Origin of the sequence: Bradyrhizobium sp. 21 (assembly GCF_023073335.1) — a bacterium.
Classification (GTDB): Bacteria; Pseudomonadota; Alphaproteobacteria; order Rhizobiales; family Xanthobacteraceae; genus Bradyrhizobium.
Map to the genome: position 1 here is coordinate 54,539 of NZ_JADPJG010000019.1, position 167,839 is coordinate 222,377.

The window sequence follows — 167,839 nt, forward strand, 5'->3', positions numbered from 1 at the left end:
GGCGGGGCAGGGCATGAACGTCTCGATGCAGGATGCCTTCAATCTCGGCTGGAAGCTTGCCGCCGTCCTGCGGGAGCAATGCGCTCCCAGTCTCTTGCATTCCTATTCGGTGGAGCGCCAGGCCGTTGCGAAAGAGCTGATCGATTTCGACCGCGAATGGTCGGGGATTCTCGCGTCCGCCGCCAAGGCGGGCGGCGCCGATGCTGCCAGGACGCAGGATTATTTTGTGAAGCACGGCCGTTACACCGCGGGCACGGCGACGCATTACCGCCCGTCGGTCCTCACCGGAGCGACGTCCCACCAGCATCTCGCGCAAGGCTTCGTCATCGGCACACGCTTCCACTCCGCGCCGGTGATCCGGCTTGCGGACGGCAAGCCGGTCCATCTCGGTCACGCCGCGCAGGCGGATGCTCGCTTCCGCATCTATGCGTTTTCCGGCGCGGAGGATCCCGCAGGCGCGGGCTCGGCCATCCGCGACTTGTGCGGCTTCCTCGCCGAAGCAAGGGAATCGCCGATCAGGCGCCATACGCCTGTCGGCGCCGACATCGACAGCGTGATCGACCTGCGGGCGGTCTTCCAGCAGGATCATCGCGAGCTCGCCGTCGAGGCAATGCCCGCACTGCTGCTGCCGCGCAAGGGGCGGTACGGCTTGATCGACTACGAGAAGATGTTCTGTCCGGACCTCAAGAATGGTCACGACGTTTTCGCCATGCGCGGCATCGATCGCAAGGCCGGATGCATGGTCGTGGTCCGGCCGGATCAGTATGTCGCGACCGTGCTGCCGCTCGATGATTTTATCGCGCTTGCGGCGTACTTCGACGGCTTCATGCTGCAGGTGAATTGACGGGCTGGCAGCGCTCTCAGCACGCCGCGCTGATGAACGACGAATGAATATTGAACCGCGCGCGGCCTGCGTCTCAATCTTTCGACGATCGAGACCGTCGTACGCGGAACGCCCGTTCTGCCTGCGCGTTGCGACTCCAAAGAGGAGGAATACGCCATGAGGCTCAGAACCGCTTTAGTTGCAGCATTGTTGCTTGCCCCGACGGCCGCGCTGGCTGCGCCGGGCATCGTCACCGTCTCGACCGGCTTGCGCGCCGGTCCGGGGCCGGGCTTTCCGCTGGTCGATCGCGTCCCCGAGGGCGCCCGCGTCAACATCCATGGTTGCCTGCGCGGCAACGCCTGGTGCGACGTGAGCTTCTCCGACGATCGCGGCTGGGTGTCGTCGCAATATCTCGAATATCTCTACCGCAATCACTACGTCTATCTCCCCGATTATGCCGATCAGATCGACGTGCCCGTCGTCCCCTTCGTGCTGACCTCGTACTGGTCGAGCTATTATGAGGGACGGCCCTGGTATCGGCGGCATGCCTATTGGAATAATTACTGGACCTCGCATCAGCGCGTCGCAACGCAGATGACGATCGCTCCGCGCGCGGCCCGCATCGGCCGCGCGGCCACGCGCGATGCTGCGATCGCATTGGGACGCGACGGCGTGCGTGGCAAGGGTGATGTTAGAGGCGCCGCCGCGATCTCGGGCCGTGATGCCGCGACGGCACGACACGACGCTGTCATCGCCAAGCGCGATGCTGCGGTTGCGACCGATCGGACCCGTGCCGGCCGCAGCGAGCGCATCGCGCATGAGCGGACCGATGTGCACAGCCGCAATCCGCGCGATGCACAGGCCCGCATCGTGCACGAGCAGGCCACACACCGCGCAACGGAGCGTGCGCAGCCAATGGCGCGTGCACGCGAAGCGGCACGCGCACACGAGGCGCCGCGCGTATCAGCCGCGCCTGCGAGCCGACCCGCGATGCCGCATGTGGCACAGCCTAACGTGAACCACGGCGCGCCGATGAATGCGCATGCCCAGATGCCGGCGCCACGCGCGGCCGCGCCTGCGATGCCGCACGGCGGCGGTGGTGCTCCGCATATCAATGCTGCACCACGTGGCGGCGGTGCACCGGCTGGCGGCCCCGGCGGCGGCCACCAGAAGCACTGAATTTGCCAACGAAAGCCCGGCCCTCGCGCCGGGCTTTCTGTTTGGGGCTGGCCCCGGTTCCCGGCGCGTATAATTTAAGAAAGTTCTTCGCGGGCAGATTTCATCGATCGTAATATGTCTATTCAAAGCTGTAAGCATCCACTCGGGGCAGCGGGGCACGGGAGGATGACGATGAGACAGAGCCAGGCGGAGTCGCGCCGCCAGAGTGTCGCGAAGCGATCGATGACCAAAGAGGCCAAACAGCTGTCCGGCCTGATTGCCGGATTGCGCGAATCCCTTGATGGGATTCACAAGGAGCGGACGAGCACCAAGCTCTCCGGCGCCGAGACGGGCATTCTCGACGAGCGGCGCAACAATCTGCTGCTCACCATCGCAGCCCTGGACGACCGCCTCTCGGCGGTGCAGGGGCTGATCGATCTCGGCCGTCCCCACATCATCCGCGTCCACTAATCGGAGCGCAGACGCGAGCTATCGGTTTCGTCGCGGCGGCGACGGGATCGGGCTCGGCTGCCGGCTTTGCGTGGCATAAGGATTGGCGTAGCACTGGGCGGACTGCCCGGAGGCAGTCGCAGCGCACTGCGCGATCGACATGAAACTGCAATCGATGCTGCGGCCGTCGATGGTGTAGACCTCGATGCAGACCGGATAGCGCGGATCGTAGGTTTGCGCTTCCAGGGGCGCGCCGACCGCAGCTGCGCCAAGCAAGCCCGCGACAAGCAGAATCGCATTCATGATGCGGCGCACGATCAACCTCCGTTGCTCGCCAGAACCAGGCACAATGCTGCCGTGGATGGCACCAAATTGCCACGCTCCCGGCGAATTGCCGCCAAAGCCCGCTGCCACGAGGGAAGCGGGTGCAGGGCAACGCAAGGGGATGCGCATTGGCCTATAAGATGATCGCAGAACGCGATAATGAGAAGTGCAGTTTTGCCCGCGAGAGCCGGCTGCTCATCGTGGCGAAGGCAAAGGTTTGGGCGAGCGAGGGGTGGCGGGTCGTCATTACCGATCAGGACGGCAAGTCCTACGCGCCGCCCGAATTCGATCAGCTATCGGCGGCCTGATCGCAAGACGGGGTTGCTTTTTCTTTTGACGCGTTTTCCTTACGCGAAGCGGTCTATCCACTTCGCTTGAAAACGCTCCAGGGGACGACATTGATTTCGCTATTTCGACCGGGGGGCGATGTGATCGTGCCCCTGATGACTCTTGCAGCCGCCGCCGTCATGACGGCGACAGTAGCCGCCGCGCAAAATCTCGATGCCGGCAAGGCGCCGGAAAGGCTCTTCGCCGATGGTTGCGCGACCTGCCATCGCAGCCCGCGCGGCCTGGCCAAGGGGCGCTTCAGCCTGACGCTGACCTGGTTCCTGAAGGACCATTACGCAACCAGTTCCGATACGGCCAAAGCGCTTGCCGCCTATCTGGAATCAGTCGATACGCCGCCGCAGGCTGCGGCCAAACCTGGCGCGAAGCGAACCGCGCCGCACCCGCCCAAGCCGTCGCAAACCCATTAGGCGTGGGCCGGCTGCCGGCTACGCGCGCCGATAAGTCTGCGCGAGCAGCCCTGCATGGACGGCGCGGAGGTCAGCGCTCATGCGCGTCTGTCCCGTCGTGACATAGGACAGCCAGGCGCCGTCAGCGGCGAGGCGAACGACGTGGAGCTCCGGCGTGCCGTCTGTCGCACGGTGGCGCTTCAGCCGCGCCTTGATCCAGTCGTTCCAGAGCCGACGCAGCGACGGATCGGTGACGACGACCATGCTCAGCGCCGCCCAGGGCGTCGCGAAGCCGAAGGCCTTGCCGGTGAACACAGCATTCACGTAGGCGCGTGTAAAACTGCCGCGCGGCTTCGGGTCGGCTTCGATGGCGGCGTCGATCTCGGCATCGACGCGGGCGAGGAGGTCAGCGAACAGGCCCTCGATCAGCGCCTGCTTGCTTCCGAAATGATGAAACAGGCCACCCTTGGTGACCCCGGCCGCCGCCGCCACCGCTTGCACGGTGATGCCGGCGACGCCATGGTCCATGGCGATGGCTGCGGCGTGATCGAGCAGGGCGCGCCGGACCTGCTCGGGCTGCTTGGCGCGGGTGTAGGCGCTCGACGGCATCAATGCGCCGTCGTCTGCGAGAACAGGTTGATGACCACGACCCCTGACACGATCAGTACGATGCCGACGAAGGCCGCGGCGTCCAGCATCTGGCGGAACAGCACGAAGGAAACGGTGGCGGTCAGGATGATGCCGACCCCGCCCCAGATTGCGTAGGCGATACTCAGTGGGATGACCCGGATCGCGACCGACAGCGCGTAGAACGAGGCGACATAGAACAGCACCATGGCCAGGGTCGGCCATGGCCGCGTGAACTGTGCGGACTGCTGCAGGAAGGCGGACGCCGTGACCTCGAAGACGATGGCGAGGGCAAGCGCCGCGTAGGCATTGAATGCGGAAGTCATGACGGGCTCAAGCGTAGCACGCGAAAGATACCGCGCGGTAGGTATGTTTAGCACGCGGAACATGGCGTTTGCCGGCAACGGATATCACGAGTGGGTGACGAGCCTGCGACAACGTGATGTCGACGACACGAAGCCGCCGCGCGGCGAATCGTGCGGCAGCCGGGTGTTCGATGCGACGTTAGCCGATCCGCACGGTTAGCTCGACGTCTTCGGCAAACGCCGTGGACAGGTAGCCGCTTCCGGGCTCGCGTACGCGCGCCAGATAATCCGGGCTGTCGTCGGCGTTGTCGGCGACGATGATCGCGCCCGGCCTGAGATGGCCTTCGACCAGATCCAGGATATCCGGGTAGAGCGCCTTGGCGCCGTCGAGCAGCACGAGATCGATCGTATCAGGCAGATCGGCACTGAGCGTCGTCAACGCATCGCCTTCGCGGATTTCGACGAGATCGATCAGCCCGCCGGTCGTGAGATTGTCCCGCGCCCGCGCCGCCTTGGCCGGCTCGAACTCGCTGGTAACGAGGCGGCCGCCGCCATTGTCGCGAAGCGCCGCAGCCAAGTGCAGTGTCGAGATGCCGAAGGATGTACCGAACTCGACGATCGTTTTGGCGCGGGAGCTGCGCGCGAGCATGTAGAGTAGGCGACCGGTCTCGCGCGAGACCGCGAGCGGTACGTCCCTCAGGCGTCCGTAGAGTTCCCGGTATCCGGTCTTGCTCCGCATCATCCGCGCCCGCTCCTCATCGGACAAATGGGCGACGGCAGCGTGCAGTACGCCCCTTGCCGCTTCGTCCTTGAGGAACAGGCGATCCAGCAGCGGCGCAAGCGATGTGATGGTTGGGGTGGTCATCAAGGTCTCCAGAGTTCACCGCGAAGCGCGTGCTTGCGTGGAATCTGAAATACGACTAATTCGTCGTATTTCCTATTCGCATTGCCCGGGCGCATCATGGCCGATCGTCGAAGCCGTTCAATTTCCTCACGAAAACAGCCGCAGCAGGCCCGATCGAACGGGCTGGTGGCCGTCATTCTGGATGCTGCTGTTCAGGTTCTGGCGAAGGAGGGCGCGCAGCGTTTCACCACGGCGCGGGTGGCCGAGAGGGCCGGGGTGAGCGTCGGATCGCTCTATCAATATTTTCCGAACAAGGCGTCGATCCTGTTCCGGCTCCAGAGCGACGAGTGGCGGCGCACGAGCGAACTTTTGCGCGACATCCTCGCGGACCGGACGAAGCCGCCGCCTGCGCGGCTGCGCGCGGTGGTCCACGCCTTCATTCGCTCCGAATGCGAGGAGGCTGCGGTCCGCGTCGCGCTCAGCGACGCCGCACCGCTCTATCGTGACGCGCCCGAGGCGCAGGACGCGCGGGCGGCCGGCGAGGGCATCGTCGCAACGTTCATGCAGGAGGCGCTGCCAAAGTCCCCGGATGCCACGCGCGCCCTCGCGGGCGTGCTGATCAAGACAACGCTGAGCGAGGTCGGCAAGAATTTTTCGGAAGAGGCGCGGAGCGAGGCGGAGATCGCAGCCTATGCCGACGCCATGGCCGACATGTTTTGCGACTATCTTGCGAGGCTGGCGCGGCGCTGAAGTGAAGGTGGTGCGTGTGGGACTCGGGTAGAGATCCTGTAGCGGTTGCTACGCTTGCATCGCCTGACGTTTACCCCTACGGACCTCTTTCATGCTCGTCATCTCCATTCAAAGCCAGGTGGTCCACGGCCATGTCGGCAACAGCGCCGCCGCCTATGCCATGCAGGCGGAGGGCGTGAACGTCGCGGCGGTGCCGACGACGCTGCTGTCGAACCATCCGCGCTATCCGAGCCTGCGCGGGCGGGTGCTGGAGACCGAGCTCGTCGCCGATCTCCTGACGGGCCTCGAGGAGCGCGATCTCGTCGACGAGGCCGCGGTGCTCGTCACCGGCTATCTCGGCTCGCCCGGTAATGCCGCTGTCGTAGCCGATTTCGTCGAGCGGGCGCTGATCCGCAATTCGAAGCTCGTCTATCTCTGCGATCCCGTGATCGGGGATGACGGCCGCGTCTATGTCGCCGACGGCATATTGGACGTGGTCCGGCACCGGCTGCTGCCGGCGGCAAACCTGACAACGCCGAACCAGTTCGAGCTCGAGCTGCTGTCGGGCACCACGATCGTCGACGCGCAAGGCCTGCGCGCGGCGTGCGCGGCGCTGGCGGGGCAGCGCCGTATCGACATCGTCGCGACCGGATGCACGCTCGCCGACACGGCCGAAGGGCAAATGGAGACGATCCTCTGCGCCGACGGCCAGTTGTCGCGCTTTGCGACCCCGCGCCTGCCGATCCGGCCCTACGGCACCGGCGATCTCCTCGCCGGCCTGATTGCGGCGCATCTGGCCAGGGGCAAGGCAACCGAGGCGGCGGTGCGACTAGCCGTCGAGACCATCTTTGCGGTACTGGTGCGCACGCAGGAGGCTGGCACCGCCGAGATGCGGCTCGTGCCGCTGCCGACGCCGGGACGGTAAGCCGTAATGCTCAGGTCGCGCGCTTCGCGGCCGATTGCGCCGATTTCTGCGGCTTTGCCGGGATCTTCTGCTCGCGCGCAGCCTGTACCTTCCCCTGTGCCTTGGGCGGTTTTGCGCTGGCCACAGCCCGCACTTTTCTCGGCTTGACGTTGGCGGCTTCCTTGCGGTCGGCCGAGCCACGCTTCGAGACGTATTCCTGGCCGTCGATCGGGCCGACGTGCGGCGGATCGCGGCCGAGATAGGGACGGCCGATGCCGAGCGCCTTGCCATTGGCATCGACCCACTTCCACAGCACCTCGGTCGAGACCCAGCGCTGGGCGCGGTTTTCGCCCTTGGTGCTGACGATGTCGGCCGCCATGCCGTGGCCGTAGCCGCCGCGCGTGCTGCCGCCATGATAGGAGCGGTCGGACGCGGCCTTCAGGCCGCTCGCGATCGACTGGCGATAATTGTCGCGGAACGCACTGGTGATGCCGGGCGAGAGGCCGGCAGCCTCAGCCGCGAGCAGCGTCCGAAACAGCTTTTGCCTGAAGCTCTTGTCCATGCCGCCGATGACGTAGTCCATCATCGGCATGCCGGCGTGGTCGGCCGCCTTCGGATCCTTCCAGCCAAAATCCTCGTCGACCAGTTTCGTGAAGCTGCGCATCACCGTGACCGTCCTGCCCTTGCGCTTGACGGTGACGGCGCGGCGATCCTCGACCTTGATCGAGTCTTCCTTGGGCGTGCGCTGGTAGAGCGCCCAGAGAAAGCGGTCGATGCAGGCCTCCATGACGAAGCATTCGTCGAGCACGGCGGCGGTGTCCGCCGACGGTGAAGCCTTGCTCGCGACAGCGGTGGGTCCGCTCGCGATCGCCGCGGGGGACAGCGCGTCTGTCGTCACGATCTCGGAGGCATCGGCGGATGCGAGTTTGATCACGGGCTCCGACGCCGGAGCAGCCTCGCTGACGACCGGTGTCGGGTCAGGCGACATCTGCGGCGCGGGTGGCGCCTCGGTCGGCAAGATCAGTGCGGGATCGGCCGAGGCGAGCTTGATGGCGGCAGCTGGCGCCTCGGGCGCCGCCGCTTCAGCGGTGACCAGGCGCGGTGTAGCGGCAACAGCGGCGGCGATGTCTGCAGTCAGGGCGACGCCGTCCTCGATGGCCGCAGCGTGCGGGATGTCGGCGAGGTCGAGCCGGCCAAGATCTTTCGCGCGCGAGACGGCAGAAGCATTGGCGCCGCTGTTCTCGATGAGGGCAGGGGCATAGGCGGACAAAGAGAGAGCCAGCCAGCCGGCGAGAACCGCCGAGGGGCAGGAAACCGCCACCAGAAGAGACCGCCGATCATTCATGATCCCTGCCTCCAAACGGTTCTGTTCGAACCGCGTCTCGTCCGAACAGTCTTGATGCCGACAGTGTCAGTCTTGCAGTCTTGAGTCAGTCTTGCACAAAAAGGGACGCCGAGCGTCGATTGTTCGGAGGACGATGTGGCGGCGCAATGGCGCAATTCGGCGAAAACAGGCTTTTCGAGCAGGTGTTGCATGACGGCAACGCTGGTTCCAGCGCGGTTCCAAAGGCTCAGAAACGCAGCGTCTGGGTGGGCCGCGATGGAAGAAGGCCTAATTGCGCCGATCTGGCCAACGCCTTGCACCCATTAAACATATGGCCATGCGCCGGACGCGTTGTTGCAATGCAGCAGTGCATGTCGCATTGCAGCAAAACGCGCTTAAATGTGCTCCGAATCTTTCACTCAGGAGCATCACCCATGAACAAGACGATTCTGTCGATCGCAGCCGCCATCCTGACGATCGCGGGCAGCACTGCCGCGTTTGCCGCCGAGCTGCCGACCTATGAGGCCAACGGTTTTCCGGTGTCGCCGATGCAGGTGAGCGTGCTCGGTGCGGCGCATGTCGAGCAGCAGGCTGCTGCGCCGACCACCGTCGCTTCGGTCCACCAGGCCCGCGTGCTGACGCCGCGCAAGGTCAAGACCGCGGATGTCACGACGGGCAGCGCCCGCTGATCTGAGTTTCGCAAAGACAACACCGGGCTCGTCTCCTCCCGAGCCTGCGCGGACCGCGTTCCCCCGTCGGGAGCGCGGTCTTTTTTTGCGCGCGAGCCATGATCTCGCGCGGCGGTGCGCGGATTGAGAAAGTTGCGGCAAGAAAAATCGCCGACAAGCGCGACTTGTGTACGGCCGTTCAAAGCGAGTGTGATCTCTTTAATAGTTGCTTTGCGGATCGGAGCGCTTGATGCGGGCGTCGCTTATTGAGCGGCCAAGAATCGTTTTCATAATGGAGCCGTCATGCCCGTTGCACAAAAAGCCGTTATTGCAAGCGCCTCGCCGCGCGCGTTCATCTTCAGGCACATCGCGTTGTTCGCAGCCGCCGCGCTGTTCGTGTTCGTGCTCAGCCTGACATATGGGCTCGATCTCAGCCCGGGATTTTTCTGACAAGCTACGCACGCTTCGACAGGCGCAAGCTCGACGGCGAGCGGCCGTAGAGCTCGGCGAACGCGGCGTTGAAACGGCGCAGGCTGCCGAAGCCGGCCTGGAACGCGATATCCGTCATGGTGTGATCGCCGGCATCGAGCAGGCGTTTGGCGCGCTGGACGCGCAGCGTCTTGGCAAGCTGCTGCGGCGTGGCGCCGACGTGGCGCTCGAACAACCGCGCCAGATGTCGCGAGGAGATGCCGAGCCGCAGCGCGAGCGTCACCACGGTGTCTTCGTCGAGCGCGCCTTCGTTGATCAGCTTTACCGCGCGTGCCACCGTTGAGCGCGTGCCGTTCCAGGCCGGGCAGAACGGCGCGGTCTCGGGGCGGCAGCGCAGGCACGGCCGGAAGCCCCCGGCTTCGGCCGCGGCCGCGGTCGGATAATAGGCGACGTTGCGCGTCAGCGGATGCTTGGCCGGACAGACCGGGCGGCAATAGATGCCTGTGGTCTTCACTGCCGTGAAGAAGCGGCCGTCATAGCGGGGATCCCGGCGCAGCCGCGCGGCATTGCAGACGTCAAAACTCAGCATGGCCCTATGATAGCGCAAGACCGCGTCGGCGAAAGGGCCGCGGGATGACCGAGTCCGATTGCGGCGAGCCGCGTTGCGCAGGGCAGCGTAGAAGGCGGCCCTCGTTTAGCGAAAGCCGGAGAGTGCATCGTGACCAGCCCGAAAGACATCGTCCTCAATGCCTGGAAGACCTTTTCATCACGCGACGCCGACCGCATCGCCGCGCTGTTCACGGACGATGCCGAATGGATCGCGCCGAAGGGCAACGCCACTGCGGTCGCGCTCGGTCACACCGACCACATGATCGGCGCGCAAGCAATCGCGCGCTTCATTGCGCAGGAGGTGCACAGGATGTTTTCAGATGTCGATATCGCCTTTCGCGGCGTCTACGCCGACGGCGATGTCGTCATCGTGGAGGAGCGGATGCGCGCGATGCTTGCCGGTGGCAGGCCCTATGAGAACGACTATTGCTTCGTGTTCACGGTAGCAGGGGATCGCATCCGCGAGGTGAGGGAATACATGGACACGCGCAAGGGGTGGCGGATGGTGTTTGGTGAGGAGGCGTGATGAGCAGGCGACCGCGTGCCAGACCTGCAGCCGCGTGGGTTGAGCCACATCGCGCGCTGACATAAGGCTCGCTGCATGGATCAGCGGACGAGCGGCGCTGACGCTCTCAGTCAGAAGAACGATGCGGCGCCGGCGTTGCTCGGCGTCGTCTGCGGCCTTGCCGCGGCGCTGTTCTGGGCGCTCGGTTTTGCCGGCACCCGGCATGGCCTCAAGGTCGGCTTCACGCCGGTCGATCTGCTGGCGCATCGCTATGTCTGGTCGGGCATCGCGTTCCTGCCGCTGGTGATGCGCGCCGGGATCTCCGATCTCTGCGGCATCGGCTGGGGCCGGGGCCTCGTGCTGATGGTGCTCGGCGGCCCGGTGATGTCGCTGATCTCCTACACTGGTTTCCTGTTCGTGCCGCTCGGCCATGGCAGCGTGATCCAACCCTCCTGCGCGACGCTCGGGGGCCTGCTGCTCGCCGCGTTGTTTCTGAAGGAGCGCATCTCCGCATCGCGTCTTGCCGGCGCCTTCGTCATCGTCGGCGGGCTCGGCGTGATCGGCGCGGAATCGATCGGCCATATCGGCGCCGACGGCGTGCTCGGCGATCTGACCTTCGTGCTGACCGGATTGATGTTCGCGGGTTTTGGCGCGCTGCTGCGCCATTGGCGGGTCTCCGCCGTGTCGGCCGCGCTCGTCATCAACGTGCTGTCGCTGCTGCTGCTGCCGGTCTACCTCGCGACCGTCGGTCTCGCCCATGTCGCGGCGATGGGTGTCACCGAGAATGCCATCCAGGCGCTGGCGCAGGGCGTGCTTGCAGGCCCCGCCGCGCTCTATCTGTTCGTCGTCTCGGTCCAGCGCCTCGGCGTCGCCCGCGCCGCCGTGTTCCCGGCCTGCGTGCCGGCGCTGACGCTGCTCACCGGCTGGCTGCTGCTCGGCGAGCAGCCGACAATGTTGCAGGCCGCGGGTCTCGTGACGGTGCTGTTCGGATTCTATCTGGCACAGCGGCAGCGGTAGACCCACCTGGGGAAGCCGCCTACCAATCGATTGCGATGAACTTGACCCCGCGGCAGGTCAGCTCCTGCCTGAGGCGCTCGGCGCGTTCGCTGGCGGATTTGCCGAGCAGCCGATACCTGCCGCCGAGGGCCTTGTCGGCCGCGACCTGGTGCCGGATGTTTTCGTACAATCGCAAAACGCCCTGATCGCTCAGATTGTCGAACATGTCATCCGTCGGATTCGCCCCGGTCGCGTCCTTTGTTGGCGGTCCTCGCAGAGCGGCCTCCCTGAACTGGTACGTACGAAAGCTACCAATACCGGTCCGGCGCATTAACGTATGTCTACTTTTAGGCACTGGGACAGGCCGCTGGCCAGGGCCCGGGGGGGGTGGATTATTTTTGCGGAGTGGTCGCTGAGCGGGGCGAGGTCGAAGCGGGTTCCCAGGGCGCGGGGAGAACAACGCGAATGGGGCGCGCCTCACCGGCGGAGCCGCTCGTGCTTGCGACAGCCGGCGACGGCTGCTCGTGAAGATTGTCGGCCGCCGCAACCGCGATTGAAGCCAGAACGAGACTCGCCGAGACCGCGAGGATCCGCAGATCGAACACCATTTATCACCATCCTCTGTTGACACAGAGAACGGCCGACCTCCCGAAAAGTTCAGGCCCGACGCATCGCCTTGTTGGTCGGCCCGATGCGTTGGCGCATGGTTGGCCGACGATGGCGGCTGCGGGACCGGCTACGCCTTCCGCACGAACTCCGATTTCAGATTCATCGCGCCGATGCCGTCGATCTTGCAGGCGATGTCGTGGCCGTCGCTGGCCTCCTGCAGGCGGATGTTGCGGACCTTGGTGCCGCCTTTGACGACGGAGGAGGAGCCCTTGACCTTGAGGTCCTTGATCACGATGACGCTGTCGCCGTCGGCGAGCACATTGCCGTTGGCATCGCGCACGCTGGCGTCCTGCGCGGCGTCCGCGGCCGCCTCCGCCGTGCCGCTCCATTCATGGCTGCATTCCGGGCAGACCCAGAGGCCGCGATCCTGGTAGGCGTGCTCGGAATTGCACTTTGGGCATGTCATCGCGTCGGTCATGGTTTGCCTCGTCACCCGTCACGGGCGCGCCGCACGCCTTCCGCCGGAAAAGATGGATTGGGAGCAAATCCTTTACCATGGTGTCGGGTCGGGGTTGAAGCGCGGGAACCTTAGGAATTCAGGAAAAATTCTGCGGTATTGAGGTCCGGGTTTACCGGCGGCGTCCGTTCGGCGCCGCCGCAGGAGGAGCGTCCCGGTCATGAGCGAGCATCGCGCCGCAGTCAGACATCACACGTTGCGGACCGCCATTGTCGAGTTCGACAACGGCACCGGCAAGATCATCAGCGCGCCCTGCACGATCCGTGATGTCTCCGGCACCGGCGCCCGGCTGAGCCTCAATTCGTCGCTATGGGTCGCGGAGCAATTCACGCTGGTCTTCAGCAGCGGCCTGCGCAAGGACTGCCGGGTCGCCTGGCGCAAGGGCAGGCTGATCGGCAGCGCGTTCGCCGATGGTTATGCGGGCCCGGACGAGCAGGCCGTCATGATGACCGCGGACGAGCAGTCCCGGCACAGGCTCGGGATCGGTGCCCGCGTCAAAGCCGCGCGCGAGACCCGCGGCTACACCGAAGCCCAGCTCGCCGAGCACATCGGTGCCACGCCCGCCTTCGTGTCGCTGGCCGAGAACGGCGAGGCGGACATTCCGCTGTATCAGCTCATGCACATCGCCGATCTCTTGATGGTCAGTCTCGACGGGCTCGTCACGGGGCCGGCGCCTGAGGACGTCGACGCGGCGTAGGCGGAGGGGGGCCTCAAAACAAAAACGTTGAAAACAACCCCATGCACAGTAGAAATCCCGAGGGATTTCAGTGTGTTGGAAATCCGAAAAATCGCCAGCGGCGGGCCGAGCGAAGCGTAATCCGGGAATCCCGCCGCGAACACCGACCCGGATTATGCTTTAGCTCCATCCGGGCTAAAGGCCTAGGCGTCGCGCAGCGACTTCGGCGATACCGAATCGAATTTGACTCGTCGGGCAAAACAGGGCCAGTATGGCATGATGGCGCCGCAGGAAGCTGGTGGCTCGCCAGCTGCGGAGCGACATGCCGAAGACACCAAAAAGAAAACTGAAGACCTACCAGACCTCGCTCGGCTTCTACGACCAGGCGATCGCCGCACCCTCGATGAAGGCGGCGCTGGAGGCCTGGGGCGCCAGCTCCAATCTGTTCCATCAGGGCGTCGCGAAGGAGACCGACGACCCCGCCATCGTCGCGGCGACAATGGAGAAGCCGGGCGTGGTGCTCCGGCGTCCGGTCGGATCGGACGGGGCGTTCACCGAACATTCCGAGTTGCCGACCGATCTCGCGGACGACGAGGCGAAGCCAAAAAAGTCCAGAGCCAAGTCCAAAGTAAAGTCCAAGCCGCAAAAGCATCCGGCAAAGGCGGCAAAGCAACCGCCCCGCAAGATCGACGATCAACAGGCGCGCAAGGCGGCCGCGGCGTTCGAGAAGGAAGAGAAGCGGCGTGAAGCCGAGCGCCGCAAGGAGGAGGCCGCTCGCGCCAAGGAGCGCGCGCGCCGCGACAAGGCGGTCGCGAACGCGCAGGCGGCGCTGGACGATGCAAGACGGCAGCACGACGCCCGGGCGGAGGCGATCGAAGCGGAGCGCGCCGCGCTCGACGAACGCGCCGAGGCGGAGCAGAACCGGTGGGACAAGCAGCGGATGAAGCTGGCGGAGGCTGTGCGTCGCGCGCGGGAGTAAATGCCCGGCCATGCGTGCCGGGTCGTCGTCCTCAGCGGCGAGAATGCGGTTCCGTGCCTATATGGAGTGAAGTCCATATAGGTCAGCCATGCCTGAAAATCCCTCGAATTCCAAAAGCCCGATGATCGTGCGCCCGCGTCGCGCGGCGCCGGTCCTGGTGTGCCGCAAATGCCTCAAGCGCAGCGACGAGGGCCGCGACGTCAGGCGTGCGCTGAAATCCGAACTGAAGGCGAGCAAGCGCGACGGCACCAAGCCGGCCAAGCTGATCGTGACGGGATGCTTCGGCCTTTGCCCAAAACAGTCGATCGTGATCGCGAGCGGCGCCAGCCTGGCGCGGCAGGAATATGTGCTGGTTGCGGACCGCGATCAGGTGCCGCGGGCGCTCGCGCTGTTGGATGGCAACCCGGGCGCATGACGGTCGGTCTGCGCTGCGCCGAATAACTCTTGCCTTGCTTTGCGTCCTTTTGCACTCTGGGGACAAGGAGACCAACGCATGAAGATCATGACTGTCGCGTGTGCGCTCGGAACCACCCTGGTGCTGTGCAATCTCGGGATATCGGATGCCGAAGCCCGGACGCGGAAGGCTCGAGTGGTGGATGAACAACGGCTGAGGGTGGATGTCCCCGTGCTCAGGCCGACGCCGTGGGATTACAATATTGTTCCACGCTATCGCTATCGCCCTGAAGACGACCGGGTCGATCCCTACGGCCCGCCTTTGGTGTCGTCGTATGTCCGCTACGAGGGCTGGCGCTGGCCCTATTGGTGGTGACGGTTTGTAGGGTGGGTTAGCCCCGCGGCTGCGCAAAGCGCAATTCGCGCGGCGTAACCCACCACGCTCTATTTCCGCGGCAGCAGCAGAGGTGGGTTACGCTGCGCTAACCCACCCTACGGATCCGCCGCGAGCCGCAAAAACTGCCGCTTCATCGCGTTGACCTTGGCGATATAGGCCGCGACGAGGTGATCGCCGCAGCGCTCGCTGGCCATCATCTGAAACTTGCGACGCGCGTAAGCCGTGGCGGGACCTGCGCCGCAGAGATGGATGAAGGCGGCGAGATCCTGCTTCTGTTCGCGGCTTGGCCTCACCTCGTCGGCGCGGGTGAGAACGTCAGCGACATTGCGATCCAGATACACCGACGTCAGCTCGATGGCGTGGCTCGGGATCGCGCGGATATAAAAGCTGGTGGACCCGCAGCCTGACACCGTGACCGCGTTGCCGCGGATACAGAACGGGGCGGCATCGGCGTAGGCCGCGTCGAGCATCTGGTAGAGGCCGACGGCGCTCGAGGCGGGCCGGTAGATCGCGAGGGGATTGAAGCTCCATCGCCAGCGCCAATAGGTGCGCGCCACCGGATTGCCTGAACTCTCGACCTGCGCCAGCGCGGCCAGCAATTCGGGCGTGATCGTCGCGGTGGAGTGCTTGCGGAACAGCGAACCGTATTGCCGCCAGGTTTCCGCTGGATCCTTGTCGAGGGCGCTGCCGACAAACACGAACAGCTCGGTCGGCTTGCGGATGATTTGATAGACGATGTTCACAAGCGCGATGGCGGCAAGCAGCACCGCCACGCCGACTGTGATGCGAACCATCCGCGGTGCTCGCGCGAAATTCTTTCGCGCCCACCGGGCGCTCCGGCGGACGCTGCGCGGCAGGCGAGGGAGAAGGCTTTTGGTTTTTCTCGGCACGTTCTCGGCATCGGCGGTGTGGAGTGCATTGCGCAGGCTGTGGACTTGGTTAACGCGATCGCCCAGCTGTTGAAATCTCGCTTCATTTTTCTCTGATTGCGTCTCGTCAGGTCCCGGTTCCGTGTTCTCCCGGACACTCCGCTCCTTGATGGAAACAACCCTTGGCTGTACGGTGCGCCGCAGTAGAGTTAATTTTCCGTGAATGGATCGACTGGAATGACGGTAGTTGAGGGCGTGGTGTCGCGTGAAGGCACAAACCGGAACACGAACCGGAAAATGCCGCCGGGCGTGCTTCTCGAAGGTCCGGTGGTGGATGCCAAGTTTCTCGATTCCTATATCGCCTTCGGCTTCATGGTCGGAGGCTCGATCGCCGCGCTGGTCTGGGCGTTTTGGCAAGGCATCGGTCGGGTGGAGGTTGCGGTCTTCGCAGGCATGTTCCTGCTGACCACGATCGGGATCGGCTTCATGCATCGCTACTTCGTGCACCGCAGCTTTCGCTGCGGTCCGGTGATGCGGACGCTTCTCGCCGCGATCGCCACGCTGGCGGTGCAGGGCTCGATCCTGAAATGGGTGAGCAACCATCGCCGGCACCATCTTCACTCCGACAAGCCCGGCGATGTCCACAGCCCCTACTATGACGGCGACGGCAACCGCATTGCCAGCTTCCTCAAGGGGATGTCGCATGCGCAAGGCGGCTGGGTGTGGGACCGGGCCACCACCGATGGCGAATACTACGCCAGGGATATTCTGGCCGACCCGATCGCCATGTTTTTCACCAGGACTCGCTGGTACTGGTACGCGCTGTCGGCAGTGATCATTCCTGGCGCGATCGGCTACGCGTTCGGCGGCGTGCACAGCATGATCGGCTGCGTGTTGTTCTCGGGCCTGTTCCGCAGCTACCTCATGACGATGGCGACCTCGCTGGTCAATTCGGTCTGCCACAGCGAGGGTCACTACGGCTACCGCCGCTTCGAGACCCCTGACGGCACCACCAACGAGCTGGTGACCACGATCCTCACCTTCGGTGAAGGGCTGCACAACAACCATCACCGGTTTCCGCGCGACGCCTACCTGTCGCACGCCTGGTACGAGATCGACATCAATGGCCTGATTATTCTGGGGCTGGGGAAAATCGGGCTGGTGCACGACATTTTCTCGGCCGGAAGCCGGACGCTTCGCTCTGGAGATCCGGACGGCGGACAGCGTCCAGTGGCAGATAACGAAGCGATGGTTTGATGGGTGTCTGTAGCCGGATTGAGCGTCGCGCAATCCGGGACCAGCGCAGCTTGGGGCAGACCCGGTCCCTAATGCTTGAACCGCGTGCCATTAAGTTTTCCGGAGAGGGAACAATGCAGCGGACCGGCCGTTGCATCATCGACACATTCCGTCCGGAGAACATTATGAACAAGATAGCAATCTCTTTCGCAGTAGCTGCAAGTGCGCTCCTCGCGACCGCAGCCACGGCTTCGCCCCTCATTGCCGATCAATCCATCCGTTCGAACAGCGACATCCAGAACGTTCGCATGGTCTGCAACGAAGACGGCCGTTGCTGGCGCGAGCACGCCGACCGACGCGTCATCGTTCGCGAGTCCTATGGTTACGCTCCTCGCGAGCGCTACATTGAGCGCCGCGGCTATGAGGAACGTGGCGGCATCGGCATCCGTGCTCCCGGCGTGAGCGTTGGCATCGGCACAGACCGCTACTGAGCTAAACAACCACAGCTTTCCGAAGGCCGCGGCGAAACCCGCGGCCTTCGTGCGTTTGAGCCCAGATTGTGCAGATCGCATCGAGCCGTCCTTCCCTGACGGCGGCAGTCCCGTTCTATTTCCGGTTTAGCTGCAAAAATATGCCTCGACGCCCAGAAGCTGTGAAAACAAGAAAGTCGGTGACGACCGAGCCTTCCATCCCGCACCGGCTGAGCGCGATCGAATTTCAAATTTAAGTTGCGCTCAGGGGAACCCGTACACATTGCAGCCGTTGAGTCATCGATCCCCCTAGCGTAGCGAGATCGAACCTCCGATCCTCGCCTGAGTTGAGACCGCAGTCGCCTCGTGAGAGCGGCCCGGCGCGAAGCGTCCTCCGTGCGTATCAACCGGAAACCTTCATGAACAGCCCCGATGTTCGCAATGCCATGCAGATCGACCGCGGCTCCAGCCTGGCGATTTGCAATGAAATAGCAGACCGCCTGCGAATCGAGCTTAGGGGCGAGCACGAGCCATTACCGCGACATCTGACGGCCCTGCTCGACCGGATTGCGCAGATCAGCGGCCATTCGAACCAGGCGATTGAGGTCACAAAATGAGGATGTCCAGCGAAAGCCTTTTGGTCATCGTGTTTGTCGGTCTCGTCGCCGGCTGGCTGGCGGGCCAGATCGTTCGCGGCACCGGATTTGGGATCGTCGGCGATATCATTATCGGAATGCTGGGCGCGTTTGTCGGCAGCTGGTTGTTGCCACAGCTCGGCGTGCATCTTGGCAGCGGCATGATCAGCGCGATCGTCAACGCGACCATAGGCGCGGTCCTGCTGCTTCTCGTCGTCCGGCTGGTCCGCGGTGGCGGTGGATGGGGAAGCAGTTGGCGCGGCAGCTGGGGCCGGCGCTGGTGACTAATGCTCACGCAGCGGCATCAGGCGCCGGTGAGACGCCGGCAACACATGTGCTCGCGATGACCTCCGGATCGGATCCAATATGCTAGACTTTTCGAATGCGTCGTTTTCGCCTGAAACCATCGGCATCATGAAAACTGCGCTGGACACGGCGGTCGCGTCGCTGCCGGCTCCGGTCAGCTCTGCGCATGTCAGGTCGATCGCGGAAACAATCCTTCGCACAGCGAAGGAGGGCGAGCGAAACCCCGCTGTCCTGGAGCGCATGGCGTTGATGGAGCTCCAGATCTCGCCGCGTGATTGATGCCGGTCCGCGAGCTTGCGTGCTGGCGCAGACGTGGTCGCATTGCCCTGCGGGCTCACCAATCCGGATCGCCGTAGTAGCGATCGCCCATATAGGGTGGGGGCATCCAGGGCCCTCGCGACGGCCGGGGTCGCCGAGGCGCGATCGCGTGCGGCCGTGCAGGCGCAGCGGCATCGTTGTTGATGACGCTGCGCGCGGCGGGTTTCGCGGGTGCGGCTGCGGATGAAGCCGTCAGTTGCGTTTGCAGCGCCTGGACCTGTGCGGCGAGGCGCGCATTGTCCGCCGCATCCTTCTCCTGCGCCGCCTTGAGCTGTTGAATGGTGTCGGCCTGCTCGCGCAGCGTCTGCTCGTTGCGGCTTTTCAGTTGCTCAAGCTTTCCGTTGATGCTCGCAAGCTCGCTGGTGATGGTCTTGAGCGATTGCGCGAGATCCGATGACGACGGGTCAGGCGGCGTGGCGCCAGTTCTTGCCGCGTCGGGTCTTGAAGCGTCAAACCCTGCAGCGCTCTCCGTGTCCCTGGCGATGGGCGGCGCGGGCACCGTGCCGGGCTCATCCGCGGCAGCCAGTTGCACGGCCTGCGGTTGCGCCGGATTTTTTACCGCGGACGCTTGCGGAGGCGGGCTGGCGGCCGGCGGAGCCCATCGCGCCATGATCGACCTGCTCATAGACCTGGCCTCGTCACGATAGTGCGAAGCGAAGGCGACACCGAGAACGCCGATCGCCAGCACGAGACCAACCAAGGCGCGCAGCATGGGTCGATTTCCCTTCAGGCCTTGGTCGCGAACCCTGTTATCCGGCGGCGGCGACGCGGCGTTGAGGGTCTTTTGCTCGGGTGGCGTGTCCTGGAGAGCCTTGGCTGCCTCCGCAGCGGCGCTTGCTTGCGAGGGCCGTGGTTTTTCGCCGCCGCGTTCCATTCCGGAAACCAGCCGGTCCAGCCGCGCGAGGTCTTGCTCAGCGCTCTTGATCTGGTCAAGGGCCCGCGCCAGGCCGCCATCCGCACGCCCCGCGTCCGGCTTGGGGGCATCAGGCTTCTGGTCATCAGGCTTCTGGTGATCAGGTTTGGGGTCGTTCGCTTCGGGCACCGATGCGCTCTCGATCCGGTCGGGCGTGAATGGGAGTGCGGCAGTCCGATCGTCGGAAGGATAGGCCTCACATTGGTTCAACACAACGCGCGGGCGAAGGAGAAATTATGGCAGGGACGGGTCGAGCGAGACTGACGTCGAACTGTGGGTTCGAGGCGCTTGATCCGTAATGTTGGCGTGGGGAACCAAATGCAAAATCATTCGATTGATGAGCATCACCCCACGATCAACGGAGACACGGATGGAACTGTCCGGGAAAAAGATTGCGATTCTTGCGACCAACGGCTTCGAGCAATCGGAGCTCGAAGTGCCGCGTGATACCCTCAAGGCGGCCGGAGCGACCGTCGAGATCATTTCGCTGCAGCCCGGCGAGATCAAGGGCTGGGACGAGAAGGACTGGGGCCGCCCCGTCAAGGTCGACAAGACCCTCGATCAGGCCAAGGCCGGCGATTATGACGCGCTGGTGTTGCCCGTCGGCCAGATCAACCCTGATCTCCTGCGCGTCGAGCCCAAGGCGCTGGCCTTCATCAAGAGCATCTTCGATGCCAAGAAGGTCGTTGCCGCGGTCTGCCATGCGCCCTGGCTGCTGGTCGAAACCGGCATCGCGAAGGGCCGCAGGATGACCTCCTACAAATCGATCAAGACCGACATCGCCAATGCCGGGGCGAAGTGGGAGGATTCCGAGGTCGTCGTCGACCAGGGCATCATCACCTCGCGCAACCCGGGTGACCTCAAGGCCTTCAACGCCAAGATCATCGAAGAGGTGAAGGAAGGCCGCCACACCCAGCGCAGCAACGCGGCGTAAGGGGCGGTTACAGTGACGGTGCGCGTGGCAATGCCACCCGCCCCCCGTTCACGTGGCGCTATCGAATGAAATTGGCTCGTAGGGTGGGTTAGCCAAAGGCGTAACCCGCCACGACTTGCCGTAGAAAACAAAAGAGGTGGGTTACGCTCCGCTAACCCACCTCACGCGCCAGAATTCTGGAGCCGGCAATCAATAGCGGCTGCCGGTGCCCTTTTGCTGCGTGATCCAGTCCGACAAGGTTTTCGGTCTGGATTTCTCGGTCCGGCCCGGTGATGCCTTTGGATTGTCACGGGTGCCTTTCGTCGAACGGGTGCGCGGCGCATCCGTTGCGTGGACGCTCCTCAAGGCAGTCGTCGATGCCTCAGCGGCTTCCTTCTCGAGGCGCAACTGCTTCAATCGCGCCATCTTGAGGCGCTCTGCCTCGACCTCGGGGCGTTCGGCGAGCTGCGGCTTGTGCTGAGCAAGCTCGGCCGGGACCAGGACCCCGAGAATGGTCGTCTCGCCGAGCGCCTTGCAGGCTTCGAGCCGATGCAGTCCATCGACCAGAACGAGGCGGTCTCCGTCGAGCCGAACGGAAATGGGAGCCTGTTGTCCGATGTCCAGCATGCTTTCCGCGATCTCCCCGACGGTCTCGGGCTTGATGGCTTTCTTCTGCTTCGTGGGAACGAAGATCTTCTCGATCGGAAAGCTTTCCGGTTTGGGCATAACTCGACTCCGCTTTTACCGGGCCCGTCGGAACCCATGCCGGTGATGTCAGGAGTTTAGGAGGGAAGGGCTCGACCGCAAAGGCAATTCGGAGGCGGGGAATGATAAGCACCGAAGCAGGAACAAATCTGCGATTTCGGTGATAGTGCATTCAATTGCCGCCGCGCACCAAACGCGAGCCGAAGCCGCAGATTGGAGCGAGGGAATTAAGTGCAGTCCAGCACTGTCACCGCTATTCCCAAGTTCAATCTTGGCCGGACCGCTCTAGGTTGCCTTCAATGCTTTTCTCATGTTGCTTTAGGAGCTTTTGCACCTTGTCTTCCCCAAATTTCGAAACGAGGAATTTATAAGGCTTCACTGGCATTTCGCCCCAAGGGGGAGAAGCGAGCTCAAAATAGCGGTCAATATTGTTGTACATCAACAGTAGGCGAACGAATCCAACTCCATATCCATCATCTATTTGCGCCTTATATGCCTGCTCAAATTCAGGCGTAAGCAATTGCTGAAGGCCACCAATTGTTTTTACTCCAAATAGTCGCAGTTCATCCGAAAGTACGTCAGCGTTTGCACTTTCAAGCGGAAGACCAAGCGCAATGCTGCTTTCCTCGATGAAGCGCTGAAGTGAGATCGAGTCAATTTCGGCATCGGATATTTGATTGATGGTCTTGTGTTCTAGCGACGCACGATAGTTGTCAATCTCCTTCGAGATTTCATCGAATCCAGCATCAACAATTTCCAACATTCCAGAATAGAGATTTAGCTTTCGTTCGATTTTCGACGGCAACGCGACCGTGAATTTGAAGGAGCTGTCATGCGCCAGTTCAGCCCACGCATGCTGCAAGACCGTTCGTACCTGAATTTCAAACTTTAGCTCTCCAAGAGCCGCGTATTCGGGTAATGGCGCGCGCCGCTTCCCTAGCGTACAGACGAAATGCGTCGATCGATATCCCAGCCGATCAAGACCGAGAGTTTTTGTTCGGTCGAGACTGTTTCCTTTATCAACTTCAAATAATTGCCGAACGACATCGCTAATGGCAATGACTTGGGCTTCTAGGAAGGTTACCACTCGTATTCCAGAAAGATCAGTGAGCTGAAGATGCGGCTCTCGATACTGCTTGCTCGTGATCTTTCTCAGCGCTTCGTCTCGGTTCTTTACTCTTCCGGTCACGCTTAGGTACTCGATCTTTTCCTTTTGAACCATGCTTTCGAGTAGCGATTGGACGATCGGCATTAACCGCTCATGGTTAGGCAATACCTCGTCCAGCCAAATCTTGTGTTGGTCGTCGACAGCTTTTGTAGGATCTGATGCGTCCATGCTTGAACAACTCTTTCGGGATACACGATGGGCTCAGTCTATGACTGCGGATTAGATGCGTTGGTTGATGAAATAAATATGCGCAATTATAGAGTGAATATGTCGAGTTTGTAAGCATTGGGCACGAAAAAGGGCGGCCTTAGGCCGCCCTCGTCTTCGTCAGCTACAATTCATTGGCCTTGGTCGGCGCCTCACGAACACCCCGTCGTACTTCCGCACGTATCGCACTTCATGCAGGTGCCATTCCGCACCAGCGTGAAGTTGCCGCACTCGCTGCACATCTCGCCCTCATAGCCTTTGGCTTTGGCTTCCGCGCGGCGCTCGGCCTTGGAGGGCACCATGGTCTGCGCGGTGCCGGATTTGCTCCACTGCAGGGCCTCTAACTTCTCGGTGGGCGAGAGGTCATGGGCCACTTCCTGCTTCAGGGCGACCGCGCCTTCGAGGGCATCGCCGGCGCCGCGGGCGGTAGCGCCGTGGGAGGCGAGCGAGGTGACCTTGCTGCCGCCTGCCGGCGCACTGTCATTGCCGGATGCGATCGCGGCGGAGCCGCCGCGCATCACGAACAGATTGTCGGTGCGGGAGCGGGTGAGGCCGCGCGAGACCAGCCTGTTGGCCTGGTGGTTCGGCTCCTCCGGCTCCTTGCCTTCCTCGACGCCCTTGCCGAGCGCGTCGAAGTTCGACTCGGTCGGATCGACATGGGCGAGGTCGAAGCGCGACATGTAGCTCACCGCCAGTTCGCGGAAGACATAGTCGAGGATCGAGGTCGCGTACTTGATGCTGTCGTTGCCCTGCACGGGGCCCGCCGGCTCGAAGCGGGTGAAGGTGAAGGCGTCGACATATTCCTCGAGCGGCACGCCGTATTGCAGGCCGAGCGACACCGCGATGGCGAAGTTGTTGATGAAGGAGCGGAGCGCGGCGCCTTCCTTGTGCATGTCGATGAAGATCTCGCCGATCCGGCCGTCGTCATACTCGCCGGTGCGCAGGTATACCTTGTGGCCGCCGACGACCGCCTTCTGGGTGTAGCCCTTGCGGCGATCCGGCATCTTCTCGCGCTCGCGCATCACGATGATGCGTTCGACCAGCTTCTCGACGATCTTTTCCGAGACCTGGGCGGTCCGCGCCGCCATCGGCTTCTCGTAGAACGTTTCGGCTGCATCGTCCTCGTCCTCATCATCGCTGATGAGCTGCGAGTTGAGCGGCTGGGAGAGTTTTGAGCCGTCGCGATAGAGCGCGTTGGCTTTCAATGCGAGTTTCCACGACAGCATGTAGGCGGACTTGCAGTCCTCCACCGTGGCGTCGTTCGGCATGTTGATGGTCTTGGAGATCGCACCCGAGATGAAGGGCTGCGCCGCCGCCATCATGCGGATGTGGCTCTCGACCGACAGGTAGCGCTTTCCAATTTTGCCGCAGGGATTGGCGCAGTCGAACACCGGATAGTGCTCGGCCTTGAGGTGCGGAGCACCTTCCACCGTCATCGCGCCGCAGATGTGGACGTTCGCCGCCTCGATCTCGCGCTTGGTGAAGCCGACGGCCTGGAGCAGGTCGAAGCCGGGGGCCGCGATCGCCTCGGCACCGATGCCGAGCTGGTCGCGGATGAAGTCTTCGCCAAAGGTCCATTTGTTGAAGGCGAACTTGATGTCGAAGGCGGTCGGCAAGGCCTTCTCGACCTTGGCGATGGCTTCGTCGGAGAAGCCCTTGGCCTTCAGCGTCGAGGCGTTGATGCCGGGCGCGTTGGAGAGCGAGCCGTGGCCGACGGCATAGGCCTCGATTTCCGCGATCTCGCTCTCGCGATAGCCGAGCGCGCGCAGCGCTGCGGGGACCGCGCGGTTGATGATCTTGAAGTAGCCGCCGCCTGCGAGCTTCTTGAATTTCACCAGCGCGAAATCAGGCTCGATGCCGGTGGTGTCGCAATCCATGACCAGGCCGATCGTGCCGGTCGGCGCGATCACCGTGGTCTGGGCGTTGCGATAGCCGTGCTTCTCGCCGAGCTCGAGCGCCGCATCCCAGGCCGCCTGCGCATGCGTCACCAAATCGGCCTGCGGGCAGGAGACCAGGTCCATCGGCACCGGGTTGACGCCGAGCGCCTCGTAGCCATTGGACTGGCCATGGGCGGCGCGGCGGTGGTTGCGGATCACGCGCAGCATGTGCGCGGCGTTCTTCTTGTAGCCGGGGAAGGTGCCGAGCTCGGCCGCCATCTCCGCGGAAGTCTTGTAGGTGATGCCGGTCATCACCGCGGTCAGCGCGCCGGCGATGGCACGGCCTTCCTTGCTGTCATAGGACAGGCCCATGGTCATCAGCAGGCCGCCAATATTGGCATAGCCGAGGCCCAGCGTGCGGAACTCGTAGGAGAGCTCGGCAATCGCCTTCGACGGGAACTGCGCCATCATCACGGAGATTTCGAGCACGATGGTCCAGAGCCGGCAGAGATGCTCGTAGCCCTCGACGTCGAAGCGCTTGGAGGGGATGTCGTAGAAGGTCAGCAGGTTCGCAGAGGCAAGGTTGCACGCCGTGTCGTCCAGGAACATGTATTCCGAGCACGGATTGGAGGCGCGGATGTCGCCGGACGCCTTGCAGGTGTGCCAGTCGTTCATGGTGGTGTTGAAGTGCAGGCCGGGGTCGGCCGACGCCCAGGCGGCGTAGCCGATCTTTTCCCAGAGGTCGCGCGCCTTCAGGGTCTTGGTGATCTTCTTCGTCGTGCGACCGACGAGATTCCAGTCGCCGTCGGTCTCGACCGAGCGCAGGAAGTCGTCCTTGAGCGAGACCGAATTGTTGGAGTTCTGGCCGGAGACCGTGAGATAGGCTTCCGAATCCCAGTCGGTGTCGTAGACGTCGAACTGGATGTCCTTGTAGCCCTGCTTGGCGAACTGGATGACGCGCTTGATGTAATTGTCGGGCACCAGGCTGCGGCGCGCGAGCTTGATCTCGCGACGGAGCGCCGGGTTCTTCTCGGGATCGAAGCAATCGTCGCCCGAGCCTTCGCAATTCACGCAGGCCTTGAGCACCGCCTTGAGGTGCTTCTGGTTGATCCTGGATCCCGTGACGAGCGCGGCAACCTTCTGCTCCTCCTTCACCTTCCAGTCGATATAGGTCTCGATATCGGGATGGTCGGCGTCGACGACGACCATCTTGGCCGCACGGCGCGTGGTGCCGCCCGACTTGATCGCGCCGGCTGCGCGGTCGCCGATCTTGAGGAAGCTCATCAGGCCGGACGAGCGGCCACCGCCCGAGAGCCTTTCGCCTTCGCCGCGCAGGCGCGAGAAGTTGGAGCCGGTGCCGGAGCCGTACTTGAACAGACGGGCCTCGCGGACCCAGAGGTCCATGATGCCGCCTTCGTTGACGAGGTCGTCACTGACGCCCTGGATGAAGCAGGCATGCGGCTGCGGATGCTCATAGGACGATTTCGAGCGGGTCAGCTTGCCGGTGAAGGGGTCGACGTAATAATGGCCCTGGCCGGGGCCGTCGATGCCATAGGCCCAATGCAGTCCGGTGTTGAACCATTGCGGCGAGTTCGGCGCGACCATCTGCTTGGTCAGCATGTAGCGGAGTTCGTCGTAAAACGTCTGGGCGTCCTCGTCGCTGGTGAAATAGCCGCCCTTCCAGCCCCAATAGGTCCAGCAGCCGGCGAGGCGGTCGAACACCTGCTTGGCCGAGAGCTCGCTGACGAAGCGCTCTTTCTCGGGCAGGAGGGCAAGCGCCTCGGTGTCGGGCACGGAGCGCCACAGGAAGGAGGGGACGGATTCCTCCTCGACCTTCTTCAGGCGCGCGGCGACGCCCGCTTTACGAAAATACTTCTGGGCGAGGACGTCGGAGGCGACCTGCGACCATTCGGTCGGCACCTCGACGCCATCAAGTTTGAACACGACCGAGCCGTCGGGATTCCTGATCTCCGACGTGGTCTGCCGGAATTCGATCCCAGCGTAAGGTGACTGTCCCGAAGTGGTGTGGCGCCGCTCGATCCGCATTGTCTTGCCCCGTCCTTATTTTTAACCGGAACGCCTCCGCAAGGCGACCGGGTCGATATTTCGGTTCGCGAGGCCTGCCGGGCTTGTGGCCCAAAGGCTTCGCAGTTCAGCCGGTGGACCCGGCCCTTTTTCTCCCGGCGGTGGTTCGGTGCGAGCACCTTTCGACCTGCCGGCATGTCCACGCCCATCCGCCCCCAAGGGGATGCGCCCGACATGCGTTCAACGCCCCACAACATCACAACGTCTACCGATGCCATCCGAGCCTGTTGCCGGCCCGTTCTGGCGCCCGAAAAGTCCGCTTCCGTGGGCAGACAAGCCCGTCTCCCGCTGCCTTCGTCTGGCTTGGCGGAGTGGCAATTTGCGAACCCTTTGGGGGAGTGCCGGCGGGACGCAAACACACTCGCGCCGAACGGATCGAAAGCTAGGACTCTCCGTTGCGCCCGTCAAGAACTAGTGCGAGTTCCTGAATCAAATACTAAATATGGTGGATTGCGGGGGATAACAGGGGGCATGCCCGCGTCTGTTCTGGTGGCAAGTATCGGTGAGTCCTCAGGGATTCCCAATCGAAAATATTTGCGTCCCGTGGTGTTCCGGAGCCTTCACCCCGCTGTTCACAGGGCAGGTATATTTTTGAGCAACGGGGTTGCCTCGGCGGGACTCACGTAGGGGTACGGAAGGTGAGGGCAGGCATGCCCGCCGGGGTGGTGGTACGGGCCCCGAATCCGCGCCAAGCTGACGCTCGTTTTCTGCCGGGTACCCCACATGCTTGATTCGACCAGCCGGGATGCGCGACCGCGCATCGCCCCGGCCGGCCTGATGTTCCTCGCCATCACCTCGGTGGGCTGGGGCTTCAACTGGCCGGTGACGAAATTCCTGCTCTCCGAGCTGCCGCCGCTGACGCTCCGCGGGGTGACCGGCGTGCTCGGCGCAGTGCTGCTGGCGGCGCTGGCGGTGATGCGCCGGCAGAGCCTGAAGGTGGCGCCCGCAATCTGGCCGCGCCTCCTGACCGCCGCCATCCTCAACGTCACCGGCTGGATGGTGCTGATGGGCCTGGCGCTGCTCTGGCTGCCGGCGAGCGAGGCGGCGCTGATCGCCTACACCATGCCGGTCTGGGCCTCGCTGATCGCCTGGCCGGTGCTCGGCGAGCGGCCGACCTTGTTGCGCACGCTGGGGCTGGTGATGGCTTTCGTTGGCCTCGCCTCGATCATGGGCGGCAACGGCGTCGCCGCCAGCGTGGAGAAGCTGCCGGGCATCGTCATGGCGCTGTGCGGCGCGCTCGGCTTCGCGCTCGGCACGGTGTTTTCGAAGAAGTACCCGATCCATCTGCCGCCGATCACGGCCGCGGCCTGGCAGATCGGGATCGGCTGCCTGCCGATCTCGATCATCGGCCTCCTCGTCGAGACCACGCATCTGTCGCGGGTGACGCCGGTCGGCTGGTGGCTGCTGGTCTATTCGACCGTGGTGCAGTTCTGCATTGCCTATGTCAGCTGGTTCGCCGCGCTCTCGCGTCTGCCGGCCTCCGTCGCCGCGATCGGCACCATGGCGGTGCCTGTGATCGGCGTGGTGGCGTCGGCGCTGGCTCTGGGCGAGCCGCTCGGCGCAGGCCAGATCGCCGCGCTGGTGTTCACGATGGCCGCCGTGGTGCTGGCGACGCGGTAGTCGAGGAGGGCTTCGGCCGTCGGCTCGGGCAAGAGCAGTTCAGGAACTCGTGGAGGTCTTGCGGATTAGGCCTCCTTGCCGGACTGAGTACCTCCCGCGAGTCCTCCATGGCGACCGACCGCAATACATTTCTCGGCGTAGCGACGTGTGATCTCGCTCTGCCTCTTCCCGCATCTGACATCGTCATTTTCGGAGCTGCCGACGCCACGCCCCACCTGAAGGGCCGGACCAGCCACGCCGCAAATGGCCCAACGGCCATTCGCAATGCTTTGCGGGTTTACCAGGCCGATCTTTCAAGATGGGACTTCGACCAGGACGGGGTCCTGCTCGATCGAGAGCAAATCCGCGTCTTCGATTGCGGTGATCTTCCCACGTCACCCGACGCCCCGGAAGAAAATCGCAATGTGATCAGAACGGCAACGAAAAAGATCCTGGCATCCGGCGCGGTACCTGTGCTGCTGGGCGGTGATGATTCCGTCCCCATACCGTTCTTCGAGGCGTTCGAAGACATGGGCAAGCTGACGATCATGCAGATCGACGCGCATCTGGATTGGAAGGACCGGCGCGATGGCTCGGCACATACATTTTCGAGCACGATGCGGCGCGCCAGCGAGATGCCCTGGATCGAACGCATCGTGCAGGTCGGTTTACGGGGTATAGGCGGCTCTGGCCTCCAGGAACTCAGTCGCGCGCGAAACTGGGGCTCCAGGATTTTCACAGCTCGAGACATCAAAAGGCAGGGCGTCCATACCGTCCTGAGCGCAATCGAGGAGAACTCGAATTGCCTGATCACGATCGACTGCGACGGACTGGATCCGTCCGTAATTCCGGGCGTGATCCTTCCACAGCCGGGCGGCCTGTCCTATTTCGACGTCATAGACCTGATCGCGGGCGTGGCCTCGAAGGCGAGGATAGTCGGTCTCGATCTGGTCGAATTGGTGCCTGAGCGTGACGTGCAGAATATTGGGGCGATCTGCGCGGCGCGGATCATCTGCAACGCCATTGGATGCATCGCCAAGCATAAGATGCTCTAGCCGACCGGCGTCTTTCCCAGCGCCTTCCTGATCATCTCGGCGAGCTGGTTGCGGCGATAGGGCTTTGTCAGCAGCATCACGCCGTCGTCGAGCTTGCCGTGGTGGACGATGGCGTTGTCGGTGTAGCCGGAGGTGTAGAGCACCCTCAGGCCCGGCCGGCGCTTTGCGACCTCCTCGGCGAGCTCGCGCCCGCTCATGCCGCCGGGGATGACGACGTCGGTGAACAAGAGATCGAACGGCTGGCCGGTCGCGATCAGGTCCAGCGCCGCCTTGCTGTCGGGCGCGGCGACGGTCTGATAGCCGAGGCTCTGGAGCTGCGCGGTGACGAAGTTGCGCACCAGCGGATCGTCCTCGACCACGAAAATGGTCTCGGCGCCGCCTTCGGCCTGCGGCGCGACGGAAGCGGCGACTTCCGTGGTGCCTTCGCCCGGCGGCAGATAGAGCTTGATCGTGGTGCCGTGGCCTTCCTCGCTGTAGATCTTGATGTGGCCGCCGGACTGCTTGACGAAGCCATAGACCATGGAGAGGCCGAGGCCGCTTCCCTTGCCGACCTCCTTGGTGGTGAAGAACGGCTCGAACGCCTGCTGCTGGACCTCGGCCGGCATGCCGGTGCCGGTGTCGCTGACGGCGAGCATCACGTAAGGGCCGGGGTGTACGTCCGGATTATTTTGCGCATAGGCCTCGTCGAGCACGACCCGATGGGCCTCGAACAGCAGCTTGCCGCCGTTCGGCATGGCGTCACGGGCGTTGATCGCCATGTTGAGCACGGCATTGGTGAGCCGGGACGGATCGATGTGCGAGGTCATCGGCCCCTGTTCCAGCACGGTCTCGATCTGGATATGTTCGCCGAGGGTGGGACGCAGGAGTTTTGCGATATCGGCGACCGCTGCATTGATCTCGACGTTGCGCGGCTGCAGCGGCTGCCTGCGCGCGAAGGCGAGCAGATGCTGGATCAGCTCGGCGCAGCGCTCGGCGGCCTCGTCGATCAGCCGCGCCGTGCGCTGGAGTTCGGGCTGGCCCTTCAGGCTCGCCACCAGCGTCTCGGTGTTGCCGGAGATCACGGTCAGCATGTTGTTGAAGTCGTGCGCGACGCCGCCGGTCAGCTTGCCGATCGCGTCCAGCTTCTGCGACTGGTACAGCTGCCGCTCGGTCTCGCGCGACATCGTCGCGTCGTGATAGACCAGCACCGCACCGGAAATGTTGCCTTGGCCGTCCAGCATCGGCCGGCCGCTGATCATGAGCTGACGGGGAGCATTGCCGCTGTGCGGGCGGACGATCATCTCCATGTCCTCGAACTGCTCGCCGCGCAGCACGCGCGCCGACGGCAACTCGTCGGGCTTGAGCCGGGTGACGCCGTCGCCGTGAAACACGTCGGACATCGTGCGCAGATTGCGCAGGTTCATGCCGGTCCGGTGCAGCAGCATGCGCTCCGCGGCAGGATTTGACAGAAGCACGTTGCCCTCGGCGTCGATGACCAGCACCGCCTCCGCCATGCTGCGAAAAGTGCTCTGGAGCACGTTGACCGACAGGCGCAGCTCGTCATGCGCGGTGACCAGATGCTCGGTGCGCTCGGCCACTGCGGCCTCGAGCTGCTGATTGGCGGCCGTGGTCTCCAGCAGCGTGCTCTTGAGCGCGCCCTGGGTGCGCTGGCTCTCGCGCATCACCATCACGACCAGCAGCATGATCACCAGCGCGCCGGCGACGTCGATGCCGAGCAGCACGATGCCGGTACGGCGCGAATCCTGCGAGCGCGCGGCGAGCAATCGCTCTTCCTCGGCACTCAGACGGTCGAGGTTGGCCATCACGGTCACCATCAGCCCGATGCCCTCGCCCTTGCGCTGAAGCGCGAGGATGGCCGTCTCCTCGTTGTCGGCGCGCAGCCGGATGGCGGTGCTGGCAATCTCGATCCGGCGCAGCGTGAGTGGTTCGGTGCTCTCCACCAGCGCAACCTGGTCGGGATCATCGCGGACGGCCAGCTTGAGGTCGGCGAGCGCGGGCGCGATCTGGGCCTGCAACGCCTGGAACTCGTCCCTGAAGCTCGGGCTGCGATAGATCTCGTAGCCGCGCGTCGCGCTCTCGGCACTGCGCATCAGCACGCGCAAATCGGAAATCTTCTTCAGCACCCGGACGGCATGATGGACCCATGCCGCATCGGACCGCGACTTGACGTCGAGGCCGATCGAAGCTGCGGTGATGATCAGGAGGATGGCAAGTCCGGTACCGAGAATGATGCGCTGCGTTGGGATCAAGGGGCTTCTTTCTTGTCCTTCGGCTGCGGGCTCTCGCCCGCGAGGCATTCCCGGATCGTGGTCAGCAGCGCGCCCGGCGTGAACGGCTTGCGCAGGCAGCGTGTTGCGCCGAGCTCCAGCGCCATGCGGAGGAAATCGGGGGAGGGCGAGGCGGATGACGCGAAGGCGTAGCCGGACATCGCGATCAGCGGAACCGCCGGCGCGCGCTCGTGAAAGATGCGGATGGACTCGAAGCCGCGCATATGCGGCATGAAGATGTCAACCAGCATCGCGTCGAAACTTTGTGTTTCGAGCGCAGCCAGACCCGTCTCTCCGCCGTCGGTCAACGTGACGTCGAAGCCCTGACGTTGGAGGAGGACCTCGATGGTCGCGCCGACCATCGGATCGTCATCAACCACGAGAATACGCGGCATGACACTTCCCAGTCATCGAAGTCCCCACAGTCAAGTTGATACAGGTGAATCGCGCGTCGGGTCAATTTGGGATTGGACCATCGTATATATGCACGGCGCGGTGCATAGCCAAGGACGCCGGTTCCCTAATGAGAGCGGGGCGCGACCCGGCGCGTGAATTCATCGGTTTTCAATTACTGATTGAGTTAAGTCGAGGGGACTGGGAAAGGTTGCTCGCCGCAGCGAGAAATCGGCAGTTGCCGCGGCTTGCCGTCATATTATTCGTCCGCCGAGCCCGCTCACCGGGCAATATCGATCCCCGGAAACGTTGCGAGCAGGCGCGACAGCTCGACCTGCGAATGAGTCCCGGTCTTCTCGAAGCAGTGGCGCAGATGCGTCTTGATCGTCGCCGGCGTCACGCCGAGCATCGCCGGCTTTCGACCGTGACGATCGCGTTCTCTGCGGCGGTTCCATAGCCATTGGCACCCACACTTGTTCCCGGAGCGCCACCGCCCTGATTGATCGTCGTTCCCGTGCAGGTCGCGATCAGGTTCGACTGTCCGGCTGCCTGTGGGGTGCAGTCTGCGCGTGCAGACTGGCCTGCCAACAGCGTTGCCGAAACGATCAACGGGCCTGCGACATAGCGCGCAAGGAAGCAATCGCGCGCAACACGGTGGCTGATGCCGGCTTCGTAATTCTCGCGACTTGATCGTGGCATTCCAATTCCCGTCTTATTCGCGCCTTGCGGACGTTTCGACTCGCGTTTCGCAATCGTCTGCAATCTCGATAGCGATCAGTGATATTCGTCGCGTCGCCCACCTGGGTGAGGCCGTATCGCTTTGGCGGCGGCCGTGGCACGCAGAGCACACTTGCGATCGTACTTTCGAATTGGCTCTCTGCTCAGAAAGCGGGCACGGGAGCACTTTCCACGATGCTGAGGACACTGCGGCGAAAGAGTGCGGACACGAATTCCTGGCCGCTCTCGAGGCCATCTAACCCCTATGGGTGAGGCTTCAAATTGTGCGCCGTGTTATCATGACGTTGCGTCCCCAGACTGTTTGGACAGCCGGTTGCTGTCGACGGCCTTGGGCAGGGAAGTGCGGTGAATTTTTCCGGCGACCAGATCGAGAAGGTCCTCGACCTCATCTACGACGCCGCGGCCGAGAATGACGTGTGGCCCCGTGCGCTCACAGCGGTCGCCGATCTGACGCGCAGCGAGGGCGGTATCCTGTTTGGTCAGTCCTTGTCCGCCGAGCGCGTCTATTTCGACTTCAACGCCCGTCTGAGCGAGGAGTGCAATCGCGCCTACCAGGAGCGGCACATGCAAAATCCATGGTCGCGACACATGGAGAACAAGCCGATCGGGCGGCTGGTGATATCCGACGAAGCGATTCCGCTGGCGGAGCTTCGGTCCACCACATTCTATGACGAGGTGCTGAGACCGCAGGAGGTCGGGCACAACGGAATGATCGCCCTCGCGGCACGCGAGGATTTTCGGGCCGCCTTCAACATCTGTCGCAGCGTGCGGCGGGGCCCGTTCGATGCCGACGAGCAGCGGGTTTTGCAGTGGCTGTCGCCGCATCTGTGTCGGTCGGTGACGCTTGGATTTCGGATCGACGGCTACCTGGCCATGCAACAAGCAGCATTCGATGTCCTCGACCGACTTGCCGACGGCGTCATCGTTCTCGACCGCAAGGCGCGCGTCCTGTTCGCCAATTCGACCGCTCGGCGGATGGCGGAGGAGGGGACCTTGCGGCTCCAGCCGTCGATCGGGACATATTCACCGGCACATTCACCGCGGCTCAATGAGTTGATCCGGGCGGCGCTTCAGGGAGCGGCCGGCGGCACCATGAGCCTTCCGCACGATCTCGATGGCCGGCTCCTGACCATTCTCGTCTCATCTATTCGGGGCAAGGATCTCGGGCGGTTGTCGGACGCGGGAGTGAAGGACGCGGCCGTGCTGCTGTTTGCCATCGATCCCGCCAACCGACGTTCGATCCCGCTTAGACAGATCATGGACGCGTACGGGCTTACGCATGCCGAGGCGCGCGTCGCGCTCGCGGCGTCGTCGGGCAACACGATCATCGAGAACGCGCAGTCGCTGGGGCTGTCGCCCAACACCGTGAAGACGCATCTGCGCGGAGTATTCGCCAAGACCGCGACCGGACGTCAGGCCGAGCTCGCCAGCCTCATCACGGCGATCGGCGGTGTGCGGATCGGGGACACGGATTCGGAACACTGATGCGTCACCCGGCGGGGTGACGACGCGAGGGAGGCCGATGCCGTAAGGTGGCGAGGCAATCCGGGGCGTCGCGTGCCGATCCGACCGGGCGGAATTCGCAAATGAGGTCTGCCATGCGATGGGTGGAACTGACCGGGTATGTCGCGTCGTCGCTGGTGTTCCTGACTTTCTCCATGCACCGCATGGTCCCGCTCCGGCTGGTGGCGCTCTGTAGCAATGTGGCTTTCCTGACCTATGCCTTCGCGCTTCATCTCGCGCCGATTGCCATCCTTCATGGCGCGCTCATTCCGGTGAACATCATCAGGCTGATTGGCGCGTTGCGCGAGGGCACGGAAAATCCGCGCGGCGGCGATCCGCGGCCGGGCGTTGCCAATTCCCGCCGCTTCTTGCCGCGGCGTTCGGAGATCGCGTGATGGCTGGTCCGTCGCGCGGGGCCGGCCGGCTCACATGCGCGGTCGCATCCATTGCACTTGGTCCGACGCCGGACGAACTTGCGGAGTTCGACAGGCTCGATGCCAGCGCACCGCTCGACGACGACGGGCGTCCGGCGTGGTCGTACGAGGGCGAGCCGCTGACGGCGCGCGAGCGGCGCTGGCTGGAGCTCTATCGCAAGCTGGAGAAGTGCAGCCAGCCCATCAAAACGCGGGGGCGGCGCCGATAGCATCGACGCCGCCCGGGGTTACTTGCTTCACGCCGTCTTACGGGCAGGGATGACGCAGGCCGTCATTGCCGAGATAGGTGCCTGACGCCGGGTCGTAGGACCGGAAGCGCTGGACGCAATAGGCGGTCGCGTCACCGCCGCTGTCGGGGACCACCGCCACTGACGGCTCCTCATAGTAGCTGTCGTCGCCATAGTAGTAGGGGTCGTTGTAATAGCCGCCACCGCCGTAATAGGCGTATGAGCCGAGGCCGCCGATCGCAGCACCCGCCGCGACACCGGGCCAGAACCCACCGCCGTGATGACGCCATCCGCCCCCGTGCCAGTTTCCGCCGCCGTGCCAGTTTCCGGCGCCGCCCTGCCAGTGATTGCCCGCAGCTGCGAAGCTGCGGCCACCACCGCCGCTAAAGGCGGCGCCGCCGCTCGGACGCATCGCTGCGCCGGCCGCGAAATTGCCGCCGCCACCGCCCATCCGGGCACCGCCGCCAAAGCTGCCGCCGCCCATTCGCGCGCCGCCGCCGCCGAAATGGGCTCCGCCGCCACCGCCACCGAAATGGGCTCCGCCGCCACCGCCACCGAAGTGAGCGCCGCCGCCGATGCCACCATGGCCCTGGGCGAAGCTCGGCGTCGCTAACGGAAGAACCAGCGCCATCACCGCCGCGGCGCTCAAAACTTTGATACTGTTCATGGTCAAACTCCTTTTCCCGGAAGCAAACCCCTCGAAAGGGTGAGGGTTCCTGGGATCACGCCGGTTTGCGTGCGTTAGGGAGCGTCTCATCTGGCCGCTGTACCGGGCATGAACGGATCGCGTCCGATTTGCGGCGGCGTCATGCCGGTGTCACCCGTTTCGGGCGGGGCGCCGCCGCACCCGCCGAACTGGACATTTCGCCGCCCGGATGGCATCAGGACCCGACGAAGCAGGGCCCTTGCCGCATGAAACAGTTCTTCCTCAAGTTCTTCACCTGGTGGAGTGGCCAGACCTTTGGCACCCAACTCTGGACCAAGCGGTACGGCGAGCTGGTCGGCCAGGACGAGCAGGGCAATCTCTATTATCGCACCCGCGGCGGGGTGATCGACCCGACGCTCGGCTTCGAGCGGCGCTGGGTGATCTATAACGGCTACGCTGAAGCCAGCCGCATCCCCCCGTCCTGGCACGGATGGATCCATCATACCGTCGACGTGCCGCCGACTCAGGACAACTACCAGCCGCGCGAGTGGGAAAAGCCGCACCAGCCGAATCTCACCGGCACGCCCAATGCCTACCGTCCGTCGGGCTCGACGCTCGCCAGCGGCAAGCGTCCGAAGGCGACCGGCGACTATCAGCCATGGACGCCTGGCTAGCCCTAGACGCCTGGCTAGCCTTCGGACCGCCGCCCAATCCTTGTCGTGCGAGTGGATGCAGGCGCATCCGCCTCGCCCTGCTGTGGACAACGCGAACAGCGGGGATGATTCCTGCGCGGGCGTTGCGGTCACGCGAGCCATGCGGCTCAATGGTCCCATCTTACGGAGATGGGAGACCATCGCGTTCGGTTCGGGCAACAGTTCGCGACTGTCCCGAGATGCAGCGGCCGCCGACCAGGACTCGATCGGGAGATAGGCCCCCGGTCTGGAAGTTCCGAAATCGCCCGATGGAATGTGCAGCCGCCGTAAGACAGGAAAGGCCGCTCGGGAAACCGGGCGGCCTTTTTCTGTGCTCACATCACCCGTGTCGCGGCGCGCTTCGCCGCCTCGATGCGGCGCGCCTGAAACGGCGCGATCCGCTCCTTCACCGAAGCGAGCACCGCGGCCGGCGCCGTATCCGGCGAACCTGAATTGAAGGGTGGCGCGGGATTGTACTCCATCCCGAGCTGGATCGCTTCCGCCGTGGTGCGATCGATCATAATCGACACCAGCGTCAGCGCGAAATCGATCCCCGCGGTGACGCCGCCGCCAGTGATGCGGTTGCGGTCGACGCAGACGCGCGTCTTGGTCGGCGTGGCGCCAAATTGGCTCAGCAACTCCATCGCGCTCCAATGGGTTGCGGCGCGGTAACCCTTCAGCAGGCCTGCGGCGCCGAGCGCCAGCGATCCCGTGCAGACCGACGTGACGTATTTGGCGCCCTCGGCCTGCCTGCGCAGGAAATCCAGCACCTCCTCGTCATTGAGCAGGTCGTCGGTGCCGCGGCCGCCCGGCACGCAGATCACGTCGAGCTGCGGGCAATCGGCGAAGGTCATGGTCGGCGTCAGCGTGAGCACGGAATCGCTCGGCACCGGCTCGATCCGTTTCCAGATCAAATGCAGTTTTGCACCCGGGACGGAAGAGAACACCTGGAGGGGTCCGGTGAAGTCGAGCTGCGTGACGCGCGGGAACACCAGAAGTCCGATCTGGAGCGGTGTCGACATGAGAGCCTCCAATTCTGAGCTTGACGCCGGCAGACTGGCATGATGCGCTGCAGTCCAAAATGGCATATTTCCCTCTCTTTCGGACAAGACCATGATCGGCTTCCTGATCTTCCCCGATTTCCAGCTGCTCGATGCGGCCGGCCCGATCTCGGTGTTCGAGATCGCGGCGCGCTGCACCGGCAAGACGACGACCGGAATCCGGGTGCTGGCGATGAACGCGGGGCCCGTGCGCAGCTCGTCCGGCGTGGAAATGATGGCGCGCGATTTCAGATCGGCGAACGCGATCACGACGCTGGTCGTGGCGGGCGGCGCAGGCGTCACGGACGCCGCGCGCTGCGAGGTCACGCGTGCCTTCGTGCAGCGGCTGGCGCGGCGCGGTGTGCGGATCGCCAGCGTCTGTTCGGGCGCCTATGTGCTGGCCGAGGCGGGACTGCTCGACGGCCGCCGCGCCACCACGCATTGGGGACGGACGCGCGATTTCGTCGCGCGCTATCCGAAGGTGAAGTTCGAGCCGGACCAGATCTTCACGCATGACGGCAACGTGTGGACGTCGGCGGGTATCACCGCAGGTATCGACCTCGCGCTGGCGATGGTCACCGAGGATCATGGCGAGGAGATCGCGCAGGCAACGGCGCGCCAGCTCGTGCTGTATCATCGCCGCAGCGGCGGCCAGTCGCAATTCTCGTCGCTGCTGGAATTGAAGACGCCGAACGGCCGCTTCGGCGCGCTGTTGTCCTGGGCGCGCGAGAACCTCGACGCGCGGTTGACGGTGGAAGATCTCGCCGATCGCGCTGGCATGAGCGCGCGGCATTTTGCCCGCGCCTTTGCCGCCGAGACCGGGACGACACCGTCCAAGGCCATCGAGCGCCTGCGGATCGAGGTCGCGCGCGAGCGCGTGCAGTCCTCGCGCGAGGCGATCGAGCTCGTCGCGGAGGCGACCGGCTTCGGTGATCCCGAGCGCATGCGGCGCGCCTTCATCCGCGCCTTCGGCCAGCCGCCGCAGGCGCTGCGGCGCGCGGCGCGCAGCGCCTGAGAGCTCGGCTGCCGGCCTAAGGAGTCATCACCACCGGCAGGGCGCGCGGCTATTTGCGGACGCGTGGTTTTGCGGCCGGTCGCCTTGGCGCCGGGCGCTTTGCCCCCGCTCGCTTTTTTGTGTTGCCCGACAGCGCGGCGAGCAGCGCCTGCCCGCGCGGCGTCCCCAGACCGGTGCAGGCGTCCCAGCCCGGACCGGCCGCGTAGGCTCCATTGTTTCCTTTGACGATGTCGCGCAGCACACCGGAGGAAAATCGGGTGTAGAGCAGCGGATTGAGGTCGCCGCAGCGAGTCGACAGGCCCTGGTTCAGGCGCGCGACCAGCGCAGCCCAAAGCGGCGCCGAAGCACTGGTCCCGCCGATCATGTCGAGCTTCCGGCCATTGATGTGCATCACGACGACGCCGGTCTCGGGATCGCCGACAGCGGCGACATCGGGCAGGCCGCGTCCGATCTTGTGCGGCGGATTGGAGGACGGCGGAACGTTGACGCCGTTCTGCCACATCGGCTTGGTGAAGAGGGCGCTGATGCCGCCGCCGGTGGCGCCTTCGTCCAGGTTGACTTCGTTCCAGACGACCTCGCTGGCAATCGCGGGCCGGGCACCGTGGGTTGCGACGAGCTTGGTGCCGCCGACCGCCATCGCATGCGGGCTCGATGCGGGAAAATCGACATTGGCCTGCGTGCCGACACCGTCGCTCGACCCATCGTCGCCGGACGCGGTCAGGATGGTGATCCCCTTGGCAGCTGCCGCCTCCATGGCCGCATTCACGACCCTGACACCCATCGCCGTCCACGCGCTTTGCGGGTCGGATTCGGGATTGCCATAGCTGATCGAGATCACCGAGATGTTGTTCTTGTCGGTGATGGCCTGGTGCAGGGCATCGACCCAGCCCTTGCTGGTGAACTGGGTGAAGTACATGAAAATCTTTGCACCGGGCGCGGCGGCGCCGACGATGCACATGTCGAGCATGACCTCGCCGGTCGCATCGCCCCGATCGCCCGAGGCTTTTGTATCGGGACCCGGATTGTTGCCGGGGCCGGACACGACGACATCGGTGATCGACGGCGTGACGCCGCCGAGGCGCTCGAAATAGGTCTGGAGCGCCGGCAGGCTGTAGCCGCCGCGCGGATCCGGGTCCGTCCCGTTGAAGGCGAAGATCGCGATGTTCTGGCCCGATCCGTCGGTCTTCGGCGGATAATCGTAGAGCGCGGCAAGATCCGTTGGAAAGAAACTGCCGGGGAACGGATTGACCGGGCTCGCTGGTCCGGCCTTCGCCGCGCGTGCTTGCGCCGTGGCGGGCAGGGGGACGGAGGAGAAACGGCTGCGGCGAAAGCGCGGACGGCCGACCTTGCGCGTGTCGAGGCCGAATACGCCGTCGATCACGCCGACGAGGTCGTCAGGGACGTGCAGCTCGCCTTCTCGACCGCGATACCTGCCGGTCTTGGCATGCGAGTACTCGTTGAGCTGCGTGCCGAATGCCTTGTTGATGTCGCTGATCGAGCCCTTCACCCGCACGCTGCGCCGGGCGACGCTGACGTCGAGGACTTTCAACCCGCACTCCTTGGCCCAGGCCGAGATATGGTCCAGATCCCTGGGGTCCGCGCCATAGGTGCGGTCGAATTCCGCGTCCGTCAGGTAATGTCGCTGCGAAGGCAGCTTGAGATTTTCGGCTTCCATGTTGCGTTTGACGTCCTCCGGCCGCGCGTTGCGGCGGGCATAAATGCTGATCTCGATCTGTTCGGCGGGATCTGCAGCCTGGACGAGTTGGGCGTCGCTTGGACGAAGGCGCCTGCTGCCGGGAATCGCAATCATGGCCTGGGTCATTGCTATATCCTCCGTTCGAAATGTTATGGAGCCGAAGACGCTCGACGGCGCCAGCTTGAAAGGAGGATGTTGTATCTCGGACAAACATCCAGAGATAGCAGTTCTGGCGCGAGGCTGGCCACGCGATGCTCAATTTTTGGTGGTGTGGTTCAGGGCGCGCGACGTCTGGTCAGGGACCGACGGCGTCCGTCAGCGCTTGCTGCGGCCGCGCCGTCAATCTCCGCGCGATCGGCGTCAGCAAATAGGGCGCGAGGTGAATCGGAAGCTGCGTGAGGGCGAAATACAGCCAGGTGGTGGCCGGCAGCGCGCCCGCGGTCGCCGCTAGCATCAGTCCGAGATTGCGCTGTGACACCATCAGGCCGACCGCGAAGGCGCGCTCGGTGCCGATGCGGCGGAACAGCAGCGTGGTGACGGCGAGCAGCGTGAAATAGACCGCGAAGGCGAGAGCCGCGATGCCGATCGTGAACAGGGGCGCGGCAACGAAATCGCTCGCCACGTCACCCATGATCGCGGCGGCAAAGATCAGCAGGATGATGATGTTGAAGCCGTCGATCGGCCGCTTGTGGCGCTGGATCGCTTCGGCACCGAAGATCCAGCGGATCATGGTTGCGGCGAACAGTGAGATCGCGAGGATGCCGAGCAGTTTTGCGCCGAGCGCGAGCGGCGAGATGCTGAGCATGCCGCCGAGGAAGAGGCTGGCGAACAACGAGGCGGTGAAGGGCACGATCGCGGTGGCGCTCACCAGCGCGACCAGCACGAGCGTGGCATCGAGGCCCATCAGCGCCGCCAGCGCCGGCGCGGCCATCATCGGCGAGGCCATGCCCTGGAGCATCAGCGCGAGGAAGAGGCCGGGCGCGCTTCTGTCGAGCCCGGTGGTGTGCGCGACCAGCCCGACGATCAGCGGCACGCCGATGGTGGTCCAGGCCGTGGCGGTCGCCACCAGTGCCGGCCGGCGCAGATGGCCGTAGAGCGCGGCCAGATCGACGCGCATGAACGAGATGCAGAGCAGAACGAGGATCGCCTCGGTGACGTAAGGGCGCAGCACCGCGCCGAGCGGAGGTACCGCGAGCGCAATGAATACGACGGCCGCCACCCCGCGCGTGCCCTGGTCGCCAAGCCAGGCGAGCCCGCGCAGAGGGAACGTGAAGATGGTTTGAAGAACGGAAGGCATGCGGGACGTCGTCAGCCCAATCCCTTCAGCCACGCGCCGATCTCGCTCACGGCGACATTGGCCTGTCGCAGCAATTTGCCCATCGTGAAGAAGCCGTGGAACTGGCCGGGATAGTGCTTGGTGATCACGGGCACGCCCGCTTGTGCGAGGCGCTCGGCATAGTCGATGCCTTCGTCACGCAGGGGATCGGCGCCGGCGGTGAGCACATAGGCCGGTGGCAGGCCGGCAAGGCTTTTCGCGCGCGCCGGCGAGGCGCGCCAGTCGTGGATGTCGGCGGCGCCCTTGAGATAATGGTCGCGAAACCAGCGGATCACCGAATGCGTCAGCAGCACGCTGGTCTCGGGCTCGCTGTGGGAGCCGTGGGTCATGGCGAAATCAACGGCCGGATAAATCAACACCTGGCCCGCGATCGCGGGACCGTTGTTGTCGCGCGCGGAAAGCGCGACCACGGCGGCGAGATTGCCGCCGGCGCTGTCGCCGCCGATCGAAAGGCGCGCGGCGTCGATGCCGAGCTCGCGCGCGTTCGCGGCAATCCATTTGGTCGCGGCGATCGCGTCATCGGTGGCGGCGGGAAATTTGTGCTCGGGCGCGAGGCGGTAGTCGACCGAGATCACGATCAGCGCGGCTTCGACCGCGAGCTGGCGGCAGACGACGTCGTGGGAATCGAGATCGCCGATCACCCAGCCGCCACCATGGAAGAACACCAGCGCCGGGGACAAGCCGTCGTGTCGGCGCGGCTCTTTCGGAACATAGAGGCGCGCGGGAATCGTGCCGTGCGGCGCCGGGATCGCGAGCTCTGTGACGCGCGCAAGTTCGGGCGGTTCGGGGTTGGTGGCAAAGCGCGCCTGCGCGTAATAAGCCCGCGCTTCCGGTGCCGTCAGGGTCTCGTAGGCGGGGCGGCCGGCCTCCTGAAAGGCCTTGTAGACGGCGGCGGCGTCGGGATCGAGCACAACGGGCATGGGGGGCGACCTCAAGGGTTTCCAATTGTCGTTGGATGTCGTTTTCGGGGCAGCGCCGCCTCGGCCCCCGGGGAAGGGGCTTCCGACTATCCCATCCGGGAGCCGGTCTGGCCAGACGGCGCCGGAGGGGCAGGGAGCCGCCCTTCCCCCGCCGTTTACGCCGGCATTCGAATTTTGAACAATATTAGCCAGTTATCGATTTCGCGCACCAGTTACGTACCAATTATCCGCAGTCGATTGAATTGTCGGAAGACTGCAATCTTGGAATGTGAAGTTCGACTTGGGAGGCGCGGCAGAATGCGCGCGTTGCATGAAACTCAGAGCCACACTCCACCCAGGAGTCGAGGCTGGTCAACTGATCAAGACGGTGGAAAGCGTCGACGTGCATGAGAACAAAGAATGAACATTGACTGTGGGAGTCAACGGCTGGATAGAGTTTCATTACACTCCCTCCGGTTGTCCTGGGCCAAGTGAGTCGAAGGAAGCGAGTATGAGCAACGTGACGCGACGAGCGCTGCGCGTGTACATGGCGCTGTCGGAGCTGAAGCAAGGTAGTGGGGACGTTCTGGACGCCCTTGTCCCGTTCTTTGAGCCTATCTTAGCGGTGATGCACGGCAAGGTCTTTGACCCCGAACTCTTGGCTAAGGGCGCGCGAAAGCTTTACCGCTGGCGCATCAATCGTGACATAGCCGAAGCCTTCATCCCGCGCCTGGTGAAGAAGGGATACATCCAGCGCAAGGCCAACGGTGTCTATGTCGTCGATTACCAGCAGCCTGCCGACGCCAAAGTCGATGACATCTCTAACATCTTGGAAAAGATCATCGACGAGTTTGAGAAGTTTCCGCCTCGGGTAACCGATCTGCTCAACTATCACCGCAGCCGCGAGGAGCTGACGGAAATCCTCATCCGCTTCCTGCTTTCACTCGATGCATATGGGGAAGCCGCTTTCGCTGCGCAGGTCGATCGGATGTTTTCCGAAGAAGAGCGGCAGGTACTCGATCAGCTCGAAGAAGGCGGCAAGCCGCTGCCGAACGATGACCGCTACATGAGCGCGCGGTTCGTGAAGCAGATGTGCACCAAGAAGCCGGAGTACGTCCCGCACTTCGCGCGTCTTGCGTCGATTGCGCTGCTCACGGAAGTCGTCGAGGACTTCGTGAAGCCGACGCAGCCGGCGACCAACGTGAACCTCACTGTCGTCCTGGATGGCCCGGTAGCGCTGGACTACCTTGGCTGCTCCGGCAAGCGGATGGAGGATGATGTGCGATCGATCATCGACTCTCTGCGCGGTATCGGCTGCACCATCGTCGTCTATCCCATGACCATCGGGGAAATTCAGAACAATCTCACAACGATGCTGAGCAGACCACATAACAAGCGGTTTGGCGCCACGCATGCAGCCATGGGCTCTGGCGAGGTGATGGAAAGCTATGTCCAGGCGGTGGCGAAAGATCCCGAGCTGGCGCTGGACAACGTAAGGATCCCCGTGAGGGCGATCGACCTGGATCAATTCCCCAACCAGCAAAAATGGTTTGATCAAGAACGCCATGACGACTTCCTGAACCAAGTCGTGTGGGGTAGCGATGTAGCCGCGAAGGAGCACGATGCCACGGCCCTCACGCTGACTATGCGCCTACGCGAGGGCAGGCACAGCAGTGACCTCTTCCGGTGCCGGTATGTGTTCGTGACGCGCAACGCCACGTTCGAGCGCACGTCACGCCGATATTGTCTGCAGAGCCAGCTCCTCAATCAGGTGCAAACGGGACCGGTTGTTCATCTGCGCGAACTCGCAACACTGGCTTGGCTCCGCACGGGGCTTGGTCCTGCTGGTCAGGATATCCCGAAGGCGCACCTGCTCGCGACCTGCGACCGCGTGCTCCGCGCGCGTACCGAAGTGCAGGACGCTGTTGCCGCTAAGCTCCAAGAAGCAACGCCCGAAAAGATGCCGCAATTCCAGCTGCTCATTCAAGATCATCGCAGCATCCAGCGCCTCGCCGACGAAACCCTCAATGATGAGCATGTCGTGACGGCTGAGAACGCCAACCAACTCCTCGAAGCGATGCGTCAAGCCACCATCGAAGAGGAGAAAGCTGCAATGGAGGCAGAGAAATCTGCCGTCCGGCAGCGAGCGAACAGGCGCCATAAGGCTGACCAAACCGCTCTCAAAGACGCTGAGGCGCGTGCTGACGCGGCGACATCCGCGTTGGCTGGAGTGTCAGCGAGAGAACAAGGCCGTGTCGCTCGCGCCATCGCCCGGACAAATCGATTGCTCGCTATCATCGACCGCACCATTCTGGTGATCCTCCTCATCATGGGGGGTACCGGGGCATACGACTTCCTTACGGGCGGGAGCCTGAAGCAGTACCTTGCATGGAAGGTGGTGCTGGGGATCGCGGGCGCATTCGGCCTGTATCACTTGATAGCTCACATCCGGGGAGCACACGTGCTCGGAACCTCGAACTTCCTGAATTGGCTCGGTAAGCGCCTGCTCAGGCCAGCCCTCGCTCGGGTCGACATTGAGGGCTTCGACATCGACAAGGAGATCGAGTTTGTGGGCGGTCAGGCTCGCAGAAAGGGTTCCGGCGGCCAAGATTTCACGCTCCATTGACGAGGTTTCGCCCGAGAACGTAAGGTGCTGGGTGGGTTGAAATTGTTGCAGAAATTACTTTCGTCCTGTTCCCGCCGTATTCGCCGTGTTAACCGGATGGCCTGCGAGCGGCGGTATCCCCTGTAGAATGTCCAGCAAGCCCGATTCGCTGTTAAAGCCGCGCGAGATGTTTCGAACCATTACCCTGACAGGTCTTGCGGCGCTTTTGGCCGCAACTGCACTGACGGCTGCGACGCCGGCGCAGGCGCAGATCGGCACGATCTTTTCCGATCCGCCGCCGCTGCGGCCGCCCGGCAGTATTCCGCGCGGCCAGCCCCAGCCCCAGCCGCAGCAGATTCCCGACGACGATGAAGAGGTGCCGGAGCTGCCGCCGCAGGGTCGCGTGCTGCCGTCGCGCCCGATGGCGCCGCCGCCGGGACGGCAGGGCAATGTGATGCCGGGGCCGGTCGAGACCCAGCCCCTGGCGCCGCCACCGGGCTCTCCCGTCGCGCCGCCAAACCAGCCGCCGTCCGTGGCGGTCGCTCCGCCCAATCCGCAAGGCGCCCCGCAGCCGGGTGCGCCCGGTCAGCGCCAGCCGCAGCAGAAGGGTGGGCCCGCAGGCGCCGTGCCGCAGACGCCGGCGAGCCTCCAGCCGGGCGACGAGGTCGTCACCGAACCGCCGGCCCAGAAGATCGTGAACAAGAAAGCGACTTTCTCCGGCCTCGACAAGATCACCGGGCGCATCATCAATTTCGACGAGGATCTCGGCGAGACCGTGCAGTTCGGTGCGCTGCGCGTCAAAACCAATGCCTGCTACACGCGGCCGGCGACCGAGGCCGCCAACACCGACGCCTTCGTCGAGGTCGACGAGATCACCTTGCAGGGTGAGGTGAAGCGCATCTTCTCGGGCTGGATGTATGCGGCGAGTCCGGGCCTGCATGGCGTCGAGCATCCGATCTACGACATCTGGCTCACCGACTGCAAAGAGCCGCAGCAGACGATTGCGACCGCGGCACCGGATCCCGGGACCAAGCCGGCCGCGCCACCGCCGCCCGCGCAGAAGAAGGCCGCGCCCAAGCAGGTTCAGCAGCGTCCGCCGCAGCCGTTGCCGCCGATCCAGCAGCAACAGCCGGCTCCGCCACCGCCGCCGCCACCAGAGCAGCGGCCGGGTCTGTTCGGTTTCCCCGGCTTCGGCCGCTAGGATCTCTGACTATTGCCGCGAGGCGATGATCTCGAGCGCGCGTGCGCCCGGGACCGCTTGACCTGCGGAGAGCTTCAGGAAATCGCCTGGCTCGCCCGCGAGCGCCTTGTCGAGCAGCGCGGTGTAGCGCCGCCTGGAAATCTCGGCCGCGCCAAAACTCTTCAGGTGCTCGGTGACGTACTGGGTGTCGAGCAGCTCGAAGCCGCCATGGATGAGCCGCGCCACCAGGTGCACCAGCGCGACCTTGGAGGCGTCGCGCGCAGTGTGGAACATGCTCTCGCCGAAAAAGGCGCGGCCCAGGCTGACGCCGTAAAGCCCGCCGACGAGGTCCTCGCCCTGCCAGGCCTCGACGCTGTGGCAATGACCGAGCTCGTACAGGCCGCCATAGAGGTCGCGGATGCGCTTGTTGATCCAGGTGTCCTCGCGTCCCGCCTGCGGCGCGGCGCAGCCGGCGATCGTCGCCTCGAACGCGGTATTGACGGTCACACGAAACTCATCCGAACGCACGGTGCGCGCGAGCCGCGAGGCCACGCGAAATCCGTCGAGCGGGATGACCCCGCGCAACTCCGGCTCGACCCAGAACAGGGTCGGATCGTCGGCGCTTTCGGCCATCGGAAAGATGCCGCAGGCATAGGCGCGCAGCAGCACGGCTGGCGTGATTTCAGACGGGGCGGAATCGCGCGAAGTCATGGTCGGCAATCATAGCAGGATCGCAATGCGGTTGCGATGGGCGGTGCGGATCAGCCTGCAGCGGCGGTATTGGGCTTGCCGGGGGCAGGGGGCACACGGCGGAACCTCAGCATGACGCGGGTTCCGGAATGCGCGGGATCGCGCTCGACCGAGGCGTCAAGCTTGGTGGCCATGGCTGCGACGATGCGCTGGCCCATGCCGGTGGAACGCGGGTCGGCCTTGACCTTGTCGCCGACGCCGTCATCGCTGATCGATAGCAGAAGATCGTCGCCCTGCGAGGTCAGCTCGACATGGATCGGGCCGGCGCCGTCGGGATAGGCGTATTTCACCGCGTTCATCACCAGCTCGTTGACGACGATGCCGACGGCGACGGCGCGGTCCGGATCGATCTCGATCGGCTCGGCCTTCACCGTCAGGCGCGACATCCGGTTGCCTTCGGCCGAGCGGCGGAGATCCTCGAGCAGGGAGTCCAGATACTGGTTCAGCACCACGCTCTTCAGGTCCTGCGAGGTGTACAGGCGGCGGTGCACCTGCGCGACCGCGGCGACACGGCCCATCGCATTGGTCAGGGCCGCCTTGACCTCGTCCTGCGCGGCGGAGCTTGCCTGAAGGTGCAGCAGCGAGGCGATGATCTGGAGCGAGTTGCCGACGCGGTGGTTGACCTCGCGCAGCAGCAATTCGCGTTCGGCGGCAAGCGCCGCGTAGCGGTCGCGCGAGGCATGGATCTCGGCTTCGGCTTCCTCGCGCGCTTTCTGCAGTTCGGCCTGGCGCAGCGCGCCCTCGGCGGCGACGTGAAGCAGGGGGATGAAGTCGCCCTTGACGTCCTTGACGAGATAATCGGCGGCGCCCGCCTTCAGCGCCGTCACCGCGATGCTGGAATCCTGCGACGCCGTGACGAACACCACCGGCGGCGCGCCCGGGATCGCCATGATCTGCTCCAGCGTCTCCAGCCCGTCGAGGCCGGGCATGTACTGGTCGAGCGCCACGACGTCGATGTCGCTGTCGACGCTGTTTTGCGCCCCCGCGCGGCGGATGCGATCGAGGCCTTCCTCGCCGCTTGCCGCATGAACGACCTTGTAGCCGCGGCGTGTCAGGCCGCGATCGACCAGGCGCGCCAGCGCGCCGTCGTCGTCGATGTAGAGCAGTGTTGGCGTGCGCTGGTTCATGGGGCGGCGGGCGGGACCTGGATGACCGAGAAGAACAAGCCGAGCTGCCGGATGGCATTGGCGAAATTCTCGTAGTTCACGGGCTTGGTGATGTAGACGTTGCAGCCAAGCTCGTAGCAGCGTTTGATTTCCTGGGAATCGTCGGTGGTGGTCAGCACCACCACGGGCGAGGCCTTCAGATATTTGTTCTCCTTGATCTGCCTCAGGATGTCGATCCCGGTCATGTCGGGGAGGTTGAGATCGAGCAGGATCAGGAGCGCATTGCCCTTCTGCACCAGCCCGCTGCCGTCGGCCCCGAACAGGTGCTTCATCGCGTCCGTGCCGGTGGCGAAGGTGATGATCTCGTTGTTGACGCCGGATCGGCGGATGTTCCGCTCGATCAGCCGCGCGTGTCCCTCGTCGTCCTCGATCATGATGATGCTGACGGGTTGAGTCATTGATCGGCGTTCCGGTTGCTGGCGTTCCAGGTGATGGGCAGTGTGATGGTGAAGGTGCTGCCCGCATTCAGTTCCGATGATACCGACATGGTGCCGCCGAGGCGACGCACAAGTGCACGCACATGCGCAAGACCGATGCCCTGACCGGGCTTGTCCTGGGTTCCCGCGCGGCGGAACAGGTCGAATATCCGTTGGTGATCCTTAGCGTCGATCCCGCGCCCGTTATCGCTGATCGCGAAGATAGCGTAGCCGAGCTTGGTGCGCCCGCCGATTCTGATCTCGCCGGGGACGCCGGGCCTCAGATATTTGATGGCGTTGTCGATCAGATTGGAGAATATCTGCTCCAGCGCCAGGCGGTCGCTGACGAGATTCGGCAGCGGCGCGACCTGGATCTCGGCCTGCGCTTCGACGGCCTGATGCGCCAGCGTCGACACGATCGCTTCGATCAGCTCGCGCGTGTCGATCTTTTCCGGCTGGAACTCGCGCCGGCCCTCGCGGGTGAGATTGAGGATCGCGGAGATCAGGCGGTCCATCTTGGCGATCGACGATTTGATGAAGCCCAGCGCTTCGGAAAAATCCGCTGAAAGCTGCTGGTCGGGACCTTCAAGCGCGATCTCGCCAGCCGCCGGCGGCGGACCGCCGGCTGCGGCATGGGTGAGGCCGCCGATACGGCGGAAAATGTCGCCGCCGAGCTCTTCGAGTTCGCTGGTGAAGCCCATGATGTTGACGAGTGGCGAGCGCAGATCGTGGCTGACGATATAGGCAAAGCGCTGGATCTCGTTGTTGGCTTCGCGCAGATCGGCCGTGCGTTCGTCGACGATGGCCTCCAGATTGACGTTGGCATCGCGCAGGCGTGCTTCGGCTTCGTCGCGGGCCATTGCCGAGCGCCGCACCAGCCAGATCGAGATCAGGGCCAGCAGCACCACGAGGCCGGAGCCAATGCCGGTCATCGATGCGGCGAGGCTCTGGCTGCGGTCCGAGTTTGCCGTGCGCAGCCTGAACAGCCGTTCTTCTTCCTCAATCATCCCCGTCGCGACTTTGCCGATCGCGGCTGTGGCGTCGGTAGAGGCGATCTCGCGGACCAGCGCGGTGGCCTTCTCCGGCTCGCCCTGGCGGATGAAATCCATCTCCTGCGCGAACTGGCCGAGCCGGGTCTCGATCGCCGCGCTCAGCTTCTCGATGCTTTCTCGTTGCGCCGGATTATCGCCGATCAGGCGCGTGAGCCGGTCGAGAGACGGGACGATGGCCGCCACGGCCTTTTCATGGTCGACCTTGAAGCCCGCCCCTTGGGTCAGAAGGTAGCCGCGGGCGCCGCTCTCGGCACGGCGGATTTCCAGCAGGAGCGCGTTGATCTGGTTCTCGACCTCGATGGTGTGAACCACCCATTTGCTGTCGTCTCTCGCCTTGTTGACGAGGTAGACGGAGCCGGCGCTGATCACGGTCAGCACCAGTAGGCCCGCCGAGAACAGCAGGATCTGCCAAAATGCGCGCCGTCGCTGTGACTCAGCGGTCACGACGGTCTCGCACGGTCAGGCTTAGCGGAATTCAAAACGCCCCCTCGGAACTGTCCCCATCGGCAGAACCGCGATTGGGGTCAAAGGGTTCCATGAGTGAGACGATTATTTCGGGGCCGGTTCCGTCTTGCCGGCCAGATACTGTTCCAGCCAGTGGATATGGTAGTCGCCGTTGATGATGTCGTCCTCCCGCACCAGCGCGCGGAACAGCGGCAACGTGGTCTCGATGCCCTCGACCACCATCTCGTCCAGCGCCCGGCGCAGCCGCATCAGGCACTCGCCGCGGGTCTTGCCGTGCACGATCAGCTTGCCGACCAGCGAGTCGTAATAAGGCGGGATCGTATAGCCCTGATAGACCGCGGAATCGATGCGCACGCCGAGCCCCCCGGGCGGGTGATATTGGGTGATGCGGCCCGGCGAGGGACGGAAGGTCTGCGGATTCTCGGCGTTGATGCGGCACTCGATCGCGTGGCCGATGACCTGAACTTCGCTCTGCTTCGCCGGCAGGTCGCCGCCGGCGGCGATGCGGATCTGCTCCAGCACGAGGTCGATGTCGGTGATGCTCTCGGTGACGGGATGCTCGACCTGGATGCGGGTGTTCATCTCGATGAAGTAGAACTCGCCGTCCTCGAACAGGAACTCGATGGTGCCGACGCCGAGATATTTCATCTCGCGCATCGCCTTGGCGCAGGTCTCGCCGATCTTGGCGCGCGCGGCCGCCGCCAGCACGGGCGAGGGGCCTTCCTCCCAGACCTTCTGGTGGCGTCGCTGCAGCGAGCAGTCGCGTTCACCGAGATGGATCGCGCCGCCGCGGCCGTCGCCGAGGATCTGGATCTCGATGTGGCGCGGCTTCTGCAGGTATTTTTCAAGGTAGACCGAGGCGTCGCCGAAAGCGGACTTAGCCTCGTTGGCGGCCGTCGACAGCGCCATCTGAAGGTCGGCCTCGCTCTCGGCCACCTTCATGCCGCGGCCGCCACCGCCGGCAGCGGCTTTGACCAGCACCGGGAAGCCGATCTTCCTGGCGATCGCCATTGCGTCGTCGTTGGGGCCGACCCCTCCGTCGGAGCCAGGCACGACGGGAATGCCGAGCCGCTTGGCCGTCTTCTTGGCCTCGATCTTGTCGCCCATCAGGCGGATGTGCTCGGCCTTCGGGCCGATGAAATGCAGATTGTGCTCGGAGAGGATTTCGGCGAAACGCGCGTTCTCCGACAGGAAGCCATAGCCGGGATGCACGGCGTCGGCGCCGGTGATCTCGCAGGCTGCGAGCAGCGCGGGCACGTTGAGATAGCTGTCCTTGGACGCCGGCGGCCCGATGCACACGCTCTCGTCCGACAGGCGCACATGCATGGCATCGGCGTCGGCGGTGGAGTGCACGGCGACGGTCGCGATCCCGAGCTCCTTGCAGGCGCGCAGGATGCGAAGGGCGATCTCGCCGCGATTGGCTATGAGGATCTTGTCGAACATGGTGTCCTTAAGGGACTGACGCGGCGGGAAGCGGCAAGGGCGATGGGCCGCCCTCGACCGTCACTCAATGATGACGAGCGGCTCGCCGTACTCGACCGGCTGGCCGTCCTCGACCAGGATCTGCGTCACCGTGCCTGATCGCGGCGAGGGGATCTGGTTCATGGTCTTCATGGCTTCGATGATCAGCAGCGTCTGGCCGACCGAGACCTTGCTGCCGACTTCGATGAACGGCTTGGCGCCGGGCTCGGGCGACCAATAGGCGGTGCCGACCATCGGCGAGGTCACGGCGCCGGGATGCTTCGACAGATCGACCGCGGCAGCGGCTGGCGCGGCGGCTGCGGCCGCCTGGAGGGCGGGTGCGGCGGCCATCTGCATCGGCATGGTCGCGGCGACGCTGACGTTGCGGGCGACACGCAGGCGCAGACCGGCGCGCTCGATCTCGATCTCGGTGAGGCTGGTCTCATCGAGCAGCAAGGCGAGCTCGCGGATGATCGCGGAATCCTCGCTGGAAAACTTTGCGGCTGCTTTGTCGTCTGGCTGGCGCGCCATGTTGCTTGATCCGAATGTTCTGTTGAAGGGAGAGCGTCAGGCTTTGGGCTTGATGCCGAGCTTGGCGGCAAGGCCCTGGATGGCGAGGCGGTAGCCCTCGATGCCGAAACCGCAGAGCGAGGCGAAGGCCGCGCGCGCGGTATAAGAGTGGTGACGGAAACTCTCGCGGGCGTGGATGTTGGTCACATGCACTTCGACCGTCGGGATCTGCACCGCGAGCAGCGCGTCGTGCAGCGCGATCGAGGTGTGGGAATACCCGCCGGCGTTGATGATGATGCCCTTCATCTTGCGCCCGTGCGCCTCGTGGATGAAGTCGATCAGCTCACCTTCGCGGTTGGACTGCCGGCAATCGGCCTTGAGCCCGAACATTGCCGCCGTCTCCCGGCACAGCGCCTCGACGTCGGCCAGCGTCGCGTGGCCGTACTTCTCCGGCTCGCGCGTCCCCAACATGTTGAGGTTCGGCCCGTTGAGAACGAGGATCGTGTCGGTCGCTGGTTCAGCCATTCCTATCCCGGCAGGTGCTTCGGCGTGGCGGGGGTTATAGGTAACAAAGCGCGTGAGGGGAAGCCTTGAAGGACCTCCCAGAGGGCTTCAGGCCCCTCATCCGGGGTGCAAAAACCTGTGCGGAAGCTACGGAAATTGCTTGTTAACCAGTCCGAAGCATGGCTGCCGGGCGGGGTACGCGGTGGAGCGGCCCGAATGACCAAAAGCCCCTGCCGATCTCTCGGCAAGGGCTCGTTTTGGGCATCAGCGAGGCAGCTTAGCCTTCGATGACGTACACGATCTCCCGCGTCTGCGGACGGACGATGACGTACTGGCCGTGCACGAAGATCACCTCGTAGCCGCGCCACTCCGGATAGATCTCGACGATCCGGGGCGGAAGCGGATGGAAATGAACGCTGGCCGGGATGGTCGTGCCAACCGAGATGTTGAAGTTGACGTTGGTCGTTTCCTCGATCTTGGTCGACTTGATCGCGGATGAGATCTCGGTCCGCTTTTCGGGCGGCGGTGCAGCAGCGGTCGCAGGGGCGGTGCCGGTCGTGGTCCGCGACTTGGTATCGGCAGCCTTGCTGTCCGCGCCCTTGGTCTGACTGTCTGCGCCCTTGGTCTGGGCGTTCATGTTGCCGCTCTTGGTGTCAGTCTCGGTGCTCTTGGACTTGTCCGTCTGGGACTTGTCCATCGTGCTCTTCGACTTGTCCTGCTGCGACTTGTCCATCTGACCCTGGGCGTGCTCGCCCTTCGCCGCGCCAGCCTTCTCGTCAGCCGCGTTCTTGTTCATCGCGCCGGACTTTTCCATCCCGCCCGACGACTTCTCCTCGGCTGCTCCGCCGGGCTTCATGGCGCCGCCGGTCTGGCCAATGGTGCCCTTTTCCTGGCCGGATTCCTTGCCCATTGAGCCGCGCTCGGCGGAGCCGCCGGACGGCTGCGCGTGCTGCGTCGGCTGCGCACCTGCGCCGCCACCGCTGTCGCGGTTCATGGTGCCCTGTGCGTTCGCCAGTCCGGTGCCAGCGACGAGTGCGAGCGCGGCTACCGAGATCATAAAGCGGTTAGACATTGAATTCTCCTCACGTGTTTCTCTGCGTCATTGCCCGCGCCGACAACGAAAGGAAGTATCAGGAGTTCCGGAACATTGGCGGTTCCGCGGCATTAGTTTGTTGAACGTCAGATGAACGCGCGCGCCACATTTCGGCGCAATGAAAAGGCCGGCTTTTCAGCCGGCCCTTTGCGTGCGTGAGTTGTAGAGCAGATCGCTGATCAGCAAGTCGCCTTGCCGCAACGGGCAATGCCGATCTTTTCCTTGAGGCCTTCGACGCCGACGGCGCCGACCACGATCTGCTTGCCGATCACGTAGCTCGGCGTGCCGTTCATGCCCATCGCTTCGGCGAGCTTGAAATTCTCCTCGATGGTGGAGCGGACCTCGGCGCTGCCGATATCCTTCTCGATCCTGGCGGTGTCGAGGCCGGCTTCCTTGGCTGCCTGAAGCGCGCGCGCCTTGTCGGCCGCGCCACGGCCGCCGAGCAGCTTCTGGTGGAAATCGAGGTACTTCTTGCCGGACGGGTCCTGCATGCGCACGGCGACCGCGACCTGCGCCGCTTCGACCGAGCCCTGGCTCAGCACCGGAAACTCCTTCAGCACCACCTTGAGCTTCGGATCGGCCTTCATGAGGTCGAGCATGTCGCCCATGGCGCGTTTGCAGTAGCCGCAATTGTAGTCGAAGAACTCGACGAAGGTGACGTCGCCGTCCTTGTTGCCGAGCACGACTTGGCGCGGCGAGTTGAAGATCGCATCGGAATTCTGGGCGATGCTGGCCTCGTGCTTCTGCGTCTCGGCCGTGGCCTGGCGCTTGGTGAGCTCGCTCATCGCTTCCTCGAGCACCTCGGGATGGGTGACGAGATAGGTCTTGATGATCGCCTCGATGTCGGTGCGCTGGGCATCGGAGAAGCTGTCGGCCGACGCAGGCGCAGCTGTGCCGAACAGGGCGAGCACAAACAACGCGGGAGCTAGCAGGCGCAGCGAAGGCATAGGCAAATCCTCTTATCCAAAGCAGGTTTCGGAAAACGTCCCGGCGGACCTAAGCTCGCTGTCGCGACGTCGTGGTGTCAGGCGTGGTCTTGACGTGTTAGTATTTGGTCGTGTTCGTTTGCCTGGTCGAGTTAGTTGCGCGGCGGTTTTGACGCCACGATGTCGTCGGCCTTGACCCATCCGGGCGTGCCGACGGCGAAACGGGTTTTCGCGCGCGTCGCAAGCTCGCGGGCGGTCTTGTTGTCACCGCGCAGATAAGCGGCCTGTGCTGACGCCAGATCCGCCTCGGCATAGTCTCCCTTCCGGCCATAGGCCATCGCGAGCTGCATGTAGCCGAGCGCGGCCTCCGGTTCCCGTGCCACCGCGGCCCGGAGAATCCGAACAGCGTCGTCCGTGTAGGCCTTATTATCGGACCCAACCAGAGCTTGCCCAAGTAACATCTCGATGAGGGGCGCGTTGTTCGAGAGTGCGACAGCCTTGCGCAGGGCAGGGATCGCCTCGGCCGGCTTGCCACCCTCCAGCAGGGCCTGGCCGCGCACCTCGTAGAAATACGCATTGTTGGGCTGGACCTGGATCAGCGCGTCGATCTGGGCCAACGCGCTGCGCAAATCCCCGTGCAGATAGGTGCTGATGGCGCGGGCATAGCGCGCCGGCATGCTGTCGTTGGTCTGGGGATAGCGGCGGTACACCGTCTCCGGCCGTTCCATGAACGCTGAAATCTTGGCGCGCACCATGTCGTGGCGGAGCTGGAGCGCGGGATCGTCCTTCTTGTCCCAATAGGGGCTGGCGCTGGCGAATTCCTGGAGCGCGGCGACGCGCTCGGCGGGCATCGGGTGCGACTGGAGATAGGGGTCGGCGCCGCGGGCCGCGAACAGGCTCTCGCTGGTGAAGCGCTTGAAGGTCTCGTACATGCCCTTCGGCGATTGCTGGGTCGCGGTCAGGAATTTCACGCCGGCGCGGTCGGCGTTCTCCTCCTGCTGGCGCTGGTAGGACAGCAGCGTACGGCGGATCATCTCCTGCGGGCCGGCGATGGCGGCGGCTCCGGCATTGGCAAGGCCGTTATTGCCGGAGCTGCTGCCGCCGCGGGTGCTGCCGATGGCCATCGCGCCGGCCCCGAGCAGCATCGCGATGATCATCTGGGTCTGGGCGTTGGCAAGCTGCTCGCGCAGCTTGGACAGATGGCCGCCGGCCAGATGCCCGGTTTCGTGCGCAAGCACCCCGATGATCTGGTTCGGCGTCTCCGACTGCAGGATCGCTCCGTAATTGACAAAGATGCGGCGGCCGTCCGCGACGAACGCGTTGAACGAGCCCTCGTTGACGATGACCATCTGGATGTTCTGCTTTTCCAGACCGGCGACGCGCAGGATCGGGCGCGTGTATTCGCGCAGCAGCTGCTCGGTCTCGGTGTCGCGCAGGACCGGCGGGCCGCCGGCCTGCGCATGTGCGGCCGGCATCGGCAGCAGCGCGATCGCCGCAGCCGTGACGAGGGCGGTGAGGGCGGAGGCCTTCTTGCGCAATGCGATTTGGAGCAACATCAGGCGGACTTGGTCAACAAGGGGTTTGGTCAAACGGTCTTGATCAAGCAGTTTCGTGGTTGGTTTTGGCGATTGGCGGCGGACCGGATACGCGATATGCCCTTATGAGCCGCACCCCTTATGAGCCGTACAATGCGGCCAGTCTGGGGCGCAAGCGCCCCGTTTCCCGGACCGGACGCACCGGTTCGCCAGCGAAATAGCAGAAATCCATGCACGATGCGACATTGAGGAACCGGTTGGGGCAGTGGCTCGAGCCCTCCCGCCGCAGCGACGTTCCCGCGTTCATGGTGATGGACGTGATGGCCGCGGCAGCCCGACTCGAGGCGGCCGGCGGCCATGTCATCCACATGGAGGTCGGCCAGCCCGCGGCCGGCGCGCCCAGGACCGCGATTGCGGCCGCCCATGCGGCACTCGAGGCGGGGCGGATCGACTATACAGCCGCGCTCGGCATCCCCAGCCTGCGCGAGCGCATCGCGCGGCACTATCGCGATGCCTATGGCTGTGACGTCAACCCCGAACGGATCGTGGTGACCACCGGGTCCTCCGGCGGGTTCATTCTGGCTTTCCTGGCGATGTTCGAGCCGGGCGACCGTGTCGCCGTGACGGTGCCGGGTTATCCGCCGTATCGCCACATCCTCACGGCGCTCGGCTGCGAGCCGGTGCTGATCGAGACCACGAACGAGACGCGCCATGCGCTGACCGGCGAGGCGCTGCTGGCTGCCCATCGCGAGGCGCCGCTGAAGGGCGTGCTGGTCGGCAGCCCCGCCAACCCTACGGGCACGATGATGTCCCGCGAGGCACTCGCCGGCCTCATTGCGGCGGCGGAAGACGCCGGCATCCGCTTCATCTCGGACGAGATCTATCACGGGCTCGACTACGCGTTTCCCGCGGTGACCGCGGCGGGGCTGTCGGACCGTGCCCTCGTGATCAACTCATTCTCGAAGTATTTCTGCATGACGGGCTGGGGTGTCGGCTGGATGGTCGTGCCGGACGTGCTGGTGCGGCCGATCGAGCGGCTCCAGCAGAACCTGTCGATCTCGGTGCCGTCGCTGTCGCAGATCGCCGCCGAAGCCGCCTTCGACGGGGCGGCCGAGATGGAGGAGATCAAGCACGGTTACCAGGAGAACCGCCGCATCCTGATCGAGGGACTGCCGAAGGCCGGCCTGACCAGGTTCCTGCCCGCCGATGGCGCCTTCTACCTCTATGCGGACGTCTCGGATTTCACGTCGGACAGTTTCGAGTTCGCCAAGCAGATGCTGGAGCAGGCGCAGGTCGCGGCCACGCCGGGCCTCGATTTCGATCCCATCCATGGCCGCTCGTTCATACGATTGTCCTATGCGCGCTCGCCTCAGGAGATGCGCGAGGCAGTTGACCGGATTGCTCACTGGCTTAAATAGCCGCCAGTTTTCGACAGCCTCCGGAGTTCAACTTTGTCTGACCGTTTCCTCCCGTCCGAAGCTACGCCGCATTCTCCTCTCGCTGCATTGATGTGGCCGACCCGGCCGGGCGAAACCGTCGGCGCATTTCGCGCCGTCGTGCTGATCGCGCTCGGCACCGCGCTGCTGGCGCTGTCGGCCAAGGTGAGCCTGCCGCTGCCTTACGTGCCCATGACCTTGCAGACCCTGGTCGTGCTGATGATCGGCGCGGCCTATGGCTGGCGGCTTGGCAGCGCCACCATGATCGCCTACCTCGCCGAGGGTGCGGTCGGACTGCCGGTGTTCGCCGGCCCGGTCGGCGGGATCGCGCCGCTGGTCGGCCCGACCGCGGGCTATCTGTTCGGCTTCATCGGCGCCGCCTTTGTCACCGGCTGGCTCGCCGAGCGCGGCTGGGATCGCAGCGTGGCGCTGCTGTTTGCGGCGATGGCGGTCGGCCACATCGTCATTCTGGCCACAGGATTCGGCTGGTTGGCGTGCGGCCTCGGTCTTGGCGCGGCCAAGGCCTGGCAGGTCGGCATCGTGCCGTTCATCGCGGCATCGCTGGTCAAGAACGCGCTTGGGGCGACGCTGATGCCGGCCGCGCGCCGGCTCCTCGATCGCCGGTAAAGCGCGCAAGTCCGAGCAGTTCCAATTGACAGAGCCGGCCAAGTTGATCTTGGCTGGCTCTGAGTTTGAGGGGGAGTGAAACAATGACAACGACAACGATGGCGGGGGAGCCGGCTGCACCGGCTGCCGCCGCCAAGCCGTGGTACAAGGTTCTCTACGTTCAGGTGCTGATCGCGATCGTGCTCGGCGCCATCGTCGGCTCGTTCTGGCCGGACTTCGCCAAGAACGAATGGATCAAGGCGCTCGGCGACGGCTTCGTCAAGCTGATCAAGATGGTGATCGCGCCCATCATCTTCTGCACGGTCGTGTCGGGCATCGCCCATATCCAGGATGCCAAGAAGGTCGGCCGCATCGGCGTCAAGGCGCTGGTCTATTTCGAGATCGTCTCGACTTTCGCGCTGGTGATCGGGCTTCTCGTCGGTAACCTCGCCAAGCCCGGCGCAGGCTTCGGCAACGCGGCGGCGAATGCGCAGGCGGTTGCCAAGTTCGCAGATCAGGCCAAGGCGCAAAAGAGCGTTGATTTCGTCCTCCACATCATCCCCGACACCGTGGTCGGCGCCTTCGCGCAGGGTGAAATTCTCCAGGTGCTGCTGTTCTCGGTGCTGTTCGGCTTTGCCATCATGGGACTTGGCGAGCGCGGCCATACCATCCGCAGCTTCATCGACGACGCCGCGCATGCGGTGTTCGGCGTCATCTCCATCGTGATGCGCGCGGCGCCGATCGGCGCGTTCGGAGCCATGGCCTACACGATCGGCGTGTACGGACCGACGGCGCTCGGCAATCTCATCGGACTGATCGCGACGTTCTATGCCACTGCGGCACTGTTCGTGTTCGTCGTGCTCGGCATCATCGCGCGCCTCGCCGGCTTCTCGATCTTCAAGTTCCTGGCCTACATCAAGGACGAGCTGCTGATCGTGCTCGGCACCTCGTCCTCGGAAAGCGCGCTGCCCTCCCTGATGGAAAAGCTCGAGCGCCTCGGCTGCTCCAAGTCGGTGGTCGGCCTCGTGGTGCCCACGGGCTATTCGTTCAACCTCGACGGCACCAACATCTACATGACGCTGGCGACGCTGTTCATCGCGCAGGCGCTCGGCGTCGATCTCACCTTCGGCCAGCAGCTTACCATCCTGATCGTGGCAATGCTGACCTCGAAAGGCGCCTCCGGCATCACCGGGGCGGGCTTCATCACGCTCGCCGCGACGCTCGCCGTGGTCGATCCGCGTCTTGTGCCGGGCATGGCGATCGTGCTCGGCATCGACAAGTTCATGAGCGAGTGCCGGGCGCTGACCAATCTGTGCGGCAACGGCGTGGCCTGCGTGATCGTCGCCTGGTGGGAGGGCGAGCTCGATCGCGACAAGCTCAACGCGCGGCTGAACCGGCAGATCGATCCGACGGACATGGAAACCGCTGTCACGACGGACTGATCTGCCAACGACACGTGACGGCGCCAGCGGTGCCGTCAGACCTTGAAGTAATAGGGCTGGTCGAGATCCTCGATCAGCCCTTTTTCTTTCGGCGCCCAGCCGAGCAAAGCGCGCGTCTTCGCGCTCGACGTCGGAACGTCGGCGCCCGCGAACTGCGCGAACCAGCCGAAATGCGCGGGCGCTTCCTCCGGCGATTTCGAGACGACGGGTACGCCGAGCCGCCGGCCGATCACCTCCGCAATCGCCTTGAAGGGCACGCCTTCCTCGGCGATCGCGTGATAGTGCCTTGCGGTTGCGCCTTGCTCCAGCGCCAGCCGGTAGACGCGCGCGGCATCGAGGCGGTGCGCGGCCGGCCAGCGGTTGCCGCCATCGCCGATATAGGCCGCCACGCCTTTCTCGCGTGCGAGGTTGATCAGGATCGGAACGAAGCCATGATCGCCTTCACCGTGGGTGGATGGCGGAAGCCGGACCACGGCCGCGCGGACGCCGGCGAGCGACAGCGCGGTCGATTCCGACACACGCGGAAAGCGGTGCGCGGACTCATCATCCTCGGTCGCGAGCCGGCCGGGGGCCAGCAGCGCGACGCCGGAGGTGACGATGAGCGGACGGTCGGAGCCCTTGAGCTCCTCGCCGATCGCCAGGATCGCGCGGCGGTCGAGTTCGCAATTGTCGAGGAATTTCGAGAAATCATGGTTGAAGCCGAGGTGGAGCACGCCGTCGGAGGCGGCCGCGCCGCTGCGCAGAGACGCATGATCCTCCAGCGACCCGCGATGAATTTCGGCCCCCATCGCCGTGAGAGCTGCGGCACTCGCATCAGAGCGGGCAAGGCCGGTGACACCGTGGCCCGCGGCCATCAGGTCGCGAACGACGGCGGAGCCGACGAAGCCGGTGGCGCCAGTGACGAAAACACGCATGAGCAATCTCCAGAGGGGTTGGTGGAGACGAACATCTGCGCTAGAATTATCCGGGTAAAGTAGTGATGTTATCAGGGTATAATAGCTAACACGATGAGCGAGGCTCTCTCCAGCGAAAACCTGCTCGGGACCTATCTGAAGGACCGCCGCACCCGGCTCGATGCGGCCGCGTTCGGCCTCAGCGGCAGCCGCCGGCGTACGCCCGGACTGCGCCGCGAGGAGGTTGCGCAGCGCGCCAATATCAGCCCGACCTGGTACACATGGCTGGAGCAGGGCCGCGGCGGTGCGCCGTCGGCCGACGTGCTCGACCGCATCGCGCGCGCCCTGATGCTGACCGATGTCGAGCGCGAGCACCTGTTCCTGATCGGCCTCGGCCGTCCGCCCGAGGTGCGTTACCAGGCGGGCGAGGGCGTCTCGCCGCGGCTGCAACGCGTGCTCGATGCGCTGAAATTCAGCCCGGCCCTGGTGCGGACGGCAATTTGGGATGTCGTCGCCTGGAATAAGGCTGCAAGCACCGTGCTCACCGATTATGGCGCGATCCCGCCGGGACAGCGCAACATCCTGCGCTTCATCTTCTGCAATCCGCGCGTGCGCGCCGCGCAGTATGATTGGGACAGCGTGGCCCGCTTCGTGGTGGCGGCATTCCGGGCAGACGCCGCGCGCGCAGGCGCGGTCTCGCATGTTGCCGATTTCGTCGCTGAACTCTGTCAAACCAGCCCGGAATTCGCGGCGCTGTGGCGCGACAACGACGTACGCCATCATGGCGACGGCACCAAGCGGCTGCGGCACCCCGTTCACGGTACGATGTCGTTCGAATATTCGAGCTTCAACGTCGAGGGCCGCTCCGATCTCAGCATGATCGTCTACAATCCGGCGACGCCTGAGGATGCCGAGCGGATCAAAGAGCTGCTTGCCGAGCGCGCCGACTGACGGATTTTGCGAACTCGCGCGTTTCAGCCGCATCCGACGTTGATGGGGCAGGCGGCATTCGCGGGCAGGGCTCCTCGCCGTGAGCGCCGAAGGTCAGAACCGCTCCGGCCGGTAAGGCGTCGGATCGATCGCCGGCGTTTCGCCGCTCATCATCTCGGCGAGCAATCGTCCGGTCGCGGGTCCCAGCGTAAAACCCTGGTGGCCGTGGCCAAAATTCATCCAGAGGCCGGGATGGCGCGGGGCAGGGCCGAGCACCGGCAGCATGTCGGGCGTGCAAGGCCTCGTGCCGAACCACGGGTCGGGCTCGACGCGCTTGCCGAGGTCGATCAGCTCGCGCGCCGAAGCTTCGGCGCTGGCGAGTTGCACGGGCGTTGCGAGCGCGTCCATGCCGGTCAATTCCGCACCGGTGGTGATGCGGATGCCCTTGGCCATCGGGCCCATGGCATAGCCGCCGGCCTTGTCGACCAGCGGCAAATCGAGCGAGGCGCCGCCGCTGTAATGCATGTGATAACCGCGCTTGCGCACCAGCGGAATGCGATAGCCGAATTTGTGCAGGAGATCGGGCGACCATGGCCCGAGTGTCACGACGGCTGTCGCGGCATCGATGCGCCCCTGGTCCGTCTCGACCGACCAGCCGGTTGCGGTCTGCTGCAGCGACTGCGCATCGCCGAGCACGATGGTGCCGCCGAGGCGCTCGAACAGATCGGCATAGGCCGTGACCAGTGCGCCGGGATCGGACACCGTCCAGGTGTCGAGCCAATGGATCGCGCCGGGCAGGTCGTCGCGCAGGATCGGTTCGGCCTTGGCGAGCTCGGGTCCCGAGAGCGCACGAAACCGCACGCCGAATTCGCGTTCGTCTTCTTCCGCCGACTTCACGGCGAGATCGAAGGACGCCGCGTCACGATGCAGGTGCCGGTATCCCGCGCGGCGGATCAGATTGTCGGCGTGGGCTTCGCGAATGAGAATGTCGTGCTCGCTTGTCGCGTAGGCGATCAGTCGCGCCCAGGCGTCGATCGCCTCGCGATGCCGCTTCGGCGCCGAATGCCACCAGTAGCGGAGCAGGGGCTCGATATGGAGATGCAGCGACGACAGGCTGTAACGCACGTCGTTGGTGCGGCCGGTCGCGATCTTCAGGAGCGTGACGAGGTCGCGCGGCATCGGGTAGGGGCGGACCGCTTCCGCCTGGATCATCCCGGCATTGCCGTAGCTGGTCTCGCGGCCGGGCTCCCTGCGATCCACCAGCGTGACCGACCAGCCGCGCTGCTGGAGGTGCAGCGCTGCGCTGACGCCGATCATGCCGCCGCCGAGTACGATGGCGCTTTGCATCGGAAGAAATCTCCTGTCAGGCCGGCTGCGGGGCGAGCTTCGGCTGCGCCGTGTGGATGGTTGCGGCGACCACGACGGACAACGCCGTCATCGCCACGAGGAAGCCGAAGGCGGCGTCGAACGATCCGGTCCCGGTGACGATGAAGCCGATGGCGACGGGTGCGACGAAGCCCGCGCTCTGGCCGCCGAGATTGACCATGCCGATCCCGGATCCGATCTGGTCGTCGCGGAGCAGCTTGGTCGGAAGTGCGATCACCGACGCCAGCACGAAGGATTTGAAGAAATACACCACCGACTGGTAGGTGATCAGCATCGCGATCGTCTCCGCCTTGTACATGGCGTAGAGGAAGATGCCGGTCAATGCGGAGGCGCCGATCAGCAGATATTTTTCACGCTCGGCAAAGAACGTCGTCATCACCCAGCCGCCGATCGCGGTCGCGATCGTCGCCATCACGAACGGGATCGGCGCCACCACGCCCACGGTCTTGAGGTCGAGCCCGCGCTGCTGGAGCAGATAAAGCGGCATCCAGGAATCCAGGCCCTTGTTGACGCAACTGAGGCCGAACCACACCACCATCAGCTGCCACAGCAGCGGATTCTTCACGAGCTCACGCATCGGCGCACGGTTTTCGGCCTTCGCGTTCGCGGCCGCGCCTGCACCGGCCTCGCCCGGACGTCCCAGATACGGGACGAAGACGAAATAGGCGACTGCGAAGACGATGCCCGCAATGCCGATCGTGTTGAAGGCATGGCGCCAGCCGAGCCAGAGGATCAGAGGAGCCATGATCAGCGGCGCAACCATGCTGCCGGCATAGTTGGAAGACAGCAGCAGTGCCGACATCTTCGGCCGGCTGTCCTTCTTGAACACTTCCGCGACGGCGCGGATGCTCGCCGGCGGGAAGCCGCCCTCGGCGATGCCGAAGATGAAGCGGATCGCGATCAGCGAGGTGAGCGACCAGGCAAGACTCGTGAACGCCGTGAACAGCGACCACATCACGATGGTGACGATCACCACATATTTCGAGCCGAAACGGTCGGACAGCCATCCACCGGGCACCTGCATCGCGGCGTAACCGAGGAAGAACGCGCTGATGACAATGCCGAGATCGGCGGCCTGGAGATGGAAGTCCTTGCCGATCTGCGCCAATGCCAGCGAGATCGCCGCGCGGTCGATATAAGAGATGCAATAGGCGACATAGAGCAAAACGAACGTGAAGACGCTGGTGTTTCGCTTCGACAATTCGGTCACGCGCGTCTCCGATTTGCCGGCCATCCGGCGGTCCAGCCAGCTGGTGTTGGTCTTATTCCCAGGTCAGGAAGCCCGGCGTGGCCGACAGCGGCGGCGCCGCTGCAAGCCGGGCCAGATCGGGCACCGGCCGGGACAATTGCGCGTCGCCCGCGAACGCCGCCTCAACGCTCGCGGCCACCGAGAGAACGGCGGCATCGCCGCCCCGCGGACCGACGATCTGGAGGCCGAAAGGCAGCCCGGCTTCATCGAGCCCGAGCGGAATGCTGATCGCGGGATGGCCGGGAAGCGTGACCGCATAAGCGAGCGCGAGCCAGTGGAAATAGGATTTCGTAGGGTGTCCGTCGATCTCGGCGGGATGGGGCTCCGACCACGGCCGGGGGCTGAGCGTGATGGTCGGGCTGATCAGCACGTCGGTCGTTTCGAAGAAGCTCTGCCAGGCGCGATAGATCCGCGTCTGCGTCGTCGCGGCGCGCGCGTGATCTTCGAGCGTATAGCCGAGGCCTTCCTCGACATTGGCGCGGACATTGGGACCGAGCATCTCGGGCCGCTCCTTGTAGTTCTTGCCGTGCTGCGCCAGGAACATTCCCGCGCGCAGCACGGCGAAGGCGTCGTCGGCGCCGGAGCAATCCGGCGTCGCCTCGCGGCATTGCGCGAACAGCGGGGCAAGCTTGCTGACGCGATGGCTGAACACGCGCCGGATCGCCTGCTCGGTCGGTGCGAAACCAAAGTCGTCGGTGAAGGCGAGGCGCAGCCTGCCGAGCTCGGCAGGGCGCGGGGCAGCCCAGCGCTCGGCGCGTGCGCGCAACGGCTCGCCGGGCAGCGTGTAGGCGAGCGGATCGCGGGCATCGTCGCTCGCCATCACCGACAGCATCAGCGCGGTGTCGGCGACATTGCGCGCCATCGGCCCGTCGGTCGACAAATTTGACCAGCCGAACGCGCGCTTCTCGCTGGCGACAAGGCCGTAGGACGGGCGCATTCCGACAATGCCGGCGAAGCCCGCCGGGTTGCGCAAGGAGCCGCCGGTGTCCGAGCCCGAGGCGAGCGGGGCCATGCCGCAGGCGAGCGCCACCGCCGAGCCGCCGGAGGAGCCGGCCGCCGAACGCAGGGGATCGAAGGGATTGCCGGTCGCGCCGAACACGGGGTTGCGGGTGTTGCCGCCGGCCGCCCATTCCGGTGTGTTGGTCTTGCCGAAGATGACGGCACCGGCCGCGCGCAACCGTGCGACCGAACCCTGGTCAGCGACCGGGACGTTGTCCCTCAGCAACGGGCTGCCATAGGTGGTGCGCAGGCGAGCGGTGTCCTGGGTGTCCTTGATGAGAACGGGGAGCCCGTGGAGCGCGCCCCGATCCTCGCCGCGCAGGAGGGCGGCCTCCGCTTCCTTGGCAGCAGTGCGAGCGCCGGACTCGTCCAGCGTCACGACGGCGTTGACGGCGGGATTGACGGTGGCGATCCGCGACAGGCAGGACTCCAGCAGCTCGACGGGTGAGATGTCCCGGGCAGCCAGGCGGCGGCGCAGCTCAACGGCGCCGGAATCGCAAAGTTCGGACAATGCCAATCCCTTTCAAATTTTGAAAACGATTTAGCATATCGGAAACTTGGTGCTGCGCACGAATATTCGTCAGATCCAGCTGTTTCATGCACAAATGCTGGTGCGTCTGCCCGAACGGCGATCAATGGGGAACCCAGGGTCGGACTCGGCCCGAAAATATTAGATGGATCGGTCAACAACTTTTCCGCCGCCGTGGTAGCCTTGCTGGATGAGCTTGATCATGACGACGCCGGAGGGCGCCAATTCCCAGCTCGGCCACTGCCTCAAGGCAGCCCGCCAGGCGCGGGGACTGACGCTCAAGCAGGTGGCGGAGCGGACCGGCATGGCGCTATCGACGCTGTCCAAGGTCGAGAACGGCCTGATGTCGCTGACTTACGACAAGCTGTTGCAGCTCACCTCAGGTCTCAAGATGGAGATCGCCGAACTGTTCAACCCGGCGCCGCCGCGTCGCGAGCAGAGCCGGCCGGTCACGGCGCGACGGAGCATCAGCCGCGCCGGGCAGGGGCAGGTGATCACGACCGGGTTCTACACCTACACGTATCAATGCACCGACTTGATCGGCAAACGCATGGTGCCGATCCTGGCCGAAGTCCGGGCTCGCTCGCTGGAGGAGTTCGGCCCGCTGCTGCGCCACGCCGGCGAGGAATATTTTCTGGTGACGCGCGGTCGCGTTACCGTCCACACCGAGTTCTACGCGCCGGAGATTTTGCGCGAGGGCGACGGCATCTATCTCGACAGCACCATGGGCCATGCCTACCTCAACGCCGGCGATGCGCCCTCTGCGGAAGGCGTCTGCCTCTGCACCAGCGAGGCGCCCGATCTCTATGATCAGCTGCGCCGGATCGCAGCGCGCGACGTGGCGCCGGTCGAGGACGATCCGCGGTCGCCCTGAAGTCGGCAAAGAGAGCGCGAAACGGAAAACGCCCGGCCAAGGCCGGGCGTTTTTGCTTGGGCTCGTCTTATTCGCCGCCGCCGAAGCGGCGCGACCACCAGCCGGCGCGCCGCGGTGCGGCCGACGTTTCGCTTGCCGCTTCCGGCGCGGGCTCCGGAGCCGGCGGGGCAACTGGTTCGGCTGCCTGCGCAACCGGTGCCGGCTCGCTCTGGCTGCTCGACAGGAAGCTCACCTTTTCCCGGACCGTGGAGCGGCGGCGTCCGGCCTTGTCGTCGCCGGGTTCTTCTTCTGCGACAGCAGGAGCGGGCTGAGGCTGAGCCGTTGCCTCACTCTGCGCCTCGGCGCGCGGCTCGGGCTGGGTAACCCGAGGCTCGGCGATGTGTTCGGCCTGTGCGATCGAGGGCGCAGCTTCGCCGCTAAAACCGTCGAAATCGGCGACGGCGTCGGTCGCTTCCGGCGGCGCATGGGCAGCAAGCTCGTCGCCGATGGATCCGGCGAGACCTTCCTCGCCAGCGCCGCGCCGACGGCGTCCGCCGCGACGGCCGCGCCGACGGCGGCGCGCGTCTGCGCTCTGCTGGTCGCCACGGGCCTGGCCCGCCTGATCCTCGCCTTCCTCACCGTCCAGCTCGGCCTCGGCATCCTCTTCGCCTTCGCCGGCCGACACGGCCATCTCGGAAACAGCGGCAGCGCCATCCTCGCGCGGCTCCTCGTCGCGCTGGCCACCGCGGCCGCGACGGCGACGGCGACGCTTGCGGCGCTGACCGTCCTGCTCGGAAGCGGGGTCGCCTGCGGTCTGCTCCTCGGCGAGACCTTCGGTCTCCTCGGTCTCGACCTCGGATTCGGTCTCCGGATCGAACTCCTCGTCGTCATAGGCTTCTTCGGGCAGGGGCGGCGGGCTTGCGGCCGCCTGCGCCACCAGCAGAGCCTTGGCGGCTTCCAGCGTATGCACCTGCTCACCGCGATCGATGAGATAGGCCTGCGGTCCGCTGACGCTGGGATCGGCGATGACCGCCAGCGTGACCTTGAAGCCGTTCTCGAGGTCGCGCAGATGTCCGCGCTTGTGGTTGAGCACGTAGAGCGCGACGTCGGTGCGGGTGCGGACCACGAGGTTGTGGGTCGCGCCCTTCATCAAAATCTCTTCGAGACCGCGCAGCAGCTGCAGGGCCACCGAGGATACCGAGCGGACGTGGCCGGTGCCGCCGCAATGCGTGCAGGGATCGGTCGAGGATTCCAGCACGCTGGCGCGGATGCGCTGGCGCGACATCTCGAGCAGGCCGAAATGCGAGATGCGTCCGACCTGGATGCGCGCGCGGTCCTGCCGGAGGCAATCGGACATCTTGCGTTCGACCGCGCGGTTGTTGCGCTTCTCGTCCATGTCGATGAAGTCGATGACGATCAGGCCGGCGAGGTCGCGCAGCCGAAGCTGACGGGCGACCTCTTCGGCGGCCTCGAGATTGGTCTTGAGCGCGGTGTCCTCGATGTGATGCTCGCGCGTCGAGCGTCCGGAGTTGACGTCGATCGAGACCAGCGCCTCGGTCTGGTTGATGACGATGTAGCCGCCGGAGCGCAGCTGCACGGTCGGCGAGAACATCGCGTCCAGCTGGCTCTCGACGCCCATGCGCGAGAACAGCGGCTGGCCGTCGCGATACTGCTTCACCGCGCTCACGTTGGCGGGCATCAGCATCTTCATGAAGTCGCGCGCTTCGCGGTGGCCGGCTTCGCCCGCCACCTGGATCTCGTCGATCTCCTTGTTGTAGAGGTCGCGCAGCGAGCGCTTGATCAGCGAGCCTTCCTCGTAGACGAGGGTCGGGGCCTGCGACTTCAGCGTCATGTCGCGCACCGTCTCCCACATCCGGATCAGGTATTCGAAGTCGCGCTTGATCTCGGGCTTGGTGCGGGCGGCACCCGCCGTGCGCAGAATGATCCCCATGCCCTCGGGCACGTCGAGATCCTGCACCACTTCCTTCAGGCGCGAACGGTCCTGGGCGCTGGTGATCTTGCGGCTGATGCCGCCGCCGCGCGCGGTGTTCGGCATCAATACGGCGTAGCGGCCGGCGAGCGAAAGGTAGGTCGTCAGCGCCGCGCCCTTGTTGCCGCGCTCTTCCTTGACGACCTGCACCAGCATTACCTGGCGGCGCTTGATGACTTCCTGGATCTTGTATTGGCGGCGCGGACGGAAGGTGCGCTCCGGCACTTCCTCCAGCGCATCGTCGCCGCCGACGGATTCAACGATTTCCTCTTCGGCTTCCTCGTCGTCTTCGTCCTCGTCGTCGTCGTCCTCAACCGTCGCGTCGGAATCGTGATGCGGAGCCTCGGCGTGCTCGCCGGCGGCGTACACGGCGTCGGCAGGTTCAGCGGCTGATGTCACGGCCTCGGCGAAATCTTCGGTGTGTACTTCGGAGGGAACCTCCTGCGACTCGGCAACGGCCTCGGCGGCGACCGCGGGCTCGGCGCCGATTGCTGCGACAGGCGCCGGCGTCTCGTCGGCATGATCATGGTGGTGATGATCGTGCTCGTCGTGATGACCATGGTCGTCATGATCGTGGGCGTGATGATCGTCGCCATGGGCATGATGATGATCGTCGTGACCATGTTCGTGGTCGTGATCGCCGTGACCGTGATGATCGTGGCCTTCGTGCTCGCCGTGATGCTCCTCGCCGGCGTGCAGGTGCTCACCCTCGTGCAAGGCGCCGTCGGGCAGAGCTTCGCCCTGGACCGGCTGGGCCGCGGGATCGGCGCCTTCGACGACGTCGCTGCGGACGCGTTCGCCCTGACTGCGGCGGCGCGAGTTCCGATGGCGCGAGCGGCGGCGGCCGTGGGAACGGTTCTCGCTCTCTTCCTCGGCCTCGCGATGGGCCTGCTCCTCGGCTTCGATCAGCGCCTGCCGGTCGGCGACCGGGATCTGGTAGTAATCGGGATGGATTTCGCTGAAGGCGAGGAAGCCGTGGCGGTTGCCGCCATATTCGACGAAGGCGGCCTGGAGCGAGGGTTCGACCCGCGTGACCTTGGCGAGGTAGATATTACCGCGGAGTTGCTTGCGCTGCGCGGTCTCGAAATCAAACTCTTCGACGCGATTGCCGCGGACCACGACGACCCGCGTCTCTTCCGGGTGGGTGGCATCGATCAACATCTTGTTGGGCATGTCTTAACTCTTGGCGGCGGCGGGCGCTATTCACCGTGGGCGCGAAGAGCGCTGCCGGGTGACGCGACGGTCCACCTGATTCGGGGCTGAGGGGAAGGCCGAAACGCCGTCTCTCGCGCCTTGCCGAAACGGAAGCTTCAGGACCGAAGCGGCGCGCGGAATTGTCACTCCGCAGCGTCGCGAATGGTCCTTCAGAATTCGTCGGCACAGTCTGGCGCATCAAGCGTCGGCCCGTATGAAACACTGGGCGGCGAGGCCGCCCTTCAATCAGTTGCTGCTGGCCAGGCATGGCGCGAGCGCGCTCGCCTTGGGATTACGAACCGCTCCCTTGGGATTAAGGGACCGGGTAACGGGTTGCGCCGCTGTCAGAACCGTCCCGGAAACGTGGTGGTACCCGGGGACCGTCCGCCGCCGGGGCTTACCCCGCTCCACCTCGCTGCCGCGCACCGCGCTGGACTTAGAGGGGAACGGAAAAACGCTGGAATTCCCAAACCTTGAGAGTTCCGGCGCTGCACCGGGAGGCTGAATGCGACACAACCGGAAATATCGGCCGTCAGCATTCCGTACATACGTGGAATGGGCCATCCGTGCAAGGGAGCGTCGCACGGCGGTCACAGTCAGCGAATTTCGCGCATCTGTCATTAAGGATCGTTTAACCCTGTGGTTCTATTGCCTTAAAAAGGCTGCTCGGAGGCACGGAATCGGTGGCGAGCCGCGCAAATCAAAGGGTCTTGCTGGGATGCGCGCTTCTTTGCGCCGCGGCCTTGCCATGTGCTGATTCCTCGCGCCTGAAGGCAGCGGAAAGTCCGCCCCAACCCTCTGTTGCATCAGCGGGTTTCCCAACCGCCTCGGCTGCCCGGCTGGCCGGCGACGGCAAGCAGACGCGCTTTATTCTCGACATCGACCAGGCCGTGACCTTCCGCGCCGTCACCTTGGCTGAGCCGTATCGGGTGGTGATCGACGTCCCCCAGGTCAATTTTCAACTCCCCGCGGGCACCGGGGCCGGGGGACGGGGCTTGGTCAAGGCCTTCCGCTACGGTCTGGTGATGCCCGGCGGATCCCGAATCGTGTTCGACCTGACGGGGCCGGCCAAGATCGCCAATTCCTATGTGGTGGAGGCCGCCAACGGTCAGCCGGCTCGGCTCGTGCTCGAGCTCGAAGAGGTCGATCGCACCGCCTTCGTATCGTCGCTGGCTCCGGAAATCCGTCCTGAGCTGCGGCCGGCAATTGCCGACCCGCCGCCCGCGACGGTTCCCGCATCTGCGCATCCTGAAGCCGGGCAGAAGGCCGATGGCCGCGCGGTGGTCGTGATCGATCCCGGCCATGGCGGCATCGACAACGGCACGCAGTCGAGCGGCGAGAGCGAGAAGAATCTGGTGCTGGCGTTTGGCGTGGCGCTGCGCGAGCGGCTGGAAAAGACCGGCAAGTACCGCGTGGTGATGACACGGGACGACGATACCTTCATCCCGCTCAACGACCGGGTGAAAGTCGCCCGCGGCCTCAAGGCGGCCTTGTTCGTCTCGATCCACGCCGACGCGCTGCCGCGTGCCGAGGGCGATGCGCAGGGCGCGACCATCTACACGCTGTCCGACAAAGCCTCCGACGCCGAGGCGCAGCGGCTGGCGGACGCGGAAAACCGCGCGGACGCCATCGCCGGCTTCAACCTCGCGGAGGAGCCGACCGATGTCGCCGACATCCTGATCGACCTCACCCAGCGGGAAACGCGTACCTTTTCAAGCCGTTTTGCCCGCCTCTTGATGGGCGAAATGAAGTCGACGGTGCGGATGCACAAGCATCCCCTGAAGTCGGCCGGCTTCCGGGTCCTGAAGGCGCCCGATGTGCCCTCGGTGCTGGTCGAGATCGGCTATGTCTCCAACAAGGGCGACCTCGAGCATCTGGTCTCCGAGGGCTGGCGGTCCAAGGCCGTGGGCGCGATGGCGCAGGCTATTGATGGCTTCTTGGCCAAGCGAATGGCCACGGCGGGATCGTCAAATTGACGGCCCGGGAATCTTCGAATTGAAAGGGTTTTTCCGTCCCGCCGCAAAAGCCCTAGTTTGGCCACAGCGGTCGCTTTATAAAAATGCCGCAGGGGGTTCCGGAATCGGAGAGAATCCCGCTCGGCAAGCGTCTTTAGGTCCGGCCTTGATGTGATTGCGTAGGTCGATGAATTCGCGACGTGAGGTTGGCACCAGTTTTGGGTGCCAGTTTTTAGGTCCCATGGGGCTGATACTGGGCTGATCCAGAGTTTGAACGGATAGACACATAATGCGCTTGCTTGTGCGGTTCATGGGCTTCCTGTTCGCCGCGGGAACGGTGTTGTTCCTTGTCGGTGTCGGGGCCGTGGCAGGCCTGATCTGGCATTTCTCCAAGGACTTGCCGGACTACTCTCAGCTGCAGGATTATGAGCCGCCGGTGATGACCCGCGTGCACGCGGTCGACGGCTCGCTGCTCGGCGAATACGCCAAGGAGCGGCGGCTTTACCTGCCGATCCAGGCGGTACCGAAGCTCGTGATCAACGCCTTCCTCGCGGCCGAGGACAAGAATTTCTACGAGCATGGCGGCATCGACTACACCGGCATGGCGCGCGCCGGCGTGGCCTACATTCAGAACTACGGTTCCAACCGCCGTCCGCAGGGCGCTTCCACGATCACCCAGCAGGTCGCCAAGAACTTCCTTCTGACCAACGAGGTCTCCTTCGCGCGCAAGATCAAGGAAGCCTTGCTGGCGATGCGCATCGAGAAGACCTACTCGAAGGACAAGATCCTCGAGCTGTATCTGAATGAAATCTATCTCGGCCTTGGCGCCTACGGCATCGCGGCCGCCTCGCTGGTCTATTTCGACAAGTCGGTGAACGAGCTGACGGTGGCGGAAGCGTCCTATCTCGCGGCGCTGCCGAAGATGCCCGCGACGCTGCATCCGGTCCGCAACCGCGACCGCGCCATCGAGCGCCGCAACTACGTGATCGACCGTCTGCTGGAAAACGGCTGGATCAAGCAGGCTGACGCGGAGAAGTCCCGCAAGGAGCCGCTGGCCGTCACCAGCCGATCCAACGGTGCCCACACCTTCGCCGGCGAATATTTCGCCGAGGAAGTTCGCCGCGACATCTTCGAGCGCTACGGCGAGAAGAAGCTCTACGAAGGAGGCCTCTCGGTCCGCACCACGCTCGATCCAAAGATCCAGGTCATGGCGCGCAAGACCATGGTCGCGGGTCTCGTGAACTATGACGAGCAGCAGGGCTATCGCGGCGCCATGAGCAAGCTCGACACGTCGGGCGATTGGGGCGTGAAGCTCGCCGAGATCAAATCACTCTCCGACATCTCGCCGTGGCGCATGGCGGTGGTGCTGGAGACCAGCGACCAGTCGGCGCGCATCGGCTTCCAGCCGCCCCGCGAACTCGGCGGCGCCGTGAGCAAGCAGCGCGAGACCGGCCTGATCACGCTCGACGGCATCAAATGGGCAAGGGCCGCCTCGGGAGCTACGAAGGGCAGGGCGGCGAGCGCCGTGTCGCAGGTGCTCCAGCCCGGCGACGTGATCTATGCCGATCCGCTCTACAAGGACGGCACCCCTGTCGAGGGCCAGTACCGGCTGCGCCAGATCCCCGAAGTGTCCGGCGCGATGGTGGTGATGGACCCCTGGACCGGCCGCGTGCTGGCGATGGTCGGCGGCTTCTCGTTCGACCAGAGCCAGTTCAACCGCGCCACGCAGGCCTATCGGCAGCCGGGTTCGTCGTTCAAGCCGATCGTCTATTCGGCTGCGCTCGACAACGGCTATACGCCCTCGACGGTCGTGCTCGACGCGCCCATCGAAATCGACCAGGGCCAGGGCGCCGGCGTTTGGCGGCCTGAAAACTTCTCCTCGGGCAAGTTCCAGGGACCGGTGACGCTGCGCAACGCGCTGCGGCAGTCGCTCAATACCGTGACGGTGCGCCTCGCGCAGGACATCGGCATGCCTCTGATCGGCGAATATGCGCGCCGCTTCGGCGTCTATGACGAGCTGCCGAATTATCTCTCCTACGCGCTCGGCGCCGGCGAGACCACGGCGATGCGCATGGTCACGGCTTATTCGATGCTGGCCAATGGCGGCCGCCGGGTGAAGCCGACCCTGATCGACCGTATCCAGGACCGCTACGGCCACACCATCTTCAAGCACGACCAGCGCGAATGCCGCGGCTGCGACGCGCCGGGCGGCTGGAAGAACCAGAACGAGCCGCAGCTGATCGACCGCCGCGAGCAGGTGCTGGATTCCATGACCGCCTATCAGATCACCGAGCTGATGGAAGGCGTGGTCCAGGCCGGTACCGCGACCGTGGTCAAGCAGGTCGGCAAGCCGATCGCCGGCAAGACCGGCACCACGAACGAGGCCAAGGACGCCTGGTTCGTCGGCTTCTCGCCCGACGTCGCCGTCGCCATCTATATGGGCTACGACAAGCCGCGTCCGCTCGGCAAAGGCAACGCCGCGACCGGCGGCCATCTGGCCGCTCCCATCGCGCGCGACTTCCTCCAGCTCGCGCTCGCCGACAAGCCCGCGGTTCCGTTCAAGGTGCCGGCCGGCATCAAGCTGGTCCGCGTCGTCTCCAAGACCGGCATGCGCGCCGGCCCCGGCGAGTCCGGTGGAACCATCCTCGAAGCCTTCAAGCCGGGCACGGCGCCGCCGGACAATTACTCGGTTATCGGCGTAGCTGACGCCGACGGCCGCATGCCGGCGTCGCAGCAGCAGCAGCCGGATTCCGGCTTCTTCATGCGCCCCGGCACCGGCGGGCTGTACTAGGCCGCGGATAAGACGGACGATCGCGGTTCCGGCGGTTGCGCTTTGCAGCCGCCGCCGCTACATCCCCGTTGCAATCAGACGCGGAACCAATTCCGCGAGACCAGAGAACCACATGCGCGCCGAAATCGAACGGTTGGTAGAAGAGATCAAGCAGTCTGTCGGGCTGCTGAGGAGGCATCTTTGACGTCGAGAAATCGACGGCGCGCCTCGCTGAGCTGAACAAGCTCGCAGAAGATCCCAACCTCTGGAACGATCCCCAGAAGGCCCAGAAGCTGATGCAGGAGCGCACCTCGCTTGAGGATTCGCTCTCCGGCATCGGCAAGGTCATGCAGGAGCTCGAAGACGACATCGGCATGATCGAGCTCGGCGAAGCCGAGGGCGACGAGGGCGTCGTCAAGGAAGCCGAAACGGCACTGAAGAACCTCAAGAAGGAAGTCGCGCGGCGCGAGCTCGAGGCGCTGCTGTCGGGCGAAGCCGACGGCTTCGATTCCTATCTCGAGGTTCATGCCGGCGCCGGCGGCACCGAGAGCCAGGACTGGGCGCAGATGCTGCTGCGCATGTATACGCGCTGGGCCGAGACCCACGGCTTCAAGGTCGAGGTCATGGAAGAGTCCGACGGCGAAGAGGCGGGCATCAAGTCGGCCACGATCCAGGTCTCCGGCCGCAATGCCTATGGCTGGCTCAAGACCGAGGCCGGCGTGCATCGCCTGGTGCGCATCTCGCCATTTGATTCCAACGCCCGGCGACACACCTCGTTCTCGTCGGTCGCGGTATTTCCGGTGATCGACGACACCATCAAGATCGACATCAAGGAATCCGACGTCCGCGTCGACACCATGCGCTCGGGCGGTGCCGGCGGCCAGCACGTCAACAAGACCGAATCCGCGGTGCGGTTGACGCATATTCCGACCGGCGTTGCGGTGGTCTGCCAGGCCGGCCGCTCCCAGCACAAGAACAAGGCGCAGGCCTGGGACATGCTGCGCGCACGGCTTTACCAGATCGAGCTGAAGCGGCGCGAAGAGAAAGCCGCCGCCGACCAGGCCGCCAAGACCGACATCGGCTGGGGTCACCAGATCCGCTCCTACGTGCTCCAGCCCTACCAGATGGTGAAGGATCTGCGCACGGGTGTGCAGACCTCCGACACATCAGGCGTGCTCGGCGGCGATCTCGACGAGTTCATGGCCGCGACTTTGGCGCAGCGCGCCTTCGGCACACCCGGCGCCGACATCGAGGACGTAGACTGATGCCCCGGATCGCCTTCATCGGGCTTGGGCGGATGGGCCATGGCATGGCCGGGCGCTATCTCGATGCCGGCTTCACGGTGACGCTGTGGAATCGCAGCAAGGCCAAGGCGGAAGACCTGATCGCGCGCGGCGCGCAGTGGGCGACCTCGCCTGAGGACGCGGCGATCGACGCCGACGCCGTCGTGACCATGGTCGCCGATGACGAGGCCTCGCGCGCGGTCTGGCTCGGGCCCAAAGGCGCGGCCAAGACGGCGAAATCAGGCACCATCGCGATCGAATGCTCCACCGTCTCCTATGACCATGCGCGCGAGATGGGCCGCGAAATGAACGCGCGCGGGCTGATCTATATCGATTGCCCCGTGACGGGATTGCCGGATGCGGCAGCGAGCGGAAAGCTGACGCTGCTCGTCGGCGCCGATGCCGCCGATCTCGAACGCGCGCGGCCCTATCTGACACCGATCGGCTCGACCATCCGCCATTTCGGCGCGGTCGGCGCCGGCACGGTCTACAAGTTGATCAACAACCTGATGGGCGCGATCCAGATCGCCGGCCTCGCCGAGGGGCTTGCCATTGCCGAGCAGGCCGGGCTCGACATGAACCTCGTACTGGACTCGATCCAGGCTGGCGTTGCCGCGAGCCCGCAGGTGCAACGCCACTCCAGGCGCATGGTCGCCCGCGATTTCAGCGGCGCGACGTTCACGGCAGCGCTGCGGCACAAGGATGCCGCCTACGCGGTGAAGCTCGCCGAGAGCCTGCTGGCCGACAAGCCGCTGGTCGGGCGCGCCGCGGTGGAGGCCTACGCGCAAGCGAAGGCCGCGATGCCTGACGACGACGAAGGCAAGATGATCGAGTTGGTATCGCGACCGAAGATGCCCTCCTAGCCGAGTACCTGAACATGGGGCAGCCTCGGTCGGAACTCTGCGTTAGTGGGAAGCGATACCTCTCGATCGTGCAATGTCAATCATCACAACTTCATCCGATCTAATAAACGTGACAGATCGGCGAGGCGCGTAAAGGAGGTACCCACGATCTCCTGCCATAAAAACAACCCCCTTGGATACGCCGCCACTCTTCGACACAATCGAGGATAACGGAAACTTCCCATCCTCAATGCGAGAGAGCCGCCACAGCGTCAGATCATTCGCGAATGACGTCGAAAGCATAATGAGCAATGTAAAAATCATGAACAGAAGCAGACTACCGTCTATTGGATGTCTGGTAACAATCCCCAAAAATGTAACGAGCAAGGACAATGTCAACGCGCTGAGTACGAACGGCATCTCGATGTCATTCCATTCAAGATAAGCGAACAGAGCCGTTAACGGATATCCAATGAGAGCGACGCATAGTGCCGCCTTAACAGCAAAATTCGATAGTTCGCTTGGCGAACGATTAGAGAGAAACACTGTGTAACAGACTACCACCAGTGCGGATAATGCCAACCCTATGGGCAAGGACTTGGACGCCGCTACCAGATGATCCGATAGGCCAAAGAAGTAGAATCCGCCAAGAGGAAATAGGCTTCCAACCTGCCAGGAAATAGCAAGCGCAGTCCCCAACGTTGGAACGAAAACCGCCCAGTCCTTCAGAATAAACTTTTCAGCTGACTGTTCTGGTACCGCTTTTGATCTTCGTTCCAATGCTCGCTCCCAAAGCTTACAGAGCGTAATGCTTTCCCCAATAGTTGCAATACCCGTTGGCCTCTACTCCACGGGCGCACGCACCGATTCTATCCGCTGGCGATCCGGCATGATCACGTATTGCGCGAGCAGCGATGTGGCCTCTTGGGCGCGCTTCTTCGCCGCGTCTACTATCCTTTACGGATCTAGCTCGATATTGCGGGTGGCGCCCGACGCAGCGGACCTCCTCAGTAAATCTGTCGGAAATCGGGTGGCCTTGTTCGCCGCCCCGTCCTAGGCGACAGGCTCGGCCGCCGATATGAGACTCCATGCCCCCCAATGACAACCGGATCGACGCGCGAGACTGGTCGCTGCTTGCTGTGCTCTCGGTGCTCTGGGGCGGCTCGTTCTTTTTCAACGGCGCTGCGCTGCGGGAATTGCCGCCGCTCACGCTGGTGCTTTTGCGCGTTGCACTCGGATCGGCCATTCTGCTGCCGCTGCTCCGCATACAGGGCATCAGTTTCCCCCGGGGCATAGCCGGCTGGAAGCCGTTTGTCGCGATTGGGCTTCTCAACAACGTCATCCCGTTCTCGCTGATCGTGATCGGCCAGACTTTCATTCCAAGCGGGCTGGCGTCGATCCTGAATGCCACCACGCCGCTGTTCACGGTGATCGTGATGGCGGCGGCAGGCGAAGAGGCCTTACGGCTGCGCCGCGTGGCCGGCGTGGCCTCGGGCTTGCCGGCGTGATCATCCTGCGCGGATGGGGCGTTGAAACACGGGCAGGGCAGGGGCTCGGCATCCTGCTCTGCCTCGGCGGCGCCTTCAGCTATGGCTTTGCGGCGCTGGCGGCGCGGCGGTTGTTGAAGGACGCAGCCCCGCTGGGGACGGCAGCATTTCAACTGATGGCTTCCACGGTGATGATGGCGATCGTCGCCGGCGCAATGGAGCAGCCGTGGCGTCTCTCGATGCCGGGCGTGACGACATGGCTCGCGGTGCTTGGCCTTGCCGGCCTGTCGACGGCGCTCGCCTATATCGTCTTCTTCCAGATCCTGCGGCGCTCGGGCGCGACCAATGTGATGCTGGTGACGCTGCTCATTCCCGTCACCGCCGTTCTTCTGGGATGGCTTGTGCTGGGCGAGCCGATCTCCATGCGCGAGATCGCGGGCGCTCTTGTGATCGGCAGCGCATTGCTGGTGATCGACGGGCGCCTCGCGAACCTGCTGCGGCGCGGCACATAGTTCCGGAGCCGCCGTTTTACCGTACGGAAAATCGCGGCGCTTGCCAGCCGCAGGCGGCCTTGCGACACTCTCGGCAAAACAAGACTACAAAACAGGGGAGAGAACGATGCCGGGTCGTCGCAATAACCTTGCTGCCCTCGCCATTCTTGCTGCCGGCGTGCTCGTCACGACAGCGGCCCTGGCGCAGAAAAAATACGATCCCGGCGCCACCGACACCGACATCAAGCTCGGCAACATCATGCCCTATAGCGGGCCGGCGTCGTCCTATGGCGTGATCGGAAAGACCGAGGCCGCGTTCTTCAAGATGATCAACGACCAGGGCGGCATCAACGGCCGCAAGATCAACTTCATCAGCTATGACGATGCCTATTCGCCGCCAAAGGCGATCGAGCAGGCGCGCAAGCTGGTTGAGAGCGACGAGGTGCTCTTGATCTTCCAGCCGCTCGGCACGCCTTCGAACTCCGCGATCATGAAATACATGAACGCCAAGAAGGTGCCGCAGCTCTTCGTCGCTTCCGGTGGCACCAAGTTCGGCGACCCCAGGAATTTTCCATGGACCATGGGATTCCAGCCGAACTACCAGAGCGAGGGCCGCATCTATGCAAAATACATTCGCGATCATTTTCCGAACAGCAAGATCGCGGTGTTCTGGCAGAACGACGACGCCGGCAAGGACCAGTTCAAGGGCCTGAAGGACGGGCTCGGCGACAAGGCGAACATGATCATCGCCGACAAATCCTACGAGGTCAGCGATCCCTCGATCGACTCGCAGATCGTGGCGCTGCACGATTCCGGCGCCGATATATTCTTCTCCTGGGCGGCGCCGAAGGGGTCGGCCCAGGCGATCCGGAAGGTCGGCGAGCTCGGCTGGAAGCCAAAATTCTTCCTTGGCAACACTGCGACGTCGATCGCCTCGGTACTGAAGCCGGCCGGGCTCGACTATTCCAAGGACATCATCTCGACTGCGTATCTGAAGGACCCGACCGATCCGACCTGGGACAAGGATCAGGCGGTGTTGGCATGGCGCGCGTTCATGGACAAATATTACCCTGAAGGCGACAAGGCCAATGCCAACAATCTCTACGGCTACGTCCAGGCGGAGGCGATGGCGCAGGTGCTGAAGCAGTGCGGCGACAACCTCACACGTGAGAACGTGATGAAGCAGGCCGCCAGCCTGAAGGATTTTCACACCGACCTGATGCTGCCTGGCATCATGGTCAACACGTCACCAGACGACTATTTCCCGATCGAGCAGATGCAGCTGATGCGCTTCAACGGGCAGGCCTGGGAGCTGTTCGGCGACGTCATCACCGGTGAGGTCGGCCACGAGCGCAGCCAGTAGCCGGCTGGGGCTGATGTCGCGAAACAAGCCCCGGAGCTATTCCGAATGAAGGGGATTGCCCCGCAGGCTCAGGCGGACGCCTCGTCTTTCTGAGACCTTAGATCGCGGGCGATGCTCTCGACCTGCGTATCGCGTTCCACCCCGTCGATCTCGGCGTCTCGCGGCAGTTCGATGTCGAATTTTGCTGCAATCACGCCCAGCGCCCTGAGGATGCTGTCGGCCTCGCGTTCGGCAAGCAGATTGATCTGCAGGTCGAGGTGATTTCGTCGTTCGGACTGCTGATCCATCGCGTTTTGGCGGATGAGCGCGAACGAGGTCAGCAGCACCGCTTCGAGGGCGAGGAAGGCCGACAGGAGAGGGAATGGATAGGGATCGAATGGAGCCGGACGGTACAAATTCCACAAAGCCCAGAGCACGACGAGCACCAATTGCGAGATGACGAAGTCCACGGTGCCGACGAACCATCCGACCTTGTACGACGCTCTGTGGATCGACGATAGCCGGCGCTCATCCTCTTCCTCCAGCTTGATGATGGTCTCGATATTCCTGGACCGCTTGTTGCCTGTGGGCGTGGCTATGGTAGCCGTCGGCTTTCATTCGGTGACGAGGTCGGCGGCGCGTTTGGCTTTCTTGCCGGCTTTTTTCACCGTCTCGTCCCCGACCTTCTCGGCTTGGGCGCGAAGCTCACACTTGGTGCGGATCTCGTCGATCTCGTCGTCGGTCAAATGCTCGATCCCGACGAATGAATTGTGTGCTGCGCTCACACGGATCAGTTCGTCGAGTTTCACCTGGATGGCGGCGCCGTCACGATTCTGGGAATTCTGAATCAGGAAGACCATCAGGAACGTCACGATCGTGGTGCCAGTGTTGATCACCAGCTGCCATGTGTCGGAATAGTGGAAGATGGGACCGGTGATTGCCCAGATCAGGACGATGCCGGCTGCGATCATGAACGTGAGCGCGCGCCCGGCAGCTTGAGACGTTCTGCTGGCGATCTCGCCGAAGAGCTGGGCCGCCCTGCTGTGCGGGTCCTCCGCGTTGCCCTTCGCCGGGCGAGCTTTCGGATCGGTCTGTCGCATGAGAACCCCGCGCCTGTTCAGAGGCTTAATGAACTCCAATGGAACTCGGAAGTTCCATCGAGGACCGCGGAGGGGGGGCCCGGGCGAATGGACTTTAGCCCGCGCTGAGCCGTACGCCTGCGCGCAAGAACTTCTGCGGATCGACCGCTTCGCCGTCGATACGGGTTTCGTAATGCAGATGCGGGCCGGTGGAACGGCCGGTCGACCCGACAAGCCCGACGACCTGGCCGATCTTCACGAGTTCGCCGACCTTGACATTGATCTCGGAGAGATGGCCGTAGCGGGTCGCAAGGCCATTGCCGTGGTCGATCTCGATCATGCGGCCGTAGCCGCCGGACCAGCCGGCCGAGACCACCTTGCCGTTGGCGGTGACGCGAACGGGATCGCCGGTGGCGGCGCGGAAGTCCAGCCCTGTGTGCATCGCGGGCCGGCCGAGGAAGGGATCGCTGCGCACCCCGAAGCCGGAGGTGAACTCGACCTCGCCGATGACGGGCTTGCGATAGGGCACGAGTGCGAGCGTGCGGTTGAGACGGTCCATCTCGGCGCGCGTGGTGTTGATGCGTGAGAGCTGCTTCTCGAACACGCCGGCATTGGCCGTCAGCTTGACCGGGACGAAAGGCCCGCCCATCGCGGTGCGCGGCACGGCGGCCTCGAGATTGGCGAGGTTCAGGCCGAGGTCGCTGACGACGCCGCGCATCCGGCGCATGCGCGAATCCATGCCTTCCTCGACGGCGCTGAGCGCCGCCATCTGGCGACGCTCGACCTGGTCAAGCGAGGTCGTGAGCCGAACGACGACGTTGTCGAACCCCTGGTTCTTGGCGAATTGATTGGTCGGCGGTGCCACGACCGTCGGCGCGCGCGACTCCAGCCGCGCTTCGCGATCCGGTGGCGCCACGAAGATCACGGTGTCGCTGATCGGCGAGGGCTTCGGCGTGCCCTGCGTCGTCGTCTGGCTGGCGTCGCCACGCTGCGGGGTGGAACGGGGAATCGATCCGGTGACATCAGGCATGGCTCCGAGCGCCGTGGCCCGGGACTCCAGCGCCGTCTGGCGCTTCATGATCTGGTCGAGCTTCTGGTCGAACTGCTCCTGGTCGAGCAGCTGCCGGCTGGTGGTTCGATCGACCTTGGCACGCAGCTCGGCGATGCGGTCCTCATAGGCATATTGCATCTCAGCCTGCCGGGCGATCAGCCGGGTGAGGACGTCGTCACGAAAGGCGAAATAGGTGGCGGTTGCGGCCGACCAGAGCCCGAGCAACACGACGGTGCCGACCACGATCCAGAACACCACAGGCCCCAGGCGAACCTGCTTGCCGTGATGCACGATGGTGTAGGCGTCGTCGGTGTCCGGAAGCGGAATCGCGGTTGCCACCGCGGCAGGACGGCGATGAAAAGCCCGTCCGTGGTCGTGAGCGTGATGTTGGGGGTACTGCGAGTATTGGGCAGAACTTTTCGACATCGGCACTCCCGCGCCGGTCGGATGAGTCCGTACGGCCTAATTGCCGCAGCAATCTGGGCCGGTCATGGTTAATTTTCCGGAAACGGAACCGCTCAAATTTAAAGAATTGGTTAAAGGCTTCTTGCCGCTTCCAGCACCTCGTCGGCGTGGCCGTCGACCCGGACGTTGCGCCAGACCTTGGCGACCTTGCCGTCGGCGCCAAGCAGTATCGTGGTGCGAAGAATCCCCAGGAAGGTCTTGCCATACATGGATTTTTCGCCCCAGGCGCCATACGCCTCCAGCATCTCGTGTTTTTCGTCCGAGATGAGGGGGACGCCGAGTCCGTGCTTGTCGCGGAACTTGTCCTGGGCCTTTAACGGATCAGCGGAGATGCCGAGCACGGCGGTGCCGGCCGCGGCGAAGGCGCCGGCCAGCCGCGTGAAGTCGATGGCCTCCCTGGTGCAGCCCGGCGTGTCGGCGCGCGGATAGAAGAACATGACGAGCTTCTGGCCGGCATAATCCGACAGTGCGACGACACCGCCGCCGTCGCGGGGCAGGCGGAAGGCGGGAGCCTTCCGGCCCTCGGCCAAGGCGGCCTTCGCCGCCGTTGCGGGCGCGGCGGCCGATTTGGAAGAATTTAACTGTTTCGATGCGGCCCCGTGCGATGCTGTCTTTGCTATGGTCCCGGTCGATTTGCTCGCCGGTGTCCGCTGTGTCTTCGCGGACTTTGTTTGAGTCGCAGCCCGCGTTTTCAGGGGCGTCTTTTTAGCGGTCGGCCTGCCGGAGGGCGTTTTGGACGATTTCTTTCGGGATTTCTTGGACATACGCCTTCCTTTCGTCGCTTTCGGCGGGTCAACCAAAGCGGTATTACAGCCTTCGTCCGGTGTGCCGGAATCGTGCCCTCGTGTGGGCGAGTCTGACGACGCCGGAGTATGGTTACAAGAAATTCCACGCACCACCCCACTGCTCGTTGAACGCGCTCCCGGGGCGAAATGACGAACAGCAGGAATATTCGAGGTATGGCGGCAGTGCCGGCGCAGGGGGCTTCGCTTCCGGTCGACGGCTGCGGTCCCGGCGGCGCTCAGTCCCACGACGGGCGCCTGTATCGAGAGGCAATGGCAAGGAATACGTCGCCCCAGGATGGCAATCGGGATGTGGATCGGCGCGGTGGCCAACCAGAGCCGCAGCAATGGGACGACCCCGATTGGGATCCGGATCAGGAAGCGGCGGCGGGCCATCGGGCGCGCCGACTGTTGTCGCGTTCCAATTCGGGCTTCCATCGCTTCGGTGAGGGGTTTGGGTCGTTGCGCCGCGCCCTGGGCGGTGGCCGCTGGCTGAAACGCGTGGCCGTGGTCGTCGGTGCCTTGGTCGTCATCTTCGTCGGCTGCTTCGGCGCGCTGTGGTGGCGGCTCGGCGCCGGTCCCATCAATCTCGACATCGCGACGCCGTGGCTGGCCGCCGCGATCGAGGACAATATCGGCCACGGCAACACGGTTGAGGTCGGCGGCACCCAGATCGAGCGGGCCGGGCGGATCCGGATCGCCGTGCGCATCCGTGACATCATTGTGCGCGACCACGATCACGCCATCGTCGCCACCGCGCCCAAGGCCGAGGTGAAATTGTCGGGTGCGGGCCTGCTGATGGGGCATCTGCGCGCGGAAAGCCTCAACCTCGTCGATGCCGAGCTCGCGATCCGGATCGCGCCTGACGGCACCGTCACCGTGTCGGCCGGCGACACCGCAAAGCCGCTCGCGACCGGGGTCGCCTCCAAGAAGGATGCGGGCCTGCCGCCGACATTCCCGCGCAACGGTGTCCCGCCGCCGCCATTCGCCACGGGGCCTGCGGGTCAAGACCCCTCCCAAGGAGCTTCCCAGGCCGCATCGCAAGCCATCCCCCAGGCAGCGGCCCCGACTGGCATTCTTCAGGGCCTCGACTGGCTCGACAGTCTGAGCTTGACCGGCCTCGACGGCCAGAACCTGAACGAAATCGGTCTGAAGAACGGCAATCTGATCGTCGACGATCAGCAGCGCGGCAGCAAATGGACGTTTGAGAACATCACGCTCAGCCTGCGCCGGCCGAGCAATGGAGGCGTCGCGCTCAGCCTCGGCGAGGAGGGCGCGCGTCCGTGGTCGCTGCGGGCCACGATTGGCCCGGCAGCGAACGGCGTGCGCTCGGTCGACATTCGCGCCGACAAGGTCTCGACCGCCAACATCCTGCTGGCGCTGCGGGTGAAGGACCTCACCTACACCGCCGACCTGCCGCTGACCGGCGAGCTCAAGGGCGAGCTCGGCCGCGACGGCGTGCCGACCTTCTTCCGCGGCAAGATGGCGATCGGTGCGGGCAACATCATCGACACCGACACCCCCGACTATCCGATGGCGATCGACTCGGCCGAGATCAACATCGAATGGGATTCGAACAGGCGCGTGCTGGTCGCGCCCTTCAAGATCCTCTCGGGCGCCAACCGCGTCACGCTGCTCGCCCATCTCGAGCCGCCGAACGGCAACAGCAACGATTGGCAGCTCGGCTTCAGCGGCGGCTCGATCCTGCTGGGCGGCATCGACAATGAGCCGCCGCTCGTCTTCAACCGTATCGCGATCGGCTTCCGCTTCGACACCGACCACAAGCGGCTGCTGTTGACGCAGGCCGATATCTCCAACGGCGAAATCGGCGTCGCCGGCACCGGCGCCATCGACTATTCGGGCGAGCCGCGGCTGACGCTGGGCTTCGCGGGAACGCCGATGTCGGCTTCGGCGCTGAAGCGGATGTGGCCGACGCTTGTTGTTCCCGAATTGCGCGAATGGGTGATCGAGCGGATCGAGCGCGGGACGCTCCAGCGCATCGAGATCGGCGTCAACTCGCCGACGAAGAACCTTCCGCGCAAAGGCCCGCCTATTCCTGACGACGGCCTGTCGGTCAACATCGTGGCGACCGGCGTCGCGGTTCGTCCCGTCGACGGGATGCCGGTGGTGCACGATGCCGATTTGAAGGCGCGCGTGACCGGACGCACGGCGACCGTGAACATCGGGCAGGGCATTGCCGATACGCCCGCGGGCCGCAAGGTCACGATCTCCGATTTCACCTTCGAGGTGCCGGACATGGCGCCGAAACCCTCGCCGTCGCGAAGCAGATTCCGCGCTGACGGACCGGTGGCGGCGGCGGCAGAACTCCTGTCCAATGATCGTCTGAGCGACCTGTCGGCGACCTTCGTCGATCCCAACACCAGCAAGGGGACGTTCTCGGCGAACATCCAGCTCGGCCTGCCGGTCAAGGGCGCGCTGACCAAGGCCGACACCAACTACAGCGTCAGCGCCGACCTCAACGGCTTTGCCGCCGACAAGCTGGTGATGAACCAGAAGCTGGAGGCCAACACCCTCAAGATCGTTGCCAACAACCAGGGCTATCAGGTCAAGGGCGACGTCAAGATCAACGGGCAGGCGGCCTCGCTCGACTATCGCAAGCCGACCGAGGGCGATGCGGACGTCAAATTGCAGACCACGCTGGACGATGCGAGCCGCGCGCGCCTCGGATTCGACCTGAGCCCCGCCGTCAGTGGCTCCTTGCCGATCAAGCTGTCGGGCAAGATCGCCGGCGGTCCCGACCAGACGACAAAGCTCGGCATCGAGGCCGACCTGACCTCGGTCAAGCTCGACAATATCCTGCCGGGCTGGGTCAAGCTGCCGGGCAAATCGGGCAAGGCCAGCTTCAAGGTGGTTCCGACGGCGCAATCGACGCGCCTGGAGGACATCGTCATCGAGGGCGGCGGCGCCTTGATCAAGGGCTCGGTCGAGGTCGACCCGAACGGTGACCTCGTGAATGCGAACTTCCCGACCTATTCGCCGTCCGATGGCGACAAGACGTCGTTGAAGGTGGAGCGTGGCCAGGACGGCGTGGTGCGCGGCACCATGCGCGGCGACGTGTTCGACGGCCGCGGCTTCCTGAAGTCGGCGATCTCAGGCAATTCCAAGGAGGATGCCAAGAGCAAGCTGAAGAACGTCGATTTCGACATCGACGTGAAGCTCGGTGCGATCGCCGGCTTCAACGGCGAGGCGATGCGCAGCGTCGATGCCAAGATGTCGAAGCGCAGCGGCGCCATCAAGGCCTTCACGCTGAGCGGCAAGATTGGCCGCGACACGCCCGTGGCAGCCGACCTGCGCGGCGGCCGCGCGCAGGGCGCGCGCGAGGTGATCTATCTTCAGACCAACGACGCCGGCGCACTGCTGCGCTTCGCCGACACCACCAACAAGGTCTTCGGCGGCCAGATGGTGGTGGCGATGGAGCCGCCGACGTCCGAGCCGACGACCAGGGAAGGTCTGATCAATGTGCGCGACTTCACCGTGAAGGGAATGGATCAACTCGATCGCGTCGCGGCGGGCGGCCCCAACGGCGCGCAGAGCGGCGTCGCCTTCACGGCGTTGCGCGCGGAATTCACCCGGCAGAACGGTGCGCTCACGATCCGCGACGGCGTGGTGAAGGGGCCGATGATCGGCGCCACCATCGAGGGCTCGATCGATTATCCCGGCAACCAGGTGTGCATGAGCGGCACCTTCGTGCCGATGTACGGGGTGAACAATATCTTCGGCCAGATTCCGTTGTTCGGCATCTTCCTCGGCGGCGGCAACAATGAGGGATTGATCGGCGTCACCTACGAGGTCGTCGGCACGCCCGTAGCGCCAGTGATGCGCGTCAATCCGATCTCGGCGATGGCGCCAGGCCTGTTCCGCAAGATCTTCGAGTTCAACACCGGCAAGCAGAACTCGCCGTTCGAGGAATTCCCCGCGCAGTCGAACGACGGTTCGACCGGATCGACGCGGCAGCTCTCGAACGGTTGCAGCCTCGCACGGCGATAGCAGCGCGGCTGCTTTTTCCCAGCGTCATGGCCTGAACGGGGCATGATGGATCTCTCGGGGAATTGTCTGCGAAGCCTACGCCGCGCGGACTCCGGCCAGGAACGTCCCGACTTCGCCGGAGAGCTGCTCGGCCTGCTTGGAGAGATTCGAGGCCGCCGCGAGCACCATGCCGGCCGCGTTGCCGGTCTCGTTCGCCGCCGTGCCGACGCCGCCGATATTGGTGGTGACTTCCTTGGTTGCTTCCGCGGTCTGCGAGACGCTGCGGGCGATCTCGGCGGTGGCCGCACCTTGCTCCTCGATGGCGGCGCCGATCGAGGTGGCGATCCGGCTGACTTCCTCGATGGTGGCGGTGATGCCGCCGATGGCGTCCACCGCTTCCTTGGTCGCACCCTGGATCTGGGCGATCTTGTCACCGATCTCGCGGGTGGCTTCCGCGGTCTGGCTCGCCAGCGATTTCACCTCGGAGGCGACGACGGCGAAGCCGCGGCCGGCTTCACCGGCGCGCGCGGCTTCGATGGTGGCGTTGAGCGCGAGCAGATTGGTCTGCGCGGCGATGCTGGAGATCAGCTCGGCGACGTGCTCGATCTGCTGGGCGCCGTCGGAGAGCGCGCGCACGATGGTGTCGGTGCGCCGCGCGCTGTCCACGGCGCGTCCCGTGACCTCGGCGGATTGCGCGACCTGGCGGCTGATCTCGGTGATGGAGGAGGAGAGTTCTTCGGCGGCGGCCGCAACCGTCTGGACGCGCTGGCTTGCCTCGGTGGCGGCGGAGCCGACCACGGCGGCGCGGCGGTTGGTGCCCTCGGCCGTGGACGACATCGACTTGGCGGTGGTCTCGAGCTCGCCGGAGCCGGAGGCCATCAGGCCGACGAGCTGGCCGACGGAGGCATCGAAGCGGTCGGCGAGCGCGATCAGGGCGTCGCGTTTTTCCTGCTCGCTGCGGGTCTTGGTGGCGACCTGCTCGGCCTCGAGGGTACGCGCCGTCAACGCGGTCTGCCTGAGCACTTCGAGGGTCTCGGCCATGCGGCCGATCTCGTCGCCGCGACCGGTTTCCTCGACCGGCGTGTCGATGGCGCCTTCGGAAATCTCCTGCATGCGGGTCTTCTGACGGTCGAGCGCGCCGAGCACGTCGCGGGCGATCAGCCAGGACAGCGTCGCCATCAGCAGCATCAGGCCGACACCGATCGCGGCGAGCTCCAGCGTCAACGCGCGGACATCGGCGTCGATGTCGTCGACATAGAGGCCATAGCTGATCGTCGCGTCCCAGGGCGCGAACTTGCGGGCGAATACGGTTTTGCGGACAGGTTCGGTCTGGCCGGGTCGGGGGTAGAGATAGGACGTCACGCCGCCCTGGAGGTTCTGGTTGCCGGCGGTGATGATCGCGTCGGCGATCTTGATGCCGTTAGAGTCCACCGCACCGGTGATCTTGCCTTCGAGCTGCTGGTTGGCGCCGTTGACGAGGAGGGAGGTGTCGGCGTTGTAGACGACCGGGTAGCCTTGGCCGCCGTTGAAGCTCATGCGCCGGCCGCGCATGTGGAACTGGGCCTTGGCGTCGGCCTGAGCGAGCTTGCCGGCGGTGACGTCGTCCTGGACCGACTGGGCCAGGCTGTAGAGCATGTCGACCGCGGTCTTCATCTGCTGGACCCGGTCTTCCATCATGCGGCTCTTGCTGAGGAAGGCCGATCCCGCGATGATGGCCGTGACTGTGAGAGCCGCGAGGCAGACCATGCTGGTGAGCTTGGTGCGGATCTTCAGATGGCTCAGCAGCTTCATCGCAGCCTCTACGAAATGGTTGTTATTGCTCGCATCGGTAGCATGAAGTTCTTACCATTCATGAACATAGCCATGCCTTGGCCCGCTGCGCGACAGCCGCTGCGCAACCTTGTGCGCAAGCCTGCAGGCAAAACGCCATGCATCGCCGAGCACCCGTATTTTTGCGGAAGGATATCGGTCCCGGACTTTGGTGGCGATCGAGCTTCGCAGGACGGCCAATGAACCGATTCGTTCACCGCCTCATCATGTCCATGCTGCTCGTGGCGGCCCTCGTTCTCATCTGGAACGTGCTGGGCTCTCGGTAGGCGGCACCGGCAAGGCTGCCGGTGCCATCGGTTACTCGCGCATCGGCGTCGCGCAATCGCGCCGCTCGCCGACTAGTCCTTGCCCATCGCCGCATCGGCGCTGACCGAGCCGCCGCCGGCAGCCGACAGATAGAGGCAGGCGAAGCAGAACAGGATCGCCGCGGTGCCGCCATTGAGCAGCGGCAGCAACACCGGCGTCTCGCCCTTGAACATGTGGCCCATGAAGTAGGCGAAGGCCATTTCACCCGAGAGGATGAAGGCCGCGAGGCGGGTGAACAGGCCGATCATCAAGAGCGCGCCGAGCACGAGCTCGATCGTGCCGGCCGCGTAGATCAGCGGCGGTATGTTCGCGAAGTACGGCAGCACCGGAAACTTGAAGATTTTGGCGATGCCGTACTGCAACAGCAAGAGGCCGGTGACGAAGCGAAACAGGCTCAAGAGAACCGGTTGAAAGCGAACGAGATGCGGAAAGTTCATTGGTTTTTGCCCTCCATCCAATGCTGCGACTTGGACCAAATTCGCTTCCGCCTCGCAAGCCGCCCAAGCCCGATTCAGCCTGACATTTTCGTCATGTCGGACAAAACACCGCAGACTGGACATTCAGCCGCGCGCGATCCGGTTTTTTGCGATTGTTCGCGCCAAGCCCCATCCGTATTTCCCCGGTGACGCGAATGCGCTCAGGTTACCTCTGAGAGACTTACCGCCGCAAGGCGGGCACGATCAGGAATGGGATCATCCCGAGCACCACGCTCGCAAGTGCGAAGGCGAGCAGCGCGTTGTAGCCATGGGTCGCGTCATGGATCAGGCCGCCGCTCCATGAGCCGAACGCCGAGCCGAGACCGCTGCCGATGGAGATGGTGCCGAAGATGGTGCCCACACGCTTACCCCGAAAAATCTTCATCGCGGTTGCCGTGATCAGCGGCCCACGCGATCCCATCATGCTGCCGAAGCAGACGACGAAGCCTGTGAGCACGATGACGTTGGGGCTGTACTGCAACAGCCAGAGCAGGACGATGCCGAGAATCGAGATCGCGTAGCTGAGCAGCACCGATGGCCTGCGCCCGATCAGCCCGTCGAGCGCGGACACGCCGAGCATGCCGAACACCAGCACGACGCCGGAAAAGCCCCAGGCCGTCGCGGCTTGCAGCGGCGGAAAGCCGGCGTCGATCAGATAGGCCACGATCTGGGCTGCGATCGCATACATGCCGACGGCGGTGAAGAAGAAGGTCGAGAACAGCGCCCAGAAGGCGTGGTGACGCATCGCGCTCGGAAGCGTCCAGCCGTGATCGACGAAATCCGGATCGGTCTTCTTGGCGATATGCGGCGAGCCCGAGGCGAACAGCCGCCACGGCAGCAACATGAGCGGCACCAGCAAACCCAATGTGGCAAAGCCGAATAGTTGGTAGGTCTCGCGCCAGCCGAGATGATCGATCAAAAGCTGCGAGGCCGGCAGCAGCGCCAGCACGCCGCCACCCATGGCCGAATAAACCACCGCCATCGCGGTCGGCAGCTTGGGGCCGAACCAGCGACCGAGCAGGATCGAGTTCGGCACATTGCCGATGAAGGCGACGCCGATGCCGACGCACAATCCGATCGAGAGCTGGAATTGCCAGAGCGCCTGCGCATGGCTTGCGATCAGGAATGCCGAGCCGAGCAGCAACAGCCCGAGCGCGTAGACGATGCGCGGCCCGGAATGATCGAACAGGCGTCCGACCAGCGGCGCGGTCAGTCCGCTGATGAGCCAGGTCAGGGAATAGATCGAAACCGCCTGCGCACGGTCCCAGCCGAAGTTTTCCGAGATCGGCTTGAGGAAGACGGTGAAACTCTCGCTCAGGCCGCGTCCGAGTACAGCCAGTGTGAAGCACAGCGCGAGCACGACGAGCGCGGTGCGCACCGCGCCTTGCTGCGTTGCATCTTCCCTGGGTGTGTTCTGGTCCATTGCCGATCAGGGAGCGCGCTTCGGCGCGCCCTGACAAGCAGCGAAAAGCTCATACGCCTATGCAGGCCTGATGAGGACGTGCTTCTTCTTGCCGAATGACAGCTTGATCACGCCCTCCGGCGTCAGGCTGGCCGCCGACAGCACCAACTTCTCGTCGGTGACGGCCTCGTCGTTGACGCGCAGGCCGCCGCCCTTGATCTGGCGCCGCGCCTCGCCATTGGAGACGACGAGGCCCGCCTTGACGAAGGCGTTGAGCACACCGAGACCGGCATCCAGTTCGCCCCGCGGAATTTCGACCGTCGGCAGGCTTTCGGCGAGCGCACCTTCCTCGAACGTGCGGCGCGCGGTCTCTGCGGCCTGATCTGCGGCATCGCGGCCGTGCAGCAGCGCGGTCGCCTCGGTCGCGAGCACCTTCTTGGCCTCGTTGACCTCGGAGCCGCCGAGCGCCTCGAGCTTCCTGATCTCGCTCATCGGCAGCGTCGTGAACAGCTTCAGAAATTTGCCGACGTCGGCGTCCTCGGTGTTGCGCCAGTACTGCCAGAAATCATACGGCGAGAACTGGTCGGCGTTGAGCCAGACCGCGCCCTGGGCGGTCTTGCCCATCTTGGCCCCCGAGGCGGTCATGAGCAGGGGAGCCGTGAGCGCGAACAATTGCGGCGTGCCCATGCGCCGTCCGAGATCGACGCCAGTGACGATATTGCCCCACTGGTCCGAGCCGCCCATCTGCAGGCGGCAGCCGACGCGGCGTGACAGTTCGACGAAGTCGTAGGCCTGGCAGACCATGTAGTTGAACTCGATGAAGCTCATCTCCTGCTCGCGTTCGAGACGCAGGCGCACCGAGTCCATCGTCAACATGCGGTTGACCGAGAAATGCCGGCCGACATCGCGCAGCATCTCGATCCAGTTCAATTTCCTCAGCCATTCGGCATTGTCGAGCATCACCGCATCGGACGGCCCATCCCCATAGCGCAACACCTTCTCGAACACGCCGCGGATCGAGGCCTTGTTGGCCTCGATCTCGGCGACGCTGCGGATCACGCGGGTTTCGTCCTTGCCGGAGGGGTCGCCGACCATGGTGGTGCCGCCGCCCATCAGCGTGATCGGCTTGTTGCCGCTCTCCTGCAGCCAGTGCAGGATCATCATGGTCAGGTAGTGGCCGATATGGAGCGACGGCGCAGTGCAGTCGTAACCGATATAGGCGGTCGCCCCGCCCTTGGCGGCGAGTGCGTCCAGCCCCTCGAAATCGGAGCACTGGTGGATGAATCCACGTTCCTGCAGGATGTTGAGGAAATCCGATTTGAATGCAGTCATCTGTCGGCGTGCCTGACAATTCTTGGTTTACTGTTTTGGGAGCAACTTAAGGGTCTTACCTGGGAACTCGGTTGCTGCCCGCCACTTTGGCCTGTGGCATTATAAGATGTGTCCCTCTGGCACAAGATCGGCATGCCGGAGGGGGCTCTTGAGGACGCTGATCCCATGATGTTGACGGCACTCGGTTTGATGAGCGGCACCTCGCTGGACGGGGTGGACGTTGCGCTGATCGAAACCGACGGAAAGCAGGTGAAAGCCTTCGGGCCGTCCGGCTACCGGCCCTATAGCCCGGCGGAGCGTAGCCTGCTGCGTCAGGCGCTGAGCGAAGCCGTGCACCTGCCGCAGCGCGATGCCCGGCCGGGAGTTCTCGCCGAGGCCGAACGCGTGGTGACGCTGGCGCATGCCGAGGCGGTGGCGGCCTTCGTCGCCCAGAATCGCCTGAAGCCGGAGGACATCGACATCGTCGGCTTCCACGGCCAGACCGTGCTGCACCGGCCCGAAAGGCGATTGACGGTGCAGATCGGCGACGCGCCGGCGCTTGCGAAAGCGATCCATATCCCGGTGATGCATGATTTCCGCGCCGCCGACGTCGAGGCCGGCGGGCAGGGCGCGCCGTTCGTGCCGGTCTACCACCGCGCGCTCGCCAATTCGCTGGCGCGCGAAGGGCCGATCGTCGTGGTCAATATCGGCGGCGTCTCCAACATCACCTATATCGATGGCAACGACACGCTGATTGCCTGCGACACCGGTCCCGGCAACGCGCTGCTCGACGATTTCATGTACCGCACCATGAACCAGGCGTTCGACGCGGACGGAAAGTTCGCGGCGCAGGGAAAGGCCGATGAGGGCTGGATTGCGCGGGCGCTGGAGCTGCCGTTCTTCGCAAGCCCACCGCCGAAATCGCTCGACCGCAACGATTTTGCCGCGCTGAAGCTCGGCGAGGTGCAGCCGGCGGATGGCGCCGCGACGCTCACCGCCTTCACCGCGGCGGCGATCGCCCGCATCATCCCGCTGCTGCCACGAAGGCCGCGGAGCTGGATCGTCTGCGGCGGCGGCGCCCGCAACCGGACCATGCTGCAGATGCTGCGGGAGCGTGTCGGGTCCGCGACTGTCGAGGCCGCCGAGGCGGTCGGCTGGGCGTCCGACGCCATCGAGGCGCAGGCCTTCGGCTTCCTCGCCGCCCGCGGCCTGAAGGGCTTGCCGCTGTCCTATCCGGCCACCACGGGCGTGCCGATGCCGATGACCGGCGGGGTGATGGCGCGGCCCTGAGGTCCAGACCTTCGGACCAAGGCCAGTCAATGCAGATGCATTGATCTTGACGGATACATGCAAGTGCATCTATATTGGATGACGTTGCATCCAACCGCCGGGACCACCGCCATGACTACTTCACTTAAAGCGTCCGCCTCGCTCAAGCTGATCAGCCACAAGCTTTGTCCCTATGTGCAGCGTGCGGTGATCGCGCTCAACGAGAAGGGCGTGCCGTTCGAGCGGGTCGACATCGACCTCGCCAACAAGCCCGACTGGTTCCTGAAACTGTCGCCGCTCGGCAAGGTGCCGGTGCTGGTGGTGACGACGGACAAGGGCGAGGTCGCGCTGTTCGAGAGCAACGTGATCTGCGAGTACATCGAGGAGACGCAAGGCGGCGTCGCGCTGCATCCGGCCGATGCGCTGACGCGCGCCGAGCATCGTGCGTGGATGGAGTTCGGCTCGGCGACCCTCGGCGATCTCTGGGGATTGGAGACCACGACCGATCCGGCGACCTTCGAAGGCAAGCGCCAGGCGCTCGTGACAAAGTTCGCGCGTGTCGAGGCCGCGTTAAGCGCAGGCCCATTCTTCGCCGGCGATGCGTTCAGCCTCGTCGATGCGGTGTTCGCACCCGTCTTCCGCTATTTCGACGTGTTCGACGAACTGACCGAGCTCGGCATCTTCAGGGATCTGCCTAAGGTGCGGGCGTGGCGGGCAGAGCTTGCGAAGCGTCCGAGTGTTCGCACCGCGGTCGGCGCGGACTATCCGCAATTGCTGCGCGCCTTCCTCGTGCGCCACGACGCGCATCTGCTCAAGCTCGCAGCCTGAGCACGCGCCGATGTCGTCATCCGCGGCCTGGCTGATGCTGGTGATCGCAGGCCTGCTCGATGTCGGCTGGGCGATCTCGATGAAATATGCGGAAGGCTACACGCGCGCAGGCTGGAGCTTCGCTTCGCTCGTGCTGCTGGCCGCCTTCGTTGTCCTGCTCGGACGCGCGTTGAAGGTGCTGGAGGTCGGCGTCGCCTATTCGGTCTGGACCGGCATTGGTGCCGCCGGCACTTTCGTCATGGGCGTGATGCTGTTCGGCGAGACCTTGAGCGCGATGAAGCTTGCGGGCATCGCGCTCGTCTTGATGGGAATCGTCGCGCTCAAGCTGGCTTAGAGCATGATCCGGAAAAGTGTGCGCGGTTTTCCGATAAGATCATGCTCCAAACATAACGCGCCTCAGCGCACGTTCGCCAGGCGCATGTCGAGATAGGCCGTAATGGTTTCCATCAGCGGCTCGAGCTTGGCGTCGAAGAAATGGTTGGCGCCGGGGATGACCTGCTGGTCGATCACGATGCCCTTCTGCGTCTTCAGCTTCTCGACCAGCGTGTTGACGTCCTTGGGCGGCACCACCGCGTCCTTCTCGCCATGCACGATCAGGCCCGAGGACGGGCAGGGCGCCAGGAACGAGAAGTCGTAGAGGTTCGCCGGCGGCGCGATCGAGATGAAGCCTTCGACCTCGGGACGGCGCATCAGGAGCTGCATGCCGATCCAGGCGCCGAAGGAGAAGCCGGCGACCCAGCAGGCGCGCGCTTCGGGATTGATGGTCTGCGCCCAGTCGAGGGCTGCAGCCGCATCCGACAATTCGCCGGTGCCATGGTCGAACGAGCCCTGGCTGCGGCCGACGCCGCGGAAGTTGAAGCGCAGCACCGAGAAGCCGCGATGCGCGAACGCGTAGTAGCACTGGTAGATGATCTGATGATTCATCGTGCCGTGGAACTGCGGGTGCGGATGCAGGACCATCGCGATCGGCGCGTTCTTCTGCTTGGCCGGGTGATAGCGGCCTTCGAGACGGCCGGCGGGGCCAGTGAAAATAACTTCAGGCATGGATGATCTCTTGATTGATCTCTTGAAGACGCTCTTCAGCAATCAACCGATTGTGCGGATTTCATCGGCTGCTCGGCCGATCAAACCGCGAATGGAAGGGTGGTGCGGCGCCCTCGGATGATGCGCGAGCGGCGCGCGGTGAACCGACGCGCGCGTTCTAACATGAGGCGAGGGTCAAAAAGCAAGCATCTTGAACATCCCGCAATCGGTTCAAGATGTTAGCGTGTCGCGGCGCCGTCATTGGGCGATGGGGATTCGGAATCGAGGTTGCCAAGCGCGCCGGAACGGCCCATCTCGGGCATCAGCGCGGGTGAAGCAGTTTCCCCGCAGGGTAACATAATACCTCATGCGGGGCCGTGTTTATCTCGACTGGAATGCGACCACGCCGCTCCGCGCTGAAGCGCGAGCCGCGATGCTCGCCGCCTATGAGCTGATCGGCAATCCCTCTTCGGTCCATGCCGAGGGGCGGGAGGCACGACGCTTGGTCGAGGAGGCCCGCGCCACGCTTGCGACGGCCGTGGGCGCGCTGCCGCGGAATGTCGTCTTCAACTCAGCCGGAACCGAGGCCAATGCACTTGCGCTGTCGCCCGGCCTGCGAGGGCCGTCGGGCGACCCGGTTGAGCGGCTCCTGGTCTCGGCTATCGAGCATGCCTCGGTGCTGGCAGGCGGCCGGTTCCCGACGAACAGGATCGGTCAGATCCGGGTCACGCGCTCCGGCGTGATCGACCTGGATCACCTGGAGGCGCTGCTCAGCGACGGTCCGCCGGCGCTAGTCTCCATCATGGCGGCCAACAACGAGACGGGCGCGTTGCAGCCGGTCGCCGAGGCCGTGCGAATTGTTCACGGGGCCGGCGGCCTCCTGCACGTCGACGCAATCCAGGCGCTTGGAAAAATCCCTTTCGATATCAAGGTTATCGGACCAGACCTTGCGACTTTTTCTGCGCACAAGATTGGCGGTCCCAAGGGCGTGGGTGCGCTGGTGGTGGCCGAGGGGATCGCCGGGCTGGAACCGGTGCTTCGGGGCGGCGGCCAGGAGCTGAACCGGCGCGCCGGAACCGAGAATGTCGCGGGCATTGCGGGCTTTGGGGCAGCGGTAAAGGTCGCGCTTCAGGCTCTGCCGGAGCATGCGGAGCGAATGGCAACCCTCAGAAATCTCTTGGAAAATGGCATTCGCGCCCTTCCCGGGGCGATGGTCTTCTCCGACGACGTCAAGCGGTTACCGAATACCGTCCTCTTCACGGTCCCCGGTCTGAAGGCCGAGACTGCGGTCATCGGCTTCGACCTCGAAGGCGTGGCCGTTTCCTCGGGCTCAGCCTGTTCCTCCGGCAAGGTGCAGCCGTCCCACGTGCTGTCGGCAATGGGGTACGATCCCGCCGTGGCCCAGGGAGCGGTGCGTCTCAGTCTGGGCTGGTCCACGGGACCGGATGACATCAATAGGGCGTTAGAGGCTTGGCGAAAGCTCGGTAATACCCTACTTAGAGCCTAGGCGACGAAACACGGCTTGAATGGTTCTAAGCCCGTGCTTTGCGCACAGAAACATCGTAATACTCGTCCGAGTTTGATCCACCGCGGTCCTTGAAACCGCGAGCGGAGGATAGAATGCCAGCCGTGCAAGAGACGGTCGAGCGCGTGAAGCGCATCGACGTCGATCAGTATCGTTATGGGTTTGAGACCCTGATCGAGTCCGATAAGGCCCCCAAGGGGCTGTCGGAAGAGACCGTCAAGTTCATCTCCGAGAAGAAGAACGAACCCGCCTGGATGCTCCAGTGGCGGCTCGAGGCCTATCGGCGCTGGCTGACCATGACCGAGCCGACCTGGGCGCGCGTCGACTATCCCAAGATCGACTTCCAGGACCTTTATTACTATTCGGCCCCGAAGCCGAAGAAGACGATCAACTCGCTCGACGAGATCGATCCGGAGATCCTCAAGACCTACGAAAAGCTCGGCATCCCCTTGCGGGAAGTCGCCATGCTCGAAGGCCTCGAGCCCAAGCCCGGCGAGCAGGATCCCAACAGGCGCAAGATCGCGGTCGACGCCGTCTTCGATTCGGTCTCGGTTGCGACCACCTTCCAGGCAGAGCTGAAGAAGGCGGGCGTGATCTTCATGCCGATCTCGGAAGCGATCCGCGAGCATCCCGAGTTGGTGCAAAAGTATCTCGGCTCCGTGGTGCCGACCTCTGACAATTTTTACGCGACGCTGAACTCGGCGGTGTTCTCCGACGGCTCGTTCGTCTACGTGCCGCCCGGCGTGCGCTGCCCGATGGAGCTGTCCACGTACTTCCGTATCAACGAGCGCAACACCGGCCAGTTCGAGCGCACGCTGATCATCGCCGACAAGGGCTCCTACGTCTCCTATCTCGAAGGCTGCACCGCGCCGCAGCGCGACGAGAACCAGCTCCATGCGGCCGTGGTCGAGCTCGTCACGCACGACGACGCCGAGATCAAATATTCGACGGTGCAGAACTGGTATCCCGGCAATTCGGAAGGCAAGGGCGGCATCTACAATTTCGTCACCAAGCGTGGCGACTGCCGCGGCAACAATTCCAAGATCTCCTGGACCCAGGTCGAGACCGGGTCGGCGATCACCTGGAAGTATCCGAGCTGCATCCTGCGCGGCGATAATTCACGGGGCGAGTTCTACTCGATCGCGATCTCGAACGGCTATCAGCAGGTCGACTCGGGCACCAAGATGATCCATCTCGGCAAGAACACGTCGAGCCGCATCATCTCCAAGGGCATCGCCGCCGGCAAGTCGCAGAACACCTATCGCGGCCTCGTCACCGCGCATCGGAAAGCGACCGGCGCGCGCAACTTTACCGCCTGCGATTCGCTCCTGATCGGCGACAAATGCGGTGCGCATACCGTGCCGTATATCGAAGCCAAGAACTCGTCGGCGACGTTCGAGCACGAGGCCACGACGTCGAAGATCTCCGAGGATGTGCTGTTCTACTGCATCCAGCGCGGCCTCACGCAGGAGGAAGCCGTCGGCCTCGTCGTCAACGGTTTCGTCAAGGACGTGCTTCAGCAATTGCCGATGGAGTTCGCGGTGGAAGCGCAGAAGCTGATCTCGATCTCGCTTGAAGGGTCGGTCGGCTAATCGCCGACCCTCGCGGCGCGCTGCGGCGCTCCATGCATCAATTGAATAGACTGGATACCAAGATGCCGTTGCTTGAAGTAAAAGACCTGAAGGTTCGTGTCGAGGAGCGTGAGATCCTCCACGGGCTGACGCTGACCGTGAACGAGGGCGAGATCCACGCGATCATGGGGCCGAACGGCTCCGGCAAATCGACGCTCTCCCACGTCATCGCCGGCAAGCCCGGCTATGAAGTCACCGACGGCCAGATCCTGTTCAAGGGCGAAGATCTGCTCGCGATGGCCCCCAACGAGCGCGCCGCCAAGGGCGTGTTCCTGGCGTTCCAGTATCCGGTCGAGATTCCCGGCGTCGCCACCATGAATTTCCTGCGCACCGCGCTGAATGCGCAGCGCAAGGCGCGCGGCGAGAGCGAATATTCGACACCGGACTTTCTGAAGAAGGTCCGCGAAGTCTCGAAGTCGTTGAACATCCCGCAGGACATGCTCAAGCGCGGCGTCAATGTCGGCTTCTCCGGCGGCGAGAAGAAGCGCAACGAGGTGCTGCAGATGGCGCTGTTCGAGCCGAGCCTGTGCATCCTCGACGAGATGGATTCCGGCCTCGACATCGATGCGCTGCGCATCGCGGCCGACGGCGTCAACGCGCTGCATTCGCCCAAGCGTGCGATGGTCGTCATCACCCACTATCAGCGGCTGCTGAACTACATCGTGCCCGACATCGTGCACGTGATGTCGAAGGGCCGTGTCGTGAAGAGCGGCGGCAAGGAACTGGCGCTGGAGCTGGAAGCGTCCGGCTACGCCCAGTTCGAGGACGCCGCGTAAGGATTGTTTGAAATGAACGTTGCTGTGGCAAAGACCGGAAACGGCCGCGCGGTGAGCGATCTCTTCGCCAGCGCCGAAGGCCGCCTGCCGGGTTCGCCTTCCGGGATCGCGGTGCGCCGCGAGGCGTTCGAGACCTATGAGCGGCTCGGCCTGCCGCACCGCCGGATCGAGGAATGGAAATACACTGACCTCCGCGCGCTGGTCGGCGAGGTGCTGCCGCTGGCAGCCGCGCCCGATGCGGCCGCGCTGAAGCGCGCTGCGGAGGCGGTGAAGGCGCATGCGATCGCTGGCGCCCGCAAGCTCGTGCTGGTCGACGGCGTGTTCGCGGCAGATCTCTCCGACGTCAAGGCGCTCGCCGCCGAGGCGGGCTTCAGGACGCTGCGGGAGACGCTGGAGAAGGATGCCGGGCTGCTGAAGACTGCGGCCACTGATGCCGTGATCGCGCTGAACGCCGCGATGGCGACCGACGGCGTCGTGCTTGATATCGCCGATGGCGCGCAGCTGTCCGCACCGATCCAGATCATCCACATCGCGACCGTTGCTTCCGCGTCGGCCTTCACCCGTTCGCAGGTTGCGATCGGGAAGGGCGCTCGCGCCACCATCATCGAGAGCTTTGTCGCCGCCGGTGCCAAGGCCTATCAGGTCAACGACGCCGTACTCCTGTCGGTTGGCGACAATTCTGACGTTGCCCATATCCGCCTGATGGACGATGCGCCCGACGCGCTGAACGTCACCTCGCATTTCGTCACCATCGGCGCCAATGTGAAGTTCAACTTCTTCAACATGACCACCGGTGCTGCGGTCAGCCGCCTCCAGGGCTTCATCACGCTGGCGGGCGAGGGCAGTGAGCTCTCCGCCAACGGCGTCAATTTGTTGCAGAACACCGAGCATGGCGACACCACGCTGGTGGTCGACCACGCCGTGCCGAACTGCGTCAGCCGCGAAGTCTTCCGTGCCGTGATCGACGATCGCGCCCATTCGGTGTTCCAGGGCCGCATCATCGTGCGTCCCGATGCGCAGAAGACCGACGGCAAGATGATGATCCGCGCGCTGCTGCTCTCGGACGAAGCCGAGGCCGACAACAAGCCCGAGCTCGAGATCTTCGCCGACGACGTCTCCTGCGGCCACGGCGCCACCGCCGGCGCGCTCGACGACAGCCTGCTGTTCTATTTGAAGGCGCGCGGCCTGCCGGAGAAGCAGGCCCAGGCGCTGCTGATCCAGGCGTTCGTCGGCGAGGCGATCGAGCAGATCGCCGATGACGATCTACGCGAGCATGTGATCGGCATTGCCGAGCGCTGGCTGGAGCGGCGCCAATGAGCACGCATCCCGCAGTCAAGAACGGTGCCTACGACGTCGCCCGCGTGCGCGAGGACTTTCCGGCGCTCGCCATGCAGATCTACGGCAAGCCGCTGGTCTATCTCGACAACGCCGCCTCGGCACAGAAGCCGAAAGTCGTGCTCGACCGCATGACGCAGGCCTATACGTCCGAATACGCCAACGTCCATCGCGGCCTGCATTACCTCGCCAACGCCGCGACCGAAGCCTATGAGGGCGGCCGCACCAAGGTGGCGCAGTTCATCAACGCGCCCCGCACTGAGGAAGTGATCTTCACCCGCAACGCGACGGAGGCGATTAATCTCGTCGCCTCGTCCTGGGGCGGCCCGAATGTCGGAGAAGGCGACGAGATCGTCATCTCGATCATGGAGCACCACTCCAACATCGTGCCATGGCATTTCCTCAGGGAACGCAAGGGCGCCGTGATCAAATGGGCGCCGGTCGACGACGAGGGCAATTTCCTGATCGACGAGTTCGAGAAGCTGCTCACGTCGAAGACCAAGCTGGTCGCGATCACGCAGATGTCGAACGCGCTCGGCACCATCGTCCCGGTCAAGGACGTGGTGAAGATCGCGCACGCCCGCGGCATTCCCGTGCTGGTCGACGGCAGCCAGGGCGCCGTGCATATGCCTGTCGACGTCCAGGACATTGGCTGCGACTTCTATGTCTTCACCGGCCACAAGGTCTACGGTCCGACCGGCATCGGCGTGCTCTGGGCCAAATACGACCACCTCCTCGCGATGCGCCCCTACAACGGCGGTGGCGAGATGATCCGCGAAGTTTCGCAGGACGTCGTCACCTATGGCGATCCTCCGCACAAATTCGAGGCGGGCACGCCGGCAATCGTCGAGGCCGTCGGCCTTGGCGCCGCCATCGACTACGTCAATTCGATCGGCAAGGAGCGCATCGCCGCGCACGAGCACGATCTCGTCACCTACGCCCAGGACAAGCTGCGGGAGATCAACTCGCTGCGGCTGATCGGCACGGCGCGGGCCAAGGGCCCGGTGATCTCCTTCGAGATGAAGGGCGCACACGCCCATGACGTCGCCACCGTGATCGACCGCCAGGGCATCGCGGTGCGCGCCGGCACCCATTGCGTGATGCCGCTTTTAGAACGGTTCAACGTCACAGCCACATGCCGGGCGTCGTTCGGCATGTATAATACGCGGGAAGAAGTCGATCATCTGGCACAGGCGCTGTTGAAGGCGCGGGATTTGTTCGCATGAGTGACACGGCCGAAATCAAAGCCAATCCGATGGAGACCCAGTCGGCGCTGCCGCCTGAGGAGACCGAGCGTTTGACCACCGAGATCATCGCCGGGCTCAAGACGGTGTTCGATCCGGAAATCCCGGCCGACATCTACGAGCTCGGCCTGATCTACAAGGTCGAGATCAAGGACGACCGCTCGGTCGACGTCCAGATGACGCTGACGACGCCGAACTGTCCGGCCGCCGGCGAGCTGCCGACCATGGTCGAGAACGCAGTCGCCAGCGTCCCCGGCGTCGGCGTGGTCGACGTCAAGGTGATCTGGGAGCCGGCCTGGACGCCGGAGCGCATGAGCGACGAGGCCCGCCTCGTGCTCAACATGTGGTGACGCGTAACCTAGGCTTCAGATCCTTGTTAGATCATCCTTGTTCAATCCTTGGCATTGAATTCGCTCGGCAACGGACCACATCACTGACATGACCCAGATATCGTCAGGCTCGACACCAGCATCCACCCCGAAGCCGCGGCGGCCCCGCCCGCAGGTGATGCGGCTGACGGACGCTGCGGCCCAGCGCATCAGCGAGCTCACCCAGCGCGCCGATTCCGAGATCGTCGGCCTGCGCGTCGGCGTCAAGAACGGCGGCTGCGCCGGCCAGTCCTACACGGTCGAATATGCCCACGACGTCCGCCCGACCGACGAGGTCGTCGAGGACAAGGGCGTCAAGATCCTGGTCGATCCCAAGGCTGTGCTGTTCCTGCTCGGCACCGAGATGGACTACAAGGCCGACAAGATGCAGGCCCAGTTCGTCTTCAACAACCCCAACCAGATCTCCGCCTGCGGCTGCGGCGAGTCCGTCGAGCTGCGCCCGGCCCAGATCGACGGGTAGTTTCGTCCCCAACGCACCGCTCTCGTGTCCCGGACGCGCTGCAGCGCGCTTGCGCTGCTGCGCAGAGCCGGGACCCACGCTATGATCGCCAGTGCAAGACGGCTGGGCCCCGGCTCTGCAGCGCACCGTTACACGCTGCGCTGCGTCCGGGGCACGAGAGTGCGCCCATGGACCGCGAATTCCTGATCGACCTGTTCGCCGATTTCGGCCCCGTCGCCATCCGAAAAATGTTTTCCGGCTACGGCATCTCCGCCGACGGCATCAACTTCGCGCTGGCCTTGCGCGCCGGTCTGTTTTTCCGCGCCGACGAGATCACCATCCCGGACTTTGAGGCCGAAGGCTCAAAGCCGTTCCAGTATTCGACCCGCGCCAAGACCGTGCTGGTGAACTCCTATTGGGAGCTGCCGGCCCGCCTGTTCGACGATTCCGAGGAGCTTGCGCAATGGGCGAGGGCAGCGCTCGCCGCCGCCCAGCGCGCCAAGGTGAAGAAGCGGCCGAAGGCAACGAAGAAGCCGGCGAGAAAAGTCACCAAGCCCGCGACCGCAGCGAAGAAGGCGAGCAAAAAAAGCCCGGTTCGCAAGCGGGCTAAGCGAGGGGCTTGAGGATCAATCCACGGCCTTGGTCAGGCCGACCCTCATATCCTTGGCCGTGAAGACGCAGGCGCCGTCGGCGAGCACGCGACCGTCGGCAATCCCGAGCACCAGCTTGCCGCGCCGGACCATGCGCATGGCGACCTGGTAGCGCGCGCATCGTGTGTCCGGTGTGATGGATCCCGTGAACTCCACCTCGCCGACGCCGATGGCGCGGCCCTTGCCCGGTGAGCCCGACCATCCCAGCCAGTAGCCAATCATCTGCCACATGGCGTCCAGTCCCAAGGAAGCCGGCATCATGGAGTCGCCGCGAAAGTGGCAATCGAAGAACCAATGGCTTGGCGTGATGTCGAGTTCACCGACGATATGGCCCTTGCCGAACTCGCCGCCGTTCAGACTGATCTCGGTGATGCGATCCATCATCAGCATGGGCGGCGCCGGCAACTGCGCGTTGCCCGGGCCGAAATAGCCGCCTTCGCTCGATCGCAGCAGTTCGTCCTTCTTGTAGGACGGTTGCGGCGCATGAAAATCATGGGGATTGGGCAAGACGACAAATCCTCCGGATGCTCGCAATCGGGCGGCGAGGGAGATGTCGTTGGTCAGGTCGGAATGTCAAGCGCGAGCGATGGCGTGCAGCTTCGTCACGCCACCCGGTTGTGGGTCTCGACCGCGAATTCCGGATCGGCTTCGCAGATCACGCGGTTGCGGCCGTTGCGCTTGGCGGCGTAGAGGCAGGCATCCGCCCGCTCGATCAGCGCATCGGTGTCGTCGCCTTGCTTGAGCATGGAGACGCCGACGGAGATGGTGACGCGGCCGAGGATTTCGCCGGTGGACTTCTTCTTCAATTCCTTCGCCATCACCGCGCGGCGGATGTGATCGGCCACGGTGAGGGCCTGGCGCAGCGCGGTGTTGGGCAGCACGACCGCAAATTCCTCGCCGCCATAGCGCGCGGTGATGTCCTGGCCCTTGATGGTCTGCTTCAGGGACAGGCCGACGAGCCGCAGCACCTGGTCGCCGGTGAGATGACCGTAGGAATCGTTGAACGACTTGAAATGATCGATGTCGACCAGCAGTAGCGACAGCGGCTCGCCGGAGACGAGTGCGCTCTGCACGGCCATGTCGATCATGCGATCGAAATATTTGCGGTTGCCGAGGCCCGTCAGCGGGTCGGTCAGGCTCTCGGCGCGGATCGCCTCCAGGCTCTGCTGGAGATTGCTGATCTCGTTCTTCGACAGCGTCAGCCGGCCTTCCAGCGCCTTGTTGGTCTCGCGCATCTCGCTGGTCGAGCGCAGCAGTGTCTCGACGATCGACTTGATCTGGTCGCGGCTCTTGGCCGATGACAGCTTTTCGGTCGCGCCCGACAGGCTGGCATCGTAGGAGCCGGTCATCCCGAGGGCGTGGCCGAGAACCTTCATGACGTCGTCGATCTCGCCGATGACGCGCGCGCCGACCTTGTCGATGCGCTCGGTGGTCTTGATGTGGGAGAGGTAGGTCTCGTAGATCTGCTCGAGATCGGCTTCGGTCAGCTTGCCGCTTCGCGCCAGCGTCTCGTTGATGATCTTGTTGAGCGCGGCGTTGTAGCCGGTGGCGTAGACGTACCAGATCTCGTAATTGCGGGGAATTGCCGTCTGCCGGAGCGATCGGATCTGACCGAGCGCTACCTCGGCGAACGCCATCGTGCGTTCGTGTTCGTCGAGCACCTTGACCACGGAACATACCCCACAGCGATCGGCGCGCCGCCGACCGCAGCAATACTTAAATTATGTTCGTAGGCTAACGGACGATCGTGAACGACCCGTAAATATACGTAGGGGAATACATCCAAAAAATTGCGCGCCAGGCTTATTCAACCAAATCATGGCGCGCATCGCGCTTCAGGCGCCGGCGGGGGAGCGAACCGGTCGCAGCAGAAATGCCGGCAGATGCGAATGATCGCCCGGCTCGCTGTCGGGCTCGCGTTGACGGCGCGGCTCGGGACGGCCGATCGACGGCACATGCGACGGATTGGCCTGCTGGCGCGCGCCGTCACGCGGCTCGGATGATGGCTTGGCTTCACGCGGAGGTCTTGCATCACGCGGAGGCCTGCCTTCGCGCGGAGGTCTTGCCTCGCGTGCGGGCCTTGCTTCGGAAGCGGGTCTTGCTTCGGAAGCCAACCTTGCCTCGGGAGCGACCCGTGTTTCGGCTGAAGGCTGTGCCTCGCCACGCGGTTCGCGCGGCTCGTGGCTGCGCTCACGATCGCGACCACGCTGCGGCTTGCCGCGTCCGCCGCGGGAACGTTCGCGGCCGCGCGGCTCGCGCGGGCGCTCGCCCGCATCGGAAGCCTCGGTGCGGACTTCGTAATCGCCTTCGGCGCGGGGAATGCTCTGGCCGATCAGCTTTTCGATCGCCACCATCGACTTCTGGTCGAGCGGCGTGACGAGCGAGATCGCCATGCCGGACCGGCCAGCGCGGCCGGTGCGGCCGACGCGGTGAACATAGTCGTCGGGATGGTGGGGGACGTCGAAATTGAAGACGTGGCTGACCTCGGGGATGTCGAGGCCGCGGGCGGCGACGTCGGATGCGACCAGGAGGGGTAGCTCGCCCTTGCGAAACTGTTCGAGCGCCGCCGTGCGGGCCGACTGGTCCATGTCACCGTGCAGCGCGCCGACGCTGAAGCCGTGCTTTTGCAGCGATTTGTGAACGACGGCGACATCACGCTTGCGATTGCAGAAGATGATTGCGTTCTGGAGATCCTTGGCCCCGCGCAGCAATTGGCGAAGCAGCTCGCGCTTCTCATGTGCCTCGCGTCCGGCCGGGACCTGACACTGGGTGACGGTGACGGCGGTGGTGGCGGGCTTGGACACCTCGACCTTCTGCGGATTGTGCAGGAAGGTTTCGGTGATGCGCCGGATCTCCGGCGGCATGGTCGCGGTGAAGAACAGGGTCTGCCGTGTGAACGGAACGAGCTTGCAGACGCGCTCGATGTCGGGGATGAAGCCCATGTCCAGCATGCGGTCTGCTTCGTCGATGACGAGCAACTCGACGCCGGTGAGCAGCAGGCCGCCGCGCTCGGTGTGGTCGAGCAGGCGGCCGGGAGTGGCGATCAGCACGTCGACGCCGCGCGTCAGCTTGGCATCCTGGTCGCCGAAGGAAACGCCGCCGATCAGCAGGGCGACGTTGAGTTTCTGGCCAGCGCCGTAGCGGTCGAAGTTTTCCTTCACCTGCGCCGCAAGCTCGCGGGTCGGCTCCAGGATCAGCGTGCGCGGCATGCGCGCCCGGGCGCGACCCTTTTCGAGGATGGTGAGCATCGGCAGCACGAAGGCCGCGGTCTTGCCGGTGCCGGTCTGGGCGATGCCGAGCACGTCCTTGCGAGCGAGGACGTGGGGGATCGCCTGTTCCTGAATGGGGGTCGGGGTGGTGTAGCCGGTAGCCGCCACTGCGGCGAGAACTTTTTCGGATAGTCCGAGATCTGAAAAGGACATTGAGCCTCTGCTCGAAACCGCCGTTCGGAATCGAGGGTAATTAAGGCTGTCGCGTTCCACCCCGAAACGGCGCGCTCTCAAAGAAGCTGGGGGTGCTGACTCACGCGAACAAAGCGCCAAGCTCAGGAATCGCTCTTCGATACCGAGCCGCGTCGCCCCGGAACATAGGCGGGAATCGGCCAAAGTCAATGGAGCAGCCGCGGGAAGGCCCTAAAAAGCTTGGAGTTTTGCTCAAATTGCGGGCCAGGCTGCGGTTTTTCGCCCAATCCAGCGGTTTGCCGGAGCGGCCCCAACGGCCGCTAACCCGGCTCCGGAGCGCGGGCCCGGAAGTCGCCGGGGGCCATGCCATAGGCGGCGTTAAACACCCGATAATAGGTCGCCAGGCTGTCGAAGCCGCAGGAGGTCGCGATATCAGCGATCAGCCGGTCCGGCGCTTCGCGCATCAGGCGTCGGCTCTGCTTCAGGCGTTGGTCCGTCACGGTCTGCGAAAAGCTCTTTGCCGCGCTTTCGAACAGCATGTGCAGGTGACGCACGGAGACGCCGAGCAGGTCGGCCACCCTCATCGGCGCCAGATCCGGGTCTTGCAGGTGGCGCGCGATCAGACGCCGCGCCTGGGAGAGGCGGGCGGTCCGCAGCGCGGCCTGCCCGAGGCGGCTGCCGGGCCGCACGATGCCGCGCTCGATCAGTGCCAGATGGGCCAAGGCCTGGACCAGGGAAGCGGCATCGGCGGCGCCGTCATCACCTGCGGCGGCCTCGCCGAGATCGGCGAAGCAGGCGTCGAGCAGTGGCGCCAGGCCGGGATCGTCGAACGTGCGGGGCGCAAGCTCGCGCATGCGCTTGTCCTGCGTGGCGAGGCCGCTCACGGGAATCTTCAGGATCCGGAGATGGAAGCCACCTGCGCCCAGCGGCGCGGTGCGATAGGGCAGGTCGGTATGACTGGTGGCGAAGCTGCCATTGGCGATCGCGAAGTCGCTGCCGCGCATGCCGCCGAACCAGCCGCCGCTGCCGAGCTGCTGATAGACGCAGATGCTGTCGCCTGGCGCTTGCGCGATATCGGACGTACTGCGCTCGACCGTGTAGGGCGAGGCCTTCAGCTCGACGAGGCCGGCTCCGCCAAGCTGGCGCACCGAGAATTCGCCGAAGAAGTCCGCGCGGCGTTCGGGCTCGAGTTCGGCGGTGACGCCGAACAGGCCCTTGGCGCGCACCTCGCGCCAAAAGTCGAAGCGGTCGTGCGGCTCGACCTCGTCGGTGCACCAGCGATACACGGCGGCCCCTCGCTTCCAGCGGAATCGCGCACAAGAATTGGCCCAAGAAAAAGCAGATTCCGGCGGGATCTGCCATAGGCTAAACGACAGACCTCAGTCCTCAGGACTGTTGAACCGGCGATATGGCTGGGCCGACTATCACATCAACGGCGGGGTTCCAATGAACCGCCGTTCGAGCGAGTCGGCGTGGGCCGTTCTTGAGGGAATTTTTCGATGGCGCGTCGGCTCTTCAGAATTCTGGCGGCACTTGGCCTCGCGGCGAGCCTGAGTGGTTTCGCGCTCCCCGCCTGCGCGGAGAAGCGCGTCGCGCTGGTCGTCGGCAACAACGACTACAGAAACGTCCCGAAACTGCTCAAGGCGGTCAACGACGCCCGCACGATGGGCGATACGCTGAAGCAGCTCGGATTCTCGGTGATGGTCGCCGAGAACCAGAGCCGGCAGCAATTCTCCGAAACGCTGCTTGCCTTCGATCGGGCGATCGAGCCCGGCGACACCGCGTTCTTCTTCTATGCCGGCCACGGCTTCGAGATCGCCGGCCAGAACTATCTGCTGCCGACGGACGTGCCGGCGGCCACGGAAGGGCAGGAAGAGCTGGTGCGTGACGCCTCGATCCTTGCCGACCGCATCGTCGAGCGCCTCCAGAACAAGAAGGCGCGGACCTCGATCCTGGTGTTCGACGCCTGCCGCAACAATCCGTTCGAGCGCAAGGGCACGCGCGCCGTTTCCGGTGGCGGCGGGCTTGCCCCGATGGTGCAGCTGCCCGAAGGCGTGTTCTCGGTCTTCTCCGCAGGTCCCCGCCAGACCGCGCTCGACCGCCTCTCCAATGACGATTCCAATCCCAATTCGGTGTTCACGCGCACCTTCGCCAAGGAGCTGCTCCAGCCCGGCGAGAACTTGGTGCAGGTGGCGCAGCGCACGCGCCGTCTCGTCAGCGAGATGGCCGACACCGTCAAGCACAGGCAGGTGCCGGTCTATTTCGATCAGATGGTCGACGACGTCTTCCTCAGCGGCAGCGCCAAGGACGCGGCCGCCCGCCCGGCCGATCCGCCGCCGCAGCAAGTCGCGGCGCTGCCGCCGGTGTCCGTGCCCCGCGTGCCGAAGGAGGAAACTACCAACGCGCCGATCGCCAGCTTCTCGCGCCACAATGGCGGCTGGAGCGTGGTGTTCTCCTTCGCCGATCCGACGCTCGGTATTTCCTGGCGCATGGCCGGCAATGCCGATTTCCGCGAGACCGGCTTCATCGACACGCTCGACCCGCGCACGCGCAAGCGGATGCCGAACCCGTCGATCCAATTGCCGCCGGACGCTGCGGCCGGCACCATCGAGGTCCGCTATGTCGACCAGTCGGGCGACATGCAGGGGCCGTTCCCGATCAGGTTCGATCCCGAGGCAGCGCTGATCCGCGACCAGCGCAAGATCCTCGACATGACCGCGACGAGCTGGCTGTCGTTCCGCGAGTTCAACGGGCTGCTCGTCTATTACACGCACCTGGTGTCCTACCGATGCGCCATCCGCGAGGTGCGCATCGGCATCGACACCGCCGTGCCCAATCAGGTGCTGAAGATGCCGGGCTGCGACATGCGCGACCCCAGCGCGATCAGCGCCGGCATGCCGCTCTACATGAAGCTCGCGCCGGCGACGCAGTTCATCTCGGTGGAGCTGACCTACCGCGACGGCAGCGTGTCTGAGATCAAGAGTTTCCGCAGCGCGAACCGCAGCAACAACTGACGACCCGGGCGGAGGCGTCGCGCGCGTTTCCGCTACCCGCCGCGGCGCTTCCTGATGAGGCGCTTGATGGACTCGACGGCCTCGATCAGGGGCGGAGCCAGCGAGAAGAACGCGCCCATCGCGATCGAGATGATGACGTGGCGCAGCAGCAGCTGCTCCTGCTCCTCGAACGGATAGCTGTTCCGGTCGATCGGCACGGGCGCGAGCGCACCCGTCTGCCGCGGATCCGGCTTTCGCGGCTTGCGTGGCGGGATCATGATCACGACGAAAAGTACGTTGATCAAGATCCAGACGCCGAGCACGATAAGGATAGTCCGCACTGCAATTTCCTGAAATCAATCGTAATTTACGGCGACGCTAACGGCCATTCGCCATTGCGGCAAATGAATCCTGTTTGCTGCACTGCACAGAAAACTTAAGTCGTAAACGAGGGCAAGGCCATGAATCCAGAGGCGTCGCAGGCTCCGCAAGGTTCCGCCGTCAAAGTCCGGTGCTGCATCGTCGGCGGCGGACCTGCCGGTATGATGCTAGGCTATCTCCTGGGGCGCGCCGGCATCGATGTCGTGGTGCTGGAGAAGCACGCGGATTTCTTCCGCGACTTCCGCGGCGACACCGTGCATCCCTCGACGCTCCAGGTGATGGACGAGCTCGGCCTGATCGACGGCTTTTTGAAATTGCCGCACCAGCGCTTGCAGACGATGGACGGCCTGTTCGGCGGTACGCCGGTGCGCATCGCCGACCTCAGCCGGCTCCGCACCAAGTACCCCTTCATCGCCTTCATGCCACAATGGGACTTTCTGAATTTCCTGCGTGAGGCCGGCCGGCGCTTCGCCTCGCTGAAGGTATTGATGAGCGCGGAAGCCGTCGACCTGATCCGCCGGGGCGAGACGATCGCCGGCGTGCGGGCCAAGACGCCGGACGGCATCGTGGACATCGAGGCCGATCTCACCATCGCCTGTGACGGCCGGCATTCGACCGTACGCGAGCGCGCGGGTCTCGTGGTCGAGGAGGTCGGCGCGCCGATGGATGTGCTCTGGTTCCGCGTCGGCCGCAAGGCGGACGAGACCGAGAACCTGTTCGCACGCATCGAGTCCGGCAAGATGATGGTCAACTTCGACCGCGGCGACTACTGGCAATGCGCCTATGTCATCGCCAAAGGACAGTACGATGCGGTGAAGGCGAGGGGATTGCAGGCACTGCGCGACGACGTCGTGCGCATGGCGCCAATCCTGAAGAGCGGCATTGCCGACGTGACGAGCTTTGACGATGTCAAGTTGCTTACCGTCGCGATCAATCGCCTCAAGCGCTGGACGCGGCCGGGCCTGCTTTGCATCGGCGATGCCGCGCATGCGATGTCGCCGGTCGGTGGCGTCGGCGTCAATCTCGCCGTGCAGGATGCGGTCGCGACCGCGAACCTGCTCGCCGACAAGCTTCAGCACGGCTGCCCGTCCGAGGACGAGCTCGATGCCGTGCGCCGCCGGCGCGCGTTCCCGGTGAAGATGACGCAGGCGATCCAGGTGGTCGTGCAGAACAACATCATCAGCAGTGCCTTGCAGGGCGGCGACCGGCCGCTGAAGGTGCCGCTGATCGTGCGCCTGATCACCGCGTTGCCATGGCTGCAGGGCATTCCGGCGCGCCTGCTCGCGCTCGGCGTGCGGCCCGAGCATGTGCAGTCGAAAGAAGCGCCGGCACCGTAGTGCAGGGATCGGTAGGGATAACGCCGGATTAAACTGCGGTTCGCGCGTTGCGTGCGTGCAACAGCGCAAAGGGATTCGCCGGCCGCTGCGTGCCCATCCGCGCGTTAACTTTGTTGATTCCAATTTTAGTAAGAACCGTCTGTGAGCGTGCACCCATCAAAGGACACGGGGTGTACCATGCGTAACAAATTGATTGCCGCCTTCGCCTGCACGACCGCTCTGGTCTCGACCGGTGCTGCTTCCGCCGCCGATCTCGGTGCGCGCTACACGAAGGCGCCGGCCTATATGGAGTCGATGTTCAACTGGACCGGCTTCTATGTCGGTGGCCACATCGGCGGCGCCTGGACCAACGAGCGATGGAGCAACACCGCGAACACCACGCCCTTTGGTGACCTCGCTCCGGGCGAGGGCTTTCGTCAGCGCGGCGCCGGCATCATGGGCGGCGCCCAGATCGGCTACAACTGGCAGGCCAACAACTACGTGTTCGGCATGGAAGGCACTCTCTCCGGCCTCGACAACCACGGCTCGGGCAGGAACACCACGTTCGGCCTCGGCCTCGACGATGTGTTCTCGTGGCGCGCCAACGTGCTCGCGACCGTCGTCGGTCGTGCGGGCTTCGCCGTGCAGAACAATCTGTTCTACATCAAGGGCGGCTATGCCGGCGTGAACAACCGTCTCTCGGTGAGCGACACCGTTCCGAACCCGTCCACCGGCTCCGGCGGTCAGACCCACTGGGCCAACGGCTGGACCGTCGGCGCCGGCTGGGAATACGGCATCACCCGCAACTGGATCGTCGGCCTCGAGTACAATTACGCAGCCTTTGCCAGCCAGACCTATCAGCTCGGCGGCACCTCCGGTAACTACAGCTTCGATGCCAAGCCGCGTGACATCCAATGGGCCGTCGTGCGCGCGAGCTACAAGTTCGACGCGCCGGTCATCGCCCGCTACTGAGGGCGTCAACGAACGACCAAGCAAGCAACAAAAGACGATCACGACCCAAATTCAAAAGCCCCGGCATTGTCCGGGGCTTCTTTTTTGCGTCGATTTTAATGCGAGTCGCTGTCCGAGCGCCGGCGGCGCTGGTGGATAACTGGCCTGTAATATGACCGCTAATGTGCATACAAGTGCAATAGGTAAGCACTGTTTGCACATTTATGTGGCACTTCTGCAACAAACCGGGACAAAGTGGCAAGGAACCTGATCGGGTGCGACATTCCGGCTGGGCTAGCGCGAACAGGCGTCCATAAATGCTGGCCTGATTATTTTGATAAAGGGGATTGGCAATGAAAACGCGATTGGTGTGGGGACTTGGCGCTGCTGCGCTTGTGTCGATTGGAATCACCGGAACGGCCTCTGCTGCCGACATGGCCGTAAAGGCACTCCCGATGGCGGCGCCGGCAGTCGTTTATAATTGGACCGGCGGCTATGTCGGTCTCAACTTGGGCGGGACCTGGAACGACTCGCGAGCCGACGTTTTTCCGACCGGCTGTTTCCTCACCTCCGTGACGTGCGGCGGCGGCCCCGCGGCCAACCCGATCCGTTCTGACTCGAACCGGTTGAACCAGGCAGCCTTCACCGGCGGTGTGCAGGCGGGCTACAATTGGCAGCGTGAGCGATGGGTCTTCGGTGTCGAAGGCGACATCAACTATAACGGCGTCAACGACGGCGTTGCCGTCGCCCGTCCGCTCGTCGCGCCATTGGCCGGCACGATGCTCCACGCCGAGACTGACAAGCTGCAGTGGTTCGGAACGGTGCGCGGCCGCGTTGGTATCGCGGCTGCCCCGAACTTCCTGATCTATGGAACGGGCGGCCTCGCGTTCGGCCAGGTCAAGTCGGCGTCGGCGGTGGCTTTCACGACGACGCCGGACACCTACGCCGGATCACTCGATCAGACCCGGTTTGGCTGGACCGTCGGCGGCGGCGGCGAATGGATGTTTGCGCAGAACTGGTCGGTCAAGGCTGAATATCTCTATGTCGATCTCGGCAAGGCCAGCTACACGGATGCTTGCGTCAACGTGGCTGTCTGCGGTTCGCCGCCCCAGGTTGCGCCGGGCGGCAGCTATCAGACCGATCTGCGTGTCCGCGAACATGTCGCGCGTGTCGGCGTGAACTATCACTTCGCGACGCCGGTCGTCGCCAAATACTGATCTCTCCCGAGAGCAGGGCGCAACTTCAAAAGCCCCGGCATCGCGCCGGGGCTTTTTCATGAGGCGAGCGGCGGCCTACGCCATCACCGAGAAACCGCCGTCGACGGGGATCGCGGTGCCCGTGACGAAGTTCGACGCGGGCGAGGCGAGAAACACCGCGATGCCGGCAAAATCGTCGATGTCGCCCCAGCGTCCCGCGGGCGTGCGCGCCAGCACGCGCTCGTGCAAGCCATCGACCTGCTTGCGTGCGCCACGCGTGAGGTCGGTGTCGATCCAGCCCGGCAGGATGGCGTTGACCTGGATGTTGTCGGGCGCCCAGGCATTGGCGCAGGCGCGTGTGTACTGCACGATGCCGCCCTTGCTGGCCGCGTAGGCGGTGGCGAAGCTCGCGCCGAAGATCGACATCATCGAGCCGATGTTGATCACCTTGCCGTTGCCGGACGCCTTCAGAGCCGGATAGGCGAGCTTCGAGCACAGGAAGGCGCTGGTGAGGTTGGTGTTGATCACCGTATTCCACTCGTCGAGCTCGAGCTCGTGCGGGGGCTTGCGGATGCTCATCCCGGCATTGTTGATGAGGATGTCGATGCGGCCGAGATCCCTGACGACACGCTCGACCATCGCGGCGATCGCGGCCTTGTCGGTGACGTCGGTGGTGACGGCAATCGCCTTCACGCCGCGCGCCTTGAGGTCAGTGACGGCCGCGGCCGATTTGGCTTCGTTGCGTCCGACCACGGCGATATCGGCGCCGGCGTCGGCGAGGCCATGCGCCAGGCCGAGCCCGATGCCGCCATTGCCTCCTGTGACGATCGCGACCTTGCCGCGGAGATCGAACCGGTTGGATGTCATGCTTGTATTCCCTGGTTTCTTCTATTGGTTGCTCTGCCAGATCAGCACCAGCCCGAAGCCGGCCATGGCTGCGCCATAGCCCGCCCATTGCAGCTGGTTGACCATGAAGCTCGATCGCGGCCAAGGGACGGTGCCCGTGCCCTGGCCGATCCAGAGCAGCCCGACGGCGAGAGCAAACAGGCCTGCTACAAGCAGAAATCTGCGCATGCATTCCTCCCCATTCATCTGCTTCTGTCGCAATCCACGGCTTGAATTATCGCCGCAGGCCACGAAAACTTCCCGCAGACTAGCCGTAGCTACGGTTCAGATACAATGGCTGGGGATGCAGGACAGGCGGGAGCACGCATGTCCGTGCGCAAGATCGTCATGTCAGCAGAGACGACTCAGCCATCGGGCCGTTCGCGAGGCGATCACGGATGTCGACAGGGTGACGATGGAGAATCAGCCTGAAGGTAGGCATCGGCCGCAACAAGCATTGCACAACGAAAAAGCCCCGGGCGATGCCGGGGCTTTGACGTCTGAACGGTTAGGTCAGATCAGTACTTGGCGACGACCGGACCGGTCCAGTTGAAACGGTAGACCAGCGAGGTCGAGATCGTCTGGTTCCAGCTGTTGGCGCGGATGCTGTTACCGACCGGCAGGTTGCCGACATCGAACAGCTCGTTCTGGGTCTTGGCATCGTAGAAGGCCGAACGATACTCGGTCTTCATGAACCAGCCGGGAGACTGGATGCCGAAGATGTTCAGGTTGTTCTCGACGCCACCGCCGACGAACCAACCGTTGCGGTTGTAGCTGCCGAGATGCACACCGGCCGGAACGCCAGCAAGGGTCATGAAATTGGTCTGGCCGAAGTGGGCGCCCGTGTAACCGCCGTTGACGTAGGAGAGCACGTTCGGAGCGACGAGCCAGCCGAGGCGGACACCAGCGGCCCAGGAATCTTCCAGCTTCTGATTGCCAGTGAGGCCGAAGGTCGGATCCTGCACCGTGGAGCGGATGCTGCCGAACTGACCGTCAGCGAACACGCCGGCGACCCAGGTGCCGCTGAACTGCCAGTCATAGCCGAGGCCGACGGTGCCGAACCAGCCGGAGCCACCCTGGCGCTGGGCGATCGTCAGCGGAACCGCGCCGACGGTGGTCTGGACGGACTGGTCGGAGTTCGAGAGGCCGCCGCCGCCGCCACCGAAGATGTAGAAGCCGGTCCAGTTGGCAACCGGAGCAGCCATCGGAGCCTTGACGTAGGGACGGGCAGCGAGGTCAGCCGCCGAGGCCGAACCGGTCATCGCGGCAACCGCGGTCAGTGCGAGCAAAATCTTCTTCATGTTAAATCCCCAAGCTTTGGTCGGTCCGGCAGGCGCGAGCGCACTGAAGTCCTAGTGATCTGATGCCCGGACTATAGACGCTTTCCACCGAAATGCTGTTGCAGGGCAGGCACAGTCGCCGGGAAACGCCGCGCGGTGGAGATTTGGGGCGTGATCGGTTGGATTCTAGAAATCAACGTCGAAACAACATCTTACGTCGATGTCTGAGATTGGCTTTCAGGTAGGGTTTCGTTAGCAAATCCGACTTTGTCTGAAATGGAGGCAATCCTGCCTCAGCCTTGGCGCCGGTGAGTCGCTGGCCGACTCGGCCGGAAATGCCGAATCGTCATCACAAATGAAAAAAGCCCCGGACTTGGGCCGGGGCTTTTGACGGAGGGCGCGGCTTCAGACGTCGAGCAGATCCTCATTGGCGAACTCGGCCTTGTCCGAGATGAACGCGAAGCGCGCCTCAGCCTTGGTGCCCATCAGGCGCTCCACGGAATCTGCGGTGGTGTCGCGGTCGTCGGCGAGCAGAACCACCTTCAGCATGGTGCGCTTGGCCGGATCCATGGTGGTTTCCTTGAGCTGCGCCGGCATCATTTCGCCGAGGCCTTTGAAGCGATTGACCTCGACCTTGGCGTTGGCGTTGAATTCGCTCTTGATCAGCGCTGCCTTGTGCGCGTCATCGCGGGCGTAGACCGACTTCGTGCCGTTGGTCAGCTTGTAGAGCGGCGGCACGGCCAGGAAGAGGTGGCCTTCGTCGATCAGCCGCGGCATCTGCCGGTAGAAGAAGGTGATCAGCAGCGAAGCGATGTGGGCGCCGTCGACGTCGGCGTCGGTCATGATGATGATGCGCTGATAGCGCAGATCCTCTTCGCGATACTGCGCGAGCATGCCGCAGCCGATCGCCTGCACGAGGTCGGCGAGCTGCGTGTTCGCCGTCAGCTTGTCCTTGCCGGCGGAGGCGACGTTGAGGATCTTGCCGCGCAGCGGCAGCACGGCCTGGGTCTTGCGGTCGCGCGCCTGCTTGGCGCTGCCGCCGGCCGAGTCACCCTCGACGATGAAGAGCTCTGAGCCGTCCAGGCCGGCATCGCTGCAGTCGGCGAGCTTGCCGGGCAGGCGAAGCTTCTTGCCGGCGCTCTTGCGCGCGGTCTCCTTCTCCTGGCGGCGGCGCAGCCGGTCCTCGGCGCGGTCGACCACGAAGTCCAGCAGCCGGTTGGCCATGTTCGGATTGCCCGACAGCCAATGGTCGAACGGATCCTTCATCGCCTGTTCGACGATACGCTGCGCTTCGGCGGTGGCGAGACGGTCCTTGGTCTGGCCCTGGAATTCAGGCTCGCGCACGAACACCGAGAGCATCACGGCTGCCCCCACCATCACGTCTTCCGAGGTGATGGACGAGGCGCGCTTGCCCTGGCCGACGCGCTCGGCGTGATCCTTCAGGCCGCGCAGAAGCGCGCTGCGCAGGCCGGATTCGTGCGTACCGCCATCGGGCGTCGGCACGGTGTTGGTGTAGGAGGAGAGGAAGCCGTCGGCATCCGCGGTCCAGGCCACGGCCCATTCGCAGGCGCCGTGCGCGCCGTTGCGGCCCGATTTGCCGGAGAAGATGTCGGGATGCACCAGCGTGTCGGCGTGGATCGCGGCCGCCAGATAATCCTTGAGGCCACCGGGGAAGTGGAATGTGGCTTCCGCCGGCACGTCCTCGACGCCCTTGAGCAGCTCGGGCGCGCAATTCCAGCGGATCTCGACGCCGCCGAACAGATACGCCTTCGAGCGCGTCATCTTGAACAGGCGCTGCGGCTTGAACGCGGCCTTGGCGCCGAAGATGTCGGTGTCGGGCTTGAAGCGCACGCGCGTGCCGCGGCGGTTATTGACCTTGCCGAGATCCTCGAGCTTGCCCTTCGGGTGCCCGCGCTCGAACGTCATGCGATAGAGCTTCTGGCTGCGCGCGACCTCGACCTCGAGCAGCGAGGAGAGGGCGTTCACCACGGAGATGCCGACGCCGTGCAGACCGCCCGAAGTCTCATAGACCTTGGAGTCGAACTTGCCGCCCGAGTGCAGCGTGCACATGATGACTTCGAGCGCCGACTTCTTCGGGAACTTGGGATGCGGGTCGATCGGGATGCCGCGGCCATTGTCGATCACGGTCAAGAAGCCGTCCGCGCTCAAATCGACCCCGATGAAGGTCGCGTGCCCCGCGAGCGCCTCGTCCATCGAATTGTCGATGACCTCGGCGAAGAGGTGATGCAGCGCCTTCTCGTCGGTGCCGCCGATATACATGCCCGGCCGGCGTCGTACCGGTTCCAGGCCTTCGAGCACTTCGATGTCGGCCGCGGTGTAGTCGGCTTCGGCCCCGCTTGCGCGCGGCGCCTTGGCGGGCGCGCGTCCTTTCGGCTCGTCGCCGCCGAAAAAATCGTCTTTTGCTTTGGGTTTCAATTGCTTGGACATATGTCTTGATGCACTTTGAGGGCCGCATAAGCGGCGAATCGGTTCGGGCGACTATGCCACTTCTGAGTTGGAAAGGTTACCGCAGGGCCGGCCGGGCGCGTGGTTGGGAGCCAATCCCGGCGATTTTACGCCGCAGTCCCGCCAACTCCCGGCAATTTGACGCCGTCGTCCGGCCTGTGTCGGGCTTTGTGACTTGATGTCACACAAGTCCTTGGCTTACCAGTCCTTTTCATCGAGCAGCACCTTGAGACAGGGCGGGAAGGCTATTTTGAATGGAGCAGTTTGCGCACGCCTTGGCCGATTTCGTGCGCGCTCACCAGGCCTGGGCAGCTCCAATCGTGTTCCTGCTCGCGTTCGGGGAGTCGCTGGCCTTCATCTCGCTGCTGATCCCGGCCTGGGGCGCGCTGGTGGCGATCGGGGCGCTGATCGGCGCCAGCGGCATCAGCTTCTATCCGATCTGGATCGCCGGCGGCATTGGCGCAGCACTCGGCGACTGGGTCTCCTACTGGTTCGGTTATCGCTACAAGGAGCAGGTCGCCCAGATGTGGCCGCTCTCGCGCTATCCGGAACTCCTGCCCAGGGGCGAGGCCTTCGTCCGGAGCTGGGGTGTGCCGAGCATCTTCATCGGCCGATTCTTCGGCCCCTTGCGCGCCTCGGTGCCGCTGGCGGCAGGCATCTTCGAGATGCCCTATTGGAGTTTTCAGGCCGCCAATTTCGTCTCGGCGCTGGTCTGGTCGGCGGCACTGTTGCTGTTCGGCGACGTGATCGCGAAGATCATGGAATGGATCTGGCGGGTGGTGTGACACCAAAACCTTGACGGAAACCGCAGATGGCCCTATAGCCCCGCGCCATGATCAACGCCGCGACCATCCTGTTCGCCCGTCGCCGCCGCCGCAGTCTTGCGGTTTGGGCGGTCGATCGCGTTTGAGATCATCGTCTTTGCCGCTGGATCCGATCCGCGGCATTCTCTCTCCTGTCAGCGCGATCTGATCCGGCGGCCCCCCAAGGAGGCCAGCAGGAGACCACGATGTACACGCCACCCTTTTTCAAGCAGGACCGCGCCGCGAGCCTGAAATTCGCCGACGAGCGCGGCTTCGGCACCATGTGCGCCTTCGATGGCCACAGACCGGTCGCCTCGCCGCTGCCGTTCTATCTCACCTATGCCGCTGACGGCACGCCGCAGGCCGCCTTTCATGTCGCCCGTCACAATCCGCTGCTAAAGCTGGCGGGTGGTGATGCGTCCTGGCTGCTCGCGGTGAACGGCCCCGACGCCTATGTGTCGCCCGACTGGTATGTCTCGCCGGATCAGGTGCCAACCTGGCTCTACCAGTCGGTGCATTTGACCGGACCGGTGCGGCTGTTGTCGGACGACGAACTGGCGGTGCAGATCGACACGCTGAGCGAGAAGTTCGAGAGTTGGCTGTTGCCCAAGAAGCCGTGGACGTCAGGCAAGATGACGGCGGGCCGGCTCGAGGCGCTGAAGAAGGGGATCGTAGGTCTGGTCATGACGGTTGACGAGGTCGAAGGCAGCTTCAAGCTCAACCAGCACAAGTCCGACGCCGACTATACGGCGATCGCCAATGCGCTCGGCGCGCAAGCCCACGCCGACGCCAGGGAGATCGCGCAACTGATGCAGGACGTGAGGCCCGAAGCCTTCGCGACCGAAACCAACCTGCTCGAAAGGAGCGCACCATGAGCCTCACGGAAACCACCAAGGCCCCGACATCAGGCGCCGCGAGCAAGCCCGCCACCGTGTTCGTCGATGGCGGCTCCGGCACCACCGGCCTCGGCATCAACGAGCGACTGAAGCTTCAGAGCGACGTCGTGGTGAAGACCATTGCCGACGACAAGCGCAAGGACCCCGCGGCCAAGAAGGCGCTGATGGAGGAGGTGGATCTCGTCATCCTCTGCCTGCCCGACGATGCCGCCAGGGAAACAGTCGCGCTCATCGACAGCATGGGACCCTCAGGCCCGAAGGTGCTGGACGCCTCGACCGCCTACCGGGTCGCGCCCGATTGGGCCTATGGCTTTCCCGAACTGGCGCCGGACCAGGCTGGCAAGATCAAGGCGGCGAAGAAGGTCTCCAATCCCGGCTGCTATCCAACCGGCGCGATTGCGCTGCTGCGGCCGATGGTCGATGCCGGCCTGCTGCCGCAGGATTACCCCGTCACCGTCAATGCGGTGAGCGGCTATTCCGGCGGCGGCAAGTCGATGATCGCGAGCTTTGAGGACGGCAGCGCGCCGTCCTTCGAGCTCTACGGCCTCGGCTTCGAGCACAAGCATCTGCCGGAGATGCAGCTTTATTCGAACCTGACACGGCGGCCGATCTTCATTCCCTCGGTCGGCAACTACCGGCAGGGCATGCTGGTCTCGGTGCCGCTTCAGCTCGACACGCTGCCGGGCAAGCCCGGCGGTGCCGAGCTGCAAGCCGCACTGGCGAAGCGTTACGCCGGCTCGAAATATGTCTCGGTGATGCCGCTGCAGAACGAGGCGACCAAGGGTGGCAAGCTCGAGCCGGAGGCGCTCAACGAGACCAATCAACTCGAGCTCTACGTCTTCGCCAGCGACAAGTATCACCAGGCGGTGCTGGTCGCGCGGCTCGACAATCTCGGCAAGGGCGCGTCCGGTGCGGCCGTGCAGAACATGCGGCTGATGCTGGGATTGCCGGAGGAGTAGGGCAGTCTCGTGCCCCGGACGCAGCGCAGCGCGTCTTGGCGGTGCGCTGCAGAGCCGGGGCCCATGTCTCCCAGCTCACGATAGTTTTCTGGGTCCCGGCTCGGCGGAGCAGCGCTTAAGCGCTGCGCCGCGTCCGGGACACCCGACCTCAGTACTTCGCGATGATCGGCCCGCCGAACCGGTAGTTGACGCGGGCGGTGATCAGGTCGACGTCCTGTCCGATGCGTTCGGTGCGCGAGAACGCGCCGGCAGCGGGCGCTGCCAGGCCTGTGGCCAGCAGGTTGACGTTGTGCTGGCCCATGAACAGGTGATCGTATTCGAGGCCAATCGACCAGTTCGGGGCGAAGCCGTATTCGACGCCGACACCGATTGTCCCGCCCCAGCGGGTTTCATCGGCGCGATCGAATTCGGCCCCGGCTAGGCCGCCCGTACCGATGCCAGCGTAGCGATCGCGGGTGAGGGCGGCGCCGCCCTTGGCGTAAAGCAGCGCGTTGTTCCAGGCGTAGCCGATCTGGCCGGTGAACAGGCCGAAGGCATCGACGCGGGTGCGGTTCGCGACGCCGAACACGGTGCTGGTATTCCGGCCAGAGAGGTCGGCCCAGTCGCCCTGAGCCTCGAGACCGAACACGAAGGCGCTGCTCTGCCAGCGATAACCGATCTGGCCGCCGGCGACGGCGCCCGTCGCATCATGGCAGCCTTCCACAACGCCGGGTGCGAAGCCCACCGTCTGGTCCCAGCACTTGCGCGACGAACCATAGCCGCCGTTGGCACCGATGTAGAAGCCGCTCCAGTCATAGATCGCGGCAATCATCGGCGGCGCCTTGGTGTAGGGCCGGGCGGCGAGATCAGCGGCGTTGGCCTGGGTCGCGACGGTTGCGAGCGAGATCGCGCCGAGCGCGGATATCAACTTCCAATTCATGGCTGCCCCGAATCGATCAATTGCGATGCGCGAATATACCTCTGGATGCGCGGCAATCTGTAGCAACCGCCGCCCGCATGATTGATTCTCTCGCGCTGTCGCTCTTGGGCAACACCAACATCCGCGAGGTCGCCTTCGCGCGGATTCAGCCCCTCGTTGCAGTTCTCCCGCGCGCGATCAAAGCACCTTGAAGATCGCCAGCGCCAGCACGGCCTGCGCGAGGAAGCCGACGGTGAAAGCCAGCGTGCGGAAGATCGGGATCCCGAGCGCATAGACGATCAGGTGCGCGACGCGCGACCAGAAATAGACGGCACAGGCGACGACGGTCCAATTCGAGGAATAGTCGATCGCGTTCAGGATCAGCACCAGCGGCGCGAACAGCACGAGATTCTCGACGGCGTTGTCATGCGCGAACATCAGGCGGTTGGCCCATTCCGACTGCGGCTTGTCGCCCCGCGAGGGATTGGCCATCGCGCCACTGAGACCGCGAATCTGACAGCGGTTGATGGTGTAGGGAATCCAGAGGATCCCGGTCAGGATCACCGTCAGTGTCAGCCAGAACAATTCACGCGTCATGGTCCAGTCCCTCTGTCGTCGCTGCGTTGAGCGCGAGTCTATACAAAAGCGCGGGAGATTCCGCTATGCGCGAACCCTGACATAACTGCCGGGCGCGTCCTCGATCGGGGGCATCGCCTCGCTGCCGACCGCGCGCGCCGGGACCTCCTCGGGATCGAGGGTGCCGAGCCATTCGCGCCAGTCCGGCCACCACGAGCCCTTGTGCTCGACCGCGCCCTTCATCCATTCGGCGACGTTGACGCCCTTGACGTTGTCGTTGGTCCAGTACTGGTACTTGTTCGAGGCGGGCGGGTTGACGACGCCGGCGATATGGCCCGAGCCGGACAGCACGTATTTCACCGGGCCGCCGAAGAACTGCGAGCCGTACAGCACCGATTCCGCCGGCGCGATGTGGTCCTCGCGGGTGGCGAGATTGTAGACGGGCACCTTGACCTGGGAGAGGTCGAGCAGCGTGTTGTCGAGCACCATCGTGCCGGTGGAGAGCCGGTTCTCCAGATAGCAATTGCGCAGATAATAGGAATGGTTCGCTGCGGTCATGCGCGTGGCGTCGGAATTCCAGTGCAACAGGTCGAACGCGCTCGGCTGCTGGCCCTTGAGGTAATTGCTGACGACGTAGGACCAGATCAGATCGTTGGAGCGCAGCATGTTGAAGGCCATCGCCATCTTCGAGCCTTCGAGCACGCCGGCCGCCTTCATGTCCTGCTCGAGCGAGGCGATCTGCTCCTCGTCGACGAACACGAGCAAATCACCGGCATGGGTGAAGTCGACCTGTGCCGCGAAGAACGTCGCGGACGCCACGCGCTGGCGGCGCTTCTCGGCGAGCCAGGCCAGCGTGGTCGCGAGCATGGTGCCGCCGACGCAATAGCCGGCGGCGTGCACCTTCATCTCGCCGGTGACCTTCTCGATCACGTCCATCGCCGCGAGCGGGCCTTCTTTCATGTAGTCTTCCCAGCTCTTGGCTCCGAGCCGCTTGTCGGGATTGACCCATGAGATCACGAACACGGTGATGCCCTGGTCGACGCACCATTTGATGTAGGATTTCTCCGGCTTGAGATCGAGGATGTAGAATTTGTTGATCCAGGGCGGGATGATCAGGAGCGGCGTGCGCAGCACATTCTCCGTGGTCGGCGCATACTGGATCAGCTGCATCGTCTCGTTCTGGTAGATCACCTTGCCCGGCGTCGTCGCCATGTTGACGCCGACGACGAGATTGTCCGGATTGGACTGGCGGATCTTCAGCACGCCCTTGCCGGCGGCGATGTCCTCGGCCAGCATCGTCAGGCCGCGGGCGAGATTTTCGCCGTTGCTGGCGACCGTCGCGCGCAGCACCTCCGGATTGGTGAGCACGAAGTTCGACGGCGAGATCGCGTTGGTGAGCTGCTGGACGTAGAACTCGGCCTTGCGCCGCGTCTGCGGATCGAGCCCCTCGGCGTCGCGCACCAGCTCATGCGCAAATTTGGTCGTGAGCAGATAGAGCTGCATCACGAAATCGAAGAACTGGTTCGACTTCCACTCCGGATCCGCAAAGCGCTTGTCGCGCGGCGAGGGCGCGATCGCGGGTGCCGCGTCCTGGCCGGCCATGCGGCGCGCCGCAGAGCTCCAGAGATCGAGATAGTCCTTGGCGAGCTTGGTCTGGAGATCGGACGCGCGCGTCGTATCCGAGAGCCAGTATTCGGCGACCGAGGTGAAGGTCTTGACGACCTCGGTGAGCTCGGCCGGCGGGCGGTCCTGCACCTCGCCGCTCTCGCGCGGCTTGAGGTAGGCCGCGAGCGCCTTGCCGCCGCTCTCCATCGCCCGCGCGACATTGATCGCGAAGGCTTCCGCATCGAACTTCGTCTCGGGTTTGGGCGTGTCGGTCGTGGCCATGCTCATGAGCAGAACAGTAACGATTCATTCCGTATTCGTCACCGCGAAGCTCGCATCTTTGGCGTTAAACATGCTCCAACATGTGCTGCACTGCGACAAAGGCTCTTGGTTTTGTCACAATCTGGGTGCAGCTATCCGGTGTGGGCCTTGGATGTTTTCTCGCTCGTACCATTTGTGGGCAGCAATGGTTTGAGCTTGAGCAAGTTGTCGGGTTAAGCTCCGGCAGCCTTGTGTTGGGACGAGTAGGGGATTTCCCAAGTGTTGGCGTTGAGGGACCTGCAAAAGTCGCTGCCGATTTGTGGCGCGCTGCTGATGGCGGTGCTCGCCTTGGGCGGTTGCTCGAGTCAGCTGGCTGACTACACGCCCACCGACGCGCAGGCCCATCCCAGGGAGCCCGGCACCTTCCTTCCGGTGCACGATCTGCCGCCGGATCGTAGTCAGGCGGTCATCCCCCCGGACCAGCGCGCCAAGATCGAAGCCGAGCTCGCGGCCGCGCGCGACCGCCAATCCGTTGCCGCAAAAGACGCCAAATAGGGCGGTGCAAGGTAATCGCTGGCGCCCTCGCCACTCCGTGCTAAAAAGACGTGAGTTCAGCCGAGAGTCAGGGCGAACGACTTCAGCTCCCGTCGCCGAATATTGCTCTAAGCGTTTGATTTTGAGCGATTTTCACGAAGAGGGTGGCGCCTTTCCGCATGGCCGTGTTGGCCTGTCGATTCTGTCCTGACCGGTTGCCCGGAGCCGAGAGAGCCATGGAAGATTTTTACCGCATCCGCCGCCTTCCGCCGTACGTGTTCGAACAGGTCAACCGGGCCAAGGCAGCCGCGCGGAATGCCGGCGCCGATATCATTGACCTCGGCATGGGCAATCCGGACCTGCCGGCGCCAGCGCATGTGCTGGAGAAGCTCAAGGAGACGCTGGGCAAGCCGCGCACCGACCGCTACTCCGCCTCCCGCGGCATCCCCGGCCTGCGCCGGGCCCAGGCCGGCTACTACGCCCGCCGCTTCGGGGTGAAGCTCAACCCCGACACCCAGGTGGTGGCGACGCTCGGCTCCAAGGAGGGCTTTGCCAACGTGGCGCAGGCGATCACCGCGCCCGGCGACGTCATCCTGTGTCCAAACCCGAGCTATCCGATTCACGCTTTCGGCTTCCTGATGGCGGGTGGCGTGATCCGCTCGGTGCCCTCCGAGCCGACGCCCGAATTCTTCGAGGCTGTCGAGCGGGCGATCGTGTATTCGATCCCGAAGCCGCTCGCGCTTGTCGTCTGCTACCCGTCGAACCCGACCGCCTATGTCGCGAGCCTCGACTTCTACAAGGATCTGGTCGCGTTCGCGAAGAAGCACGAGATCCTGATCCTGTCGGATCTCGCTTATGCCGAGGTCTATTTCGACGAGAACAACCCGCCGCCTTCGGTGCTCCAGGTGCCCGGCGCGATGGACGTCACCGTCGAGTTCACCTCGATGTCGAAGACCTATTCGATGGCCGGCTGGCGCATGGGCTTTGCGGTCGGCAATGAGCGCGTGATCGCCGCACTCGCGCGCGTCAAATCCTATCTCGACTACGGCGCGTTCACGCCGGTGCAGGTCGCCGCGACCGCCGCGCTGAACGGTCCCGATGATTGCATCAAGGAGATGCGCGACACCTATCGCAAGCGCCGCGACGCGCTGGTCGAATCGTTTGGTCGCGCCGGTTGGGAGATCCCGCCGCCGGATGCGTCGATGTTCGCCTGGGCGCCGCTGCCGGAAGCCTTCCGCAGCGTCGGCAGCATGCAGTTCGCGACCCTGATGGTGGAGAAATCCGGCGTTGTGATCTCGCCGGGCGTCGGCTTCGGCGAGCATGGTGAAGGATATGTCCGCATCGCCATGGTGGAAAACGAGCAACGGATCAGGCAGGCCGCGCGTGGCGTGCGCCGCTTCCTTGAAAGCGGCATCGAAACGTTGCACAACGTCGTTCCGCTCGCCAATCGGCGTTAAGTTCTCTTCTGCAGGTTTTCCCAGGCATCATGGTTGCACCCCTGAAAGTGGGCATAGCGGGGCTCGGCACCGTGGGCGCCGAAGTTGTCCGTTTGATCGAGACGCAGGCCCGCGCGCTCGCGGGCCGCAGCGGCCGCGGTATTCGCGTCGTGGCCGTCACGGCACGTTCGAAGGCGAAAAAGCGCGGCGTCGATCTGCGCGGCGTCGAATGGGTCAAGGATCCGATGGCGCTCGCCACGCATCCCGGCATCGACTGCTTCGTCGAGCTGATGGGCGGCGCCGGCGATCCCGCGTTGTCCGCGGTCGAAGCCGCGCTGAACGCCGGCAAGTCCGTCGTCACCGCCAACAAGGCACTGCTCGCCAAGCACGGCCTGAAGCTCGCAAAAGCCGCTGAAAAGCACGGCGGCGCGCTGAATTTCGAGGCAGCCGTTGGTGCTGCGATCCCCGTCATCAAAACGTTACGCGAAGGTCTTGCCGGAACCGGCATCAACCGCGTCTACGGCATCCTCAACGGCACCTGCAATTACATCCTGACCCGAATGGAGCAGGAGGGCCTGTCCTTCGCCGAATGCCTGAAGGACGCGCAACGGCTCGGCTACGCCGAGGCCAATCCATCCTTCGATGTCGACGGCCACGACACCGCGCAAAAGCTCGCCATTCTCGCCAGCCTCGCTTTCGGCACGAAAGTTGCTCAAAGCGCGGTGTATGTCGAAGGTATCTCATCCATCGCCCCGGAAGATCTGCGTGCCGCCGACGATCTCGGCTATCGGCTCAAGCTGCTCGGCGTCGCGGTGCGCACCGCCAAGGGCATCGAGCAGCGCGTGCATCCGACCATGGTTCCAAAATCCTCCTCGATCGCACAGGTGATGGGTGTCACCAATGCGGTCACGATCGATGGCGAGGGCATTCCGCCGATCACGCTGGTCGGCCCCGGTGCCGGCGGGGCTGCGACCGCGTCCGCCGTCGTCGCCGACATCGCCGACGTCGCGCGCGGCATCCGCGCCAATCCGTTCGGACGGCCGATTTCGCATCTGCGCGACACCAAGAAGGCGCCGATGGAGCGCCACGAGGGCGGCTACTACATCCGCCTTCTGGCACGCGATTTCCCGGGCACCGCGGCGGCGATCGCGACCCGGCTCGCGGAGCAGAAAATTTCGATCGAGTCGATCGTGCAGCGTCACCCCAATGGCGGCGCTGCCCCTCGCGACGGCAAGGCGGTCCCGGTGCCCGTCATCCTGATCACCTATGCCACGCATGAGGACGCCGTGCGCCGCGCGCTCGCGGCCGTGCAGAAGGACAAGGTGATCAGCGGACGGCCGCAGGTCATCCGGATCGAGAAGAACTAGGGCATGCTCCCGATCCGAAGGACCGCGTTGGCGCAAGGTGCGAAGCGGTTTTCGGGAAAGAGCATGCCAATGACACGGTTCGAACGAACTGTGGGTGCTACGAGTTGATGCGGACGGAGATTTCCGTCCAAAACCGTTTCGAAGGAGCTAGCCGATGTCGACCCATATTTCAGTCCCGCCGCAAGCGTTGCTCGAGCGCATTCTCACGCTGGAGATCGTGCGCGTGACGGAGCGGGCGGCGGTGTCCTCGGCGCGGTTGCGCGGGCACGGGCAGGAGAAACCCGCCGACCAGGCCGCCGTCGACGCCATGCGGCGCGAGCTCAACAAGCTGCCGATCCAGGGCACCATCGTCATCGGCGAGGGCGAGCGCGACGAGGCGCCGATGCTCTTCATCGGCGAGAAGGTTGGCATGAACACCGGCCCGGAGGTCGATATCGCGGTCGACCCGCTCGAAGGCACCACGCTGTGCGCCAAGAACATGCCGGGCTCGATCGCCACCATGGCGATGGCCGACGGCGGCACGCTGCTGCACGCTCCTGATGTCTACATGCAGAAGCTCGCGATCGGGCCGGGCTATGACAAGGGCGTCGTCGATCTCGATGCCTCGCCGGCCGACAACGTCCGCCGCCTCGCCAAGGCCAAGGGCGTCACGGCGGCGGGGATCACCGTTCTCGTGCTTGACCGTCCGCGTCATGCCAGCATCATCGAGAGCGTGCGCTCGACCGGCGCCGCCGTGCGCCTGATCACCGACGGCGACGTCGCCGGCGTGATCCACTGCGCCGACCCCGACAACACCGGCGTCGACATGTATCTCGGCACTGGTGGCGCGCCGGAGGGCGTGCTCGCGGCCGTGGCGCTGCGCTGCATCGGCGGCCAGATGCAGTGCCGCCTGATCCTCGATTCCGAAGAGAAGCGCGAGCGCGCCGCCAAGATGGGCGTCAACGATCCCAAGATGATCTACGGCATCGAGGACATGGCGCGCGGCGACTGCCTGTTCGCCGCCACCGGCGTCACCACGGGCTCGCTGCTCTCGGGCGTGAAATTCCGCAAGGACGGCGTGATCGAGACCGAGACGGTGGTGATGCGCTCCGTCACCGGCACCGTGCGCTACATCAAGGCCGAGCACCGCGAACTCGCGAAGTTCCATCTGGACTGATCGACGTAATAACGACGGCCGTCATTCCGGGCCTACGCTTCACGGCCTATCCCGGAATGACCAATAATAAGCAGCCTAAAGGGAAGCGCACATGTCCGATCTTTCCGCCGTCAAAGCCCTCGTCTTCGACGTGTTCGGCACGGTCGTGGACTGGCGCACCAGCCTGATCACCGACTTCATGTGGTGGGGCAGGGGCCGCGGCATCAGCGTCGACTGGACCGCCTTGGTGGACGGCTGGCGCGGCATGTACATGGCCTCGATGGACGACGTGCGCAAACATCCCGAGCGCGGCTATGTCATGCTCGACGATCTGCACCGGCGCTCGCTGGAAAAGCTGGTTGAGCAATTTGCGATCAAAGGCCTCACCGAAGCCGATCTCGATCACCTCACCAAGGGCTGGCATCGCCTCAATCCCTGGCCCGACAGCGTCGCCGGCCTGAAGCGTCTGAAGACGAAATTCGTGATCTCGCCGCTGTCGAACGGCAACGTCGCGCTGCTCACCAACATGGCGAAGTTTGCGGGCCTGCCGTGGGACCTCATCATGTCGGCCGAGCTGTTCGAGCACTACAAGCCCGATCCCGAGACCTATCTCGGCGCAGCGCGGTTGCTGTGCCTCAAGCCGGAAGAGGTGATGATGGTCGCCGCCCACAACGGTGATCTCGCTGCCGCACAGAAGAACGGGCTGAAGACCGCCTTCGTGGCGAGGCCGACCGAATACGGTCCGCTTCAAAAGGTCGATTTCGAGGCCACCGGCAAGTGGGACATCGTCGCCAAGGATTTTGGCGGGGTCGCCGACAGGCTCGGCTGCTAGAGCGCGGATTTCCGGAGGACGATGTCCGGCATCCGTGATCCGGGCGGCGCGTGCGCCGCCCGGATCAGGTTCGACGACCTACAAAGTCATCTGCATCGGCTCGGGATAATAATGGAAGCCTTCACCGGCCTTGGCAACATGGCCGTAGCCGGGCCAGGCGAAGTGATAGGACATCACGGGCGTCTTGTTCGCCGCAAGCATGGTCAGAAGTTTCACCCGCGACTCGGCCGCCTGCTTCGGGTCGGTGTCGTAGGAGAATTCCATCCGCGGACGCTCGAGCAGCAGGACGGGATGGTGTGAGAGGTCACCCATGAAGGCGAAGGACTTGCCGGCCGACGAGACCATGAAGATGGTGTGGCCGACGGTATGACCGGGCGCCGCGATCGCCTGCACGCCGGGCAGGAATTCCTGGCCGTCCTTGAAGAACACGATGCGGTCGCGCACCGGCAGCAGGTTCTTGCGGGCGTGAACGACGAAGTCCTTGGCCGCGCTGCCGAGCTTGCCTTCATCGGTCCAGAAGTCGAAATCGGTCTGTGAGATGTAGATCTGCGCGTTCGGAAACAGCGGCTTGCCGCCGTCGTCCACAATGCCTCCGATATGGTCGATATGGGCATGCGAGCAGACCACCGCATCGATGTCCCCGGGCTTGATGCCTGCCTCGGTCATGCTCTTCTGCTGCCGGCCGGTGGTGGCGCCGAACATCTTCGATGAGCCCATGCCGGTATCGAACAGGATGAGCTTGTCACCTGTGTTCACGATCGGGGAGTTCTGCTCGAGCACGACATTGTCCGGCGACAGGAAATTGTCGGCCAGCATCTTCTTCACCTCTTCCTTGGGAACGCCGGTGAAGGTCCCGGAGGGGTCGCCGAGCGGAAGCGGTCCGTCGGAGACAACGGTGACTTCTGCATCGCCGAGAACGAAGCGGTGCCAGTAGGGCGTCTGCGTGCCGAGCTTGGGTGCGCGCGCCAGCGCGCTGCCGCCAAGCATTGCGCTGGCACCAAGGCCAGCCCCGAGGGTCAACAAGGACCGACGTGAGACATCGATGGTCATGCGTTTCCTCCGCTATTGTCTTTTGTTTTGCGCAATTGTTTGCGCGTTACATTCGGCTTGGGCCGATGGTCGAATGCTGCGCCGGTTCGGACAGGCGAGCAAGTGGAATTGATTTGGTGGACGATCGCGGCTTGCTGAAGCAATTCCGGCGCGCGACAAAAACCTCCGCTGCCGATACTTTCGTGTCAGCACGATCCAGCCAGTGCGGCCAAAGCAATCAATGATTGTGTCGTGATTGTGTCTGCCGGCCGCGCGAGACGGCGGGACCGCAAGATTCTTGCTACGCCGCGAACGTATGGCTCATGCAACGCTCGGCGCGAGCTCGCTTCCTTCCGTTTCGGCAAAGCCCGCCTGCAAAACCTCTTCGCGCTTGTGGCGCAGATGCGCGCGCAGGATATGGGCGAGGCCGACGCCGTCGCGCCTCTGCAGTGCATTCAGGATTGCGTCGTGCTCCTTCACGGCGACCGCCCAGCGCTCGGGTGTCATCGGGGTGACATAGCGCGCGCGGCGGATGCGCGCGGTCACGGACGAATACAGCCCCGCGAGGACCGGGTTTCCGGCTGCGGTGATGATGGCTTCGTGAATGGCGCGGTTGCCGCGATAGTACTGAATGAGATCGCCATCGCGATAATGCCGCACCATGTCCCCGTGCGCAGCGGAGATCGCGTCGATCTCGGCGTCCGTGATGCGCTCGCAGGCGAGCTCGCCGGCGAGTGCCTCGAGGCCTTGGCAGACCTCGAACAGGTCGCGCATGTCCTTGTCGGTCAGTTTTGCCGCGCGCGAGCCGCGATGCGGCAGGAGCTGCACGAGCCCTTCGGCGGCGAGCACCTTGAGTGCCTCGCGTAGCGGCGTCCGTGATATCTGCAGCCGCTCGCACAGCTCGCGCTCGGGAATCCGTGCACCCGGCGGGATTTCGCCGTCGAGCAGGATGGCGCGAATGCGGCCGACGACTTCCTCATGCAGCATGGGTCTGCGTCCGTTTGAATGCAAAAATCAAGATATATGCCGAGTATTGCAAGTTCCGGCTTGTAAATCGACAATTTTGCATTCAAAAATGCAAAAAACAGAAGGACATGAGGAAATGGACCAGCAGGTGAAGGCGGAAGACCTCGTTTTCGAGCGCCAGGACGCGATCGGGCGGATCACCTTCAACCGTCCGCAGGCCCGCAACGCCTTCACCTTCTCGATGTATGAGCGGCTTGCTGCGATCTGCGAGGAGATCAACGAGGATCACGCGATCAAGGTTTTGGTGCTGCGCGGGGCCGGCGACAAGGCGTTTGCCGCGGGCACCGACATCAATCAGTTCCGCGATTTCAAGTCGCCGCAGGACGCGATCGACTATGAGAACCGCATCGATCGGGTGCTGACCACGCTCGAGCAGTGCCGCGTGCCGACGATCGCGGCGATCAACGGGTTCTGCACCGGCGGCGGCGCGGGCATTGCCGCGGCCTGTGACCTCCGCATCGGCACCCAAAGCGCCAAAATCGGCTTTCCCATTGCCCGCACGCTCGGCAATTGCCTGTCGATGTCCAATGTCAGTCGTCTCACCGCGCTGATCGGCGCTGCCCGCGTCAAGGATCTGATCTTTACGGCGCGCCTCGTCGACGCGACGGAGGCCGCCAGTGTCGGGCTGCTTGGCGAGGTCGTCGAGGATCTCGCCGCGCTCGACAAGCGCGCGGACGAAATTGCCGGATTGCTCGCCAGTCACGCGCCGCTGACGCTGAATGCGACCAAGCAGGCCGTGGCGCGCCTGCAAAGGCGACTGACGGGCGACGAGGGCGAAGACCTCATCCTGATGTGTTACACGAGCCAGGATTTTCGCGAAGGGCTCGATGCTTTCCTCACCAAGCGCGCGCCGCAATGGCGCGGCCAATAGGACGCCCCGATGCAAAGCGATCGCTCGCAATCAACCCCTGGCCGTTCGGGGCCGCTTGCCGGCCTCAAGGTCATCGATCTCACCCATGTCATGGCAGGGCCGACCTGCACCTTGATGCTGGCCGACATGGGCGCCGACGTCATCAAGATCGAAAAATCGCCGAACGGTGACGACACCCGCCATTCGGTACCGCCGAAGATCGGCGACGAGGCGGCCTCCTTCCTGATGATGAACCGGAACAAGCGCGGCATCGTGCTGGATCTGAAGACCGATGGCGGCAAGCAGGTGTTGCGGCGGCTGATCGCGGGCGCCGATGTGCTGGTCGAGAATTTTGCGCCGGGCGCCATGGAGCGCCTCGGCTTCGGCTATGAAGACCTGCACAAGCAGCATCCAACACTGATCTATTGCTCGCTGTCGGGCTTCGGCCGCACCGGACCCTACAAGCATCGCCGCGGCTTCGATCTGGTCGCCCAGGCCATGAGCGGCATCATGAGCTTCACGGGCGAACGCCCCGATGGTCCGCCCGTCAAATGCGGACCGCCGCTGTCCGACATCACCGCCGGCCTGCTGGCGAGCATGGGCATCCTCGCGGCCTACACGCACCGTCTGAAGACCGGCGAGGGGCAGTGGGTCGAGACCTCGCTCTATGAGGCCGCGTTGGTGCAGACCTACTGGCAGTCGACCATCGCGCTCGCCGCTGGCACCGCGCCGCGCGCGATGGGCTCTGCCCATCCGCTGAACGCGCCATATCAGGCATTCGAGGCCTCGGACGGCTGGCTGGTGGTCGGCGGCGCCAACAAGAAGCATTGGCTGTTGATGCTGGACGCCCTCGGTGCAAGCGAGCTCGCCTCCGATCCGCGGTTCATCAACGGCGCCGACCGCATGGCCAATCTGAAGGAGCTCGAAGCTGTCCTGAGCGAGCGCTTCCGCACCCGCACGCGCGCGCACTGGCTCGCTGCGCTGGACGAGAAGGGCGTGCCGTGCGGACCCGTGCACGACATGCTGGAGGCACTCAGCGATCCGCAGACGCTGGCACGCGAGATGGTCGTCGAGGTCGAGCATTCCACGCTCGGTCCCGTGAAGACGATCGGCTTGCCGGTCAAGTTTTCGGAGACCCCAGGCAAAGTGCGCACGGGCGCGCCGGTCTACGGTGAGCATACAAGCGAGGTGCTGGTCGAGCACGGGTTCGACCGGAAGCAGATCGAAGCGCTCGAAAAAGAAGGCGCCATCGTGCTGGCATCGGGACGACGCGAGGAACGCGTCGCCTGACCGGACGTCGAAAACGACAAGAACAAGACAAAAATCAGCTGGAGGACATCATGGGTCGGACGTCAACACTTCTGCTCTCCGCAGCCGCAATTGTGCTCGCCGGCACGATGCCGGCACTCAGCGCCTGGCAGCCGCAAAAGCCGATCGAGTTCGTGGCGACCGCCGGGCCCGGCGGCGGCACCGACAACCTCGCGCGCGCCGTGCAGAACATCATCACCAAGCACAAGCTGGTGGAGCAGCCGATCGTCGTCGTCAACAAGGGCGGCGGCAGTGGCGCGGAAGGCTATGTCTACGGCAAGGCGTCCGCCGGCGATCCCTACAAGGTGATCTTCGGCACGTCGAATGCCTGGCAGCAGCCGCTCGTCTCCAAGGTCGCCTTCAACTACACCGATCTCACTGCGATCGCTGCCATGGCGCAGGACGAGTTCCTGCTCTGGGTCAAGCAGGACGCGCCCTACAAGACGGCAGGCGACTATCTGAAGGCGGCCGCATCGGGCGAATTCAAGATGGGCGGCGCGCAGTCAAAGGACACGGATGAAGTTCTTACCCGCATGATCGAAAAGGCCGGTCATGTGAAGCTGACCTACATTCCCTTCAAGAGCGGCGCCGAGACGGCCGTGCAGCTCGCCGGCGGACACCTCGACTCCCACGTCAACAATCCGAGCGAAAGTCTCGGGCAATGGCGCGGTGGAACGCAGCGACCGCTTTGCGTTTTCAGCCCGAAGCGTCTGCCGCAGGGCGCCAAGGTCACGGCGACCGAAGGATGGGGCGACGTTCCGACCTGCGTCGAGCAGGGGCTCGACATCAAGCAGTATGAGCAGCCGCGGACGGTGTGGCTCCCCGGCAAGGTCACCCCGGACCAGGCCGCATTCTATGTCGACCTGATGAAGAAGGTGCAGGCGACGCCGGAATGGAAGGATTACATCGAGAAGAGCTCCCAAATCGACACATTCCTGACCGGGGACGAGTTCGACAAGTTCATCAAGGAGGACCTCGAGCGCGTCAAGCTGGTTGCGGGCGAGCAGGGTTGGTTGGTCAAGTGAGGCGGAGCGGGCAGGTCGCCTGCGGCCATCCTTCGAGACGCCCGCCTGCGGCGGGCCCTCAGGATGAGGTCGCGCGTCGCGGCGAGATATCAGACCCTCATGGTGAGGAGCCCGCGAAAGCGGGCGTCTCGAACCATGCAGGCCGAACTCGTTCGACAGACTCCTCGCGGTCACATGGGATAGGGACCGTGTCATGATATCGCGCCGGGCTCTCGAACTTGCGACCGCGGTCCTCACCGGCAGTTTCGGTATGGCCGTCGTCGTGTCCAGCCTCGATAACGGTATCGGCTGGTCGAGCGCGGGTGTGGACGCCGGGACGTTTCCGTTCCTGACCGGAACCATCATCGTGCTCGGGAGCCTCTACAACCTGGTGCGAGGTGTCATGCCGGCCGCGACGCTCGCCAGCGTCCCCATTGCCATCACGTCGATCGAGCTGCGCCGGCTTGCCGGCCTGTTCGTGCCGGCCGCGATTTTCGTGGCTGCGATTCCGTTGGCCGGGATGTACGTTGCCTCAGCCCTGTACATATTCGCGGTGCTGGCGATCCCCAGACAACAATCCGTGCCGCGCGCGCTTGGCATGGCGGCGGCGACAGCGCTTGCGCTCTACGTCGTGTTCGAGCGCATGTTCCAGGTGAGCTTGCCGCACGGCGCGCTCGCCGCGGCCTTCGGCTTCTGACGGAGAGGCCGATGGACAATCTCGGGGAACTCCTTCACGGCTTCAGCATCGCGATCACGCTGCCGCATCTGGCGCTGATGGTGATCGGCGTGCTGCTCGGCATTCTCGTCGGCGTGCTGCCTGGGCTGGGTGCCCCGAACGGGGTGTCGCTGCTGCTGCCGCTGACCTTCGGCATGCAGCCGGTGTCGGCGATCATCCTGCTCTCCAGCATGTACTGGGGCGCGCTGTTCGGGGGGTCCGTGACCTCGATCCTGTTCAACATTCCGGGCGAGCCGTCGTCTGTCGCCACCACCTTCGACGGCTACCCGATGGCGCGCGATGGACGGCCGACCACGGCGCTCGCCACGGCCTTCGGCTCGGCGGCATTCGGCGCGCTGATCGGTGTCATCCTGATCACGTTCCTTGCATCCTGGGTGGCGCAGGTCGCGCTCGCCTTCGGGCCGGCGGAATACTTTGCCGTCTATTTCCTGGCGTTTGCGAGCTTCGTCGGCATGGGCGGGGCGGCGCCGATCAAGACCGTCGTGGCACTCGCGATCGGCTTTGCCATCGCCGCCATCGGCATCGATACCGTCTCCGGTAGCGTCCGCCTCACCATGGGCGTCGACGAACTCGTCAAAGGCGTCAACTTCGTCGTTGCGGTGATGGGCCTGTTCGGCATCGGCGAGCTGCTGGTCGCCGTCGAAGAGGAGTTTCATGCCCGCGCGGTCTCGTCGAAGATCGAGTGGCGGGAGGTGTTTCGCGCGATAGGCCGCTTGCCGCGACACAGCGTTGCGCTGCTGCGCAGCGCGGCCATCGGATGCTGGATGGGGATCACGCCTGGCGGCCCGACTGCGGCATCCTTCATGAGCTACGGCATCGCCCGCCGCTTCTCGCGCCGTGGCCGATACTTCGGCACCGGGGAGGTCGAGGGCATCATCTCGCCGGAGACGGCCGATCATGCCGCCGGCACCAGCGCACTGCTGCCCATGCTCTCGCTCGGCATTCCCGGCTCGGCCACTGCCGCGGTCATGATGGGCGGGCTGATGATCTGGGGCCTCAATCCCGGGCCGATGCTGTTCGTCGACCAGAAGGACTTTGTCTGGGGCCTGATTGCGTCGATGTATGTCGGCAATATCGTTGCCGTCGTGCTGGTGCTGTTGACCGTGCCGGTCTTCGCCGCCCTGATGCGGATTCCCTTTGTGATCATCGCGCCGCTGATCGTGATCATCTGCGTCGTCGGCGCCTATTCGGTGTCGAACTCCTATCTCGACGTCGTCATGATGCTCGGCTTCGGGATCGTCGGCTATCTCTTCAAGAAGCTGTTCTATCCGCTGGCGCCACTCGTGCTCGCGATCGTCATCGGCGACAAGGCCGAGGACGCGTTCCGGCAGTCGATGCTGATGTCCAAGGGATCGCTCGGGATATTCTTCGCCAACAAGCTGGTGACGTGCCTGATCGTGGCCGGCATCGCGCTGTTGCTGCTTCCGCTCGTGCTGCAGCTTGCGCGTCTCTGGCGCAAACCCGCATCCGCTGCGACCGAGACAACGGCCCAAGAGGCAGCTCGAGAGAAGGTGACCATATGACCGCAAAGCCGCTCGTTGCATTGGCAATGGGAGATCCCGCCGGCATCAGCCCGGAGTTGACCGTAAAGCTCGTGGTGCAGGACGACATCCGCGCCCGCAGCCGGATCGTCGTGATCGGTGACCGCCGCATCTTCGACGAGGGCGCGCGCATTGCCGGCGTCAAGCCGGCGCTTACGATGGTGGAGCAGGGGGCCGATCTGCGAGGCGCGGAAGGCGAGACGCTGTTCGTCGATCTCGGCCACCTCGATCCCGGCGGCGTCCAGCAGGGGATCGCGAGCCTTGCCGGCGGCAGGTTCGCGCTTGCCAACTACAAGCACGCGCTCGAACTCGGCCGCGACGGCCTGGTCGATGCCGTCTGCTTCACGCCGTTCAACAAGCAGGCGATGCGGCTCGCGCGTGCCGAATATGACGACGAGATCGCGTTCTCCGCGGAAGTGGTCGGGCTCAAGACCCCCGCGAGCGAGTTCAATGTGCTGGACCGGCTCTGGAACGCCCGCGTGACGTCCCACATCCCGCTCAAGGACGTCGCCGCGCGACTGTCCGGAGAACGCATCCATCGTGCGCTCAAGCTGACTGATGCCTGCATGCGCAATGCCGGCTTCGCCCGGCCGCGCATCGCGGTCGCCGGTCTCAATCCGCATGCCGGCGACGGCGGCAATTTTGGCCGTGAGGAGATCGATGTCATCGCGCCCGTGGTCGCGGCCGGCCAGCGTGAGGGCATCGCCGTGGAGGGACCGTTTCCCGCCGACACAGTGTTCCTGCGAGCCAAGGGCGGCGCCTTCGATGCGGTGCTGACGATGTATCACGACCAGGGCCAGATCGCGATGAAGCTGATGGGCTTTGATCGCGGCGTGACCTTGCTCGGCGGCTTTCCGTTCCCGATCTGCACGCCCGCCCACGGTACCGCCTACGACATCGCCGGCCAAGGCATTGCATCAATCGGCGCTAGCCGCGCCGCGGTGCTGCTCGCGGCAGAGATGGCGGCCCGTCGCCTCACTTGATCCGGCACTACTTCGGCAGGGGCATCGTCAGTTCCTTGTCGGCTGTATCCACGACGAACACGGCAAGCAGCTTCGCGGGCTCGGTGTCGCTGGCATTGGCGCTGACGGCATGACGGTCGCCGGGCTTTTCGGAGAAGTTTTCTCCCTTGTGAAAGACCTTGGCGGGACCGTCATTGACCTGACTGCGAATCGCGCCTTCCAGGACGGTGGCGTAGATGAAAGCCGAGGGCGCGTGGATGTGGGCCGGTGAGGACCCTCCGGGACCATACTCGACCAGCACGCCCTTCATGCTCTTGCCCGGGACATTGGGCAGCGCCTGGTCGAATACGACGGTCACCTTGGCCGTGGGTGTCGCCGTCTCGGCGGCATGGACCGTCAGGAATGATGCGGCATAAAAAGCGGTTGCGATCAGCGATCTGCGCATGGGAGTCTCCTCAAAGTCTCGCAAGCCATGTTGCGAGCGGCGTTTTCCCGAGCCGCGCCTCGCCGAGTGGATTCAGTGATGTGTCGTCGATGGGCGCGCCGTAATACGTTGCCTTTGGGTCTCCCACCACGGGTCGGGCGTCGCCGGACGCCTCCAGACGCCGCGCGACGAATTCATTGAAGGGAGCCTTCTCAGGTCCCGCGATATCGATCGTGCCGTTGAGCGGCTGGCCCATCGCGACCTCCGCGAGGCGATCGGCCACGTCCTCCGCCGCGATCGGCTGGAACAGCGCCGACGGGACGACGATCCGGCCCTCGGCCTCACCCATATCGGCGATGGCGCCGAGGAATTCGAAGAACTGGGTGGCGCGCACGATCGAGTAGGGGACCGGAGATGCCTTGACGATGGTCTCCTGCGCGAGCTTGGCCCGAAAATAGGCGATGTCGGGCGAGCGATCGGTTCCCACGATCGAGAGCGCCACATGATGCTTCACGCCCGCAGCCGCCTCGGTCGCGGCGAGATTTTTGCTCGAACGCTCGAAGAATTCGAGCACGGCGGCAGGCTCCCAGGACGGCGCGTTGGCGACGTCGACGACGACATCCGCACCAGCCAGCACGGCTGCGAGGCCTTCCCCGGTGACGGCGTTGACGCCTGATTTCGGCGATGCTGCCACGGCCTGGTGGCCTTGCTGCTTGAGCTTCGTTACGAGCTTGGATCCGATCAATCCGGTCCCGCCGATCACGACGATCTTCATGGCATGTCTCCACGGCAATTTGCGAGCGCGAGATGGTCAGGGCCTAAGGATACTCGGACTCGCATCGTTGAATGTGATGCGAAGCGAATGTACCCGAGCAATGCGGCGAACTCTTTCCCGTAACGGGCCTGGCTTGCCGAAAAATGCTCCAGAGATTTTCGTTGCGACAATCATGAGAGGAACTGTTCGGGGGCATTGCGAGCGAGACTGGTTCCGCATGGTGACGACGCTTGCGCAGGGACGCTTTGGGAATGCAGGTCCGCCTGATGTCCGTGCTCGCGCCTGGTGAGGCGCGTATTTTGTCCACACTGAGCTGAATTCCGCTGAGGGCTCTTAGCGGGTTCCAGAAACGAGAGTTTGAATCAGAGAGCGTCCAAGATGACCGGATTAGCGATTGGGCCATCGTTAGAGGCCCTTTGATCAAAGCAGGCCTCAACTCCGCCGCCGGATTGACCGAACATAGGTACAACTGCGCCGCAGAGTATTGATGTGTTGAACTGTGGATTAATTCGCCAGCGGAACATCGCGGGGAAGAAGCTCGGCAACGCCATTCGAGATACCGCAGCAAATCCCGTTGGCGCAAATGGCACTTCGGAAATTGGGGACACGAATGTCCAGGGCGATACTTCGTTCGTACTCTGATTGATACGCCGACTTGTTGGCCACGCTTCCCATCGGTAAAATACCTCACCATCATCCGTCGTGGTTGAATAGGGGAGGTGCGCCACTACAGGCGGCAGCGGCCCTCGTCCATGTGGCGCTCCCGGGGCGAGGCTCGGACGATGCAATGGATGTGGTGGATTGGGAGACGTCAGAAGGCTGAGCATGTCCGCGCGATTAGTGTCGATCGGTGATATCAAGGGCACTGCTGGCAAGTTTTCCCACCAATGCTGATATCGAGTCGCGACCGTGACACCTCGCGTAGAACCGCGCAGCCTCCAGGTTGCACCAGCAAACTGATCGAGATCCCTCCAGAGATTGGGATCTATGACAATAGCTACGATACCGCTCAGTACGATGCAGTATCCTTCGGTGGTTCCTTCGCCATAATAGCCAAGTTGAACACCTTGAAAAATCTCTGGGGCACCGAGAAAGGCGTCTTGCTGATGGTTCAGTAGCCGAAGAAAGGGCATAGGTTGCTTTCGCCAAAGATTTGAGAAAACCATCTTAGATTGAAATGTTAGTCGTAGCCTATTTGAGGCAACATTCTCGCGCGAAGCAATGGCGTCCTTGGGTGCTCCTCAGCCGAAAATGAAAACCGGTGCCGCAAAACGTCGCTAGCTGGGGGCAAATTTGATGCAACGCCTCTCGATGCAACGCCTTTGGAGCTGGTTTCGGATCGGCGAGGCGGCCCGGATCATCGGAAGCACCAGGTCCACTTTGAGCCGCCAGGTCCACAGCGGCCCGGCCCGGCAGTTGTGTTGTCTGAAGGGATTGGGGCGGCGAGGCGAATGTCGATATCGAGCAAGTGCTAACGACTGCATTGCAGGCTCCGCGAAGATCGCAGGCTGCCAGTATTCTGCCCGATGAGTCAAAGTGCTTTGACGGACCCAAAACACCAACGAAAACAACGCCCAGGCTACTGTGCATGGGGTTGTTTTCTCGCTTTTCGATCGGGCGGGCTACCCGGTCCGATTTTGCAGGTCGGCCGTCTCTCGCCTCACGCCCCGCAGACGATCACCCCGTACCAGCCGAGTCCGCGATAGGTCTCGTAGCCCGGGGTCGCGTGGAACGCGACCAGCGTGCCGGAGCGATCCTGGTAGAATCCTGACGACTGTCCGTTGAGCGACAGCGAGATTCGTTCGCTCAAAATACCCTGGCCGTCAGAGGCGGCGATGATGCGAAGATTGGAATCGACCAGCAGCACGCGCGCCTTGTCGTGGTCGCCGACGCGCACGCCTTGCACGATGGCGCGGGCCTGCGCCTCCCAGTCGAAATGGATGGCGAGCACGCCGATCGGCGCGCCGTTGGCCTGGCCGCCGGCGCGAACGCTGGCGCAATAGGTCGCGACCTGCGCATTGCCGAGCAGCGGCTGGTTCTCGACGTCGCCAGCGACATAGTCGTCGCCGGAGCGCAGGTTCTTTGCCTCGCGAAACCATTTGGTGTGGGCGACGTTCTGGCCGACGGCGCGAAAACGATCCGCGCGGCCGTTGGCGATGACGTTGCCGTCAAGGTCGCAGAGCCAGAGGTCAAGATAGACGGTGTAGGCATTAAGGATCACGCCGAGACGCTGCGAGGCGTGGGACACGGCCGCGGCGCCGGGCGAGGCCGCGCAATCGACCACGGCGGAATCGGTCGCCCACCAGCGCACGTCGCAGGTGCGCTCATAGAGATTGCGGTCGATCAGCTCGATGGCGTTGAGCGACAAATCGACCATGCGCTCGCCGCGCGAGCGCTGGCTCATGCGGTCGATCGAGGAGACGAGATCGCCGGTGCGCTTTGTCAATTGGCTTTCGAGCTCGCGAGCGATGGTCTCGACCTGCTGGCCGACACCGCGCACCTCCTGCGCCACCACGGCGAAGCCCGCGCCCTGCGCGCCGGCGCGCGAGCTCTCGATCAGCGCGTTCAGCGCCAGCATCTTCATCTGGTTGGTGATTTGCTGGATCGACTTGGTCTTGTCGACCGCGATCTGGTTGACCTCCGCGGTGAGGCGATTGATCAGCGCGGAGATGTCGGACTCATCGTCGACGGGTTCGTTGGCGTTCGGCTTGGCTTTCAGACCCAGCGCAGCAGACATCGGGGGACTTCCCTTGGCAATGAGGCCTGATCTGCAACGAACCCGGAACAATCACTTACAGATCGAATACAGTTCTTTTTCGAAGATTCCGCCTAACGCCTGCTTAATTTGCTGTTTTGCGGAATGCTCAAATGATAGTCAGTCCGCGTAGCAAAGCGGCAATCCACCGCTTTGTGCGGCGCAGACATTGCAAACCCCGGAGGATTCCGGGTCAATCGTTCTGCCGACCGGACCCCACGCGACACTTCCGGCACAGGTTCCTCGAACAACCGCTGATCATGACGCCGCCCGCCACCGCCTTGCCCGTCGAAGCGCCCCAGGCGTTCCTGGGCGTCGCGCGCTCGCTCACTGACAAGCTCTGGCGCGACCGGCTGGACGCGCGCGGGGCGGCCAAGGCGCTCGCCATCGTGCAGCAGCATCAGCTGCCGGAGATGCTGGCACGGGTGCTGGCGGGCCGCGGCGTCGATGTCGACGCGGTCGCCGACTTCCTCGATCCGACCATCCGAAAACTCCTGCCGGACCCCTACACGGTGACGGAGATGGAGGCCGCCGCCAAGCGGATCGCGGATGCGGCGGCGAAAGGCGAGACGGTCGCGATCTTCGGCGACTACGATGTCGACGGCGCCACGTCGGCGGCGCTGCTGGCCTGGCATCTGCGCCATTGCGGGCTCGACCCGCTGATCCACATTCCTGACCGCATTTTTGAAGGTTACGGCCCCAACGTGGAGGCCGTGCGCGGGCTGGCGGCAAAGGGCGCCACGCTGCTCGTGACCGTCGATTGCGGCACCACCAGCATCGAGCCGCTGGCCGAGGCGAAACGTCTCGGGATGTCCGTCGTCGTGATCGACCATCATCAGGCCGGCACGGAGCTGCCGGAGGTTGACGCGCTGGTCAATCCGAACCGGCTCGACGATCTCTCGGGCCTCGGCCATCTCGCCGCCGTTGGCCTCGTGCTGGTGACGCTGGTCGCGGTCAATCGCGAGCTGCGGCAGCGCGGCTTCTGGAGCAGCGAGATGCCCGAGCCTGATCTGCTCGGCATGCTGCATCACGTCGCACTCGGCACGGTCGCCGACGTCGCGCCGCTGATCGGTCTCAACCGCGCTTTTGTCGCCAAGGGCCTGATCGCGATGCGGCGGCGCGACCATGTCGGTCATACCGCACTGATGGACGTGGCGCGGCTCAACGGCCCGCCGGAGGCCTGGCATCTCGGCTTCATGCTGGGCCCGCGCATCAACGCCGGTGGCCGCATCGGCCGCGCCGATCTCGGCGTGCGGCTTTTGCTGGAAGGTGACAGCGTCGAGGCGGCGCGGATCGCCGCCGAGCTCGATCGCCTCAACGGCGAGCGCCGAATCATCGAGCAGGCGGCCGAGGCGCAGGCCGAGGCCGAGGCGCTGGCCTCGATCGGGCTCGAGGACAAGATCGGCATCATCGTCACGGCGTCCGAAGGCTGGCATCCCGGCGTGGTCGGTCTCGTTGCGTCCCGGTTGAAGGAGAAGTTCTCGCGGCCCGCCTTTGCGATTGCGCTGGAGCCCGGCGGTATCGGCACCGGCTCGGGCCGCTCGATCGCGGGCGTCGATATCGGCAAGGCGGTGCGGCAGGCGGTGACCGACGGCATCTTGCTGAAAGGCGGCGGCCACGCGATGGCTGCGGGCGTGACGCTGCGGAAAGAGAAGCTCGCCGAGTTTCGCGCCTATCTCGAGAATGCCTTGGCCCGCGATGTTGCCGAAGCGCGCCACGTCAACGAGCTCTATATCGACGGTGCGGTCTCCGCGCGCGCGGTGACGACAGAGCTCGCGGCCACGCTCAATCGCGCAGGTCCTTTCGGCAGCGGCAATCCGGAAGCCGTGCTGGCGCTGCCGGCGCACCAGCTCGTCTATGCCGACGAGGTCGGACAGGCGCATCTGAGGCTACGCTTCAAATCCGGTGACGGCTCCATCGTCAACGGCATCGCGTTCCGCTCGGTCGGCCAGAAGCTCGGCAACGCGCTTGTTGCCAATCGCGGCCAGCAATTGCATGTCGCGGGCTCACTGTCCGTCGATCGCTACCAGGGCGCCGAGCGCGTGCAGTTTCGCGTCATCGACGTCGCGCTACCCGACCAGGGACCATCCATGATTAGATAGGCCCGGCAAACAACAAAAAAGCTAACAGCAAAAATGGGAGTGAACATGGCAGGGCAGGTTGAGGGCAAGGTCGCGCTGGTGACGGGCGGCGCCTCCGGCATCGGCGAGGCCATCGTCGAGCTGTTCGCGCGCGAGGGCGCCACCGTCATCGCCACCGACATCGACGAGTTGCGAGGGCCGGAGCTCGCCAAGCGCATCACCAAGGCCGGGGGCAAGGCAATTTTCCTGGAGCAGGACGTCACCAGTGAGGAGCGCTGGATCGAGATCGTCGCCGACATCGCAAAGCGCTACGGCCGGCTCGACATCATGGTCTCCAATGCCGGCATCGGCATTGCCGTGCCCTCGATCGTCGACATGACACTCTCTGACTGGCGCAAGCAGAACGCGATCAACCTCGACGGCGTCTTCCTCTCGGTCAAGCATTGCCTGCCTTTGATGCGCAGGAACGGCGGCGGCTCGATCGTCATGATGTCCTCGCTCGCGGGCCTGCGCGGCTCGCCCGGGCTGTCCGCCTATTCGGCGACCAAGGGCGGCGTGCGGCTGTTCGCAAAATCGATCGCGATGGAGTGCGCGGCCGTGGGCGACAGCATCCGCGTCAACTCCGTCCATCCCGGCATCATCGACACACCGATCTGGGGCAAGATCCCGACCGGCGCGACCGGCAACCAGGGCAACGCGCCGATTGATCCGGAGGAGCGTGCGCGCGTCGTCACGCCGCTCGGCCGCGCTGGCCAGGCCGCCGAGATTGCGTCTGGCGTGCTCTACCTAGCCTCCGATGCCTCGCGCTACGTCACCGGCAGCGAGCTCGTCATCGACGGCGGCATGAATGCCGGCGGCGTGCCGCGGCGACAATAAGCCGCCGCGCGGGCTGCGAAGGGCAGGGTGGCGCTTGCAGGGGCTGACGCGCAGGCGCAGCCCCTGTACAACGCGGACAGCTCCCGACTGACAGAGGTGTCCTTCCGCCATGGCGCATAGCCTTCACGCTTCCTCACCCGCGCCCCATCGCTCGAACCGGCCGGACCTCGCCACCGATGCAGTCCGCGGCGCGCGCGAGGATCTTGCAGCCTGCTTCCGCATGGCCGCGCGCAACGGTTTCGAGGAGGGCATCTGCAATCACTTCTCGGCCGTGGTGCCGGGCCATGATGATCTCTTCCTGGTCAATCCCTACGGCTACGCCTTCCGCGAGCTCACCGCGTCAAGACTGCTGATCTGCGACTTCCACGGCAACGTACTCGAGGGCGAGGGCGTGCCCGAGGCGACCGCCTTCTACATCCATGCCGAAATGCACAAGCGCCTGCCGCGCGCCAAGGTGGCCTTCCACACCCACATGCCCTATGCCACGGCGCTGTCGATGACCGAGGGCGATCCGCTGATCTGGGCCGGGCAGACGGCGCTGAAATTCTACGGTCGCACGGCTGTGGACCGCGACTACAATGGTCTCGCGCTCGACAACAGCGAAGGCGCGCGCATTGCCTCGGCCGTTGGCGATGCCGACATCGTCTTCATGAGGCATCACGGTGTGATGGTGCTGGCGCCGACCATCGCGGAGGCCTGGGACGATCTCTATTATCTCGAACGCGCCGCCGAGGTACAGGTGCTGGCGATGTCGACGGGACGACAGGTGCTGCCGGTCGATCCCGCGATTGCGGCGGAGACGTACAAGCAGATGCGCGAAGGCGATTCCGAATCCGCGCGCCTGCATCTCGCCGCGATCCGCCGCCAGCTCGATGCGGAGGAGCCGCAGTACCGGCACTGAGGCGACTTACGCGCCCTGTCGCAGCTTCGCCAGCACCTTCAGCCCGCCGTACCCATCCGCAGGCGCAATCCCGGCCTTCTGCTGGAAATCCTTGATCGCCTTCATGGTGTCGTTGCCGACGCGGCCGTCGGTGCCGCCGGTGTCGAAGCCGGCCTTGGTCAGGCGCGTCTGCATCTCCTGCACCTCGGCGAGCGTCAGCGCGCGCTCCGAACCCGGGAAGGGCTGGATGAAGGGCGGCCCGCCGAGGCAGCGGTCGCCGAGATGGCAGATCGCAAGCGCATAGTTCATCGACGGATTGTAGCTTTTCACCGCGTTGAAATTCGGTCCCAGCAGGAACGTCGGTCCGCCTGCAACCGGCGTCCACATCTGCGCGGACGCAGAGGGTTGCGGAAACGGCTGGCCGTCCGCGCGGGTGACGCCGGCCGCCTGCCAAGCCGCATAGGTCCGGGTGCCGCTCGCCTCGCCGGAGCCGCGCACCTCGTAGCCCCAATGCTCGCCACGATGCCACTTGCCGCGGTTGACCAGATATTTTGCGGTCGATCCCAACGCGTCGTCGGGCTTGCCGAACGGCGACACCTTGCCGTCGCCGTCATAGTCGATCCCGACATTGAGCCAGACCTCCGGCATCCATTGCGAATGCCCCATCGCGCCGGCCCAGGAGCCCTGCATCTGCTCCGGCGTGCTCCACCCCTTGTCGACGATGCGCAACGCGTTGATCAGCTCGGTCTCCCAATAGGCCTTTCGCCGCGGTTCGTTCCACGCAAGCGCTGCCAGCGACGGGAAAACCGGCGTCATGTGGTTCTGCTGCACCAGCGGATCGCCATAGGCGGACTCGACGCCCCACAGCGCCAGCAGCGTGCCGCGCTCCACGCCGAAATCGCGCTCGATGCGCGCGAGCAGCGCCTCGTTGTTCTTCAGCGCGATCTTGCCGTTGATGATGCGCCAGTCGGAGACGCGGCGGTTGATGTATTGCCAGACCTGCTCGTGGAACTCGGGCTGGTTGCGCATTTGCTTGAACACGCTCATGTCGGGCTCGACCCGTGCCATCGCACGCTGCCAGGTCGCGGCCGAAATGCCTTTCGCCATCGCGCGCGCGCGAAAAGCCTCGCGCCATTCCTCGAAGCCGGGAGGAGCGGCGAGGACATGCGTCGGCAAGGCGAGTACGGCGGCTGCGCAGAGGGTCGATTGGAGCAGGGTGCGGCGGGTCTGATGGGGCGAGGAATCAGCTTGTTTCATGCATCCATCCTACCGGGAAACATGGCTCCTGTGAGTCGGTTCCTGGAGCGTCGGGAACAGGCCGTTGACCCGCGTTCCCCGGAACAAAGTGTCGCAGCCCGCATTTCCTCCGCACACACTGGAGGATGAGACATGAAAAAATATCTGTTTGCCGCTGCCATGGTCGCCGCCATCGCCGCGCCTGCGCTTGCCGACGAAGTCGGCGTTCACGTTGGTCCGGTCGGTGCTGGCGTGACAGTCGGACAGTCCCCCGAATATCGTGAGCGGGACCGGGATCGCGACCGCACCACGATCATCAAGGAGCGCGAACCTGCCGACCGCACCACGGTGATCAAGAAGGAAGATGAATTCGGCAATCGCAGCAAGACCGTGATTCATCACGACAACGACTGACGGAGCGGGGCCCCGGCCTCTCGTCGGGGCCCACCGTCGCATGCAATCCGTTCATCGAGAATTCGGGGTGGAATGAAGATAAGCGCGCATGCGGAGAGCCATGTGGTCGAGCTGGACGACGGGTCGCAATGGCAGATCTTTCCTGGCGATCTCGCGACCACGCTGAGCTGGAAGCCTGAAACTGACTTGCACCTGGAGCCGAGCGGCGACCGGGTAAGTTCGCATGCGCTGGTCAACGCGGCGGACCAAAGCCGCGTGCGGGTGATTAAAGCGGGCGAGACTTGGTCAGATGGCGAGGTTAAGAAAATGTTGCAGGGCACGTAGAACGTTCCTGCAACTGGGCCGATATCCCCAATTTTAAGTCTGTAACTTTACCCTCGGTTCGCTTCCGTGTGCGCATGATGCGCCCATGCGAGAGCTGTTCGACATCATCCGGACCAACCCCTGGCCGTTCGGCGCGGGGCTGTTCGTCGTGATCCTGATGATCCTCGCCGAGAATTTTGGTCGCGGCATTCATGGCGACGGCGCCGCGGGCGGCGACTTCCCTGATTTCGGCGGTGGTGACGGCGGCGGTGACGGAGGAGGCGGCGACTAGGCTTCGTCGTCCTGCAACTCCGTCGCGACGTTGGCGAGCCAGCGGCGAATGCTGGCCTCGGCCTTGGCATCGAGGCCGCCGGCCAGACGCTTCTCCAGAGCGATCACGCGTTCCCTGCATGCCTTGAGGAGTGTCGTTCCCCGCGGCGTCAACGTCCATTGCTGAATGCGGCCGTGGACGGGATGGGGCGTCATCACGATCGCGCCGTCGCGTTCGAGATTGCGAATGATGACGCCGACGGTCTGGGGCGTCAGGAAGGTGAGGCGGGCAACGTCGGCGCCGGACAATCCCGGATAGGCATTGAGCATGGTCAGCACCGCGAATTGCGGCGAGGTCACGCCGAGGTCGGCCAGCGCCCGCTCCATCGTCAGACGGACGGCGGCGTGGGCCTGGCGCAGCAGATAGCCGAGATAGCCTTGCTCGCCGCGCTTGCCTTCCCCTGGGGCTGGTACGCGCACCGCCGGGGCAGCCGTGGGTGCCTTCCGCCGGGGTTGCGATCTCGTGATGTCAGCCGGCTTGCGCGTCATGTAAGAGCTCTTATAATGTATCAATGCTCTTACAATACCGCGAGGTGAACGGCAATGTCACACGCCCGCAGCGAATACGAGGATTTCAAGCGCATCGCGCCCGATGCATATGAGCTGGTGCTGGCGCTGGGCCAGGTTGCGGCCAAGGCCGGCCTCGACAAGCAGCTCCTCGAACTCGTCAAATTGCGTGCCTCGCAGATCAACGGCTGTGCCTTCTGCGTCCAGCATCACATCCTGGTCTCGGAGCGCATCGGCGTGCCCGTGGACAAGCTCAATCTGATCGTGGTCTGGCGGGAGGCGCCGATCTTCTCCGCGCGCGAGCGCGCGGCGCTGGCCTGGACCGAGGCGCTGACGTTGCTGCCCGACGGCGTCAGCGAAGAAGTGTACGCCGAAGCGAGCCGCGAGTTCTCCCAGGCCGAGCTGACCTACCTGACCTCGGCGGTCGCCTCGATCAACGTCTGGAATCGCTTTGGTGCGGCGTTTCGCTGGACGCCGGCGAAGCGGCCGGCTGCAGCGAATGCCGCGGCGTCCTGATTGCAACAAAGGGAAGACAAGGGGAGGTTGTCATGACTGCAATGAATTTGGCCGCCATGCAGCGCCCGGTGCCATCGCGCGCGACGGTGCTGGCTGTTGTCGCAGGGCTTGCCTGCGCACTCGCAATCGGCAAGGCGCTGCCGGTGGCGATGGACGCCGTGTCCGGCGTACTGGCGCCGCTCTGCGCCACGGCCGCGGAGAGCTCGCCGCTCGACAAGGTCGAGCCGATCGGCTCCTACGCGTTGCCGAACGTGCCGGGCAAGCGCGTCACCATCGTGCGTGTGTTCTACGGTCCCGGCGGGTTCACGCGGCCGCATCGTCACGCAGGCTCGGTGACCGCCTACATCACCAAGGGCGAGATCCGCTCCCAGCTCGGCGGCGGGCCAGTCGAGACGTTCGGCGTCGGCCAGTCCTTCTTCGAGCCGCCCGGCGCGACGCATCTGGTCTCGGCCAACGCCAGCGCCACGGAGCCGGCGGAATTGATCGCGGTGTTCGTGGCGGATGAGGGTGCGCAGCTGACGACGTTATTGGAGTAACGGGCTCCGTTCGTTCAGAGGATCAGGGAGGATACTGCCCCTGGACTGCGCACCGCGGGTCGAACGGACACATGCGCGTAAGAATGTGCCCGTATCGATTTTGCGATATGTTGATCAACCCCCGTACGACGCCGGATCGGGATTGTCCGACGGATGCTCGAACGACTTCTTCATCGATACCGGCATCGGCACGTGAAAATTCAGGCCGCGCGGCGGCACCGGCTCCATGAACCATTTGTTGTAGATCTTCTCGATCTCCGGGCTCTTGTAGAGTTTTGCGGTCGCGCGATCGACCACCGCCTTGAACGGCGCGTCGTCCTTGCGCAGCATGATGCCGTAGGGCTCCGGATCGGAGAACGCGCCGGTGCTGATCGCGTAGAGCGACGGATCCTTCGAGGAGGCGATCATCGCCGCCAGCTGGATGTCGTCCATGACGAAAGCCACGGCCCGGTCGGTCTCGACCATCAGGAATCCTTCGGGGACATCCTTCGCGTTCATCACCGTGATGTCGAGCGAGCGGGCCGCATTGGCCTTGTTGAGCTGAGTGATGTTGGTCGTGCCCGAGACCGAAACGACGGCCTTGCCCTTGAGGTCGTCGACCTGATCGAGCTTCGAAGCCTTCTTCGACACGAAGCGGCTCGCCGTGAGGAAATGCGTGTTGGTGAACCATACCTGCTTCTGGCGGTCGGCATTGTTGGTGGTCGAGCCGCATTCGAGATCGACAGTGCCGTTCGCCATCAGCGGAATGCGGTTGGACGAGGTCACCAGGTTCTCGTTGACCGCGAGCTTGTCCAGCTTCAGCTCGGCCTTGATCTCCTCGACGATCTTCATGCAGATGTCGATGGCGTAGCCGACGGTCTTCTGCTTCTCGTCGATATAGCTGAAGGGCACAGCACTGTCGCGCACGCCGAGCGTGATCGCACCGGTCTCCTTGATCTTCTTTAGCGTGCCGGTCAGTTCCTGCCCATGAACCGGCATGGCGAACGCGACGGCCAGAACGGCCGCCGTGGCGAGATTACGCATGTGCTTCCCTTCGTCCAGTTTGTCTGCCGGGAGCAAAGCAATTCTGGGGCCAGAGAAGGCGGGGCTGTTCAGGGAGGAGCCCGGACGCCGATCCGCCCAGGCCTCGCGCGTCGAGACGCCCGTCATCGGATTGTCGTCGGGGCGCGCTGTACGGCGCAGGCAGCCTTAATTTTCCTCGCCGCTCGCCCCCTCGCGCAAATCCGGCTTGATCACGTCCTCCGGCAGCGCATGTGCGACCGGCTGCGGAGCAACCGCGATCTCCGGGCCGATCTCGCGACCGCGGGCGCGGATCAGGCGTTCATAGGCCGAGACCAGCGTGACGTAAGGACTGACCCAGATCCAGCCGTCGCGGGTGAACACCTGCACGTCGAAATGCAGGTGCATCGAGGTGCCGGCGGGATGGTCGAGATAGTTCGAGACCACGCCGATCTTCTCGCCCTCCGAGACGATGCGGCCATTGAGCAGGCCATCGGCGTTCATCGCCTGAGGGTTCATATGCATGTAGCGGAAGCGGATGTGCTCGGTCCGGCTATTGACCTGAAGCGTCGCCGCCTGGTCCTTGAAGGCGCGAATGACCTTCGCATCGCGCACGGCGACGACGCCACGCTGCTTGGGATCGCAGCCTTCGCGGCCCTCGCCGGGCGGCGGACACTCCGCCGCGCGGATGTCCTCGCCCTGGTGGCCATAACCGCCGCCGCATTGCCAGACCTCGAAACTGCGGGATTCGCAGAAATTGTCGCGCCAGGGATAGGCGGTCGTGCTCTCCATCTTGTCGCGCTTGGCATAGGATTGCGAGCGTACGAACGCGGGCGCCTTCTCGAGAGGAAAGCGGATCTGTGCGTAGGCCATCACGTCGGGATGGCCGCTCTTGTTGCGGTAGCCGGTGTTCGGGATGATGTCCCCGCTCGGCCGGTAGCTGAAATCTGCCGAACGCGCTAAGGGACGATCGAGAATGTTGGAAGCAATGTCCGTCAGCGGGCGCATGCGCTGGCCGCCGGCCATGTGCAGCGCCTTGAGGAAACGCTCGGCGACCGGATAGGCTTCCTTGCAGGCAAGCCGCCGCGGCTTGGCGACGCTGTCGAGGCACTGGATCGACACCACATAGGCGACGCCGAAACGGGTGAAAGCGTAGCGGACATAGCCTTCCCGGATGAACTTGCGCAGGTCCGGGTAAAGCGCTGCGAGCGGTTTGACCGGCTCGCCCTTGCCGCCCGAGGGATCGGCGATGTCGTAGACAAGCGCCGAACCGGTGATCTGCACCTCGACCGGCCTTGCGAACACCCGGCTCGGCATGCCGTCGCCGGCACCGGGCTCGAACGAGAAGGTCGCGCTGTATCCGGCGGGGCCGGCATCGAACATGTCGACAGAATTGAAGTCGGACTGGTAGCGCGACAGCGCGAGTGTCGCCGGCGCGCCATTGCGCTGCGCCTCGGAATAGGCGGCAGCGTCGAACGGCAGCAGCACGGGCACGGGGCTGCGGGCGATGCCGGTGAAGAATTGTGAGGAGATGGCGTTGAGCTGCACCAGCGCCGGCATCGCGCGCGGATCGAAGCGCGGCACCGAGCGGCGGGGTGCGAAGATGAAATCGTCCGCGACCCTTGGATGGGCATTGATTTCGGTGCGGAGCTGGTCGAGCGCCGCGCGCCAATCGACGCGCAGGGCCGTGAGCGAGGGGCTGCGGAATTCATCCGCAGCGAGTGGAGTGGCAAGGAGGAGCGAAAGCGACGCCAGAAACTGCGAGACGAAGCGGAAACCCTTCCCAACCACTGTCTCGCCCCCCGGCGGCACCTGTTGCGTTCGCTCCGGCCCCCGTCAGTCCTTGGCACGTTCGGAGTAGGAGCCGTCTTCGGTCATTACCACGATGCGGGTACCGACGGCGATGTGCGGCGGCACGGTGGTGCGCACCCCGTTGGACAAAATCGCGGGCTTGTAGGACGAGGAGGCGGTCTGACCCTTGGTCACGGGCTCGGTCTCGACCACTTCCAGCGTCACGCGCTGCGGCAACGCGATCGACACCACGTTGACGTCGTGCGTCGACAATTTGACCGTCATGCTCTCCTGAAGATAGGACGCAGCGTCGCCGATCACGTCCTTGGAGACCTGGACCTGGTCATAGGTCTCGGGGTTCATGAAGTGGAAGCCGTCAGCGTCTTCATAGAGATAGGTGAAGTTGCGCTCTTCGATCGTGGCCTTCTCGACCTGATCGGTGGTCTTGTAGCGCTCGGAGATCTTTACCCCGTCCGAGATTCGGCGCATTTCGATCTGGCTGACCGGGGTGCCCTTGCCGGGATGGATGTTTTCGGCGGTCACGACGACATATAGCTTGCCGTCTTGCTCGATCACGTTGCCCTTGCGAATAGAACTGGCGATGACTCTCAAAGCGATATTTCCTGCTTGCTTGGCCCGGCACCGGCCAGGACGTGGTCAAATTGATGGGGGACCTGGGGCCTCAAATCAGACCGCGGCACCCGTTTCGGGCCGCAACATACTGATTTTGCCGTTGGATGCCAGCCTTTTGCTGTGCCAAGGGGCGCTCGTTCTATGACTGGGGACAAGCCGATTTCGCCGTTCTGGGCGCCCGGGCGGCATCTCGACCGGCGGCCGTTCCTCCGGGCGCGGGGGGCCGTTACCGGGGCTCTACGGGGCTTTTTCGCCGAGCAGGGGTTTGTGGAGGTCGAAACCTCCGTCCTCCAGGTCTCCCCGGGCAACGAGACCCATCTGCACGCCCCCCGGACCGAGATCATGCGGCCCGACGGCAGCCGTGTGAGCCGATATCTGCGGACTTCGCCGGAATTCGCCTGCAAGAAGCTGCTGGCAGCCGGCGAGCAGCGGATTTTCGAGTTCGCCCGGGTGTTCCGGGACCGGGAGCGCGGCGACCTGCATCTGCCCGAATTCACCATGCTGGAATGGTACCGGGCAGGCGCTCCCTATGATGCCATCATGGCCGACTGCGTCGTCGTCATCGCCCGCGCCGCACAGGCAACCGGTATCGGCACCTTCGCTTTCCGCGGCCGGACCGCCGATCCCTTCGCCGAGCCGGAGCTTGTGACGGTCGCCGGCGCCTTCGAGCAGTTTGCGGGGATCGACCTGCTTGCGACCATTTCCGGCGGCGAGGGCGACCGCGCTGCGCTCGGGCGGGCGGCTGCCGGCAAGGTCCGCGTGTCCGATGACGACACCTGGTCCGACATCTTCAGCAAGGTCCTGGTCGAGCATGTCGAGCCGCATCTGGGGCAGGGGCGTTTGACCATTCTGTTCGAGTACCCATCTCCAGAGGCGGCGCTGGCGCGGGTGAAGGCCGGCGATCCCCGCGTTGCCGAGCGGTTCGAGGTCTATGCCTGCGGCGTCGAGCTCGCCAACGGCTTTGGCGAACTCACCGACGCCGAGGAGCAGCGCAAGCGCTTCACGGAGTCGATGGCGGAGAAGCAGCGCCGCTACGGCGAGGCCTATCCGCTGGATGAGGATTTTCTCGCCGCGGTCGCCGCGATGCCGGAGGCGAGCGGCGTCGCGCTCGGCTTCGACCGGCTGGTGATGCTGGCGAGCGGCGCCTCACGGATTGATCAGGTGGTCTGGACGCCGCCCGCAAATGAAACGCGAAGTGAGACATGACGAAGACCAATCTTGCCCGCACCCTGCGCGAGCCGGCCGAACTCGTGGCCGAGCAGCTGGCGCCCGCCACGGCGCTGCCGACGCTTGAGCGCGTCGCCGCACGCTATGCGGTTGCGATCACGCCGGCGCTGATTGAACTGATCGATAAATCCGATCCCGACGATCCGATCGCGCGGCAATTCGTTCCGACTGCCGCGGAGCTGGAGATGCAGCCCGGCGAGAGCGCCGATCCGATCGGCGATCACCCGCATTCGCCGGTATCAGGCATCGTGCATCGCTATCCGGACCGCGTGCTGTTCAAGCTCGTTCACGTCTGCGCGGTCTATTGCCGCTTCTGCTTTCGCCGCGAGATGGTCGGTCCCGGCAAGGAGAACGCGCTCTCGGACGGTGCCTATCGCGCGGCGATCGACTACATCCGCTCGCACAGCGAGATCTGGGAAGTGATCCTGACCGGTGGCGATCCGCTGATGCTGTCGCCGCGGCGGATAAGCGAGATCATGGCCGATCTCGCCGGCATCGATCACGTCAAAATTATCCGCCTTCACACCCGCGTGCCCGTCGCCGATCCCGCACGTATCAGCGACGAGATGGTGGCGGCGCTGAAAGTCGAAGGCGCGACCACCTGGGTGGCGCTGCATGCCAACCATGCGCGCGAGCTGGCGGGGCCAGCGCGTGACGCCTGCGCGCGGCTGGTCGATGCCGGAATTCCCATGGTGAGCCAGTCCGTGCTTTTGCGCGGCGTCAACGACAATGTCGCCGCTTTGTCGGATTTGATGCGAGCTTTCGTCGAATGCCGGATCAAACCCTACTACCTCCATCACGGCGATCTCGCGCCGGGCACGGCGCATCTTCGAACGACGCTCGCGGACGGGCAGGAGTTGATGCGGCAGTTGCGCGGACGGGTGTCGGGACTGTGTCAGCCTGACTATGTCATCGATATTCCCGGCGGCGCCGGCAAATCTCCGGTGGGACCGAATTACGTGTTAGCGGTGCAAAATACCGCAGGCGATGCACGTGATGCGGACTCGGAAACGCGCTATCGTATCGTGGACTATTGCGGCGACGTTCATCTTTATCCGCCCGAGACCTGAGCGGATGGGATGAAAGACGCTGGTTTTGGGGAATGGAGGAGCAAAATGAAGAAGATCATGGTGGCAGTATCGCTGGTGGTCTTGCTCGGCGGCGCGGCGGTTGCGCAGACCGGCAGCCCCAAGGGATCGACATCCGGAGGCGCGGCCTCCGGATCTACGCCGCAGGCGCCGGTCGGGCATCGCCAAGTGCGTGCCGCCGATGTGCCCAGCGAGAAGAATCTGAGCGATCCCAACGATCCCCTCAGTAAGGAAAATCAGGCGCTCGACAAAAAGATCAAGAGTATCTGCCGCGGTTGCTGACTGTGGCAATGGCGGGCAGGGCGCGACAGCATCGCCCCGCCCGCGTTAGTCCGGTCAGGCCGTGCGCTCGTGCAGCCCGGCGCGCGCGGTGTTGCGCCGGATCTCGACCGCGTCGGCAAGCTGCTCGAGCACGGTTGCCGTGGTCGCCCAGTCGATGCATCCGTCCGTGATGCTCTGGCCGTAAGTGAGCGGCTTCCCCGGTACCACGTCCTGGCGCCCGGCAACGAGATTGCTCTCGATCATCACGCCCATGATGCGGTTTTCGCCGCCGGAAATCTGCCCGGCGATGTCGGCCGTCACAAGCGGCTGGTTTTCCGGCTTCTTGCTCGAATTGGCGTGGCTTGCATCGACCATCACGAGCGGCGCGACGCCTGCCTTCGCCAGATCGCCGCAGGCCTCCGCGACGCTTGCCGCATCGTAATTCGGCTTGCTGCCGCCGCGCAGGATGATGTGACAATCCTCGTTGCCCGCGGTCGAGGCGATCGCCGAGCGGCCGAGCTTGGTCACCGCCATGAAATGATGCGGATGCGCGGCCGACTTCACCGCGTCCGCCGCGATCCGCACATTGCCGTCGGTGCCGTTCTTGAAGCCGACCGGACAGGACAGCCCGGAGGCCAGCTCGCGGTGGATCTGGCTCTCGGTCGTGCGCGCGCCGATCGCGGCCCAGGACACCAGGTCGGCGATGTATTGCGGCGTCGTCATGTCCAGGAACTCAGCGCCGGCAGGCAGGCCGAGATTGTTCACCGCCGACAGCACGTTGCGCGCCAGCCGCAGGCCCTTGTTGATGTCGAAGCTGCCGTCCAGATCAGGATCGTTGATCAGGCCCTTCCAGCCGACGGTGGTGCGGGGCTTCTCGAAATAGACCCGCATCACGATTTCGAGCTGATCGGCGAGGTCCTCGCGCAAATTGGCAAGCCGCTCGGCATAGTCGAGCGCGGCCTTGGGATCATGCACGGAGCAAGGACCGACCACGACCAGCAGGCGGTCGTCCTGGCCCTTGAGAATGGTGTGGATGGCGTTGCGCGCCGCCATCACCACACGCGTTGCGGTGAGCGTGCGCGGGACTTCCCGCATCACCTCATCGGGCGTGCTCAGCTCTTTCAGTTCGCGGATACGAAGATCGTCTGTCGTGCTCAGCACGGCGGGCTCCTGTTTGTTTCAGAACCTGCCGGCCAATAAAAAAGCCGCCAGGTCTGGCGGCTGTTCGGACTAGATGCTGCAATTTGTCAGATTGAGCGTGATCCTCCCACCGCCAGCGAGCTGTCGTAGCTAAAGTACCAATAAAAGCTGGTGGCGACGGTGATCATGGAAAGCCATATAGCGTGCCGTTGACGAGTTGTCACCCCCCAAAGCGGTGCGGGCGCAACGAGGGCGCCTCAGCTGTTGCTGTTGCGTGCCGCCAGCGCCATGCCGATCAGGGTGGCGCCGCCGAACAGCAGGTTGATGCCGACGAGGATTCCGATCGCCCATTCCGCAGAGCTCGGCAATCCCGTGATCACCATGAACGAGATCGCGATGTCGACGAGGCCCGAGATCAGCAGCCACGACCAGCGGCCGCCCGGCTCGCGGCGGTGCTCCAGCGCGTACATGATGGTGGCGACGCCCTCGGCGAGGAAATAGGCGCCGAGCACGAGGGTCAGCGTCAGCACGGCTTGCATCGGCCGCGCCAGCAGCAGCATGCCGGCGAGCACGGCGAGCGCGGCCGAGATCAGCGACCACCAGAAGCCCGGGGTGTTGCGCGTCCAAAAGGTGACGATCAATCCGCCGATGCCGCTGATCAGGAACATCCAGCCGAGGAAGATCGCGATGGCGAGGCTTGCGAGCGGCGGCAGGATCAGTGCGGCAACGCCGAGAACGACGAGCAGGATGCCCTCGAACAGGAAGGCTTTCCAATGTGCCTTGACCGTCCGGCTCATGGCGGATTGCAGCCGGGAAAAATCCTCAGGTGATGTCATAGAGGGCTCCAGATCGGCGGGCTCCAGATCGATACGCGTGCACTCAATCTAGTCTACGCGCACCGCGCTTGCCATCCCACGGCTCAGCCGCCGCCGTGCGCCGACGAAAAACCTTCGGCGCTGGTCCGGATGCGGTTGCGCCCGAGAACATAGATCGCGGTCGTGACGATCAGAAGTGCGAGGCCGAGCAGGATCGAGGTGAGGCCGATCGGGATCAGGGCCAGCGTCAGATTGCGCTCGGGGTTGATCAGCCAGTGATGGATCGAGGTCAGCACGAAGGCGAGCCCGACAAAGCCGACGCCGCCGCCCGCGAGCAGCAGCGCCCACATCCGGCGCAGCTGGCTGAGCCGCTCCCGCGCGATGTCGGTTCGCGGCGCGTGATGGCGCGCGACACGGCGGACGAGGCGGATGGCGAAGGCGATCGAGCTGAATCCGATCAGGAGGCTCGCGGCGCCCAGCCATATCCGCAAGCTGGGATCGAGATCGGGCATTTGCTGCAGGGTCAGCAGCGGGAAGTCGAAGGCCGAATGCAGCGCGAGCGGGCCCGCGAAGATCAGCAGGCGGCTGGAGAGGCGGGCCCAGTCGCGATGATGGCGGTTCGCGCCGAGCGCCGTGCCGGCGCGCGCGATCGTCAGATAAGCGCCGGCGATGATGCCGAGCGCCCCGTGGAATGGCACGGTCAGGACGCTGCGCAACGCGGCCAGTGAGCGCCACATCTCGGCATGCTGGACCAGATAGGCGAGATTCTCGTAAGCGGCGAAGCCGAGGCCGACGGCGGCACCATAGACCACCGTGTCCATCGGGTTGGCGAAGGTTCGCCGCTTGGTCGAGGCGACCAGCACGATGGCGATCACCTTGACCGCTTCCTCCGGCAGCGCGACGCCAAAGACCGAATGCATGGCCAAGGCCGCCCAGGGATTATCGGGGGCCGCGACCATTTTGGCGAAGGGCGCGCGGGCGAGGCCCAGCAGCGAAATGCTGGCCGCGCCGAGCAGGAACGCGGTCCAGACCTGGGCCGGCGGTCCCGGGCGTTCCTCGGCGGCAATGACAAGCCACAACATCAGCAGCGCCGGCGCGATGGCGGCTGTTCCGATGACGGTGGGTAACGCTTCAATCAGGTACATCGGCGCCGAAAATAGGTTCCCTTGATCCGCTTATCTACATTTGCGGATGCGACCATGTGTCATGCACTTGCTGTCGCTTCGCTTAACACGCGTGACAGCCTGCGTTCAGCTGCGCCGCCCGGCAGTTCAGAATGCGAAGCGCAATCAATTGCATGACAGCACATGCTCGTCATCCATGACAACGATCGCGCGCCAGATGTCGCGGCGCGATTGGTGAGCCAGATCAACGAAATGCGCAGGTTTCTTCGATTCACGATGCACGTGTCTTCCCGGCAAGTCCAGAGCCGGGCCGGTCTGGTCACGGTTCGTCGTGCGTCCGCTGGGGTGCTGGCGCGATCCGCCGTGCCCGGGCCTGCTCAAGCTCCCAGAAGGCGCGCACGAGGCACATGCCCAGGCAGAACACGATGAGCAGCAGCAGGAAGGCCTGGTCGACGGCGGGGATCTGTATCATGGCGATAACAAAGCAACGCGCATGCCATGCGTTCCAGCAACGGCCCGCGCGGGGCGCAGCGGCGCATTACACAAAGCGCGGCTTGCGCAGGACGAATCGACCGCGGAGCTGGCTGTTTGCGGCCTTCAGTGGGTGGTGAACGGCGGCGCTGCGTCGGGCGCGACGTCGAAGGCGCCGAGATGGAATTCGTCGCCGATGGACTCGTCCGGCTCGGAATGGTGCGCCATCAGCGTGAAGGCGGCCTGCGGATATTGCTTCCAGATATCGATATCGCCGGCGGTGATGGTGAGCCAGCCGAAGGTGTACATGTAGCGTCCGGGCTCGGTGACCCGGCCGACCCTGTCCCAGGTGATCTTATCAACCCTGATCTTATCAATTGTGAACTTGTCGACTGCCATTCGGTCCCCCGATCGCAAGCCTGCAAATGACGTCCGGCACGAAGCGCGGACTTTCAAAAGCTGATCCCGGAATGGGGCTGCGATAGGGCGGCGAGGCGGAGGATCAGGCCGATTGCAGCAAGGGCGTACGGACGATCAGCCGAACGAGGTCGTCCCGCGACTGCTTTTCGGCGAATTTCACCGCAAAGCCGTGGTCGAATTTGCGGATGACGCGCCCGACGCAGGCGCCGACCGCAAGCGGGGTTCCCATTGGCGGGTCGTATTCGCAGGATATCGCGACACCGGCCGTGGAGACGTCGATGATGAAGCAGGGATGGCTGCCGCCGTCGGCGAGCGTCAGGAAGGTGTGTGCGACCTGCGGAACGAAGCGCGCGTCATTCCGCAGCTCCTGGACGCTGGCGTCCTTTTGCTTCTTCTCGAGCCAGGTCAGCTTTTCCGACATCCAGGCCCGACGGGCCCGCGTCATGTCGAGCTCCATCAGGAAGCCCGATTTCAGCGTCGCGCTGATGGTGCACTGGAATTCGCCGAAATCCTGGAAGTAGGAGGTCACGCGCTCGCCGACCTTGCCGACCACGGGCACGTCGACCATCATGCGGAACGGCGAGACGCGGCTGGTGCGGCAGGCGAAGGTTCGGAGCCTGCCCTCGCAATCGTACCAGCGCGGCAGCGAGTAGCTGCCGCTCACGGTGACTTGCACTGCACGCTGCCTGAGGAAGTCTGCGACGGACATGGGCGCCAATCGTGTTTCGGAATATTTCCGTAAATCCACGGTAGCGATCAAAATCTAAGCAAATGATACCGGCACTCACGAGCAGGGGTAAATTTCCGGTTAATGCGCGGATCGGGGCGGGCGGCATAGCGCCGCGATTACGAGGCCCGTGATCTCACGATCGCGTCATCCGAGCTGCACCAGCAGAGCTAGCAGAGCCAGCGCGCCAAGGGCCAAGACGAGCTTGATCGTCGCGCAGGCCAGGCCGTCCGGTCTGCTCTGAAATCCGAACCACGGCAGTGCACGCCGCATCGCGCGCGTTGCGAAGGCTTCGACGATGGCGAGCAGAAGAGCGATACCGGCGATGAAGGACCATGATGCGTCCGGCAGCATCCATGCCGCGAGCCACGCCGGCACGGACGCTTTCAACGATGCCAGTAGCGCGAACCATCCGAACAGGAATGCGAAGCTCTTGATGATGTCGGGTCCGATCGTGTCGGGCTCGAAACGGATACCGATCTTTCCAAGCGCAAGTTCGATGCGCTCGCTATCGGTGAAGAACAGGAAGGCGCCGAAATAGAGCGGAACGCGCGACTGAAAGAGCAGCGCGATGATGCCGAACAGGACGGCGTAGCCGAAGGCATCACCGAGAATGTTTCTGCCGGCCATATGCGACGGCTCCGACGCAGCAATGGCCCGAGGCAGCGATCTGGCGCGCGCCATGTGCTCGAGCATTCTTGCGCGCCGCTCCGGCGCATATGCTGCTGCACGCTGCATCCATGGCGGCGGCGCCAGCGAGGCAATTCCGGCCTGGTCGTCCGAGGGAGATTTACGCTGCGCCATGGGGCCTGCATCCGGTTCCAACAGGACATTGGTCGGAGGCGGGGGGCAGGGAGGTTCATGGGGGACGGAGGTTTTTGCGCCCGCCGTCCATAGCCGGATGATGGCGCTCCCTAGCGGAATCGAACCGCTCTCTCCACCGTGAAAGGGTGGCGTCCTAACCGATAGACGAAGGGAGCAACGCAAGGCCTCGCCGCTTTCGCGGCACGGCCGCCGGCCGCCCGAACAGGGCCCGGGGGCTGCAGCGGGCGAACGTATAGTGGCCTTTGGCGCCGCGGGCAAGCCGTCCGGGAACGGGTTTTTAGGCCGGTGGACAAGCCGCCCACCGCGATCATTCGGAGGCGAATTCAACGGTTTCTTAGGGTTCCCGGGCTAGCGCTGGACGGGGAGAATTTCAGCCAATGCCACAGCCCAAGAAGCGCGCGGCCCGCAAGTCGCTGTCGCAGCACGCCTGGATCACGCTGGAGGGCGGATTCGCGGCACGGCATTGCCTGGTCCAGGACATCTCGAGCTCCGGCGCCAAGATCACGCTGGACGAGGATGCGAGCCAGCTTCCCGGCGTGATCCGGATGGCGTTCGCGCGCGATGCGCGGACTGGGCGGAGCTGCCAGGTGGTCTGGCGCCGCGGCAAATCGGCCGGCGTCAAGTTCATCTGACCTCGGGCCAGGCGGCCCCGATGGCGCGCGGCGCCGGTCCGGGCTAGAACGGCCCGCATGCGTGCGCTGCTCTTCATTCTCGTCTCGTTGCTGACGACGTCCGCCGCCGCGGCAGAGGCCCTGCGTCTTCCGCCGGCCGAGCGCCCGCAAGCCGCCAGGGCCTTGCCGGTGAAGGACTTGCCGCTGAAGGGCGCGGGCGGGACGGCGAAGGCTGGCTCCTGCGCCTCCTATGGCCGCGGCTTCTACCTGGTCGAGGCGACCGGCACCTGCGTCAAGATCGGCGGCTCGATCAGCGTCGAGACCACGGTCAGGCGCTGATATCATGCGGCCCGAGATCATCGTCCCGTTCGTGATGTATTGCGCGCTACTGTGGTGGGTCGGACGTGGCCTGAGCTGGACCGCGCGGCTCGCCACCGCGGCCGTCACGCTGGTGCTGATCGTCTGCGTGCTGCTGGTCGAGCGCGGCTGGCCTTGAGAGGCCCAAACAAAAAAACGCGAAAACAACCCCATGCACAGTAGCCGCCGAGTCCCGCCGGCGCGCGCCTGAACGGGGATTCACCGAGACCACAGCGCAGCTTACGCCGCGCCAGCGGCTCACGACATCGGCGGTGCCACATGTTGCGCAAAACCGGGCCGTTGGCCGAGTTCGGCGAGCCAGCGCGTCAGATGCGGCTGCGCGGGCCGGGTGATGCCTTCGACGCCGAGCCAGCGCCGCGCATAGGCGCCGATGGCGATGTCGGCGAGCGTGAAATGATCGCCGTCCATGAAGCGTCGCGTAGCGAGCAGTCGGTCGGCGATCGCCCAGACCTCGGCGGCGGCATCGGCATCCCGCTGCACCTGGATCATGTCGCGCTCGGCGGGCGCCGTGCGCACGATGCCCCAGAACACGGGACGGTCGACCGGCTGCACCATCGACAGCGTCCAGTCGAGCCAGCGGTCGACGCTGGCGCGCTGCCTCGGTGCTTCGGGATAGATCGGCGTGCCGCGCCCATGCGCGAGGCAGAGATAGCGCATGATCGAATTGGACTCCCACAGCACGAAGTCGCCCTCGACCAGCGTCGGGATCCGCGCATTGGGGTTCATCGCGAGATAGTCGGCCTCGCGGGTCTTGCCGAAGGCCATGCCGGCGTCGATGCGCTCATAGGAGAGGCCGAGCTCGGTGAGGCACCACAGCACCTTCTGCACGTTGACCGAATTGGCGCGGCCCCAGATCGTCAGCTTTTGCTCCGGCACATCGTCCTCCCGCGGCATTCTTTCCGCGGGTGATAGCGGAATTCGCCGTGGCGGGCGACGCGCGATTGCGCCGAGCCCCTTATGCAAAAAAGGTCCGCATGCAAAAAGCTCCGCACGAGGCGGAGCTTTCCGTAAGCAAACTGAGCCTTAAAGCAAAGCGAGCCTGATGATCAGTGGCCGAAGAACAGCCACAGCAGAATGATCACCGGGATCGGCACGCCAACCATCCAGAGCAATAATCCTCGTCCCATTGCATCCTCCTCCTGTTGCATTGTCGAAGGGAGAACGCCCAAGAAGGAGGCTGGTTCCAGCGGAAAGGCCTTACCAATGGCCGGTGTTTGGCATCGACGACCACGGCTCCTGCGGCGCCTTCGGCTCGCCCTTCTGCAGGATCTCGATCGAGTGCAGATCCGGCGAACGGACGAAGGCCATGTTGCCGTCGCGTGGGGGACGGTTGATGGTGACGCCGGCCTTCATCAGCTTCTCGCAGGTGGCGTAGATGTCGTCGACCTCATAGGCGAGATGGCCGAAGAAGCGGTCCTCGCCATAGGTCTCCTCGTCCCAATTCCAGGTCAGCTCGACCAGCGGCGCGCCGCGCGATTGCGGCTGCTTCTTCAGCGCCTCGAGATCATCCGACGAGCACAGGAACACCAGCGTAAAACGCCCCTTGTCGTTCTCGATCCGCCGCACCTCTTTCAGCCCCAGCGCATCCTGGTAAAACTTCAGCGCGACATCGAGATTGCGCACGCGCAGCATGGTGTGGAGGTATCGCATGGTTGTTGCTCCCTGGGATGGATGGAGGGTTTTGGTTTGGGCCGGGACGGCGGAGGTAGGAGATAGCAGTAAAATGGCAGGAGGGGCAGGGGGCGGCGGCAACTGCGCGTGAGCGGCGTCGCCAAGCGTGGGGTCCTAGCCATCGACGGCATGAGACTGGATGAGCCCAGCTGTCGCCGAACGTGCGTAATCGCTACGGCGGTTGTTCGATAAGAAGCGGTTGGATGCTGATGAGATTGCACACGTTCTTTTCGGACGAGCGTTGGGCGCCAGTGCTCTCAATTTCCGCAGCGTGGCGGAAGCGCGGAGGCCGGCAGGGTGGCAACAACGAATGCATTGATGAACTGTCACCGTAAGCCCCGTTGGCGGGCGGCTGAGTGGTCGAGGATATTTTTTAACAACCGAATTCAATTTATGGTAGAATTAGCGGCATTTTCTAACCAAGGACTTTGCTCATGAGCAATACCGTTGAGGCTCTGACAAAACTCTCAGAGGCGGTTGATCTTGCCCCGGGTCTTTTCGGCAGCCTTGCGACAATCGCTGTGGCCATAACCGGCGGAGCGTTCTGGTTCGGCAAGGTGCTCGAAGCCTCCGAAAAGAAAGCTCTGGTTGCCCAAAGTGCTTTTCTGACGCTTCAACTTAATGAGACGAAAGAAAAGGCGGCGCGGACGACTCAGGATCTGGCGACGCTTAAAGCGCAAATCGAAGAGTTGAAGGCGAAAGATCCAGGAGTTGGCCGTCAATTGGATGCGTCCATCGAACGAGCTCAAACATCCAACAATTCAGTTACAGATACAATCTCGGCAGCTGCTAAATATGTCGTCGAAATATTCGGGTAATGTCAATTATTCTCGCGCGCAGGGCCGGAGATGCTTACAAATTATTCCGAGAATGCGTCTTCGCTTTGAATGGAGTAAGATCGTGGCTTTAGTTGATGCATACTATTGGTCGCAAATTGCACTTGCGGTCATTGCCGGCTTAGCGGCGTTTGGCGCGTATTACCAGATACAAACGTTCAAGCGGTTTGAACTGCTAAAGTTGTTAGAATCGCCGCACGTCAAGCTTGCTCGGCAGAGGCTCTTTCTCGCGGACAAGACGTTGCGTGGGGTAAAGTGGTGGAGCTTCAAAGACGAAGCGTTCGAAGAAGAGCTCGAACAGTCGGCAGCTATTGTCGCGGGCTCCTTCGATCTAGTCGGGATAGTCGCGAAGGGCAGCAATCGGCGCTTTTTTCGAAGCCATTGGGGGCACAGCATACGCTGGACGCATGAAGCGCTTGAAGATTTTCTTGAGGAGCGCCGAAATCAGACTGGAGGAAATCCAAACGCGTTCGCTGGATACGAAACGCTTCACAAAGAAGTCGTCCTATAGAAGCAGCGCTGGACTTACGGTGACAGTGCTGGACTGCACCAGTCCAGCACTGTCACTGTAAGCCCTTGTCGGCAAGCATCTTCAGCGTCTTGGCGTTTTTCAAAAAGTTAAATCGGTTCGGAGTTGGTATTATTCCCGGCAAGATATTTCCTCACGAGAAAAGATCGCCGCCGCCAGCAAAAGCAGAGAGGCCCGATTTTGCCTGGATGATGGAAGAGTCGAAGCATCCCTCGGGGCTAATCAATGTCCCCGCTAAGACCATTTACGAAATTTATAAATCATCCAGTGATTGGGAGTTCATTCTTAAGATCGACGCACTGCTCGAAGCGGCTGCCCGGAAAGTCGTTAAAGTCGCCTTCTCCGCAAACGACAAGATGAATCCCGACAACATGAAGGATTTGTTGACACGCTGCCGATGAGAGGCCGCACGTCGCTCCTCAAACTTCTGGAAGCTACGGGGTGCGGTGAGGAGGAAAGCAGTTTGATCGATTGTGTACGTATCCTGCGCAACGGGTTTGCGCATGACATTACTCAAATGACCCTGCCGCTAATCGAGGTGATAAAGCAAGGAAAGACAAGAGTAACTTAATGAAAGGCCTTTCCTATATTCAGACATACAAAGAAGACGAACTGATAAAGATGTTCGAGAAGGACGGTTCGTTTCTGCGCTTCTGTATTCTCAGCGGCACACTAACCTTTATGATTTTGGCGTATCACGCAGTAATCAAAGAACCGGAAGAGGGTGTAGCCTAGGCCAGGGCTGTGCGTATGTGCCTTTCATTAGAACGTGCTGTCTAGAATCGAGGAAAGAGCCAAGGATCTTTCATCGGTTTCTTGGCCTCAAGGCGCTTCGGTCTCGAACGTGGCAACGGAATGGGCTCAATCACCGCGTTGAAATCGATTTGATCAGGTGGCGGAATGTCCACATTTGCATCACCCCCCATACCAGTTTTTTCGTTTGGTGCCTGCCAGCGCTTGTCGAAAGGCTCGAGCTCCTTTTGTTTTTTCTTGTTGTGTTCACTAGTGATGATGGGGATCGGTGGAGAAGGCAAGAAGAGAGCCGCGTAAACAAAAATGGCGAGAAAGCCGCCCATCGACGTAAGCACAACCGCTGTAATCGCGGAATTCGCTCGCCTCTCTAGCTTTGCTTCACGATGGAGACGTTCGAGGTTCGTCTGTGGAGGATGGAGTAGCGCGGAAATTTTATCCGGCAGGTTTTGCAAGAATTGGCCGATCGCAGCTACTCCCCGTCCCGCTGCCGACAGCAACCTGCCGAGGCGGCTAGTTTCGCTGCGTCCAAAATGACCGAAAAGAAGTGCTGCAGCGCCGGCCGCAATAAGGAGACCACCTGGGCTAGGATGTTCAACCGCGGATGCTCCGGTTTCCCAGAGATGATGGGCGAACCCGAACACCATCAAATAATCCAACAGCCAACCAAGCCAATGCACGATTGTTCTCCGAATTCAACTCTTCATAGAATAAAATCCCCTCAACACGCACGCTTTCGACAAAAATCCATTCATCTATTATTAACTAGTTCAGGTTCCGTTCAAATAGTCTTTTTGGAACTTCGACGTAGAATTGTGGAAGTTGTGTTGACTAAGCAACATCCGGACTTTTCCGGGGGCTACCAAGGCGAGTGGCAAGAACAATCGTCAATTCCGAATTACGCGAATTACCAGGGCAGTGTACTAAAATTGAGGTCGCGCGGCTTCGTGCTCATCATGGGCATGGCCCGGCTTGCTCGTTTCGTCATCCCCGGTCATCCGCACCGCGGCGCGGCAATGGCCGGAATTTCGGTGACAGTGCATTCAATTGACGCAGTCAGCCAGGAGTGGACCGAATCCGCAGGGCAGAGTTTAGTGCACTGTCACTCAATTAAGATTGGAGGTCTCCAAAGAAGCCCCGACTGGGTACGGGGCTCTTTCTTGCACAAAGGGGTAGGCGCCGATCTAAGGCTAGCACCCGTAGGCGGGTGTCTACAGATACCGTCTTGCGGACGTGCGTCGGCAATTTAATCTCCAAGCAAAAGCTATCAGGGGGCAGACCTGTGGGACCGCGCACTAAGAAGTCAGATGGCCTGACCGCAAAGATTGGCAAGGCGACTGCCATCCTCGTAGCGATAGGGGCGCTCCTCGCTGCGGCTCAGGCCATCATCGAGAAGATCTCGCCGATGACGTGTAAGGTCTGGAGCGCGTCTTGGTGTAGCAATGAAGTGACCCAAGCAGACGTTCGGGCATCCAGTGTTGCGATTGGAGCAACCGGTTGGATTTACGTTGGGACGCGCGTTGGGGACGTCTGGAAGACAACCCCTGAGGAGGGGGCCGAACCAGCGCTGACGCTAAAGGTCGATGGACTGCCAGCGTCAGGCCAGACTTACAATTTGTCTAACGCTGTTCACCTTCGAGCCGGACTGCCGGAGGTTCCTCCCGATGGCAGTCGGCCGCCAATGACCGATTCGAAGGGGGCGATTGGAACCGGCAGCCAAGTGAAAGTGGATAGCGTTCGGTTTTTGGACCTAACCAAACCAATAGCTCGAACGTGGATCTGGGCTCATGTCACCTATTTGCGTGCAGGATCTGAGTGATGACGATTAGCGTTTCTTGATTACGGTGACACCCATTAGCCGGCCGTTCGTCAAGTGGCGCAGATCTTTTTTTTGGCAGCGCGA

Annotated in this window: 168 protein-coding genes, 1 tRNA gene and 1 pseudogene (1 of these 170 only partly in view); 89 read left to right on the top strand and 81 right to left on the bottom strand. The window is 64.0% G+C overall.

From position 1 onward, the window contains the following. The 3 genes from IVB31_RS19325 to IVB31_RS19335 form a co-directional block, all read left to right on the top strand. A protein-coding gene (locus IVB31_RS19325; RefSeq protein ID WP_247325223.1) for an FAD-binding monooxygenase crosses the window boundary here: on the top strand, positions 1–844 show its final stretch. It extends 1,079 nt beyond the left edge of the window; only the last 844 of its 1,923 coding nucleotides appear in the window; the start codon falls outside the window, past its left edge; its stop codon occupies positions 842–844. 156 nt (positions 845–1,000) lie between these two features. Further along, positions 1,001–2,002: an SH3 domain-containing protein gene (locus IVB31_RS19330; RefSeq protein WP_247325224.1), complete on the top strand. Its 1,002-nt coding sequence runs from the start codon at positions 1,001–1,003 to the stop codon at positions 2,000–2,002. Between the two features lie 171 nt (positions 2,003–2,173). Beyond that, the gene (locus tag IVB31_RS19335) at positions 2,174–2,452 is read left to right on the top strand and encodes a hypothetical protein (protein WP_247325225.1); all 279 of its coding nucleotides are present in this window, start codon (positions 2,174–2,176) and stop codon (positions 2,450–2,452) included. A gap of 18 nt (positions 2,453–2,470) precedes the next feature. Here IVB31_RS19335 and IVB31_RS19340 read toward each other — a convergent pair whose 3' ends face one another. Continuing rightward, entirely contained in the window at positions 2,471–2,746 is a 276-nt protein-coding gene (locus IVB31_RS19340; RefSeq protein ID WP_247325226.1) for a DUF3551 domain-containing protein, read from the bottom strand. Between the two features lie 110 nt (positions 2,747–2,856). Between IVB31_RS19340 and IVB31_RS19345 the strand changes: the two genes are divergently transcribed. Together IVB31_RS19345 and IVB31_RS19350 are read left to right on the top strand one after the other, a co-directional pair. Next, positions 2,857–3,063 (top strand): hypothetical protein, encoded by a 207-nt coding sequence (locus IVB31_RS19345; protein WP_346730880.1) that lies wholly within the window; start codon positions 2,857–2,859, stop codon positions 3,061–3,063. A 135-nt stretch (positions 3,064–3,198) separates the two neighbouring features. Beyond that, positions 3,199–3,510 carry a hypothetical protein gene (locus IVB31_RS19350; RefSeq protein WP_247325596.1) on the top strand — a complete coding sequence of 104 codons (312 nt, stop codon included), beginning with the start codon at positions 3,199–3,201 and terminating at the stop codon, positions 3,508–3,510. 18 nt (positions 3,511–3,528) lie between these two features. Here IVB31_RS19350 and IVB31_RS19355 read toward each other — a convergent pair whose 3' ends face one another. The 3 genes from IVB31_RS19355 to IVB31_RS19365 form a co-directional block, all read right to left on the bottom strand. After that, entirely contained in the window at positions 3,529–4,098 is a 570-nt protein-coding gene (locus tag IVB31_RS19355) for a TetR family transcriptional regulator (protein ID WP_247325228.1), read from the bottom strand. Then, complete coding sequence (locus IVB31_RS19360; RefSeq protein WP_247325229.1) at positions 4,098–4,442, bottom strand: multidrug efflux SMR transporter; 345 nt, start codon at positions 4,440–4,442, stop codon at positions 4,098–4,100. Before IVB31_RS19360 ends, IVB31_RS19355 begins: the two co-directional genes overlap by 1 nt. Before the next feature lie 178 nt (positions 4,443–4,620). Then, positions 4,621–5,286, bottom strand: coding sequence for a class I SAM-dependent methyltransferase (locus tag IVB31_RS19365; RefSeq protein WP_247325230.1), 666 nt, complete (start codon positions 5,284–5,286; stop codon positions 4,621–4,623). Between the two features lie 96 nt (positions 5,287–5,382). Between IVB31_RS19365 and IVB31_RS19370 the strand changes: the two genes are divergently transcribed. Then, positions 5,383–6,015 carry a TetR family transcriptional regulator gene (locus IVB31_RS19370; RefSeq protein WP_247325231.1) on the top strand — a complete coding sequence of 211 codons (633 nt, stop codon included), beginning with the start codon at positions 5,383–5,385 and terminating at the stop codon, positions 6,013–6,015. Between the two features lie 91 nt (positions 6,016–6,106). Further along, positions 6,107–6,919 carry a pyridoxal kinase gene (gene pdxY, locus IVB31_RS19375; RefSeq protein WP_247325232.1) on the top strand — a complete coding sequence of 271 codons (813 nt, stop codon included), beginning with the start codon at positions 6,107–6,109 and terminating at the stop codon, positions 6,917–6,919. Positions 6,920–6,929: 10 nt separating this feature from the next. On the opposite strand, the gene IVB31_RS19380 is transcribed toward pdxY, so the two are convergent. Beyond that, a complete protein-coding gene (locus IVB31_RS19380; RefSeq protein ID WP_247325233.1) occupies positions 6,930–8,243 on the bottom strand; it encodes a hypothetical protein in 1,314 nt (437 codons plus the stop codon). Between the two features lie 413 nt (positions 8,244–8,656). Between IVB31_RS19380 and IVB31_RS19385 the strand changes: the two genes are divergently transcribed. Both IVB31_RS19385 and IVB31_RS19390 read left to right on the top strand, forming a co-directional pair. Next, positions 8,657–8,911, top strand: a complete 255-nt coding sequence (locus tag IVB31_RS19385) for a hypothetical protein (protein WP_247325234.1) — start codon at positions 8,657–8,659, stop codon at positions 8,909–8,911. 282 nt (positions 8,912–9,193) lie between these two features. Further along, a complete protein-coding gene (locus IVB31_RS19390; protein WP_247325236.1) occupies positions 9,194–9,340 on the top strand; it encodes a hypothetical protein in 147 nt (48 codons plus the stop codon). Between the two features lie 4 nt (positions 9,341–9,344). Here IVB31_RS19390 and IVB31_RS19395 read toward each other — a convergent pair whose 3' ends face one another. Further along, positions 9,345–9,908: an Ada metal-binding domain-containing protein gene (locus IVB31_RS19395; RefSeq protein WP_247325240.1), complete on the bottom strand. Its 564-nt coding sequence runs from the start codon at positions 9,906–9,908 to the stop codon at positions 9,345–9,347. Positions 9,909–10,037: 129 nt separating this feature from the next. Here IVB31_RS19395 and IVB31_RS19400 point away from each other — a divergent pair, with 129 nt between their 5' ends. Both IVB31_RS19400 and IVB31_RS19405 read left to right on the top strand, forming a co-directional pair. After that, a complete protein-coding gene (locus tag IVB31_RS19400; protein ID WP_247325242.1) occupies positions 10,038–10,454 on the top strand; it encodes a nuclear transport factor 2 family protein in 417 nt (138 codons plus the stop codon). A 75-nt stretch (positions 10,455–10,529) separates the two neighbouring features. Next, positions 10,530–11,450 (top strand): DMT family transporter, encoded by a 921-nt coding sequence (locus tag IVB31_RS19405; protein WP_247325243.1) that lies wholly within the window; start codon positions 10,530–10,532, stop codon positions 11,448–11,450. Positions 11,451–11,469: 19 nt separating this feature from the next. Here the strand turns inward: IVB31_RS19405 and IVB31_RS19410 are convergent, their stop codons facing one another. Both IVB31_RS19410 and IVB31_RS19415 read right to left on the bottom strand, forming a co-directional pair. Continuing rightward, the gene (locus tag IVB31_RS19410) at positions 11,470–11,655 is read right to left on the bottom strand and encodes a hypothetical protein (protein WP_247325244.1); all 186 of its coding nucleotides are present in this window, start codon (positions 11,653–11,655) and stop codon (positions 11,470–11,472) included. Positions 11,656–12,165: 510 nt separating this feature from the next. After that, a complete protein-coding gene (locus tag IVB31_RS19415) occupies positions 12,166–12,516 on the bottom strand; it encodes a zinc ribbon domain-containing protein YjdM (RefSeq protein WP_247325248.1) in 351 nt (116 codons plus the stop codon). A gap of 199 nt (positions 12,517–12,715) precedes the next feature. On the opposite strand from IVB31_RS19415, the gene IVB31_RS19420 reads away from it, so the two are divergent. The 4 genes from IVB31_RS19420 (at position 12,716) to IVB31_RS19435 (ending at position 14,979) form a co-directional block, all read left to right on the top strand. Then, the gene (locus IVB31_RS19420; protein WP_247325249.1) at positions 12,716–13,252 is read left to right on the top strand and encodes a helix-turn-helix domain-containing protein; all 537 of its coding nucleotides are present in this window, start codon (positions 12,716–12,718) and stop codon (positions 13,250–13,252) included. Positions 13,253–13,553: 301 nt separating this feature from the next. Beyond that, complete coding sequence (locus IVB31_RS19425) at positions 13,554–14,210, top strand: cell envelope biogenesis protein TolA (RefSeq protein ID WP_247325250.1); 657 nt, start codon at positions 13,554–13,556, stop codon at positions 14,208–14,210. A gap of 88 nt (positions 14,211–14,298) precedes the next feature. Further along, entirely contained in the window at positions 14,299–14,625 is a 327-nt protein-coding gene (locus IVB31_RS19430) for a (2Fe-2S) ferredoxin domain-containing protein (protein WP_247325251.1), read from the top strand. A 78-nt stretch (positions 14,626–14,703) separates the two neighbouring features. Further along, positions 14,704–14,979, top strand: coding sequence for a hypothetical protein (locus IVB31_RS19435; RefSeq protein WP_247325252.1), 276 nt, complete (start codon positions 14,704–14,706; stop codon positions 14,977–14,979). Between the two features lie 116 nt (positions 14,980–15,095). Here the strand turns inward: IVB31_RS19435 and IVB31_RS19440 are convergent, their stop codons facing one another. Further along, the gene (locus tag IVB31_RS19440) at positions 15,096–15,890 is read right to left on the bottom strand and encodes a transglycosylase SLT domain-containing protein (RefSeq protein WP_247325253.1); all 795 of its coding nucleotides are present in this window, start codon (positions 15,888–15,890) and stop codon (positions 15,096–15,098) included. A gap of 216 nt (positions 15,891–16,106) precedes the next feature. Here IVB31_RS19440 and IVB31_RS19445 point away from each other — a divergent pair, with 216 nt between their 5' ends. From IVB31_RS19445 to IVB31_RS19465, 5 genes are all read left to right on the top strand, one after another. Then, complete coding sequence (locus IVB31_RS19445) at positions 16,107–17,126, top strand: acyl-CoA desaturase (RefSeq protein ID WP_247325260.1); 1,020 nt, start codon at positions 16,107–16,109, stop codon at positions 17,124–17,126. Positions 17,127–17,290: 164 nt separating this feature from the next. Further along, positions 17,291–17,596 carry a hypothetical protein gene (locus tag IVB31_RS19450; protein ID WP_247325599.1) on the top strand — a complete coding sequence of 102 codons (306 nt, stop codon included), beginning with the start codon at positions 17,291–17,293 and terminating at the stop codon, positions 17,594–17,596. Between the two features lie 398 nt (positions 17,597–17,994). Then, a complete protein-coding gene (locus IVB31_RS19455; RefSeq protein WP_247325261.1) occupies positions 17,995–18,192 on the top strand; it encodes a hypothetical protein in 198 nt (65 codons plus the stop codon). Further along, complete coding sequence (locus IVB31_RS19460) at positions 18,189–18,494, top strand: GlsB/YeaQ/YmgE family stress response membrane protein (RefSeq protein ID WP_247325264.1); 306 nt, start codon at positions 18,189–18,191, stop codon at positions 18,492–18,494. The genes IVB31_RS19455 and IVB31_RS19460 overlap by 4 nt, the downstream gene beginning before the upstream one ends. Positions 18,495–18,576: 82 nt before the next feature. After that, a complete protein-coding gene (locus IVB31_RS19465) occupies positions 18,577–18,795 on the top strand; it encodes a hypothetical protein (RefSeq protein ID WP_247325266.1) in 219 nt (72 codons plus the stop codon). Between the two features lie 55 nt (positions 18,796–18,850). Here IVB31_RS19465 and IVB31_RS19470 read toward each other — a convergent pair whose 3' ends face one another. Then, the gene (locus IVB31_RS19470) at positions 18,851–19,876 is read right to left on the bottom strand and encodes a hypothetical protein (RefSeq protein WP_247325269.1); all 1,026 of its coding nucleotides are present in this window, start codon (positions 19,874–19,876) and stop codon (positions 18,851–18,853) included. A 241-nt stretch (positions 19,877–20,117) separates the two neighbouring features. On the opposite strand from IVB31_RS19470, the gene IVB31_RS19475 reads away from it, so the two are divergent. After that, positions 20,118–20,681, top strand: a complete 564-nt coding sequence (locus IVB31_RS19475) for a type 1 glutamine amidotransferase domain-containing protein (RefSeq protein WP_247325271.1) — start codon at positions 20,118–20,120, stop codon at positions 20,679–20,681. A 189-nt stretch (positions 20,682–20,870) separates the two neighbouring features. Here IVB31_RS19475 and IVB31_RS19480 read toward each other — a convergent pair whose 3' ends face one another. The 3 genes from IVB31_RS19480 to IVB31_RS19490 form a co-directional block, all read right to left on the bottom strand. Beyond that, positions 20,871–21,386, bottom strand: coding sequence for a ParB N-terminal domain-containing protein (locus IVB31_RS19480; RefSeq protein WP_247325272.1), 516 nt, complete (start codon positions 21,384–21,386; stop codon positions 20,871–20,873). A 244-nt stretch (positions 21,387–21,630) separates the two neighbouring features. Continuing rightward, the gene (locus IVB31_RS19485) at positions 21,631–22,701 is read right to left on the bottom strand and encodes a RelA/SpoT domain-containing protein (RefSeq protein ID WP_247325273.1); all 1,071 of its coding nucleotides are present in this window, start codon (positions 22,699–22,701) and stop codon (positions 21,631–21,633) included. 191 nt (positions 22,702–22,892) lie between these two features. Then, positions 22,893–26,663 carry a vitamin B12-dependent ribonucleotide reductase gene (locus IVB31_RS19490; RefSeq protein ID WP_247325274.1) on the bottom strand — a complete coding sequence of 1,257 codons (3,771 nt, stop codon included), beginning with the start codon at positions 26,661–26,663 and terminating at the stop codon, positions 22,893–22,895. A 762-nt stretch (positions 26,664–27,425) separates the two neighbouring features. Here IVB31_RS19490 and IVB31_RS19495 point away from each other — a divergent pair. Continuing rightward, positions 27,426–28,322, top strand: coding sequence for a DMT family transporter (locus IVB31_RS19495; protein ID WP_247325275.1), 897 nt, complete (start codon positions 27,426–27,428; stop codon positions 28,320–28,322). A gap of 107 nt (positions 28,323–28,429) precedes the next feature. After that, positions 28,430–29,356, top strand: a complete 927-nt coding sequence (locus IVB31_RS19500; protein WP_247325276.1) for an arginase family protein — start codon at positions 28,430–28,432, stop codon at positions 29,354–29,356. On the opposite strand, the gene IVB31_RS19505 is transcribed toward IVB31_RS19500, so the two are convergent. The 5 genes from IVB31_RS19505 to IVB31_RS19520 all read right to left on the bottom strand — a co-directional run bounded on the left by IVB31_RS19505 (position 29,353) and on the right by IVB31_RS19520 (position 33,318). Further along, positions 29,353–31,605 carry a CHASE3 domain-containing protein gene (locus tag IVB31_RS19505; protein WP_247325282.1) on the bottom strand — a complete coding sequence of 751 codons (2,253 nt, stop codon included), beginning with the start codon at positions 31,603–31,605 and terminating at the stop codon, positions 29,353–29,355. The two genes, IVB31_RS19500 and IVB31_RS19505, sit on opposite strands and share 4 nt — an antisense overlap. After that, complete coding sequence (locus IVB31_RS19510; protein WP_247325286.1) at positions 31,602–32,018, bottom strand: response regulator; 417 nt, start codon at positions 32,016–32,018, stop codon at positions 31,602–31,604. Before IVB31_RS19510 ends, IVB31_RS19505 begins: the two co-directional genes overlap by 4 nt. A gap of 278 nt (positions 32,019–32,296) precedes the next feature. Further along, positions 32,297–32,425: a hypothetical protein gene (locus IVB31_RS33555; RefSeq protein WP_256464333.1), complete on the bottom strand. Its 129-nt coding sequence runs from the start codon at positions 32,423–32,425 to the stop codon at positions 32,297–32,299. After that, complete coding sequence (locus tag IVB31_RS19515; protein ID WP_247325289.1) at positions 32,413–32,715, bottom strand: hypothetical protein; 303 nt, start codon at positions 32,713–32,715, stop codon at positions 32,413–32,415. The genes IVB31_RS33555 and IVB31_RS19515 overlap by 13 nt, the downstream gene beginning before the upstream one ends. A gap of 315 nt (positions 32,716–33,030) precedes the next feature. Next, the gene (locus IVB31_RS19520; protein WP_247325291.1) at positions 33,031–33,318 is read right to left on the bottom strand and encodes a hypothetical protein; all 288 of its coding nucleotides are present in this window, start codon (positions 33,316–33,318) and stop codon (positions 33,031–33,033) included. Positions 33,319–33,342: 24 nt separating this feature from the next. Here IVB31_RS19520 and IVB31_RS19525 point away from each other — a divergent pair, with 24 nt between their 5' ends. From IVB31_RS19525 to IVB31_RS19535, 3 genes are all read left to right on the top strand, one after another. After that, on the top strand, positions 33,343–34,239 hold the full coding sequence (locus IVB31_RS19525) for a LuxR C-terminal-related transcriptional regulator (RefSeq protein ID WP_247325293.1): 897 nt from the start codon (positions 33,343–33,345) through the stop codon (positions 34,237–34,239). Positions 34,240–34,352: 113 nt separating this feature from the next. Next, positions 34,353–34,652, top strand: coding sequence for a hypothetical protein (locus IVB31_RS19530; RefSeq protein WP_247325295.1), 300 nt, complete (start codon positions 34,353–34,355; stop codon positions 34,650–34,652). After that, a complete protein-coding gene (locus tag IVB31_RS19535) occupies positions 34,652–34,900 on the top strand; it encodes a hypothetical protein (RefSeq protein ID WP_247325296.1) in 249 nt (82 codons plus the stop codon). The genes IVB31_RS19530 and IVB31_RS19535 overlap by 1 nt, the downstream gene beginning before the upstream one ends. Before the next feature lie 37 nt (positions 34,901–34,937). Here the strand turns inward: IVB31_RS19535 and IVB31_RS19540 are convergent, their stop codons facing one another. After that, positions 34,938–35,585, bottom strand: a complete 648-nt coding sequence (locus tag IVB31_RS19540; RefSeq protein ID WP_247325298.1) for a BA14K family protein — start codon at positions 35,583–35,585, stop codon at positions 34,938–34,940. 245 nt (positions 35,586–35,830) lie between these two features. On the opposite strand from IVB31_RS19540, the gene IVB31_RS19545 reads away from it, so the two are divergent. Further along, positions 35,831–36,238, top strand: coding sequence for an NADH:ubiquinone oxidoreductase subunit NDUFA12 (locus IVB31_RS19545; protein WP_247325300.1), 408 nt, complete (start codon positions 35,831–35,833; stop codon positions 36,236–36,238). A 353-nt stretch (positions 36,239–36,591) separates the two neighbouring features. On the opposite strand, the gene IVB31_RS19550 is transcribed toward IVB31_RS19545, so the two are convergent. After that, positions 36,592–37,278 (bottom strand): DJ-1/PfpI family protein, encoded by a 687-nt coding sequence (locus tag IVB31_RS19550; protein ID WP_247325301.1) that lies wholly within the window; start codon positions 37,276–37,278, stop codon positions 36,592–36,594. 91 nt (positions 37,279–37,369) lie between these two features. Here IVB31_RS19550 and IVB31_RS19555 point away from each other — a divergent pair, with 91 nt between their 5' ends. After that, positions 37,370–38,311, top strand: a complete 942-nt coding sequence (locus IVB31_RS19555) for a GlxA family transcriptional regulator (protein WP_247325302.1) — start codon at positions 37,370–37,372, stop codon at positions 38,309–38,311. A 49-nt stretch (positions 38,312–38,360) separates the two neighbouring features. On the opposite strand, the gene IVB31_RS19560 is transcribed toward IVB31_RS19555, so the two are convergent. The 3 genes from IVB31_RS19560 to IVB31_RS19570 all read right to left on the bottom strand — a co-directional run bounded on the left by IVB31_RS19560 (position 38,361) and on the right by IVB31_RS19570 (position 42,263). Next, complete coding sequence (locus IVB31_RS19560) at positions 38,361–40,133, bottom strand: S53 family peptidase (RefSeq protein WP_247325303.1); 1,773 nt, start codon at positions 40,131–40,133, stop codon at positions 38,361–38,363. A gap of 169 nt (positions 40,134–40,302) precedes the next feature. After that, positions 40,303–41,304 carry a Na+-dependent transporter gene (locus IVB31_RS19565; RefSeq protein ID WP_247325304.1) on the bottom strand — a complete coding sequence of 334 codons (1,002 nt, stop codon included), beginning with the start codon at positions 41,302–41,304 and terminating at the stop codon, positions 40,303–40,305. Positions 41,305–41,315: 11 nt separating this feature from the next. Further along, positions 41,316–42,263, bottom strand: coding sequence for an alpha/beta hydrolase (locus tag IVB31_RS19570; protein WP_247325305.1), 948 nt, complete (start codon positions 42,261–42,263; stop codon positions 41,316–41,318). A gap of 490 nt (positions 42,264–42,753) precedes the next feature. On the opposite strand from IVB31_RS19570, the gene IVB31_RS19575 reads away from it, so the two are divergent. Together IVB31_RS19575 and IVB31_RS19580 are read left to right on the top strand one after the other, a co-directional pair. Further along, a complete protein-coding gene (locus IVB31_RS19575; RefSeq protein ID WP_247325306.1) occupies positions 42,754–44,868 on the top strand; it encodes a hypothetical protein in 2,115 nt (704 codons plus the stop codon). A 127-nt stretch (positions 44,869–44,995) separates the two neighbouring features. Then, positions 44,996–46,048, top strand: coding sequence for a DUF2155 domain-containing protein (locus IVB31_RS19580; protein WP_247325308.1), 1,053 nt, complete (start codon positions 44,996–44,998; stop codon positions 46,046–46,048). Between the two features lie 9 nt (positions 46,049–46,057). Here the strand turns inward: IVB31_RS19580 and aat are convergent, their stop codons facing one another. From aat to IVB31_RS19630, 10 genes are all read right to left on the bottom strand, one after another. Next, positions 46,058–46,738, bottom strand: coding sequence for a leucyl/phenylalanyl-tRNA--protein transferase (gene aat, locus IVB31_RS19585; protein WP_247325325.1), 681 nt, complete (start codon positions 46,736–46,738; stop codon positions 46,058–46,060). Positions 46,739–46,788: 50 nt separating this feature from the next. After that, a complete protein-coding gene (locus tag IVB31_RS19590; protein ID WP_247325327.1) occupies positions 46,789–47,904 on the bottom strand; it encodes a histidine kinase dimerization/phosphoacceptor domain -containing protein in 1,116 nt (371 codons plus the stop codon). Continuing rightward, positions 47,901–48,341 carry a response regulator gene (locus IVB31_RS19595; protein WP_247325332.1) on the bottom strand — a complete coding sequence of 147 codons (441 nt, stop codon included), beginning with the start codon at positions 48,339–48,341 and terminating at the stop codon, positions 47,901–47,903. Before IVB31_RS19595 ends, IVB31_RS19590 begins: the two co-directional genes overlap by 4 nt. Then, positions 48,338–49,855, bottom strand: a complete 1,518-nt coding sequence (locus IVB31_RS19600; protein ID WP_247325334.1) for a CHASE3 domain-containing protein — start codon at positions 49,853–49,855, stop codon at positions 48,338–48,340. Before IVB31_RS19600 ends, IVB31_RS19595 begins: the two co-directional genes overlap by 4 nt. A gap of 105 nt (positions 49,856–49,960) precedes the next feature. Then, positions 49,961–51,319 carry an acetyl-CoA carboxylase biotin carboxylase subunit gene (gene accC / locus IVB31_RS19605; RefSeq protein WP_247325335.1) on the bottom strand — a complete coding sequence of 453 codons (1,359 nt, stop codon included), beginning with the start codon at positions 51,317–51,319 and terminating at the stop codon, positions 49,961–49,963. 60 nt (positions 51,320–51,379) lie between these two features. Continuing rightward, positions 51,380–51,868 carry an acetyl-CoA carboxylase biotin carboxyl carrier protein gene (gene accB / locus IVB31_RS19610; protein WP_247325336.1) on the bottom strand — a complete coding sequence of 163 codons (489 nt, stop codon included), beginning with the start codon at positions 51,866–51,868 and terminating at the stop codon, positions 51,380–51,382. Between the two features lie 36 nt (positions 51,869–51,904). Beyond that, positions 51,905–52,372 carry a type II 3-dehydroquinate dehydratase gene (aroQ, locus tag IVB31_RS19615; protein WP_247325337.1) on the bottom strand — a complete coding sequence of 156 codons (468 nt, stop codon included), beginning with the start codon at positions 52,370–52,372 and terminating at the stop codon, positions 51,905–51,907. A 256-nt stretch (positions 52,373–52,628) separates the two neighbouring features. Next, positions 52,629–53,423, bottom strand: a complete 795-nt coding sequence (locus tag IVB31_RS19620) for a DUF1236 domain-containing protein (protein ID WP_247325339.1) — start codon at positions 53,421–53,423, stop codon at positions 52,629–52,631. A 200-nt stretch (positions 53,424–53,623) separates the two neighbouring features. Further along, a complete protein-coding gene (locus tag IVB31_RS19625; RefSeq protein WP_247325341.1) occupies positions 53,624–54,391 on the bottom strand; it encodes a DsbA family protein in 768 nt (255 codons plus the stop codon). 131 nt (positions 54,392–54,522) lie between these two features. Then, positions 54,523–55,926 carry a M48 family metalloprotease gene (locus IVB31_RS19630; RefSeq protein WP_247325343.1) on the bottom strand — a complete coding sequence of 468 codons (1,404 nt, stop codon included), beginning with the start codon at positions 55,924–55,926 and terminating at the stop codon, positions 54,523–54,525. A gap of 209 nt (positions 55,927–56,135) precedes the next feature. Here IVB31_RS19630 and IVB31_RS19635 point away from each other — a divergent pair, with 209 nt between their 5' ends. The 3 genes from IVB31_RS19635 to IVB31_RS19645 all read left to right on the top strand — a co-directional run bounded on the left by IVB31_RS19635 (position 56,136) and on the right by IVB31_RS19645 (position 59,389). Further along, a complete protein-coding gene (locus IVB31_RS19635; RefSeq protein WP_247325352.1) occupies positions 56,136–57,323 on the top strand; it encodes an aminotransferase class I/II-fold pyridoxal phosphate-dependent enzyme in 1,188 nt (395 codons plus the stop codon). Positions 57,324–57,413: 90 nt separating this feature from the next. Next, the gene (locus tag IVB31_RS19640) at positions 57,414–57,968 is read left to right on the top strand and encodes a biotin transporter BioY (protein WP_247325602.1); all 555 of its coding nucleotides are present in this window, start codon (positions 57,414–57,416) and stop codon (positions 57,966–57,968) included. An 83-nt stretch (positions 57,969–58,051) separates the two neighbouring features. Then, positions 58,052–59,389: a dicarboxylate/amino acid:cation symporter gene (locus tag IVB31_RS19645; protein WP_247325354.1), complete on the top strand. Its 1,338-nt coding sequence runs from the start codon at positions 58,052–58,054 to the stop codon at positions 59,387–59,389. A gap of 35 nt (positions 59,390–59,424) precedes the next feature. Here the strand turns inward: IVB31_RS19645 and IVB31_RS19650 are convergent, their stop codons facing one another. Then, positions 59,425–60,303: an SDR family oxidoreductase gene (locus IVB31_RS19650; RefSeq protein ID WP_247325356.1), complete on the bottom strand. Its 879-nt coding sequence runs from the start codon at positions 60,301–60,303 to the stop codon at positions 59,425–59,427. Positions 60,304–60,396: 93 nt separating this feature from the next. Between IVB31_RS19650 and IVB31_RS19655 the strand changes: the two genes are divergently transcribed. After that, complete coding sequence (locus IVB31_RS19655; RefSeq protein WP_247325358.1) at positions 60,397–61,233, top strand: helix-turn-helix transcriptional regulator; 837 nt, start codon at positions 60,397–60,399, stop codon at positions 61,231–61,233. A gap of 93 nt (positions 61,234–61,326) precedes the next feature. Here the strand turns inward: IVB31_RS19655 and IVB31_RS19660 are convergent, their stop codons facing one another. Genes IVB31_RS19660 through IVB31_RS19670 form a run of 3 tightly spaced genes read right to left on the bottom strand, consistent with a single transcriptional unit; the run spans position 61,327 to position 65,357 of the window. Beyond that, the gene (locus IVB31_RS19660) at positions 61,327–62,559 is read right to left on the bottom strand and encodes an FAD-binding oxidoreductase (RefSeq protein WP_247325359.1); all 1,233 of its coding nucleotides are present in this window, start codon (positions 62,557–62,559) and stop codon (positions 61,327–61,329) included. Between the two features lie 16 nt (positions 62,560–62,575). Beyond that, positions 62,576–63,832 (bottom strand): MFS transporter, encoded by a 1,257-nt coding sequence (locus IVB31_RS19665; RefSeq protein ID WP_247325361.1) that lies wholly within the window; start codon positions 63,830–63,832, stop codon positions 62,576–62,578. A 28-nt stretch (positions 63,833–63,860) separates the two neighbouring features. Next, entirely contained in the window at positions 63,861–65,357 is a 1,497-nt protein-coding gene (locus IVB31_RS19670; RefSeq protein WP_247325363.1) for an amidase family protein, read from the bottom strand. Positions 65,358–65,565: 208 nt separating this feature from the next. Between IVB31_RS19670 and IVB31_RS19675 the strand changes: the two genes are divergently transcribed. Next, on the top strand, positions 65,566–66,249 hold the full coding sequence (locus tag IVB31_RS19675; protein WP_247325364.1) for an XRE family transcriptional regulator: 684 nt from the start codon (positions 65,566–65,568) through the stop codon (positions 66,247–66,249). A 67-nt stretch (positions 66,250–66,316) separates the two neighbouring features. Here the strand turns inward: IVB31_RS19675 and IVB31_RS19680 are convergent, their stop codons facing one another. After that, a complete protein-coding gene (locus IVB31_RS19680) occupies positions 66,317–69,391 on the bottom strand; it encodes a ribonuclease E/G (protein ID WP_247325365.1) in 3,075 nt (1,024 codons plus the stop codon). A gap of 704 nt (positions 69,392–70,095) precedes the next feature. Here IVB31_RS19680 and IVB31_RS19685 point away from each other — a divergent pair. From IVB31_RS19685 to IVB31_RS19700, 4 genes are all read left to right on the top strand, one after another. Next, complete coding sequence (locus IVB31_RS19685) at positions 70,096–71,388, top strand: N-acetylmuramoyl-L-alanine amidase (RefSeq protein WP_247325366.1); 1,293 nt, start codon at positions 70,096–70,098, stop codon at positions 71,386–71,388. A 268-nt stretch (positions 71,389–71,656) separates the two neighbouring features. Beyond that, entirely contained in the window at positions 71,657–74,158 is a 2,502-nt protein-coding gene (locus IVB31_RS19690; protein WP_247325367.1) for a penicillin-binding protein 1A, read from the top strand. Between the two features lie 112 nt (positions 74,159–74,270). Beyond that, a protein-coding gene (gene prfB / locus IVB31_RS19695; RefSeq protein ID WP_247325379.1) for a peptide chain release factor 2 occupies positions 74,271–75,402 on the top strand; the annotation gives its coding sequence in 2 pieces (ribosomal slippage) (positions 74,271–74,339 and positions 74,341–75,402; 1,131 coding nt in all). Beyond that, on the top strand, positions 75,402–76,283 hold the full coding sequence (locus IVB31_RS19700; protein ID WP_247325380.1) for an NAD(P)-dependent oxidoreductase: 882 nt from the start codon (positions 75,402–75,404) through the stop codon (positions 76,281–76,283). The genes prfB and IVB31_RS19700 overlap by 1 nt, the downstream gene beginning before the upstream one ends. Positions 76,284–76,325: 42 nt before the next feature. Here IVB31_RS19700 and IVB31_RS19705 read toward each other — a convergent pair whose 3' ends face one another. Beyond that, the gene (locus IVB31_RS19705; protein WP_247325381.1) at positions 76,326–77,042 is read right to left on the bottom strand and encodes a hypothetical protein; all 717 of its coding nucleotides are present in this window, start codon (positions 77,040–77,042) and stop codon (positions 76,326–76,328) included. A 308-nt stretch (positions 77,043–77,350) separates the two neighbouring features. Here IVB31_RS19705 and IVB31_RS19710 point away from each other — a divergent pair. Next, positions 77,351–78,261 (top strand): annotated as a pseudogene (locus IVB31_RS19710) (DMT family transporter). 106 nt (positions 78,262–78,367) lie between these two features. Continuing rightward, positions 78,368–79,603: an ABC transporter substrate-binding protein gene (locus IVB31_RS19715; protein ID WP_247325385.1), complete on the top strand. Its 1,236-nt coding sequence runs from the start codon at positions 78,368–78,370 to the stop codon at positions 79,601–79,603. 68 nt (positions 79,604–79,671) lie between these two features. Here the strand turns inward: IVB31_RS19715 and IVB31_RS19720 are convergent, their stop codons facing one another. The 4 genes from IVB31_RS19720 to IVB31_RS19735 form a co-directional block, all read right to left on the bottom strand. Then, positions 79,672–80,052, bottom strand: a complete 381-nt coding sequence (locus IVB31_RS19720) for a DUF1003 domain-containing protein (RefSeq protein WP_247325386.1) — start codon at positions 80,050–80,052, stop codon at positions 79,672–79,674. Positions 80,053–80,196: 144 nt separating this feature from the next. Then, positions 80,197–80,682, bottom strand: coding sequence for a low affinity iron permease family protein (locus tag IVB31_RS19725; RefSeq protein ID WP_247325387.1), 486 nt, complete (start codon positions 80,680–80,682; stop codon positions 80,197–80,199). Positions 80,683–80,776: 94 nt separating this feature from the next. After that, entirely contained in the window at positions 80,777–82,138 is a 1,362-nt protein-coding gene (locus IVB31_RS19730; protein ID WP_247325388.1) for a M23 family metallopeptidase, read from the bottom strand. Between the two features lie 110 nt (positions 82,139–82,248). Beyond that, positions 82,249–82,941 carry a peroxiredoxin gene (locus IVB31_RS19735; protein ID WP_247325394.1) on the bottom strand — a complete coding sequence of 231 codons (693 nt, stop codon included), beginning with the start codon at positions 82,939–82,941 and terminating at the stop codon, positions 82,249–82,251. 195 nt (positions 82,942–83,136) lie between these two features. On the opposite strand from IVB31_RS19735, the gene IVB31_RS19740 reads away from it, so the two are divergent. Further along, positions 83,137–86,967, top strand: a complete 3,831-nt coding sequence (locus tag IVB31_RS19740; protein ID WP_247325397.1) for a DUF3971 domain-containing protein — start codon at positions 83,137–83,139, stop codon at positions 86,965–86,967. 75 nt (positions 86,968–87,042) lie between these two features. On the opposite strand, the gene IVB31_RS19745 is transcribed toward IVB31_RS19740, so the two are convergent. Further along, on the bottom strand, positions 87,043–88,737 hold the full coding sequence (locus tag IVB31_RS19745; protein ID WP_247325399.1) for a methyl-accepting chemotaxis protein: 1,695 nt from the start codon (positions 88,735–88,737) through the stop codon (positions 87,043–87,045). Here IVB31_RS19745 and IVB31_RS19750 point away from each other — a divergent pair. Further along, entirely contained in the window at positions 88,720–88,959 is a 240-nt protein-coding gene (locus IVB31_RS19750; protein WP_247325400.1) for a hypothetical protein, read from the top strand. The genes IVB31_RS19745 and IVB31_RS19750 overlap by 18 nt on opposite strands. A gap of 155 nt (positions 88,960–89,114) precedes the next feature. Here the strand turns inward: IVB31_RS19750 and IVB31_RS19755 are convergent, their stop codons facing one another. From IVB31_RS19755 to tyrS, 3 genes are all read right to left on the bottom strand, one after another. Continuing rightward, positions 89,115–89,519 carry a DoxX family protein gene (locus IVB31_RS19755; protein ID WP_247325402.1) on the bottom strand — a complete coding sequence of 135 codons (405 nt, stop codon included), beginning with the start codon at positions 89,517–89,519 and terminating at the stop codon, positions 89,115–89,117. 220 nt (positions 89,520–89,739) lie between these two features. Continuing rightward, positions 89,740–90,981 (bottom strand): MFS transporter, encoded by a 1,242-nt coding sequence (locus IVB31_RS19760; protein WP_247325405.1) that lies wholly within the window; start codon positions 90,979–90,981, stop codon positions 89,740–89,742. A 57-nt stretch (positions 90,982–91,038) separates the two neighbouring features. Continuing rightward, complete coding sequence (gene tyrS / locus IVB31_RS19765) at positions 91,039–92,292, bottom strand: tyrosine--tRNA ligase (RefSeq protein ID WP_247325407.1); 1,254 nt, start codon at positions 92,290–92,292, stop codon at positions 91,039–91,041. 165 nt (positions 92,293–92,457) lie between these two features. Between tyrS and IVB31_RS19770 the strand changes: the two genes are divergently transcribed. From IVB31_RS19770 to IVB31_RS19780, 3 genes are all read left to right on the top strand, one after another. Continuing rightward, positions 92,458–93,561 carry an anhydro-N-acetylmuramic acid kinase gene (locus tag IVB31_RS19770; protein WP_247325409.1) on the top strand — a complete coding sequence of 368 codons (1,104 nt, stop codon included), beginning with the start codon at positions 92,458–92,460 and terminating at the stop codon, positions 93,559–93,561. A gap of 111 nt (positions 93,562–93,672) precedes the next feature. After that, the gene (locus IVB31_RS19775) at positions 93,673–94,368 is read left to right on the top strand and encodes a glutathione S-transferase family protein (protein WP_247325410.1); all 696 of its coding nucleotides are present in this window, start codon (positions 93,673–93,675) and stop codon (positions 94,366–94,368) included. 10 nt (positions 94,369–94,378) lie between these two features. After that, positions 94,379–94,702, top strand: coding sequence for a multidrug efflux SMR transporter (locus tag IVB31_RS19780; protein WP_247325411.1), 324 nt, complete (start codon positions 94,379–94,381; stop codon positions 94,700–94,702). A gap of 62 nt (positions 94,703–94,764) precedes the next feature. Here IVB31_RS19780 and IVB31_RS19785 read toward each other — a convergent pair whose 3' ends face one another. Then, complete coding sequence (locus IVB31_RS19785; protein WP_007591562.1) at positions 94,765–95,412, bottom strand: alpha/beta hydrolase; 648 nt, start codon at positions 95,410–95,412, stop codon at positions 94,765–94,767. Between the two features lie 346 nt (positions 95,413–95,758). Here IVB31_RS19785 and IVB31_RS19790 point away from each other — a divergent pair, with 346 nt between their 5' ends. The 8 genes from IVB31_RS19790 to IVB31_RS19825 all read left to right on the top strand — a co-directional run bounded on the left by IVB31_RS19790 (position 95,759) and on the right by IVB31_RS19825 (position 103,353). Continuing rightward, complete coding sequence (locus tag IVB31_RS19790) at positions 95,759–96,898, top strand: cysteine desulfurase family protein (RefSeq protein ID WP_247325412.1); 1,140 nt, start codon at positions 95,759–95,761, stop codon at positions 96,896–96,898. A gap of 113 nt (positions 96,899–97,011) precedes the next feature. Then, on the top strand, positions 97,012–98,508 hold the full coding sequence (gene sufB / locus IVB31_RS19795; RefSeq protein ID WP_247325414.1) for a Fe-S cluster assembly protein SufB: 1,497 nt from the start codon (positions 97,012–97,014) through the stop codon (positions 98,506–98,508). Positions 98,509–98,570: 62 nt separating this feature from the next. Continuing rightward, positions 98,571–99,323, top strand: a complete 753-nt coding sequence (gene sufC, locus IVB31_RS19800; protein ID WP_247325417.1) for a Fe-S cluster assembly ATPase SufC — start codon at positions 98,571–98,573, stop codon at positions 99,321–99,323. Between the two features lie 12 nt (positions 99,324–99,335). After that, positions 99,336–100,640 carry a Fe-S cluster assembly protein SufD gene (sufD, locus tag IVB31_RS19805; RefSeq protein WP_247325419.1) on the top strand — a complete coding sequence of 435 codons (1,305 nt, stop codon included), beginning with the start codon at positions 99,336–99,338 and terminating at the stop codon, positions 100,638–100,640. Beyond that, positions 100,637–101,884, top strand: a complete 1,248-nt coding sequence (locus tag IVB31_RS19810) for a cysteine desulfurase (protein ID WP_247325422.1) — start codon at positions 100,637–100,639, stop codon at positions 101,882–101,884. Before sufD ends, IVB31_RS19810 begins: the two co-directional genes overlap by 4 nt. Continuing rightward, on the top strand, positions 101,881–102,252 hold the full coding sequence (locus tag IVB31_RS19815) for an SUF system Fe-S cluster assembly protein (protein ID WP_045000007.1): 372 nt from the start codon (positions 101,881–101,883) through the stop codon (positions 102,250–102,252). The genes IVB31_RS19810 and IVB31_RS19815 overlap by 4 nt, the downstream gene beginning before the upstream one ends. Before the next feature lie 88 nt (positions 102,253–102,340). Continuing rightward, complete coding sequence (locus tag IVB31_RS19820) at positions 102,341–102,751, top strand: iron-sulfur cluster assembly accessory protein (protein ID WP_007609828.1); 411 nt, start codon at positions 102,341–102,343, stop codon at positions 102,749–102,751. Between the two features lie 167 nt (positions 102,752–102,918). Then, the gene (locus tag IVB31_RS19825; RefSeq protein ID WP_247325424.1) at positions 102,919–103,353 is read left to right on the top strand and encodes a TfoX/Sxy family protein; all 435 of its coding nucleotides are present in this window, start codon (positions 102,919–102,921) and stop codon (positions 103,351–103,353) included. Between the two features lie 3 nt (positions 103,354–103,356). On the opposite strand, the gene fabA is transcribed toward IVB31_RS19825, so the two are convergent. From fabA to IVB31_RS19845, 4 genes are all read right to left on the bottom strand, one after another. Continuing rightward, positions 103,357–103,887, bottom strand: a complete 531-nt coding sequence (fabA, locus tag IVB31_RS19830) for a bifunctional 3-hydroxydecanoyl-ACP dehydratase/trans-2-decenoyl-ACP isomerase (protein WP_247325426.1) — start codon at positions 103,885–103,887, stop codon at positions 103,357–103,359. A 95-nt stretch (positions 103,888–103,982) separates the two neighbouring features. Further along, complete coding sequence (locus IVB31_RS19835) at positions 103,983–105,050, bottom strand: GGDEF domain-containing protein (RefSeq protein WP_247325428.1); 1,068 nt, start codon at positions 105,048–105,050, stop codon at positions 103,983–103,985. Between the two features lie 165 nt (positions 105,051–105,215). Next, complete coding sequence (locus IVB31_RS19840) at positions 105,216–106,802, bottom strand: DEAD/DEAH box helicase (RefSeq protein WP_247325430.1); 1,587 nt, start codon at positions 106,800–106,802, stop codon at positions 105,216–105,218. A gap of 299 nt (positions 106,803–107,101) precedes the next feature. After that, entirely contained in the window at positions 107,102–108,067 is a 966-nt protein-coding gene (locus IVB31_RS19845) for a helix-turn-helix transcriptional regulator (RefSeq protein ID WP_247325432.1), read from the bottom strand. 213 nt (positions 108,068–108,280) lie between these two features. On the opposite strand from IVB31_RS19845, the gene IVB31_RS19850 reads away from it, so the two are divergent. Continuing rightward, positions 108,281–109,795 (top strand): caspase family protein, encoded by a 1,515-nt coding sequence (locus IVB31_RS19850; protein ID WP_247325434.1) that lies wholly within the window; start codon positions 108,281–108,283, stop codon positions 109,793–109,795. Positions 109,796–109,827: 32 nt separating this feature from the next. Here IVB31_RS19850 and IVB31_RS19855 read toward each other — a convergent pair whose 3' ends face one another. Further along, the gene (locus IVB31_RS19855; RefSeq protein ID WP_247325436.1) at positions 109,828–110,115 is read right to left on the bottom strand and encodes a hypothetical protein; all 288 of its coding nucleotides are present in this window, start codon (positions 110,113–110,115) and stop codon (positions 109,828–109,830) included. Positions 110,116–110,235: 120 nt separating this feature from the next. Between IVB31_RS19855 and IVB31_RS19860 the strand changes: the two genes are divergently transcribed. The 3 genes from IVB31_RS19860 to IVB31_RS19870 all read left to right on the top strand — a co-directional run bounded on the left by IVB31_RS19860 (position 110,236) and on the right by IVB31_RS19870 (position 113,639). Then, positions 110,236–111,492, top strand: coding sequence for an FAD-dependent oxidoreductase (locus IVB31_RS19860; protein WP_247325437.1), 1,257 nt, complete (start codon positions 110,236–110,238; stop codon positions 111,490–111,492). A gap of 177 nt (positions 111,493–111,669) precedes the next feature. Then, positions 111,670–112,443, top strand: a complete 774-nt coding sequence (locus tag IVB31_RS19865; protein ID WP_247325438.1) for an outer membrane beta-barrel protein — start codon at positions 111,670–111,672, stop codon at positions 112,441–112,443. Between the two features lie 332 nt (positions 112,444–112,775). Further along, the gene (locus IVB31_RS19870) at positions 112,776–113,639 is read left to right on the top strand and encodes an outer membrane protein (protein ID WP_247325440.1); all 864 of its coding nucleotides are present in this window, start codon (positions 112,776–112,778) and stop codon (positions 113,637–113,639) included. A 75-nt stretch (positions 113,640–113,714) separates the two neighbouring features. On the opposite strand, the gene IVB31_RS19875 is transcribed toward IVB31_RS19870, so the two are convergent. The 4 genes from IVB31_RS19875 to parE all read right to left on the bottom strand — a co-directional run bounded on the left by IVB31_RS19875 (position 113,715) and on the right by parE (position 118,231). Further along, positions 113,715–114,485: a glucose 1-dehydrogenase gene (locus IVB31_RS19875; RefSeq protein ID WP_247325443.1), complete on the bottom strand. Its 771-nt coding sequence runs from the start codon at positions 114,483–114,485 to the stop codon at positions 113,715–113,717. 21 nt (positions 114,486–114,506) lie between these two features. Then, positions 114,507–114,692 carry a hypothetical protein gene (locus IVB31_RS19880; protein ID WP_027557870.1) on the bottom strand — a complete coding sequence of 62 codons (186 nt, stop codon included), beginning with the start codon at positions 114,690–114,692 and terminating at the stop codon, positions 114,507–114,509. 329 nt (positions 114,693–115,021) lie between these two features. Beyond that, a complete protein-coding gene (locus IVB31_RS19885) occupies positions 115,022–115,804 on the bottom strand; it encodes an outer membrane beta-barrel protein (RefSeq protein ID WP_247325444.1) in 783 nt (260 codons plus the stop codon). A gap of 384 nt (positions 115,805–116,188) precedes the next feature. Then, entirely contained in the window at positions 116,189–118,231 is a 2,043-nt protein-coding gene (gene parE / locus IVB31_RS19890; RefSeq protein ID WP_247325445.1) for a DNA topoisomerase IV subunit B, read from the bottom strand. A 272-nt stretch (positions 118,232–118,503) separates the two neighbouring features. Here parE and IVB31_RS19895 point away from each other — a divergent pair, with 272 nt between their 5' ends. The 3 genes from IVB31_RS19895 (at position 118,504) to argC (ending at position 120,907) form a co-directional block, all read left to right on the top strand. After that, positions 118,504–119,034: a DedA family protein gene (locus IVB31_RS19895; protein WP_247325447.1), complete on the top strand. Its 531-nt coding sequence runs from the start codon at positions 118,504–118,506 to the stop codon at positions 119,032–119,034. A gap of 224 nt (positions 119,035–119,258) precedes the next feature. Beyond that, positions 119,259–119,927, top strand: coding sequence for an FMN-binding negative transcriptional regulator (locus tag IVB31_RS19900; RefSeq protein WP_247325449.1), 669 nt, complete (start codon positions 119,259–119,261; stop codon positions 119,925–119,927). Continuing rightward, a complete protein-coding gene (gene argC / locus IVB31_RS19905) occupies positions 119,924–120,907 on the top strand; it encodes an N-acetyl-gamma-glutamyl-phosphate reductase (protein WP_247325452.1) in 984 nt (327 codons plus the stop codon). Before IVB31_RS19900 ends, argC begins: the two co-directional genes overlap by 4 nt. A 148-nt stretch (positions 120,908–121,055) precedes the next feature. Here argC and IVB31_RS19910 read toward each other — a convergent pair whose 3' ends face one another. The 3 genes from IVB31_RS19910 to phaC form a co-directional block, all read right to left on the bottom strand. Further along, the gene (locus IVB31_RS19910) at positions 121,056–121,826 is read right to left on the bottom strand and encodes an outer membrane beta-barrel protein (RefSeq protein WP_247325453.1); all 771 of its coding nucleotides are present in this window, start codon (positions 121,824–121,826) and stop codon (positions 121,056–121,058) included. A 177-nt stretch (positions 121,827–122,003) separates the two neighbouring features. Beyond that, entirely contained in the window at positions 122,004–122,402 is a 399-nt protein-coding gene (locus IVB31_RS19915; RefSeq protein WP_247325454.1) for an MAPEG family protein, read from the bottom strand. Between the two features lie 63 nt (positions 122,403–122,465). Next, entirely contained in the window at positions 122,466–124,274 is a 1,809-nt protein-coding gene (gene phaC / locus IVB31_RS19920; RefSeq protein WP_247325455.1) for a class I poly(R)-hydroxyalkanoic acid synthase, read from the bottom strand. Between the two features lie 252 nt (positions 124,275–124,526). Between phaC and IVB31_RS19925 the strand changes: the two genes are divergently transcribed. The 5 genes from IVB31_RS19925 to IVB31_RS19945 all read left to right on the top strand — a co-directional run bounded on the left by IVB31_RS19925 (position 124,527) and on the right by IVB31_RS19945 (position 129,551). Next, positions 124,527–124,802 carry a hypothetical protein gene (locus IVB31_RS19925; RefSeq protein WP_247325458.1) on the top strand — a complete coding sequence of 92 codons (276 nt, stop codon included), beginning with the start codon at positions 124,527–124,529 and terminating at the stop codon, positions 124,800–124,802. A 215-nt stretch (positions 124,803–125,017) separates the two neighbouring features. Further along, positions 125,018–126,238: an LL-diaminopimelate aminotransferase gene (locus tag IVB31_RS19930; protein WP_247325460.1), complete on the top strand. Its 1,221-nt coding sequence runs from the start codon at positions 125,018–125,020 to the stop codon at positions 126,236–126,238. A gap of 29 nt (positions 126,239–126,267) precedes the next feature. Continuing rightward, positions 126,268–127,584 (top strand): homoserine dehydrogenase, encoded by a 1,317-nt coding sequence (locus IVB31_RS19935; protein ID WP_247325462.1) that lies wholly within the window; start codon positions 126,268–126,270, stop codon positions 127,582–127,584. Between the two features lie 154 nt (positions 127,585–127,738). After that, positions 127,739–128,740 carry a class II fructose-bisphosphatase gene (gene glpX / locus IVB31_RS19940; RefSeq protein ID WP_247325473.1) on the top strand — a complete coding sequence of 334 codons (1,002 nt, stop codon included), beginning with the start codon at positions 127,739–127,741 and terminating at the stop codon, positions 128,738–128,740. A gap of 91 nt (positions 128,741–128,831) precedes the next feature. Continuing rightward, positions 128,832–129,551 carry a haloacid dehalogenase type II gene (locus IVB31_RS19945; protein WP_247325475.1) on the top strand — a complete coding sequence of 240 codons (720 nt, stop codon included), beginning with the start codon at positions 128,832–128,834 and terminating at the stop codon, positions 129,549–129,551. A 78-nt stretch (positions 129,552–129,629) separates the two neighbouring features. On the opposite strand, the gene IVB31_RS19950 is transcribed toward IVB31_RS19945, so the two are convergent. Then, the gene (locus IVB31_RS19950; RefSeq protein ID WP_247325477.1) at positions 129,630–130,601 is read right to left on the bottom strand and encodes an MBL fold metallo-hydrolase; all 972 of its coding nucleotides are present in this window, start codon (positions 130,599–130,601) and stop codon (positions 129,630–129,632) included. A 300-nt stretch (positions 130,602–130,901) separates the two neighbouring features. Beyond that, positions 130,902–131,567: a GntR family transcriptional regulator gene (locus tag IVB31_RS19955; protein ID WP_247325478.1), complete on the bottom strand. Its 666-nt coding sequence runs from the start codon at positions 131,565–131,567 to the stop codon at positions 130,902–130,904. A 115-nt stretch (positions 131,568–131,682) separates the two neighbouring features. Between IVB31_RS19955 and IVB31_RS19960 the strand changes: the two genes are divergently transcribed. The 6 genes from IVB31_RS19960 (at position 131,683) to IVB31_RS19985 (ending at position 138,028) form a co-directional block, all read left to right on the top strand. Further along, positions 131,683–132,477, top strand: a complete 795-nt coding sequence (locus IVB31_RS19960; RefSeq protein ID WP_247325479.1) for an enoyl-CoA hydratase/isomerase family protein — start codon at positions 131,683–131,685, stop codon at positions 132,475–132,477. Between the two features lie 9 nt (positions 132,478–132,486). Further along, the gene (locus tag IVB31_RS19965) at positions 132,487–133,746 is read left to right on the top strand and encodes a CoA transferase (RefSeq protein WP_247325480.1); all 1,260 of its coding nucleotides are present in this window, start codon (positions 132,487–132,489) and stop codon (positions 133,744–133,746) included. Between the two features lie 50 nt (positions 133,747–133,796). Next, positions 133,797–134,789, top strand: a complete 993-nt coding sequence (locus tag IVB31_RS19970) for a tripartite tricarboxylate transporter substrate-binding protein (protein ID WP_247325481.1) — start codon at positions 133,797–133,799, stop codon at positions 134,787–134,789. A 193-nt stretch (positions 134,790–134,982) separates the two neighbouring features. Continuing rightward, positions 134,983–135,465 (top strand): tripartite tricarboxylate transporter TctB family protein, encoded by a 483-nt coding sequence (locus IVB31_RS19975; protein WP_346730881.1) that lies wholly within the window; start codon positions 134,983–134,985, stop codon positions 135,463–135,465. A gap of 11 nt (positions 135,466–135,476) precedes the next feature. Then, positions 135,477–137,027 (top strand): tripartite tricarboxylate transporter permease, encoded by a 1,551-nt coding sequence (locus IVB31_RS19980; protein ID WP_247325483.1) that lies wholly within the window; start codon positions 135,477–135,479, stop codon positions 137,025–137,027. Further along, the gene (locus IVB31_RS19985; RefSeq protein WP_247325484.1) at positions 137,024–138,028 is read left to right on the top strand and encodes a 4-hydroxythreonine-4-phosphate dehydrogenase PdxA; all 1,005 of its coding nucleotides are present in this window, start codon (positions 137,024–137,026) and stop codon (positions 138,026–138,028) included. The genes IVB31_RS19980 and IVB31_RS19985 overlap by 4 nt, the downstream gene beginning before the upstream one ends. A 7-nt stretch (positions 138,029–138,035) precedes the next feature. On the opposite strand, the gene IVB31_RS19990 is transcribed toward IVB31_RS19985, so the two are convergent. From IVB31_RS19990 to IVB31_RS20000, 3 genes are all read right to left on the bottom strand, one after another. Then, positions 138,036–138,452, bottom strand: coding sequence for a cupin domain-containing protein (locus IVB31_RS19990; RefSeq protein ID WP_247325485.1), 417 nt, complete (start codon positions 138,450–138,452; stop codon positions 138,036–138,038). Positions 138,453–138,462: 10 nt separating this feature from the next. After that, positions 138,463–139,206, bottom strand: coding sequence for an SDR family oxidoreductase (locus tag IVB31_RS19995; RefSeq protein ID WP_247325486.1), 744 nt, complete (start codon positions 139,204–139,206; stop codon positions 138,463–138,465). Positions 139,207–140,866: 1,660 nt separating this feature from the next. Next, a complete protein-coding gene (locus IVB31_RS20000; protein WP_247325487.1) occupies positions 140,867–141,943 on the bottom strand; it encodes a methyl-accepting chemotaxis protein in 1,077 nt (358 codons plus the stop codon). 278 nt (positions 141,944–142,221) lie between these two features. Between IVB31_RS20000 and recJ the strand changes: the two genes are divergently transcribed. The 3 genes from recJ (at position 142,222) to IVB31_RS20015 (ending at position 145,819) form a co-directional block, all read left to right on the top strand. After that, positions 142,222–144,063 (top strand): single-stranded-DNA-specific exonuclease RecJ, encoded by a 1,842-nt coding sequence (gene recJ, locus IVB31_RS20005; RefSeq protein ID WP_247325488.1) that lies wholly within the window; start codon positions 142,222–142,224, stop codon positions 144,061–144,063. A 45-nt stretch (positions 144,064–144,108) separates the two neighbouring features. Further along, positions 144,109–144,918, top strand: a complete 810-nt coding sequence (locus IVB31_RS20010) for a glucose 1-dehydrogenase (RefSeq protein WP_247325489.1) — start codon at positions 144,109–144,111, stop codon at positions 144,916–144,918. 109 nt (positions 144,919–145,027) lie between these two features. After that, positions 145,028–145,819, top strand: a complete 792-nt coding sequence (locus tag IVB31_RS20015; protein ID WP_247325493.1) for an aldolase — start codon at positions 145,028–145,030, stop codon at positions 145,817–145,819. Between the two features lie 6 nt (positions 145,820–145,825). Here the strand turns inward: IVB31_RS20015 and IVB31_RS20020 are convergent, their stop codons facing one another. Next, complete coding sequence (locus tag IVB31_RS20020) at positions 145,826–147,055, bottom strand: lytic murein transglycosylase (protein ID WP_247325494.1); 1,230 nt, start codon at positions 147,053–147,055, stop codon at positions 145,826–145,828. Positions 147,056–147,187: 132 nt separating this feature from the next. On the opposite strand from IVB31_RS20020, the gene IVB31_RS20025 reads away from it, so the two are divergent. From IVB31_RS20025 to IVB31_RS20035, 3 genes are all read left to right on the top strand, one after another. Beyond that, positions 147,188–147,448, top strand: coding sequence for a hypothetical protein (locus tag IVB31_RS20025; RefSeq protein WP_247325495.1), 261 nt, complete (start codon positions 147,188–147,190; stop codon positions 147,446–147,448). Between the two features lie 72 nt (positions 147,449–147,520). Further along, positions 147,521–147,772 (top strand): hypothetical protein, encoded by a 252-nt coding sequence (locus IVB31_RS20030; protein ID WP_249803403.1) that lies wholly within the window; start codon positions 147,521–147,523, stop codon positions 147,770–147,772. Between the two features lie 85 nt (positions 147,773–147,857). Next, positions 147,858–148,043, top strand: a complete 186-nt coding sequence (locus tag IVB31_RS20035) for a hypothetical protein (RefSeq protein WP_247325502.1) — start codon at positions 147,858–147,860, stop codon at positions 148,041–148,043. On the opposite strand, the gene IVB31_RS20040 is transcribed toward IVB31_RS20035, so the two are convergent. After that, a complete protein-coding gene (locus IVB31_RS20040; protein WP_247325504.1) occupies positions 148,040–148,570 on the bottom strand; it encodes a MarR family transcriptional regulator in 531 nt (176 codons plus the stop codon). The genes IVB31_RS20035 and IVB31_RS20040 overlap by 4 nt on opposite strands. Before the next feature lie 54 nt (positions 148,571–148,624). Here IVB31_RS20040 and IVB31_RS20045 point away from each other — a divergent pair, with 54 nt between their 5' ends. Then, the gene (locus tag IVB31_RS20045) at positions 148,625–149,104 is read left to right on the top strand and encodes a carboxymuconolactone decarboxylase family protein (RefSeq protein ID WP_247325506.1); all 480 of its coding nucleotides are present in this window, start codon (positions 148,625–148,627) and stop codon (positions 149,102–149,104) included. Between the two features lie 32 nt (positions 149,105–149,136). Beyond that, positions 149,137–149,640, top strand: coding sequence for a cupin domain-containing protein (locus IVB31_RS20050; RefSeq protein WP_247325507.1), 504 nt, complete (start codon positions 149,137–149,139; stop codon positions 149,638–149,640). 114 nt (positions 149,641–149,754) lie between these two features. Here the strand turns inward: IVB31_RS20050 and IVB31_RS20055 are convergent, their stop codons facing one another. From IVB31_RS20055 to efp, 3 genes are all read right to left on the bottom strand, one after another. Beyond that, a complete protein-coding gene (locus IVB31_RS20055) occupies positions 149,755–150,663 on the bottom strand; it encodes an amino acid ABC transporter substrate-binding protein (protein ID WP_247325508.1) in 909 nt (302 codons plus the stop codon). A 165-nt stretch (positions 150,664–150,828) separates the two neighbouring features. Next, positions 150,829–152,451 carry a M23 family peptidase gene (locus IVB31_RS20060; RefSeq protein ID WP_247325509.1) on the bottom strand — a complete coding sequence of 541 codons (1,623 nt, stop codon included), beginning with the start codon at positions 152,449–152,451 and terminating at the stop codon, positions 150,829–150,831. A gap of 24 nt (positions 152,452–152,475) precedes the next feature. After that, positions 152,476–153,042 carry an elongation factor P gene (gene efp, locus IVB31_RS20065; RefSeq protein ID WP_247325515.1) on the bottom strand — a complete coding sequence of 189 codons (567 nt, stop codon included), beginning with the start codon at positions 153,040–153,042 and terminating at the stop codon, positions 152,476–152,478. Between the two features lie 162 nt (positions 153,043–153,204). On the opposite strand from efp, the gene epmA reads away from it, so the two are divergent. The 3 genes from epmA to IVB31_RS20080 are packed head-to-tail and all read left to right on the top strand — an operon-like array spanning position 153,205 to position 155,660. Then, positions 153,205–154,269, top strand: a complete 1,065-nt coding sequence (gene epmA / locus IVB31_RS20070) for an EF-P lysine aminoacylase EpmA (protein ID WP_247325517.1) — start codon at positions 153,205–153,207, stop codon at positions 154,267–154,269. Further along, entirely contained in the window at positions 154,266–155,360 is a 1,095-nt protein-coding gene (locus IVB31_RS20075) for a lysine-2,3-aminomutase-like protein (RefSeq protein ID WP_247325520.1), read from the top strand. Before epmA ends, IVB31_RS20075 begins: the two co-directional genes overlap by 4 nt. A gap of 45 nt (positions 155,361–155,405) precedes the next feature. After that, a complete protein-coding gene (locus IVB31_RS20080; RefSeq protein WP_247325526.1) occupies positions 155,406–155,660 on the top strand; it encodes a hypothetical protein in 255 nt (84 codons plus the stop codon). Positions 155,661–155,714: 54 nt separating this feature from the next. Here the strand turns inward: IVB31_RS20080 and IVB31_RS20085 are convergent, their stop codons facing one another. From IVB31_RS20085 to IVB31_RS20120, 8 genes are all read right to left on the bottom strand, one after another. Then, positions 155,715–156,800: a 3-deoxy-7-phosphoheptulonate synthase gene (locus tag IVB31_RS20085; RefSeq protein ID WP_346730882.1), complete on the bottom strand. Its 1,086-nt coding sequence runs from the start codon at positions 156,798–156,800 to the stop codon at positions 155,715–155,717. Between the two features lie 236 nt (positions 156,801–157,036). After that, positions 157,037–157,615 carry an HdeD family acid-resistance protein gene (locus IVB31_RS20090; protein ID WP_247325528.1) on the bottom strand — a complete coding sequence of 193 codons (579 nt, stop codon included), beginning with the start codon at positions 157,613–157,615 and terminating at the stop codon, positions 157,037–157,039. Positions 157,616–157,698: 83 nt separating this feature from the next. Beyond that, positions 157,699–158,739 carry a PrsW family glutamic-type intramembrane protease gene (locus IVB31_RS20095; protein ID WP_247325532.1) on the bottom strand — a complete coding sequence of 347 codons (1,041 nt, stop codon included), beginning with the start codon at positions 158,737–158,739 and terminating at the stop codon, positions 157,699–157,701. A 298-nt stretch (positions 158,740–159,037) separates the two neighbouring features. Next, positions 159,038–159,190, bottom strand: coding sequence for a hypothetical protein (locus IVB31_RS20100; protein ID WP_247325535.1), 153 nt, complete (start codon positions 159,188–159,190; stop codon positions 159,038–159,040). A 125-nt stretch (positions 159,191–159,315) separates the two neighbouring features. After that, positions 159,316–159,588, bottom strand: a complete 273-nt coding sequence (locus IVB31_RS20105) for a hypothetical protein (RefSeq protein ID WP_247325537.1) — start codon at positions 159,586–159,588, stop codon at positions 159,316–159,318. Positions 159,589–159,691: 103 nt separating this feature from the next. Then, on the bottom strand, positions 159,692–160,318 hold the full coding sequence (locus IVB31_RS20110) for a PilZ domain-containing protein (protein WP_247325540.1): 627 nt from the start codon (positions 160,316–160,318) through the stop codon (positions 159,692–159,694). A gap of 165 nt (positions 160,319–160,483) precedes the next feature. After that, on the bottom strand, positions 160,484–161,140 hold the full coding sequence (locus tag IVB31_RS20115; RefSeq protein WP_247325544.1) for a hypothetical protein: 657 nt from the start codon (positions 161,138–161,140) through the stop codon (positions 160,484–160,486). A 101-nt stretch (positions 161,141–161,241) separates the two neighbouring features. Continuing rightward, positions 161,242–161,316, bottom strand: a tRNA-Glu gene (locus tag IVB31_RS20120). A gap of 222 nt (positions 161,317–161,538) precedes the next feature. Between IVB31_RS20120 and IVB31_RS20125 the strand changes: the two genes are divergently transcribed. The 3 genes from IVB31_RS20125 to IVB31_RS20135 are packed head-to-tail and all read left to right on the top strand — an operon-like array spanning position 161,539 to position 162,268. Further along, positions 161,539–161,793, top strand: a complete 255-nt coding sequence (locus IVB31_RS20125) for a PilZ domain-containing protein (RefSeq protein ID WP_247325546.1) — start codon at positions 161,539–161,541, stop codon at positions 161,791–161,793. A gap of 57 nt (positions 161,794–161,850) precedes the next feature. Then, positions 161,851–162,111 (top strand): porin, encoded by a 261-nt coding sequence (locus IVB31_RS20130; RefSeq protein ID WP_247325549.1) that lies wholly within the window; start codon positions 161,851–161,853, stop codon positions 162,109–162,111. A gap of 4 nt (positions 162,112–162,115) precedes the next feature. Next, entirely contained in the window at positions 162,116–162,268 is a 153-nt protein-coding gene (locus IVB31_RS20135) for a hypothetical protein (protein ID WP_247325553.1), read from the top strand. Between the two features lie 119 nt (positions 162,269–162,387). On the opposite strand, the gene IVB31_RS20140 is transcribed toward IVB31_RS20135, so the two are convergent. Both IVB31_RS20140 and IVB31_RS20145 read right to left on the bottom strand, forming a co-directional pair. Further along, positions 162,388–163,026 carry a glutathione S-transferase gene (locus IVB31_RS20140; RefSeq protein ID WP_247325555.1) on the bottom strand — a complete coding sequence of 213 codons (639 nt, stop codon included), beginning with the start codon at positions 163,024–163,026 and terminating at the stop codon, positions 162,388–162,390. 321 nt (positions 163,027–163,347) lie between these two features. After that, on the bottom strand, positions 163,348–163,800 hold the full coding sequence (locus IVB31_RS20145) for a VOC family protein (protein WP_247325557.1): 453 nt from the start codon (positions 163,798–163,800) through the stop codon (positions 163,348–163,350). A gap of 455 nt (positions 163,801–164,255) precedes the next feature. Between IVB31_RS20145 and IVB31_RS20150 the strand changes: the two genes are divergently transcribed. The 3 genes from IVB31_RS20150 to IVB31_RS20160 all read left to right on the top strand — a co-directional run bounded on the left by IVB31_RS20150 (position 164,256) and on the right by IVB31_RS20160 (position 165,587). After that, positions 164,256–164,639: a hypothetical protein gene (locus IVB31_RS20150; protein ID WP_247325559.1), complete on the top strand. Its 384-nt coding sequence runs from the start codon at positions 164,256–164,258 to the stop codon at positions 164,637–164,639. 82 nt (positions 164,640–164,721) lie between these two features. Next, positions 164,722–165,168 (top strand): hypothetical protein, encoded by a 447-nt coding sequence (locus IVB31_RS20155; RefSeq protein ID WP_247325561.1) that lies wholly within the window; start codon positions 164,722–164,724, stop codon positions 165,166–165,168. A gap of 89 nt (positions 165,169–165,257) precedes the next feature. Continuing rightward, the gene (locus IVB31_RS20160) at positions 165,258–165,587 is read left to right on the top strand and encodes a hypothetical protein (protein ID WP_247325570.1); all 330 of its coding nucleotides are present in this window, start codon (positions 165,258–165,260) and stop codon (positions 165,585–165,587) included. Positions 165,588–165,962: 375 nt separating this feature from the next. Here the strand turns inward: IVB31_RS20160 and IVB31_RS20165 are convergent, their stop codons facing one another. Further along, the gene (locus IVB31_RS20165; protein ID WP_247325573.1) at positions 165,963–166,616 is read right to left on the bottom strand and encodes a hypothetical protein; all 654 of its coding nucleotides are present in this window, start codon (positions 166,614–166,616) and stop codon (positions 165,963–165,965) included. Positions 166,617–167,839: the final 1,223 nt, after the last annotated feature.

Excerpts from the sequence above, each read along its gene's own strand:
- IVB31_RS20090 (WP_247325528.1), bottom strand. The coding sequence starts at position 157,615 with ATGACATCACCTGAGGATTTTTCCCGGCTGCAATCCGCCATGAGCCGG.
- IVB31_RS19625 (WP_247325341.1), bottom strand. The coding sequence starts at position 54,391 with ATGCCTTCGCTGCGCCTGCTAGCTCCCGCGTTGTTTGTGCTCGCCCTG.
- aroQ (WP_247325337.1), bottom strand. The coding sequence starts at position 52,372 with ATGGCTGAACCAGCGACCGACACGATCCTCGTTCTCAACGGGCCGAAC.
- IVB31_RS19430 (WP_247325251.1), top strand. The coding sequence starts at position 14,299 with ATGCCTGAAAATCCCTCGAATTCCAAAAGCCCGATGATCGTGCGCCCG.
- IVB31_RS19635 (WP_247325352.1), top strand. The coding sequence starts at position 56,136 with ATGCACGATGCGACATTGAGGAACCGGTTGGGGCAGTGGCTCGAGCCC.
- IVB31_RS19540 (WP_247325298.1), bottom strand. The coding sequence starts at position 35,585 with ATGAACAGTATCAAAGTTTTGAGCGCCGCGGCGGTGATGGCGCTGGTT.
- IVB31_RS19900 (WP_247325449.1), top strand. The coding sequence starts at position 119,259 with ATGTACACGCCACCCTTTTTCAAGCAGGACCGCGCCGCGAGCCTGAAA.
- IVB31_RS19565 (WP_247325304.1), bottom strand. The coding sequence starts at position 41,304 with ATGCCTTCCGTTCTTCAAACCATCTTCACGTTCCCTCTGCGCGGGCTC.
- IVB31_RS20145 (WP_247325557.1), bottom strand. The coding sequence starts at position 163,800 with ATGCGATACCTCCACACCATGCTGCGCGTGCGCAATCTCGATGTCGCG.
- IVB31_RS19970 (WP_247325481.1), top strand. The coding sequence starts at position 133,797 with ATGGGTCGGACGTCAACACTTCTGCTCTCCGCAGCCGCAATTGTGCTC.
- IVB31_RS19680 (WP_247325365.1), bottom strand. The coding sequence starts at position 69,391 with ATGCCCAACAAGATGTTGATCGATGCCACCCACCCGGAAGAGACGCGG.
- IVB31_RS20125 (WP_247325546.1), top strand. The coding sequence starts at position 161,539 with ATGCCACAGCCCAAGAAGCGCGCGGCCCGCAAGTCGCTGTCGCAGCAC.
- IVB31_RS20030 (WP_249803403.1), top strand. The coding sequence starts at position 147,521 with ATGAAGATAAGCGCGCATGCGGAGAGCCATGTGGTCGAGCTGGACGAC.
- IVB31_RS20015 (WP_247325493.1), top strand. The coding sequence starts at position 145,028 with ATGGCGCATAGCCTTCACGCTTCCTCACCCGCGCCCCATCGCTCGAAC.
- IVB31_RS19485 (WP_247325273.1), bottom strand. The coding sequence starts at position 22,701 with ATGGACGCATCAGATCCTACAAAAGCTGTCGACGACCAACACAAGATT.
- IVB31_RS20020 (WP_247325494.1), bottom strand. The coding sequence starts at position 147,055 with ATGAAACAAGCTGATTCCTCGCCCCATCAGACCCGCCGCACCCTGCTC.
- IVB31_RS19570 (WP_247325305.1), bottom strand. The coding sequence starts at position 42,263 with ATGCCCGTTGTGCTCGATCCCGACGCCGCCGCCGTCTACAAGGCCTTT.
- IVB31_RS19955 (WP_247325478.1), bottom strand. The coding sequence starts at position 131,567 with ATGCTGCATGAGGAAGTCGTCGGCCGCATTCGCGCCATCCTGCTCGAC.
- IVB31_RS19665 (WP_247325361.1), bottom strand. The coding sequence starts at position 63,832 with ATGGCCGGCAAATCGGAGACGCGCGTGACCGAATTGTCGAAGCGAAAC.
- IVB31_RS19500 (WP_247325276.1), top strand. The coding sequence starts at position 28,430 with ATGGCGACCGACCGCAATACATTTCTCGGCGTAGCGACGTGTGATCTC.
- IVB31_RS19590 (WP_247325327.1), bottom strand. The coding sequence starts at position 47,904 with ATGAACCAGCGCACGCCAACACTGCTCTACATCGACGACGACGGCGCG.
- IVB31_RS19380 (WP_247325233.1), bottom strand. The coding sequence starts at position 8,243 with ATGAATGATCGGCGGTCTCTTCTGGTGGCGGTTTCCTGCCCCTCGGCG.
- sufB (WP_247325414.1), top strand. The coding sequence starts at position 97,012 with ATGCCAGCCGTGCAAGAGACGGTCGAGCGCGTGAAGCGCATCGACGTC.
- accB (WP_247325336.1), bottom strand. The coding sequence starts at position 51,868 with ATGGCGCGCCAGCCAGACGACAAAGCAGCCGCAAAGTTTTCCAGCGAG.
- IVB31_RS20130 (WP_247325549.1), top strand. The coding sequence starts at position 161,851 with ATGCGTGCGCTGCTCTTCATTCTCGTCTCGTTGCTGACGACGTCCGCC.
- IVB31_RS19995 (WP_247325486.1), bottom strand. The coding sequence starts at position 139,206 with ATGAAGATCGTCGTGATCGGCGGGACCGGATTGATCGGATCCAAGCTC.
- IVB31_RS20025 (WP_247325495.1), top strand. The coding sequence starts at position 147,188 with ATGAAAAAATATCTGTTTGCCGCTGCCATGGTCGCCGCCATCGCCGCG.
- IVB31_RS19660 (WP_247325359.1), bottom strand. The coding sequence starts at position 62,559 with ATGCAAAGCGCCATCGTACTCGGCGGCGGCATGATCGGCGTCAGCGCA.
- IVB31_RS19365 (WP_247325230.1), bottom strand. The coding sequence starts at position 5,286 with ATGACCACCCCAACCATCACATCGCTTGCGCCGCTGCTGGATCGCCTG.
- IVB31_RS19880 (WP_027557870.1), bottom strand. The coding sequence starts at position 114,692 with ATGCGCAGATTTCTGCTTGTAGCAGGCCTGTTTGCTCTCGCCGTCGGG.
- IVB31_RS19420 (WP_247325249.1), top strand. The coding sequence starts at position 12,716 with ATGAGCGAGCATCGCGCCGCAGTCAGACATCACACGTTGCGGACCGCC.
- IVB31_RS20040 (WP_247325504.1), bottom strand. The coding sequence starts at position 148,570 with ATGACGCGCAAGCCGGCTGACATCACGAGATCGCAACCCCGGCGGAAG.
- IVB31_RS19965 (WP_247325480.1), top strand. The coding sequence starts at position 132,487 with ATGCAAAGCGATCGCTCGCAATCAACCCCTGGCCGTTCGGGGCCGCTT.
- IVB31_RS19465 (WP_247325266.1), top strand. The coding sequence starts at position 18,577 with ATGCTAGACTTTTCGAATGCGTCGTTTTCGCCTGAAACCATCGGCATC.
- IVB31_RS19745 (WP_247325399.1), bottom strand. The coding sequence starts at position 88,737 with ATGAAGCTGCTGAGCCATCTGAAGATCCGCACCAAGCTCACCAGCATG.
- IVB31_RS19395 (WP_247325240.1), bottom strand. The coding sequence starts at position 9,908 with ATGCTGAGTTTTGACGTCTGCAATGCCGCGCGGCTGCGCCGGGATCCC.
- IVB31_RS19475 (WP_247325271.1), top strand. The coding sequence starts at position 20,118 with ATGGAACTGTCCGGGAAAAAGATTGCGATTCTTGCGACCAACGGCTTC.
- IVB31_RS19885 (WP_247325444.1), bottom strand. The coding sequence starts at position 115,804 with ATGAAGAAGATTTTGCTCGCACTGACCGCGGTTGCCGCGATGACCGGT.
- IVB31_RS19620 (WP_247325339.1), bottom strand. The coding sequence starts at position 53,423 with ATGTCTAACCGCTTTATGATCTCGGTAGCCGCGCTCGCACTCGTCGCT.
- IVB31_RS19715 (WP_247325385.1), top strand. The coding sequence starts at position 78,368 with ATGCCGGGTCGTCGCAATAACCTTGCTGCCCTCGCCATTCTTGCTGCC.
- IVB31_RS19330 (WP_247325224.1), top strand. The coding sequence starts at position 1,001 with ATGAGGCTCAGAACCGCTTTAGTTGCAGCATTGTTGCTTGCCCCGACG.
- IVB31_RS19870 (WP_247325440.1), top strand. The coding sequence starts at position 112,776 with ATGAAAACGCGATTGGTGTGGGGACTTGGCGCTGCTGCGCTTGTGTCG.
- IVB31_RS19730 (WP_247325388.1), bottom strand. The coding sequence starts at position 82,138 with ATGTCGAAAAGTTCTGCCCAATACTCGCAGTACCCCCAACATCACGCT.
- IVB31_RS20135 (WP_247325553.1), top strand. The coding sequence starts at position 162,116 with ATGCGGCCCGAGATCATCGTCCCGTTCGTGATGTATTGCGCGCTACTG.
- IVB31_RS19790 (WP_247325412.1), top strand. The coding sequence starts at position 95,759 with ATGCGGGGCCGTGTTTATCTCGACTGGAATGCGACCACGCCGCTCCGC.
- phaC (WP_247325455.1), bottom strand. The coding sequence starts at position 124,274 with ATGAGCATGGCCACGACCGACACGCCCAAACCCGAGACGAAGTTCGAT.
- IVB31_RS19895 (WP_247325447.1), top strand. The coding sequence starts at position 118,504 with ATGGAGCAGTTTGCGCACGCCTTGGCCGATTTCGTGCGCGCTCACCAG.
- IVB31_RS19735 (WP_247325394.1), bottom strand. The coding sequence starts at position 82,941 with ATGTCCAAGAAATCCCGAAAGAAATCGTCCAAAACGCCCTCCGGCAGG.
- parE (WP_247325445.1), bottom strand. The coding sequence starts at position 118,231 with ATGTCCAAGCAATTGAAACCCAAAGCAAAAGACGATTTTTTCGGCGGC.
- pdxY (WP_247325232.1), top strand. The coding sequence starts at position 6,107 with ATGCTCGTCATCTCCATTCAAAGCCAGGTGGTCCACGGCCATGTCGGC.
- IVB31_RS19840 (WP_247325430.1), bottom strand. The coding sequence starts at position 106,802 with ATGTCCTTTTCAGATCTCGGACTATCCGAAAAAGTTCTCGCCGCAGTG.
- IVB31_RS19815 (WP_045000007.1), top strand. The coding sequence starts at position 101,881 with ATGAGTGACACGGCCGAAATCAAAGCCAATCCGATGGAGACCCAGTCG.
- IVB31_RS19545 (WP_247325300.1), top strand. The coding sequence starts at position 35,831 with ATGAAACAGTTCTTCCTCAAGTTCTTCACCTGGTGGAGTGGCCAGACC.
- IVB31_RS19530 (WP_247325295.1), top strand. The coding sequence starts at position 34,353 with ATGCGATGGGTGGAACTGACCGGGTATGTCGCGTCGTCGCTGGTGTTC.
- IVB31_RS19860 (WP_247325437.1), top strand. The coding sequence starts at position 110,236 with ATGAATCCAGAGGCGTCGCAGGCTCCGCAAGGTTCCGCCGTCAAAGTC.
- IVB31_RS20055 (WP_247325508.1), bottom strand. The coding sequence starts at position 150,663 with ATGCGTAATCTCGCCACGGCGGCCGTTCTGGCCGTCGCGTTCGCCATG.
- IVB31_RS20095 (WP_247325532.1), bottom strand. The coding sequence starts at position 158,739 with ATGTACCTGATTGAAGCGTTACCCACCGTCATCGGAACAGCCGCCATC.
- IVB31_RS19355 (WP_247325228.1), bottom strand. The coding sequence starts at position 4,098 with ATGCCGTCGAGCGCCTACACCCGCGCCAAGCAGCCCGAGCAGGTCCGG.
- IVB31_RS19555 (WP_247325302.1), top strand. The coding sequence starts at position 37,370 with ATGATCGGCTTCCTGATCTTCCCCGATTTCCAGCTGCTCGATGCGGCC.
- IVB31_RS19595 (WP_247325332.1), bottom strand. The coding sequence starts at position 48,341 with ATGACTCAACCCGTCAGCATCATCATGATCGAGGACGACGAGGGACAC.
- IVB31_RS19630 (WP_247325343.1), bottom strand. The coding sequence starts at position 55,926 with ATGTTGCTCCAAATCGCATTGCGCAAGAAGGCCTCCGCCCTCACCGCC.
- IVB31_RS19780 (WP_247325411.1), top strand. The coding sequence starts at position 94,379 with ATGTCGTCATCCGCGGCCTGGCTGATGCTGGTGATCGCAGGCCTGCTC.
- IVB31_RS19410 (WP_247325244.1), bottom strand. The coding sequence starts at position 11,655 with ATGTTCGACAATCTGAGCGATCAGGGCGTTTTGCGATTGTACGAAAAC.
- IVB31_RS19775 (WP_247325410.1), top strand. The coding sequence starts at position 93,673 with ATGACTACTTCACTTAAAGCGTCCGCCTCGCTCAAGCTGATCAGCCAC.
- IVB31_RS19560 (WP_247325303.1), bottom strand. The coding sequence starts at position 40,133 with ATGACCCAGGCCATGATTGCGATTCCCGGCAGCAGGCGCCTTCGTCCA.
- IVB31_RS19820 (WP_007609828.1), top strand. The coding sequence starts at position 102,341 with ATGACCCAGATATCGTCAGGCTCGACACCAGCATCCACCCCGAAGCCG.
- IVB31_RS19450 (WP_247325599.1), top strand. The coding sequence starts at position 17,291 with ATGAACAAGATAGCAATCTCTTTCGCAGTAGCTGCAAGTGCGCTCCTC.
- IVB31_RS19350 (WP_247325596.1), top strand. The coding sequence starts at position 3,199 with ATGACTCTTGCAGCCGCCGCCGTCATGACGGCGACAGTAGCCGCCGCG.
- IVB31_RS19945 (WP_247325475.1), top strand. The coding sequence starts at position 128,832 with ATGTCCGATCTTTCCGCCGTCAAAGCCCTCGTCTTCGACGTGTTCGGC.
- IVB31_RS19460 (WP_247325264.1), top strand. The coding sequence starts at position 18,189 with ATGAGGATGTCCAGCGAAAGCCTTTTGGTCATCGTGTTTGTCGGTCTC.
- IVB31_RS20150 (WP_247325559.1), top strand. The coding sequence starts at position 164,256 with ATGAGCAATACCGTTGAGGCTCTGACAAAACTCTCAGAGGCGGTTGAT.
- IVB31_RS19960 (WP_247325479.1), top strand. The coding sequence starts at position 131,683 with ATGGACCAGCAGGTGAAGGCGGAAGACCTCGTTTTCGAGCGCCAGGAC.
- IVB31_RS19360 (WP_247325229.1), bottom strand. The coding sequence starts at position 4,442 with ATGACTTCCGCATTCAATGCCTACGCGGCGCTTGCCCTCGCCATCGTC.
- IVB31_RS19495 (WP_247325275.1), top strand. The coding sequence starts at position 27,426 with ATGCTTGATTCGACCAGCCGGGATGCGCGACCGCGCATCGCCCCGGCC.
- IVB31_RS19415 (WP_247325248.1), bottom strand. The coding sequence starts at position 12,516 with ATGACCGACGCGATGACATGCCCAAAGTGCAATTCCGAGCACGCCTAC.
- IVB31_RS19535 (WP_247325296.1), top strand. The coding sequence starts at position 34,652 with ATGGCTGGTCCGTCGCGCGGGGCCGGCCGGCTCACATGCGCGGTCGCA.
- IVB31_RS19650 (WP_247325356.1), bottom strand. The coding sequence starts at position 60,303 with ATGCGTGTTTTCGTCACTGGCGCCACCGGCTTCGTCGGCTCCGCCGTC.
- IVB31_RS19335 (WP_247325225.1), top strand. The coding sequence starts at position 2,174 with ATGAGACAGAGCCAGGCGGAGTCGCGCCGCCAGAGTGTCGCGAAGCGA.
- IVB31_RS19390 (WP_247325236.1), top strand. The coding sequence starts at position 9,194 with ATGCCCGTTGCACAAAAAGCCGTTATTGCAAGCGCCTCGCCGCGCGCG.
- recJ (WP_247325488.1), top strand. The coding sequence starts at position 142,222 with ATGACGCCGCCCGCCACCGCCTTGCCCGTCGAAGCGCCCCAGGCGTTC.
- IVB31_RS19370 (WP_247325231.1), top strand. The coding sequence starts at position 5,383 with ATGGCCGATCGTCGAAGCCGTTCAATTTCCTCACGAAAACAGCCGCAG.
- IVB31_RS19455 (WP_247325261.1), top strand. The coding sequence starts at position 17,995 with ATGAACAGCCCCGATGTTCGCAATGCCATGCAGATCGACCGCGGCTCC.
- IVB31_RS20050 (WP_247325507.1), top strand. The coding sequence starts at position 149,137 with ATGACTGCAATGAATTTGGCCGCCATGCAGCGCCCGGTGCCATCGCGC.
- IVB31_RS20115 (WP_247325544.1), bottom strand. The coding sequence starts at position 161,140 with ATGGCGCAGCGTAAATCTCCCTCGGACGACCAGGCCGGAATTGCCTCG.
- IVB31_RS20010 (WP_247325489.1), top strand. The coding sequence starts at position 144,109 with ATGGCAGGGCAGGTTGAGGGCAAGGTCGCGCTGGTGACGGGCGGCGCC.
- IVB31_RS19950 (WP_247325477.1), bottom strand. The coding sequence starts at position 130,601 with ATGACCATCGATGTCTCACGTCGGTCCTTGTTGACCCTCGGGGCTGGC.
- IVB31_RS19655 (WP_247325358.1), top strand. The coding sequence starts at position 60,397 with ATGAGCGAGGCTCTCTCCAGCGAAAACCTGCTCGGGACCTATCTGAAG.
- IVB31_RS19810 (WP_247325422.1), top strand. The coding sequence starts at position 100,637 with ATGAGCACGCATCCCGCAGTCAAGAACGGTGCCTACGACGTCGCCCGC.
- IVB31_RS19980 (WP_247325483.1), top strand. The coding sequence starts at position 135,477 with ATGGACAATCTCGGGGAACTCCTTCACGGCTTCAGCATCGCGATCACG.
- IVB31_RS19435 (WP_247325252.1), top strand. The coding sequence starts at position 14,704 with ATGAAGATCATGACTGTCGCGTGTGCGCTCGGAACCACCCTGGTGCTG.
- IVB31_RS19740 (WP_247325397.1), top strand. The coding sequence starts at position 83,137 with ATGGCGGCAGTGCCGGCGCAGGGGGCTTCGCTTCCGGTCGACGGCTGC.
- IVB31_RS19445 (WP_247325260.1), top strand. The coding sequence starts at position 16,107 with ATGACGGTAGTTGAGGGCGTGGTGTCGCGTGAAGGCACAAACCGGAAC.
- IVB31_RS20075 (WP_247325520.1), top strand. The coding sequence starts at position 154,266 with ATGACGAAGACCAATCTTGCCCGCACCCTGCGCGAGCCGGCCGAACTC.
- IVB31_RS19770 (WP_247325409.1), top strand. The coding sequence starts at position 92,458 with ATGATGTTGACGGCACTCGGTTTGATGAGCGGCACCTCGCTGGACGGG.
- IVB31_RS19515 (WP_247325289.1), bottom strand. The coding sequence starts at position 32,715 with ATGCCACGATCAAGTCGCGAGAATTACGAAGCCGGCATCAGCCACCGT.
- IVB31_RS19750 (WP_247325400.1), top strand. The coding sequence starts at position 88,720 with ATGGCTCAGCAGCTTCATCGCAGCCTCTACGAAATGGTTGTTATTGCT.
- IVB31_RS20035 (WP_247325502.1), top strand. The coding sequence starts at position 147,858 with ATGCGAGAGCTGTTCGACATCATCCGGACCAACCCCTGGCCGTTCGGC.
- sufD (WP_247325419.1), top strand. The coding sequence starts at position 99,336 with ATGAACGTTGCTGTGGCAAAGACCGGAAACGGCCGCGCGGTGAGCGAT.
- IVB31_RS20100 (WP_247325535.1), bottom strand. The coding sequence starts at position 159,190 with ATGATACAGATCCCCGCCGTCGACCAGGCCTTCCTGCTGCTGCTCATC.
- epmA (WP_247325517.1), top strand. The coding sequence starts at position 153,205 with ATGACTGGGGACAAGCCGATTTCGCCGTTCTGGGCGCCCGGGCGGCAT.
- tyrS (WP_247325407.1), bottom strand. The coding sequence starts at position 92,292 with ATGACTGCATTCAAATCGGATTTCCTCAACATCCTGCAGGAACGTGGA.
- IVB31_RS19985 (WP_247325484.1), top strand. The coding sequence starts at position 137,024 with ATGACCGCAAAGCCGCTCGTTGCATTGGCAATGGGAGATCCCGCCGGC.
- IVB31_RS19755 (WP_247325402.1), bottom strand. The coding sequence starts at position 89,519 with ATGAACTTTCCGCATCTCGTTCGCTTTCAACCGGTTCTCTTGAGCCTG.
- accC (WP_247325335.1), bottom strand. The coding sequence starts at position 51,319 with ATGTTCGACAAGATCCTCATAGCCAATCGCGGCGAGATCGCCCTTCGC.
- IVB31_RS19930 (WP_247325460.1), top strand. The coding sequence starts at position 125,018 with ATGGAAGATTTTTACCGCATCCGCCGCCTTCCGCCGTACGTGTTCGAA.
- IVB31_RS19865 (WP_247325438.1), top strand. The coding sequence starts at position 111,670 with ATGCGTAACAAATTGATTGCCGCCTTCGCCTGCACGACCGCTCTGGTC.
- IVB31_RS19640 (WP_247325602.1), top strand. The coding sequence starts at position 57,414 with ATGTGGCCGACCCGGCCGGGCGAAACCGTCGGCGCATTTCGCGCCGTC.
- IVB31_RS19580 (WP_247325308.1), top strand. The coding sequence starts at position 44,996 with ATGTCCAGCAAGCCCGATTCGCTGTTAAAGCCGCGCGAGATGTTTCGA.
- IVB31_RS19825 (WP_247325424.1), top strand. The coding sequence starts at position 102,919 with ATGGACCGCGAATTCCTGATCGACCTGTTCGCCGATTTCGGCCCCGTC.
- IVB31_RS19850 (WP_247325434.1), top strand. The coding sequence starts at position 108,281 with ATGGCGCGTCGGCTCTTCAGAATTCTGGCGGCACTTGGCCTCGCGGCG.
- IVB31_RS20105 (WP_247325537.1), bottom strand. The coding sequence starts at position 159,588 with ATGGCAGTCGACAAGTTCACAATTGATAAGATCAGGGTTGATAAGATC.
- IVB31_RS19490 (WP_247325274.1), bottom strand. The coding sequence starts at position 26,663 with ATGCGGATCGAGCGGCGCCACACCACTTCGGGACAGTCACCTTACGCT.
- IVB31_RS20110 (WP_247325540.1), bottom strand. The coding sequence starts at position 160,318 with ATGTCCGTCGCAGACTTCCTCAGGCAGCGTGCAGTGCAAGTCACCGTG.
- IVB31_RS19990 (WP_247325485.1), bottom strand. The coding sequence starts at position 138,452 with ATGCGCAGATCGCTGATCGCAACCGCTTTTTATGCCGCATCATTCCTG.
- IVB31_RS19575 (WP_247325306.1), top strand. The coding sequence starts at position 42,754 with ATGAGCAACGTGACGCGACGAGCGCTGCGCGTGTACATGGCGCTGTCG.
- IVB31_RS19725 (WP_247325387.1), bottom strand. The coding sequence starts at position 80,682 with ATGCGACAGACCGATCCGAAAGCTCGCCCGGCGAAGGGCAACGCGGAG.
- glpX (WP_247325473.1), top strand. The coding sequence starts at position 127,739 with ATGTCGACCCATATTTCAGTCCCGCCGCAAGCGTTGCTCGAGCGCATT.
- IVB31_RS20045 (WP_247325506.1), top strand. The coding sequence starts at position 148,625 with ATGTCACACGCCCGCAGCGAATACGAGGATTTCAAGCGCATCGCGCCC.
- aat (WP_247325325.1), bottom strand. The coding sequence starts at position 46,738 with ATGACTTCGCGCGATTCCGCCCCGTCTGAAATCACGCCAGCCGTGCTG.
- IVB31_RS19510 (WP_247325286.1), bottom strand. The coding sequence starts at position 32,018 with ATGCCGCGTATTCTCGTGGTTGATGACGATCCGATGGTCGGCGCGACC.
- IVB31_RS19425 (WP_247325250.1), top strand. The coding sequence starts at position 13,554 with ATGCCGAAGACACCAAAAAGAAAACTGAAGACCTACCAGACCTCGCTC.
- IVB31_RS19935 (WP_247325462.1), top strand. The coding sequence starts at position 126,268 with ATGGTTGCACCCCTGAAAGTGGGCATAGCGGGGCTCGGCACCGTGGGC.
- IVB31_RS19975 (WP_346730881.1), top strand. The coding sequence starts at position 134,983 with ATGATATCGCGCCGGGCTCTCGAACTTGCGACCGCGGTCCTCACCGGC.
- IVB31_RS19785 (WP_007591562.1), bottom strand. The coding sequence starts at position 95,412 with ATGCCTGAAGTTATTTTCACTGGCCCCGCCGGCCGTCTCGAAGGCCGC.
- sufC (WP_247325417.1), top strand. The coding sequence starts at position 98,571 with ATGCCGTTGCTTGAAGTAAAAGACCTGAAGGTTCGTGTCGAGGAGCGT.
- IVB31_RS19385 (WP_247325234.1), top strand. The coding sequence starts at position 8,657 with ATGAACAAGACGATTCTGTCGATCGCAGCCGCCATCCTGACGATCGCG.
- IVB31_RS20080 (WP_247325526.1), top strand. The coding sequence starts at position 155,406 with ATGAAGAAGATCATGGTGGCAGTATCGCTGGTGGTCTTGCTCGGCGGC.
- IVB31_RS19480 (WP_247325272.1), bottom strand. The coding sequence starts at position 21,386 with ATGCCCAAACCGGAAAGCTTTCCGATCGAGAAGATCTTCGTTCCCACG.
- argC (WP_247325452.1), top strand. The coding sequence starts at position 119,924 with ATGAGCCTCACGGAAACCACCAAGGCCCCGACATCAGGCGCCGCGAGC.
- IVB31_RS20000 (WP_247325487.1), bottom strand. The coding sequence starts at position 141,943 with ATGTCTGCTGCGCTGGGTCTGAAAGCCAAGCCGAACGCCAACGAACCC.
- IVB31_RS33555 (WP_256464333.1), bottom strand. The coding sequence starts at position 32,425 with ATGCTCGGCGTGACGCCGGCGACGATCAAGACGCATCTGCGCCACTGC.
- IVB31_RS19525 (WP_247325293.1), top strand. The coding sequence starts at position 33,343 with ATGGAGAACAAGCCGATCGGGCGGCTGGTGATATCCGACGAAGCGATT.
- IVB31_RS19700 (WP_247325380.1), top strand. The coding sequence starts at position 75,402 with ATGCCCCGGATCGCCTTCATCGGGCTTGGGCGGATGGGCCATGGCATG.
- IVB31_RS19910 (WP_247325453.1), bottom strand. The coding sequence starts at position 121,826 with ATGAATTGGAAGTTGATATCCGCGCTCGGCGCGATCTCGCTCGCAACC.
- IVB31_RS19690 (WP_247325367.1), top strand. The coding sequence starts at position 71,657 with ATGCGCTTGCTTGTGCGGTTCATGGGCTTCCTGTTCGCCGCGGGAACG.
- IVB31_RS19405 (WP_247325243.1), top strand. The coding sequence starts at position 10,530 with ATGGATCAGCGGACGAGCGGCGCTGACGCTCTCAGTCAGAAGAACGAT.
- IVB31_RS19550 (WP_247325301.1), bottom strand. The coding sequence starts at position 37,278 with ATGTCGACACCGCTCCAGATCGGACTTCTGGTGTTCCCGCGCGTCACG.
- IVB31_RS19915 (WP_247325454.1), bottom strand. The coding sequence starts at position 122,402 with ATGACGCGTGAATTGTTCTGGCTGACACTGACGGTGATCCTGACCGGG.
- IVB31_RS19875 (WP_247325443.1), bottom strand. The coding sequence starts at position 114,485 with ATGACATCCAACCGGTTCGATCTCCGCGGCAAGGTCGCGATCGTCACA.
- IVB31_RS19675 (WP_247325364.1), top strand. The coding sequence starts at position 65,566 with ATGAGCTTGATCATGACGACGCCGGAGGGCGCCAATTCCCAGCTCGGC.
- IVB31_RS19645 (WP_247325354.1), top strand. The coding sequence starts at position 58,052 with ATGACAACGACAACGATGGCGGGGGAGCCGGCTGCACCGGCTGCCGCC.
- IVB31_RS19760 (WP_247325405.1), bottom strand. The coding sequence starts at position 90,981 with ATGGACCAGAACACACCCAGGGAAGATGCAACGCAGCAAGGCGCGGTG.